This is a genomic window from Streptomyces sp. NPDC088730 (genome assembly GCF_044751215.1).
GTDB lineage: Bacteria > Actinomycetota > Actinomycetes > Streptomycetales > Streptomycetaceae > Streptomyces.
Genome location: NZ_JBIVLK010000001.1, coordinates 662,605 through 883,277, shown reverse-complemented (window position 1 = coordinate 883,277; position 220,673 = coordinate 662,605). Strand labels below are relative to the sequence as shown.

Genomic DNA, 220,673 nt, shown 5'->3' with positions numbered 1-220,673 from the left:
TGCTGGTCTGCCTGGCGGTGGCGGGTGCGGGCGACATGCTCAGCGGCCTGGGCCGCTCCACCATCTGGAACCAGACCATCCCGGAGGAGCTCCGGGGCCGGCTCGCGGGCATCGAGGTGCTCTCGTACAGCGTCGGCCCGCAGCTGGGCCAGGTCCGGGCCGGCGGGATGGCCGGCTGGACGGGGACCCGTACGGCCGTCTGGAACGGCGGGGTGGCCTGCGTCGCCTCGGTGGCACTGCTGGCGGCGGCTCTGCCGAAGCTCCTCACCTACGACTCGGAGACCGACGCGGACGCGCTGCGCAGGCGCGCACAGCGCGAGGGGGGCCTGGAGGCGGCGCCCGCGGGCTGAGCCCGGGGCGCGGGCCTCTCGGCCGCCCCCGCCCTCAGCCGCCCGCGTTCTCGTCCGGCCCCTGGCGGTCGTGCCACCTGGGGTCGGTCTCCCACTCCAGGTTGCGCTCCCGCGCGGTGTCCATCGCGTGCTGGGCCTCCTGGCGGGAGGCGTACGGGCCGAAGCGGTCCTTGGCCGGGCACTCGGGGCCCTCCTCGACCTTCTTGTGCTCCAGGCAGTAGTACCACTCGCCCGGCTTGCCGACCGTGCGCTTCTTGAACAGGGCCATTACCGGCTCCTTTCCTCTGTGCCATGGTGCCCCGGACTCGCTGGTTAGACTCGCTGGCATGTCTGGCCAGTCGCTGCTCGTACCAGGGGAGATCACTCCCGTCCGTTCCGTGCCCGGAAACATCCGGCGCCCCGAGTATGTCGGCAAGCCCGCCCCGACGCCGTACACCGGCCCGGAGGTGCAGGACGCCGAGACCGTGGAGCGCATGCGCGTCGCGGGGCGGATCGCCGCTCAGGCGATGGGTGAGGCCGCGAAGCTGATCTCCCCGGGCGTCACGACGGACGAACTCGACCGGGTCGCCCACGAGTTCATGTGCGACCACGGCGCCTATCCGTCCACGCTCGGCTACCGGGGCTTCCCCAAGTCGCTCTGCACCTCGCTCAACGAGGTGATCTGCCACGGAATCCCGGACTCGACGGTGCTGCGCGACGGCGACATCGTGAACCTCGACGTGACGGCGTACCTCAACGGGGTGCACGGCGACAACAACGCCACCTACCTCTGCGGGGACGTGGACGAGGAGTCGCGGCTGCTCGTGGAGCGCACGGAGGAGTCGCTGAAGCGGGCGATCAAGGCGGTCCGGCCGGGCCGCCAGGTGAACGTGATCGGGCGGGTCATCGAGTCGTACGCGAAGCGCTTCGGGTACGGGGTGGTGCGGGACTTCACCGGGCACGGGATCAACTCCTCGTTCCACTCCGGCCTGATCATCCCGCACTACGACAGCGAGCACGCCACCACGGTGATGAAGCCCGGCATGACGTTCACCATCGAACCGATGCTGACGCTCGGGACCCACACCTACGACATGTGGGACGACGGCTGGACCGTGGTGACCAAGGACCGCAGGCGCACCGCGCAGTTCGAGCACACCCTGGTGGTGACGGAGACGGGCGCCGAGATCCTCACGCTCCCGTAGCCCGTCCGCTCTCCGGACTCCGACTTCCGACGGCCGCCCCTTCCGGGCGGCCGTTCCGGCCTCTCCAGCCGTTTTTACCGACAGGGCGTCGGGAAACAGTTGACTTAGGTAAGCCTAAGTAGGAAGATCGGGACATCGGCCGACGTCGCGGCACCCGTCGCGGCGGGCCGATATTTCCGTCTCTTTCTGGACTTCCCGTCCCCTTGGTCCCCGGAGGCCCGCCTTGGACGCAACCGTCACCGCCACCCCCTTCTCGACGCTGATCCGCACCGCGTCGCACGAGCAGCACGTCGAGGCGGAGACCTCGACCTTCATGAGCGACCTGCTCGGCGGGCGCCTCGGCGTGGACGCGTACACGCGCTACACGGAGCAGCTGTGGTTCGTGTACCGCGCCCTGGAGGACGGCGCCGGGGCGCTGCGCGAGGACGCGGTCGCCGGTCCGTTCATCCAGCCCGAGCTGATGCGCACCGCGGAGCTGGAGCGCGATCTGGCCCATCTGCGGGGTGCGGACTGGCGGGAGGGCCTGGAGCCGCTGCCGGCCACGGCCGCGTACGCGGAGCGGGTGGCCGAGTGCGCCCGCAGCTGGCCGGCGGGTTACATCGCGCACCACTACACCCGCTACCTGGGCGACCTGTCGGGCGGCCAGATCATCCGCGACAAGGCGGAGCGCACCTGGGGCTTCGAGCGCAAGGGCGACGGAGTGCGGTTCTACGTCTTCGAGGGGATCGCCAACCCGGCCTCGTTCAAGCGGGGCTACCGCGAGCTGCTGGACGCGGTGGACGCGGACGACCTGGAGAAGCAGCGGATCGTGGACGAGTGCAAGCGGGCGTTCGCGCTGAACACCGCGGTGTTCCGGGAGCTGGGCGAGGCGTTCCCGCTCAGTGCGTAGGCCTCGGCGGCGAAGCGGTGGGGTGCCCTGTCCGGGTGCCCCACCGCTTCGTTCTGTCCCCGATCGCCGGACGGGCTTGATTTCCCGCCCGCCGGCGGACGGTCTGGCCCTCCGCCGGACGGCCTGGTTTTCCGGCGGACGGGCCCGGTCTCAGCCCTGCACCGCCAGTAGTACTCGGCCGCCGATCTCCACCGTGCCGTCCGGTGCGGGGGCCGTGAGGATCTGGGAGCCGCGGCCCTGCCTGATGTTCAGCGCCCGGTTCAGCCGGTCGCTGAGCAGCAGCGCGGCCGCCCCCGTCGCCTCGTCCTCGATGATGCCGTCGCCCCGCCGGGGGAACGCCCGCGCCCTGATCCGGCCGGCCGCCTCGTCCTCCCACGCCCATACGTAGAGCCAGCCCTCGCCGGACGGCGGGCCGGTCAGCGCCTCGACCTCGGCCGCCGAGCCGTACTGCTCCAGCGTGCGTGGCGGGGCCCACTCGGGGCGGGCGGTGATCCAGCTGAACTCACCGTCCTGACGGGCGAAGACCTCCCCCACTTCGAGCTCCAGGATCTCCAGGTCGAGCAGCCAGGCCGCGCCGACCAGCGGGTGTCCGGCGAACGGCAGCCGCAGCCCCGGGGTGTAGATGTCCAGGTGCCCGCGTTCCGGATCGTCCACGAACACGGTCTCGCTGAAGCCGAGGCGGCGGGCCAGCTCCTGGCGCGAGGCCCGGTCCGGATGGTCCCGCCCGTCGCGTACGACGCCGAGCGCGTTGCCGTGCCGGCCGTCGGGGCCGCAGAACACGCGCAGTACGTCGATGCCGGCGGGTACGTCGTAGTCGCTCACGTGCGCATTCAAGCACCGCCCGGATGCCGGCCCCCGAGAGGGACCGCACCCGGGCGGTGGTGTCACGCGGCGCTGCTAAGGCCTGTCGTCACACTGCCGTCTGCCGCGCTTCGGGCGGCGCCGGCGGTTTGACGTCGCACCCTAGGCGGTGTGGCGCCGACGGGCCACGACGACCGCTCCGGCGCCGGCCGCGACGATCAGGCCGGAGGCGGCGAACAGTGCGCCGGCCGGGACGTCGGAGCCGGTGGAGGCCAGGGCGCCGGAGCCGCCGACCGTACCGCCGCCGCCCACGGAACCGCCGGTGGACGAACCGCCGGTGGACGAACCACCGGTGCTGGCGGTACCGCCCGCGGACGCACCGCCCGTGGACGAGCCGCCGGTGGAGGGGAGTTCGGCGTTCTTGTCCAGGGCGACCGCGACGGTCAGCGCGTCGAGCCGCTCACCCGCCTGGTACATGCCGCCGAAGGCCTTGGTGCCGTCGGCGGTGAGGGTGGCCGGAACGGCGGAGAGGGTCACCACGCCGTCCTTGGCGGTGAGTCCGCCGGCGGGCAGCTTCAGGTCCGCGACGGCGAGACCGGTGTAGGTGGCGACCTTCTTCGTCGCGCGGTCCTTGGTGGACACGTCGGCGATGAGCTTGCCCTTGGTCCCGTCGGCCTGGATCTCCAGGTTGCTCAGGGAGAGGTCGAGCGTGTACGCGCCGTTCTCCTGGTGGCCCAGGAAGCGGACCCTGCCGTCGAACTCCGCGTTCAGGGTCTGCGCGGCGGCGTCGAAGTGCCCGCTGGCGTCGGGGAAGCGGTAGCCGTCGCCGGAGGCGGTCGCGCCGCCCGTCGTCTCGACCTTGCCGTGGGCGATGGGGCCGGTGACGTAGGTACGGAAGGAGGCCTTCACGCCCCAGTCCAGGGTGCCGGCGACGATGGTGCCCGGGTCCGCGGCCGGCTTGTCGGTGGCCGTGGTGCTCGGGGAGGGCTTCGGCGTCGGCCGGGCGGGCTGGGTGGTGGGCCTGTCCGTGGGCTTCACGGTCGGCTTCTCTGTGGGCTTCTCGGTGGGCTTGCCCGTCGGTTCGGTGGGCTTCTCGGTGGGCTTCTCGGTCGGCTCCTCGGTCGGGGGCGTGACCGCCTTCACCGTGAGCGTGGCCGGGTCGAGGACCTCCCCGGCCTGGTACTGGCCGTTGAAGGCCTCGGAGCCCGCCTTCGTCAGCTTCGCGGGGATGTCCTTGAAGACCATCGCCCCGCCCGCGCCCTGACCGGGCTTCACGGCCGACAGATCGAGGTCCGCGACCGCCACATCGTTCCGGGTGCCCTGCGGGGTCGCCACGTCGGCGGTGATCGCACCGCCCTTGCCGGCGGTGGACAGCTTGACGTCCGAGAGCGTGATGTCGAGGACGCCGCCGTGGGCGGAGAAGTTGACGCCGCCCTCGAAGGCGGTGTCGGTGCCGTGGGTGGTCATGTCGTACGTGCCCTTGCCGTTGACAAAGGTGAACACACCGTTGCCGGCGGCCTGGGTGGCACCGTCCTTGACCGTGATCTTGCCCGCGGCACCGATGTACTTGCGGAAGGACTCCTTGAAGCCCCAGTCCAGCGTGCCGTCCTTCAGCTCCATCGCCGGGGCGGCCGCGGTGGCGCCGTCCTGACCGGACTGGCCGGCCGCGAACGCCGGGAGTGCGAAGGCGGTGCCGAGAGCGGCCGCGGTGGCGACGGCTGCGGCGAGGGCTATGGGGCGGCGGGTGGCTGCCATGGTCGGTGGTCTCCTCAGGGATGAACAGGAACAACGGGGGGGGGTGGGGTGGGGACGGGGGTGGAGCGGGGTGGAGCGATGTGAGGGGAAGGGGGACGGGGAGGTCCGGGGGTCAGGAAAGGGGGACGGGGAGGTCCGGGGTCAGGAAGGAGTGCCTGGCGTCGAGCGGTTTCGGCGCACCAGGAACAGCACGCCGCCCGCGGCCGCGGCGAGCACGGCGGCCCCGCCGAGGGTCAGGTAGAGCCCGGTCGAGGAGCTCTTGTCCGCCGCCGATGCCACGGACGCCGTGGCGGCGGTGGTCTTCGGCCCGGGGGTGTCCGACGGCTGTGCGGCGGGGGCCGGGTCGCTGCCCAGGTCGGGGAGGGCGGGCAGCTTCGCCTTCGCGTCGAGGGCCACGGCGAGCGAGACCGGGTCCATCGCGGTGCCCGCCTTGTAGAGGGAGCCGAACGCCTTGGCGCCGTCGGCGGTCAGGTTCGCGGGGGCTTCGGTGAGGACCGCGAGGCCGTCCTTCGGCGCGAAGTCCTCGGCGGTGAAGGTGATGAGCGGCACGGCCTTTCGGGTGTCGCCCTTCGTCCGGACGTCGGCGCCGAGGGTGCCCCGGCCCGCCTTCAGCTTCACCGAGAACCGGGACAGCGTCAGGTCGAGGCCGTCCGCCCCGGTGAAGCGGACACTGCCCGCGAAGGCGGCTGCCAGGGTCTGCCTCTTCGCGTCGTACGTGCCCTGCCCCTTCGGGAAGCGGAAGAGCGCGCCGCCGTCCTGGGCGCCCCCGGACAGGGCCCACTTGCCTCGGCCGATCGAGCCGGTGACGTACTCCCGGAACGTGCGGCGCACGCCCCAGTCCACGGCGCCGTCCTCGATCCGGCCCGCCGCCTCCTTCGGCTTCGCGCTGTCGGCGGGCTTGCCGGGGGACTTGGACGCCGCGGGCTTCCCGGCCGGGGCCGAGGTGTCCACGGAGAGGCTGACCGGGTCCAGGGGCGTACCGGCCGTGTAGTAGCCGGCGAAGGACGTGGCGCCCTGTGAAGTGAGGGTCGCCGGGACGTTGTTGAGGGCGATGGGGGTGGAACCGCCCCGCATGTCGATCCCGGACAGGCCGAGCGTGGCCAGGGGCACCTGGGCCGCGGAGGTGACCCGGCCGGTCCCCCGGTCCTTGCTCACCATGTCGGCGTACAGGGTGCCGCTGCCGCCCTGGACGCGGACGGTCGGGCGGCTGATCGTGAGGTCCAGCTCGTTGGAACCGTCGGCCTTCCGGTGGCCGGTGAAGTGGACGCCGCCCGAGAAGCCGGAGGTGAAGGCGCCGCTCGCCGGGTCGTAGGAGCCGGTCGCGGAGTGGAAGCGGAACTGGCTTCCGCCGACCGTGGCCGCGCCGCCCGTCAGGCTCCAACTGCCGTGGGCGATGGGGCCCGTGACGTAACTCTGGAAGGAGGACTTGATCCCCCAGTCCAGCCGGCCGCCCTGCACCGTCCGGCTCGCCGCTTGCGCGGCGGTGGCCGGGAGCAGGGCTCCCAGCAGTACCGCGAGAAGCGCGACGGCGAGCGCGCGGGCAGGTCTGAACGGCGGCATGAACCCCTCCGAGGTCTAGAAGATGAGGTAAGGCTAACCTAAGATATGTACATCGTGTGTCGGTACCCCCTTCCGTCACATTTCTCGCAATCCACTCCCAACTGCACGCCGCAGAACGACAGGACGGTGCCCCAGTGCGCTTCTCGCAGGACTTCGCCCCGCCGGGCCGCGACACCGGGCGACCGGGGCGCGGGCGCACCGGCCTCCGTACGGCCGCGATATCCCTGGCGGCCGCGCTGCTGCTGGCCGGCTGCGGGGGCACGGGGACCCCGGCGGCGAAGACGGCGGGCGTCAGGAAGGCCTCGGCCGCCGACGCGGACCGGATCGAGCCGCTGGCCACCGTGCCCGCGCCCCGCCTGCCCGTCACCGTGAGATCGGCGGACGGCAAGCGGACCACGATCACTTCGGCCGACCGGATCGTGCCGCTGACCGGCAGCCTGAGCGAGATCGTCTTCACTCTCGGCCTGGGCAAGCAGGTGGTGGCCCGCGACATCACCGCCACCTTCGAGCAGGCCGGGAAGCTCCCGGTGGTGACCCGCGCCCATGACGTGTCGGCCGAGAGCGTGCTCTCCCTGCGGCCCACCGTCGTCCTCGCGGACACCACGACCGGCCCGGCCGAGGCCATCGGCCAGATCCGGGACGCCGGGATTCCGCTCGTCGTCGTCGAACCGGCCACCGGGCTCGCGGATGTCGGCCGCCGCATCGAGACGGTGGCGGCCGCCCTGGGGGTACCGGAGTCCGGCCATGAGCTGAAGCAGCGCACCGAGGACCGGATCGACGCCGTCCGGAAGTCCGTGCCCGCTCCGGCCGAGGGGGCGAAGAAGCCCCGGGTCGCCTTCCTCTATCTGCGCGGCTCCGCCTCCGTCTATCTGCTGGGGGGCCGTGAGTCCGGCGCGAGTTCGCTGCTCGAAGCGGCGGGCGCGGTCGACGCGGGCAAGGCGTCCGGGCTGAAGAAGGACTTCACCGCCATCACCAGCGAGGCCCTGGCCAAGGCGGCGCCCGACGCGATCCTGGTGATGACGAAGGGGCTCGACTCGGTCGGCGGCGTCGACGGTCTGGTGAAGATCCCGGGCGTCGCGGAGACCCCGGCCGGCCTGGACCGCCGGATCCTCTCCATCGACGACGGGGTGCTGCTGAACTACGGGCCGCGCACCGACCGGGTGCTGAGCGAGCTGGTCGCCCAGCTCCACCCGAAGGACGGGGCGGCCAAGTGACCACCTCCTGCCAGGAGCGCACCGGGCGGACCGGCCCCGAAGCGGCTCCCGCGCCGCCGCCGGGGGCCCGGCGCTCCACCGCAGTCACCCTGACCGCCGGGCTGCTCGCCGCCCTCGTCCTGTGCGCTCTGCTCTCCGCCGGACTCGGCGCGTACAGCATTCCGCTCGGTGATGTCCTCGCCTCCCTCCAGCACCGGATCGGACTCGGCGGACACGCCCTGGACCGGGTCGGGGAGAGCGTCCTGTGGAACGTCCGGCTGCCGAGGGTCGTCCTCGCGCTGCTGGTCGGCGCCTCCCTCGGCTGCGCGGGCGCCCTGATGCAGGGGGTGTTCGGCAATCCGCTCGCGGAGCCGGGCGTCATCGGGATCTCGGCGGGCGCGGCGGTCGGCGCGGTCGCCTCGATCGCGCTGGGACTGAGCTTCTTCGGCAACTGGACCATCACCGTCTGCGCGTTCGCCGCCGGTCTGCTGACCGTGCTGCTCGTCTACGCGCTGTCGCGCTCCGGCGGCCGGACGGAGGTCGTGACGCTGATCCTCACCGGCATCGCCGTCAACGCCTTCGCGGGTGCGCTGATCGGACTGTTCATCTTCTTCGCGGACAACGCGCAGATCAGCCAGATCACCTTCTGGCAGCTCGGTTCGCTGGCCCAGGCCACCTGGCCGAAGGTGCTGGCCGTGCTGCCGTGCGCGGTGCTCGGACTCGTCGTGGCACCGTTCTACGCCCGCAAGCTGGACCTGCTGGCGCTCGGCGAACGGCCCGCCAGGCACCTGGGCGTCGATGTGGAACGGCTCCGCGTCGTGCTGGTGCTCGTCGTGGCGCTGCTGACCGCCGCCGCGGTGGCGGTCGCCGGGATCATCTCGTTCGTGGGGCTGCTGGTGCCGCATCTGCTGCGGATGGCGAACGGCCCCGGACACCGCTTCCTCGTCCCCGGCAGTGCGCTCGGCGGTGCGCTGGTGCTGGTCGCGGGCGATCTCGCGGCCCGTACCGTCGCGGACCCGGCCGAGCTGCCGCTCGGTGTACTGACCGCGCTGATCGGCAGCCCGTTCTTCTTCTGGCTGCTGCGCAGGACCCGTCGCAAGCAAGGTGGTTGGGCATGAGGACGCTGCGGAACCTCTTCGCGGTGCGCGAGCGCCTGCTCCCGGCGCCGGTCGCCCCCGGCGCCCCGGTCGCGGAGGTGAGCGGGCTGCGGGTCCGGCTGGGCGGGCGGCAGGTGCTCGACTCGATCGAGCTGACGGTGCACGCGGGCGAGGTGCTGGCCCTCGTCGGACCGAACGGAGCCGGGAAGTCGACCCTGCTGGCCGCGCTCGCCGCCGACCTGCCCGCCACGAGCGGCACCGTACGGATCGACGGGCGGCCGGTCGACGACTGGTCCGCGCCCGAACTCGCCCTGCGCCGGGCGGTGCTGCCGCAGTCCGCCGCGCTCTCCTTCCCCTTTCCGGTGGAGGACGTCGTCCGGATGGGGCGCGCGCCCTGGGCCGGTACGGAGCGCGAGGACGAGGACGATCCGGCGGTCCGCGCGGCGATGGCGGCCACCGAGGTCACCGAGTTCGCCGCCCGCCCGTTCTCCGCGCTGTCCGGCGGCGAGCGGGCCCGGGTCGCGCTGGCCCGGGTGCTGGCGCAGCGCGCCCCGCTGCTGCTGCTCGACGAGCCGACCGCCGCGCTGGACCTGCGCCACCAGGAACTGGTGCTGAGGATCTGCCGGGAGCGGGCCGCCGCCGGTGACGCGGTCGTCGTCGTCCTGCACGACCTGGGACTGGCCGCCGCCTACGCCGACCGGGCCGCCGTGCTGCACGGCGGGCGGATCGCGGTGGCCGGGCCGCCCGCGGAGGTGTTCACGGGCGCGCTGCTCGGCGAGGTCTACCGGCAGCCGGTCGAGGTGTTCCCGCATCCGCGGACCGGGGTGCCGCTCGTGGTGCCCGACCGGACCGCTTGACCATCGCTTTACCCCTGCCGGGCTCGCCCATGGGTCGGTCGTGATCGCCCCGTTCCCGCGTGTGCGGGGTGAGAGCTGAATCACTGCGTGCGTGGGTACCGGTCAGGTAAGGGCCGGTTAAGTTAGGTCGGCCTCACCTGCCCTTGTCCGGTCCTTCCGTTTTCTTCCTTCATCCTCATGTGGAGCCCGTATGCGAGCCGTTCGTCTCTCCGTTGTCACCGCCGCCGCCACCGTGGCCGCTCTGACCGCTGTCACGGGCTGCGCCGAGAAGAGCGACGGCAAGGGTGACGGTGCCGTCCAGGTCGTCGCGAAGGACGACTCCTGCGAGGTGTCGAAGAAGAAGCTGCCGGCCGGTCACGTCGAGCTGGCCGTGCAGAACAAGGGCTCCAAGGTCACCGAGGTCTACGTCCTGTTCCCGGACGATCGCATCGTCGCGGAGCGCGAGAACATCGGCCCCGGCACCAAGGCCACCATCACGGCGGAGATCAAGGCCGGTTCGTACGAGATCGCCTGCAAGCCCGGCATGAAGGGCCACGGCATCCGGCAGAAGCTGGAGATCAGCGGCGGCAGCGCGGCCAAGCGCAGCCCCGAGATGGACAAGGCCGTCGCCGCCTACCGCACCTACGTCCAGGACCAGGCCGACGCGACGCTGCCGAAGGCCAAGCTCTTCACGGACGCGGTCGCCGCCGGGGACATCGAGGCCGCCAAGAAGGTCTACGCCGAATCCCGGCTCGGCTGGGAGCGGACCGAGCCCGTCGCGGAGTCCTTCGGTGACATCGACCCGAAGGTCGACGTGCGCGCGGACGGACTGGAGGACGGCCAGAAGTGGACCGGCTGGCACCGCCTGGAGAAGGCGCTGTGGCAGGACAAGAAGCTGGGCACGGAGGAGAAGGCGCTCGCGCCGACCCTCCAGAAGGACCTGCTCGACTGGCAGAAGCGGGTCGGCACGGCGGAGATCACCCCGACCTCGATGGCCAACGGTGCCAAGGAACTCCTCGACGAGGTCGCGACCGGCAAGGTCACCGGCGAGGAGGAGCGCTACAGCCACACCGACCTGATCGACTTCAAGGCCAACGTCGAGGGCGCGGAGAAGTCCTACGAGCTGCTGAAGCCGATCGCCTCGAAGAACGACGCGGCCCTGTCGGCCACCCTGGACAAGCGGTTCGCGGAGCTGAACAAGCTGCTGGACACCTACCGCGAGGACAAGACCTCGTACGCGTTCACCTCGTACGAGAAGGTCGGCAAGGCGGACCGCAAGGACCTGTCGGACGCGGTCAACGCCCTGGCGGAGCCGCTCTCCAGGCTCGCCGCCGCGGTGACGAAGTAACGGGCCGCAGAGAGGTTTCGGGCATGTCCGAGGACACACAGGACGCGGGCGCGGCGCACCCGGATGCCACCGGCGCACCCTCACGGCGGGCGTTGCTCGGCTGGGGCGGCGCCGGGCTCGCCCTGGGCGCGGTGGCGGCGGGCGGCGCCGTCGCTGCGGTCCGCTCGGACGACGCCCGGGTCCCGACCGCGGACAGTGGTGCGGCGGTGCCGTTCCACGGGGCGCACCAGGCCGGGATCGCCACCGCCGTCCAGGACCGGCTGCACTTCGCCGCGTTCGACGTGACGACGGAGGACCGGGCCGAACTCGTCGCGCTGCTCAAGGAGTGGACCAGGGCCGCCGAGCGGATGACGGCCGGTCACGCGGTCGGTGACGGGGCCTACGGCGGACTGGCCGAGGCGCCGCCGGACGACACGGGCGAGGCGCTGGGCCTCAGACCGTCCCGGCTGACGCTGACCATCGGCTTCGGTCCCTCGCTGTTCGCCAGGGGGCGGTTCGGCCTGGAGGACAGGCGGCCCGACGCGCTCGTCGATCTGCCCAAGTTCCCCGGCGACAACCTGGACCCGGCCCGCAGCGGCGGCGACCTGTGCGTCCAGGCCTGCGCGGACGACCCGCAGGTGGCGGTGCACGCCATCCGCAACCTGGCCAGGATCGGCATGGGCCGCACCGCGATCCGCTGGTCCCAGCTGGGCTTCGGCAAGACGTCCTCGACGACGCCCGGTGCCCAGACTCCGCGCAACATGATGGGCTTCAAGGACGGCACCCGGAACATCTCCGGCAGCGACACCGCGGCCCTGGACGAGCACGTCTGGGTGGGCGGGAAGGACCGGGCGGGCTGGATGACCGGGGGCTCCTACCTGGTGGCCCGGCGCATCCGGATGCACATCGAGACCTGGGACCGCGCGCCGCTCCAGGAGCAGGAGGACGTCTTCGGCCGCGACAAGGGCGAGGGCGCCCCGGTCGGCAAGGCCAAGGAGCGCGACGAGCCGTTCCTGAAGGCGATGCTGCCGACCGCCCACGTACGGCTCGCACACCCGGACAGCAACGTCGGGGCGACGATCCTGCGGCGCGGCTACTCCTTCACCGACGGGACGGACGGCCTGGGCCGTCTCGACGCCGGGCTGTTCTTCCTCGCGTACCAGCGCGACACCCGCAAGGGGTTCGTGCCGCTCCAGCGCCGTCTGGCGGCGCACGACGCGCTCAACGAGTACATCCAGCACGTGGGTTCGGCGCACTTCGCCGTCCCGCCGGGCGTCCGCGACAAGGACGACTGGTGGGGCCGGGCGCTGTTCTCGTAGCCGTTCTCAAGCACCCCGAAGCGGAAAGGGATCCGAATCGTGTTCAGTAACTTCCTGATCGGCCTTCGCGAGGGCCTTGAGGCCAGCCTGGTCGTCTGCATTCTCATCGCGTACCTGGTGAAGACGGGCAACCGGAACAAGCTGCTGCCCATCTGGGTCGGTGTCGGGATCGCGATCGTCGTCAGCCTGGCGTTCGGCGCGGGGCTCGAATTCGGCTCCCAGGAGATGACGTTCAAGGCGCAGGAGGCGCTCGGCGGCTCGCTGTCGATCCTCTCCGTCGGCCTGGTCACCTGGATGGTCTTCTGGATGCGGCGTACCGCCCGGCACCTGAAGGCGGAGCTGCACGGCAAGCTCGACGCGGCGCTCGCGATGGGCACCGGGGCGCTCGTCGCCACGGCGCTGCTCGCGGTGGGCCGGGAGGGGCTGGAGACGTCGCTGTTCGTATGGCGTGCGGTGCACGCGGCGGACGACGGCTGGCATCCGATGATCGGCGCGGTGCTGGGCATCGCCGCCGCGGTGGTGCTGGGCTGGCTGTTCTACCGGGGTGCGCTGAAGATCAACCTGTCGAAGTTCTTCACCTGGACCGGCGGCATGCTGGTGGTCGTCGCGGCGGGCGTGCTCGCGTACGGGGTGCACGACCTCCAGGAGGCCGAGTTCCTGGGCGGCCTGCAGAACCGGGCGTTCGACATCAGCGCCACGATCCCGCCGGACAGCTGGTACGGCACGCTGCTGAAGGGGACCTTCAACTTCCAGCCCGATCCGACGGTTCTCCAGATCACGGTGTGGGCGCTGTATCTGATCCCCACGCTCGCGCTCTTCCTCGCCCCGGTAGGGTTCGCACGGTCAGTGGGGGCGACGGATCAGAAGGCGCAGAGAGCAACGGATGAGAAGTCTGAGGCCGGTTCGGCTGGCGACGGGGCTCGCGACGGCAACGGTGCTGAGCATGACGGCGAGCGGATGCGTGACGGTGCACGGCGAGCTGGAAGTCGTTCCGGCGGCGACGAAGTCTGAGGCGGCGCAGGCCCTGAAGACGTTCACCGCGGCGTACAACGCGGCGGACAAGGCCTACGATCCGGCGCTGGACGCGGACGAGATCGGTGGCTCCCTCGGGGCGATCAACCAGGCGGGCCTGAAGGCCCGGCACGCGAACAACCCGGACGGCAACGCGAACCACCAGCCGCTGGAGCTGACCGACGCGAACTACGTCATCCCGAAGAAGGCGGGCTGGCCGAGGTGGTTCGTCGCGGACACCGACTCCAACCGGGACCAGGACAGCGGCAAGCTGGACACCCGCTGGCTCGTCGTCTTCACCAAGTCCGGCCCCGACGCGGGGTGGAGGGCCGTCTACCTGTCGGTCGTCGCCCCGTCGCGGCTGCCCCGCTTCGCGAAGGACGAAGAGGGCCGGGCCAAGCCGGTCCCGGCGGACAGCGCCGGACTGACGGTGGCCCCGCAGGAGTTGAGCAAGCAGTACACGGACTACCTGCAGAAGGGCACGCCCGACGTCTTCGCCCCGGGCGCCTCCACCTCGCTCTGGCGTACCACCCGCCAGAACACCCGGCGGGCGGGTTTCTCGTACCAGTACATCGACCAGCCGCTGGACAGCGGCGCGTTCGGACCGCTCGGCCTGGAGACGGAGGACGGCGGGGCGCTGGTCTTCTTCAGCAGCAAGCACTTCGAGCGCCAGACGGCGGCGAAGGGGCTGCGACCGACGGTCACCCCGGATGTGCGGGCCCTGATGTCCGGCGAGGTGAAGAGCACCCTCACGAAGGAGCGGGTCTCCAGCCAGCTGGTGTACGTCCCGAAGAAGGGCGCCGGCACGGCCCAGGTGACCGTACTGAACCGTCTCCCGGGCCTGACCTCGGCCAAGGGCTCCTGAACCAGGCCCGCCCGAGCGCACAACCAGGCCCGCCCGGCGATCGAGGGCGAACCGTCACCGGGCGGCCCCGGCATCCGCGCCCACCCCCGCCGGGCCACCGCCTACCGGCTCAGCGGCCAGGCCACCGACTCATGATCGACATCGCTCTGTTCCGCCGACCCGACGAACCGCGCACACGCGTCCGTCAGCGTCTCCAGCAGCGTCAGCGGATCCGGCAGCGGATTCTCCGGCCCCCGCACCCACCGCACGTCCAGCTCACCGGGAAGCCGCGCGGGCGGCAGCAGCACGTAGCTGCCCCGGCAGTGCCACCGCAGCCCGGGGTGCTCGTCCATCGTCTCGGGGTGGCAGTCCAGCTCGCACGGCCACCATTCGTCCTCGTCCTCCGGCGTGCCCCGCGTCGCCGTGAAGAAGAGCATCCGGTCGTCGCCGGAGCGGGCCACCGGGCCCACCTCGATCTCGGCGGCGAGCAGCCGTTCCAGCGCCTGCTCGCCCGCCGACAGCGGGACGTCGAGAACGTCGTGGATCATGCCGGTCGCCGTGATGAAGTTCGCCTGCGGCTGGCTGCGGGCCCAGCGCTCGATCTGGGACCGGTCGGTGGTGGACTGCGTCTGCCAGGCGAACGAGATCGGGTGCCTGGCGGGGGTCGGACAGCCCATGCGTTCGCAGGAACATCGGTAGCCCACCGGATGGGCGGCGGGCGCGATCGGCATTCCGGCCTCCGCGACAGCCAGGAGCAGTGCCTCCCGTGCGGTGTCGTCGACCTCGCCCTGCTCCGGTTTGGGTCGCCGGCGCAGCCAGTGGGAAAACCTGCTCTCTGAGCCGCGACTACGGCCGAAATCGGCGCCCATCTATCCCCTTACCTCAGCGTTGCCCCTGTCCATCGTCCCACCATCCTGCGCCCCGGGTGGCCAGACTCCGGAAGCGGGGTGGGCGGACAGGCGGCACGAGGTGGGCACTATCACACCTTTCGTCATGGAATGCACGGCGGAATGCTCACCGCGGCGGCCGGAGCGGGCAGCCGGAGCGAGGGCCAGGCCCCCGGCAGGCGCGACGGACGCGGCCACGGCAGGCGGCGGCACGCAGCGGGCTGCGCGCTCCGGGGGAACCACCCGATCGGTTCACTGCGCGGCGGGCCCCGGACGGCGCACCATGGGCTCACGCACATACCCGTGCGACGCACCGGCCGCGGCGGCCACCAATGCCGCCGCGACGATTCGTGAGGAGCCCTCGTTGCCTCGTGAAGCCACACCCACCCGTCGGGCCACACCCCGCCGCTACCTGATGTGCGCCCCGGCCCACTTCAGGGTGACGTACTCCATCAATCCGTGGATGGACCCCACCAAACCGGTGGACCTCCCGCTCGCGCAGACCCAGTGGGAGGATCTGCGCGACCGCTACCGCGCTCTCGGGCACACCGTGGAGCTGCTCACCCCCGACCCCGAGCTGCCCGACATGGTCTTCGCCGCCAACGGGGCCACCGTGGTCGACGGCCGGGTGCTGGGCGCCCGGTTCGCCTACCAGGAGCGGTTCGCCGAGGCGGCCGCCCACCGGGACTGGTTCCGCGGACACGGCTTCACGGAGATCCATGAGCCGGACCACGTCAACGAGGGCGAGGGCGACTTCGCGGTGACGTCCTCGTACCTGCTGGCCGGCCGGGGCTTCCGGTCGAGCCCGCTCTCGCACGACGAGGCCCAGGAGTTCTTCGGGCGGCCGGTGATCGGGCTGGATCTCGTCGATCCGCGCTACTACCACCTGGATACGGCGCTGAGCGTGCTGGACGAGGCGTCCGACGAGATCATGTACTACCCGGACGCCTTCTCACCGGGCAGCCGGGCGGTGCTGGCCCGGCTCTTCCCGGACGCGCTGATCGCCGGTGCGGCGGACGCCGCCGCGCTCGGGCTGAACGCGGTGAGCGACGGCCGCAACGTGCTGCTCCCGCAGGCCGCCACCGGCCTGTTCGACCCGCTGCGGGCGCGCGGCTTCGAGCCGGTGCCGATGGACCTGAGCGAGCTGCTCAAGGGCGGCGGCAGCGTGAAGTGCTGCACCCAGGAGCTGCGCGGCTAGCCGGCGTCCCGCGGGGGCGGCCAGGCGTCGCCCCAGTCGATGTCCCGGGCGGCGCGGTACAGCTCGCCGTGCCGCTTGGTGACCGTGGTCCGCTGGAGGCCCTCGTCCCGGGTGCACAGCTCCAGCAGCACCTGGCCCTTGCGGATCTGCGGGCGCCGGGTGATCCGGGCCGCCACCGGGTGCACCGCGAACCGGGTCGCCACGACGTAGCTGAACTTCTCGTCCTCGTACGGCAGCGAGCCGCCCTTCACCTTGCGGTGCAGCGAGGAGCGGCTCACCCGGGCCGAGAAGTGGCACCAGTCCGTGCCGGGCTCGATGGGGCAGGCGTCGCTGTGCGGGCAGGGCGCGGCGACGGTGAACCCGGCCGCTGTCAGCCGGTCCCTGGCCTCGATGACGCGGGCGTAGCCGTCGGGGGTGCCGGGCTCGACGATCACCACGGCCTGGCCCGCGCGGGCCGCCGAGTCGACGAGCGCGGTGCGGGCCTGCGGCGTCAGCTCGTTGAGCACGTAGGAGACGGTCACCAGGTCCGCTGGGCCGAGATCGAGGTCCTCGCCGATCCGGGCCCGCCGCCACTCGACGGTGCCGAGTGCCGGGATGCCGGAGACGGCGGCCAGTTCACGGCCGAGCGCGAGTGCGGGCTCCGCCCAGTCCAGCACGGTGGTCCTGGGCCCCTCCCAGGCCCCGGCGACCGCCCAGCTCGCCGCTCCGGTGCCGCCGCCGACGTCGGTGTGGGTGACGGGCACCCAGTCCGGGGCGGCCTCGCGCAGGGCGTGCAGGGCGGACCGTACCGCTTCGAAGGTGGCGGGCATCCGGTAGGCGGCGTACGCGGCGACGTCCGAGCGGTCGCGGAGCAGCGGGGTGCCGGTGGGGGTGGTCCCCCGGTAGTTGGCGATGAGCCGGTCGACGGCCTGGGCGGCCTGGCGGGGCGGCAGTCCGTCGAGGAGTCCGGCCAGTGCCGCACGCAGGGTGTCCGCGGTGGGGAGGGTGTCGTTCACCGACGAAGTGTAGGCGGAGCCCGGCCGCCCGCCCTCCGGCCCGCCGCCCGTCAGGGGCCGCTCACCCTCGCCCGCCGCCCGTCACGGCCGCCCGGCCACCTGCTGCCAGGGCCGGCACAGCACCAGGAAGCAGGCCATCGCGCCCACCGCGCAGACCAGCTGCACGACGGCCATCGGTACGGCCGTCGCCTCTCCGGCGATCCCGACGAGCGGCGAGGCGATGGCTCCGATCAGGAACGAGGACGTACCGAGCAGCGCGGAGGCCGATCCGGCGGCGTGCTTGGTGCGCATCAGGGCCTGGGCGTTGGTGTTCGGCATCGCCAGGCCCATCGCCGACATCAGCACGAACAGCCCCGTCGCCACCGGGACGAGTCCGACGTCGCCGAAGACCCCGGACGTCATCAGCAGCAGCGCCGTCGCGGCCAGCACGATGACGGAGAGCCCGAAGCCGAGCGCCTTGTCGAGGCTGATCCGTCCGACGAGGATCTTGCCGTTGATCTGGCCCACGGCGATCAGACCGATCGAGTTGATGCCGAAGAGCATGCTGAAGGTCTGCGGCGAGGCGCCGTAGATCTCCTGCACGACGAACGGCGAGGCACTCACGTAGGCGAAGAGGGCGGCGAAGGCGAGGCTGCCCGCGATCATGTAGCCGGTGAAGACGCGGTCGGCGAGCAGTCCGCGCATGGTGCGCAGCGCGTCACCGATCCCGCCGGTGTGGCGCTCCTCCGGTGGCAGGGTCTCCCGCAGCCACTTCCAGACGACCAGGGTGAGCAGGGTGCCGACGACGGTGAGCACGGCGAAGATGCCCCGCCAGTCGGTGAGCCGCAGGACCTGTCCGCCGATGACGGGGGCGATGACCGGGGCGACGCCGGAGATCAGCATCAGCGTGGAGAAGAACCGGGCCATCTCCATGCCGTCGTACATGTCGCGCACCACCGCCCGCGCGATGACGATGCCGGCCGCGCCCGCGAGCCCCTGGAGCAGCCGGAAGCCGATGAGGAGTTCGACGGTCGGGGCGAAGACGCAGATCGCGGTGGCGAAGACGTAGATGATCATGCCGAGGAGCAGCGGGCGGCGCCGGCCCCAGCGGTCGCTCATCGGTCCGACGACGACCTGCCCGAGCGCCATGCCGGTGAGGCAGGCGGTGAGGGTGAGCTGGACGGTCGAGGCGGGTGCGTGCAGCGCGTCGGTGACGGCGGGCAGCGCCGGGAGGTACATGTCCATCGACAGCGGCGGCAGCGCGGTCAGACCGCCGAGGACCAGGGTGACGAGAAGTCCGGTGCGCCGGGCCGCCGCTGTGGCGGCCGGCCGGGGTGGAGAGGTGTCGGGGGCGGTATCGGTTATGTGTACGTGCTGGGCTCGGCTGACGCCGCTCTCCGGCATTCTGATCTCCATTGTTGTTGAATCCGCCTCTATGCTCTCAGCTCAGCCGGAATGGTCGACACCTTTTTGGGAGCGCGCATGAGCAGGACTGTCCGTTGGGGCGTGCTGGCGACCGGTGGCATCGCGGGGACTTTCACCGCCGACCTGCTGGCGATGCCCGATGCGGAGGTGGTGGCCGTCGCCTCCCGTACGGACACGGCGGCGAAGGCGTTCGCCGAGCGGTTCGCGATACCCAGGGCCTACGGCAGCTGGGCCGAACTCGTCGCGGACGACGAGGTCGACGTGGTGTACGTGGCCACGCCGCACTCCGCGCACCGGGAGGCGGCCGGGCTCGCGCTGGAGGCCGGAAAGCACGTGCTGTGCGAGAAGGCGTTCACGCTCAACGAGCGCGAGGCGCGGGAGCTGGTGGAGCTCGCGCGGGAGCGGGGCCTCTTCCTGATGGAGGCCATGTGGACGTACTGCAACCCGGTCATCCGCCGGATGGCCGAGCTGGTGCGGGACGGGGCGATCGGTGAGATCCGCACCGTGCAGGCCGACTTCGGCTTCGCCGGTGACTTCGGCGCGGAGCACCGGCTGCGCGATCCCGCGCTGGGCGGCGGTGCGCTGCTGGACCTCGGGGTCTATCCGGTGTCGTTCGCGCAGCTGCTGCTGGGTGAGCCGGACCGGGTGCGCGCGGACGCGCTGCTGTCGCCGGAGGGCGTCGACCTGAACACCGGGATGCTGCTGGGCTGGGACTCGGGCGCCACCGCCCTGCTCGCCTGCTCGGTCGTCGGGCACCACCCGACGGCCGCCACGGTCATCGGGACGGCCGGGCGCATCGACTTCCCGGACAGCTTCTTCTATCCGCGGCACTTCGTGCTGCACCGGGCGGGCCGCGAGCCGGAGGAGGTCGCCTCTGGGCCGGGTCCGCAGGGCCTGTCGGGGATGCAGTACGAGGCGGCCGAGGTGATGCGGGCGGTCCGGGCGGGCGAGACGGAGTCCCCGCTGGTGCCGCTGGACGGCTCGCTCGCGGTGATGCGGACGCTCGACGCGGTACGTGACCGCGTCGGCGTCCGCTACCCGGCGGACGCGCCCCGGGTCCCTAGGCCGGAGTGAGGCCCTGGTTGCCCACCTCCGTGACGAGGGAGCCGGCCGTGGTGAGGGGCGCGCCCGGCTTGGTGACGGCGGAGACCGTACGGAAGTCGGCCCGCGCCTGCCGCTCCTGGAGGGTGACGACTGCGTAGCCGCGGCGCCCGTTGTAGAACTTCAGGTGCGGGTTGGCCTTCATCAGGTTGTTCCAGTTGGCCGGCTTCTCCGAGCCGTCCTTGCCGCTGGTGATCGACGTGGTGACGATCTCGGTGCCCAGGGTGCGGGACGCCGGGTCGTCGAAGTCCCGCTTGATGTCGAAGCCGTAGCTCACGTGCACGTCGCCGGTCAGCACCATCAGGTTGTCCACCCCGGCGGACTGGGCGCCCTTCAGGATGCGGTCCCTGGAGGCCGTGTAGCCGTCCCAGGAGTCCATGGAGAGCTTGTAGGCGTCGGTCGGTACGTCGCGCCGCTGGGCGAAGGTGACCTGCTGCGGCACGACGTTCCAGGTGGCCCGGGAGTGGCGCCAGCCGTCCGTGAGCCAGCGCTCCTGGGTCGCGCCGGTGATGGTGCGCGAGGGGTCCTCGGACTCGGGTCCGGGGGTCTGCCAGCCGTCGCCGTACGCCTGGTCGCTGCGGTACTGGCGGGTGTCGAGGATGTCGAACTGGGCGAGCCGGCCGAACTGGAGGCGCCGGTAGAGCTTCATGTCCGGGCCGGTCGGCCGCTGCGGGGCGCGCAGCGGCTGGTTCTCCCAGTACGCGCGGTAGGCGGCGGCCCGGCGGATCAGGAACTCCTCCGGCGGCAGGTTGTCCTCCGAGGTGTCCCCGGCGTAGTTGTTCTCGGTCTCGTGGTCGTCCCAGGTGACGACGAAGGGGTGCGCGGCGTGGGCGGCGCGCAGATCGGGGTCGGACTTGTAGAGGGCGTACCGCAGCCGGTAGTCCTCCAGCGTGGTCGTCTCCCGGTTGAAGAGGGCGGGCAGGGTGCGGTCGGTGTAGTTGCGGGCCCCGCCGGTCGCGTTCACCGCGTACTCGTAGAGGTAGTCGCCGAGGTGGAAGACGACGTCGACGTCCTCCTGGGCGAGGTGCTTGTAGGCGGTGAAGTAGCCGTCGTGGTAGGCCTGGCAGGTGACGGCGGCCAGGGTCAGTTCGCGCTTGTGGGCGCCGTTGGCGGGCGCGGTGCGGGTCCGGCCGACCGGGCTGGTCCACTTGCCGGTGCGGAAGCGGTAGTAGAGGACGCGGTCGGCGTCCAGTCCCCTGACCTCCACGTGGACGCTGTGGTGGAACTCGGGGTGGGCGGTGGCGGAGCCGCGCCGGACGACCCGGGTGAAGCGCTCGTCGCGGGCCAGCTCCCAGCTCACCTCGACGCGGGCCCGGGGCAGTCCGCTGTCGGGCTCGTACGGGCGGGGCGCGAGCCTCGTCCACAGCAGGACGGAGTCGGGCAGCGGGTCGCCGGAGGCGACGCCGAGGGTGAACGGGTCGTCGTCGATCCGCCGGGCGTCCAGCTCGGCGGCGGCCGCTGAGCCCGCTGTCGGCAGGCCGACCGAGAAGGCGAGCGCGGCGGCGGCACCGGTGACGGTGAGAAATCGGCGGCGGCCCGTGTGCCGGGCGGCGTCGCGCAGCTCCTGCTCCTGCTGGTGCGATGAGTGCGTCATCTGTCCCTCCCCTGACTGGTGGTGTGGGGGAAGTCCACCGGTCCAGCACATCCGGCGGTTGTCGTGCTCGCGTCGTGCGGGCGTCGCCGGGATGAGGATTGCGGCGGGAATGGGTCCCCAGGGGCAAAGTCCGCATATGCGGCCAGGACCATGATCGTTAACTCCGGCCCGGACCGCCGGGGAATCGCCGGAACCGGTGCCGGGTTCACCCCCCGGAGGCACGAACCCGCCCTCCGGAGCGGCCGTTTGAGCCGGACGGATCGTTGCCCGGCGGCCGGAGCGCCGTCCGGACGGCCGGGGCGCGGAGCCGGCGCCGGCCCCTGGGCGTACGCTGCCGCACCATGAGCAACAAACTGTTGAACTCCGCGAACTCCGCGAGGAAGACGGCCGTGGTCACGGGCGCGGGCTCCGGGATCGGCCGCGCGGTGGCTCTCGCCCTGACCGGCGCCGGCTGGTCGGTGGCGCTCGCGGGCCGCCGCCCCGGACCGCTGGCCGAGACCGCCGAGCTGGCCGGGGAGCACGCCCGCGTCATCACCGTCCCCACCGACGTCTCGCGCCCCGAGGAGGTGGACGCGCTCTTCTCCTCGGTACACGAGTCCTTCGGCCACCTCGGCCTGCTCTTCAACAACGCGGGCACCTTCGGTCCGGGCGGCGTGCCGGTCGAGGACCTCGGATACGAGGACTGGCGCACGGTGGTCGACGTGAACCTGACGGGGGCGTTCCTGTGCGCGCAGGCGGCGTACCGCCGGATGAAGGAGCAGGACCCGCAGGGCGGCCGGATCATCAACAACGGCTCGGTCTCGGCGCACACGCCGCGCCCGCACTCGGTCGCGTACACGGCGACCAAGCACGCGCTGACCGGGCTGACGAAGTCGCTGTCGCTGGACGGACGCCCGTACCGGATCGCCTGCGGGCAGATCGACATCGGCAACGCGGCGACCGAGATGACCGAGCGCATGCGGACCGGAATCCTCCAGGCCAACGGCGAGCTGGCCGTGGAGCCGGTGATGGCCGCCGCGGACGTGGCGAGGACCGTGGTCCACATGGCGGAGCTGCCGCTGGAGGCGAACGTCCAGTTCGCCACGGTGCTGGCGACGGCCATGCCGTACGTGGGACGGGGCTGACCGGTCGGAACCGGCCTCTGGGTGAACAGAGTTGGCCAGATCTCGCACCGGAACGGCCGATGCGCGCCGAAAGGCGCCCCGGCCGACCCGGTAAGCGCGTGCTGCCTTTATGCTCATCGTTCTTCACCGGAACTACACACAAGGACCACAGCATGCGCATACGCACCGCGGTGCCCCTCGCCCTGGCGTCCGCCACCGCCCTCGCCGGTTCGCTGCTCGTCGTAGCACCGGCCTCGGCCGCCGCGCATCAGGGCGGAGTGCACCTCGGCAAGATCCAGTACGACAGCCCCGGCAAGGACACCCGGTCCACCGCCTCGCTCAACGCCGAATGGGTCGAGATCCACAACAACACCAAGGCGAAGTTCCAGCTCAAGGGCTACAAGCTCAAGGACAACACCGGGTACACCTACACGTTCGGCAGCTACAACGTCAGCCCGGGAAAGACCGTCAAGGTCCACACGGGCAAGGGGAAGACCAGCCCCGGCCATGTGTACTGGAACCGCGGCTCGTACGTCTGGAACAACACCGGTGACAAGGCTCGGCTGATCAAGCCGAACGGCAAGCTGCTGGACTCCTGCTCCTGGACGAAGGCGAGCAAGGGCACCAAGAACTGCCACTGAACCGGCAGCCGCGACCGGCCCGCACGGCCGGGGCCTCAGCGGCCCTTCGCGGCCCGGGGTCCGGAGTCCGGGTTCCGGGCTCCGGGTTCCGGGCTCCGGGGGAATGCCCCGGGCCCCGGCACGGTTGTGCGGCACATGAATGAGACCTCACCGCCCGCGATCCTTCGCTACACCGCATTCTCCGCCGACCCGGACGGCGGCAATCCGGCCGGCGTGGTGCTGGACGCGTCCGGTATGGACGAGTCGGAGATGCTCGCCGTGGCGGCGGACCTCGGATACAGCGAGTCGGCCTTCCTGACCGGGCCGGCCGGGGCGGCGGCGCCGGGCGCACGCGGCTACGCGATCCGCTACTTCAGCCCGAAGGCCGAGGTCCCCTTCTGCGGGCACGCCACCGTCGCGACGGCCCTGGCGCTCGCCGAGCGGGACGGCCCCGGGGACCTGGAGTTCGCCACCGCCGCAGGGCCGGTGCCGGTGACCGTCGTCCGCGAGGGCGCCGAGCTGCGGGCCACCCTCACCAGCGTGGAGCCCCACATCACGGACGTCTCGCCGGACGACCTGGCGGAGGCACTGGCCGGACTGGACTGGCCGGCCACCGATCTCGACCCGGCCCTGCCGCCCCGCATCGCCTACGCGGGCGCCCGGCACCTGGTGCTGGCCGCCGCGACCCGGGAGCGGCTGGCCGCCCTCGACTACGACTTCGGCCGCGTCGAGTCACTCATGCACCGGCTGGACCTGACCACGCTGCAACTGGTGTGGCGCGCCTCCGACACCGTCTTCCACGTCCGTGACCCGTTCCCGGTCGGCGGCGTGGTCGAGGACCCGGCGACGGGCGCGGCGGCCGCCGCCTTCGGCGCTTATCTGCGGGCCCTGTCCCTGGTCCCGGAGACCGCCGGGCTGACCCTCCACCAGGGTGAGGACATGGGCCGGCCCGGCACGCTCACCGTCACGCTGCGGGCGGGCGACACGCGGGTGAGGGTGAGCGGCACGGGCACCAGGATCCCGGCGGTCCGGCAGCCGTTCAGCGGCTGAGGAACTCCCGGTACCAGGGGGCGTGTTCGGCGAAGGACGTACGGAAATCCGGGCCGGGTCCGCAGCCGAAGTCCCGCCAGACCCGCTCGTCGGCGAACCAGTGGTCCACGGTGAGCATCTCGAAATGGTGCTTGGCGTACGGGACACCGGCCAGCCGGGCGCGGGCCTCGTCCATCCCGATCTCCGTGCTCGCCCACGGCAGCGAGAGCCCGGTGAGGACCGTCGACAGGACCTCGGAACAGCTCACCGGCTCCGGATGGTTCACGTGGTAGACGCCGGCCGGGGCCTTCTCCGCGAGCGCCGCCCCGAGCAGCGCGCGGCCGAGTGTCGCCACGTCGATCATCGAATGGCGGGCGTCGCAGCCGACCGGTCCGGCCGACAGGTAACGCAGCAGGGCGACCAGTCCGGGAATCGCCCACCGGTCCCCCGCCCCGTGGACGAGGTGCGGGCGCAGGACGGCCCCGCCGGCCGCGAGGACGTGCTGTTCCGCGGCGGCCCTGGTCAGGCTGACGGCCGAGGCGGGGGCCGGTTCGGCCATTCCGGGGAGCAGCCCCGTGAAGGGGCCCCGGCCGTAGACGGACGCGGTGCTGAGCTGGACGATCCGGCCGACGCCGCTGCGTACGGCCTCGTCGACCAGGGCCCGGGTGCCGAGATCGTTGACGGTCCGGGCCGTCTGTTCGCCGGAGCCGACGTGCGAGGCGCAGTGGATCACCGCGTCGACGCCCTCGCAGCTGCCGCGCAGCGTCCCGGGATCGGCGAGATCCCCGTACACCGTCTCGAAGACCGGTCCGTCGGCCGTCATGGCCGGGGCGTCGGGTTCGGTGCGGTGCGTCATCAGCCGGAGGCTGACGCCGGGGGTCGCGCGGGCGGCGGCGGCCACCCGGCTGCCGACGAAGCCGGTGGCCCCGGTGATGAGGATGCGCGTGGTCATGAGCGGCGGCTCCGGGCGTCGCTGAGGCCGGTCTGACGGAGATCCGGCGTACGGAGGGTGCAGGTGAAGGCGGGTTCGTCGTCCTGGACGGCCCGTATGCGCACCCCGGCGGGCGAGACGCCGTCGGCGGGGACGGGCAGGGCCTCGATCCAGCAGGGGCGGTCGAGCTCCACGTACTGGCGGAAGTCGGCCTCTATCGATGTCGGCAGGAAGGTACGGCCGGGCGAGGCCGCCTGGGCCGCCTGTCGGGCGGCCTCCAGCAGCAGGATGCCCGGAACATGGTCGTTGGAATGGCTGAAGAGCGTCGGATGCCGGGTGTCCAGCCGCAGCGCCCAGGTGCTGGGCGCCGACGCCGGCGCGAGGACGACGTCGTGCTCGGAGGTCCTGCCCACGGTCCGGGGTGCGACCGCGGGCAGGAGGGGTATACGCGCGTCGAGCATGTCGCTGCGGTGTCCTCGTACCCGCTGGTAGGCCCTGGCGGAGGTGCAGCTGATCCGCCCGCCGCCGGAGGCCAGCACGGTGCCTCTGCGGTGCAGGAGGAGTTCGAGGTGCATGGAGCCCAGGCTCCGGCCGCGGCGCTGTATCCGGGAGCAGGACACGTCCACCGTGATGTCCCAGGGCTCCTCGCCCAGCTCCAGGCGCCCGGCCTCGGAGGCGTACCGCAGCTCCCACATCACGAACGCGTCCCCGAGGGGCACCCCGAACTCGGAGTGCGCGATCAGCATGGTGGTCTGCCGCATCGTCTCCGCGATCAGCAGGGGGTCCTGGTGGCCCGCGACCGGGGCGAAGAAGCGGTGCGGCCTCGGCCAGTGGGCCGACACCGAGAACTGGGAGTCGGTCAGCTTGGTCAGTCCGGTCGGGAAGACGTCCTGCGGATCGGGCCGGTGGACCAGCTGTCTCAGGCGTTCCGGGGAGCTCCTTCTTCGCACCGATTGCTCCATTCCGGCGGCGGAGGAGGTCTCGGCGCTGCCGGTGTTCCGCGCGGCCCCGGCGCCGCCGGCCGGTACCGAGACACTGCGTGAGGTGATCTGAACCATGAAGTTCCCCCAGGAGGATCCGAGTCACAGAGCCGAGCCGCCCCGCAGTAAGATACTGACAGCCCGGTTTTACTTTCCAGCCAACCCCATATGGCACCAGCCCCGCCACCACTAGAGAGAAGCTGATGGCACAACAGGCGCGCGCGATCCAGACCCGCCGGTCGATCCTGGTGGCGGCCGCCGAGGTGTTCGACGAGCGCGGCTACAGCAGCGCGACCATCAGCGAGATCCTCGCGCGGGCAGGGGCGACCAAGGGCGCGCTCTACTTCCACTTCACCTCGAAGGAGGATCTCGCGCTCGGGGTGATGGACATACAGCTGCACAGCGATCCGCTGCCGCCGCAGATGACCAAGCTCCAGGAGCTGGTCGACCAGGGCATGATCCTCGCCTACCGGCTGCGCCACGAGCCCCTGGTACGGGCCAGTGTCGGCCTGGCCATGGACCAGGCCGTGGAGGGCCTCGACCGGGGTACGCCCTTCCGTGCCTGGATAGACCGGCTCGAACACCTGCTGCGCGCGGCGAAGGGCCAGGGCGAGCTGCTGCCGCACGTCGACCCGGGCGAGACCGCCGAGATGCTGGCCGGATCCTTCTCGGGCATCCAGGTGATGTCGCAGGTCCTGTCCCACCGCGAGGACCTCGGGCGGCGCATCTCGGTCCTGCTGCACTACGTACTGCCGAGCATCTCGACACCGGCCGTTCTGGCCACCCTGGATATGGCCGAAGATCGCGGTGAACGTCTTCTCCGCCTCCTCGAAACCGTACCGACCCAGACCAGCGCCCCCAACTGACCACCGGAACCAGCGGCTTGGCAGGGCCAAAGCATACCGGGCGGTCCGGTGCGAGGGGCCGTAATGTCGGTGACGTCGAGTCAGCCATGTGACAGGAGCCGTCGATGTCAGTCCGCCGCGTCGTCCCCAACATCCCCGTCGCCGCGGGCCCGGGTCCCGACGGCGAGGCCGGCACCATGCGGGCGAATGCCGCGTTCTACGGGCTGCTGGGGTTCGAGGAGGTCATGAACCAGGGCTGGATCATGACGCTCGCCCCGCCCTCGGAACCCACCGCCCAGCTCAGCTTCATGACCACCGACCGGACCGCACCCGTCACGCCGGACGTCAGCGTGGAGGTGGCGGACGTGGACGCGGCACACACGGCGCTGGTGCACGCGGGTGCGGAGATCGTGTACGGCCCGCAGGACGAGGAGTGGGGCGTGCGCCGCTTCTTCGTCCGCGATCCCAACGGCCGTGTCATCAACGTCCTGAGCCATCGCTGACCCCGTCGAGCGTGGCCGGACACCGTCTCGTCCTCCACCGCATCTCCTGCCATAGTGGACAACGCAGCTAGGGCTCTCGTTCGGATCAGGCTGGGCTCGCGGGGGCCCGGTGCCGCACCTCGCGGCGTTGTCGTCGACCGACAACGCTCCGCGTTGCGACGCACGGCACCGGACCCCGCTCCCTTAAACAGCCTGATCCGGACGAGAGGCCCTTGAGCCATCGGGGGATGAGATGCTGCGAATCGAGTTCGGCACGGAGGATCTCAACCGGCTGCGGCTGGCGGAATCCGTCCATCCGCTGTGGGAGACGGCGCTGAGTCTGCAGCTGCTGCAGAACCGGCACGGCGCACTGGTCTTTGATCCGTGGCGCCGCAAGGCGCGTGCGGACCTGGACGACGAGGGGCTGACCGGGACGACGGCCGCGCTGATGCGGATCTGCCCGCACGCGGAGTACTTCCCGGACTTCCTCACCCCGCGCACCGGCGACACCAGCCTGGAGGCCGGGCTGGACGCGGTGCTGTCGACGCCGCGCGCACGGCTGGGACAGGAGCTCGGGCGGCTCTACCCGGACCGGTGCATGCCCGCGTCCGTGCGCCGGCTCGCCGAGGGGGATCTCGCGGCGCTGCACTGGCTGGGCGAGGCGCTGCGCCGGTTCCACGGTGTGGCGGTGGCCCCGTACCAGGACGCGATCCGCGCCGAGGTCGCCGCCGATCTGCCGCACCGCTCGCAGGCGGCGCTCACCTCGGGCGCCGAGGGGCTGCTGGCCAGCTACCAGTCGGAGCTGATCCGGCGGGACGGGGCGCTGGAGTGCGCCTATCCGATCGAGTGGGAACTCTCCCTCGACGGGCGCCCGTTGCACCTGATCCCGTCGTTCTTCTGCACCCGCTGGCCGGTGACGCTGGCGGACCCCGGGCTGCCGCCGGTCCTGGTGCTCCCGCTGGCGCCCGCGCCGGGCTGGCTCGACCGGACCCGCCCGCCGTCCGGCACCCTCGACTCACTGGGCCGGCTGCTCGGCCACACCCGCGCGCAGGTGCTCGACGTCCTGGACCGGCCCATGTCGACCGGCGGGATCGCGGCCGAGCTCTACCTCGCCCCGGCGAGCGCGAGCAGGCACGCGGCGGTGCTGCGCGAGGCGGGCCTGATCAGTTCGCACCGCCGGCGCCACCAGGTGCTGCACCGGCGCACCTCGCTGGGCGAGGCCCTGCTGAACGGCGAGCCGGGCACGGCGAAGTGAACACGCGCGAACCCCGGACGTCCGGCAGGGCGCTCTGCGAGAATCCCGGCCATGACAGCGACCGAAACGGATCAGGTGCTCACACGGTTCGTCGCCGGCGTCAGGACGCTGGTGCCGACGGTGGCCGTCTGGGCACACGGCTCACTGGCGCTCGGCGACTTCCAGGAGGGGCGGAGCGATCTGGACCTCATCGCCATCGTCGACGGCCCGCTGGACACGGCGCACCGGGAGCGGCTGGCCGAGTTCCACCAGCTGCTCGTCGACGAGGAGCCGGCGGCGGCCGCGCTGCACTGCTCGTACCTGCCCAGGACGGCACTGGCGGAGGCCCGGACGGATCATGTCACCTGGGCGCACGGGATGATCCTGGAACGCCCCGTCACCCCGGTCACCCGCCGGGAGCTGCTCGACGGCGGACTCACCCTGCACGGCCCGCCGCCCACGGGCCTGCTCCCGCCGCTCGTCCCCGGGCAGCTGGAGGAGTACATCCGGCTCGACCTGAAGGAGTACTGGCTGCCTGCCACCGACAGGCCCGACCTCTGGCTCCAGGACGTCTGGGTGGACCTCGGTCCGCTGGTCCTGGCCCGCGCCTCGGTCACGTTGCGCGACGGGCGGCTGATCACGAAGGGCGAGGCCCTGACCGAGCTGACGGCCCTCGGCGCCCCCGCGGACCTGGTCCACGACATCCACGAGCGCCGGTACGCGGACCCCGTACCGATCAGCGAGGCGGAACGCGTCCGACGGGGCGAGCAGGCACGCGCCTTCGTCCGGCGCGGTATCCGGACCACGCTGGCGATGGGGACGGAGACGCCGGAGGAGACGTGAGTCCCGGCCCGCGGGGCCGGGGCCCCCGTCGGTCAGGACGCGCTGCGCTTCTCGGCGGCGGTGCTCTTCCCGGCCGCCGCCTTCTTCGTGTGGGACCGCTTCGCGGCGGTCTTCTCGGCCGTCGACTTCTTGCCCGCCGCCTTCTTCGCCGCTGTCTTCCTCGCTGCCGCCTTCTTCGCCGGGGTCTTCCCGCGCGACCGCATCGGGTGCACGGTGGCATCGCCATCGCCCTCGTCGGCGCCCCGGCTCTCCTTCGCGGCCTGCACGGAGGCGTTCAGGGCCGCCATCAGGTCCATGACCTTCCCGGATTCCCGCTCCGTGTCCTCGGCCGGCTCCGGAGCCTCCTTGCCCTCGGACTTCGCCTCGATGAGCTGCTCCAGGGCCTCGCGGTAGTGGTCCCGGAAGCCGGAGATGTCGTCGGTGGCCATGGTCTCGGTGAGCTGGACGGCCTGCTCGATCTCGTTCTCGTCCAGTTCCACTTCCTTCGGCGCGAGCGACTCCGGGCTGCGGATCTCGTCGGGCCAGTGCAGGACGTGGAGCACGATCGCCTCTTCGCGGACCTGGAGCATGCCGAGGCGCTCGCGGCCGTGCCAGGCGAACTTGGCCACGGCCACCTTCTCGGAACGTTCAAGCGCCTGCCGGAGCAGGGTGTACGGCTTCGCGGCCACCTGGCCGCCGGTCGCCAGGTAGTACGAGTCGGCGATCCGGACCGGGTCGATGCTCTCCGCGTCGACGAACGAGACGATCTCGATCGCCTTCGCGGTCGGCAGCGGCATCTGGTCGAGTTCCTCCTCCGTGATCGGGACGGTCTCGTCCTTCGTGATCTCGTAACCCTTGCCGATCTCGTCCTGCGACAGTTCCTCGCCGTCGAGGTCGCACACCTTGCGGGTCCGCACCCGGCCCATGTCCGACAGGTGGAACTGATGGAAGTGGATCGCGTGGTCCTCGCTCGCGCTGATCACCTTCACCGGGATCGTGACCAGCCCGAAACTGATCGCTCCGGTCCACAGGGGTCGCGGCATGCATACCTCCAGGCCCGTGGCGGGTGCGGCCGGGTCGACCGCTGCACACGAAGAACGCCCGAACGGCGCCGGCCGGGCCACCGCCGCCCGCACCTCGATCCTGACCCCGACCGGTCGTGATCGCATGCCGAGCGGCTGCGACGGTCCGGGACGGCGGCCGTGCGAGGGGCCGGCGCCCTGCTGCGGGACACCCGGCGGGCCAGGACATCCGGCGCTCCGGGACATTCGGCACTCCGGGACATTCGGCCGGCCTGATCACGTGAGCAGCCAGATGCACGCCCCGCCCAGGACGAGGAGCAGGCAGACGGCCAGGTTGGTGCGCCAGTACGTCCGGAGGATGGCGACGAACTCGCGGATCATCGCGCTGGGCCAGAAGTACGCGGCAGTGGGTGACCCGACGACGTGGCCCCTGACCCCCACCCGGCGGGCGGTCACCGCGGCGCGGAAGACGTGGTAGTTGTTCGTGACCACGACGCACCGGTAGTCGGGACGGGCCTTCTCCATGATCGATTTGCTGTACCGCAGATTCTGCTCGGTCGTCGTCGAGCGGTCCTCGCGCTCGATCAGGGCGGCCGGGAATCCGCGCTCGATCAGGTACTCGGCCATCGCGTGCGACTCGGGCAGGCTCTCGTCGGGCCCCTGACCGCCGGAGGCGAGAAGGACGGGCTGCCTGCCGTGGGCCGTCAGCCTGGTGTGCACGGCTCGGGCCCGCTCAAGTCGGCCGGCCAGCAGCGGCGACACCGTGGCCCCGTCGATGAGACCGGCACCGAGCACCACCACGTAGTCGGCCTTGCGGTGGATGTGGAGGCGGCCGTAGAGAAACGCGTAGACGACGAAGCAGACGAAGAGGAAGGCGATGTAGCCGGCCAGGGCGAGCACCGTGCCTGTGACCACCACCAGGGTGGTGTTCTCCAGGATCAGGGCGGTGATCATCAGTGCGAGCAGGGCCACCAGGGCAAGCCCTGTCAGCAGGGACAGGAGGTTGGCGGGACTCCTGCCCTCCTTGCGCACCATCGTCACGCCATTGGAGATCAGGAACCAGGACAGGATCGCGATGCCCACCGCCACGAGGAGGAAGAGCACGATGCCGATCTCCCTCCCCGCGGCCGGTTGCGACCGGGCGAGCTCGGCGAGCCAGGCGGCCGCGGCGAAGGTGAGCGAGAGTCCCAGGAGGACGGCGTTGCTGAAGCGCCGGCGCTCGCGGAGCGTGCCGACACAGAAGGCGACGAAGATCAGGACTGCCGGAACGTAGGTCACCATGCGCACATGCTAGGCGGAGGGCTGCGGGCGCCTCAGAGGAGGCCGGACCATCGGCTCCGCTCGCCGCGCATTGACATGTACAGGGCATGTTGGAATGCTGCGAGGGCGCTCTTCCATCGATGTAACGCCGCCGCCGACTGGTCCGTCACAGCGGAGGCCGACCTTGGAACGGGACCATGGAACCCACTCGCCGTCTTGCCCGCGCCTACGCCCTCGCACTGTCCGGCCTGCTCGCTGTGATCATGTCCCTGTCGTCCGCGGGGCAGGCACGGGCGGAACAGACCATCAGGGCCGCGGACCCGAGCGTGATCCGGGTCGGCAGCACCTACATATCGGTGCAGTCGGCCGGTGGTGGCGTCGCCGTGCGGCAGGCGTCCTCGACGGCCGCGCTGGCATCGGCACCCGCCCGGCAGGTGTGGTCGGACACGGCCGGTCACGGTGAGGTCTGGGCGCCGGAGATCGTCACGGACGGCGGCCGCTACTACATCTACTTCTCGGCCGGCCGCGGGGCTGCCCACCGGATGTACGTCATCAGCTCGGCGAGCCCGGACAGCGGCTACACCGGGGAGAGCCAACTGGCCCTGCCGGACGGCAGGTGGGCGATCGACGGGACCCTGTTCACCTTCGGTGGGCAGCGCTGGTTCGTCTGGTCCGGCTGGGCCGGTGACACCGACGTCGAGCAGAACCTCTACATCGCGCGCATGAGCAGTCCCACCACGCCGACCGGCGCACGCCACGTCATCTCGCAGCCTCGGGAGAGCTGGGAACGGGTGGTGGGCAACCCGTTCATCAACGAGGGCCCCGAGGCCATCAGGGACCCGAACGGGCAGTTGCACATCGTGTACTCGGCCAACGGCAGCTGGAGCGACCAGTACTGCCTGGCCGACCTGCGCCTGCGCCCCGGAGGTGATCCGGCGTACGTCTGGGACTGGTACAAGTCCAACGGCTGCCTGTTCGGCTCCAACCGGGCGACGATGATGTCCGGCTGGGACCCGACGCTGTACGTCGACGGCCCCGGCCACCACAGCTTCGTCCTGCTCAACGGCGACATCGGCACCAGCCCGCCCGCCGGCCCCCGATTCCCCTCGATGTTCCACGCGGTGCCGAAGGGGACACCGTACGCGTGGGAGAACCGTTACTGGTACACCGGCACGTTCGCCTGGTGGGGCAACACCACCTACCGCCGCGCCAATGTCCCCGGCCCGACCACCGACACGGGCTGGAGCCTCAAGTTCTTCGAGTAGGACGGGAGGCCGCGGCAGGGGCCCGCGGAACCGGACCGGACCGCAGGGTGCAGAGACTCTCAGCGACTCCCTGGGCCGGCCCAGGGACTTCGGAGGGACCTTTCCTTCCGCCCACCCCGACGCGGCAACGCCGCAGAAGTCCGGAAAGAGCCTCCGACACAGGTCAGAGGCCCGATCCGAGACAACTCCGCTGTAGCGGCAGACGAGTCGGGCTGTACGCCGGGTTCTGTCTCCCGGTCACCTCGCGGCGGCCGGGGAGACGGCCATCCATCTAGGACCGGCATTGCTGCCGGTCTCATGCGGTCTACCCGCGAACTCGGGCGGGCCGCCCTCGAACGTTCGCGCAGGGCCGCCTCGCGACGGCCCCTCTTGACCTTGCTCCGGGTGGGGTTTACCTAGCCGCCTGAGTCACCTCAGGCGCTGGTGGTCTCTTACACCACCGTTTCACCCTTACCGAGGACCGAAGTCCAAGGCGGTCTGTTTTCTGTGGCACTGTCCCGCGGGTCACCCCGGGTGGCCGTTAGCCATCACCCTGCCCTGTGGAGCCCGGACGTTCCTCGGGAGGGTCCGAAGATCCTCACGCGGCCGTCCGCCCGGCTCGTCTGCCGTGGCGCCCATGCTACCCGTCCGGGGCGGGCGGACCGTCCAGGGGAACGTCTCGGTCCCCAGATCCGCTCCCCGGTACAGGCGGGGTTCGGCGGCCTTCCCCGGTCGCTCGCCAGAACGAGACACCGGGGAATCCGGCGTCCGTGGGATGCGGGTGCTTTCCTCGATCGTGGCGCAGTGCTGCGCGCCCTTGTCAGAGGCGGACCGAGGCGGCGAAAGCCGCGATGCCCGCCGTCCACGCCGCCGCGACGTCGGCGCCCGCGGGGAAGCGGCCGTTCAGTTCCATCGACACCATCCCGTGGGCGAAGGCCCAGGCCGCGCGGGCGCGGTCCGCGTCGTCCGCGAAGGCGCGGAACAGCGGGGCCGAGGCGCGTTCCTCCAGGTCCGGGGGGAGCGGGCGGCCCGTGGTGAGGCGGTAGAGGTGGGGGTGGGCGAGGGCGTGGGTGCGGTAGGCGGTGGCCAGCGCCGGGAAGGAGCCCGGGGCGGTGGACTCGGCCGATTCGAGGGCCTCGGCCGTCTCCCGCAGCATCACGCCGGCCAGGGCGTTCACCACCGAGGACTTGTCCGGGAAGTGCTTGTAGAGCGAGGGCGCCGTGATGCCCACCCGGGCGGCGAGGCGGCGCATGGTGAGCGCCTCCGGGCCCTCCTGCTCCAGGAGCGTGCGCGCGGCGGTGACGATCTGGCCGGGGCGGTCGGTGGCGGGCGGGTCCGCGGGGTCGGTCACGCCGGTCCTTCCTTCGCACGAGGTACGGGGCACGGGCACGGGCGGGCGCGCAGCACACGGGCACCGGGCCGAAGGCGCGATCGTACGAGACGCGGGCAGGCTGCGGACGGGCAGGGGCGGCGCCGCCGGCGCATCCCGGGTGCGGGAAGGACGCGGGCGGGACTGCCCGTACGCTGGCGCGAGGGGATTTCACGGACCCGGGCGACACCGCCGGGAGCCGTGGACCGGTCCGCACCGCCGGTCGTTCCCCGTCCCGTTCGTACGAAGGAGAACCGCCGTGCTCGTGCTGTTGCCGCCCTCCGAAGGAAAGGCCGCCTCGGGGCGGGGAGCACCTCTGAAGCCGGAGTCGCTGTCGCTGCCTGGCCTGGCCGAGTCGCGGGCCGCCGTGCTGGAGGCCCTCGTGGAGCTGTCCGTGGCGGACGAGGAGAAGGCCCGCGTGGTGCTGGGGCTGAGCGAGGGCCTGCGCGGCGAGATCGCGAAGAACGTCGAGCTGCGGACGGCCGGCACCCGCCCGGCCGGGGAGATCTACACCGGGGTGCTGTACGACGCGCTGGACCTGGCGTCCCTGGACACCGCCGCCCGCCGCCGGGCCGGGAAGTCGCTGCTGGTGTTCTCCGGGCTGTGGGGCGCGGTCCGGGTGGGCGACCGGATTCCCCCGTACCGCTGCTCGATGGGGGTGAAGCTGCCGGGGCTCGGGGCTCTCGGGGCGTTCTGGCGCGCTCCGATGGCGGAGGTCATGCCGGAGGCGGCCGGGGACGGGCTGGTGCTGGATCTGCGCTCGTCCGCGTACGCGACGGCGTGGAAGCCGAAGGGCGGGGTCGCCGAGCGCACGGCGAGTGTCCGGGTGCTGCACTCCCAGCTGGTGGACGGGGTGGAGAAGCGGTCGGTGGTCAGCCACTTCAACAAGGCCACGAAGGGCCGGATGGTCCGTGATCTGCTCCGGTCGGGCGCCGCGCCGAAGGGGCCCGCGGAGCTGGTGGGCGTCCTGCGTGAGCTCGGGTACGTGGTGGAGGCGGAGGCGCCCGCGCGGGCCGGGCGGGCGTGGGAGCTCGATGTCGTGGTGACGGAGATCCACTGAACCCGCGAGCGCGTTGCAGCATACGCAACGCCCGTTGCGTGGAGTGTGGTCTTCGCGGCAGGATGAGGGCATGACCTCCTCCGTGCTGGACCTTGCCCCCGTCGTGCCCGTCGTCGTCCTGGAGGACGCCGCCGACGCGGTGCCGCTCGCCCGCGCCCTGGTCGCGGGCGGGCTCCCGGCGATCGAGGTGACGCTCCGGACCGCCGCCGCCCTGGACGCGATCAAGGCCATCGCGGCGGAGGTGCCGGACGCGGTGGTCGGCGCCGGCACGGTGATCTCGGCGCGGAACGTCTCCGACACGGTGGCCGCGGGCGCCCGGTTCCTGGTCAGCCCCGGCTGGACGGACGCCCTCCTGGACGCGATGAAGTCGTCGGGGGTGCCGTTCCTGCCGGGCGTCTCCACGACGTCCGAGGTGGTCGCGCTGCTGGAGCGCGGAGTCACCGAGATGAAGTTCTTCCCGGCGGAGGCGGCGGGCGGCACGGCCTATCTGAAGGCCCTCTCCGCCCCGCTCCCGCAGGCCCGGTTCTGCCCGACCGGCGGCATCTCGCTCGCCTCCGCACCGTCCTATCTGGCCCTGCCCAACGTCGGTTGCGTGGGCGGCAGCTGGATGGTGCCCGGTGACGCGGTGGCGGCCGGTGACTGGGCCCGGGTGGAACGGCTGGCCGCGGAGGCGGCGGCGCTGCGCGGCTGAGGCGCGCACGGCCGGGGGCGGAAAGAGGCTGAACACTTGGCGCGATTTCGCGTGCATGCTCCCCGGCAGCCGGGGCACGAGACCTTCAGGGACACGTGACCCGGACTCCGGGTGACCCGGGTTCCGGCAGGCAATCCCCCAGCCCGCCGGAACCGCCTCGGCCCCATCGGCCTCCCCCCGCCGATGGGGCCGAGTGCTGTCCGGAAGGGCTCAGGGCTCAGGGCCTTACCGCAGGTGGGACGTGTCGTTCAGCAGCCGTACGGAGGCGTTGCCGTCCGCGTAGTACGCCACGGTCGACACGGACGCCGCCGAGAGCTCCATCCGGAACAGCGACTCGGGCGGGGCGCCGAGCGCCAGCCGGACCAGGGTCTTGATGGGCGTGACGTGCGTGACCGCGAGGACCGTGCGGCCGGCGTACCGGCTGACGAGCCGGTCGCGGGCGGCGGCGACCCGGCGGGCGACCTCGGCGAAGCTCTCGCCGCCGCCGGTCGGGGCCACCTTCGCGGAGGCCAGCCAGGCGTCCATGTCGGCGCCGTACCGCTCCTTGACCTCACCGAACGTCAGGCCCTCCCAGGCGCCGAAGTCCGTCTCGCGCAGCCCGTCCTCGATCCGGACATCGAGGCCCAGCCGGGCCGCCACCGCACCGGCCGTCTCGCGGCAGCGGCGCAGCGGGGAGCAGACGATCTCCTGCACGGTGCCGCGGGCGGCGAACGCCTCGGCCGCCTGCGCGGCCTGCTCGCGGCCGGTGGCGGAGAGCTCGGGGTCGGAGCCGCCGCTGCCGGAGAACCGCTTCTCGGGGGTGAGCGCGGTCTCGCCGTGCCGCAGCAGCACGAGGGTTGCGGGCGCGCCCAGGTCGGGGGCGCCCCAGCCGGTCTGCGGGGTGACCGTGGCGGCCGGAGCGGGCCGGTTCAGCGCGGCCCTGGCCCTCGCCGCGCCGGCCGCCGCGTCGCCCGGCGGACCGGAGACCGGCGGCAGGCCCGTGGCCACCGAGGTGCGCGGGGTGTCGAGGGCGGCCGTCGAGGAGGACGGCTCCCACTGCCCGCCGCGCCTGCCGGCGTCCATCGCCTCGTTCGCGAGCCGGTCCGCGTGCTTGTTCCGCTCGCGCGGGATCCACTCGTAGGTGACGGCGGACGCCGGGAGGATCCGGGCGGCCTCGGCCGCCAGGGGCTTCATGTCCGGGTGCTTGATCTTCCAGCGGCCCGACATCTGCTCCACGACCAGCTTGGAGTCCATCCGGACGTGCACCCGTACTCCGCCGCCGTCCGGAGCGTCCGGGGCCTCCGGCACGAGGGCCTTCGCGGCCCGCAGACCGGCGATGAGGCCCTTGTACTCGGCGACGTTGTTCGTCGCGACGCCGATGTACTCGGCGGCCTCGGCCAGGGTCTCCCCCGTCGCCGGGTCGATGACGACCGCACCGTACCCGGCGGGCCCCGGGTTGCCCCGGGAGCCGCCGTCGGCCTCGATGACGAACTGGTGCGCGGGGGTCACTACAGACCCGAGTCCGCGGTGCGGACCAGGATGCGGTGGCAGTTCTCGCAGCGCAGCACCGTGTCGCGGGACGCGGCCTTCACGTCGTTGATCTCGGTGATGTTGAGCTCAAGACGGCAGCCCTCGCAGCGGCGCTGGTAGAGGCGGGCGGCGCCCACCCCGCCCTGCTGGGCGCGGAGCTTGTCGTACAGCTTGAGCAGGTCCGCGGGGACGGAGGCGGCGACGAGCTCGCGCTCCTTGGTGATCGTCGCGGTCTCCCCGTCGATCTCGTTCGTCGCGGCGTCCCGGCGGGCGGTCGCGTCGTCGACCTTCGCCTGGACGGCGGCGACCCGGTCGGTCAGCTCGGCGACCCGCTCCTGCGCGGACTCCCTGCGCTCCATGACCTCCAGGACGACGTCCTCCAGGTCGCCCTGGCGCTTGGCCAGCGAGACGATCTCGCGCTGGATGCTCTCCAGGTCCTTGGGCGAGGTGACCGTCCCGGAGTCCAGGCGCTGCTGGTCGCGGGTGGCGCGCTGGCGCACCTGGTCCACGTCCTGCTCGGCCTTGACCTGCTCGCGGGCGGTGTCGCTCTCCTCGGTCGTGGAGGCGACGAGGAGGTCGCGGAGCTGGGCGAGGTCGGTCGTGAGCGACTCGATCTCGGCGTGCTCGGGGAGGGTGTCGCGCTTGTGCGCGAGCTGGGAGAGGCGCTGGTCGAGGGCCTGGACGTCGAGGAGTCGGATCTGGTCGGCGGGCGCGGCGTTCAGTTGGGGGCTCCAGAAGAGTGGTGGGTGGTCCAGGGGTCGGTGACCTGCTTCGAGACATGGACCCGCAGGTCCCATCCGTGGCGGTCGGAAATCGCGTCGAGCTGTGCCGCGGCCTGTTCGCACCACGGCCATTCGGTGGCCCAGTGTGCGGCATCGACCAGGCCGAGCGACGAGTGCTGGACGGCCTCTGAGGCCGGGTGGTGGCGCAGGTCGGCGGTGAGGAAGGCGTCCACACCCGCCGCGCGCACCGCGTCGAAGAGGCTGTCGCCGGACCCGCCGCTCACCGCGACGGTGCGCACGAGGGCGTCCGGGTCGCCGGCCAGCCGGATGCCCTGCGCGGTGGCGGGCAGCCGGGCGGCGGCGCGGGCGGCGAACTCACCGAGGGTCTCGGGGTGGCCGAGCGTGCAGATCCGGCCGAGACCGCGACGGCCCGCGGGGTCGGCCGGGTCCGGTACGAGGGGCCGCTCGACGCGCAGGTCGAGGGCGCCGGCGAGGGCGTCGGAGACACCGGGGTCCGCGGAGTCGGCGTTGGTGTGGGCCACGTGCAGCGCGATGTCGTGCCTGATCAGCGTGTGCACGACCCGGCCCTTGAAGGTGCCGGCCGCGACCGTCGTCGTACCGCGCAGATAGAGCGGGTGGTGGGTGACGATCAGCTGGGCGCCGAGCTTCAGCGCCTCGTCCGCGATGTCCTGGACGGGGTCGACCGCGAAGAGTACCCGGTCGACCTCGGCGTCCGGATCGCCGCAGACCGTGCCGACCGCGTCCCATCCTTCGGCCCGCTCGGGCGGCCAGAGGGCGTCGAGCTCGGAGATGACTTCAGACAGACGGGGCACGGAGGAAAGGCTACCTGTCCTCCGTGCCCCGCAGTCCATGGCCGCCGCACCCCGTACGGGCGGACCGGCGACCGGTCATGAATCGTTACTTCACCAGGTCCGCGCGGAGGTCGTCACTTCACCGGGTCCGCGCAGAGGTCGTCACTTCACCAGGTCCGCGCGGAGGTCGTCGAGGACCAGGTTCGCGGCCGTGACGCCGAGGCCCAGGTACCAGGTCTCGTCGGAGACGTTCTTGGCCCGCCCCTCCTTGACCGCGGTGAGGTTCTTCCACAGCGGGTTGGACTGGGTGGTGTCGCGCTTGGTGGCCTTCGGTGCGCCGTACACACCGGTGAAGATCCAGTCGGCGTCCGCCTCGTCGATCTTCTCCGGGCTGATCTCCGCGGCCAGCTCGTTGATCTGCTGGTTCTTGGGCCGCGGCAGGCCGGCGTCGTCGAGGATCGTGCCGATGAAGGAGGCCTTGGCGTAGAGGCGGATCTTGTCCGGCAGGTAGCGGACCATCGAGATGGTCGGCTTCTTCGGGCCGACGTCCTCGCCCAGCTTCTTCGCGTTGGCCTCGTAGGCGCCCAGCTCGGACTTGGCCTTGGCGGTCTTGTCCAGCGCCGCGGCGTTGAGGAGGTAGTTCTCCTTCCAGGTGAAGCCCGGACGGATGGAGAACACGGTCGGCGCGATCTTGGACAGCTCGTCGTACTTGTCGGCCGCGCGCAGCTGGCTGCCGAGGATCAGGTCGGGCTTGAGGCCCGCGATCGCCTCAAGGTTGAGGTTGTTGATGGTGCCGACGTTCTTGGGGTTGCCCGCGTTCTTCTTCAGGTACGAGGGAATGGCCGCGTCGCCCTCGGAAGGTGCGTAGCCGACCGGCTTCACACCCAGCGAGACCACGTTGTCGAACTCGCCGACGTCGAGGACGACGACGCGCTTCGGGGCGGCCTTCAGCTCGGTCTTGCCCATGGCGTGGGTGAGGGTGCGGGGGAACGTGCCCGCCGGGGCGTCGGTCCCGTACTCCGCCGTCTTCTTCGCCGCGTCCCCGAAGTCCTTGCCGCCCGTCGCGACCGCGGCCTTCTTCTCGCCACCGGCCTCGGACTTGCCGGAGCCGCCCGACGCGCCGTCGTCGCTTCCGCAGGCCGAGAGGGACAGGGCGGCGACTACGGCCAGACCGACTGCGGCGGTGCCGCGGCGTCGAAGGGACATGACTTGCTCCAGTTGCGGGTGACACAGACAAGACTTAGGACTGCCTAACCTTAGACAGGTCCTGATCGTGCAGCACACCCACCCCCTCCTTCTCAGGTGAATACGGGCATCGCCACCCATATGTGTGAAGTGACAGGTCTCGTGTTGTTCGGCAGGAAGTGCGAAAACTAGCTTCGGTGGCCGGAGGTGACGAGCTGATGACTGCCTGTGCCATTGAGGACGGGACCGCGGCGGCGGTCGAAGCCGGCGAAGCGGTGGAGACGGTGGAGACGGTGGAACCAGGGTCCGACGAACCGAACGGGGCCGCGGAGCCCCCGGATCCGGCCGCGGCCGCGGCGCAGAACGGTGCGGAGGGGACTGCGGCGCCGAGCGGTGCGGAGGGTGCTGTGGCGGGCACGCCGCAGCGCGGTGCCCCGAACGCGGCGGCGGAAGCGGTCCGCCCTCCGGTGGCACCGGAACGGCCGACTGCTGAAACGGTCCTGCCGACACCCGCGTTCACCATCACGGCGAACGGCGCGTACGCGGCACGGCTCACGGCGGCTCGCCCCGTGGTCCCCGAAAACGAGGTCTCCGAAAACGGCGGCACGGCCTGGTTCCCGGAGCGCTGGACGCTGGACGGCCCCGAGCCGTACGCCGTACCGCTCCCCCTCAACCAGCCGGAGGACGCCGGTTCCCAGGTGCTGCCGCTGGCCGACGGGCGGGTGCTCATCCGGCGCCGGGTCGCGGACTGGCACACCCTCTCGCTGCTCTACCCGGCCGGCCCCGGCACCGGTGAACTGCTGCTGGGCGCGGTCGAGTGCGACGAGCTGTCCCTGCTGCCGCCCTCACCGGACGGCGTCAGCGCGTACGCCCTGTCCACCGGCGCGTACTCCACCGGGCTCTGGCTGGTGGCGGGCGGTGCGAACGGGCCCGAGCAGATCGCGGAGCTGCCGGGGCGCTGCTCCGGCGGGGTCTGGCTGGACCGGGCCGGCCGGCTGCTGGCCCTGGACCGGGAACCGGCGGGGGGCGGTCCGGTGAAGGCGGTCGCGGTGGACCTGGGGCGGGGCGCCGAGATGACGCCGCTGCTCCAGATCGCGCCGGGCAGCGACGACCGGCTGCTGCTCGCGGACCCGGACAGCGGCCTCCTGCTGATCCGCTCGGACGCGCCGGGGCACGACCGGCTCGGCTGGGGGGTGCTGGGCAGCTGTCTGCCGGTGCGCTTCCCGGAGTGCCTGCGGCTGCCCGACGCCGCGGTGACGCCGTTCGCCGTACAGCCGGGGCAGATGCTGATGCCGGAGAGCTGCGCGGTGGCCCTGCGGATCGACGGGGCGACGGGCAGCCGGCTGGGGGTGTGGCGGCCGGCCGGCCGGCGGCTGCACCAGCTCCCGGTGCCCGAGGGCTGGCTGGCGGGCAGCGGTGTCTGGTCCCGCGAGGGCGTACTCACCCTTCCGTACACCGACGGGGAGACGGCCTGCGCGGTGGCGCACCTGACGGCACCGGCCGACGGGGAACCGGCCGCGGGACGGGCCCCGGCCGGATCTCCGGAAAACGGTATGCAACCGTCCGGGGCCGTGGCGCCTCCTCCTGTGTGTAGGCCGGTTCCTCTGGGGCAGGCGCCACTCGTGGGGCGTACCACCATGAGCTAGACCCACCGGTCTAAAGTTGGGCCGGGGGATCACACATTCGCGCACCGCGGTTGCCGAAGGTGACCGCTTCCCGGGTGGCGGTGGCGTGATGGCCCCGGAGACAAAACGTAAGCGATCACAACGGGGTGACTTCCCACATGTCTGAAGCCCGAACCGACACGACCCAGACGCGCCCGCCGGGGGCCGGCGCGGGGCGGGCCGAAGCCGGCGGCTCCGGAAAGCACCGAGGGGGTGTGGCGCCGGACGACTCGGCAGCACCACCGCTCGGCCGCCACCGCCGCACCTCTGAAGAGGAGAGCAGGGCGGCCTGACCGCCGGAACACCAACGAGGGATACGGGGAAAGCGCACAGGGGAGGGCCCCGCAGCCGGCCGGCTGCGGGGCCCTCCCCTGTGCGCTTTCCCCGGTGCGCTTCCTCGCGGGCGGCCGGTCAGCCCCGCTTCAGGCCGAGCACCTCCGCCGCCGCGAACGTCTCGTTCGGCGGGCGGTCCGCGTAGTACGGCGAGATCAGTTCGTCCAGCTCGTCGAAGGAAAACGTCTCCTTCGCCGCGTCGAACTTCGCCGCCACCTTCGGCCGCTCCACGATCGCGACCATCCCGCCGTGCACCACCAGCAGCTGTCCGTTGACCCGGGCGGCCGCCGGGGAGGCCAGATAGCCGACGAGCGGTGAGACGTGCTCGGGTGCGAGCGCGTCCAGCCGTCCGTCCTGCGGTTCCTCGAAGCCCGCGAAGACGTCCTCCGTCATCCGGGTCCGGGCGCGCGGGCAGATGACGTTGGCGGTGACCCCGTACTTGGCCAGGGCCAGCGCGGTGGAGGTGGTCAGCCCGACGATGCCGCCCTTGGCCGCCGCGTAGTTGGGCTGGCCCGCGGAACCGGCCAGGAACGCCTCGGAGGAGGTGTTGACGATCCGGCCGTAGACCGGCCCGCCGGCCGCCTTGGACCTGGACCGCCAGTGCGCGGCGGCGAAATGCGTGGTGTTGAAGTGGCCCTTGAGGTGGACCCGGATGACCGAGTCCCACTCGTCCTCGGTCATCGAGAAGATCATCCGGTCGCGCAGGATGCCCGCGTTGTTGACCAGGATGTCGAGCTGTCCGTACGTCTCGACGGCCAGCTCGACCAGGGCGCGGGCCTGCTCGTGGCCGGACACGTCACCGAGGTGCGCGACCGCCCGCCCGCCGGCCGCCCGGATCTCCTGCGCCACCTGCTCGGCAGGGGCGGCGGACGCCTCGCCCGAGCCGTCGCGGCCCGGCTGCCCGTAGTCGTTGACGACGACGGCCGCGCCGAGCCGCGCCAGTTCCAGTGCTTCGGCGCGTCCGAGGCCGCGACCGGCGCCGGTGACGATCGCGGACAGTCCGTCCAGGGGAAGTGACATCGGATCTCGGGGTCCTCTCGGGAGGGGGCGGGGCGGTAGGCCGGTGGCTCAGAGCTCGATGCAGGTACGCAGCGACTCGCCGGTCCGCATCTGGTCGAGCGCGTCGTTGATGCCGTCGAGCCGCACCCGGTGGGTGATCATCGATTCGAGGTCGATGCGGCCGGCCCGCCAGAGCGCGATGGCCCGCTCGTACGACCGGAGCACGTCCCCTCCCCCGTACATGGAGGGCAGGATGCGCTTCTCGTCGAAGAACAGCTCGAACATGTTGACCTGGAAGTTGTCGTCCATGGCGCCCGCGCCGACGACGCAGAGGGTGCCGCCGCGCCGGGTGTTCTCGTACGCGGTGCGGGCGGTGACCGACTTGCCGACGACCTCGAAGACGTAGTCGAAGCCCTCGCCCGCGGTGATCCGCTGCTTGGCGTCGCCGAACTCGTCGGGCGAGACCGCCTCCGTCGCGCCGAACCGCAGCGCCGCCTCGCGCCGGGAGGCCACCGGGTCCACGGCGACGATCTGGGCGGCGCCCTGCACCCTGGCGCCCTGGATCGCGGAGATGCCGACCCCGCCGCAGCCGATCACGGCCACCGACGAACCGGCCTCCACCTGCGCGGTGTTGATGGCGGCGCCGAGTCCGGTGGTGACGCCGCAGCCGATCAGGGCGGCGATCTCGAACGGCACGTCGTCGGGGATCGGCACCGCGCAGTCCGCGCTGACGACGACCTCCTCGGTGAAGGTGCCGGTGCCCGCGAAGCCGAAGACGTCACCGCCGGGGCGCTTGAAGTTGGGGGTGCCCGCGTTCATGAATCCGGCCAGGCACAGGTGCGTCTGGCCGCGCTTGCAGGACGCGCAGGCGCCGCAGGCGGGCAGCCAGCAGACGAGTACCCGGTCCCCGGCGCTGAGCCCGGTCACCCCGTCACCGACGTCGAGCACCTCGCCGGCGCCCTCGTGGCCGGGGACGAAGGGGGCGGGCTGCGGCAGCACCCCGTTCATCGCGGACAGGTCGGAGTGGCACAGCCCGGTGGCCCGGATGCGGAGCCTGACCTTGCCGGGCCCGAAGCCCACCGCCTCGACGTCGTCGAGGACTTCGAGTTTGTCCTGGCCGGTCTCGTGCAGTACGGCTGCGCGCATGGTGCGGCTCCCCTCGGGGTCGGTACGTGCGGGTACGTGCGGTGCCTGCGGTAGGTGCGGTGCCTGCCGTTGGTGCGGTAGGTGCGGTACGTGCTTCAGGAGTGCTCGACGAGCGTGTCCGCGAGGACCGGTGCGTCGTCGCGTTCGGCGGCGGTCACCTGCACCTGGACCCGGCCGTCACCGGCCCACATCCGGATGCGGAGGGTCTCGCCCGGGAAGACGATCCCGGCGAACCGGGTGCTGTAGGAGCTGATGCGGGACACCTCGCCGTCCAGCAGGGTGTCGGCCACCGCCTTGAGCGTCATCCCGTAGGTGCAGAGCCCGTGCAGGATCGGCCGCTCGAAGCCGGCCAGCTTGGCGAACTCCGGGTCGGCGTGCAGCGGGTTCCAGTCCCCGGAGAGCCGGTAGAGCAGCGCCTGATCGGCCCGGACCGGCCGCTCCACCACCCGGTCCGGCTCGCGCTCCGGAGTGGCGAGCCGCTGCGAGGGGCCGCGCTCGCCGCCGAATCCGCCCTCGCCGCGCACGAAGATCTGTGCGTCGTTGGTCCACAGCGGGCCGTCGTCGTCGGCGGCCTCGGTACGCAGGACGAGGACGGCCGCCTTGCCCTTGTCGTACACGGCGGCGACCTTCGAGGTCTGAACGGCCTTTCCCTGCACCGGGATCGGCCGGTGCAGGCGTACGGACTGGCCGCCGTGCAGCACGGCGGCCAGGTCGACGTCGATCCCGGGCGCCGCGAGACCTCCGGCCATCGCGAGACCGGCGCCCGCGACGGTGGCGAAGCTCGGCAGTACGTGCAGCCGGGACTCCAGCGTGTAGCGCAGCTCGTCCGGGTCGGTCGCGTCGTCCGGCCTGCCTGGGGCCGTACCCGCTCCGAGGCCCAGGTGGTAGAGCTGGACGTCCTTGTGGTCCCAGCTGATCGGGGTCGAGCGGGGTTCGGCGGCAACCGCCTCTGCGGCATCAATGGGCATGGGAGAGCTGCTCCTTGATGGTGGGAAGACCTCGGCGCGGCCTTCCGCACCGTCGGCCGCACCGAGGTCGTGCGGGACCGGAAGCCGCGTCCGTTCTAGAACGCGTTCTAGCCGGTGGCCCTATGTATAACGCAGCTCCCAGCAGTTGTGAAGACCACTGACGCGCCGTCAGATCACCTTGTCCCGAAGCGATCCGGCCGGTCGGATCGCACCGGAGAGCCTCGTCCGCCCTTTCCGTCCGGCCGGCCGATGACATTTGTCATCACGGAGTCCGTACATGCGCCTCTGCCGGGGCCGCACCCCGGCTCCGTAGCGTCATGTCCATGAAATCAACAACGGGGAACGGGACCGCGGTGGTCTTCACCGGGGCGGTCAAGACCTTCGGCCGGGGCGAGGAGCGTGTACGGGCCGTGGACGGGATCGGGCTGACCGTCGAGCGGGGCGAGACGGTCGCACTGCTCGGCCGCAACGGCGCCGGGAAGTCCACCGCCATCAGCCTGCTGCTCGGCCTGGACGAGCCGGACTCCGGCAGCGTGCGGGTCCTGGGCCGCACCCCGGACCAGGCGGTCCGGGCCGGTCTGATCGGCGCGATGCTCCAGGAGGGCCGGCCCATCCCCCGAGTGACCGTCCGCGAGCTGACCGCCTTCGTCGCCTCCACCTACCCGCGCCCGATGCCGCTCGGTGAGGCACTGGACCTGGCGGGCGTCGCGGAGTACGCGAACCGGCGCATCGACAAGCTCTCCGGCGGCCAGCTCCAGCGCGTCCGGTTCGCCGTCGCACTGGCCGGAAACCCGGAACTCATCGTCCTGGACGAGCCGACCGCGGCCCTGGACGTGGAGGCCCGGCGCGGCTTCTGGGACTCCATGAGGGCCTACGCCAGGCGCGGCAACACGGTGGTCTTCTCCACCCACTACCTGGAGGAGGCCGACGAGAACGCCGACCGGATCGTCGTCATCGACCGGGGCCGGATCGTCGCCGACGGCAGCGCCGATTCCATCAAGGAGGCGGCCGGACTGCACCTGGTCTCGTTCGACCTGGCGGGCGGGTCCACCGAGGGCCTCGATCTGCTGCCCGGCGTGGCCACCGTCGAGGTGACCGGGGACCGGGCGCTGCTGCGCACGGCCGACTCGGACGCCACCGTCGTGGAGCTGGCCCGGCTGGGCCTGATCCGGAGCCTCCAGGTCTCCCCCGCCACGCTGGAGACCGCCTTCCTCTCCCTCACCGCACCGGCCGCAGCCGTTCCGGCGGACCAGAACCAGAAGGAGACCGTCTGATGTTCCAGTACATCCTGCTCGAAATCCGCCGGACCCTGCGCGACGGCTTCTTCCTGCTCTTCGGTTCCGGAATGCCGGTGATGATGTACCTGCTCTTCACCAACATCGGCGGTGGGGGCGAAGGCGACTGGAAGACCGGCTCCATGGTCGGCATGGCCGCGTACGGGGCGCTCGGCTCCGCGATGGCGATCGGTACGGGGGTCTCGTCCGACAAGTCGCTCGGCTGGCTCCAGCAGTTGCGGGTCACTCCGCTCTCCCCCTCGCAGGCGGTCGTGGGCCGTGCGATCAGCGGCTCGGTGACAGTGCTTCCGACGATCCTGACGGTGCTGCTGGCGGGCCGGCTGGTCAACGGGGTCGAGCTGGAGGCCTGGCAGTGGGGCGCACTGGTCCTGCTGCTGTGGATCGGCGCGCTGCCCTTCACCCTGCTCGGTCTCGGCAACGGCTACCGGCTGACCCCGCAGGGCACCGGCGTCGTCAACGTCGCCTGCCTGATGGGCTTCGCGATCGTCGGCGGACTGTGGTTCCCGCTGGAGCTGCTCCCCGACTGGCTCAGCTCCATCGGCGGGTTCACCCCCGCCAACCGGTTCGCCGAACTGGGCTGGGCCGCGACCGAGGGCCACGCGCCCGGCGCCACGACCATCGGCGTACTCGCCGGGTGGCTGCTGCTGTTCGGCGGGTACGCCGTGGTCTCGTACCGTCGGTCCGCGAGGACCGTGTGACGGGAGTGAACATGTTCGGGAACGGATCGGAAGCGCGCGAGGCCCGGCGCAGGCGGCGTGCGGAGCGACGGGAGTGGCGCAGGGAGCACCGTCGTCCGGGCCCTCCCGGACCCTACGTCCTGCTGCCCTGGCTGCTGCTCGGCCTGGGCGCCTTCTCCAATCTGTTCCAGGGTGAGAGCCCCAACCCCTGGGTCGGCGGCATCGGTCTCTTCACCTTCAACTCCCTCTACATCTCCGTGGTGTTCAGGGGATTCGACAAAAGGGCACGCGAGAGCCGCCTGACGTACGTGCTGCTGGCCGCGCTGACCGCCGTCACGCTGGGGCTCGCGGCCGGGTACGGCGGCAGCTGGCTGCTGTTCTTCCCGCTGCTCTCGCTGGCCTGCGGGACGGTCCTGCGCAAGGGCTGGCTGGCGGTCGGTCTGCTCGTGCTCGCCGTGACCGCGTGCGTGATCTCGGTCTGGCGCGAGGACAGCACCGGGACCCCGTGGACGCTGGCGTACGGCACCTTCATCTCCGGTGCGGTGACGGCCGCGCTGCTCACCCTGTCGGAGACGGTGATGGAGCTGCGCTCCACCCGGCAGGAACTGGCCCGCAGCGCTGTGGAGAGGGAGCGGCTGCGCTTCTCCCGCGATCTGCACGATCTGCTGGGCCACACGATCTCGGTGATCGTCGTCAAGTCGGAGGCCGCGCGCAGGCTCGCACCGCACGACATGGACCAGGCGCTCCAGCAGGTCGCCGACATCGAGTCGGTGGGCAGGCAGGCGCTCACCGAGATCCGTGAAGCGGTCACCGGCTACCGCGAGGGCAGCCTGGCCACCGAGCTGGACCGGGCCAGGTCCGCGCTGATCGCCGCGGGCATCGAACCCACGGTCCGCCGCTCCGGCCCCCCGCTCCCGCCGCAGGCCGAGGCGCTGCTGGGCTGGGTGACACGGGAGGCCGTCACCAACGTCCTGCGCCACTCCACCGCCACCACCTGCGCCTTCGTGATCGACGGCACCCCGGACCGGGTCCGCCTGACGGTCACCGACGACGGCCGCACCACGGCGGCGGCGCCCACCCCGGGCATCGGCGGCACCGGGCTGAAGGGCCTCACCGAACGCCTGGCGGCGGCGGGCGGCTCCCTGGAGGCGGGACGGGGGCCGGGCGGCGGCTTCGTGGTGACGGCGGAGCTTCCGACGGACGAGCCGGGCGGGGACGGCGAGAACGGCGGCACGGGTCCCGCCCCGGCCCCGGGCGCGTAGACGGGGTCGGGGCGGGGCCTGTCTTCATCCGGTCGGCCTTCATCCGGTCGGCCCGATGGTGCGCGGGAAGCCTTCTGCTTCTAGGTGGTGACGGGCAGTCGCCTACGGGACAGCCGGCCGACTCCCCAGGCGATGGCGAGGACTGCGATGACCATGGCGGCACCGATCGGTGAACCTGCGGCTGTCGTGGCCCAGGGTGCGCCGGCCACCAGGATCGCGAGGATGTGCCGGGGACGGACCCCCGGGGCCGCGGTGCGGATGGCGATCAGCAGCATGACGGGACCGAGTTGCTGAATCATTCCGAGGAAGAAGTCGCCGTCGCCCGAGAGTGCCGCGTAAAGGGAAGGCAGCCAGGTGATGACGGCGTAGGCCGAGGCCAGCCGGCGGTCGATTCTTCCTGGTACGACCGCTGCGGGCATCACCACCACCAGAGCCAGTAGCGGGATCAGCCAGGCGGAGCCCTGGGCCCCGGCGAGCAGCGCCACGAGGGACAGCGCCCCCAGTACCCGGGACATCGACCAGCGTCCCAGACAGGCCAAGGCTCCGGCCGCCAGCACGGTCACGTACACCGCCGCGCCGAGGAGATCCATACCGGCCGTGCTCCCGCCACGCACGGCGTCCGCTACGGCGGTGGTCAGCCCGGCGGCGGCGATCGACCCGGCGGCCGCCAGGGCGTACGGGGTTGCGGCCACCAGGAAGCGGCCGGCCCGATGACTGGAGCCGGTGTGCGTCCTCACGCGCAACGCATGCGCCGCGATGTCCAGTTGCTCCAGACGGCGGGCAGCCGCTGAGGCTCCCTCGCCGGCATCCCGGTACATCTGGAGGATCTCGGCACCGTGGCTTGCCCGGTATCGGCGCGGGTAGAGAGACAGGACGCGGGAGGAGTGCCGGGCGTCGGTCATGCGGGGGCTCCGGTCGGCTCGATGGTGGCTTGCTTGAGGCGTCGGGTGGCCTCGCGGGCGGTGGCAGTGATGCGCCGGACTTCTGCGGCGAGGGTGTCTCGCCCGGCGCGGGTGAGGGCGTACGTGCGCCGGAGCCGCCCCTCGACCCGCTCCTCCGAGAAGACCTCGATCAGACCTTCTTCCTGGAGGCGTTCGAGAGACCCGTAGAGCGTCCCGGTACGCAGCCGCACGCGGCCCTGAGAAATCGTCAGCACCTCCTGAGCCAGTCCGTAGCCGTGTCGGGGCCTGTCGGCCAGAGCCGTGAGGATGAGCAGGGTGGGTTCCTGCATGGATCTACTGCGATCAGCCATGCGAGCGACCATAGTACGTTCACCGGACTATTGAACAGCGGTTGACGAGCACTGATTCCATCAGGAAGCGGGTGGCAGACGGTCGCGTGGGGCCGGGAAGACCACGGCCGCCGCCTGGCCGGAGCGACATCACAGGTACCCCGAGAGTCCGCACGGTGATCCGAACGAGACCGCCTGGACACGAACCGGAACCAGGCGCCCGGCGCCGGGGAGTAGGTCGCACGGCCGATGCCGGTCCCGGTGTAGCACCTGCGACGGACCCGGTCCGCACCTCGCGTAGCCCCTGCGACGGCCGCCCGGCTCGTCAGCGCAGGTGACGACCCGGATCACCGCCGCCGCCTAGCGTGCTGAAGGTATGCGGAGCCCTCCGACGGCTTTCGTTCGGGGGCTCCGCTCGCCTCCCCTTCACGCTTCACGCCGAGCCGGAGCTTCGCCATGCCTAGAACAACACTCGCGGCCGGTCCGGCGGCCCTCAGCCTCTTACTCGGGCTGTGGGGGATCACCCGCGAGGACAGCATGTGGCGCGACGAGGCGGCGACGTGGCAGGTGGCCCACCGGAGCATCCCGGAGATGTGGCACCTGCTGGACACGGCCGAGGTCGTCCACGGCCTCTACTACCTGTTCGCGCACGGCATCTTCGCCGCCTTCGGGGACAGCCTCCTCGCCCTGCGGCTGCCCTCCGTCCTGGCCATGGCGGGGGCCGCCGCCGTGATCACCCTGCTGGGCGCCCGCTTGGCCGACCCGTGTACGGGGCTGGCCGCGGGCCTGGCATTCTCCTTGATCCCCGCAGTGCAGCAGTACGCGCAGGAGGGACGCTCGTACGCCCTGGTCACAGCCTGTGCGGCGCTGGCCTGCCTGCTGCTGGCCGAGGCGATCGGCACGACCGGCAGGCGTGGTACGGCCCTCTGGGCGGCGTACGGCGCGACCGTGCTGCTGGCCGCGCTGCTCAACTGGTTCTCGCTCCTGCTGCTGCCCGCACACGCCGTGACGCTGGCCCTGACCCGCGCGCCCCGCGCGACCGCCTTGCGCTGGGGAGCCGCCTCCTCCGGCGCCGTGCTCGGCACACTCCCCCTCATCGTGGCGAGCAAGTCCCAGACGGGGCAGGTCGCCTGGATACCCCCGGTCCGCCCGAGCACCCTGCTGGGCCTCCTGCTGACCCTCCTCGCGGGCACCCTCTGCGCCTGGCTCGCCCGGCCGGGGAAGGCCCCCGGCGCGCCCCGCCGTGACCGGGCCGCGCTCACGGCGGTGGCCGCGCCCCTGCTGGCAGTACCCCAACTCCTGCTGCTGGCCGCCTCGCTGGCTCAACCGGTCTACCTCACCCGCTACGTCCTGTTCAGCTACCTCGGGCTCGCCCTGCTCATCGGCGCGGCGATTCGCGGACTCGCGCCCCGTCTGCGCACACCCCCGCGTCGGCTGATCGTCGCGGTCACGGCCCTCGCCTTCCTCGGACTGCTCCCCGTCCAGCTGTCACTGCGCGCCCCGGCCGGCCGGATCGACGACGTACTCGCCACGGCCGAGACCGTCGCCACGGTCCGCGAGGCAGGCGACGGCGTGCTGTACATACCTGCGGCACGCCGTGACACCGCCCTCGTGTCGCCCACGGCGTTCACCGGGCTCAGGGATCTGGCACTGGCCCGGGACCCGCTGGAATCCGGCACCATGAACGGCGTGGAGGGCACCCCGGCGCAGATAGCGGCGGCGATGCTGACCGTGGGCCGCATCCTGGTCGTCAGCGACGACGGTGCGCCGTCCGCCCACACGGATCGCGACCGCACCAAATGGCGGATGCTCAGGGAGCGCTTCGTCGGCTGCTCCGAGGTCAGCGAACACGGCCGCCGCGTCACGGTGTACCGGCCCCGGGTGAAGCGGGGCCGGTGGCAGCCCGGCTGGTCACAGCGCCGCCCCGCCGTGCGGGACACGTTGGGGCGGCGCCGGATGGCTTGCTCAGGCGGTGCGGAGGTCTCCGGTCTTGACGCCCGCCACGAAGGCCGTGAACGCGTGGGCGGGGATGTCCAGGACCGGGCCGCGCGGATCCTTGGAGTCACGGACGGGAACGATGCCGGTAGCGGACGCCTGTGCTGGCGCCCACTCCACACAGGAGCCACCATTGTTGCTGTAGGAGGACTTGAACCAGCGAGGGGATTCGGTCGTCACGGGGTGCCCTTTCACCGTTCCAACATGGACGCCAAAGAGGCGGTGTACGCCTGCCGAGCGGTCAGATGGCGCCGAACTCTGCGTCCTTGATGCCCGTCACGAACGAGGTGAACGCGTGGGTCGGGATCTCCAGAACCGGGCCGCGCAGATCCTTGGAGTCACGGACGGGTACCACGCCGCGCGAGACGGCAAGGTTGGCTGCGATCTCGACGCACTGGCCACCGTTGCTGCTGTAGGAGGACTTGAACCAGCGGGGGGATTCGGTCGTCACGGGGTGCCCTTTCACCGTTGCAACGTGGACGCCAAAGAGGCGGTGTACGCCTACCGGGCGGTCAGGCGGCGCCCAACTCTCCCGCCTTGATACCCGCGACGAACGAGGTGAACGCGTGGGCGGGGATGTCCAGGACGGGGCTGCTCAGATCCTTGGAGTCGCGGACGGGGACGACGCCGGTAGTGGCTGCGTGAGTCGGAGCCCACTCGACACAGGAACCACCGTTGTTGCTGTAGGAGGACTTGAACCACAGAGCGGAGAGAGAATCATTCTTCACGGGGTGCCCTTTCGTACCTCGTTGATCATGGCCACGGACGCCGTCTGGGAAAGCGATTCGGCCTGCTGCTGATGGTAGGCCCTCACCAGTGGCAAGACTGAGTTGAGTTCGCGGTCCAGGTACCCCTGGGTCTGCGACTCAACGTAGGAGATTACGGACCGGTCCTGGAGGGTCAGCAGATTCACCAAGCGATCGAAGGTCCGACGCTCTCCAAGGTCGAAGGGGGCGAGTTGAAGCATGGTGTTCGGCTGCTCGGCAAAGTCGATCAGGCGCTGCAACTGCGCGTCCATAACAGCTGGCCCACCGACCGGCCGAAGGATGCAACTCTCATCCAGCACGGCGATCACCAACGGCGGCACCGGGCGAACTAACGCCGCCTGCCGCTCCATGAGGAACGAGACTCGTTCCTCTGCCTGCTCACGCGTGATGACTCCCCGCCTGACAGAGCTTCCAGCAAGGGCCTGCGCGTACTCTCGCGTCTGCAGTGGACCGGGAATCACGCCGCACTCAAACAGTCTGATCTCTGCTGCTCGCCCCTCGTACCCCACATACTCCGGGAACCCCTCCAGGAGACTTCCGTTCCGTAGGCCTCCCCACGCGCGTTCGAACGATTCGGCGGTCCCGGCGAGCCCGAGGGCAACATCGACGCTGCGTGAAAATTTGCGGCTCGGCGGTTTGTTGTCAGTTTCGACGCCTGAGATGTGCCGTCCCGAGTAGCCCATCAGCACGCCAAGCTCGTCCTGTTTCAGACCACGTGCCTCCCGTGCCTTGCGCAGACGTGCACCGAACGCTGCCCGGGGGCTTCGGCTCGGGTTCAGCTCCTTGATGTTTACCAACGTTCCCTCCGTTTTCAGAACATTGAATACGGCCTGACCGTAGGCCACGCTGGGCCGCCTTGGTAGTGAAATGACTACGGAGAGGCACGATCGTGTGCAGAGAAGCCGATCCCCTGAGCGGACGACCTCACCCCGCACCCGCCCCCGGCACCCTCATGGTGGACATAGGCCGAGGCAACCAAGTGGGCGAGTTCCGGGGCCTCGCCGGCCCGTACTGGTCGCTGCGGCCGGTCTGCGGCGGGCAGGAATGGGAGGCCGAGCCGGAGCACGTACGGCGCGCGGACCCCATAGAGCGGCTGCGCGCCGAGAACGCGCGGTGCAACGCACGGAGCCGGGGTGAGGTGCTGTGAGAGTCCCGGCGCACGACCTGGACGCCGAGTTGCACCGCATCGCATCGGACCCCGAGACCCGCGCAGTGTTCCGCACCGAGCTGGACCGCGCGTTGGCCGAACACGTGGCGAAAGAAGCCGAGTTGACGGCCTTCGCCGAAGCGGCGGCGGAGGCGCTGCAAGTGTTGGTCCGGCTCCCGACCCGGGAGCCCGCCGCGTGAACGGCGTCCCCTACGCGGCGGAGATCACCGCGACGGCCGGCGGGAGGCCCGTCTCCCTCGGCCGGGCCACCCTGCCGAACCGCCGGCTCGCACTCCGGTGGCTCCGGCGGCAGGCGCACCGGCTCGCGAACGGGCTCGGTGCCTCCGAGTCCCCGTCGTCGATCAGCTTTCGTGGCCAAGCCGTTCCGGACGGGCTGCGGGCCTGGGCGGAGGACCCGGACCAGCAGGAGCACGCGATGGAGCGGCTGGCGGCCGGGGGCCCCGATCTGCTCACCGTGCTCGACCCGGCCGCCGGGCTGCTGGTGACGCTCGCCGGGTGGCCCGTCCGGCAACGCCGCGCCGTAGCCGGGTACGGCGCTCCCGAGCCCCCACCCCACCCGTACCCGCGCGCTGCCGCGCGTCGCGCGGGCCGCGCCCCACATCCCCTCAGCCGGAGGCCGTACGGTGATCCACTGCAATTCCCGCGTCTGTCCGCCCTGGTTCGAGACCACGCAGGCTCATCAGCAGTCGGGGAGCCCCGGACTCCCCGACTCGCTGGTCTGCGAACTGGCCCACGGGCATTCGGACGAGCACGCCGGTCATCTGGAGGACATGGGGCGCGGCACCTTTGACGTATGGGTGCGCTGGAACGGTGACGCATTCACCTACGTCTGTGCCGCGCCGTGCGAGATGGTGGACCCTGTCCTCGCTCCCCACCTGCGACAGGCCTGCATGCTGTTCGTCGGCCACGCGCCGGGCCACTCCTGGGAGTTCGAGGACCTCCTGCACGACTGAAGGCCACCTCTCAGAGAACAGCCGCGACTGTCCGGCCGGAATTGGAAGGGGCGTGGCTCGAATTCGGCCGCGCCGTCATATGCGATTACTGAAGGTCCGCCGAAGTTACGGGTATTGGCGGTTTGCGTGCGGTGGAGCGGTGGCAGGCTCCACGGGGCGACCGGAGTATCCGCTGCCTTCGCGTTCCGCTTGATCTACGTATGCAGGACAGGGTATTGAACTACGGCCGACGTCCGGGAAGGCGCGGCCCGAGGAGTCTGGAGAGACACCATGACGCTGAGCCGGGTCGATATCGTGGCGGTTGACGAGGGCGCGGCTTTCTGGGAAGACCGGACGGCCCTCCTCACCGGTCTCCAGGAGAATCCACCACGGGTTCCCGCCCACTTCGGGTACGACGCGCTCGGCTCGGACTTATTCGAGTTGATCACCGAGTTACCCGACTACTACCTCACTCGGGTCGAGCACGGGCTGCTGAAGCGTCACGCCGGGGAGATCGCCGACCTGATCGGCTGCGGTCTGATCGCGGAGCTGGGGAGCGGGAGCGCGAAGAAGACGCGACTGCTGTTGGCGGCTTGCGCCGACCGTCGGCCGACTTCCTACCTGCCGATCGATGTCAGCCGCGAGATGCTGGAGAGCAGTGGGCGCGATCTGACCGCCGAGCTGCCCGGCCTGCGGGTACAGGGGCTGTGGGGCCGGTACGAAGCGGGGCTGGCCTGGCTGCGGGACAGCAAGCCCGAACCAGTGGCGGTGTCATTCCTCGGAAGCAATCTCGGCAATATGCCACTTGATGAGCGTGACAGGCTGCTCTCCGAAATCATCGGCACGCTTCGGCCCGGTGACGGATTCCTGGTCTCGGTCGATCTTCTGAAGCCTGCTCAGGTACTCGAAGCCGCTTACAACGATCCGGTCGGGCGATCGCCCTTCACACGGTTCCGGCTCAATCATCTGGATCATCTCAATCGGCGTTTCGGTGGTAACTTCGACTCGCGGATTTTCTCCGCTCGGGCACACTTCGACGCCGATACCGGGACCGTCGACGCACGTGTCTATGCGACCGAGGACCACTCCGTCGCATTCCGTGATCTTGGTCTTGAGCTGAACCTGCGGCGTGGTGATTCGCTCAATGTCGGCCTGTCCCACAAGTTCCGGCGTGAGCAGTTCGTGGCCGACGTCGTCGCACGCGGTCTCGATCTGCGCGCGCAGTGGACCGACGAGGAGTGGCAGTACGGCATCTTCCTCTTCACACGCTCAGATGAACGCGGTGAGGCAGCCAATGCGCTCTGACACGAGAGAGGCCGCTTCCCGCGATTCACGGATCACACCATGTGGTTACTGAGATCTCCTGGGGTGTACCGGCCCCAGACGGATACGTGGTTGCTGATCCAGGCCTTGAATGACGCCGGAATCCCCAGTGGCGCACGTGTTCTGGACATGTGCACCGGTACCGGTGCGTTGGCCATCGCCGCGGCCGTCGTGGGAGCGGGGCACGTCACGGCGTTGGACATCTCGCTCCGTGCCACGTTGACGGCCCGGTTCAACGCCCGGGTACGCGGGCTCCCGGTCCGGGTCGAGCGCCGGGACGCGATGACATTCCGTGCGCCCCGGCAATTCGACGTGATACTGGCCAACCCGCCCTACGTACCGTCCCCTCAGGGGGATCTTCCCCGGAGCGGATCGCGCAGGGCATGGGACGCCGCGCGTGACGGACGGGCCCTGCTCGATCCGCTGTGCGTCAACGCCTCCGGGATGCTTTCCAGCGGCGGCATGCTGTTGATCGTCCACTCCGCCGTGTGCGGAGTGGAGACCACCGTGGACCTTCTGCACAAGGCAGGACTGAAGGCCGCGGTAGTGGCCCGGCGGACAGTACCGTTCGGCCCGGTCATGAACGGCCGGATCTCATTCCTGGAACAGCAGGGACTCATCAAGGCGGGACAACGCCACGAGGAACTGGTGGTGATCCGTGGAGACCGGCGCGACGACCAGCCCTAGTGCCGTTCCGGAGCCGGACAAGGCACTCGGCCCCCGAGACCGGGACCGCAGGCGGATCACTCTCGTTCCCGGTGGACCGCTTCTCGTCGAAGGCCCCGTCGAGGTGGTGGGCAGAGACGGTGAGGTCGTCGTCTCGGATCGATTCGTGGTCGCCCTGTGCGTGTGCCGGCGCAGCCGGCGGTACCCCTTCTGTGACACCAGCCACCGCCGACGCGTCCGCCAGGACGCCGACAGCCGGGCCCCGGAGTCAGACCCCGGCTGACTGTTCGGGCAACGCCCGGCGCAGCGAAGTCGTTCCGGTGCGCCAGGCGGCGAGCAGGTGCGCGGCGAGCCTGCTCTCCAGCAGCTCGGTGGCCTCGACACCGAACACCACGTCCCCGGCGAGGTGGGGTTCCCGTCCGAGCAAGTCACCGATGACATCACGACGCAGTACCTGTTCGTGCACGGCGTCGGCCTCGATGTGCTCGGTGAAGAAGAGTACGCACTGCGGTCCCGCGCCCAGCCGTTCCAACGCTTGGGCGATCCGCTGCGCGCTCGGGGCGGTGGTGATCTCGGCCGCCGCGAAGTGACCGACCAGAGCGCCGCGCAGCCTCCGGTGCAGCCCGAACATCGACATCAGATTCACGATCGCGAGCGCGGGTGCCGGTACGTCGTCCAGGTAGTGCAGGTAGTCGGAGGAGAGGCCGGCGCCGGCCAGGAGGTCGGCGAACAGCTGGGAGTGCGCCCTCTCGGCAAGGCCACCGCCGAACTCATCGAACTCGACCGCCACCAAGGACGCCTTGGCCTGTCCCTGAAGACGGGGAATCACCCAGGCGTGCGGGTCGGCCTCCTTCAGGTGGTACACCGAACGGTGCGCGAAGTACTCACGCATCTGTTCCCAGTCCGCGGAGTCCCGGAGGTAGTGCGAGACCCCGTCACCGGGCACCGTCTCCACCAGCAACCCATCCAGTACGGCGGCGACATCGGTACCACCGCCCGTGTCCGAGCGCAGAGCCGTCGCGAACACCCGCTCCATCGCCGCCCGCAGCCGGAGCAGCTCCGGGTCCCACTCCCACAGCGGATCGACACCGGCGAAGCCCCGGTAGTGCAGTTCGTAGCAGACGTGCAGGGCCAGTGTCAGATCCTCACCGTAGGGATCGGTCCCCTCCAGCGCGTGCAGTGCAAACGGTTCCGGGGCCGGGGGCCGCGCCAGCGCGGTGACGACGGTCGCGGACAGCGGTCCCCTGGGGGCGGGTAACGCGTGGGCGAGGGACTGCGCGTCTGCGGTGACAGCGATGACGGTCATCGGCTCTCCAAGTCGGTCGAACGCATGGATGCCATATTCACGGGCGCTGAAGGCATTCTCGCCCACCGGGGCACGCACGGCCAGACGCTCTCAGGCCAGCCGGTCCGTGGCACACGGCCGGGCAGGGGACTACGTGGTCAGTTGGCCGAAAGCGGCGCACGCGTGGTCGCTCAGTCACCCGGGACGGCCGGTCCCGCCCCCGCTGCCGTACGGAAGCCGACGGTGTCAGAGTCGGTCCGTACGATCGCAGCGAATCTCTCGATCAGCCAGGCCGAGAGGCCGACAGTGGGTGCGGGATCGCCACCCGCTCCCAAGGGAGGGTTCTTCCCATGACCGCACAGCCCGCACGCCTTGAGCGCATCGGTCCGGAGACCGACTCCGTCGTGGACGTCTCGCCGTTCAAGCCTCCTCTCGTCAGAGCGGTTTTCAGGGACGTGACCCCGATGCACGTCTCCCGGTCGGCCACGTGGGCCGCCGCGTCGGTGACGCGGACCGTGCTGACGGAGGTCATCACCGCCGCGAGGCGAGCTGCGGCGGCGGAGGCACGGAAGAAGCTGATACCCAGGGACCTTCTCTCGGCGATCGACCGGAACGTCGAGCTGGAGGTGGGCGGCAAGTGGTACGACCACAGCCCGACGTTCAAAGGCCTGAACGGTGTCATGTACGACGCCGAAGGTGTCATCGTGCCCCCTCGCAAGCGCAGCAGGACGCGCAGGCCGAGCGGTGTGGCAGGCGCCCACAGGTTCGAGGCCGGGGTCAGGCAACTGCTGCGGAACCAGGGAGTGACGGCCGTCCCCGCGATGGTCCGCGACCTGGACGGGATAGCGAGCGTGTTCCTGACGGACCTCGCCCGGGACGCAGCCATGGTCGTCCGCGAGGGCGGGGTCACCCGCTTCGGCACGGTCACCCTCGTGACATCGGACGAACCGGACCCGTCCCCGTCCCCGTCCCCGTCCCTCCAGGATTCCCTCCGGGCCCTGTCCACCCGCCGAGGGGACGCGCGGACCATCGGCGGGGACGATGTCCTGGCCGCCACCACGATTCAGTTGTTCGGCGACATCCGGCAGCAAGCCCTCGCCGAGGCACGCGGGGCGACGCAGTCGTACAGCTCCACGCAGCTGATCGCAGGACCGCCGGTGGAGGAAGAAGTCGTCGACCGCCCGCCGGTACGGGAAATCGACCGGCGGGGCTGATCGGGCAACGGGCTTCCGGCCGGGACCGCAACTCCGTTCAACCGGCGGCTCCATGGAAAGAGAGGATGCCTAATGGAACGGATCGGGGCTTCACCGGACCTCGATTCGAGCGAACATCGCCCCGTCCCGGACGGGGCTACTTCACGTCCACGTAGTCTACCGCGGAGGTGACCGCCGGAGTCGTCGGGGTGCCGGCGAAGGAGTAGCGGAAGTAGCCGTCCGCCGTGGCCTTCGTCGTCGTCCTCAGGTTGCCCTTGCTGTCCGTCGTCACGGTCTTGAGGGTCTTGTAGGTGCTCGTGCCCTTCTTCTTGAACTGGAGCTTCACCGGCTGCTTCGTGTAGCCCGCGTACGTGTAGGTCACCCAGTTGGCGCGGGTCAGGGCGCCCGTGACGGTGATCGTCCTGTTCTTCTTCACCGGCTCCGGCGAGGCGTTGACCGTCAGCCTGGAGTTGCGCAGGACCTTGGCCTTGGCGGCGGCATCCCTGCCGATGTAGTCACCGTCGTTGGCCATCGCGATGGCGCGCACGGTCCAGGTCCCGGCCGTGCTGTTGTCCTGGGGTTCGATGCGCGGGTTCATCGTCATCGCGTAGGTGCAGGTGGTCGTGGTGAAGCTCTGGCGCACGCACTTGCCCCGGATGTCGTCGGGAAGCACGAGACCGTAGGCGTCGCCGTTCGGGAGGGGCGTGTGCCACATGGTCGGGAAGGTCTTCCCGACTTCGATGCCCGAGTCGTCCGTGGCGGTCACCGCGATGGTGAACCTCTTCACGTTCGTGGTCCCCAGGACGATGTTCTTCCCGCCGTTGACGACCACTTTCGTGATCTTGATGTCGCCCGAGACCTCGTCCGCCCGCGCGGCCCCCGGAAGCGCGAGCGCGGACAGGGCGAGTGCCCCGGCGAAGACTGTCTAGGTGGTGCGGTGACGCATGAAAGCGGTCCCCTGTGTTCCGGCGCCGCAGGAACCCCTGGGCGCAGCTGACCGAGCCCACCCGGCACGCGGATGGCAGGGGTATGACCACCGGGCCACGACAATGGTTGAGCCCCGGTGCCCCGGTGCGAGCACCGTGTTCCAACTCCCCTCCGGCCCGGACGAACGCCGTCGACCGGGTCCGCGCCCCTCCGGGATGTGTTACACAGGGGATAATCAGAGGGGTAATTTGCAGCAGCTCAAGCTCGGAATCGTCTCGCAGGCCCGTAAAGAGAACGAACACCGTCTGCCGATCCACCCGGCGCACTTCGAACGCATCGACGCCGACCTCCGCCCCAGCATCTTTCTCCAGACCGGATACGGAGAGCACTTCGGTGTCCCGGACTCCCGGCTCGCACCGCACGTAGCCGGTTTCCGCTCGCGCGAGGAGCTGATCGCGGAGAGCGATGTCATCCTGCTGGCCAAACCGCTGCACGAGGACGTGGCGGAGCTGCGGGACGGGCAGGTGCTGTGGGGGTGGCCGCACTGCGTGCAGGACGAGAAGGTCACGCAGGCCGCCATCGACCGCAGGCTCACCGTGATCGCCTTCGAGGCGATGCACCACTGGACCCCGAAGGGCGGGTTCAACCTGCACGTCTTCCACAAGAACAACGAGCTGGCCGGCTACTCGTCGGTGCTGCACGCCATGCAGCTGACCGGGGCGACCGGTGACTACGGGCGCCGGCGGCGGGCGGCGGTGATCGGCTTCGGAGCCACCGCCCGCGGCGCGGTGACCGCGCTCAGCGCGCTGGGCGTGCACGACGTGGACGTGCTCACCGCCCGCGGCACCACCGCCGTCAGCTCACCGATCCACTCGGCGCGGATCGTGCGCTTCGACCACGACGTGGCCGACGACACCCTCGACCCGCGGCGCAGCGTCGCGCTCACCGAGGACGGTCCGGAGCCGCTGGCCGAGTTCCTGGCCGGGCACGACATCATCGTCAACTGCGTGCTCCAGGACACCGCCGCGCCGCTGATGTTCCTGATACAGGAGGACCTGCCGAAGCTCGCACCCGACACCCTTGTCATCGACGTCTCCTGCGACGAGGGCATGGGGTTCGCCTGGGCCCGGCCCACGACCTTCAACGAGCCGATGTTCACCGTCGGCGACAACGTCCACTACTACGCCGTGGACCACAGCCCCTCCTACCTGTGGGACGCGGCTACCTGGGAGAACAGCGAGGCGCTGATCCCGTTCCTGCGGACGGTCCTCGAAGGGCCGGACGGCTGGGACGCCGACCGCACCATCAGCCGGGCGATCGAGATCCGCGGCGGCACCGTCCAGAACCCCGCGGTCCTGGCCTTCCAGCACCGCGCCGAGCAGTACCCGCACGCGCTGCTCTGAACCGGTGCGGCCCGGTCGGCGGCAGACCCACGCCGGGTACGCCGCCGACCGGCCGCCCAGGCCGGTTGACGCGCCCCAACGCCCCACCGCCCATAACCTGTTCCCCGTGAACGAGATGCCGCAGGATCACCGGCCGGTCAAGTCCGTACGAGTGCTGCTCGCAGAGGACCAGGGGATGATGCGGGGCGCGCTCGCCCTGCTGCTCGGGCTCGAACCGGACATCGAGGTGGTCGCCCAGGTCGGGGCCGGGGACGAGATCGTGGCGGCGGCCGTCACCTCGCGGCCCGATGTGGCGTTGCTGGACATCGAGCTGCCGGGGCGCAGCGGTCTGGACGCGGCCGCCGATCTCCGCGAGGAGGTGCCGGACTGCCGGGTGCTGATCCTCACCACGTTCGGGCGGCCCGGGTATCTGCGGCGGGCGATGGAGGCGGGGGCGGCGGGGTTCCTGGTGAAGGACGGGCCGGTCGAGGACCTGGCGGCGGCGATCCGGCGGGTGCTGGCCGGGGAGACCGTCATCGACCCGGCGCTGGCCGCCGCCGCGCTGAGCGCCGGCCCCAGTCCGCTGACCGCCCGGGAGCGCGATGCGCTGATGGCCTCGGTGGACGGGGCGACGGTCGCGGACATCGCGGCGAAGCTGCACCTGTCGGAGTCGACGGTGCGCAACTACCTCTCGTCCGCGATCGGCAAGACCGCCACCCGTAACCGGATGGAGGCGGTCCGGGCAGCGCGGCAGCAGGGCTGGCTCTGAGGGCCGGTCCGGGGAGGACCGTGCAGCGCTGTACGGTCCTCCCCGGTCCGTGCAGCGCTTTACGGACGACCGGTGGCGCGGCGGCCGGAGAGTCATCAGCCGCACGCCGCCCAGCAGGACCGACCCCGACGTCCGGAAGGCCAGGGCGTGGCCGCGGGTGGCACCAGGCCGGTTCCCGTGAGGTCGAAGTCCTTGGCCGTTGCCCACTCGCGGGGGCGGGCGGTCGCCCGGCTGCCCGACCGGCCGTCCGCTCCGGGCCCCCGCGGCGAGCCGGTCACCGGGTGTGACTCGGTACGGAGGGGGCCCGGCACCCGGCTGGTGGCGCCACGACGGACCGTTCAGGCGGCCTGCAGTCCCTTGCCTTGCTCGGAGGCCGTCTTCGGGGAGCTGACGGGGAAGATCGTCGTGTGCTCCCCGAGCAGCGCGTCGGCGATGCTCAGGGCCTGCGGCACGTCACGGGTGCCGGTCATGACGCACAGGGTGTAGGCGGCGTCCTCGACGGCTCCCGCCGTGGAGTCCGTGGGGAAGCGGTCGTCGTGGATGCGGGCGTCCGCATAGCGGGCCAGGGCTACACGCAGGTCCTGCGGGCTGGGGTTCAGCACGGTGAAGTACTCCTCGTAGTCCGGTGTCGGGGCAGTGCCCCGGGCGAGAGACCGCCTGTCGTGGGATACCCGCTGCTGTCCGGCTGTGTGGATGCTCAGCGGCGCACGCGCCATTGCGAGACCCATTGCTCGCATGCCCCTGAACGCACCCGTCAATCAGGCGACTTGAAATTTCTTCGCGCGTGCGGCCCGGCACACATGCCCGCCTGCCGCCTGACGCCTGACGCCCCTGTGGTTCGGGTGAGGGAGATCAGGGCGACGATGCTCCTGCCGCCCGGGTGGACGGTGACGGACCCCTGTCTGGCGAGCCGGCGCACCCGGGCCCAGCCGTAGCCCCCGGTGCGGGGGTTCTGCAACGCCCTCAGTGCTGTACGGACGACCGGTGGCGCGGGAGCCAGAAGATCATCAGCAGCAGGCCGCCCAGCAGGACGGAGCCCGACGTCCGGAAGGCCAGGGCGTAGCCGGCCGTGAGGTCCGCCGGGCCCGTTCCGCCGTCCGTGCGGGCGGCGGCGACGGTCGAGAGCACGGCCAGGCCGAGCGCGCCGCCCATCGTCCGGGAGGTGTTGACGATCCCGGAGACCAGTCCGGCCTCGCCGGTGGCCGCGCCCGAGATGGCCAGCGAGGCGAGCGGGGTGGCCGCGAGGCCGGTGCCGGCCATCATCAGCACGCCGGGCAGGCAGATCGAGGTCAGGTAGTCGCCGTCGGCGGTCATCGTGGACTGCCAGCCGAAGCCGGCGGCGGCGACCGCCGTGCCGACGAGTGCCAGGTTCTTCGCTCCGAGCCGGGCCATCAGACGCGGGGCGCACTTGGAGCCGACGACGACGGCCACCGAGGTCGGCATCAGGGCGAGTCCGGCCTCCAGTGCGGAGTAGCCCAGCACGTTCTGCGCGTACACGGTCATGAAGTACCACATGGAGAACGTGGCCGAGCCGATCACGAACATCGCCACGTTCGCCGAGGCCACCGCCCGTGCACCGAGCACCCGCAGCGGCATCAGCGGTTTCGCCGTACGGGATTCCACCAGGACGAAGAGGGCGAGCAGCGCCACTCCGCCGAGCAGCGGCAGCAGGGTCGCGGCCGCGGTCCAGCCCGACTTCTCCGTCTGCACGATGCCGTAGGCGACGGAGGCGAGACCCGCCGTGACGAGCAGCGCGCCCGGGAAGTCGATCCGGCTCCGCTCGCCGGTCCGGCCCTCGGCCAGGTAGAGCGCGGCGCCGACGAGTACGAGCACGCCGACCGGCACGTTGATCAGCAGGACCCACCGCCAGGAGAGCGCGTCGGTGAGCACCCCGCCGATCAGTCCGCCGGCCGCGCCGCCGCCCGCGCCGACCGCCATCCAGGTGCCGATGGCCCTGGCCCGTGCCGGCCCCTCGGGGACGGCCGCGGTGAGCAGGGTGAGGGTCGCGGGGGCGAGCACCGCTGCGCCGAGCCCTTGCGCGGCGCGGGCGGCGAGCAGCTGCCAGCCCTCCTGGGCGAGGCCGCCGGCCAGCGAGGCGGCGGTGAACAGGCCGAGGCCGACCAGGAACATCAGCTTGCGGCCGTACAGGTCGGCGGCCCGCCCGCCGAGCAGCATGAATCCGGCGAACGCGATGGAGTAGGCGTTGAGCACCCACTGGAGCCCGGCGGTGCTCAGCCCCAGGTCCGTGCGCATGGAGGGGAGGGCGACGTTGACGACGGACACGTCGAGGACGACGAGGAACTGGCCGACGCAGGCGGCGAGCACCACCGCCCAGGTGCGGGTTCGGGTGCGGCCGGTACGGCGTGTGGGCGTCGAGACGTCAACCATGGCGTCATACTCGCAGCCGCCCCGCACCCCGTACATCGGTTTCCGGACCGTACCGGCCTCGGTCCGGCGGAGTAGGCCCGGGGCCCGGGTGGTCCAGCGGTGTCAGCGGCACAGGAGTGTCACCACGGCGGCGCCGCCGAGCCCGATGTTGTGGGCGAGCGCGGTGCGGGCGTCCGGCACCTGGCGGGCGCCGGCCTCGCCCCTGAGCTGCCAGGTGAGTTCGGCGGCCTGGGCGATTCCGGTGGCGCCGAGCGGGTGCCCCTTGGAGATCAGTCCCCCCGAGGGGTTGACCACCCAGCGGCCGCCGTGGGTGGTGGCGCCGGACTCGACGAGCGGGCCGGACTCGCCCTCGCCGCACAGCCCGAGCGCCTCGTAGGTGAGGAGTTCGTTGATGGAGAAGCAGTCGTGGAGTTCGATGACGTCGAGGTCTTCGGCGCCGATGCCCGCGCTCTCGTACACCTGACGGGCCGCCTCCCGCGACATGGGCAGTCCGACCGCGTCGATGCAGGTGCCGGAGGCGAAGGAGTCCTCGGTGTCGGTCGTCATGGCCTGGGCGGCGATCTCGACGGCCCGGTCACCGAGGCCGTGCTCCTCGACGAAGCGTTCGGAGACGACGACGGCGGCCGCTGCCCCGTCGGACGTCGGTGAGCACTGGAGCCGGGTCAGCGGGTGGTGGATCGGTTTGGCGGCGAGGACTTCGCCGACCGTGTACGGGTCCTGGAACTGAGCGTACGGATTGCCCGTCGAGTGGCGGTGGTTCTTCGCGGCGACGGCGGCGAGCTGCGCCTCGGTCGTGCCGTACCTCTTCATGTGCTCGCGGGCCGCGTTGCCGAAGATCTGGGCGGTGGGCGGGGTCATCTCGAAGCCGTGGGCGGCGGCCATGATCCCGTAGTGCCGGGCGACCGGGGACGTCTTGAAATCACCCGCGCCGCCGTCGGAGCCACCGCCGCCGAGTGATCCGCGCGCCATCTTCTCGAAGCCGAGCGCGAGGACGCAGTCGCTGCCGCCGCCCTCGACGAACTGCCGGGCCATCATCAGCGCGGTGGAGCCGGTGGCGCAGTTGTTGTTGACGTTGTAGACGGGTATCCCGGTCAGTCCGAGTCCGTACACGGCCCGCTGGCCGGCGGTGGAGGCCTGGAAGCAGTAGCCGACGGCCGCCTGCTGGATGTCCTCGTACCCGACACCGGCGTCGGTGAGCGCCGCCGTGCCGGCCTCCTTCGCCATGTCCCAGTACTGCCAGTCGCGGCTCTCCGGCTTCTCGAACTTCGTCATGCCGACGCCGACGATGTATGACCTCATGACGGATTCCCTTCAGTCCCTGGGCAGGCCGAGGATGCGCTCGGCGACGACGTTGAGCTGAACCTGGGTGGTGCCGCCCGCGATGGTCAGGCAGCGGGACATCAGGAATCCGTGCACCGCCCGCTCCCCGGCTCCCTCGGCCACCGCGCCCGCGGGGCCGAGGAGTTCGAGGGTGAGCTCGGCGACCTTCTGCTGGTGGGCGGTCTGGATGAGTTTGCGTACGGAGGCGCCCGCGCCCGGCTCCAGTCCCGAGACCTGTTGCAGCGTGGTGCGCAGCCCGATGCAGGCCAGTGCGTGGGCCTCTGCGGCGAGTGCTCCGATCCGGGCCCGGCAGGCGCCGTCGAGTCCGGCGGAGCGGTCGATCAGGGCTTCGAGTCCGGTGTCGAAGGACATCTGGTCGGCCATGTGGACGCGTTCGTTGCCCAGGGTGTTGCGGGCCACCCGCCAGCCGCCGTCGGCCTCGCCCACCAGCGCGTCGGCGGGCAGGATCACGTCGTCGAAGTAGACCTCGTTGAAGAGGGAGTCGCCGGTGATCTCCTTGAGCGGGCGGATGTCGATGCCCTCGGTGTTCTTCATGTCGACCAGGAAGTAGCCGAGCCCCCGGTGCTTGGGCGCGTCCGGGTCCGTCCTGGCGAGCAGGATGCCGTGGTCGGCCCACTGGGCGGCGCTCGTCCACACCTTCTGGCCGTTGATCCGCCAGCCCTCGGGGACCCGTTCGGCGCGGGTGCGCAGCGAGGCGAGGTCGGAGCCGGCGCCGGGTTCGGAGAACAGCTGGCACCACTGGAGTTCGCCGCGCAGGGTGGGCAGGAGGTAGCGGTCCTGCTGCTCGGGCGTGCCGTGCGCGATGAGTGAGGGCACCACCCAGGTGGCGATGGAGAGGTCGCTGAGCTTCACCCCCTGTTCGCGCAACTCCTGTTGTACGGCGAGCTGTTGTACGGGTCCGGCGTCCAGCCCGTAGGGCGCGGGCAGGTGCGGCGCGGCGTAGCCGGTGGGTGCGAGGGCGCTGCGGGCGGCCTTGGGGTCCAGGCCCCGGACGGCGGCGACGGCCTCGCGGGCCGCCGCGCGGTGCGCTTCGGCCTCCGGCGGCAGCTCCAGGGTGAGGCCGCGGCGGGCCCCGGCGGCGGCGAGCCGGACGGCGCGCTGGCGGTGGACGTCGCCGGAGCCCAGCAGCTGCCGTGCGACCAGTGCGCGGCGCAGGTAGAGGTGGGCGTCGTGCTCCCAGGTGAAGCCGATGCCGCCGAGGATCTGGATGGCGTCCTTGGCGCAGGTGTACGCCGCGTCCAGGGCGGCCGACGCGGCGAGGGCCGCGGTCATGGCCCGTGTCTCCGGGGGTTCGGTGGCCGCGCGGGCGGCGTCCCAGGCCAGCGCGCGGGCCTGCTCGACCCGTACGAGCATGTCCGCGCAGAGGTGTTTGACGCCCTGGAACTGTCCGATGGGGCGGCCGAACTGTTCGCGGACCTTGGCGTGTTCGGTGGCGGTGTCCAGCGAACGGGCCGCGGTGCCGCACGCCTCCGCGGCCAGGAGTACGGCGGCGAGGTCGCGGACGAGTGCGGAGTCGGTGGGCAGCAGCCGCCCGGCGGGGACCAGGACGCCTTCGGCCCGGACCTCCGCGGTGGGCCTGGTCGGGTCGGCGCTGCGGTGCGGGCGGACGGTCAGCCCCCGGGCCGAGGTGTCCACGGCGAACCAGCGGGTGCCGGTGACCGAGGCGGCGGGGAGCAGCAGCAGGTCGGCCCCGTCCGCGGAGAGGACCGGCGGGAGTTCCCCGTCGAGCAGGTGGCCGTCCTCCTGCTCGACGGCGGTGAGGCTGCCGGGGCCGAGTGCGACGGCGCCGATGCGGCGGCCCGACGCGAGGTCCCGTACCAGTTCGTCCGTGCCGGGGGTGCGCGGGTCCGACGCGTGCAGCACGGCAGAGGCGAGGGTGCTCGCCAGGCAGGGGCCGGGGAGCGCGGCGCGGCCCGCCTCTTCGAGGACGACGGCGAGTGCGGGCAGTCCGCCGCCCTCTCCCCCGTACGCCTCGGGCAGATGGATGCCGAGGAGGCCCTGTTCCGCGAGGCCGTCCCAGTATCCGGGGCGTGCGCCGGTGGCAGCGGGGGCGTCCGCGTCAAGAATCTTGCGGATTTCCCCGGGCGGTACGGCGCGGGCGAGCCATCCTCGCACGGCCCGCGCGAGCTCCCTGTGTTCTTCGGTGATTCCGATGCCCATGCGGATCCTCGCCGGTCGCAGCCACTGGAACGGCGCAAGAGTAGAACACGTTTCAATCTGACGGAAGGTCAGATCGGCATCTGTTTCCGGCCGGGCGGCCGGTCATGGCCGCGACCGCGTCCCGTTCGCACCCCGTTCACCGGAATACCTCGGACATGCGGAAGGTTTCACCCTGCACACACTTGGCGGCCGATGCTGCCCGCCCGCACCGCCCGCACGCCTTCCGTCCCTCCCTCTTCCGCTGCCCGGAGGCCGCACGTATGCCACAGACGACGCACGAACAGCAGTCCGCGGAGCTTCCTGATCCGGGGACGTCGAAGACCGGCAAGGGGATCGTCCCCGTGCTCGCCTTCGCGGGTATCACCGTCGCGGTGATGCAGACCCTGCTCGTCCCCGTCATCAAGGACCTGCCCGCCCTTCTCGACACCGACCCGTCCAACGCCACCTGGGTGATGACGGCGACGCTGCTCGCCGGAGCCGTCTCCACGCCGATCATGGGACGGCTCGGGGACCTCAACGGCAAGCGGAAGATGCTGCTGGCGAGCCTCGCCGTCATGGTGATCGGCTCCCTGATATGCGCCTTCACCGATGACCTCGTGATCATGATCGTGGGCCGCGCGCTCCAGGGCTTCGCCATGGGCGCCATCCCGCTGGGCATCGGCATCATGCGCGACGAGCTGCCGCGCGAGAAGCTCGGCTCCGCGATGGCCCTGATGAGTTCCTCGATCGGGGTCGGCGGCGGACTCGCGCTGCCCGCCGCCGCCCTGGTCGCCCAGCACACCGACTGGCACACCCTCTTCTTCGGCTCGGCCGGACTCGGCGTGCTCGCCATGGGGCTGACCGTGCTCGCGGTGCCGGAGCCCGCGCTGCGGGCCCCCGGCCGGTTCGACATGACCGGCGCGCTCGGCCTCTCGGCCGGACTGGTCCTCCTGCTGCTGCCCGTCACCAAGGGCAGCGACTGGGGCTGGACGTCCCCCACCACCCTCGGGCTGGTCGCCGCCGGACTGGTGGTGCTGCTCCTGTGGGGCGTGTTCGAGCTGCGCAGCGAAGCGCCCCTGGTCGACCTGCGGACCACCGCCCGCCGCGAGGTACTGCTCACCAACCTCGCCTCGATCATGGTCGGGGTCGCCTTCTACGCCGTCTCGCTGGTCCTGCCGCAGCTGCTCCAGCTGCCGCTGTCCACCGGCTACGGCCTCGGCCAGTCCATGGTGGTCGCCGGGCTGTGCGTGGCGCCGCTGGGCCTGACGATGATGCTCGTCGCCCCGCTGTACGCCCGGCTGTCCGCCCGGTACGGCCCCAAGGTGTCGCTGATGCTCGGCATGGCGGTCATCGCCATCGGATACGGGGCCGGGCTCGGCCTGATGAACGCCGCCTGGCAGACCGTCGTGATCGCGGTGGTCCTCGGCGCCGGCATCGGGCTCGCCTACTCCTCGCTGCCCGCACTGATCATCGGGGCCGTCGACGCCTCGGAGACGGGCGCGGCGACCGGGCTCAACACCCTGATGCGTTCGATCGGCACCTCGGTGTCGAGCGCGGTGATCGGCATGGTGCTGGCCCACACCTCGACGCGGATGGGGTCTGTCGCGGTGCCCAGCATGCAGGGGTTCCGCACCTCGTTCATGATCGCGACGGGCGCGGTGCTGGCCGGCCTGGTGCTGGCCGCGTTCCTGCCGGCGCAGCGGGCGGCCGCCGCGCCGGTGCTGCTGGCGAGCAGCTCGGGCGACGAGACGGCCCGGCGGTCCGGACTCCCGCTGCCGCTGCCCGGCTCCGGCTTCCGCGGCCGGGTCGTCGACGCGGACGGGGCCCCGGTGGCCGGCGCCAACGTCACCCTGATCGACCGGCAGGGCCGGCAGGCCGGGCTCACCACGACGGACGCGGAGGGCCGGTACGCCCTCGCCGCCCCGGCCGGCGGCAGCTTCGTGCTGGCCGGGTCGGCCGCCGGGTACGCGCCGCGCGCCTACCCGGCGGCGCATCCGGCGAGCGGCCGGCCCGCCGAGACCGATCTGGTGCTGGCGCTCAGCGCACCGGCGCGTCGAACCTCGGTGCCGTCGTGAGCAGATGGGAGACATCCGTCCCCGCCGGGAGCTCCTGCGGCTGTGCGCCGCGGGTGAACAGCCGGGCGGGGCGGGCGCCCTGGACCCGGGCCTGACGCCCGTTGACCCGCAGCCATGAGCCCTCGCGCAGGCCGAGCACCGGGACGTCGTTCTCCTCCAGGAACTCGGTGAGCCGTTCCTCGCGGGTCTCGCCCTTGTGGGTGCTGTCCGGGTCCGGGTCCTGGTAGTGCGGGTTGATCTGGAACGGGACGAGGCCGAGCGTCTCGAAGGACGGCGGCTGCACGATGGGCATGTCGTTGGTGGTGCGCAGGGTGGGCGACGCCATGTTCGTCCCCGCGCTGGCCCCCATGTACGGCAGCCCCTCGCGCACCGCCTCGGTCACGGCGTCGCGCAGCCCGGTCCGGTAGAGCGCGCTGAGCAGCCGGAAGGAGTTGCCGCCGCCGATGAACACGGCGTCGGACGCGGCGAGTTCGGCGACCGGGTCGGCGTTCTCGTGGACGCCGCGGACGCTGATGCCGGCCGGTTCCAGGGCGTCGCGGACCCGGGTGGTGTACGCCGCGTAGTCGGCGAGCGCGTACGGCACGAAGGCGAGGCGGGCCTCCGCGGGCAGGAACGCCCGAACCGTGTCGAGGGCGTGTTCCAGGTAACCGCAGCCGTACTGCGTGGAGTTGGAGAGCAGGAGCAGATTCACGGGGTTCCTCTTGGTTCTCTTGGGTCAGGTCGTGCGGGTGGAGCGTGGGCCGCCGGTCAGGCGGAACGTGGCCCGACTGCCGGTCAGGCCGTCTTGCGGGCGCGGGGTTTGGGGCGCTGGGGTGGATGGGTGAGGCGCCGCTCCAGCAGGTCGGCCGCCTTGCGCAGCGCGTCGAGGCGGTTCTCCGGCGCCCCCTCGAACCTTTCCTTCGCGCCGCCCAGGCTGAGACTTCCGTACGGTTCGCGTCCCAGGAAGACCGGTACGGCAACGGTCGCGATGCCGGCGTCGTACTCGCCGACCGTCCAGGCGTAACCCTGGGCCCGCACCTTCAGCAGCTCCCGCTCCAGCAGATCCGGATCGGTCACCGTCCGTTCCGTGAACCGGGCCATCGGGCGCCCCCGGAAGAGCCGGTGGCGCTGCTCGTCCGGCAGGTAGGCGTAGTACGACTTACTGGTGGCCCCGGCGTGCGCCGGATAGAGCTCACCGACCAGCGGGTAGTAGCGCAGCGGCCCCGTCTCGCCCTCCTCCGCGGCCACGCACCGCATGTGGAAGCTGTCCGGCAGACAGAACAGCACGGTGTCGCCGGTCACCCGGCGCAGCTCCTCCAGGACGGGTCCGGCGAGCAGCTCCAGCGACCCGGAGCGCTCCCAGAGCCTGCCCAGGCGCAGCACGGCGGGGCCGATGCGGTAGCGGCGGGTGGCCGGGTCCGAGACCAGGAAGCCGCGGCCCGCGAGGGTGGCGAGCAGCCGCTGGGCGACCGAGGTGTCCCAGCCGAACTCCTCGGCGACCTCGGTGACGCCCCAGTCGGGTCTGGTCCGCTCGAACGCGAGCAGCACCAGGAGCGCCCGGTCGACGGTTTGCAGGGCCCCGGCCGGGGTCCGCCGGTCCAGATCGTAGTCCGCCATGTGATCTCACCATTCAGACCTGAGTTGCAGATAACGGGAAATGGTTGCGCTCAACGCTATCCGATCCCGAATCTGCTCTCAGCACCCCGTCCGGCGTCCCACTCCCTGCCGGGCGCCGGACGGGTGTGATGGATGCGCGAGAAAGGCCCCCCATGTTGAAGTACGTACTGGACATCGTCGACCTCCTCGACGACCCGCAGGCCAATGGGAAGACGGTCGTCGAGTACCTCGACTCCGTGGCTGGGGCCGAGGGCTCGTCCGCCGAGGTCACCACGGTCGCCGGCGAGCGCGGCTCGACGGACTTCGTGATGGTCCGCATCCCCGGCTCCCGGGGACGCACCGCGGGCGGCACCGCCCGCACCCTCGGTGTGGTCGGCCGGCTCGGCGGCATCGGCGCCCGGCCCGAGATGATCGGTCTTGTCTCCGACGCCGACGGAGCCGTCTCCGCCGTCGCCACCGCCGCGAAGCTGCTCGACATGCGCCGCCGGGGCGATGTGCTGCCCGGCGACGTGATCGTCGCCACCCACATCTGCCCGGACGCGCCGACCGAGCCGCACGATCCGGTGCCGTTCATGGGCTCGCCCGTGGACATCGCCACCATGAACCGCCACGAGGTGACCGACGCCATGGAGGCCGTGCTCTCCATCGACACCACCAAGGGCAACCGCATCATCAACCACAAGGGCCTCGCCCTGTCGCCCACCGTCAAGGAGGGCTGGGTGCTCCGCGTCAGCGAGCAGCTCGGTGAGCTGCTGGCCGTGGTGACCGGTGAGCCCTTGGTCACATACCCCGTGACGACTCAGGACATTACGCCGTACGGTAACGGTGCACATCACATCAATTCGATCCTCCAGCCCGCCACCGCCACGGCCGCGCCCGTGGTCGGTCTCGCGGTCACCTCGGCCGCCGCGGTGCCGGGCTGCCAGACGGGCGCGAGTCACGAGAGCGACATCGCCTCCGCCGCCCGCTACGCCGTGGAGGTCGCCAAGGCCTACGGCGCGGGCCACCTGGACTTCCACGACGCGGTGGAGTTCGACAACCTCGTCAACCGCTACGGGTCGCTGTCCCACCTGCAGACCCTCGGCCGCACACCCCAGGAGTCCTGATGGCTGCCGCCCCTCCGGCCGACGCCGCGGTCAACGAGACCAAGAGCATCGGCAGCGACGACTACTCGCTCTCGCGCGTCCCGCGCGACAAGCGGTTCGGCTTCTGGTCCATGCTCCTCCAGTGGCTGGCCCAGTCCGGCTCGATCTCGCAGTTCACGCTCGGCGCCACCATCGGTGTCGGCATGACCTTCGGCAACGCCTTCCTCGCCTTCACGCTCGGCGCGGTGATCCTGGAGATCGTGATCTTCGCGATCGGCCTGGCCGGTATGCGCGAGGGCCTCGCGACCCCGATGCTGACCCGCTGGGTGGGCTTCGGCCGCAACGGCTCCGCACTGGTCAGCTTCGTCATCGCGGTCAGCCTGGTCGGCTGGTTCGGCGTCCAGAACACGATCTTCGGCAACAGCGTCTCGGCGCTCGTCGGCGGACCGTCCTGGATGTGGTGCGTGCTGGCGGGCATCGCCATCACCGCCCTGGTGATCTTCGGCTTCAAGTACATGGCCAACTTCGCGAAGATCGTCACCCCGCTCTTCTTCGCGATGGTCGCCTGGTCCGTCATCAACACGCTCAAGGACCACTCCTTCAGCGACCTGATCCACTCGCCGCCGCCCGGCGACACGATCCCCCTCGCCGTCGCCGCCACCGCCATCGCGGGCGGCTACATGACCGGCGCGATCGTCTCCCCGGAGATGACCCGCTACAACCGCAAGGGCTCGCACGTCTTCCTGCAGAGCGCCTCCTCGATGATCCTCTCCGAGTACATCGTCGGACTGACCGGTGTGCTGCTGGGCCACCTGGTGAAGAGCAACGAGGTCTCGCACATCGTGCTCTCCACCTCCGGTGCCTTCGGCGTGATCGTGGTCCTGATGTCCACCGCCAAGATCAACGACTGGAACCTGTACGGCTCCTCGCTCGGCGTCGTCAACTTCTTCCAGGTCGTCTTCGGCAAGCGCGTCCACCGCGGCGCGGTCACGATCGTCCTCGGCATCGCCGGCACGCTCCTGTCCGCGGTCGGCATCATGACCCACTTCACCGAGTTCCTCACGATCCTCGGCGTCGCCATCCCGCCGATCGGCGGCATCATCGTGGCCGAGTACTGGGTCGTGAAGAAGATGCGCAAGCCGCTGGACGACACCCGGGAGTCCCAGACCCTGCCGAAGACCTCGCCGACCTGGGTGCCGATGTCCATCGTCATCTGGATCGTGGCCTTCTGCGTCGGCAAGTTCTACGACGGCGGCATACCGGCCCTGAACTCGCTGGCCACCGCCTTCGTCCTGTACTGCGTGCTCGGCCTGCTGGGCTGGGTGAAGCCGTACGGGACCTCCACCCTGGACGACGAGGGCGGCCAGGACGCGGCCCCCGACGCCCGCACCAGCACCCCTGTGGGAGCAGCATGAGCACCACCGAACCCACCGCACCCCTGATCCCCGCCTCGGACGAGGCCCAGGCCGAGGTCGTCGACCTCTGCGCCGAACTGATCAGGTTCGACACCTCCAACCCCACCAGCAACGAGCGCGCGAGCGCCGACTGGGTGGTGGGCCGCCTCGCGGAGGTGGGCATCGACTCGGAGCTCGTCGAGTCCGCGCCGGGCCGGGCCAGCGTCATCGCCCGGATCGCCGGCCGCGACCCGGAGCGCGGCGCGCTGATGGTCCACGGCCACCTGGACGTGGTCCCCGCCGACGCCTCCGAGTGGCAGGTGCCGCCGTTCTCCGGCGAGATCCGGGACGGCTACCTGTGGGGCCGGGGCGCGATCGACATGAAGGACACGGTGGCCGTCATGCTGGCCACCGCCCGGCACTTCGCCCGCACCGGCACGCGGCCTTCCCGGGACCTCGTCCTGGCCTTCCTCGCCGACGAGGAGGCGGGCGGCAAGTTCGGCGCCCACTGGCTCGTCGAGCACCGTCCGGAGCTGTTCGCCGGGGTCACGGAGGCGATCGGTGAGGGCGGCGGGTTCTCCTTCGCGATCGACGACACCCGGCGCCTCTACCCGATCGAGAACGCCCAGCGCGGCATGGCCTGGATGGAGCTCACCGCCACCGGCCGGGCCGGCCACGGCTCCTCCCCCAACGACGAGAACGCGGTCACCGACCTCGCGGAGTCGCTGACCCGGATCGGCCGCGAGACCTTCCCGATCCGGCTGATCGAACCCGTGCGCGCACTGCTCGAAGAGGCCGCCCGGCTCTACGGTGTCGAGTTCGACGAGAACGACATCGAGGGCAGCCTCGCCCGCCTCGGCCCGGTCTCCGACTTCATGCAGGTGGTGCTCCGCAACTCCGCGAACCCCACCATGTTCAACGCCGGTTACCAGACCAACGTGATCCCCGGAAAGGCCACCGCCCGCGTCGACGGCCGCTTCCTGCCCGGCCACGAGCAGGAGCTGATCGACACCATCGACAGGCTGCTCCTCCCCTCGGTGAGCCGCGAGTGGGTCAACCACGACATCGCGATGGAGACCACCTTCGACGGACCGCTCGTCGACGCCATGTGCGACGCGGTGCGCGCGGAGGACCCGGACGGCCACCCGGTGCCGTACTGCAACCCCGGCGGTACGGACGCCAAGGCCTTCACCCACCTGGGCATCCGCTGCTTCGGTTTCAAGGGTCTGAAGCTCCCGCACGACCTGGACTACGGCCGCCTCTTCCACGGCGTGGACGAGCGCGTCCCGCTGGAGGGGCTGCGCTTCGGGGTCCGCGTCATGACCCGACTCTGGCAGAGCTGCTGATCCCTCCGTCACAGCTCCGCCAGGGGCCCGCCCCGACCCGGGCTCACCCCACCCGTACGCCCCCGCAGAGCTTTTCGGCGGGGGCGTACGGCGTCTCGCGAGGCCGCGCCACGGACATTCACGGGCACTTCACCAAAAGGCCAGCCCGCTCTCCCCTCCGGCTGGTTCGCGCTGCCTAACGTCGTTGGTTCAGACCGGTTACCGGTCCGTTATCACGACATCGCGCAGAGAAGGAACCCCCGTGAGAATCACCCCGCTCGTGATCGCCGCCTCCTGCCTGGCGCTCGCCGCCCCGGCCGCCGCGCAGGCCGGGCCGCAGCCCTCCGCGCCGCCGGCCGCACCCGGTGTCAGCGTCCCCGGCGGACGGTACGACCACACGGTGTCGCTCAACTTCCGCGCCGGGCGCGGCGACACCGTCCGCTACACGCTGGACGGTTCGACCCCGACCCGGGAGAGCCGCGCCTACTCCCCCGGCCGGCCGCTGCGGATCACCGAGGACACCAACGTCACGGCCGTCGCCTTCCGGGGCAAGCGGGCCAGCGTGCCCGTCGCGTACGGCTACCTGGTCAAGACGAAGGAGAAGCCGCTCGCCCGCTTCGTCGTCATGTCGGACGTCCACGTCGGGGACCACAAGAACAACGACAAGAAGTACGAGAGCTTCTTCGACACCATCGGCTCGGTCTTCCCCCACCCGGACGCGATCCTGTCGAACGGCGACATGATCAACGACAACGGCGACGGCAAGGGCCCCGACCACCGCATCGTCTCGGACATCTTCCAGTCGAACCTGAAGCGCAAGGGCATGACGGGCACCCAGGTGCTCCTGTCCAACGGCAACCACGACGACAGCCTCGCCGCGATCCGGGCCGGCTATCCGAAGGCCTGGTTCCCCGACTCCGGCGGCGGCTACTACGAGTCCGACGTCAAGGGCGTCCACCTGCTCACGGTGAACACCGAGACGTACGACCGCGACAGCGCGCAGCGCACCTGGCTGAAGAGCCGGCTGGCCGCGCTCACCAGCGCCCCCGGAGCCTCCGGCAAGCCGGTCCTGGTCCAGGGCCACCGGCCGACGACGGGCACCACGATGGACGGCCAGCAGGCCACCAACCCAGGGCTCGCGGCGGACCTGAGCGCCTTCCCCCAGGCGATCCTCTTCTCCGGCCACTCGCACCTCAACAACAACGACGACCGGTCCATGTACCAGGGCGACTTCACCTCCGTCAACGACGGCTCGATGTCGTACGTCGAGGTGGACCACGGCTACCAGATGGTGACCGAGAACGGTCTCGCCGACCGCTTCGAGGCGCCCACCGCGCAGGCGCTCTTCGTCGAGGTCTACAAGGACCGCACCGAGATCGACCGGATCAACATGGCCGCCGACCGGCACGACATCTACACCGGCGGCCAGTGGTCGGCGAGCTGGCAGCCGCCCTACGCGAGCGCCGGCACGCTGAGCGGTCCCGGCTGGACGGTACGGCTGAAGGGCCGCACGAACCAGCAGATCAAGGACAACTTCCGCTACACCTCCGACCGGCGCAACACGGTGGCCCCTCAGTTCACCGCCCGCAAGCCGCTGACGGCGGTGCGCGCCGCCGGGGGCGGCACGGCGCTGCGGGTCGCGCAGGCGAAGGACGACCAGATGGTCCACCACTACACGGTCGACATCACGGACACGACGACCGGCGCGAAGGCCGTCTCGTCGAAGGTGCTGTCCGACTTCTACTTCATGCCGCGCCCCAACGCCCTGGACATCCCGGTCACGGGCGCGGTGGCGGGCCACCGCTACCGCGCGGAGGTCGTCGCCGTGGACGCGTACGGGAACGCCTCCCGTCCCGCGTCGCTGGCCTTCAAGGGCTGAGCCGGCGGCCGCGGGGGCGCCGCACGCCCCCGCGGCCGGACGGACCCCGCGCGCACCCCCGGTCCCGGCGTGCGGCACGATGGGGCGCCGTTGACATGCCCCGTCCCCGTATCCCGCCCCAACTGGAGGAACCCCGTGGCCGCCGAGCCCAAGCCGGAGATTCTTGCCGCGTTCCAGGCCGCCAAGGGCTTCATGCCGGTGGTGGAGGGGCTGGCCCTGTACGCGGCCGCCGCGGAGGCCGCCGCGCTCGGGCTGCCGCTGCTGGAGGTGGGCACGTACTGCGGGCGCTCCACCATCCTGCTCGCGGACGCCGCCCGCGCGGCGGGGGCCACGGCCCTCACCGTGGACCACCACCGGGGCAGCGAGGAGCAGCAGCCCGGCTGGGAGTACCACGATCCGACGGTGGTGGACCCGGAGGTCGGCCGGATGGACACGCTGCCCACCTTCCGCCGGACGCTGCACGCGGCCGGTCTGGAGGAGCACGTGGTGGCGCTGGTGGGCCGCTCCCCGCAGGTCGCGGCCGTCTGGGGCGGTCCGCTCGGCCTGGTCTTCATCGACGGCGGCCACACCGACGAGCACGCGAACGGCGACTACGAGGGCTGGGCCCCGCATGTGGCCGAGGGCGGGCTGCTGGTGATCCACGACGTGTTCCCGGACCCGGCGCACGGCGGGCAGGCCCCGTACCGGATCTACCTGCGGGCGCTGGCCTCCGGGGCGTTCACCGAGATCTCGGTCACCGACTCGCTGCGGGTCCTGCGGCGTACCGGGCCCGGGATCTGACGACACCCCGCGCGGGGACGGCCCCGAGGGCTCCGGACGCCGCGCGGGCCGCCGGATAGCATCGCCGGGTGCGTGACGACGAATGCCTTCCCCCCACCCCGCGCCGCCCGGCCCTGTTCGCCGCCGCGACGCTGACCGTGCTGTGTCTGGGCGCCTCCGGCTGCGGCGGCGGTGACATCGCGCAGGCCCGGCCCGGCCCGGCGGCCGCGTCGCCGTCCTCCGCGAAGACCTCCTCGCCGGCGCACAGCAGCCCGGCGGCCCCGGCCACGCGGAAGCCCGCCCCCTCCGCGTCCGCTCCGGACGCCCCGTCCGGGCCGCTGTCGGGGAAGACGGTCGTGATCGACCCCGGGCACAACCCGCGCAACCACCTGCACACCGCCGAGATCGGCCGTCAGGTGGACATCGGCACCGCGCACAAGGAGTGCGACACCACCGGCACCTCGACCAACGCCGGTTACCCGGAAGCCGAGTTCACCCTCGACGTGGCGCACCGGATGCGCGCGCTGCTGAAGGCGCGGGGCGCGAAGGTGGTGCTGACGTACGACAACGACCGGCCGTTCGGCCCGTGCGTGGACGAACGGGCCCGGATCGGCAACAAGGCCGGGGCCGACGCGGTCGTCTCGGTCCACGCGGACGGATCGGCGGCCGGCAACCGGGGCTTCCATGTGATTCTTCCCGCGCCGGTGCGCGGCGGCGGTGCGGACACCTCGATGATCGTCGGCCCTTCGCGCGATCTCGGTACGCGTATCGCCGGACTCTTCGTCCGGGCTACCGGAAGTGCGCCTTCCAATTACATCGGCGGCAATACCGGACTGGACACCCGCAAGGACCTGGGCGGTCTCAATTTGTCTACCGTGCCCAAAGTCTTCATCGAATGCGGCAATATGCGTGACCCGAAGGACGCGGCCCTGCTCACCCGTGCGAGTTGGCGCCAGAAGGCGGCCCAGGGCATCGCCGACGGCATCAGCAGCTACCTCAACGGGTAGTAAGAGGTGGTTCTGCCATGAATTCGGGAGGATGCCCGCCCATTGTCCGGACGGGGGGCACAACCCGACCGGGCAGACGATAGATTCATCCGTACGATGGGGAGCCGCCCCCGAGCTTCGCGCCGTGTCCGCCGCACCGGTGGCAGCGACGACCGCCCCGAAAAGACGACCGACTAAGGACCTTCACGTGAATATCCGCTCCCTCACTCGAGGCGATGGCGTGGTGATCGGAGCAGCGGTCGTGCTGTTCATCGCCTCTTTCCTCGACTACTACTCCTACGGGAACTCCAGCATCGACGCACCGAATGCCTGGGATTCGCTGGGCATCGCGATCGGTGTCTACCTGGTCGGGGTGGCCGGCGCGGCGCTGATCGTGCTCTCCCGCTCGCAGCCCCAGCCGCGCAAGGTCTTCGGCCTGGACCTGGCCGCGTTCGGCGTGGCCGCCACGGTCGTCACCGCGTGGCACCTGCTCTGGACGATCCTCGACCTCGGTTCGATCGACGCCGGCGCCGGTCTGGTCCTCGGCATGATCGCCTCCCTGGTGCTGGCGGGTGCCGCGGTCGCGTCCCCGATGGTCCCCGCGCTCAAGGCCCCGCTCGCGGGTGCCCCGAAGCCGCAGGCCGTGCACCCGCCGTACGGCGGTCACCCGCAGCCCGGCCAGGGTTACGGCTACCCGGGCGCGCAGCAGCAGCCGCCCTTCGGCGGTCAGCAGCCGGGCCAGCCGCAGCCGTACGGTGCCCAGCAGCCCGGCCGGCCCGAGCCGCAGCAGGCGGCCGCGCCGGCCCAGCAGGCCCCGGCGGCCGACGCCGCTCCGGCCGGTGACTTCACCCCGTTCTGGTTCGCGGTTCCGGTGGCCCGTCCGCTGTACGGCGAGGACGGTTCGCCGGCCCCGATCGCCGAACTGGCTCCGGGTACCTGGTACCTCGCGGTCGAGCAGCGCGGTGCCGCCCTGATCGCCCAGACCCAGGACGGCCGTCGTGGCGTGCTCCAGGACACCACAGGCATCCAGCGCGGCTGACACCCACGCACCGCACCGACAGCGGCCCCCCGCCCCTTCCGGGCGGGGGGCCGCTGTCGTACCCTCCGGCTATATCTGATGCAGCGTCAGACATACTGGGAGGCAGCGAAATGCGGCTCGGACTCGCTCTCGGATACTGGGGCCGCGGCCCGGACCCGGCCCATCTGGACCTCGCCCGCGAGGCCGAGGACCTCGGATACACCTCGGTGTGGACGTCGGAGGCCTGGGGCTCCGACGCCTTCACCCCGCTGACCTGGATCGCCGCCCACACCTCCCGCATTCAACTGGGCACCGCCATCGCGCAGATGGCGGCCCGCACCCCGACCGCGACCGCCATGCACGCGCTGACCCTCGACCATCTCTCCGGCGGCCGGATGATGCTCGGCCTCGGACTCTCCGGACCGCAGGTCGTCGAGGGCTGGTACGGGCGGCCGTTCCCCCGCAGCCCGCTCACCGCGACCCGCGAGTACGTCGACGTGGTGCGCCAAGTGCTCGCCCGTGAGGCGCCGGTCGCGCTGGACGGCCGGTTCCACTCCCACCCGTACAACGGTCCGGACGCCACCGGGCTCGGCAAACCGCTGAAGCCGATCACCCATCCGCTGCGGGCGGACCTGCCGGTGCTGCTCGGCGCGGAGGGGCCGAAGAACATCGCGCAGACCGCCAGGATCGCGGACGGCTGGCTGCCGTTGTACTGGTCGCCGCTGCGCCCCGACGTGTACGAGGCCTCGCTCACCGGACTGCGTGACGGCTTCATGATCGCGCCGCTGGCCCGTGCGCACGTCTGCGACGACGTCGCGGAGGGGCTGCTGCCGGTGAAGGCGATGCTCGGCTTCTACATCGGCGGCATGGGCGCCGCCGCCCGCAACTTCCACGCGGACCTCATGGCGCGGATGGGGTACGCCGAAGAGGCCCGGCGGATTCAGCGGCTCTTCCTGGAGGGCCGCAGACAGGAGGCCGTGCTGGCCGTCCCGGACGCGTTCGCGGACGAGATCTCGCTGGTCGGTCCGCGCGAACGGATCGCGGAGCGGCTGGAGTTGTGGCGCAAGGGGCCGGTCACCGACCTGCTGGTGACCGCGCCGGACCCGCACACCCTGCGGGTCCTGGCGGAGCTCAGTCTGTAGCGCCTCCCGTTCGCAGGGCCCCGGCCGCCCGGTCCGGGACCGCGCCCTCGCCCGTCCAGGCCAGCAGCTCGTCCGCCGTCCACGTGCTGACCACGCGCTCCGGCGGGACGCCGCACTCCTCGGCGCGGGCGCAGCCGTGGATCTGCCAGTCCAGCTGTCCGGGCGCGTGCGCGTCGGTGTCGACGGCGAACAGGGTGCCCGCCTCGACGGCCCGGCGCAGCAGCCGCCTGGGCGGGTCGAGCCGCTCGGGTCTGCAGTTGATCTCCACCGCCGTGCCCGCCTCCGCGCAGGCGGCGAAGACCTCGTCCGCGTCGAACCGTGACTCCGGGCGGCCCCGCCCGGTGAGCAGCCGGCCGGTGCAGTGCCCGAGGACGTTCGCCCGGGGATGGCGGACGGCGGCGAGCAGCCGCCGGGTCATCGGTCCGGGGTCCATCCGCAGTTTGGAGTGGACGGAGACGACCACCAGGTCGAGGCGGGCCAGCAGTTCGTCCTCCTGGTCCAGGGTGCCGTCCAGGTTGATATCGCACTCGATACCGGTGAGCAGCCGGAACGGCGCCCAGCGTTCGTTGAGTTCGGCCACCACGTCGAGCTGTTCCCGCAGCCGCTCCGGAGACAGCCCGTTGGCCACCTTCAGCCGGGGCGAGTGGTCGGTGAGCACCGCCCAGTCGTGGCCGAGCTCCGCCGCCGTACGGCCCATCTCCTCGATCGGGCTGCCGCCGTCCGACCAGTCGGAGTGCAGGTGGCAGTCGCCGCGCAGCAGCGCGAGCAGCCGCTCGCCGCCCTCGGCGAGCGGACCGTGCTCCTCGGCCTCGGTCTCCAGCCGCTCCAGATAGCCGGGCACCTCTCCGGCGACCGCTTCCCGGATGACCTGAGCGGTCCTGGGGCCGATGCCCTTGACGCGTTCCAGCGAGCCGTTCGTCACCCGCTGGACGGCCTCCCCCTCGGCCATGGCGGTGACGGTGCGGGCGGCCGTGCGGAAGGCCTGTACGCGGTAGGTGCCGGCCCCGCCGCGCTCCAGCAGGAAGGCGATCCGCTCCAGGGCCCTGACCGGGTCCATCGGAACCTCCTCGCCGGACGGGGACGGGCTGCCGTTCGTTCCAGCTTGGCGCAGCGGCGCCCGGCCCGCACACCGGCCGCGTCCCCGCCCGGCCGCTTCCCCCTCAGCCGAAGGAGGACCGCGCCAGCCAGAAGTCCAGCAGCTCCGCGTCGCCCAGCACCTGGACCCGGTCGCTGTCCGGGGCCAGCCGGCGGTTGAAGACCAGCATCACGTCGGTGAGCGGCCCCCGCAGGGCCACGGTCGCCTTCTCGTGCGCGCGGCGCCAGGTGAAGCCGTCCTCGCCGAACTCGATCAGCCATTCGGCACCGGGGACGTCGGTGGCGTGCAGATGGATGGAGCGCCCGCCACCGCGCAGCTCCGCCGCCCGCGGGTCGTATCCGGAGCCTGCGGCGAAGGCGACGATGTCCAGCCACTCGTCGATGGTGTCCGCCGCCAGGTCCGGCGCCATCGCGTAGGGCACCTTCGCGGTCAGGGCCGCGTCCGCCTGGTGGACGACGGTCTCGATCGCCATGCGCCGGGCCCAGAACCCGGCGCTGTGCTCCCAGGCCCAGGACTAGACCGGCAGCTCCGGTCCCGCCTCCCGCAGCGCCCCGGCGGTCCGCGCCGCCCCCTCGGCCAGCCAGGCGTCCAGCACGGCGGGGTCGTCGCCCTCCGGGGTGAAGTGCGGCACCCGCTCGTCCGGGACCTCCTCGGTGGCCCGGGTGCGCACGATCTCACCGACCCAGCGGTGGGCGCCGCCGACGTGGACGGCGAGTTCGCGCAACGTCCATTCGGGGCAGGTCGGTACCATCGCGTCGAGGTCGCCGTCGGCCACCGCGGATCTCAACGCGTCGGTCCTCAGGACGATTTCGTCGCAGTAGCGCTCATGGGTGAGAGGGGTCATGCCCGCAGCCTAGGGCCTGACCCACCGGACACGGCCTAGTCGCTGCCGCACCACCGGCCCCAGGAGTTATCCGCCGAGCTGCGAGGTGGACGGGACCTTGTCCTTCACCTCGGCGCCCGCGCTCTTCCCGGCGTCCTTGATGGAGCTGATGACGCTCTCGAAGGCGCCGATGTCGCCCGCTCCCGCCTCGCCGTTGCGGAGCCTGGTGGCCATGCCCTTGAGCGAGGCGATGCCCGCGGTCAGCGGTGCGACGGCCTTCGAGAGGAGCGGGTCGCCCTTGGCGTTCTCGGTGGCGGCCTTGAGCCGGTTGTAGGCGAAGCCGCCCGCGAGTCCGGCCTTGACGAGCGCGAAGGTGCGCCCGTCGGCGCCCTTCTTGAACTTGCCCGCCCGGTACGGCTTGACGACCCACTGGTAGGTGGCGCCCGCGGCCAGCCCGGCGTTGGTGACGAACCGCGTCTTGGCGAACTTCTGCGCCTCGGCCGACGACGTACCGGTGGGCGACGCCGAACTGCTGCCCGTCCCGCCGTCGCCGTTGTCGTCGCCGCACCCGGTGGTGCCCATCAGCACGGCGCAGGACAGCAGCAGCGCCAGGAGCAGACGGCGGAGCGGCACGGTACGGGGCACGGCGGACCTCCCTGGCGGGACACATCACAGCAGGTGCCGGGGCCCGGCACTCCCCTGCAAGGCTGGTGGCGGGCCGGACGGCCCGCCACCGGAGTAAGCCGTCCGGGTTTCACTCAACCGAAAGCGGCAATCCGCAGTCCATGTCGTACTCAAGAGGCAACGGAAGCAGCACCGCAGCACGTGTCATAGCCGTGGTGGCGGACATCATGGCTTTCATCATCATCCTCTGGATCCTGATGTACCTGCTCGACGCGAACCGGGGCAACGACCTGGTCGAGTTCGTGCGGCACAGCGCACGCTGGCTCGCCGGGTGGTCGTACGACCTGTTCACGTTCGACAAGGCGTGGGCCAACGTCGTCGCCGGTTACGGTCTCGCAGCCGTCGTGTACCTGTTCATCGGGCACGCCGTCGCGGGCCGCATCCGCCGCTGAGGCCGCCTGCCGCTCAGCCGCAGCAGTCCGGCTCCAGCCCCTTCGGCAGCCGCTCCCCGCTGAAGACCGCGGTGGTCGCCTCGTCCCCACCGAGCGCGGCCACCGCGAGCAGCAGCGAACCGGCGGTCCAGGCCGTGCGCTCCTCGGGCCAGAACGCCCGGTTGCCCTCGAAGACGTACCCCGTCCAGTACATCCCGTCCCCGGCCCGCAGGTGCTGGATGGACTGGAGGATCTCCAGTGCCCGGTCGGACTCGCCCATCACCCAGAGCGCCAGGGCGAGTTCGCAGCTCTCGCCGCCCGTCACCCAGGGGTTGGGCAGCACACAGCGCACGCCGAGGTCCGGGACGACGAAGCGGTCCCAGCCCTCCTCGATCCGCCGGGTGGCCGCCGGCCCCTCCAGCGCGCCGCCGAGGACCGGGTAGTACCAGTCCATCGAGTAGTGGCTCTTGTCCAGGAAGCGTTCCGGGTGGCTGCGGATCGCGTGGGCGAGTGCGCCGGTGGCCAGCTCCCAGTCGGGCTGCGGCTCCTCGCGGCGTTCCGCGATGGCGAGCGCGCAGCGCAGCGCCTGGTGGATGGAGGAGGAGCCGGTGAGCAGCGCGTCCGTCACCGGGGTGCCGTCGGCCTCCTGCTTCCAGCCGATCTGGCCGCCGGGCTGCTGGAGCCTCAGCACGAACTCGACGGCGGCGAAGACGGTCGGCCACATCCGGTCGACGAACGCGTCGTCACCGGTGGCCAGGTAGTGGTGCCAGACGCCGACGGCCACGTACGCGCAGAAGTTGGTCTCCAGGCCCCGGTCGGTCGGCCGGTGCGGGTCGCCGTCGTGGTAGGCGGCGTACCAGGAGCCGTCGCCGTTCTGGTGGCGGGCCAGCCACTCGTAGGCGCGTTCCGCGGCCTCGTGCTCGCCCGCGGCGTCCAGCGCCATGGCGGCCTCCGTGTGGTCCCACGGGTCGAGGTGGTGCCCGCGGAACCAGGGCAGCGCGCCGTTCTCGCACTGCACGGCGAGCAGCGCGGCGACGGTCTCGGTCGCCTGCCCGGCGGTGAGCACTCCGGGCAGTACGAGGTGTTCGGTCCGCTCGGGAAGGGTCACGCCTCGGCCTTGGCGGACTCGTCGGCCTTCGCCGGGGTGCCGGTGGCCGGGACGGCGGGCAGGTGCGGCTTGGTCGCGTAGGCGACGAAGCTCTTGCCGACGACCGGGTTGAGCAGCTGCTCGGCGATCCGGGTCGCCATCGGCTTCTTCATGATGTCCCAGACGAGCAGCTTGTGGTACGCCCGTACCGGCAGCGCCTTGTCGTTGTCGACGCCGAAGGCGCACTTCAGCCACCAGTAGGGCGAGTGCAGCGCGTGCGCGTGGTGGGTGCCGTACGGCTTGAGGCCGGCGCCGCGCATCCGGCCGAGCAGCTCCTCGGCCTTGTAGATGCGGATGTGGCCGCCCTCGACCTCGTGGTAGGCGTCGGAGAGCGTCCAGCAGACCTTCTCGGGGCCGTAGCGCGGCACGGTGACCGCGATCCGGCCGCCGGGCCTGAGCACCCGGACCATCTCGGCGAGCACGCCCTTGTCGTCGGGGATGTGCTCCATCACCTCGGAGATGATCACGACGTCGAAGGACTCGTCGGGGAACGGCAGGTTGAGCGCGTCGCCCTCCATCGCGGTGGCGGTGGCGCCGTCGGGGGCCTCGCCGGCCTCCTTCATCGCGGCGAACCACTTCGCGACCTCGCGGATCTCCTCGCCGTTCCGGTCGAGAGCCACCACCTGGGCGCCGCGCCGGTAGCACTCGAAGGCGTGGCGTCCGGCGCCGCACCCCAGGTCGAGCACTCGGTCACCTGCGGCGAGCGGGAAGCGGGTGAAATCCACGGTCAGCACGAATGCCTGCTTTCGCGGTCGGGGTTCGGAGGGGGCGGGACGCCGGGGCGTCCGGGGCGGTGCGGGGTCAGCGGCGGCCGTCTGGCCGGGTGGCGGCGCGGGCGGCGATGGCCTCCCGGTAGAGCGCGGCGGTACCGATCGCCGCCTGCTTCCAGGTGAACCGGGCGAGGACCCGGGCGCGGCCCGCCGCCCCGAGCCGCTCGCGCAGCGCGGGATCGCGGAGCAGCCGGCCCAGCGCGTCGGCCAGCGCCCCGGCGTCGGCGGGCGGCACGGCCAGGCAGGTCTCGCCGTCCGGGCCCGCGACCTCGGGGATCGCTCCGCCGGTGGTCGCGACGAGCGGGGTGCCGGTGGCCATGGCCTCGGCGGCGGGCAGCGAGAAGCCCTCGTACAGCGAGGGGACGCAGGCGATCTGGGCGCCGCGCACCAGGTCGACGAGTTCGGCGTCGCTGATGCCCTTGACGAACTCGACGGCGTCCCCGAGCCCGTGCCGCTCGATGGCCTGCGCGACCGGCCCGTCCTCGGCCCGGCGGCCGACGACCACCAAGTGCGCCGCGGGGTTCTCGGTACGGAGCTTGGCGAGCGCCTCGACCAGGTGGACCAGGCCCTTGAGCGGGACGTCGGCGCTGGAGGTGGTGACGATCCGGCCCTCGACCTCTTCGACGGCGGGGTCGGGCGACCACAGCTCCGTGTCGGCGCCGATGTGCACGACGTGGACGCGGCCGGGGTCCACCCCGAGGTGCTGGACGATCTCCTGCTTGGAGGAGCCGGAGACGGTGAGCACGGACGGCAGCCGGCGGGCGACCCGCTTCTGCATCCGGGTGAAGGCGTACCAGCGGCGTACGGAGGCGCGGCGGCGGCGGTTCGGCGCCGCGGCCAGGTCGAGCTGCCGGTCGACGGTGATGGGGTGGTGAATGGTGGTGACGAGGGGGGCGCCGAGATCCCCGAGGAGCCCGTAGCCGAGCGTCTGGTTGTCGTGGATGACGTCGAACTCGCCGCTCCGGGCGGCGAGATGGCGTCTGGCGCGCAGGCTGAAGGTGAGCGGCTCCGGGAATCCGCCGGTCCACATGGTGGCGACCTCCGCGGCGTCGATCCAGTCCCGGTACTCGCCGCGCTTCGGGGTGCGGAACGGGTCCGGCTGCCGGTAGAGGTCCAGGCTCGGCAGTTCGGTGAGCGGGACGCCCTCGTCGAGCACCGGGTAGGGCTGGGCGCCGATCACCTCGACGCGGTGGCCGAGCCGGGCGAGTTCGCGGGCGAGGTGGCGTACGTAGACGCCCTGGCCGCCGCAGAAGGGGTTGCCCTTGTAGGTGAGGAGTGCGATGCGCAGCGGCCGGTCGTCTTCGGGGCCTGCTTCCGTGTCCGACGTACCGACGCCCGTACGGGGGCCCGACTCTATGGCCTCAGCGGTCACACTCGGCCCCCTTCTCACTGCGTGTTCGCCGGAGCGTAACCGCTCACGCTAATCTAGAACAAGTTATAGACCGGATCGTTCAACAAGCTACGAATCTACCGGCAGGTAGTGACGGTGCAACGGCCGGATCAGGTGATTCGCGCCACGGCACACACCCTGGCATGCTGTGCGCCGCCGGACCGGCCCTCGCGTCCTCGCGGTCGCGGACAGAAGCCACGGGGATGGGACACATGACAGCGGAAGCCAGACCGGCATCGCCGCCCCTGACGGAACGCCAGGAGGCCCGCCGCCGCCGCATCCTGCACGCCAGTGCGCAGCTCGCCAGCAGGGGCGGTTTCGAGGCGGTCCAGATGCGCGAGGTGGCGGAGGCCGCCGGGGTCGCCCTGGGCACCCTGTACCGCTACTTCCCGTCCAAGGTCCACCTGCTGGTCGCCACCATGCAGGACCAGCTCCAGCACATGCACGGCACCCTGCGCAAACGTCCCCCCGCCGGGGCCGACGCGGCGGACCGGGTCGCCGACACCCTGATGCGGGCGTTCCGCGCGCTCCAGCGGGAACCCCATCTGGCGGACGCGATGGTGCGCGCGCTGACCTTCGCGGACCGCAGCGTGAGCCCCGAGGTGGACACCGTCTCCCGCCTCACCACCGCGATCATCCTGGACTCGATGGGGCTGGAGCACCCGACGCCCGAGCAGCTCTCGGCCGTCCGGGTGATCGAGCACACCTGGCACTCGGCGCTGATCACCTGGCTCTCAGGGCGGGCGTCGATCGCTCAGGTGAAGATAGACATCGAGACGGTGTGCCGGCTGATCGACGTGACGGCACCGGACCCGCCCCGCTGAGCGGCCCCCCGGGCGCCGCCCAGGTGCGGTGCCCGCACGCCTCCCCGGTGAAGTGAGGCGCCCTGCACCACATCGACGACGGCACGGTGTTCATACGGTTCGCCGACATCACAGGAACACGCCGAGGAACCGGTCACCGCGGGTCGCGGAGCCGGCGGTACGAGCAGAGCCGGCACAGCCGGCGGGGCCACCCGCACCGCCTCGACCGCGGCCCTGCCGGCCGTCGCCGACCGGCCGCGGCCGGCCCGCTGCTGACCGGATGCGGCGCCGCCGGCCAGGCGGGCGGCGAGGACGCCGGGCCCGGGAAGTCCGGCGGCGCCCCGGCCGTGAAGGTGGGCCCGGTCTGCTCCCGGACCGGGCTGCTCCCGGACCGGGCTGCTCGCGGACTGCGGCAAGCGGTACCGGGACGAGCCGGCGCTGCGCCCGCACCTGCCGTCGGGCCGGAGCGCCGCCAGGAGCTGAGATTATGCTGGGGCCATGGCTCAGTCGTTGCCCTCCGTGGTCACGGGCCGGCGGCGGCCGGGTGCCGGTCCTGTCCTCCGCGTCGGGCGCCGCACGCTCGTGGAATCCCTGTATCTGCTCACCTCGCCGCTGAGCGCCGCCGCCGGTCTGCTGCTGGTGGCCGGCGGACTGTGCGCCGCGACGGCCGGTTCGCTGGTGCCGGGCGCGTCGCCCGTCCCGGCCCGCGCCCTCGCTGTGGCGCGGTGGCCCGGCGATCTGGAGTGGTGGCGGATCGGCGCGGTGCGCTCCCGGACCGGCGGGACGCGCGGCGTGGGCCGGCGGCCGAGGTCGGAGGGGACGGACGGCGCGGCCGACCCGGAGCTGTGGCTCGACCTGGCGCACGCGGTGCTGGTGCTTCCCGTCGTGCTGGTCACCTCGGTGGTGACGGCGGTGTGGTGGTTCGTGGGGGCCGCCACCGTCACGTATCCGCTGCGCAACCAGGTGTCGCCCGGCTCGTTGCGGCCCATGACCCTGTACGCGGGCAGCGACCGGTCCCACGTCGCGCTGAGCCTGGGGCTGACGTCGCCGTCCGGGCGGATCGCGTTCGCGCTCTCCATCGGCGTGCTGCTGCTGTCGACCCTGCCGCTGGTGACCCGGGTGTGCGTCACCGTCCAGGCCGGTCTCGGGCAGGCGCTCCTGTCCAACATGTCCGCGCTGCACCGCAGGATCAGCGGACTGGAGCAGGAACGGGACACCGCCCGCGCGCAGGCCGTCGCCGCGGTGACGGCGGAGACGGCCGCCCTGCGCCGGCTCGAACGGGACATCCACGACGGACCCCAGCAGCAGCTGGTCCGGCTGGCGATGGAGCTGGGCCGCGCCCAGCACCACTTCGACAGCCGGCCGGAGCTGGTCAGGACCGCCCTCGCCGACGCGGTCCTGCGGACCCAGGAGGCACTGGACGAACTGCGGGCCCTGTCCCGGGGCATCGCCCCTCCGGTCCTCACCGACCGGGGGCTGCGGGAGGCGCTGCGCGCCCTGGCCGCGCGCAGCGTCGTACCCGCCGAGCTCGACGCCGCTCCGCTGGGCCGCCGGCTGGAGCCCGGCATCGAGACGGCCGCGTACTTCGTGGTCGCGGAGGCGCTGACGAACGTGGCCAAGCACAGCCACGCCCGCCGGTGCACGGTCGGGATGCGCCACACCGGGGGAACCCTGCGGGTCTGGGTGACGGACGACGGGGTGGGCGGCGCCGCTCCGGCCGAGGGGCACGGGCTGTGGGGCCTGGCCGACCGGGCGCGGGCGGTCGGCGGCCGGCTGCGGATCGACAGCCCCGGGGACGGCCCGACGACGGTCACGGCGGAGCTGCCATGTCGCTGACCGCGGACGGGGCGCCGCCGGCCCCCGCGGCCCGGGAGCCGCTGCGGATCGTCGTCGCCGATGACGCGGTGCTGCTGCGCGAGGGGCTGGTCCGGCTGCTCTCCGAGGACGGTCACGAGGTGGTGGCGGCGGTCGGTGACGGCCCGGCCCTGGTCGAGGCGGTGCTCGCGCACCGCCCGGACGTGTCCGTCGTCGATGTGCGGATGCCGCCGACGCATACGGACGAGGGCCTGCGGGCGGCGGCCACCGCCCGCAGCCGGCTGCCCGGCGCCCCCGTGCTGGTGCTCAGCCAGTACGTGGAGGTGTCCTACGCCGCCGACCTGCTCGCGGACGGCTCCGGCGCGGTCGGCTATCTGCTGAAGGACCGGGTCGCCAGGGTCGAGGAGTTCCTGGACGCGCTGGTCCGGGTCGCCCACGGCGCGACGGTGCTCGATCCGCAGGTGGTCGCCCAGTTGCTGGCCAGGCAGCGCCGGGACGATCCGCTGGACAAGCTGACCGCGCGTGAACGGCAGCTGCTGGCGCTGATGGCCGAGGGCCACTCCAACTCGGCCATCGCCCGGCGCCTGGTGCTCTCCAACAGCGCGGTGGAGAAGCACATCGGCAACGTCTTCGCGAAGCTCGGCCTGCCGCCCGACGACTCACGGCACCGCCGGGTGCTCGCCGTCCTCGCCCACCTCGACGCCTGAGGGCCTCCCTTCACCAGCCCCCTTCGAAGAAGGCCAGGAGCGCCGGTGCGGGGTCCGCGGTGGTGGCCGTGTTCGCCACGGCGATCACGGCGACGGCCGCCGCCATCAGGGCCCAGAACAGTCCGGACGACCGGAGCACGCGCCTGGTCCGCCGGTCGGACGCCGCCACCGCGGCGAACCTCCGCCACGACACCGCGCTGACCGCGGCGGCGAGGAGTGCCACCGCCGTCGCGGCCACCGCGAGCACGGCGTGGTAGCGCCCGAAGTCGCTGACCATCACCTCGACCGGAGGCGGGGTCGGGCCGCCGTCCGGATAGGCGGCCAGTTGCCGCCTGATCTGATCGAGCACACCGGCGAGCTCTCCGTGCGGCCTGTGGACCGGCAGCATCGACATCAGCGAGGAGAACGGCGCCACCGCACCCTGGATGTTGGCCATCACCATCGCCAGCGAGAACAGCGCGAGCGCCGTGACGACCGCCGCGGCGGACGCGAGAGCGGCCCTGGTTCCCGCCGTGCGCCCGCCGGCCCGCAGGAACGCCTTCCAGAGCAGCGCGCCGAGCGCGATGAGCACGGCCAGCAGGAGCGCGGCGGTCACGGCCTTGACCAGGTGGTAGCGGGACCAGTAGTCGACGAGGTCGCGCAGGCCCGGGGGAAAGCCCCGCTCGCCGGATTCCCAGTAGTCGGTGAACGACGCGGAGAGGCGGTCGTCGAGGTCGCGCCGGCTGCCGTATCCGCCGCCGGACATGCTCCCCGCCACCGGACCGGGGGCGAGCACGAAGGCGGAGATCAGGCCTGCGGCCAGAGCGGTGAGCACGGTGGCGGCACGGACGGGGACACCCGCGGTGCGGGGCGGTCCGGGCCGGGTGGTGGGTGGTGGCGTTGTGGACATGCTGGTGACTCTGTCGCGACACCGCCCGCCCGGTCACTGCGGTCCGCCACCCGTCCGGGGTGTGGCAGGCCACACCCCGGCCGGCCCTCCGGTCAGTCCTCCGGCGGGAACACCACTTCCCCCGAGTCGGCCAGGGCGACCGTGATCGCCTCGACCGGGCACCCCTCCGCCGCGGCGAGCACCCGCTCGTTGGCGTCCGTCTCCGGCTCCACGGGATGCGACTGCCGGGCGGAGTCCAGCCGGAAGCCGCCCGGTGCGTGGTTGACGCACATCCCGGAGCCGATGCACACGCTCCGGTCGACCTCGACGCTCCACCGGTCCCCCATCAGGACGCTCCCCCGTACCCGGCGGGCAGATGGATCATCTTGTGCTCGAAGTACTCCCCGTACCCCTCGGGCCCGAACTCCCGTCCCACGCCTGAGTTCTTGTAGCCGCCGAACGGTCCGAGCATGTCGAGACTGAAGGTGTTCACGCTGTACGTGCCGGTCCTGACCCGGCGGGCGATGTCGATGCCGCGCTCGGTGTCGGCGGTCCAGACGCTGCCGCTGAGCCCGTACTCGGAGTCGTTGGCGATCTTCACGGCCTCGTCCTCGTCGCCGTACGGCAGCAGGCAGATGACCGGGCCGAAGATCTCCTCGCGGGCGACGCGCATGGAGTTGTCGACGTCCCCGAAGAGCGTCGGCTCGACGTACCAGCCGCGCTCCTGCGAGGCCGGACGCCCGCCGCCGGTGAGGATCTTGGCGCCCTCCTCCTGCCCGATCCGGATGTAGTCGAGGGAGCGCTGCTGCTGGCGCCGTGCGACGAGCGGGCCGAGTTCGGTGGCCGGGTCGAGCGGGTCACCGACCTTGAGCGCACCGGCGGCGGCGGCGAACGCCTCTGCCGTCTCCTCGTACCGGGAGCGCGGGACCAGGATCCGGGTCTGGGCCACGCAGGCCTGTCCGTTGATCATCCAGGCGAAGGGGACGATGCCCGCCACGGCGGTGTCCAGATCGGCGTCGGGGAGGATCACGGCGGCGGACTTCCCGCCCAGCTCCAGGGTGACGCGGGTGAGGTTGCGCGAGGCGACCTCCATGACGCGCCGTCCGGCGGCGACGGAACCGGTGAACGAGACCTTGTCGACTCCGGGGTGCCCGACCAGGTACTCGCTGACCTCGCGGTCGGCCGGCAGGATCGACAGCACGCCCTCGGGCAGCCCGGCCTCGGCGACGATCTCCGCCAGGATGTAGGCGTCCAGCGGGGATTCCGGCGACACCTTGAGGACGGCCGAGCACCCGGCGAGCAGCGCGGGCGCGAGTTTGGCGGCGGCGGTGAACTGCGGCACGTTCCACGGCACTACGGCCGCGACCACCCCGACCGGCTCGCGGCGCACCAGCAGCGGCCCGAGGGCCCCGTCCCGGCGCTCCTCGTACGGGAAGGTGCGGGCGACGGTGATCGCCGCGTCCCACACCATCATCGCGGCGAGGGCCTGCACCATGACGCTGGAGCTGTACGGGGTGCCGTTCTCCGAGCTGATGACCCGGGCGATCTCCTCGTACCGCGCGGCGAACGCGTCCTTGATCCGGGTGACGACGGCGATCCGCTCGTCCAGCGCCATCCGGGGCCAGGGCCCCTCGTCGAACGCCCGGCGGGCGGCGGTGACGGCCCGGTCCACATCTCCCTCCGCGGCATGCGGCACCCGGCCGATGACCTGCTCGGTGTGCGGGGAGACGACCTCGATGACTTCCCGCCCGAGCGGATCGACCAACTCCCCGCCGATGAACAGTTTTCCGTGTTCGACAAGCTCGCTCATGGCTGCTGCCTCCCGCGACGCGGCATGTGACCCGACTCGTTGACTGGTTCCGAGCCACGCGTTCCGGGGCTCTGCCCCCGGCCCGCATCTGACTCCATGTCAGAACTGATACCAGTTCCAGTTCCAGGAGTCCACGGATGAGCCACGCCCACCGGGGCCGCACGTCGGGCACCCCGCGCCGGACACCCCCGCCGGGGGCGGCAATTGGTCTGTACCAAATCCGGCCAGCCTCTTGCCAGGAACCGCGCGCCTGGGCAGGATTTGTCTGGCGATCAAGCAGGTAATCACCCGCTTTCGCCCCTATTGCCGACGCTTCGGTACCCGTCGGCGTCCGTGGCACCCCACGGCCCAGCCCACCGAACCGGACCGTTCGGCCGACGCTCCACCCGCACATGTCCCTCTTCCCGCTCACGCATCGTCACCGGATGAAGGAGTCACCCATGTTCGCGAAGCCCCTGCCCAGGAAGCGCGGCGCCGCCGTGGCCGTAGCCGCCGCCGCCGCGGGCATGCTGCTGGCCACGGCGCCCGCCGCCCAGGCAGCACCCGACAACTGCACCATCTCGTCCGGGAGCAGCCTCTCCAGCCTCTGCACCAGCGGTACCGGCCAGCACCGGATTCACGCGGTGCTCAACCCGCTCGACCCCCGGCTCCCCCAGCGCATCATCCTCGGCAACTGGGCCCCGGTCGGGCAGGCCTCGGTCGCCTCCAACCCGTGGGGCGCGGCGTACGTCGTGAACGCCTGGGTGGACCGCACCGACTAGGGTCTTTCGCTTGGATCAGGCCGGATCAGGAGCGGGGTCCGGTGCGCGCAGCTGCAAGGCGGAGGATCGGGGCAGATGGGGTCTCCCCCGCTCGAACGAAGTCGAGAGCCTGGGGAAGGTGCCATGGCGACTGACGACAACGCGGCAGATGTGCGTGCCAGACCCCGCGAGCCCGGCACTGTCCGAACAAGAGGCCCCAGGAGACGCCCGGCCGGTCGCGCCGCCGGGCAGGGCCCGAACGCGCCCGGGACGGGCACGCGACGGAACCGGCGGCAGGCCCGGCCCACGGTCCGGTCCGCGGGAACCGGTCACCGGGCGCGTCCGGACGAGGAGTTCACGGCGGCGGCCGGGAGGGGGTCCGGGCAGTCACGGCGACGGGCACCCCGCCGCTGGCACTCCGCACGATCGGAAAGGTGACCGGGGCTACCACTGGAACAAGTTCTCGTTACAGTGGACGCGGTGCGCCGTGGCCGGGACCCGCACGCCGCCGAGACCGCGAAGAGACGGGGAGTCCATGACTCAGGTGATGAACCACGGTGGTGGCGTCCACAGCATCAAAGTCCCCATCCCGGACAACCCGTTGGGCCACACCCTGGTCCATGTCCTGGACACGGACCGGGGCCCGGTCCTGATCGACACCGGCTGGGACGACCCCGAGGCCTGGGACACCCTGACGGCCGGGCTCACGGCGGTGGGCGTGGACGTCACCGACATCCACGGCGTGGTCATCACCCACCACCACCCCGACCACCACGGCCTGTCCGGCCAGGTGCGCGAGGCGTCCGGGGCGTGGATCGCGATGCACGCCGCCGACACGGCGATCGTCCGCCGCACCCGGGAGTCGGAGCCGGGCACCTGGCTGTCGTACCTCGCGGCGAAGCTGGCGACGGTCGGCGCCCCGGAGGACCACATCGCCCCGCTGCTGGCCGCCCGCGAGAAGGGCGGCCGGATGCGCACCCTGCCCGGTCTGCGGGCCGCGCTCCCGGACCGCGAGATCGTGCCCGGCGAGCTCCTCGACCTGGCGGGCCGCGAGCTGCGCGCGATCTGGACCCCGGGCCACACGCCGGGCCATGTCTGCCTGCACCTGGAGGAGGACCACCCGGCCAATCTGCCCGGCCGCGGCCGCCTCTTCTCCGGCGACCACCTGCTCCCCGGCATCAGCCCGCACGTCGGCCTCTACGAGAACCCGGACGACGCGACGGAGACCGACCCGCTCGGGGACTACCTCGCCTCCCTGGAACGGATCGGCCGCCTCGGGGTGGCCGAGGTGCTGCCCGCCCACCAGCACGCCTTCGCGGACGCGGCGGGCCGCGTCCGCGAGCTCCTCGACCACCACGAGGAGCGCCTCACCGGCCTCCTCGGGCTCCTGGCCGAACCGCTCACGCCCTGGCAGCTGGCGGAGCGGATGGAGTGGAACCGCCCCTGGGAGCAGATCCCCTACGGGTCGCGGAACATCGCCGTCTCCGAGGCCGAGGCGCACGTGCGCCGGCTGGTGAAGCTGGGCCGTGCGGAGGCGGTCGCGGGGAGCGGCCCGGTGACGTTCGTCGCGGTGTGACTCCTCATACGGAGCTTGTGGTCTGCCCGGAGACGGGGTGCGTCCGGCCGCCGTCCGGCAACTGAGGACCGGCGCGGCCCCCTCCGCCGGCCGGCCCGGTGACAGCGCCCGGCCGGCCCGGTGACAGCGCCCGGTCAGGGCTTCCTCGGTGACCGCCCGGTAGAGTGTGCGAGTCGTCATCACGCCCGTTCGGGGGGAAGCCGGTGCGAATCCGGCACTGACCGTTCCCCGAGTTCTCGGCTTCGCTCGAAGCAGGGGAGACCCCGTCCCGTAACCGCCCGTCGGCGGGGATCGGAATGCCCTGTCCGTGTCGTGACCGGCTCGTGCCATCGGGACCCCGGTGGCCGGCACCGTCGAGGTACACGGAGCCGGAGCCCGGTGCCTCCGCGCGCCCGGTACCGGTTCCGGCAGGAGAGGCCCCGCCCGCCATGACCGTACGCCGCAGCGCAGCCGCGCTCGCCGCCACCGCTGCCGTGCTCTGCGCGGCCGCAGCCGCAGCCCCGGCCGCGATCGCCGCGCCGTCCCCCTCACCGTCCGCGTCCACGGCGCTGCCCTCGGGGCTGTACGGCACGGCGGACCCGACGTACGACGGGGTGTGGCGGCAGTCGCTGGCCTTCGTCTCCCAGCGGTCCGTGGGCGTCATGCCCGCCGCGGAGGCCGTGGACTGGCTGGTCGGGCAGCAGTGCGACAGCGGGGCGTTCGCCGCCTACCGCGCCGACCCCTCCGTACCGTGCGACGCCAAGTCCGCGATCGACACCAACGCGACGGCGGCCGCCGTGCAGGCGCTGCACGAGGTCGGCAAGCACGAGGAGCTCGTCGCCAACGGGCTCGACTGGCTGAAGTCCGTCCAGAACGAGGACGGCGGCTGGGGGTACACCGCGGGCAGCCCGAGCGACGCGAACTCCACCTCGATCGTGATCGGCGCCCTCGCCCGCGCCGGGGAGCGGCTCGGCGACATCACGACGCACGGCGGCAAGACCCCGTACGACGCGCTGCTCACCTTCGCCATCCCCTGTGGTGGCGAGGACGGCGGCGCCTTCGCCTACCAGCCCGACAAGGCCGGCAGGCTCGCCGCCAACGGCGACGCCACCGCCGCGAGCGTGCTCGGCTCGCTCGGCAAGGGGCTCGTCGTCGGGGACACCGCTGCGGCCAAGGCCCCCACCTGCAAGAACGGCAACCCGCTCAGGCCGGAGCGGGCCGCCCAGAACGGCGCCCACTACCTCGCCGGTGCCCTCGCGAAGACCGGGCACCTCGACCAGCCGCCGATGCCGGGGGCCGAGGACAGCGCCCCGCAGCCCGACTTCGGCAACACCGCCGACGCGGTCGTCGCCCTCTCCGCCTCCGGGCACAAGGACAAGGCCGCCGCCTCCGTGAACTGGCTGGCGAAGAACTCCGCCGGCTGGGCCGCGCAGAGCGGCCCAGCCGCCTACGCCCAGCTGGTCATGGCCGCCCACTCCACCGGCGCCGACGTGCACGACTTCGGCGGCGCCGACCTCGTCGCCCAGCTGAACGCGACCGGGCCCGCGCCCTACTCCATCTCGACGCCGAAGCCGACGGCCACCGTGGAGGAGAAGAAGGACAGCGGCGACGGGGACGGGATCGGCGGTGTCTGGTGGTTCGTCGGGATCGGGCTCGCCGTCGGCGCCGGCGCCGGATTCCTGATCAGCGGCCGCCGGAAGAACCGGCAGCTGTGAGCGGGCGCGGACGGGCCACCGTACTGCTGGTGGTCCTGGGCACCGTCCTGTCCGTGCTCGGCGCGGGGACGGCCCAGGCGGCGGGATACCGCTACTGGTCCTTCTGGGAGGGCTCCGGCAGCGGTTGGGCGTACGCCACCCAGGGGCCGTCCCTGGTCCGGCCGGACGACGGCTCCGTACAGGGCTTCCGGTTCGCCGTGAGCGCCGACTCCCAGGACGCGGCGAAACCGCGCCGCTCCCCCGACTTCGCGAAGATCTGCGCGGACACCCCCGCCAAGGACGGCAGCAAGCGGGTCGCGCTCGTCATCGACCCCGGCACCGCCGCCGACGCGCCGCAGGGCGAGACCCCGCCCCCGCCGCGTACCGCGTGCGCCCGGGTCCCGGAGGACGCGAGCAGTGCGGAGGCGCTCGCCTCCGTGGCCAAGCCGCTGCGGTACGGAAGCGACGCGCTGCTCTGCGCGATCTCCGGCTACCCGGCCGCCGGGTGCGGCGAGCAGGTCTCCGGAACCACCGGTACCGAGAGCGGCCGGGCCACGGCGTCCGCGCCCACGTCCACGGCCGCTTCCGCCCCCGGCAGCGATGACTCCGGCGGCGGTCCGTCAGCCGGGGTGCTCTTCGGGGTCGGCGCCGTCCTTCTGCTCGGCATCGCCGCAGTCGCGCAGGCCCGCCGCCGCCGCGGATGAACGGCTCGACGGACGGCCCCGGGAACGCTCCGGTGGCCGTCGCTCCCGCCCCGGTCTGGCGCGCCCCCGCCGCGACCCGGAGCAACGCGCTGCCCGCCGGGGCGTGGTGGCTGTGGGCGCTGGGGCTCGCCACCGCCGCGTCCAGGACAACCAACCCGCTGCTGCTCGGCCTGCTGGTGGGCGTGGCGGGATACGTGGTGGCCGCGCGCCGGACGGACGCGCCGTGGGCCCGCTCGTACGGGGCGTTCATCAAGATCGGGCTGTTCGTCATCGGGGTGCGGCTGCTCTTCTCCGTCTTCCTCGGCTCCCCGATCCCCGGCACGCACCCGGTCTTCACGCTGCCGGAGGTGCCGCTGCCGGACTGGGCGAAGGGGGTGCGGATCGGCGGCCGGGTCACCGCGGAGCAGCTGCTGTTCGCGCTGTACGACGGGGCGAAGCTGGCCACCCTGCTGATCTGCGTCGGCGCGGCGAACTCGCTCGCCAATCCGGCCAGGCTGCTGAAGTCGCTGCCCGGTGCGCTGTACGAGGCCGGGGTGGCCGTCGTCGTCGCGATGACGTTCGCACCGAACCTGGTCGCCGACGTGGTGCGGCTGCGCACCGCCCGGCGGCTGCGCGGCCGGCCGACCGGTGGCGTCGGGGCGGTGCTCCAGATCGGGCTGCCGGTCCTGGAGGGGGCGCTGGAGCGGTCGGTCGCGGTGGCGGCCTCGATGGACGCGCGCGGCTACGGGCGCACCGCCGAGGTCCCGGCCGCCGTCCGGCACACCACGAACGTCCTCACCCTGGGCGGGCTGCTCGGGGTCTGCGCCGGCACGTACGGGCTGCTGGCCGCGCAGGGCGCGGTGTACGGGCTGCCGCTGCTGATCGCCGGGCTGGTCGCGGCGATGGCCGGGCTGCGTCTGGGCGGGACGCGTTCGGTGCGGACCCGCTACCGGCCCGACCGCTGGGGCGTACGGGCCTGGCTGGTGGCGGGCTCAGGTGCGGCGGTTGCGGTGGCGATGATCTGGGCGGGCGGCGCCGATCCCGGGGCGCTGCACCCCGGAGTCGTACCGCTGACCGCGCCGGTGCTGCCGCTGTGGCCCGCCGCCGCGGTGCTGATCGGTCTGCTGCCCGCGCTGGTCGCGCCCGTCCCGCCTTCCCCCACAGGCTTCGAGGAGCAGGTGTGATCCGGTTCGACGATGTTTCCGTGCGCTACGAGGGGGCCGGGCACAACGCCCTGTCGGGGGTCGGTCTGACCGTTCCCGAGGGCGAGCTGGTGCTGCTCATCGGCCCTTCGGGGGTCGGCAAGTCGACTCTGCTGGGTGCCGTGTCGGGTCTGGTGCCGCACTTCACCGGCGGGCGGCTGACCGGGCGGGTCACCGTCGGCGGGCGCGACACCCGCACGCACAAGCCGCGCGAGCTGGCGGATCTGGTCGGCACGGTGGGCCAGGACCCGCTCTCCCACTTCGTGACCGACACGGTCGAGGACGAGCTGGCGTACGGCATGGAGTCGCTGGGCCTGGCCCCTGACGTGATGCGGCGGCGGGTCGAGGAGACCCTCGATCTGCTGGGCCTGGCCGGGCTGCGGGACCGGCCGATCGCCACGCTCTCCGGCGGCCAGCAGCAGCGGGTCGCGATCGGCTCCGTCCTCACCCCACACCCCCGGGTCCTGGTGCTGGACGAGCCGACGTCCGCGCTGGACCCGGCGGCGGCGGAGGAGGTCCTCGCGGTCCTCCAACGGCTCGTCCACGACCTGGGTACCACGGTCCTGATGGCCGAGCACCGGCTGGAGCGCGTCGTGCAGTACGCCGACCAGGTCGTCCTGCTGCCCGCGCCGGGCGCCGCCCCGGTGATGGGCGCCCCCGCCGATGTCATGGCCCTCTCCCCGGTGCATCCGCCGGTCGTGGCGCTGGGGCGGCTGGCGGGCTGGGACCCGCTGCCGCTCTCGGTGCGGGACGCCCGGCGGCGGGCCCCCGGGATGCGGGAGCGGCTCGCGGGGCTGGTGCCCGGCCCGGTCGGCGGTGCGGCCGGGCCGTCGCTGCCGGCCGGGGTGACCGCCGCACCCCGCCCCGCCGTGCGGCGGTCCGGCCTGGGCAGGCTGTTCGGCCGGGGCCCGCGGGAGACCTCCGCCGGGCCCGAGCCCGTCACCGACGCCACCACCCGGATCGAGCGCCTCGGGGTGCGGCGCGGCCGGGTCGAGGCGCTGCGCGGCGTCACGCTCACCGTCGCGCCCGGTGAGACCGTCGCGCTCATGGGACGTAACGGCGCGGGCAAGTCCACCCTGCTCGCCGCCCTCGTGGGGATGGTCGAGCCCACCTCCGGCAGCGTCCTGGTCGGCGGCCGCACGCCGCACCGCACGCCGCCGCGCGAGATGGTGCGCCGGGTCGGGCTCGTACCGCAGGAACCGCGCGATCTGCTGTACGCGGACACGGTCGCCGCCGAGTGCGCGGCGGCGGACGCCGACGCGGGCGCCGCACCGGGCAGCTGCCGGGCCCTGGTCTCCGAGCTGCTGCCGGACGTGCCGGACGGCACCCACCCCCGTGATCTCTCCGAGGGCCAGCGCCTGGCCCTGGCCCTCGCCCTCGTGCTCACCGCCCGGCCCCCGCTGCTGCTCCTGGACGAGCCGACCCGGGGGCTGGACTACGCGGCGAAGGCCCGGCTCGTCGGGGTGCTGCGCGCGCTGGCGGCGCGGGGCCACGCGATCGTGCTCGCGACGCACGATGTGGAGCTGGCCGCCGAGCTGGCGCACCGGGTGGTGATCCTCGCCGACGGGGAGGTGGTGGCGGACGGGCCGACCCCTGAGGTGGTGGTCTCCTCCCCCGCGTTCGCCCCGCAGACCGCGAAGATCCTGGCCCCGCAGGAGTGGCTCACCGTGAGCCAGGTGCGCGCGGCCCTGGGGGGTGGCGCGTGAGCGGCGGGACGGGCCGGGGCGCCCGGCCGGTGCGGCTCGGGCCGCGGGCCGTCGCCGCGCTGGTGCTGATCAGCGCGATCGGGGTGGTGGCCTTCGGCTGGCCGCTGCTGGCCGGGGCCGATTCGGGTCTCGCGCACGCGCAGGACGCGCCGTGGCTGTTCGCCGCGCTACTGCCGCTGCTGGTCGGGGTGGTGGTCGCGATGATCGCGGACGCCGGACTGGACGCGAAGGCGGTGGCGATGCTGGGGGTGCTGGCCGCCGTCGGCGCGGCGCTGCGGCCGCTGGGGGCGGGCACCGCGGGGCTTGAGCCGATGTTCTTCCTGATGGTGCTGAGCGGGCGGGTGCTGGGGCCCGGCTTCGGATTCGTGCTGGGCTCGGTGACGATGTTCGCGTCCGCGCTGCTGACCGGCGGGGTGGGTCCGTGGATGCCGTTCCAGATGCTGTCGATGGGCTGGTTCACGATGGGCGCGGGCCTGCTGCCCGCGCCGGACCGGCTGCGCGGGCGCGCGGAGCTGCTGATGCTGGCGGCGTACGGGGCGGTGGCCGCGTTCGCGTACGGGACGATCATGAATCTGTACGGCTGGACCATCGTGCCGGGCCTCGGCTCCGGGATCTCCTTCCATCCCGGTGACCCGCTCGGCGACAACCTGGTGCGCTTCCTCGCCTACTGCACGGCCACCTCGGCCGGCTGGGACCTGGGCCGGGCCGCGCTCACCGTCGTCCTGACGCTGACCGTCGGGACGGCGCTGCTGAAGGCGCTGCGCAGGGCCACCCGGCGTGCCGCCTTCGAGGCCCAGGTCACATTCGACGTCCCGGCGGAGTGAGGGCACCCACAGGACCTTGGTCCTGTACGAAGCGGAATAGGAGCCGTCGGGATCGTACGCAACCCCCCGTTCCACCCCCTCCGAGCTGCTATGCAGCGTTATGGGGTGGTTCGGGACCTTCGGTCCCGGGTGCGATGCGGGGTCGTACCGGGGGTCATTGCGGTCGTCGAACGGCGCCGCTAACACTGGTTGACGTCGCCGAGCACCGCAGCGTCCACCGGATACGGACAGCGGTCAACGAGCACCGGGCCAGGCAGGATTCGGACCGGCGGGCGACTCAACCGTTCCCGACGTTAGGTTCCCTGTGTCGTTCGCCAGCACCCTTCTCGCCAAGCCCCGCAACGCCCGTCGCAAGACCGTCATGGCCGGCGCCGCCGTCCTCCTGAGCGTCGGCGGTGTGGCCGTGGGCGCGACCTCCGCCACGGCGGCCCCGTCCGCCGCGCCGGCCTCCGCCGGCGGCAGTGCCCAGGACACGGCCAGGCAGATGATCGGTGACGAGGCGCAGTTCCAGTGCTTCAGCAACATCGTCAGCCACGAGAGCGGCTGGAACCCGAGCGCGACCAACGCCTCCTCCGGCGCCTACGGCCTGGTCCAGGCCCTGCCCGGCTCGAAGATGGCGTCCGCCGGCTCCGACTGGCAGACCAACGCCTCCACCCAGATCAAGTGGGGCGTGGACTACATGAACTCCCGCTACGGCAGCCCGTGCGGCGCCTGGTCGTTCTGGCAGGCCAACAGCTGGTACTGAGCCGGCCCGGACTCCGTCCGCGTATGACCGACGACCCCGACCGCGACGCGGTCGGGGTCGTCGGCGTGCCGGTCCGGGATCAGTGCCGGGCCGATGCGGCGTCGAACCAGCGCACGATCTGCGGACCCGACTTCAGGTAGGTCTCGTTGTGGGTGACCGGTCCCTGGTCGATCACCGGCGCCCGCACCCCCCGCCGCGCCAGATCGGCCGCGCAGCTGCGGGCGTTGGCGATGGGTACGTCGGTGTCGCCGGAGGAGGAGTAGAGCCGTACCGGTACGTCCGGCTTCCAGGCGCAGTTGCCGTCCTGGGCGCGGACCACCGCGAGCAGGGCGCCGGCCGGGTGCTGGATCTTCTCGTAGTAGTCCTCCGTGAGCAGCTCCTTCAGCGTCGCGGGGAGGGCCGGGATGATCTCCTCCTCGAAGTGGTTGGTGTCGAAGAGGCCCTCGACGATGTCCGCGTACGGCTCCCGGAACGCCTCCGAGGGGTCCTTCCAGAGCGGGTGGAGCCGGTTCTGCGCGGTGAGGAAGTACGTCATGTAGAAGAGGGCGCTGGTGCTGTTGACCCTGCCGTCGAAGATGGCAGGCGTCTCCGCGTGCTCCAGGTCGTAGGGGCCGGAGACGGGGGCCAGGGCCCGCAGGGCGAACCGCCGGTCGGCGCCGCTCTCCAGGGCCTTGCCGAGTGCCATGGCGACCTGGCCGCCCTGCGAGAAGCCGCTCGCGTACACGTCACCGGTGAGCGGCCGGCCCAGCCGCTGGGCGGCGGTGCGCGAGGCGCGGAGCATGTCGAGTGACGCGGTGACGGCGGAGCCGGTGTCCATGTACGGGTGCAGGCCGGGGCCCTTGCCCAGGCCCAGGTAGTCCGGGGCGGCGACCGCCCGGCCCGCCGAGGCGTGGAGGTAGGCGGCGTAGCGGCCGGAGTCCTCGGTGGCCGAGGGCGCGTAGTCGCGGTGGGCCATCGTGCCGTGGGTGTCGGAGACCAGGTCCAGCCGGTGGGCGCCGCCCTCGGGGAGCACGAAGAGGCCGGTGGCGGTGGTGGGCCCGCCCTGCGGGGTGACGGTGCGGTAGGTGAGGCGGTAGGCCCGGACGCCGTGTCTGACGGTGGCCGTGTCCATGCCCGCCGTGGCGAGGAAGTCCGCGACGCCGGCCCGGTCGTGGCGGGCGACGGGGGTGAGGGCGACGAGTTCACCGCGGGCATCGTGCCGCTGTGCGGCGGGTGCGGACCCGGTCCGGCCGGGCGTCTGGTGTCCGGCCGCCGTGGCGGGGACCGTGCCCAGCGCGGCGAGGACCACGACGGTGGCGGCGGCCAGGATGCGTCGAGTGGCGTTCGTCCGGGCGGAGTTGCTCGCGTTGTTTTCCATGCCCATGACGCTAGGCAACCGTCGCGGGGGCCGACATCCGCGTACGCCCCCGCCCGAAGGTGTATCTGGCAGCACCATCGGGCTTGGGGGCACCCCCGCAGGGGCGTTACAGGCGCTGGATGATCGTTCCGGTCGCCAGCGCCCCGCCCGCGCACATGGTGATCAGCGCGAACTCCTTGTCCCTGCGTTCGAGTTCGTGCAGGGCCGTGGTGATCAGCCGGGCGCCGGTGGCGCCGACCGGGTGGCCGAGCGCGATCGCACCGCCGTTCACGTTGACCTTGGCGAGCCCGTCGAGGTCCCGCTCGAAGACCTGGGCCCAGCTCAGCACGACCGAGGCGAAGGCCTCGTTGATCTCGACGATGTCGATGTCCTTGAGCGACATCCCGGCCTTCCCGAGCACCGCGCGGGTGGCGTCCACGGGGCCGTCGAGGTGGAAGTGCGGGTCGGAGCCGACGAGCGCCTGGGCCACGATCCGGGCCCTCGGCTTGAGCTTGAGGGCCCGCGCCATGCGCTTGGAGGCCCACATGATCGCGCAGGCGCCGTCGGATATCTGCGAGGAGTTGCCCGCGGTGTGGATGGCGGTGGGCATCACGGGCTTGAGCCCGCCGAGCCCCTCCATCGTGGTGTCGCGCAGCCCCTCGTCGCGGTCGACCAGCCGCCACATGCCCTGTCCGGCGGCCTGTTCCGCCTCCGTGGTGGGCACCTGGACCGCGTAGGTCTCGCGTTTGAAGCGCTCTTCCGCCCAGGCGGCGGCCGCCCGCTCCTGGGAGAGGAGGCCGAGCGAGTCCACGTCGTCACGGGTGAGGCCGCGCCTGCGGGCGATGCGCTCCGCGGCCTCGAACTGGTTGGGCAGGTCGACGTTCCACTCGTCGGGCCACGGCTTGCCCGGTCCGTGCTTGGAGCCGCTGCCGAGCGGTACCCGTGACATCGCCTCGACCCCGCAGCTGATGCCGACGTCGATCACCCCGGCCGCGATCATGTTGGCGACCATGTGGGAGGCCTGCTGCGAGGAGCCGCACTGGCAGTCCACGGTCGTCGCGGCGGTCTCGTACGGGAGCCCCACGGTGAGCCAGGCGTTGCGCGCGGGGTTCATGGACTGCTCGCCGGCGTGGGTGACGGTGCCGCCGACGATCTGTTCGACGCAGTCGGCGTGGATGCCGGTGCGGCCGAGAAGTTCACGGTAGGTCTCACCCAGCAGATAGGCGGGGTGCAGATTGGCGAGCGCGCCTGAGCGCCTGCCGATGGGGGTGCGTACGGCTTCGACGATGACGGGTTCCGCGGCCATGAGCTCGTCCTCTCCTCGCACTTCCGCAGAGGCGTCCCGGCGCCCACGGAAGGAACTAGTACGCGTTCTAGTTCTTCGTGCAGTCTTATGAGGATTACCCTCGGTACGCAAGGGGCTTGCACGGACCTTGCCCACGCTTCACCGCCGCCACCCACCACAAATCGGCCTGGTTCACGGATGCTTCACGCAACAGATCGGGCCATGCCTCTTGTCAGTTGTAGAACTCGTTACTACCTTTCGGGCAACTTCTGATGGGTCGTCAGACAAAGCTCGGACGGCTCTCGGACCGACCTGGCGTTCTCGACCTGGAGCTGCCGATGCCCTGCCCCCATCTGCCTCAAGGGTTCGACTTCACCGATCCCGACCTGCTCCAATCCCGCGTTCCGCACCCGGAGTTCGCCCTGATGCGGGAGACCGCGCCGGTCTGGTGGTGCACCCAGCCCGCCGGCATCTCCGGCTTCGACGACGAGGGTTACTGGGTCGTCACCCGGCATGCGGACGTCAAGTACGTGTCCACCCGTCCCGAGCTGTTCTCGTCGAACACCAACACCGCGGTGATCCGCTTCAACGAGACGATCAGCCGCGACCAGATCGACGTCCAGAAGCTGATCATGCTGAACATGGACCCGCCGGAGCACACCCGGGTCCGGCAGATCGTCCAGCGCGGTTTCACCCCGCGTGCCGTCCGCTCGCTCGAAAAGGCGCTGCGCAGCCGGGCACGCTCGATCGTCGAGACCGCGCAGGCCGGCGCGGACGACGACGGCTCCTTCGACTTCGTCAACAACATCGCCGTCGAACTGCCCCTCCAGGCCATCGCCGAGCTGATCGGCGTACCGCAGGAGGACCGGAGCAGGATCTTCGACTGGTCCAACAAGATGGCCTCGTACGACGATCCGGAGTACGCGATCACCGAGGAGATCGGTGCGGAGGCGGCCATGGAGCTGGTCTCGTACTCGATGAACCTCGCGGCGGCGCGCAAGGAGTGCCCGGCCAAGGACATCGTCTCCCAGCTGGTCGCCGCGGAGGGCGAGGGCAACCTGTTGTCGGACGAGTTCGGCTTCTTCGTCATCCTGCTCGCCGTGGCCGGAAACGAGACCACCCGCAACGCGATCAGCCACGGCATGCACGCCTTCCTCACCCACCCCGAGCAGTGGGAGCTGTACAAGCGCGAGCGGCCGCAGACGACCGCGGAGGAGATCGTCCGCTGGGCGACCCCCGTGGTGTCCTTCCAGCGGACCGCCACCCAGGACCTCGAACTGGGCGGCCAGCAGATCAAGAAGGGCGACCGGGTCGGGCTGTTCTACTCCTCGGCCAACAACGACCCCGAGGTCTTCGAGAGCCCGGAGGAGTTCGACATCACCCGCGACCCCAATCCGCACCTCGGCTTCGGCGGCGGCGGCCCGCACTTCTGCCTGGGCAAGTCCCTCGCCGTCATGGAGATCGACCTGATCTTCAACGCCATCGCGGACGTACTCCCCGACCTGCGGATGGTGAGCGACCCGCGCCGGCTGCGGTCCGCCTGGCTCAACGGCATCAAACAGCTCCAGGTGAGCACCACGAACGCCTGACCACGGCGAATGCCGGCAGCACGAACGCCGTACCGTCGGGTACCGCCCGGACCGTCCCGGACCTCCGCCCGAACGTCCGTCCGCACCCCGCACCGGTGGCGGACGGGCGTGCCGGGACTCACGCTGCCCTTCGGGGGCCGGGCCGCCGAGAAGCCGGAGGCGGTGTCCGGCGGCCCGCCGGGGGCTACGGCTTTCCGGCCACCGCTTCACCGTCCACCTTCGGCGGCGGCCCCGGCCGCGCGGCCTCCCCCGCCTTCCCGGCCCCGGCCGCCTTCGGGAGCTCCCCGGACCCGGTCACCGGCTGCTGGAGCCGGCGCGGCCCGGCCAGCGCGTAGGTCAGCCCGAAGCCGAGCGCGACCACCGCCGCCCCGCCCACCGCGTCGAGCACCCAGTGGTTGCCCGTCGCGATGATCGCGGAGACCGTGAACAGCGGGTGCAGCACCCCGAGGAGCTTCATCCAGACCTTCGGGGCGAGCATCACGACCACCACACCGCACCACAGCGACCAGCCGAAGTGCAGCGAGGGCATCGCGGCGTACTGGTTGGTCACGCCCGTCAGCGTGCCGTAGTCGGGCTTCGCGAAGTCCTGGACGCCGTGGACCGTGTCGATGAAGCCGAGCCCCGGCATCAGCCTCGGCGGGGCCAGCGGGTAGAGCCAGAACCCGACCAGGGCCAGGACCGTGGCGAAGCCGATGGAGCTGCGGACCCAGCGGTAGTCCGCGGGGCGGCGTACGTACAGCACCGCGAGGATCGCCAGCGGCACGATGAAGTGGAACGTCGAGTAGTAGTAGTCGAAGAAGTCCCGCAGCCAGCCGACCCCGACCACCGCGTGGTTGGCCCAGTGCTCTATGTCGATGTGCAGCCACTGCTCGGCCGCGTGGATCTGCCTGCCGTGGTGCTCCGCGGTGGCACGGCCGGCCGTCGCGGCCAGCCTGACGTGCTGGTAGGCCGAGTAGACGACCCTGATCAGCAGCAGTTCGAGCAGCAGGTTGGGCCGGCTGAGCACCCGCCGCCAGAACGGCAGCAGCGGCACCCGGCTCCAGCGGGCCGGGACGGGGGCCGCGTAGTCGGTGGGGACCGGCTGCTGCCAGTAGGGCGAGGTGCGCGGCAGGAACGGGGCGACGCACGCGGCCCCGAGCGCGGCGATCAGCAGCACGTTGTCGCGTACCGGGAACATCGACTCGATGTTGGGCAGCAGCATCTTGCCGGGCAGCGTGATCACCAGGACCACCACGGCCGGCCACACCATCCGGTCCGAGGCCCGGGTGCCGACCCGGCCGACCACCGCGAGCAGCACCCACAGCAGCTGGTGCTGCCAGGCGGTCGGTGAGACGGCGACGACGACACAGCCGGTGACGGCCACCGCGAGCAGCAGCTGCCCGTCGCCCGCGTACCGTGCGGCGCGGCGCAGACCGAAGAAGCAGACCGCCGCCGCGAGCACCGCGAAGAGCGCGATCTCCAGCGGACCCGCCAGTCCGAACCGGAGCAGCGCGCCGTGCAGGGACTGGTTGGCGAGACTGTCGGCCTGGTCGCCGAGGCCGGCCCCGGCGACGTGGTGCACCCAGTACGTCCACGAGTCGTGCGGCATCGCCGCCCAGGCCAGTGCCGTGCAGGCGGCGAACGCGGCGCCGCCGGTCAGGGCCGCCCGGCGTCTCCCGGTCAGCCAGAGCAGCGCGGCGAACAGCAGCACGGTCGGCTGGAGCGCGGCCGCGACGCCGATCAGGACGCCGGAGGCGCGCTCGCCGCGGACGACGAAGCAGCCGACGAGCACCAGGAGGACCGGCAGGATGCTCGTCTGGCCCAGGTAGAGGGCGTTGCGGACCGGCAGCGAGAGCATCAGCAGGGCGATCGCGACAGGGGCGGCGAACAGCGCGGTGCGCCTCTTGACCGGGCCGGGCAGGGCGCGTGCCGCGATGACGCCGAGGGCGGCGACGAGCAGCAGCGAGCCGAAGGTCCAGGCGACCCCGAGGCTCTGCTCTGCGGTCCGGGTGAGCGGTTTCAGCACCAGACCGGCGAAGGGGGTGCCGGTGAACCGGTCGGTGTCGTAGAGCGAGCCCGTCACATGAAGCACACCGTTCTCACCGGTCCAGGTATCCAGATCGGTGAGCCGTTCGCCAGGCGGCTGCCGCAGCACCACCGCCATCTGCCGTACGGCCAACGCGGCCACGACCAGCCAGAGGACGGCTCGGGCCGCCCCCGTCCTCGTCCCTGCCGTCGCCTCTCCGCGCACACTGTGCTCCGCATTCGCCACGCTGCGCCGACCCTCCCGCCGTCTTGTGCCGGCCCTCGATCCGGGCATGCTGTGAAACCTTCGCATTGCGCTATGAGGTAGACCCAATCAACCCCCTCTTCACCTGACTGTCATCCGGCTTTTGTCCGAAAGAATGTCCGGCGGTCCGGCCGGTCCGGGTCCGGATGGCCGGAACCGGCGGGACCGCCCCCACGTCTGAGCCCGTGACCAGGGCCTACGGGGGAGGAGCCGGGATGCGGTGGACGGGGACGGATCAAACGGATCAAGGGGAACGGGCCGGATCGCGGGCCTGGGCGGTCCGCGCGCTGTCACTGGTCATGATGCTGCTGTCGCTGCAGATCGGCTCGCTGATCGCACCGGCGTACGCCTGCGGCTGCGGGGCGATGGTGGTGCACCGGAACAGCCAGGTCTCAGTGGACCGGGAGACCTCCGTGGTCAGCTGGTCGGGCGGCACCGAGCAGATAGTGATGCAACTCACCGTCCGGGGGAACGCGCCGGAGGCCGCGTGGATCATGCCGGTGCCGCACCGAGCCACGGTCGCGCTGGGTGACGCCTCGCTCTTCTCCGAGCTCGAAACCCTCACCGCGCCGGTCCGCGAGACCAGGCACTACTTCTGGCCGCGCGCCGGCGACTGGCCGTTCGGCGGTTCGGGCAGCACGTCGGGGGAGTCCGCCGCGCCCTCGGCCGCCGCACCGGTCGGGGTGGTGGGCCGGGAGCGGCTCGGGCCGTTCGACGTGGCCCGGCTGACCGCGACCGATCCCGCGGCCCTGGAGGGCTGGCTGACGGAGAACGGCTTCGAGCTCCCGGACCGGCTGTCGACGGCGCTGCGGCCCTATGTCGAGCAGGGGTGGGAGTACGTGGCGATCCGCCTCGCCCCGCGGGAGAAGGGCGGTCCGCTGCTCGGCCGGCTCGACCCGCTGCGGCTGCGTTTCGCCAGTGCCGGGCCCGTCTACCCGATGCGGCTGTCCCGGCTCGCCACGACACCGCAGTCGTTGGGGCTGTACGTGCTGGCGGCGCACCGCATGGAGCCGCGCGGCCGGATCGGCGGGCTGCAACCGGAGGTGACCTACGCGGAGCCGGTCGACACCGGCCGGGACGGCGGCGCCTACCCGGCGCTGGGCGAGCTGACGGGCGGGAAGCCGGTGTTCCTCACGGCGATCAGCCAGTCGTTCCCGCGGCCGGAGCGGATCGACGGCGACCACGAGCTGCGGGCAACGGCCGCCGACACCCCGTACCGGACCACGTACTACCGGGACGAACTGCTGACCGTGGGGCCCGTTCCGGCCTGGGTGCTGACGCTGCTCGGTGCCGTGGCGGCGGCGGTCGCGGCGGTGCCGCTGGTAGCGCGCTCGCGGCGGCGGCGGCCGGTGACACCGCCGCCGCCGGTCATGGCGCCGCCCCCGCTGCGGTGAGCGCCGGGCTCAGCCCTCCACCGGGGTGTCCGCCTGCCAGCCCGTGAAGAGCGGGAGCTCGCCCCCGCCGTCGAGGACCACGATCCCGAACGGGCGGTCGAAGGCGATGCGCAGGACGCGCCGCGGCACCGGCGCCGCGCCCCCCGGTGCCGCGACGACGGTCACCGCCGCCGCCTCCACGCCCGCCTCCGCGACCTTCACCACGGCCTCCTGCACCACCTGGGAGATCCTGAGCGGCTCGGGCGACAGCCACCCGAAGTCGGCGGCCTCGCCCGTCGCGACCCGGATCCCGAGCGCCGCCAGCTGCTCGGTCACCTGAACGTTCGTACGCAGGGTGAATCGCGGAACCGCGATGCTCAGGACGTCCGTGTCCAGCGGGGTGCGCTGGGACCGCGGCGCCCAGGCCGCGGGCAGTACGTCGGCCGCTCCCGCGCCCGGCTCCCCCAGCACCAGCCGGACCCGGGCCGGGGCGCCGCCGGAACGCTCGGTGCGGCAGCGCAGCTCGACGACCTGGGTACCGCGCACCGTCCAGCCGTCCCACGGACCGCGCCCCGCGCACATGGTCGGCACCGCGCGGCTCACCCCGGCCGCGTCGGTGAACGGCAGCTCCCGGGTGTGGGCGGGATCGAACGGCTCGTCCCACCGCGCCTTCAGCGCCAGTACGTTGACGAGCACCAGCAGCATCTCGTCGCTGATGTCCAGCGGCAGCGACTCGACCAGGCCGCCGGTGGCCTCCCGCACCCAGGCGTCGACCCCGGTGGCGTCCATCGGCCCGAACCCGACGTCCGCCAGCGCCTCCCGGTACTCCCGGTAGACCGGCACCCGGGTCCACACCCGGGTCGCCACCCCGAGCGCGTCGGTGGCCGCCAGCTCGCGCGTTCCGGCCGTCACCGCGTCCGCGGCCTGCCGCTCCGCCACCCCGAGCACCGTCCGCAGCTCGTCGGCGGTCTCGCCGCGCGCCCCTGCCGCGACCACGGCCAGGGCCAGCCAGAGCCCGGCCGGCGAGCAGACGAAGCTGCCACCGCCGGGCACCGCCAGCTCCCGTATCCACCGCTCGCCGAGCCGCTGGACCGCCCCGGCCCCCGTCGTCGATACCGTTTCCCGCGTCACCGATGCCCCCTGCACCCAAATCGCTTTCCGCACAGCTGCGCGAAAGACAGAATGGCCCGATGACGTGGACCGTGACGCCCGAACGCTTCGACTCCTCCGACGGCGCGCTGCTGCGCCGGGACTACTACGACGAGGTCGCGAGCCGCTACTGGGGGCGGCCGGCCACCTCGGAGGAGATCGACGAGGGGCTCACCGACGACGGTGCCGCGCTGCTGACCCCGCCGACCGGTGAGTTCGTCGTCGGCCGGTTCGACGGGCGGGCGGCGGCCTGTGCCGGGCTGATCGTGAAGGGGACGGCGGACGGGGCATCCGGGCCCGGCGAGGTCGCGGAGCTCACCCGGGTGTTCGTACGCCCGGAGGTGCGCGGCACGGGCGGTGGCGGGCTGCTGCTCGCGGCGATCGAGGACCGGGCGCGGGCCCTGGGCGTCCGGCTGATCCGGCTCGACACCCGTGACGACCTGGTCGAGGCGCGTGGGCTGTACGCGAAGCACGGCTACCGGGCAGTCCCGGCGTTCCACCGCCGCATGTACGCGGACCACTGGTTCGCCAAGGAACTCAGCCCCGCCGTGTGACGGGTCCCCGCGCTCAGGCCTGGTGGTCCCGCTTCGGCTCCGGGCTGTGCGGCCGTTCCCTGCTCGATCCGCTCGTCTCTGCCGTCAGCTCGGAGACCAGGGCGACCAGGTCGGTCGGGCGGTCGGGGCCCCACCAGTCGCCCAGCAGCTCCGCCAGCGACTCCTCGCGGGCGTGCGAGAGCTTCACCACGGCCTCCGCGCCGGGTTCGGTGAGCACCAGCTGCATGCCCACCCGGCGGGCCAGCCCGCGTTCCTCCAGCTGCCGGCCCGCCTCGCTGATCACCCGCAGCGGCACCGGGGCGACCTCGGCGAGCCGGGCGGGTTCCACGGTGCCGTGCCGTTTGATGCGCAGCAGCATCCAGCTCGCGGCGGGCAGCAGGTCGAATCCGGCCTTCTCGGTGATCTTCACGTAGACCTCGCGCCGCCCCTCCCTGGTGGCCAGGACCGAGAGGGCGCGGGCGCATTCGTCGTACGAGGACCGCTCGACCGGGTTCGACGCCAGGGTCTCGCTGGGGTCGGGGGCGGTCACCGAACCCCGCAGCTTGTCCTCCTTGAGCAGCCAGGCGAAGGCGAAGGCGATCAGGACGACGGGGGCCGCGTACAGGAACACGTCGGTGATCGACGTCGAGTACGCGTGGATCACCGGTCCCCGGAGCGCGGGCGGCAGCTGGCCGAGGGCGCGCGGATCGGCGGACAGGCCCTGCGCGCTGACCCCGGGCGGCAGGGCCCGCCCGTCGAGCGCCGCACCGAGCTTGTCGGTGAGCCGGTTGGTGAAGATGGTGCCGAAGATGGCGACGCCGAACGAGGCGCCGATGGAACGGAAGAACGTCGCCCCCGAGGTGGCGACGCCGAGGTCCTGGTAGGTCACGGCGTTCTGCACGATCAGGACGAGCACCTGCATCACCAGGCCGAGACCCGCGCCGAAGACGAAGAAGTAGCTGCTCATCTCCAGGGTGCTGCTGGTCTCCGTGAGCCGGTGCAGAAGCAGCAGGCCGATCGCCGTGATGCCGGTGCCGAGGATCGGGAAGATCTTCCAGCGGCCCGTCCGGCTGACGATCTGGCCGGAGCCGGTCGAGGTGAGGAGCAGGCCGAAGACCATCGGGAGCATGTGGACACCGGACATCGTCGGCGAGATGTCGTGCACCACCTGGAGGAAGGTCGGCAGGTAGGTCATCGCGCCGAACATCGCGAAGCCGATGACGAAGCTGATCACGGCGACGAGGCTGAAGGTCCTGATCCGGAACAGCTTCAGCGGCAGTACGGGTTCGGCGGCGCGCCGTTCCACGTACACGAAGACGGCCAGCAGCAGCACGCTGAGCACGGCGAGGCCGATGATCTGCGCCGAGCCCCAGGGCCAGGTGGAACCGCCCAGCGAGGCGACCAGGACCAGGCAGGTGGCGACCGAGGCGATGAGGAAGGTGCCCAGGTAGTCGATGGTGTGTTTCGTCCGGCGGACCGGGATGTGCAGCACGGCGGCGATCACGGCGAGCGCGATGACGCCGATGGGGAGGTTGATGTAGAAGACCCAGCGCCAGCTGAGCTGCTCGGTGAAGAAGCCGCCGAGCAGCGGTCCGAGCACGCTCGTCATGCCGAACACCGCTCCGAAGAGACCCTGGTACTTGCCTCGTTCGCGCGGCGGGACGATATCTCCGACGATCGCCATCGAGAGCACGATCAGCCCGCCGCCGCCGAGCCCCTGGAGGGCGCGGAAGCCGATCAGCTGAGGCATGTTCTGGGCGATGCCGCAGAGCGCGGAGCCGATCAGGAAGATGACGATGGCGATCTGGAAGAGCCGTTTGCGCCCGTACTGGTCACCGAGCTTTCCCCAGAGCGGGGTCGCGGCGGTCGACGCCAGCAGATAGGCCGTGACCACCCATGACAGGTGCTCCAGGCCGCCGAGGTCACTGACGATGGTCGGCAGCGCGGTGGAGACGATGGTCTGGTCGAGTGCGGCGAGCAGCATGCCGAGGAGCAGGGCGCCGATCGCCACCAGGACCGACCGGGTGGAGCGGTTTTCACCCGGGGCCGGGGCCGGGGGGCTCAACTGCTGGGCCATGTGACATCTCCTCGGATCCGCTGGACACCCATCCTGTCCGTTTTGCACCGTTCTGGCCTGCCGAGGAGCCGCACGATTGGGCTTCCCGGCGGCGGACTGCATAATCGCAGGCAGTTCAAGGGGAGGGGACCCACAATGACCGGACATATGTGCCCGGAGTGCGGTACGGACAGCAGACCCGGCACCGGACCGGGCTGCGACTGCGCGCCCCGGGGCGGCGCCGGGCGGCCGTGGGGCGACGGACAGCGGTACGTCACGGAGGAGCAGCGGGCCGCCGAGCAGCACCGCGTCGTCCAGGAGCACCACGCCGGGCGGTCGGCCGAGTTCGCGGCGGCGGAGGACTTCGACCCGCTGCGCATCCGGCCGTACGTGACGCTGGGGGGCGAGGAGACCCCGGGGGCCGGGGAGACCCCGGGGGCCGGGGAGACGGCAGGGGCCGGGGGGACCGCGAGGGCCGGGCAGACGGCCGCCGGCCGTGGCGGCTCGTCGGGCCACCCGGCGCAGGATTCGAGGGGATACCCGGCACAGGGCACGAAGGGGTACCCGGCGGAGGGCCATGCGGGGGACCCGGTGGAAGGCCGCGCGGGGAACCCGGCGGAGGGCCATGCGGGGGACCCGGTGGAAGGCCGCGCGGGGAACCCGGCGGAGGGCCGCGCGGGGAACCCGGTGGAAGGCCATGCGGGGAACCCGGCGGAGGGCCGCGCGGGGGACCCGGCCACCACGATGCCCCTGTTCCTCAACCCGGCGGGGCCCGGCACCACGGGCACCCCGGACGGTCCGGACAGCCACCCGGGCACCCCGGCACCGACGGCGGCCCCCGACCCGGTGCGGCCGCGCCGCCGCAGCCCCTTCGCCGCGCTGGCCGCGGGGGCGGCCGTCGTCGCGGTGGTGGGCACGGCGGCGTTCGTCGGCGGGCTGTTCAACGGGGACGGCAACGGGGACGCCGATCTGGACCCGGTCCTGCCCTCCACGGTGGCCAGCCTCCCCGAGGAGAGCGCCGCGCCGTCGCCCTCGACGACGTCGTCCGTCTCCGCGCCGCCGTCCCGGTCCGCCTCGGCGTCGACGTCCGCCTCCGCTTCCACGTCCACGTCCGCCTCGCCGTCCCGGTCCGGGTCGCCCTCGGCGAGCCCCTCCGCGTCCGCGTCAGCGTCCACCGGCGCCTCGGCCCCGCCAGCCGCGTCCTCCCCGGCGTCCACGGCGGACACCGGCAACACGGCGCCGGCCGCCCCGCCCGCGCTGTCGGAGGAGGGCGGCACGCTGCGCCGCGGCGACCACGGCCCGGAGGTGGCCGAGCTGCAGCGCCGGCTCCAGGAGATCGGGCTGTTCATGAGCACCGCCGACGCCGACTACACGGACCGCGTCGAGGACGCCGTGCACCGCTACCAGCGGTACATGTACATCCAGGGCGACGACGACGGGGTCTACGGGCCGAATACCCGGCGGGCCCTGGAGGCGATCACGACGGGCCACGGGCGCTACTGACCCGCCTCCCGCACCCCTCCCGCACCCTCCCCGCCCCCACTCCGGCCCCGATCCGGCTCTGCCCCGGCTCCCCCTCGATCCCGCCCCCGGCGGGATTGGCTTTCCCCGGCAGGTTTTTGTATCGTGATGGAACAAAGTGGCCCCCAAACGCACTCCCTGACCGGCGGGCGGGGGCCGCTTGTTCTCTTTCCGGGGGTCTCACGCGTCCCCGCACCGCCACCCCGCCCTGGAGCCCGCCCATGCCGGCCACCGTTCTCACCGCCCGCGCCCTCCTGCTCGACATGGACGGGACCCTGGTGAACTCCGACGCCGTCGTGGAGCGCTGCTGGCGGCGCTGGGCGCTGCGGCACGGACTGGACCCGGAGGCCGCGCTCAAGGTGGTCCACGGCCGACAGGGGTACGCCACCATGGCGGTGCTCCTCCCGGACCGCCCGGTGGAGCAGAACTACGCGGACAACCGGGTGATGCTCGCGGAGGAGACCGCCGACACCGACGGTGTCGTCCCGGTCGGCGGCGCCGATGTCTTCATGGACGCGATCGCCGCGCTCCCGCACGCCCTGGTCACCTCGGCCGACCAGGCGCTCGCGCGGGCCCGGATGACCGCGGCCGGGCTGCGGATGCCCGAGCTGAAGGTGACCGCCGAGAGCGTGGGCGCCAGCAAGCCGGACCCGGAGGGCTTCCTCAAGGGCGCGGCCGGGCTGGGCTTCGACCCGGCGGACTGCATCGTCTTCGAGGACTCGGAGGCGGGCATCGCGGCCGGCCGGGCGGCGGGCATGCGCGTCGTGGGCGTGGGCCCGCGCGCGGCGGCACTCTCCCCGGACGCGCACGTCGAGGACCTGACGCAGATCCGGGTGGAGGCGGCGGCCGACGGTTCGGTCCTGCTGCACATCAGCGCCCGGTAACCGACGGTTGGGTCCTGCGGCACATCAGCGCCCGGCAGTCGACGGTTGGGTCCTGCCGCACATCAGCACCCGGTAACCGACGGTCCGGTTCTGCTGCACATCAGCGCCCGGCAGTCGACGGTCCGGTCCTGCCGCACATCAGCCCCCGGCAGCCGACACCCCTGTCCCGTCTCGGTGCAGCCGTCCCCGCGCCACCAGTTCCAGCACGGTCGCGACGGCCGCCGCCTGTACGGCCATCAGCGCCACCAGCACGAACAGTTGCACAGCGCCCGCCTGTACGGGTGAGGCGCCGCCCAGCAGCATGCCGACGAACGCTCCGGGCAGCGTGACGAGCCCGACCGTCCGGGTCTGATCGAGCCCCGGCAGCAGCGCGTCCGACGCGGCGGGCCCGGCGATCTCCAGCCGCGCGTCGCGGTCCGGGAGACCGAGCGCCATCGCCGCCTCCACCTCCCCGTGCCGGGTCGCCAGCTCGTCGAGCGCCCGCCGCCCGCCGAGCACCGTCGCGGTCAGGGCGCCCCCGATCAGGATGCCGGTCACCGGGATCAGCGCGATGCCCCGGACCGGCACGAGCCCGGTGAGCAGCAGCGCCGCGACCACCGGTACGACCCCCGCCCCGATCGGCACGGCCACCCACCGCCAGCTGCGGTTTCCGGTGACGCGGTGACCCGCCGTCCACACCGCGACGCCGAACATCAACGCGATGAACGCGAACGTCGGCGCAGAGGCGTGCACCACCCAGCCGATGAGCGAGGAGACCGCGGCGAGCTGCACCGCCGCCCGCAGCCCGGCCAGGACGATCTGCCGCGACCGGCCGAGCGAAGCCAGAGCGGCGATGCCGGCGGCCGCCGCGAGCAGCAGGGCGAGCATGATCCCGAGCGTGATGTCGACCGGTAGCAGCACGCGGCCACCCTAACGACCCGGCGCACGACGACGGGCGGGCTCCCGGCACTCCGCACGGCTCCGCCTCCGGTCGGACCTGCCGTCCCATCAGTTCCGTACGCCCGCGCACTCACTCGCGCACGCCCCCGCACCCCGGTCCTCTTCGTCAGAACCCTTGATGTGACGTGCCCATGTCGCCACTCTGTTACCTGGCGCCCACCCCACGGAAACCCGGCGCCGCCACGATGGCCGGGCCGTACCGCACGGCCGGGCCAAGGTCCCCCCACATCAAGGGAGTTCGCATGTCAGGTGTCTACGCGCGTCGCATAGCCGTCCTCGCCGCATCCGCCGCCCTCGCCGCAACCACCGGGCTGCTCACCGCTCCCAGCGCCCAGGCCGCCATGCCCACACCGGTGGCCGCGTCGACCGCCCGCACCTATCTGGGCCAGCTGACCGTGCAGGCGGAAGGTTCCTCCAGCGGATACAGCAGGGACAAGTTCCCGCACTGGATCACCCAGTCGGGCGCCTGCAACACCCGCGAGGTGGTCCTGAAGCGGGACGGCACGAACGTCACACAGGACTCCAGCTGCGCCGCCGTCAGCGGCAGTTGGTACTCGGAGTACGACGGGGCCACCTGGACCGCCGCCGCCGATCTGGACATCGACCACATGGTGCCGCTCGCCGAGGCCTGGCGGTCCGGCGCCTCCAGCTGGACCACCGCCCAACGACAGGCCTACGCGAACGATCTGACGCGCCCTCAGCTCATCGCCGTCACCGACAACGTCAACCAGTCCAAGGGCGACAAGGACCCGGCCAAGTGGCTCCCTTCGCGCGCCGCCTACAAGTGCACCTACGCACGCGCCTGGGTGCACGTGAAGCACTACTACGACCTGACCGTCGACTCGGCCGAGAAGACCGCACTGCAGTCCGTGCTCAACGACTGCTGAACGATCACTGAACGGCGGCCGGCCCGCTGACCCCGGCGCCGGAACCGCCCCGCACTCCCCCGTCGTTCCGTACGGTACGAACTCGCCGTACGGAACCGTCCGTACGGAACGACGCGAGGAGCACCATATGACTGCCGGGCTGCGCCTGGGACCGCTACTGCGGTACGTCGACTGGGAGACCGCCTCCACCGCCACCGTCTGGGTCGAGGCGGACCGGCCGTGCACCGCCGTGATCCGGTGCGCGGACGGGGCCTCCGGCTCGTCCCCGACCTTCGCGGTCTCCGGGCACCACTACGCCCTGGTGGTGGTGACCGGCCTGACCCCCGGCTCCACCACGGAGTACGAGGTACTGCTCGACGACCACCGGGTGTGGCCGCCGGAGAACCACGGCTTCCCGGCGAGCACGATCAGCACCCCACCGGTATCCGCCGTCGGCGCCACAGCCGGTGAGGACGGCGAGGCGGGCGAGGACGCCGGGCCGACGGCCCGGATCGCGTTCGGCTCCTGCCGCTGGGCGGCACCCCCCGCGGGCGGACACACCTCGGTCCGGTCCGACCCCGTCGGTCCGGACGCCCTGGACACCCTCGCCGCCCGGCTCGCCGCCGACCCCGACGCCGTACGCCCCGACGTCCTGCTTCTCCTGGGTGACCAGGTGTACGCGGACGAGACCTCGAAAGAGACCCGGCAGCGGCTCGCGGCGCGGCGCGATCTGGACGAGCCGCCGGGCGCGGAGGTCGCGGACTACGACGAGTACACCTGCCTGTACGACGAGTCGTGGCGCGACCCCGAGGTCCGCTGGCTGCTCTCGACGGTCCCCAGCTGCATGATCTTCGACGACCACGACGTCATCGACGACTGGAACACCAGCGCCGCCTGGCTCACCGAGATCCGCTCCACGCCCTGGTGGCACGAGCGGATCGTCAGCGGACTGATGTCGTACTGGGTCTATCAGCACCTGGGCAACCTCTCGCCCGCCGAACTGGCGGCGGACCCGCTCTACGCGGCGGTGCGCGCCACCCCGGACGGCACCGAAGAGGTCCGCCGGTTCGCGGCCGAGGCCGACGCGGACCCCACCCGTACCCGCTGGAGCTACGGACGTGTTTTCGGCCGAGTACGGCTGCTCATGGTGGACAGCCGAGCGGCCCGGGTGCTCGACGAGCCGCAGCGGGCGATGATCCACCCCGAGGAGATGCGGTGGCTGCGCGAGGAGATGCTTTCCACGCCCGGCTCCTTCGACCATGTCCTGATCGGTACGTCGCTCCCCTGGCTGCTACCTCCATTGGTACACGACGCGGAGCAGTGGAGCTCGGCGCTGTGCCGGGGCGAGCGGGGCGGCCCCGACGGCCGCTGGGCGCGGGTCGGCGAGTACCTGCGGCAGCGCGCCGACCTGGAGCATTGGGCCGCCTTTCCCGATTCCTTCCGGCAGTTGACGGAGCTGATCCGGGAGGCGGGCAGCGGCCCGGACGCCCCGGCGACGATATGCGTGCTCTCGGGCGATGTGCACCACGCGTACATCGCGGAACCCGCCTGGCCCGCCGGGGCCTCCGAGGGGGCACCGGACGCCCGCGTACTGCAACTGACCTGCTCTCCCGTGCACAACTCGATCCCGGGCCCGCTCAAGGGCGCCTTCCGATTCGGCTGGAGCCGCGCGGGTCGGCGGTTCGGACGGCTGCTGGCCCGGCACGGGCGCACTGGTACAGCTCCGGTCCAGTGGCGGAAGACGGATGGGCCATGGTTCGGCAATCAGCTGATGACACTTACGTTGCATGGCCGGAAAGCTGCGCTGTCAATGGTTCAGGCCAAGTCGAGGAGGACAGGACCCCAGCTCCAGAAGGTATTTGATCGCTCGCTGACCAATGACGGGCCATCGACTTTCAGCCAGTCAACTAAACGTTGAACTTGCAAGTAATGATGAGGCCTACCTAACCTGTGGTGCTCAATCGGTTCACGTCCCCACTAGACCGAAGGAGCCTCCCCCCATGTACACACGCCTGAATCAGGCCCAGCCCTACGCCCTCGCGCTCTTCCGAATCGTCGTAGGCCTGCTCTTCGCCTGCCACGGTGCCGCCTCGCTCTTCGGCGTCCTGGGTGGCGCCATGGGCGGCGGATCGATACCCGCCGGCACCTGGCCGGGGTGGTACGCGGCGGTCATCCAGCTCGTAGGCGGCGGGCTCGTGGTACTGGGCCTCGGCACCCGCATCGCCGCTCTGATCTCGTCCGGCTCCATGGCGTACGCGTACTTCAGCGTCCACCAGTCAGGGGCGCTCTTCCCGCTGCAGAACGGCGGCGAGCCCTCCGCCGTCTACAGCTGGGTGTTCCTGCTGCTCGTCTTCACGGGTCCCGGCGCCCTGGCCCTGGACCGGCTGTTCACCGCCCGCTCCGCTCCGCTGCCCGCAGAGGAGCGCACGCCCGAACCGGCCGCCCCGGTAGCCGCCTGAGCCGGGCGTCCCGCCGGACAGCCTCGGGTACGCCTGGAATGCCGCTTCCAGGCGTATCCGGGGGTGTTCGGCGGGACGCGTGCGGGCCACCGGCCCGGCCCGCACCTCACCCGCACCTCGTTCTCGCGTCCGGGCACCCACGAGTGACGGTCGAGGCTCCTGTGACATACATGTGGGGTGCCCAACATCACGCATATATCTGGATCTCCAGGTGAACGGCAGGCGTACGCTGTACAGCTGGCCCTGCCGCTCCTGCCGCTCCCCTGCGACGTCGCGGCGTTGTCTCGAATCGGGGAGTAGAAGTGCTGGAGAGTGTGGGCGCGCTGACCGGCAGCCCATGGATCTACGTTGTGGTCGCCCTCTCGGTGCTTCTGGACGTCTTCCTCCCCGTTCTGCCCAGCGGTGTCCTCGTGATCACCGCGGCGACGGCCGCCGCCGCGGGTACCAGCACCGTGGCCGCCGACGCCGCGGGCGCCGCCCGTCACGTCACCGAGGTCCCCTCGCTCCTGGCCCTGATCCTCTGCGCGGCCACTGCCTCGGTGCTGGGTGACCTGGCCGCGTACCGGCTCGCCTGGCGCGGCGGGGCGCGCCTGGACGCCGCCATCGCCCGGTCCCGGCGCCTCACCTCCGCCCAGGAACGCCTCGGCGCGGCGCTCAGCCGGGGCGGCGGCGTCCTCGTCGTCATCGCGCGCTTCGCCCCGGCCGGACGCTCGGTCGTCTCACTGGGCGCGGGCGCCTCGCACCGCAAGGCGAAGGAATTCCTGCCGTGGTCCGCGGTGGCGGGCGTGGCCTGGGCCGGTTACAGCGTGGGGCTCGGCTACTTCGGCGCACAGTGGCTCGGCGCAAGCTGGCTGGGCACCGCGATCTCGGTACTCGCGCTGTTCGTCGCGGGCGCGTTCGCCGCGCTGCTGATCCGGCGCCCCGCGGCGGCGGCCGCCGCGGCCGCTGCCGCCACCGCTCCGGCCTCGGTCCCTACGGCGTCCTGACACCTCCCCGCACTTCCAGACCGTCCAGCAGTCTGGCGGTCGACGCGGCGATCTCGTCGACCGCGCGGTCGAAGACCTCCCTGTTGTGCGCGGCCGGGGCGCGGAAGCCGGAGACCTTGCGCACGAACTGCAGGGCGGCGGCGCGGATGTCCTCCTCCGTGGCCTCTTCGGGGAGGGACGGCGGGCGAAGGGTCTTGATACTGCGGCACATACATCAAGTGTGGACCGCCCCACTGACAACGGTCCCGGCTCACGTGACAGCGCCCCGGGCTCACGGCAGGGAGCGGACACGGGGCCGCCGCGCCGGTGAGAGCTCGGGCCGGTGACAGCTCGGGCCAGTGAGGGCCGCCGGGTCGGTGAAAGCCCCGCCGGGCCGGTGAGCCTGTCGCTCAGGGAGCGGGCACGGGGCCGCCGGGCCGGAACCGCTCCACCCCGACGATGTGCCGCACCTTGACCGGGCGCACGATCACCGCGATCCGCCGCTCCCCCGGCATGGTCCACTCGAACCGTTCGCTGCCCAGGTACTTGCGGGCCAGCAGGTCCATCCGGTCGTGCGCCTCCTGGCCCTCCACGAAGCGGACCACCTCACCGCTGATCTGCACCCGGTCGAAGGGGTCGGCGTGATCCGCGTGGGAGAGGTAGACCCGGGGGTCGCGGCGCAGGTTCTCCTCCTTCACCCGCCCCGCCGAGGTGTTGAACGCCAGCTCCCCGTCCCCCTCAAGGTCCACCCACATCGGGCTGACCTGCGGCGCCCCATCGGCGAAGACGGTGCCGACGTACCAGATGTTGGCGGCTCGCAGCCGGGCGCGGACGGCTTCATCCAAGATCGATGTCATCGGTGGAGGCTACCAACCGCGCCCGGCGACGGTCAGATGACCGACTTCGAGCGGTCCGTGCAGAGGGCCCAGATCACGAAGGTGTCGATGGCGAGGGAGACCACGGCCCAGATCGGCTGGTAGGGCAGCCACATGAAGTTGGCGATCATGTTGAGCGCCGCGAGTCCCACACCGATCCCGCGCGCCCAGCCGAAGCCCCGGAGGATGCCCCAGCCGATCAGGAAGAGGAGGATGCCGAGGGCCAGGTGGATCCACCCCCAGCTCGTCACGTTGAACTTGAAGACGTAGTTGTTGACCCGTGTGTAGACGTCGTCGGTCGCGATCCCGGCTATGCCCTTGATCGCCTCCAGCACACCGTCGACGATGAGCAGGACTCCGGCGAACATGGTTCCGCCGGCCGCCCAGGGGTTGCCGGCCCCCGGCTCCGTGGCATGCGAACGGGACGTACCCGGGGTGGGCGCTGACTGTGCCATGAGAACTCCTCAGCCGGTGGAACTGCACGTCAGACCGACCCTGGTGGGCACCGGGGAGGGCGGCCACTCGGGCGCGGCCGAACGGGTGAAGCCCCCGGCCCGCCCGCCGGGCGTCCGGACACCCCCCCCGCCCCGTCGCGAGGGGCTGCCCCCTGTCAGTGCCAGGAACTACGCTCACAGGCATGATCGAGACGGAGCGACTCACCCTGCGCCCCCTGGCGACGTCGGACGCCGACGCCTTCGTCGAGCTGCACGCCGACCCCGAGGTCAACCGGTTCGTCGGCGCCTTCTCCCGTCAGCAGGCGCTGGAACGGCTCGCCGGGATCGAGCGGCAGTGGGCCGAGCGGGGCCACGGCCTGTGCGCGGTGGAGCTCCGGTCCAGCGGCGAGTTCATCGGCCGGAGCGGGCTGCAGTACTGGCAGCAGTTCGACGAAGTCGAGCTGGGCTGGACCTTCCGGGCGGAGCACTGGGGGCACGGATACGCGACCGAGGCGGCTCGGGCGTGCCTGGACTGGGGCTTCGCCACCCTGGACGCCGACTACTTCACCGCCCTCATCCGGCCGGGCAACACGCCATCGGTAAAGGTGGCCGAGCGCCTCGGTTTCGCGCCGCGCCGGCAGGACGAGCTGTACGGCAACCCCGTCACGGTCTACGCGCTGGACCGCCCCGCCGGCAGCCGCTGACGCCCGCGCCGCCCGGGTTCTCTCAGCCTTCGGGGACGGTGCTTCCAGGGGCGGCGCCTTCCGGGACGGACGTCCCGGTCCCGGAGGCGGCACCTTCGGCGACAGCGCGTTCGTAGGCCAGGGTGAGCTCGGCCAGTACGCCGTCGGTGCGCCGCGGACGGCCTTCGAGGTGTGTGGCGCGGAGCTCGTCCATGAACCTCTCCCCCATCTCGGGGCCGCCGCGAGCGAGGAGCCTGGCGCGGATCGACAGCTCGGGCACGGTCGGGAGCCAGCGGGAGCCCCAGTCGCCCAGTTGCGTCATGAGCGGGACGAGCTGGATCGACGCCTCGGTGAGCCGGTACTCGATCTTCTGCCGGTGGCTCGGATCGTCGTGCCGGGTGAGCAGACCGGCAGCCACAAGCTTCGACAGCCGGGCGGAGAGGATGTTCGACGCGATGCCCTCGATCGAATGGGCGAGGAGCTCGCGGAAGTGCCGGTGGCCGCCGAACATGACATCCCGCAGCACGACCAGGCTCCACCGGTCGCCCAGCAGCTCGACGGTCAGGTTGATCGGGCAGCCCGATTTCCCCGGCGGCACGGGCAGCAGGCCCGTCTCTACTGGTTGCGGCATGCTCACAGCGTAGTACTGTGCAACCGGTTGCTCATCACATCCGGTTGCAGTTTGCCGCCAGTAGGCGGACGCACCGCCTGTCGCTTGTCGACGAATCCGGCCCCTCGACGGCCCGGCTCGTCGACGCCCGGAGGAGAACTCATGTCACAACAGCTGTTGAGGATGCACTGCATCACCGTGTCGCGGGACGGATTCGGTGCCGGTGAGGGCCAGAGCCTGGAGCGGCCCTTCGGGCACGCGGACCCCGCCACCCTGCTCTCCTGGGTGGGCCCCACCGCCAGCTGGGTGAACCGTACGGAGCCCGGCGGCACCCGCGGCCTGGACGACTACTTCACCCGCGAACAGACCCGCAACGTGGGCGCGGAGATCATGGGGCGCAATAAGTTCGGCCCGCAGCGCGGCCCGTGGGAGGACCACGAGTGGAAGGGCTGGTGGGGCGACACCCCGCCCTTCCACACACCGGTCTTCGTGCTCACCCATTACGAGCGCCCCTCCTTCACCCTGGCCGACACCACCTTCCACTTCCTCGACGCGAAGCCGGAGGAGGCGCTGGCCCGCGCCAAGGAGGCCGCCGACGGCCGGGACGTACGCCTCGGCGGCGGGATCGCCACCATCCGCGAATTCCTTGAGGCCGGCCTCGTCGACACGATGCACATCGCCGTGGCCCCCATCGACCTGGGACGTGGCGAACGGCTCTGGGAGAGCCACACCGAGCTGCTCGACCGGTACCACCTCGATACGGTGCCGAGCCCCAGCGGAGTCACCCACCTGCTGTTCTGGCGGCGCTGACCACGGTGGCCGAGAACCGGCGGGCGCACTCGCCCGCCGGTCCGCGTAATTCGCCCCACCGGAGCGGCCCGGCGGCCGGCCTTCGAACGCTGATTGCCCCAGGCGGAGTTGGGCCGAGATGCCCGGCCACCCGGGCGCGCGCCGACGTTCCAGGTCCTGACCGGCCCGCCGTCGCGTGCCGCCTCCGGCTCCGTCCGGCTCCGCGTCGTGGCGAGCCTTTCCCGCCCTGCCCGGCGTGGCGCTTCCTCGGGCGCCGTCCGGCGGGCGGTGCTCTCCGCGGCTCAAGGGGCCTTGTGCCGTACGAGCCTCCGGGGCAGAGCCTCCGATATCCGCCACCCGCTCCCGCGCCCCGCCGGGCCGGTGGCGGGACGCCTGCTTCCGCAGGTGGCGGTCGGCCCGGCCCTCGCGGCGACGGGCCCCGGCGCGGTCGGGGGGTCGCCGCCGGCCGCGCACCCGTCAGGAGCCGGGCAGCGCCGCCCTCAATGAGGGGCCGCTCACGCCCGGTTGATCCGGTACACATCGCGCACGCACGCGTTGGCCAGGGTCGCGGCGAGGATGACTCCCGCACACAACAGCAGGATGTGCTGACTGGTCCAGTGCTTCGAGGCAACCGCCACCAGCAGGTACGCGATCGGGATGGCGGCGCGTTCCCCCACGGCGTTGAACGCGCCGAGGCGCCCCAGCTCATGGTCGCTCACCTGCTGTTGCATGACCGTGGACCAGGAGACGATCGCGACGTCCAGGCCGATTCCGGCGACGACGGCGGCCAGGAGCACGCAGACGAGGGGAAGTCCCAGCCCCAGAGCGGCCAGGGGCAGCATGATGCCCGCGCTGGTCACCACGCAGACCAGCATCAGCCGCCGCGGCTTCCAGGCCAGGCAGAGGAACGTACCCGCGAGGAGTCCGGCGGCGAAGGCGCCCTGCACCAGACCCCACGAACGGGCGCCGGCGTAGCTGCCGGCCGCCACGAGTGGCCCGAGCAACTGGAATCCCGCCAGCCAGGCCGCCACGACCGCGGTTCCGGACACGGTGTAGCTCCACAGCCAGCTCCGCGAGCGGAACCCGGCCCAGCCGGCCCGCAGATCGCTCACCACACCGCCACCGGAAGGGACCGCGCCCGCGAGCCGGAGCCCCAGCAGGAGCAGGGCCGCGACGACGAACGTGCTCGCGTCCCACCCGAGCGCCCAGGCGGGGCCCGCCAGCGCCACGACGAATCCGCCGACGACCGGACCGACGATCCTGACGGCGTTCCCGGGCACCCGGACCAGCGCGTTGGCTTGCTGGAGCTGCTCCTTCGCCACGAGCCGGGCCGCGATCCCCTGGGCGGCGGGCGCGGTGAACGCGGCCGAGGCCCCGGAGAGGCAGGCGCAGACACTGATCGCGAGCGTCGTCGCCGTACCGGTCGCCACCAGCGCGCAGACCGCCGCCTGGGCCAGCCCGGCGCCGAGGTTCCCGAGGAAGAGGATGCGGCTGCGGGACATCCGGTCCGCGAGCACGCCTCCCAGGAGGAGCAGGACCAGGGTCGGCACGGTGTTCGCGGTGAGTACGATCCCGAGCGACTGCGCGCCGCCGCCATGACCGATCACGGCGAACGCGAGCGCCACGGGCGCCATGGCCGACCCCGTGGCGGACACGAGGTGGGCCAGCAGGAAGCGGCGGAAGGCCGGTATCCGCAGCGGCGACGCGCTATCCGGCCGGTACTCCTGAGCGGCGGCGGCGAGGCACGCGGCACGCCGCCCTTCGCCGTCCACCTCCGGCACCTCGCCCAACGCCTGGTCCAGCCCTTCAGCCCCGCGAACAGGCGGCCAGGCTACCCAGGCCCGCCCCGCCCTAATCCGGTGTCACGGCGTAGCCGGGGACGGATGGCCACCGCACCGTCAACACCACCGACTCCTCCTCCGCGAACCAGGAGTGGTCCACACCCCGGCCCCAGACGACATAGTCACCCTGCTGCTCCAAGACCACGTCGTGTCCTGGGAGTTGAACGTGGAAGCGACCGCTGATGAGCACCAGCAGAGCGGGCCGCTCCTCACCCCGCACCCACTGCGCCCGCTCGTCACCACGCGGGTGGACGCCCCATTTGATCTCCAGGGCCTCGCTGTGGCGGGGATCCCCGGCGTCCTTGAAGTGCCCGAGCAGCCACCCCCGGTCCAGTGCCGCGTCCTCGCCCGCGTTGCCCACGTACACGCTGTCGTTCATGATCCCGACGCTAACAGCCGCCCGTTCCGCAGCCTGTCCTCCGGGCACCGTCCGTGGCCCGGCTCACCCAGCGCGCCGCGCTCGACGGAGACGTCCTCAAGGGCCGGGCGAGGGGATGCGGCTGATCGTCCGCGAGCAACGGCCCCACCCCGGCCCCCAGTTGCGCTTCACCGACGCCGACGGACCGCGGCACCGTCAGCGCGCGGGGCCGAGGGCCGCAGACCGGAAGAAGGCCCCTACCCTCACCGGGTGGGGCCTTCTTCGTTGCCGCAGCACTGTCGCTGGACCGGTACAGCCGAAAGACCCGCGCCGCTTCGGGATTCGGACGGCTGGGCCGGCTTCGTAAGGACGAAGAGCGCTGATCAGTCGCCGGACTTCACGGGTTCCAGTTTGATGCTGAAGTGCCGGAGGATCGGGGACTGGCCCGTAACCCGGTAGCCACGGACCGATTCGGGATTCTTCGCGATATCCGCCAGGGTGGCGGCAACGTGGTCGTAGTGGCTGCGGGTGTAGACCCGTCGCGGAAGAGCCAGCCGTACAAGTTCGTAGGGCGCCGTCTTGACCGGGTTGCCGTGCTCGTCCTCTTCACCGAGGTACAGCGACCCCAGCTCGGCCGAGCGGATGCCTCCGCGCAGGTAGAGCTCGCAGACGAGTGCGGTGCCGGGGTACTGGTGCGGGGGGATGTGGGGCAGGAGGCGCCCGGCGTTGACGTAGAGGGCGTGCAGACCGGCGGGTTCCACGATGTCGACGCCGGCCTCGCGGATGCGCGCGGCGAGATAGGCGGCTATGTCGGCACGCTCGGCGAGGTAGGCCGGCTCGGTCACTTCGAGGAGGCCGCGAGCCATCATTTCGAGGTCACGTCCGGACAGGCCGCCGTAGGTGGTGAATCCTTCGGTGGCGATGAGCAGCCCGCCGCACCGCTCGGCGAGTTCGGCGTCCTTGAGGCCGATGAAGCCGCCGATGTGGACGATCCCGTCCTTCTTCGCGCTCATGACGCAGCCGTCGGCGAGACGGAAGGCTTCCTCGGCGACCTGGCGCGGGGTGCGGTCGGCGTAGCCGGGTTCGCGCTGGGTCACCAGCCAGGCGTTCTCCGCGAACCGGGCCGCGTCGAGGATCATCGGCACGTTGTGGCGGCGGCACAGTTCGGCGGTGCGGTGCAGGTTGTCCATGCTGACCGGCTGGCCCCCGCCACCGTTGTTGGTGATGGTCATCAGCACGGCCGCAACGGGCGTCCGGTCCGCGTTCTCCAGGGCCTGTTCGAGGGCGGCCAGGTCGATGTTGCCCTTGAACGGAAAGTCGCTGTCGAGGTCCTTCGCCTCGGCGCAGGGCAGGTCGTACGCCGTGCAGCCGGTCAGTTCGACGTTGGCGCGGGTGGTGTCGAAGTGCGTGTTGGACAGCACACTCGTGCCCGGCCGCAGCAGCGAGGAGAAGAGGATGCGCTCGGCCGCGCGGCCTTGGTGGGCCGGCAGGATGTGGGGGTAGCCGGTGAGCTCGGAGACGACCTCGTGCCACCGGTAGAAGGAGCGGCTGCCGGCGTAGGACTCGTCGCCCTGCATTCCCGCGGCGAGCTGGTCCGCGGAGATGGCACCGGTCCCGGAGTCGCTCAGCAGGTCGATGGTGACTTCGTCGGCCCGCAGATCGAAGGGGTTGTAGGCGACCCGCTTCAGCGCGGCCTCGCGCTCCTCCCGGGTGGTGAAAGCAAGAGGTTCTACGACCTTGATGCGGTAGGGCTCCATGTGACTTCCTTCTGTGCGGTGTGCGGGCTGACGTGGCCGACGGCCTGGTGCCCGAGGTCCAGGACGCTCCGGGTGCGCTGCGCGGGCTTCCAGCCGCCCCGCGGGTACTGCTCCTGCGGCGGCCGGACGCGGTAGGCCTCGGAACTCAGGTAGGCGGTGAGCCGGGGCGGCCGGTTGCGCTCGTACACCAGGGCCAGGTAGGCGATCAGCCCCACGCCGTCGGCGAGGGTTCGCCGTGTGAGCGCTCTCAGACTCCGGTTCAGGACGGTGGGGTCCAGACCGGCCCGGGTCAGCAGGGCTGTGGCGCGGGCGAGGGCCTCTTCGTCATCGCGCACGTAGTCGCGAACGGGAATGTGGAGCGTGAAGCCGCTCGGGGCGCTGTCACCCTCGGTGAAGGAGTGGCAGGTGAGCGCCGGCCGCCGCACCAGTCGCGGGGTGTCGTCTCCGCCGCGCTCGGACGGTGTGAGGGAGCCCGCGGCCGCGTGGAAGAAGTAGCGGATGTCGGCCGCTGTGGCCCCGGAGGTACGGCTGAGCGCGCAGGCGTCATCGGCCGACATGCTCGGGTGTCTCACGTAGACCTTGACGCGGGGGGATGCCCAGGCGCCCAGGTCCAGAGCGAGGAACGGATAGCCGGCCGCCGGGGGCAGTTGCTCGAAGGCCTCGCCGTAGCCGAGCCGCCGCAGGGCCTCGCGCACGGTGCGGGCTGCGCTTTCCGGGCCGGAGGCGGAGGGGTTCAGGTAGACCTTGACCCCTGGGACCCCTCCGGCGCGCAGATCGAGCGCGTACCACAGGGCCAGCGGGCCCTGGGGCGCAGCGGGGAAGAACAGGTCGGCGAGGGCGTCGAGCCGGTCGGTGGCGAAACCCCAGCGGGCGCCCATCGCGCGGATGGCCGCAAGCCCGGCACGGCCGCTCTCGACCGTGTCGCTGTGGGCCCACCCGGGCTCCACGAGCACGCGCAGGGCCGGGGCGGCGTCCGAAGCGCTGGCGAGGGAGAACTCGACGGGGGAACGATCGTCCGAGAGGAAGGTGGGCGAGGCCGGCGGCAGGGACAGCGGCCGGTGGGCGGCGCCCGCGAGGGAGTCGGTCAGGACCTGCCCGTACAGCTCGGTGTCCGCCTCACTCAGGCCCACCGTGGCGCCCAGGCGCCGCAGTTGACCGAGTACGTGGTCGCCGAGCGTCGTCTCACCGGGGCTGGTCGCCGGTATGCCGGGGCCCGGGTGGGAGGTCATCGTGCGCCTCGCACGTCATGGCGCGTAACGCGTCCGGACGGTACGGGAGTACGGGGGCGTGCTCCGCCGGAAAGGGAGGAGACGAGGGCCGATCCGCTGCCGGGTGCAGCGGGTATTCGGTCCTGCGGCCGGTCGGGGTCGCCGCCCCCGTACGGGTTCCGTCTGCTGGGGGTGGTGCGCTGTGGGCCCGGTCGGGCGCTCGCGCATGGGGGCGCGGAGATGCTTGCGAGGTCCATTGCCTCTCCTTCATCTTGTGTCACTCCAGACACTCCGCGCCGTTCTACCCAGGAAGTTGATCTTTCATGCAGGCTACATCAACTGCCTGTGTCACATGCATCACAGGGGGTGTGGGCTACTGGCCCATCAGCCACTTCTTGAAGCCGCTCCAGCGACCCGCTTTGCCGTTGGGCTGAGGCGCCGCGGGCGCGGGTGCGGCCGCGGCGGGCGATGCCTGGTAGCCAGTGGGCGGCGCCGTCGGCTCCGGTGCGGCCGCGGCGCGCGGGGTGGTCGCGCTGAACCGGACGGGCAGGGAGGCCAGGGCCCGGTTGAAGGGGCCGGGCCGCCAGGCGAGGCTGTCCGCGGGGACGGCGAGTTCGACGTCGGGCAGGGCGTTGAACAGCGTCTCCAGACCCGTCAGGGCGATCAGCCTGGCCGGCTCCTTCGACGGGCAGGCGTGCGGGCCCGCGCTCCAGGCGAGGTGACCGCGGGTGTCGGCACCGCGGTCCGCGAGCGCCGTGTTGGCGGCGCCGAAGGACACCAGCACCAGGTCACCGGCGCGCACCTTGTCGCCGGCCACGTCCGTGTCGACCACCGGGTAGTGGGGCGCGTAGTTGGACATCGGCGCATTGCGCCACAGCGTGTCGTCCACCGCCTTGTCGAACTGCCCCAGGCGCGCGAACTCCTCGTTGGTCAGCATCGTGTAGAAGGCGTTGCCGATCAGGTTGCCCTCCGGCTCGCCGCCCGCGCCGAGGAGCAGCACCAGCGTGTGCGCCAGTTCCTCGTCGTTCAGCTGCGCCGGATGCTGCATCAGGTAGGACGTGATGTCCTCCCCGGGCTGGGCGCGCTTGAGCGCCACCAGCTCGCTGACCGCTCCGAGCAGGACCTGGCTGGCCGCCTCGGCGTTGACTCCGTCGAACATGCCGGAGATGCCGAACAGCACCCGGTCACCGATCTCCGCCGGGCAGCCGAACAGCTCGTTGAACACGTAGAGCGGGAGCTGCTGGGCGTAGTCGCGGAGCAGGTCGGCGCTGCCGCGGACGCTGAACTGGTTGATCAGGAACTGGGCTGCCTGGCTGACGATCCGGCTCAGCCGCTTGTTGCTGACGCGGGCGAAGGAGTCGGTGATGGCCTGCCGCAGCCGCACGTGCTCGGCGCCGTCGGTGAACATCGCGTTCGGCCGGTAGGCCAGCAGCGGCAGGACCGGGCTGTCGGGGCGGACGCAGCCCTCAGCCAGTGCGCGCCAGCGGCGTGAGTCCTTGCGGAAGGTCGTCGAGTCCTGCAGCAGTTCCAGAGCCGCGTTGTAGTCGGTCACCAGCGTGGCCTCCACGCCGGGGGCGATGGTGACCGGAGCGGTGGGGCCGAGCTCGCGCATGTAGCGGTAGTACGCGTGCGGATTGGCAGCGAACTCCGCGCTGTCCAGGGGTATGCGCTGCCCGCTGCCGTGTGCGGGGCAGCCGGGCGGAGGTACAGAGGGGGTTGTCATGCGTGCTCCAGGTCGGCGCGCTCGTGCAGATAGCGGACCAAGGTGATCAGGGCGTCGACGGACGACTTCTCGTCGCGTGCGTCCATGGTGACGACGGGGGTGTCGGGCAGCAGGTCGAGTGCCTCCCGGACTTCCTCCGGGGTGTGGACCGTACTGCCGTCGAAGTGATTGATGGCCACGGCGAAGTCGAGGCCGTAGCTCTCGACCAGATCCATGACGTCGAAGGAGTCGGCCAGGCGCTCGGGGTCCACCAGGACCAGGGCGCCCAGCGCTCCGCGGGCCGTGTCGTCCCACAGGCTCACGAAGCGCTGCTGTCCGGGGGAGCCGAACAGATACAGAACGATGCGCTCGCTCAGCGTCAGCCGGCCGAAGTCCAGGGCGACGGTGGTGGTGGTCTTCCCCTGAACCCCCTTGAGGTCGTCGACGCGCTCCGAGAGCGTCGTCATCCGCTCCTCCGTGGACAGCGGCGTGATCTCGGAAAGCGAGCCGATCAGAGTGGTCTTGCCGACGGCGAAATGCCCGACGACCAGGATTTTCACTGCAGTCTGCTGCGCGCCGCCAGGCACGTAGGCATCCTCAGACAGAGAGAGCCTTGAGGCCATCGAGCACCTCCTTGAGCAAGGCCTTGTTGGTGGGACGGGCCGAGGGCACCGGCGCCCGGGTCACGAGATAGCCCCCCTCGGCGAGGGAACTGAGCAGCACCTTGACCACCCCGAGCGGCAGCTGGGAGTGTGCGGCGATCTCGGCGACCGAGAGGTAGCCGCTGGAGCACATCTCCAGGATCTGCAGCTCCTCGGGCGAGAGCCGCTGGGGACGCTGCTGCTGGTCGGTGGCCGTCGTAACGAGGGTGATGAGGGCGAACTCGTCCTCATCGGGCAGGTCACGGCCACGGGTGATGACGTAGGGCCGGACCAGTTCTCCGGCCTCGGACACGAACTCGGGCTCGGGCTCGGGACGGCCGGGTTCCGTCATGAGGTGACCGTGTCGCCGCGAAGGCCGGTCGACATCGCCTTGCCCAGCCGGCTGACCAACTGCTGCATCCGGTACGTGATGTCCTGCATGTCGACCTCGGCCGACGCCGCCACGGCAAGGTAGCTGCCGCCGCCCGCAGCGTTCAGGAACACCCAGCCCCCGTCGAACTCGATGAGGGTCTGCCGCCAGTTCGCTCCGTGCTCCCCGCAGAAGAAGCTGACGGCCCGGCTGAGCGACTGCAGACCGGAGACGGCGGCGGCCACCTTGTCGGCGTCGCCCCTGTCTATCTCCGCAGTACGGGACATCTGGAGGCCGTCGGCAGAAATCAGGACCGCGTGGAGAGCATGCGGAATCTGCAGCGCGTCCTCAAGCATCCAGGACAGGTCGTCGCTCACGGGGCATCGAATCCTTCGTGTGAATCGGCAGCGGTATCACCTTCGGCGGCCGGTACCCCCGCACCTCGGCCGCTGAGAGTGCCACGCTGGAACGCTCCCATGGCCGCCACCCGTGCCTCTGCTGACCGGGTCGGCGGCGCTTCGTCAGACCTGCGGCCGCCGTCCGGCACGAGCGCCATGCCGCGCTTGTTCCGTCGCCGGGGCAGCCCGCCCTCCGTCGCCGCGGGAGCCGAACCGCGGCTCGCGGCAGCGGCACTGACTTCTTGGGTGGACGTGGGCGTCTTGGGCTCGGGCATCTCGGTCAGCAACTCCTTCGGCACCATCACCACCGCGCGGACACCGCCGTAGGGAGAGGTGCTGTCGATGGCGACCGTGAATCCGAACCGCGCGCTCAGGGCACCGATCACCGCGAAACCGAACGCGGGAGGGTTGCCGAGCTCCGAAACGCTCACCGCGGACCCGCTGGACAGCAGAGCGGTGGCGTTCGTCCGTTCTTCCTCGCTCATGCCGACACCGGCGTCGTCGATCACGATGCAGATGCCCCGGGGCACCGTCCGCACCTCGACCTCGACCATGGTGGACGGCTCGGAGTAGCTGGTCGCGTTGTCGAGCAGCTCGGCCACCGTCAGCGCGATCGGTTCGACGGCACGGCTGGTCACCGCGAAATCGACCCGTGAGGCGATTTCGATGCGCTGGTAGTGCCGGATACGGCCCTGCGCTCCGCGGATCACGTCATAGACCGCCGCAGCCTCCCGCTGCCGGCCGAGCCATCCGCCGCACAGCACAGCAATGGACTGCGCACGCCGGTTGAATTGCGAGTTCATGTGGTCGATGTCCAGCATGTCCCGCAACACGGCAGAGTCGCCGTACTTCTTCTGCAGCCCTGAAATGGCCCGCTGCTGTTCCGCGGCGAGGCCTTGAAGGGTCCGCATGGCCGACTTCAGTACGTTGTTTGTGGCATCCTCCGCCTCTTCCTTGGCCTGGCGGACCACCTCGTCGTAGCCGCTGCGCAGCTCGATGACGGTGGACTCAAGGTCGGCGGCCCTGCCCTGCGATGCGGCCAGTTCACCTTGAGCGCCCTGCTTTTGACGACGTAGCGCCTTGATCTTTTTTCGCTGGCGGGTGATTACCGTGGCGGCGACAGCGACGCCGACGGCAAGCGCCCAGACTGTCGGATCCTGCCAAAAATTCGTCATGTGACTCTCTATTGAGCGGCTGGAGTCCAGCTCTCGAAATCTGTCCAAGCGGACCCTCGGCTGTGGGCAGACGTCACCGCCCGGAGAGCCCCCCTGGCTGTAGCCATGCCAAGGCGAAAGCTCACGTGGCATGTGCACGCGAGCGTATCACCAGACGATCATGAGGTTCTGTCAAGTCCGCCACGTCGTTGCCTCGTTAGGGGCAAATGCATGTTCATGTCAGTGAGGAAGGTGTGCCCGCGAAGTGGAGGTCCAAAGTCCGCGCAGCGCACACCATGCCGTTCAGTCGGCTGGCACCTGGGTTCTTGCAGCTCTGCGGCCCGTCTCGACTTGCAGCGGGCTGTCCCAGCGATACGGGGCAGGGCGGGTGTCGTCCGCCCAACGAGCGTTCTCAGGGCGCAAGATGACCGATTCGACAGCGGGCTACGGACAGCGACGCGAGCTGCGGCTCAGGGCATGTGACCGCAGCCTGACGGTCTCGGCTTCCTTGCCGCCGCAAAGCCGCGTGACGGGGAGACCGCCGCCACCTGGGCAGTCGGGGGCATGGCCGTCCGGATGCCCACCTACGCCCCACGGCCGTTTCTCGCAGCATGAGGTGCCCGTCCCCGTCCCCATCCCCGCCGCCACTCGTTATCCACCGCTGATGTGAAGGTGATGCCGCACCGGGCCGTCCGCTCCTCCGGCAACGGGGATGGGGACGGGGACGGGGACGGGCAACGGGCAACGGGCAACGGGCAAGCAGATCACCGCCATCCAACCGGCCTTGGCCCAGCTGCCGGAGAAGTATCGGAGCGGGCGCCGGACCCTGACGGACCCTGATCGGCCCAGAACGGCCCAGAACGGGATCTGGCGGGAGATCGTGCAGATCGCTCCCGGCCTGCCGGCCTGGATGCCGATGCTCGCCCCGACCGGCAAGGCCTGGCTTCGGGAGCCCCGCCGACTCCGGCTCCGCCTGTTCACCGCGACCGGACCGCTCGTGCCCACCGGCCGTCGGCGGACCATCACGACTTCGAGGTTAGTGAAACGTTAGGGAAACGTGAGCGAAAAATGAAACGGTGGCACTCCCCCAGTGGGGGAAGACAGCCCCTTTCGATTATGGCACGGGCGAGCTTTCGGGCGCGTCCGCAATCCAGGAAATGGAGTAGTCATGAAGAAGATCAAGGCGCTTGTGCGGAAGTTCAAGAAGGACGAGGACCTCGCCAACCACGCGTGGGTCCTGCACGTCATCTAGTACACCTTTCGCACACCTTCGTCGGTGAGGGAAGCGGCCACACCACTTCCCCCACCGACGCCCGAGCACTTCTCCGGCCCGTCCAGGGTCTGGCATTCCCCGCCGACTGCGGCGAATCCATTTGGTTGCCGTTCGATCGCCATTTGATGGAGGTGAGATTCTCGTGGAAGAATCGGCAGCGGCGCCGGATCGCGGCCATTCCATCGTGTACGCCCCACGAATTCAGGACCTACTGGCCAGGGAAGAGAAGGTCTTCCGGATCGACGCGACCACGGTCGGCGTCTCCCACTGCGACCTGATCGCCGACGTCGTCGCGGCGCGCCCCGTCCGGTCGGCGGAGCGCTCGGTCTACAAGCCGGCGGCCGGAGCCGACATCCCCCACGACAGCGCGACCCGGACGATCCGCGCTCTGGGGAAGGACGTCATGGAGGGCATCCGCACCCCGCCGCCTCCGGCACGCGGGCTGAACGGCCCCTGGCCCTACGCCGCCACCTCCTACCTGCGCCAATGGCTCTTCGCATCCGACCCGTTGCCGGTCTCCCTGCTGTCGAAACGCGGCATCACGCGCTCGCCCGCGCTCTCCCGGATCGTCGACCGCGCCGTCACCGTATGGCCGGAGCCCGGCGGTGCCGGGCACGGACGTACCGCGCTGGCCGAGCAGATCCGCAGCGCCTCCGACGCCCGGGAGCGCGGGCAGGCCATCGCCATGTACCGGCGCGCGACCGCCACCCTCTGCGACGGGGTGGCCGCGCTGACCGGCAACGCGCTGTGGCTCATGGGTCCGGCCGGACGGGAACAGCTCATGGGCCGGGCCGGACGGAAACAGCTCATGGATTCGGCCGGACGGGAACACGATGTGGCCGCCGCAGACCTCACGGCAGTCCTGTGGGAGACGCTGCGGCTGCTGCCGCCCGCGTGGATGCTGTACCGGACGGGCGGGGACGCTTACGCCGGACTGCACCCCGAGATCCGCCGCGAGGACAACGTCGCGCTGTTTCCGCTGCTGATGCACCGTCACCCGAATTACTGGTCGGAGCCGATGGACTTCCGGCCCGAGCGATGGACCGGGGTGCCGGATCCCGAGAAGACGCCCGCGTTCATGCCGTTCGGGTTCGACGGTGCGCGCTGCTGGGCCAAGCACCTCGTCGTACCCCTGGCCGAACGGCTGCTGACCGTCGCTCTCGACAACCGGCTGGCCGTTCGGGTCCCGAATCAGGAGACCCACGTCCCCCTGCGCTCCCTGCTGTCCGTGCGGTTCGACGCGCGATCCGGAGCGTGACGTCACCACCCCCGCCACCCGACCACCCAGACACCACGGGAACGCCATGGAATCGCCCACGCTGGCCGACTGGGTCGGTGACGTCGAGAGTTTCAGCAGCCACCAGTGGCAGCTCAAGCCCGCGGTCTTCACGCCGGGGACTCTGGCCTCACCCTTCGACCTCGACGAGTTGGACGCCGCCTTCGACTCGGGGCTGCTGCGGACCCCCTACCTGGAGATGGTCCGCTCCACCAAGGTCACCGTCCCGGCCGAGGCGTACACCACGTCACGCGTGGTCAACGGCACGACGCACCAGGGCTTCGCCGACCGCGCGAAGGTCGTCGGCCTCCTGCGCGACGGGGCGACGCTGCTCCTGCGCCGCGTCGACCAGTGGCACCGTCCCACAGCGGACCTGGCGGCCCGGCTGTCCGCCGAACTGGACCGGCGCGTGGAGGCGTTCTTCTTCGTCACCCCCGCCGAGGGCCAGGGCCTCGCGACCCACCGTGACGACGCCGACGTGTTCGCCCTCCAGGTGGCCGGACGCAAGACCTGGTACGTCCACAGCGCGCCGACGACAGCGGACTGGTCGCTGGGCGAACTCCCGGACGAGGAGGAGTCCCCCCAACTCCTGCGCCGCGTCCTCGAACCCGGCGACGTGCTCTACATCCCGCGCGGCTTCGCCCACCGCGCGGTGGGCGAGGCCGGACTCTCGGCCCACCTGTCCCTGACGATCCGGGACATCTCCCTGGGGGACCTGGCGGCAGCGCTGCAACAGTGCCTCACCGAGGGCGTGGACATCCCCGCACGCCCGCTGGGAGAAGCCGCGATCACGGACGCCTGCGCCACCCTGCTCAGCCACGCCCGTACGAAGCTCGCCACGATCGCCCCGGAAGACCTGCGCCTCGCCGCACGGGCGGCGCAGACACGGCACCCGGCCGATCCACCCCGCCAGGAGACGTTCGCCGCGACGGCCCGGGACTGGGACTCGACCGCCCCCACCGCCAAGCGCGCCGGACTGGCCTCCGCCCTACGCACCTGGCACCGCCTGCGCGACGGGGGACGCAGCACCAGTTGACACGAAGCGACGACGTCCGGCCCGGAGACCGTGCACCAGGGCCGGCCGAGTGCGTCGACGGCCTTCACGATCAGGGCACCGGCTTCGGCCCACCGAACGCGAGACCGTGAGTCACCTGGACCACATGCTGAAGCGGCAGCGTCCCGACCGTGGATAACCACGCCCGTTGATACCGAAAGCAGATGCCAAAGGCCCCCAACCATGATCGGTTGGGGGCCTTCGTACTGGTGGGCGCGGGCAGTTTCGAACTGCCGACATCTGCTTTGTAAGAGCTTCTTTCCGCAGGTCAGAGGGTTTTCGGGTGTTCCCGAGACCTTCCGAGAACTCCGGATAGGCCAACCCGTGATCCTCTCGGAGACGCTCCGAGAACCACCGAGGACCACCGGGCAGGGATTGTGGACCCTGAGTGGACTTCAGCCGACGAGGGGTCACGACACCACCCGGAGTCCACGTTCACCGCCGAGAGCAGCACGCACGCTTTCCCGCGCACCCTCGGACTCGTGGGTGTACACCCATGTCACCCTGCCACCACGCTCCTGGCCGAGGACGGACTGTGCGTCCTTCTCCGGCACGCCAGCATCGTGCAGCCGGGTGGTGACCTTGTGCCGGTAGTCGTAGACCCGCGGCCACCACTCGGTACGCCCGGTAACGGGGTCCTTCACCTGGCGGGCGACACCGGCCTGCTGAGTCGCCCTCCGCCACGGCCGCGACAGATTGTTGACGTTGAGCGCACCTCCGCGCGGGCCCCGGAACAGCAACTCCTCCAAGTGCAGTCCGCTGCCATCACCAATCGCGGACCGGGTACGTGCCGGCGTCCACTTGTCCCGCATGAAGCAGACAGCCCCCCACGCGGCATCGGTGAGGGGTACCGTGCGGAATCCGGCGCTTGTCTTCGGCGCTGCTTGCCGGATCAGCCTCCCCTCGTCCAAGACGAGGATCTCCTTGATGTGCACGACCCGCTCGCCTTCGTCCACACAGTGCCAGCGGAGGCCCGCGTACTCCCCCGGCCGTAGCCCGGTTTCGTGTGCGAAGTCCCGCAGGATCACCTGGTAGTACGCGGGCAGAGCTGCGTGGATGAGGGCGTACTGCGCAGCTGTCGGGGGCTTGAGGTCCTCGGGGTGCTTTTGCGGGCGCGGCGCGGTGACGGTGAGATTGAGCGCCGGGCTCACGGCGATGCGCTCCCCGTCCTTGACCGCGGCATCAAGGAGCGCGGTGAGGACTTCCTTGGTCTTCTTCTGGCTCTCGTACCCGGGGACCTTCGCGGTCAGCCACCGTTGGAGCTCCATGTACTCCAGGTCGACGAGGCGGTACCCGCCCCACTGCGGCTCGATGTACTTTCGCCAGATTCCGAGCTTCCGGTTGTTCGTGGTGAGGCGGCCCTTCTTCGCCTCGACCTCCCAGAAGATCTCCCACCACGTGTCGAGCCGGACCTTGCCGCGGGCCGGGTCGCGGTAGCGACGCTGCCGCACCTCGGTCCGCGTCTGGTCGAGGAACGCGTCGGCGTCTGCCTTCTTCTTGAAGTTACGGGCCTTCTGCGCCCCGGTGGGGTCCCGGTACCGGGACTGCCAGGATCCAACGCAGTCGCGCCGGTGCTTCCGCTCGCCGTGTTCGGCTGGGGGGTATGCCTCGATGCACTCGGCACAGCCGCACGTCTTGCTGCGCATCTGTCGCGGGTTGTTGGCTGCTCTACGCGCCATGGGTCACCGCCTGCTCTCCCGTTCTCTGCTGAGGGATGCGGGGGGTCAGATCAAGTTCATCCCCGCAGTAGCAGACTGCACCGAACCGGAGCTGCTGCACTGCCAGTTCGGCGAGAACCGCCCGTGCGGCGATGACAGCGTGTGCACGGTCGAGACCGGGCGGGAGAGCGATCGTCTGGGTAGCCGGGTCGAACACCGGGCAGGAGCCGATCGGAGCGAAGCGGACGCGAATGCACATGCGGACCCCCGTGTACGCAGGCGGATGGGAACCTGCGGTCGATGAGGGGAGGGCATCGGCCGTGCGAACGACCGTACCCCCGGATGGTGGAATATGCGAATACCATTACGCATGTTGACGGTGCGTCATGCGCATGGAGTGACGGAGTCCATTTAGAGGAGACTCACGACAGCGCGGAACGGTTGTGCTCGTTCAGCGCACGAAGCTGGATCTCCTGCAATTCCTGCTGTTCGGCAGTGAGACCCCGGAAGAGCTCAAGCAGGCGATCCTCCGCGGCTGGGCTGAGCGGGCCGGGCGCCTTGCGGCCGGCGGCAGCGAAGAGTACGTCTTCGGTGTACTTCGGGTACGCCTTCGCGATGGCGCGGATGGCGTCAGGGCGCGGGCTGCGCTTGCGGTGCACCCAGGTGTTGACGGTGGAGATGGACACGCCGACAGCTGCCGCGATCTGGCTGTCGTTCACGCCGTACTCGTCTTTCAGGCGTGCGAGCAGCTGCGCGAGGTCTTCGGTGGGGGTCGCATCCTCGTTGTCCACGGCCTCAAGATTGCCCGCGACCTCTACTTTTCGCAAGTAAAAGTAGAAGCATGGCGCGTATTGACGCAGCGCGTAACCTCCCCGTCACGCGCCCGCGCACTGGCATATGACTACACCATAGAACACTCATTCGATTCCCGCAGTCGCTCGGAACTTCTCGGGGGTTCTCGTTGACAGTGTCACGACTGTGACTGTAAAACTGTCACAGCACCTCACACCGAGGGACTCACCCGCATCAACCAGCACGAGGTACCCATGCCAAAGCTGCTCCGCAAGGGCGAAGGCCAGCCACTCCGCGCCGAAATGGCACGACAGGGACTGACCCTCGACGAACTCGCCGAGAAGACCAAGACGGTCGATCCGGACGGACGCGGAGTCAGCCCGGCCACGATCGGCCGACTCACCGGCAGGGGACGCACCGCGCGGGACCGATGCGAACTGCACACGGCATGGCTCATCACCGAAGGGCTCGACGCCCGGATGCACCGCCTGTTCAGCATGTCCACACATTCGACCGCGACAGTAGAAAGGTCAAGCCCCGATGCCGAAGAAGAGTGAGCGCCTCACCGCCCTCCCCGCCGGCCTTGTGCCGCTTCTGAGCCAGCGCGAGATCGAGACGTACTACGGCGTCTCCGACTGGCAGATCCTCCAGTGGATCAAGCAGGGAATGCCCGTCGCCCCGTTCGCCGGCCGTCAGCGCCGGTTCGACATCGGCGACGTCCGCAAGTGGATGGCCGCGCAGGACACGGACTCCAAGCACCTCGTCGCCGTCTGACCCACCACGCACAACGGGGCCGCCCCGGACGGATCAGGTCCGGACGACCCCTCGGCACCTCACCCACTCAGAGAAGCGAGGACACCGTGAACGACAACTCTACCCAGCCGAACACCGCCCAGCGGAACAGCTACATGGCCGCGCTCTCCCTGGCCGAGCAGATGATCAGCGAGTCGCAGACGCTGCCGACCGAATTCACGATCACTTCGCAGCCGTGGTCGCCGACGGAGCCCCGGCTGTCCTTCTACTTCCACGACGACGTCCAGGGGCTGCGGCTGTTCCGCGATGACCAGATGCTGGCCGAGCGCATGGAGACGCGTGAGGACGGCTCGGTGTACATCGAGGCGGCCCGCGACGACGTCCGCGGTGTGCGGGTGGTGGCGTGGACGCTGACCTCCGTGGCCAGCAGCCCGGTGCGGCCGGACGGCCACGGCATGGAGGTCGTGACGCTGGCCGAGGCGGTGTCCCTGATGGGCGCCCTGCCGATGCCGACGGGGTCTCCCGAGGATCCGCACGATTCCCCGCTGCACCACGACTACGCGACGACCCGTGACCTGCCTGCGCAGCGCGACGGGCGGTGGACCGCATGAAGTGCGACGAGCCCCTGAGCCTGCCGGGCGAGGACTACTCCTACCGGGACTGCCAGCTGGAGCTGGGCCACGCCGGGGACCACGACTACCTCGGCCAGAAGTTCCCCCGCCCGGTGCCGGGCGAGGGGCTGGACCCGGAGATCGCCAATCTGATCGACCAGGCTGCGGGACGCCGGGCCTACGACCTCCACGAACGACAGTGGCCGATCGTCGTTGAGGTCACCACCGTCTACGTCATCAAGGCGCCGGGCGGGACCGAAGACGAAGCCCTCAAGTACTGGGCCGACGGCGGCGACTACCCCGACCTTGACGGCGAGCAGGCGATCGACGGCAGCTTCGACATCCGCCGCGTCGACTACTTCGAGCGCAGCGCCTTGGCGCCCACGTCCCCGTTCGGTCCGGTCATCGCGTGCCCCGGCTGTAACGCGCAGGCCATGCGACGCGAGTGGTTTCACGACCCGTTCCGGAAGTGCCACGGCCCGATCGAGTGGCGCGAGAACGTCCACGCCCGGACACCCCGCTACCGCTACAGCCGCGAGTTCAAGGCCACCCCCGTGGCTCGGCAGCAGGTGACCGCATGAGCGCCGCTGATCGTCTCGCCCTGTTGCGGCGCGCGATCCGGGACTACCCGGGCGACTGGACGACGCGCATGGTGCAGCAGCTGTACCGGGCGCACGGGTACGCCGCCCCGTACCGGCGAACCGCGAAGGGCGACCTTGTCGCGCTGCACCGGCAGGGGCTTCTGCTCCTCGACGACACCGACCCCAGCCGCCGGTGCTACCGCCTCAACCGGATCACACCGTGATCGGGCCCCAGCTGGTTGCCGCGCTGACCGCATCCGCCCTGCTCTGGGCCCTCATCCTCACCGCCGCAGGAGTCACCACATGACCGACACCGCACAGGCCGGGCCCACCGTCCTCGGCTGGTTCGAGCCCGGCACCACCGAGTGGCACGCCGCCCGCGCGGCCGGCATCGGCGGGTCCGAGATCGCCGCCGTCCTCGGGATCAGCCCGTACGAGAGCAGGTTCAGCCTCTGGCACCGGAAGCAGGGGCTCCTCGCCCCGGTGGAGGAGTCCGAGGAGATGTACTGGGGGAAGGTCCACGAACCCGCCATCTGCGCCCGGTTCGCGGAGCTCCACCCCGAGTGGACCCTGATGGGTTCCCCGACGTACGCGGCTGCTGGCCGCCCGTGGCAGGTCGCGAACCCGGACCGGGAACTGTGGGACCCCAGCGCACCGCCGTTCGCGGACCCGTCCGAGCTGCTGGAGGCGAAGACCGCCCGCGACGACCACGGCTGGGGCAAGCCCGGCACCGAGGACATCCCCGTGCACTACCGGGCTCAGTGCCTCTGGTACCTGGACGTCCTCCGGCTCAGCCGCTGCCACGTCGCCGTGCTCATCGCGGGGTCGGAGTACCGCGAGTACGTCATCGAGTACGACGCCACCGAGACCGCGCTGATGCGGGACGCCGGGGCCGAGTTCATGCGCACCGTCCGCGAGCACGAGCGCCCCGACATCGACGGCCACACCGCGACCTATCAGGCGATCAAGGCCCTGCCCGAGGGCCAGGACGACATCGACATCGAGGTCAGCGCCGAGCGCCGTGACCGGTACTTCGCCGCCCTCGACAACGCCAAGGCCGCCGACGAGGAGAAGCGGGCCGCTGCCGGCCAGCTCCTCGACGAGATCGGCACCGGCCGGCGGGCGGTGTGCGAGCGCCGCATCATCGCGACCCGCACCGTCCGCGACGGCCGGACCCACTCCCTTCAGCCCGCCCGGAACCGGAGCACCTCATGACCGAGAACACCATCACCAGCGCCATCGCCGTGCGGGACACCGGCCCGGCTGCGCAGATCGAGGCGTACCGCGACGAGTACGCCGCCCTGGTCCCGTCGCACATCAACGCCGACCAGTGGGTGCGCCTGGCCGTCGGCGCAATCCGCGGCAACCAGGACTTGGAGCAGGCCGCCCGCAACGACGTCGGCGTGTTCTTGCGGGAACTGAAGACCGCGGCCCGACTGGGGCTGGAGCCGGGCACCGAGCAGTTCTACCTGACCCCGCGGAAGTCGAAGGCTCACGGCGGCCGAAAGATCATCAAGGGGATCGTCGGCTATCAGGGGATCGTCGAGCTGATTTACCGGGCCGGGGCCGTGTCCTCCGTCATCGTCGAAGTGGTCCGCACTGACGACACGTTCCGGTACGTCATCGGCCGCGATGGCAAGCCCGTCCACGAGATCGACTGGTTCGGCCCCGACCGCGGCGACATGGTCGGCGTGTACGCCTACGCCGTCATGAAGGACGGCGCGACATCGAAGGTGGTCGTCCTCAACCGCCAGCAGGTCGCTGCGATCCGCGCGAAGTCCGATTCGAAGAACTCCGAGTACTCCCCGTGGAACACGAACCCCGAATCCATGTGGCTGAAGTCCGCGGTCCGGCAGCTCATGAAGTGGGTGCCCACCTCGGCCGAGTACAAGCGGGAGCAGCTGCGGGCGCAGGCCGAGGTCGCCGCCGAGCAGCCGCCTGCCAGTGAGCTGCCGCCCATGCCGACCGTCGACCTCGCGGACGAGGACGAGGCGATCGACGGCGAAATCGTCGACGAGGAGGCGTGATCATGTTCGTCACTCGATCCCGGTACGACGCCCTGCACGCCCGGTACGAGGGAGTTCTCAACCAGCGGGACACCGCTCGTAGGGACGTCGCAGCGTACCGAGCGGCCTTGCACCAGGCCGCTGACCAAAGCTCCACCCGCGTCGGCCTGGCCCGGATTCGGGATGCGGTCCGATACGGAGGGCGTATCGATCGCCTGTGCCGTGCGGTCGCCGCGCTCCGTACGGAGAACGCGAAGCTGCGCCGCACCGTGGCCCGTCTTCAGGCCGGGTACGACAGTGCGACCGGCCTCGACTCCCCGGCGCTGGACCTGGGTGCGCACTGGCAGGAACGCCGCTCCGACAAGCCTCGGCCGAAGGCGGTGGAGTCGTGAAGCTTCGCCGCCGCCCGACCCCGGCCGTCCCCGTCGCCACGTTCGACCTGTCGACCCTCGCCCCCGGCACCCGCTGGCTGGTCTGTGAGACCACCACGTGCGCCCACCTCACCCGCCGCCACACCCCGGCCGGCACCGGCTACCGCTGCACCACCTGCGGAATCCTGAAGGGGGACTCATGAGCAACGCGCCCGACACCCTGCCCCCGGTCGACGACTGGCGGAAGAAAGCAGCCTGCGACGCCACCACCACGGACCTGTTCTTCCCGGTCGGTGAAGGCCCGCTCGCGCAGCAGCAGACCGCCAACGCCAAGCGGATCTGCCACACCTGCCCCGTCATGAACACGTGCCTCCGATGGGCGCTCAACGAGCACCAGGACGTGGGCGTGTGGGGCGGTCTCGACGAGCGGGAACGGCAGAAGATCCACCGCCGTCGTCTCAGCCACAACACACCGGCCAAGCCCCCGCGCACCCCGGAATCGATCCTGGCCGAGCGGTCCGTGACAGTGACTGGCGGACACATCACCTGGTCCGGCAGTAGCCCGGTCTCCTTCCACGGGTGGGACTTCACTCCGGCACAGCTGGCCTGGTTCGTCGCACACAAGGTGCGCCCGGCCGGGCACCTGCGGGCGAGCTGCGGACACCCGGGGTGCATCGCTGCCGAGCACCGCTACGAGACCGCCGCCCGCGTCAACACGCAGCAGCCCGCCACCGCGTAGCGCTCCCGGCCCGGGGCCGCCGCGCCCCGGGCCCACCACCCGGGAGACACGGGGCTTGCGCACGCGGCACCGACCCGCAAACGCCTAGTTGCATCCCCCACTCACCAGCTGCCAGAGACCACGATCCACCGCACAACCGGACCCGTACGGAAGAAGGACCGCGTGAGCCACGAGGCAGTCACCTGGGCCATGGACGACGCGCCCATGCTGCTCACCGACAAGGGCAAGCCCGACACCACTGCCCGCGGTGTGCTCCAGGCCCTCGCCGAACACGCCCACAAGGACGGCAGCAACGCCCATCCGTCCGTGCTCCGTCTTCAGTATCGCACCGGCTACGACCGGCGCACGGTCCAACGGGCGCTCCGCCGTAACGAGGCGGGCGGACTCATTGCGGCAACCGGCGAAACGAACGGGCGAACGGTCTGGAAGCTGGCCCTGCACCTGAAGCGGCCGGCCTCGGACTGGGCAGATCTGGAGCGTGCCGAGGAAGGTGAGCGGCAGGCTGCGGCCGAACGGAAGCGCCGGTCTCGCTCGAAGGCTGTCACGCACTCTGCGTCCGTGACTGTCACGGATTCTGCGTCCGTGACAGATGAGGGTGTCACGCACTCTGCGTCCGTCGGTCACGCACTTCAAGTGCGTGACGTCACGCACTCTGCGTCCGGACGTCACGCACTCAATGCCGCCCTAACCACCAATCAACCACCAGTAGAACCACCAGCAACCCATGGGGCTGGGGTGAGTACGTCCCCTGCGGGTCCCAGCGAGCCGCTGCCGAACGCCCCGATCGATGACGACGCCTTCGCTCTCACCGACGCAATGCGCCGCTGGGCCCTGAGCACCTTCGGGCCCGCCCTCGACATCGACCACGAGACCGCCCTCTTCATCGACCACTACCGGGCCAACGGGCAGCACCGCACCAACTGGGCCGCCGAGTGGCAGAAGTGGATCCGCCGCCAGGCCAAGTGGACCGCCGAGCGTGCCGCCCGCCCCGGCAGCAACGTCGTCCACCTCCCGACCGGCCGCACCCTCACCGGCACCGACGCCCGCGTCGCCGGATGGGCCGCACTCACCGCCGAACTCACCGCCGAACTCGAAGCCAAGGAGCAGCAGCGATGAACACCGCAGAGGCCGGCCGCCTCCTCATGCACGCCGCGGCCTTCGACAACCGGCAGCCGTCCGCCGCAGCAGCCGAAGCCTGGGCCGCCGCCCTCGCCAGCATGCCGTTCGACCAGGACACCCTGGCCGCCGTTGCCCGCTACTACGCCACACCCCCCGCCCGGCCCGGCGACCGGCTGTGGATCCAGCCCCACGACATCCGCACCCACCGCGCCGCGATCCGTAACGACCGTCTCACCGGGTTCGTGTACGAGCCGCAGCCCGACGACGACAACCCCGCCGCGTACCTGCGGAACCTGCGCCAGCAGCGCGCCCTCGTCGCCGGAGGACACCGCCCCGCCGAGGTCCGCCCCGCGCTCCCGCCCGCCGACTCCGACCGGCTGAAGAACGAACTCGTCCTCGTCGGCCGCATCGTCCCCGGCGACGACGAGGACGAGCCGGGCGCCAGCCCCCTGTCCGTGGCCTGCCCTCAGTGCCTGTCCCGTCTCGGCCAGCACTGCGTCAAGGCCGGACACCCCATCACCACCCCGCACGCCGCCCGGACCCGCGTTGCGAACGGCGAGCCCGCATTCGACCCCAACGCCCATCAGGCAGCCGAGGACCGGCGCGCCGCCGCCGCGGCCTACCTCGCCCGCCTCACCGACGACGAACGTGCCGAGCTCGCCGCGTTCAAGCAGCAGCTGAACGCCTCATGAGCGCCGCCCCCCGGCCGTACAACCTCGGCCGGCCCCGGAACCCGGCCCTGAACGTGCCGTGCCCGCACTGCCACGCCACCACCGGTACGCCGTGCACCATCCCCGCCACCGGCCGCCGACTCCCCGAGCCGCACCCTTCCCGCACCGAGCAGGAGGCAGCCGCATGAACCCGTTCCCGCCGGCCGCCGCGGCGATCGTGGCCGCCGCGATCGACGACTACCGCCTCATCACCCCGCCCGAGCAGCAGACCCCGGCCGGGCTCACCGACCGCATCGGCCAGTACCTCATCAGCTCCGGCTACATGGTCGGGCCCGACGTGCGGGAGGCCGCGTGACGACCCCCTGCTGCCGCGTCTGCGGCCGGGTCCTCCGCTCGGAGCGATGGCGGGTCCGCGGTATCGGCCCCGTCTGTGCCCGCCGCGTCGGCGACCGGCCACTACCGCGCATCCCGACCCCAACCCCCGACCACCACGTCGACGGGCAGGCCGAACTGCCCCTCGTCCACCACCAGCCCAGCCTCTGGAGCCTCTGATGACCCAGCCGCTCGAAGCCCGCTGTGATCACTGCAAGCAGACCCGGCCCCTGTTCCTCTACGAGCCGGACCACGACTTCCACCTCACCGGCATCACCTGCGAGTGGTGCGCCCGCGACAAGCAGCCCCTGCTCTGCGGCCGCTGCTTCAGTGCCGAAACGCTCCGCGAGGAAAACGACCCCGGCCACCCCGACGACAACGCCATGGCCGAGTTCTTCGTCCGGGCCGCAGAGAACAACGGCCGGATCCTCGCCCGCGAGGAAGCCCAGGCCGCCGCCGACAGGGCCGCCTGCGAGGGCATCGCGGCCGTCACCCAGCAGACCAACACCCCGGGAGCCACCGATGCCTGACCGCCCCGCCCGCTTCCCCGCACTGGCTGTCGCCTGCCCGTCCTGCGGCAGTACCCCCGACCAGCTCTGCACCAGCCACGGAGGGACCCGTACCCGCCGGCACGACGTCCACCAGGCCCGCACCGCCGCGTACAACGCACAGACCAGGAGCACCCAGTGACCGCACTACGCACCTTCAGCTTCGGCGGGGGGTGGCAGTCCATGGCCGCGCTCGTCCTTGCCGCACAAGGAGGCATCGACTACCGCACCTTCCTCTTCGCCAACGTCGGTAACGACAGCGAGAACCCGGGCACGCTGGCCTACTTCACAGAACACGCCGCGCCCTACGCCGCAGCGCACGGCCTCGACCTGATCGAGCTGGAGCGCGAGACGAAGAACGGCACCGAAACGATCCGCCAGCGCATCATCGACAGCGACGGCAGCCGCCAGACCATCCCCATCTTTCTGTCCAACGGCAAGCCCGGCTCCCGGGTCTGCACCAAGGAATTCAAGATCGACGTAACCGGGGCCTGGCTTCAGCACCACGGCGCCACCCCCGAGAACAAGGCCACCGTCGGCATGGGCATCAGCGTCGATGAAGTCCAGCGCGCCAACCCGAACAAGGCCATGCCCTACGAAGTCCTGGACTACCCGCTCCTGGACCTCCGCATCCGCCGAGCCGACTGCCCCGGCATCATCCGCGGCGCCGGACTGCCCATGCCGCCGAAGTCGTCCTGCGACTTCTGCCCCCACCGCAAGGTCCCCGAGTGGCAGGCGATGTTCGAGCACGAGCCTGAGCGCTGGGCCAACGCCTGCGAGGTGGAGGACACCCTCAACCGCAGGAACGAACGCATGGGCCGCGAGCCCGTCTATCTCACCCCGGTTGGCCGGCCGCTGCGTGACCTGTTCAAGGCCGGAACACAGTTGCCGCTGCTCGATGAGACGGACAGCTGTGACAACGGCTGGTGCATGACGTGACACAGCAGTACGCCCCGGCCGGGTGATAGCCGGCCGGGGCGCCCACTCAGCATCCCAGAACGGAGACGACCATGGCGAATGACCACCCGATTGCAGATCCGCAGCAGTACGCCGCAAGGTTCGAAGCCAGGGTGCGACGCACAGACACCTGCTGGATATGGACAGGTGCCATTGACGGGTACGGCTACGGAAAGCTGAAGAGCAACGGCCGTGGCATCCGAGCACACCGGCTGGCGCACGAGCTCTTTATTGGGGTGATCCCTGAGGGCCTGCACGTTGATCACCTCTGCCACAACTCGGACGAGGACTGTGCGGGCGGCGATAGCTGCCAGCACCGGCGCTGCGTGAATCCTGCGCACCTTGAGGCCGTCACGCACCGAGCCAACCTTCTCCGCGGCAAGACGATCGTGGCTGCCGCCGCCCGGAAGACCCACTGCCCCAAGGGCCACCCCTACGACGAGGCCAACACAGTCGTCCAGGGGGACGGAGCACGCAGGTGCCGCACCTGCCGACTGACAGCTGAACGGGGCCGGGGCAAGAGGGATCGGAATCGGCACGATGTGCCGGCCTCCGTCATGCGCCTGATTCAGGAGCACTTCCCGGATCAAGACGTCGCGTCGGTCCTGGACCGCGCCGTTCGATCTCTTGCACATGAGTGCGCCAACCGCCCCGCTGCGTAACCATCCGCGACCACCGAGGAGACCCACATGCCCGACACCACGCCCTCTCGCCCGGCCATGACGATGCGGGAGATCCGTGACCGCCTCGGCCACACCCGGCCCGACACCACACCCACCACGCCCGCCGTCTGGTCCGAGGGCGACCCGCTGCACCAGGCCCTCGCCGCCGCCGTGTGGGAGCAGTGCCGCACGGAGAACACCATCGTCGTGGACGACCCGCGCAGCATCGCGGCCGTCGCCGCCGCGGCGGCCCGGCTGGTCCTCGGCACCACCGACCAGCAGCCCGCCGTGGACCCGGCCGACGACCTGCCCGCCCCGTGCAAGGGCTGCGGCGAGCCGTGGCACAAGCGGCACACCTGCACCACCGACCAGCCGGACACCGCACCCACCGACCGCCGGGCCCGGTACGCCGCCGCGATCCGCGACGAGGTCCGGCTCCGACTCGGCACCAACGCCCTCGCCCTGGCCGAGCGCGGACAGCCCGTGCAGATGAACTACAGCGAGGCGGACACGGGGGCCGCCGCCGTCATGGCCGTCGCGGACGCCGAACAGCAGGAGCTGCGGTACGAGGTGGAGGGGCTGCGTGCCGAACTCTCCCGCCGGGCCCCGCTGCTCGCGTACCACGTGACCGAGAACATGCGCCTGCGGGACGAGGTGGGGCGGCTGCCCGTCGACCGGGCCGCCGTGCTCCGCGAGGGTGCGGACGCGCACGGCGGGGAGTCCTGGCCCCGACTCGCCCCCGCGATCGAGCAGCTGGCCCACCGCGCCGAGCAGGCCGAGGCCGCCGTCGAAGGCGTGCGGGCGCTCGCCACCGTCTGGGACGACGCCCCCGACCCGCTCGCCCAGGCCATGGCCCGCGACCTCCGCACCACCCTCGACCAGCCGTAGCCCCATCGCCGTCTGACCCGGCCGCCCGGACCCCACCCGGGCGGCCACCCCCGCACCCCTGTCCCGCGCCACACCGCAAGGAGCCACCCGTGAGCACTGCCGCCGCCGACCTCCGCCTGATCGCCCTCGCCTGGCCCGACTTGAACGACGCGCTCGGCATGCCCGCCGCAGTGGGCGGCTTCGGCCGCGGCCTCCGCTCGTACATGACCCTCCTCGACGAGCACGACACCGACGCCGCCGCCGAGCTGCGGGCGCTGGAGCGCGACCCGGCCCAGCTCGGCCAGCGGCCCATCCCGATCCGGCTCCAGGTGTACGGCGTCATGCGCAGCGTCGAAGCCGCGCTCACCGGGTGCGCTGCCGCAATTGCCGAGCACGTCCAACGCGCCCCCATCTCCATGCCGGCGCCGCGCCGCGCCGCGGTCGCGAAGACCCGAGCCGAGCGCCTGGTGTGGGGGGACCACGCACGCCGCGTTCAGGCCGCCCAGGACGACGCCGCAGACCCCCGCCGGTGGAGGTGGACCGGAGCGCAGCCCAGCGCCCCGTACGCCGCGCTGTGGCTCCTCGGACGGGTTCAGGGCAGCCCCGGCCCGTTCCGCCCGCTGGAGGCCGCACAGCAGCAGCACATTGCCCGCGTCGCAGCCGAGGCCCGGCGGCGGGTCGAGCAGGTACTCGACACCGGGGCCGAGACCGTCGACCTGTCCGTGCCGTGCCCCAGCTGCGGCGGCGTGATCCGGGTGTACGGCGGGGCCGGCGCGTCCCCGCTCGCCAACTGCTCGCAGTGCGGCGGCATCTGGACCGAGCACGGGGTCATAGCGGCGTAGCCCCTTGCGCATCACACCCTGGGTGGGATACGTTCTCCCCGTGAACGCGATCCCCTGGCGGGACCGGGTCCGCGGGGAGGACGAGCTGGTGGAACAGCTCCAACACCTCGTGTCCGAATCCGCCAAACGAAGAGCGCTCGCCCTGCTCGACGGCGTAGCCGAACTCGGAACCGTGGCCAACGTGGCACGCGATCTCGGGAAGAGCTGGAACGCCATCGACAAGGCGATCAAGAAGAACGGGCCGAGCACCAGCCCGACAACCGAATAGAAGCAGGGCCGGACGACAGCTCCCGGGTGGTGGAACACCCGAGGCGCGCGCGTCGCCCGACCCCAGACCGAAAACCATCCTGACTAGACCAGGAGGCTCGGCCATGGCCGATCATTTCCCGCGCACCAGTGCGCCCGCAAGTCACCCGCCCGAGCGGCGTCTGATCGCCGTCGGCGTGATCCGCCGCCACGGCGGCCGCACCACCACGGTGCGAGCCACCGAGGCCGGCGTCACCGGGACCACCCGCCCCACCGGCGGTGCCCGATGACAGCCGACCTCGTCCTCAGCGACGACACCGTGCTCCTCCTCGGCCGCCTCGCCGACACCCTCGACGCCCGCCGGCCGACCGCCGAGATGCACAACGAGATCCGTCTCGCCCGCGCCCTCGTCCTCGCCGAGCAGATGCACCCCGACGACCCCGAGGCCGCGTTCGCTGCCGAGCAAGACCTGCTCGCCGCCGCACCCCACGTCCGCGCCGGCCAGACCCGCGGCGAATACGCCGCGCTCCTCCGGCTCATCGCACAGGGGGTGTCGCAGTGACGCCGCCCGCCGTCGCACAACGGCGCGCCCGAGTGCGCCAGCTGTCGCAACGCGGCGCCTCCCTCCGCGACATTGCCGCCGAGGTCGGTGTCTCAAAGGACACCGTCCGACGCGACATCCGCGCCACCGCGCCACCCGACGAGACACCCGTCGCACCCGTCGTTGAGACACCGGCGCAGCGGATGGCGCACCGCGTCGCACAGACCGAGACAGCCATGCGACAGCTGTATGACGCAGCCCAGGCCGTATCCGATGCGACACCGGCGCACACCATCACCGACGACGAGACAGCCCAGCGCTGGGTCGCGCAGCTGCGCGACACCGCGGCGCAGCTGTCGCGCGCCGCCGACGAGTTCGCCACGTACTACCCGGCAGCCGTCGCATGCGACACCGAGACAGGTGTCGCAACATGACCGACCGCCCGATCACCCCCACGCGCATCATCCCGGCCGGCGCCCCGCTCCCCGGCCGTCCGCCACTGCCCGGGGAACTGCCTCCTTGGTGGGAACAGCCCGCCGCAGCCCCCGCCCCGCCCCCGCCGCCCGTGCAGCCCCCGGCCGTGCCCGTCGCGCCGCCCGCGCCCGAGCCGCTCCCGCCACAGGTCCACGTTCACCTCGTCGCCCCGTACTACGAGGAAGTGGAACCCACCCGCCGGGAGCGCCTCTGGGCGTGGGTACGTGGCTTCGGCCGCCCGTGGCAGATCAGCGGCGCTCTGCTCCTGGCCGTGCTCCCCTTCCCCGGCACTGGGTACAGCGCCGCCACCACCTGGGCCTACGCCACCACCCTCACCCGGACCGAGTGGGGCACCCCGGCCGGGTACGCCCTCGCACTGGTCCCGCTCGTCTGGATCTGGGCCCGCACCCGCCGCCATGGCGGCACCCTCCTGCGCCTCTGGGCCATCGCCGTCACCCTCGGCGGCCTCCTCGGCGCGATCGACCCCTTCGACATCGTCACCGCGTACACCGGAGTCCACCGATGACCACCACCCAGACCGGCGCCACCCTCGCCGCCTGCGCCATCGCCATCACGATCATGGCCGTCTACCTGTGGAAATGGTGGAAGGGCGGCCGCGCGATCAAGGACTTGTTCGCCATGGTCCAGGGCTTCATCAACGGAGCCCTGGCCACAATCTGCGCGGGGGGCCTTGCCGGATGGCTCGCAGGATGCACCCGGCAGGTCGCTGGTGGCGTGGGCGGAAAGACCGTCACCGGCACAACAGGCGCCGACTCCGGTACTGCCATCGCCTCCGGATCACTGGGCCAACTCACCCCTGAGGGGGGTGTCGTCGTCGTGGTCCTCTTCGTGCTCCTGATCGTCTCCTACAAGACCGCGTCGAAGGACGACAAGGGCAGGCTCATCGGCTTCTGCATCGCGGGCGCAATCCTCTGCGTCACCGCTGGCGTCGCTGGGGCACTGGACGGCCTCCCCGCTCTCGTGAACAGCCTCGGCCTCTCCGGCAGCAACATGCTCGGGGGGAACGCCTGATGACCTCCACCGAGCCCACAGGCACCGCCGCACAGCGCCGTGCCCGCACTCTGATCGTCGGGCAGCGCATCCTCATCCGCCGCCTGGCCGAACGCGCCGCTGCGTGGGTCCGCGCCGGCCGCCGCGACGACCTCGACGGGATCGCCGCGATCCTCGGCTGCATCTTCCGCCTCATCCTCCTCGGCGCCGGGGCCTACGGGGTGTGGTGGCTGATCCGCCGCTGGCCCGCGCTGCTCTGGATCGCCGTGCCGCTCTGGTGCTGGGCCGCCATCCGGGCCCTCGGCACCGGGGGCGACGAGCAGGCCGTCGACGAGTCCCCACAGCCCGCGTCCCGCGACGCTGTGGTCCTGCTCCTCCACGAGGTCCTCGGGGACCGCGACGCCGTACACCTCTCCGAGGTCCTCACCCACCTCCAGTCCAAGGGCCAGGGGGAGGGGTGGAAGGTGGCCGACCTCAGGGCACGACTGGAGGCCCTCGGTATCCCCGTCGCCCCCAAGGTCAAGTCGGGCGGCAAGGGGCCGACGCGAGGCGTCCGCAGGGCCGACCTCCCGCCCCTCTCCCAGCCCGAAGAGACCGAGGCGTCTCCCGCCCCGTCTACCGCCGCTTGACCTGCGCGTCTACCACGCCGTCTACCGGCATCTACCCACCATCTCCCGGCGGATCTACCGCCGGTCTACCCCGGAGCGGCCGCATCACTGCCAGGCGACCGCGGCCGCCCCGGGCCCATCCCCATCACAGAGACAGGACCGCATCATGGCACTCGACCCGATCACCCTCGAAGAACTCCGACGCCGGAATGAGGAGTCGCAACAACGGAGGGACGCCGAGAAGAGCAAGTAGCGCCCGCTGCCGCAGCTACTCGGACCTGAGGCCCCTCCCGCGCTGAACACGGGAGGGGCCTCACCACGTCCACTACGGATGTAGTTGCACAACCGCCCGATCATGCCCCATGATGGGCGGCAGATCCGGCGTGCCCGGAAACAAACAGCCCGCCCGACGTGGCGGGCCTTCGCATTTCCTTCACACCACGGCGCCACGTGCCCGATGATGACCCCCTCATCACGCAACGTCCTGGGGGGACCATGCGCACCCACGCCGCCGCACTCGCTGCCAGCCTTCTCCTGCTCGGCCTCAGCGCCTGCACCACGCACGCCAGCTCCGCCGACAACAACGGAGATGGCGACGTCAAGACCATCGACGTGCCGAAGGCCACGCCGAAGGCAGCTAAGTACGAGCAGACCTGGCGCACGCCATACGACGCCACCACGTGCGGTGAGTTCCTCAACATGATGGATGACCATCAACGGTGGGTCACCGCTGCCGACATGCTCACGGGAGCACGGAAGGCTGACGGTGCCACCACCCTGCCGGCCGACTCCGAAGTGACCCGGTTTCAAGCGGACATGGCCACCGCGTGCGAGCCCGAGGCCACCGCCAAGACCACGGAGATCGGCGCGAGCATCTACCTGTTGGACTCCACCTACAGCCGTTGATCGACAGGGGGTCGCCCGTGGCCAGACGCCGAGCACTGACGGTATGCAGCGTGGACGGCTGCCCCCACCTCACTCCCGCCGGCCGCTGTCCCACCCACCGAGCCGAAGCCGAGCAACACCGCGGCACGGCACGACAGCGCGGGTACGGACTGCAGCACGAGCAACGGTTCCGGCCAGGTGTCCTGGCCCGCGACCCCATCTGTACCTGCCGCGGGTGCACCAGCTGCCTGTCTGGGGGCAACAGCACCAGCTCCACGGCCAGCCGCTGTACCCGCGCGAGCGTGCACGCCGACCACTGGCCGAACAGCCGGCGCGACCTCGTCGCCGCCGGCCTCGACCCGGACGACCCGCAGCACGGGCGCGGCCTCTGTCAGCCATGCCACAGCAGCGAGACCGCACGACACCAGCCAGGAGGGTGGAATCAGTGAGCAGCGCCGTCATCACCACCATCACCGCGGCCGACATTGAGCAGCACCGCGAGCAGCTGTGCCGGTGGGCCGAGGCCAACGGGCTCGATCCACAGGCCGTCGCCGCCGCCCCCGGGGTCACCATCGAGCGCAGCGGTAAGCGGCTCGTGATCGTCTGGCGGCAGTTCCAGCTCGACGACCAGGGCCACCGCATGGCCGATCCGGCCGATCCCACAGTGGCCTGGACCGTTCGCAAGGCCACCCCCCTGACCAGCCCCCTGGCCGACCACGGCTACCCGGCCGGCCAGTCCGAGACCGATCACCCCGGGTGACCAAACCCCGGGGGGTGCCCCCGATCGTGATCAGCCTGCGGACCGCCGGGGAGGTGGCTCGCTGTGAGTACGGGTCTGGGGGGCCTCAACCGGGCCCCGGATGTGACCCGTTGTGACTGGTGCCCGCGCCGCGATGGCCGGGCTGAACGTGCCGCGACGGTGCGAAGGAGGACCCCATGGCAGGTGTCGGACCCACACCCTCCCCGAACCGCCGGCGGAAGAACTCGGACCCGGTCGCGACGACCGTCTTGCCCGCCGACGGCTACACCGGCCCGTCCCCGGACTTCCCGGGCGGGCACGACTACGACGCCCGCACGCTCGGGTGGTACGAGACGTGGCGGGCCTCTCCGCAGGCGGCAACGTTCCTGGCCACAGACTGGCAGCGGCTGCACATGCTGGCCGAGCTGGTCGAGAAGTACTGGGCCGAACCCAGCAAGGAGCTGTTGTCCGAGATCCGGCTGAATGAAGCGTCGATCGGCGGGACGCCAGCGGACCGGATGCGGCTGCGCTGGTCCCTCGGACACCCGGAGGTCGGCAAGGGTTCGGAGCGGGCGGCCGAGCGGGCGGCGGCCCGGCAGGGGAAGGCTGACCCGCGCACGCGGCTCCGGGCGGTCGGTGACGAATGAGGACGCCGGGGCCGCGCCGTTCCCTCGGCTACGCCCTCGCGGACTGGATCGAGTACTACCTCCCGCACGGCCCTGGTGACGTCCAGGGCCAGGAGATCGAGCTGGACGAGGAGATGCTGACGTTCCTGGCCTGCGTCTACGCGATCGACGCCCGGGGGCGGCGCCGCTTCGATGAGGCGATGCTGTCCCGGGCGAAGGGCCGGGCCAAGTCCGAGGTCGCCGGGATGATCGTGGTGGCCGAGGCGCTGGCCCCGGTGCGCTTCGATCACTGGGCGGAGGCCGGGGAGGTCTCGGACTGGGGGTACGAGTACGAGGTCGGTGAGCCGGTAGGGCGCCCGGTCACGTACCCGTTCATCCGGTGCCTGGCCACCGAGGAGACGCAGGCAGGGAACACCTACGCCAACGTCACCTACATGCTGTCGCACAGCGAGCGCCTGGCCGAGGACTACCCGGGCGTCGACATCGGCAACGACTGGCAGTCCAGCACCCGCGTGTACCTGCCGGACGGCGGAGAGATCCGTCCCTCGACGGCCAGCTCGGCGGCGAAGGACGGCGGCAAGGAGTCGTTCTCCGTCGCGGACGAGACGCACCTGTACGTGCTGCCGGAGCTGCGGGACATGTACGAGACGGTGGAGCGGAACACGATGAAGCGGAAGGCCGCCGAGCCCTGGTTCCTCCAGACGTCGACCATGTACGCGATCGGTGAGGATTCGATCGCCGAGCGGACGCACCGCAACTTCAAGGCGAAGAAGGCCCCGCGCCTGTACTTCAACCACAAGGCCGCACCCAGCACGCTGCTGGAGGACGCGGCCTACGAGGACCCGGTGGCCCTCAAGGTCGGACTGATCCAGGCATACGGCCCGTTCGCGGCGCACATGGACCTGGACCGCATGGTCACCTTGGCGCACAAGCCGACGCAGGACAGGGCCAAATTCAGGAGGTACTTCCTCAACCTGCCCGTCTCCCTCTCGGAGACGTGGCTGTCGAAGCACCTGTGGGAACGGTGCGCACTGCCCCAGGAGGTCCAGCCCGGGGAGCGGATAACGGTCGGATTCGACGGGTCCGATCACGACGACTGCACGGCGATCACCGCGTGCAGGCTGTCCGACGGGTACGTCTTCACTCCGACGTTCCCGGACGGGCGTCCGATGATCTGGACGAAATGGGACGACGGCGATCCGGACAGCTGGCGCGTACCGCGTACCGAGGTGAAGGCTGGCATGTCCCACGTGTTCGCCACGTACAAGGTCGAGCGGGCCTACGCGGACCCGCCGGACTGGCGGGATGAGTGCGACGCCTGGATGGGTGAGTTCGGTGAGGAGACCTTCCTCGTCTTCGAGACGCGCGTTCCCACCCGTATGTGCCCGGCGCTGGACCGGCTGAAGACCTCGGTGCTAGCCGGGGAGCTCACCCACGACGGCCACCCGACGATGGCAGACCACATCGGCAACGCCAAGCCCGAGCGGCGCCCTTCGGGCATCGCCATCACGAAGCCGTCGCATGACCGGAAGATCGACAGCGCCGTCACGGCGGCCCTCGCCGTGGAGGCCCGCGCGGACGCCCTGAAGTTGGCTGCCGCCGCGGGCTCCAGTTCCTTCTCTGCCTACTGACCCAAGGGGGTGCCTATGCCTGTGACCGCGCAGGAAGCCCTCCGGATCACCAGGGTTCTTGAGTGCGAGCTGGACAAGCGCCAGGCCAAGATCAAGCTGTGGAACGACTTCTACGTCGGGAAGCACAACCTGGAGTGGGCGAGCGACCGGTTCCGGCAGGCGTTCGGCGGCCTGTTCGCCAACTTCTCCGACAACTGGTGCGAGGTCGTCTGCTCGGCCCCGGCTGAGCGCCTGGTGCCCGTCGGGTTCCGGTTCGGCACCGGAGACGACAAGGACCCGCCAGCCGCCGACAAGGACGCCCAGCGCATCTGGCAGGCCTCCAGCATGGACGCCTGGGCTCGGGTCGCACACACCGAGGCCATGGTGAAGTCAAGGGCGTTCGTGCTCGTGTGGGTGGAGGACCCGGAGGCGGTCGACGCCGAGCCCGAGATCACCGTCGAGGACGCTACCCAGTGCATCGTGGTCTACGAGCCCGGGAGCCGCCGGCGTCGCAAGGCCGCCCTGAAACGCTGGGACGGCGAGGACGGCTACACCTACGCGACGCTGTACCTGCCCGACGAGATCTGGAAGTGGCGCCGCTCCTCCAGTGTCTCTGGGCTGGTGCTGCCCGCGTCGCTGACGTCCGGGTGGCAGCCGCGAGGAGACGACCCGGATCAGATCCGGATCGATAACCCCCTCAAGCGGGTGCCGATGGTCGAACTCCGTAACCGGCCCCGCCTCATCGACGACCCGTCGCCCGAGCACATCAACGTCATGCCCCTCCAGGGCGCGGCGAACAAGCTCGTCATCGACATGTTGACCGCGTCTGAAGGAGGTGCGTTCCCGGCCCGCTGGGGTGCTGGGATTGACCTTCCGAAGGACCCGTTGACGGGGCAGGAGATCGACGACCCGGAGATGTGGCGGCTGTCGGTCAGCAAGATGCTCCGGGCCAGCAACCCGCAGGCGAAGTTCGGGAACTTCGAAGCTGCCGATCTGCGGAACTTCGTCGCCGGTATCACGATGATCACCGAGCACATCAGCGCGCTGTCCCGCACCCCGCCCACGTACTTCATGGGCAAGGTCGAAAACGTGGCCGCAGACGCGCTGACCGCGTCCGAGGCGGGCCTGACCTCGAAGTGTGGCGAGAAGACCACGTTCCTGGGTGAGGACTGGGAAGAGGTCATGCGGCTTGCGTTCCTCGTCAAGGGCGACAAGCGCGGCAACAACCCGCTGGCAGAGACGATCTGGCGCGACGTCGCTTACCGCACCGAGGCCCAGCACATCGACGCCGTGCTGAAGAAGAAGGCTCTGGGCGTGCCGTGGCGTCAGCTGATGGAGGACGCCGGATACACCCCGACGCAGATCGACCGCATGGAGAAAATGCTGGAAAGGGACGCCGAGCGCGCCGCCCGCGCGCTCGCGTTCGGCGGCATGGGCGGCGAGCCGCCCGAGGACATACCGGCCGATGTGCCGAAGGCTGATGAGGTGCCCGTCTGATGGCCGGGCCGACCCAGGCCGCCGCCGCGCGCGCCCGACGGCAGGAGCTGCTGGCTCTCCAGGCCGTCACGGCGGTCGATGAGCTGTGGCGGTACGTGAGCCCGCGGCGGATCACGGCGACGTGGCGAGTGGTCGCTGACCGGGTGCTGGCCGTGCTGGTCGCCGCCCAGGCCGCGGCGGCGCAGGGGGCCCAGGAGTACGTGGCCGCGTCCCTGGAGGAGCAGGGCGGCGGGTCCGACCCGGAGGGCCGGGTGAACCCGTCGGCGTTCGCCGGGTTCGCGGCGGACGGGCGGGCCCTGTCGTCGCTGCTGGACCTGCCGCGCATCACCGCGCTCACCGGAATCGCGTCGGGGATGCCGCCCGGGGTGGCGTTGCAGGCGGGCCGCTCGCAGCTGCTGCGGATCGCCTCCTCCGAGGTTGCGGACGCGGGCCGCTCGGCGTCCGGGGTGGCCATCGCCACGAACCGGCAGGCAACCGGGTACGTGCGGGTCATCGCCGGGGGCGCTTGCTCTCGGTGCGTGATCCTCGCCGGGCAGGTCTACGGGTCCGCCATCGCGTTCCGCCGGCACCCGCACTGCCACTGCGTGCACCAGCCGACCACCCGCGGCAGCCGGGCCCCGACCGTGACCCCGCGCTCCTACTTCAACAGCCTGTCGGCCGCCGATCAGGACCGCACGTTCGGTGCGGCCGGTGCGCGGGCGATCCGGGACGGCGGCGACATCTTCGCCATCGTCAACGCCCGACGCGGAACGTACACGGCGACCGCCTACGGGCGCCGGGTGCGGGCCACCTCGGAGGGCACCACCCGGCGCGGCTCCTTCTACCAGGCCGAGCGTCGGCGCGCGGTCGCGTCCGGTCAGGCCACCCGCGCGGACTTCCGGCTCCGCACGCCCCGGCTGCTGCCGGAGGAAATCTACGAGCTGGCCGAGGACCACGCCGAGGTCCTGTCGATGCTCCGACGCTTCGGCTACCTGCGATAACCCCCTCGGGCGGCGCGACGCCGCCCCTCACCCTGTTTGGAGAGCGCGATGCTCAACACCCGTGCCCGCACCCTGGCCGCCGCCCTCGACGGTGACGGCTGGGCCCACCCCTACACCAGCCCGTTCGTCCTGTACGCCGACGGCGGCGGGGGCGGCGCGGACGGCGCAGGCCGTACCGCCGACGACGGCGGGAACACCGACGACGGCGGGGACCGGGGCGACGACGGTGACGGAGACCAGGACGGCGACCGCGACGGCGACGACCAAGACGACGACACCGAAAAGGACCTGGGCGACAAGGGGAAGAAGGCGCTGCGGGAGCTGCGCCGGGAGAACCGCACCCTCAAGGCCCAGCTGCGCCAGCAGGGCAACCGTGACGCCGCAAAGAAGCCGGCCACGAAGGACGGCGACCAGGGCGACGGCGACCCGGAGGCGATCCGGGAGCGCGCCCGCGAGGAGGCCCGCGCCGAGGTGTGGGGCGAGCGGGTCGAGGCTGCGGCAGTCGCCGCGGCAGCTGGTCGGCTCGCGAACCCGCAGATGGCCGCGCGCCTGCTGGACCTCTCCGACATCGGAGAGACCGACAAGGGACGGCCCGACCGGGAGGCGATCAGCGATCTGATCGACGACCTCCTGGAGGACGAGCCCTACCTGGCCGCGCCCGCGACGGGCGACAAGGGCCGGCGGTTTCAGGGCGGTGCCGACGGCGGCGCCCGCAAGACCCCCAAGAAGACCGCGGCCAACCTCGGCGAGGCGGTCGCCACCGCACTTGCCGGGAAGACCGGCTGAACCCATCAGGAGTAGACCATGCCCGTCACGCTCGCTCAGGCGAAGCTGAACGCGACCGACGACATCGACGTCCAGGTCATCGACGAGTTCGCCAAGAACAACTTCCTTCTCTCCACTCTGACCTTCGACGATGTCGTCAACCAGGCGGGCGCGGGGGCCACTCTGACCTACGGGTACACCCGGCTGATCACGCAGGCGGACGCCGCCTTCCGTGCGATCAACTCCGAGTACACCGCGGCCGAGGTCACCAAGCAGCGCTACACCGTCGACCTCAAGCCGCTCGGCGGGTCTTTCCAGATCGACCGCGTGCTGAACCGGGTGGCCGCCGCGGCGGAGACCACGCTGCAGATGCAGCAGAAGATCAAGGCGACGAACGCGAAGTTCAACGACGCCGTGATCAACGGTGACACCGCGGTCGACGCGAACGGCTTCGACGGGCTCTCCAAGAGCCTCACGTCGTCCTCCACCGAGTACGGGTCGGCGATCTCCACCGACTGGCGCGGCGTCACCCTCGGGTCCGACTCGGGCAAGGCGAACGACGCCCTGGACGCCCTCGACGCCTGGCTGGCCATGCTGGACGGCACCCCGGACGCGATCCTCGGCAACATCGACGCCATCGCCCGCATCCGGTCCCTGGCCCGCCGCGCCGGCTACTACGACCGGGCCGCGTCCGCGTTCGGCCAGCAGATCGAGTCGTACCGGGGTATCGCCCTGGTCGACCTGGGGGCGAAGGCGGGCAGCAACAACCTCGTCATCCCCACCACCTCCAAGACGGTGGCGACCGTGGCGGGCAACTACACCGACATCTACGCGGTGCGGTTCGGCCTGGACGGGTTCCACGGCATCTCGATGGCCGGTGCCCCGCTCGTGCAGACGTGGCTGCCGGACTTCTCCACCGCCGGTGCGGTCAAGACGGGTGAGGTCGAGCTCGGCCCCGCAGCCGTCGTCCTCAAGGCGACGAAGAGCGCCGCCGTGTTCCGCAACATCCTCGTTCGCTGATCGGAGACCAGACGATGGCACGCATCACGACCCCGGTGCCCGGCTACAGCGGCCAGGGCCCCGGCAACATCATGTTCCAGGACGGTGTCGGCGAGTCCGACGACCCGGCGATCATCGCGTACTGCGAGGGCGCCGGGTACGGCATCGACGGCGAGCCCCCGAAGCGGGAGGTGCCCGAGCCGCCGGACCCGCGCGAGGTGACGACCACGGTGATCGGCACCCGGGTGCGGGACGCGGCGGTGGACCCGCGGCCGGGCGACTTCCGGCCGCCGGTGAACGCCGGGGAGGCCAACCCGCATGGGCCCGAGGTGTACGCCCCGGGCCTGCCCGGCGGCGGGCTCCAGCCCTCCGCACCGCCTCTCAGCTCCGACGAGGCACCCGATGTGCAGGAGGCCCCGGGGCGCCCTCCGCAGTCCGAGCCGGTCGCCGCGTGGCGGGAGTACGCCGCTGGCGTCGCCGCCAGCGACGAGGAGCGGGCCGAGGTCGAGAAGCTCACGAAGGCCGAGCTGATCAAGAAGTACGGGGGCTGACATGGCGCTGGGGCCGTTCGCGACTGTCGCTGACCTGCGGGCGCAGCTGGGGCGGGACCTCACCGCCGACGAACTGCTCCATGTCGACCGCCTGCTCGCGGGGGCCTCGCACCTCATCCGCATGACCGCCGGATACCAGCAGATCAGCCGCGTCGACAACGACACGGTGACCTTGCGCGGCTCCGGCACCGTGGTCCTGCGGCTCCCGCAGCGCCCCGTCCGGGACGTCACCGCCATTGCCGGGCTCACCGTCGCGGTGTGGCGGTGGGACGGCGGGGAGCTCCTCACTCGGGTCGACGGGTACTGCTGGGACGGGCCGGTCACCGTCACCTACTCACACGGCTTCGACACCGAGGACGTCGCCTACCAGGTGGCCGCCCTCATCGCGTGCGACGCGGTGAAACGGATCCTGATCAACCCAGAGATGATCCGGCAGCGCAGCATCGACGACTACTCCGAGACCCTTGCGGACGCCCGGGTATCCCTGATGCCCGGCGAGCAGGACACCATCCGCCAGGCGTTCGGCGTCCGGGACTGGGGGGTGGTCTAGTGCACGGCCTGGCCGCGTTCCTGATCCGGGGCCGGCAGGCCCACCAGGAGCTGATGGGAGAGAGCCTGCGCCTGTACCGGCAGGGCGAGGACGTCTTCGACCGGGACACCGGGGGCACGGCTCCGGGGCCGCAGACGACGCTGTACGGGCCTGGCCCGGGGCGGGTCAAGCCGGTGGCCCAGGCGACTGGTACCGAGGAGCAGGCCGGGGACCGGGAGGTGACGATGCGGGACTACGAAGTGGCCCTGCCCTGGTCCACCCCGCTCCCGCCCGACACCCGCGTCCTGCCGGGCGACCGGATCGAAGTGCTCGCCTCGGACGACGCCCGCATGGTGGGCCTGTTCCTGTACGTCAAAGCCGCCCAGTACGGCGGCACGGCCACGGCGTGGCGGATCAGTGCGGAGGACAGATCATGAGCAGGAACCCGTTCGACATGGGTGATGTGCGCCGTCTGCGGACGCATCTGTCGCGCGGGGTGCCGCGGACTCGGCGTGACGTGCGGTCGGTCGTGATACGGGGCGCCCTGAACATCAAGACGGAGTGGCGGGCCAACGCGCGGGCGTCATCGGGCAAGCACGCGCCGGCATATCCGAGCGCGGTCGGCTTCGACATCCACAGCTTCGGCCCGGACCAGGTGCTGGCCATCATCGGCCCGGACAAGGGTGCTCCGCAGGGGGCGCTCGGCAACCTGCTGGAGTACGGCTCGGTGAAGAACCCGCCGCACAACGACGGCGGCCGGGCCCTGGTCAACGAGACCCCGCGGTTCGAGGCGCAGATGGCGCTGCTTCTTGAGCGTGGGTTGACGTGGTGGTGACCCCGAGCGTTCTGCCCCATGTCGATGCTCTCCAGGCGGCACTGACCGGCGCCGGGCTGACTGTGTACATCGGCGGTACGCCCACCGGCAGCGGGTGGTCTCCACCGGGCCAGTTCGCCGTGCTCTACCCGGATCCTGGCACGGCCCGGAGGGCGTCACTCGCCGCGGACCGTACCGACTTCGTGCACCTGGTCCAGGTCACGTGTGTGGGCGCTTCCGTCGAGCGGGCGCTGTGGGTGGCCGACCGGGTCCGCCAGGCGCTCGACGGCCCGCTGACGGTGGTCGGGCGGAAGGCGTGGCAGCCGGAGGACCAGGGCGGGCCTCCGGTGCAGCGCGACGACGACGTCACCCCGCCCGTCTACTTCGTGCCGGTGCAGTACCTGATCCAGTCCATCCCCTCCTGATCGGAGACCCTCATGGCGACCCTCGCCACCCAGACTGTGGCCCTTGGCGGCCTCAACCCCACGTACTCGGCCGCTGCGGGCGGTGGCGACAAGGTGGAGTGCGGCGACCGGAACTTCCTCCACGTGAAGAACGGCGCGGCCAGCTCCATCACGGTGACGCTCACCTCGACCGCCACCGTGCGCGGCCAGGCCGCCGCCGACGTCACCGTGACCGTCCCAGGGTCCGGCGAGCGGATGATCGGCCCGCTCCCCGCCGACCTGCTCCAGAACTCGACGGACGGCCTGTGCGCCATCGGATACTCCTCGGCGACGACGGTCACGGTCGCCTCGCTCCGTATCTGACCTCAACCCACTCCGCTGCCCCGCGCCATCTGGCCGGGGCTTTCTTCATGCCCTGGAGGGCCTCATGGCTGACCTGATCAGCGACGGCAAGACCCGCGTGGTGTGGATGGCCACCTGCGCGAACATCAACGCCCCGACCGTGGCCGAGCTCAACGCGGGTGCGGACTACACCAAGCGGATCACCCCGGACGGGCTCAAGCTCGACCCGACCACGGCGGACGTCGACACGTCCTCGCTCGCCTCCACCTTCGACACCAAAACCGTGGGGCGGGTCGGCTTCGACGTCGAACTCACCTTCAAGCGGGGCGACAACCCGACGGACGATGCCCCGTACACCACCCTGAAGTACGGGGTGTCCGGGTTCCTGGCCGTGCGGCGCGGTATCGCCGTCACCACCGCATGGACGGCGGGCCAGAAGGCCGAGGTGTACCCGATCGCATGCGGCGAGCCCCAGAACAGCTCCCCGGCGGCGAACGAGGTCATGAAGTTCGTGTCCCCGATGCGGGTCACGGACGCCCCGGCGACGGCCGCGACGGTGGCCTGATGCCGGACATCAAGGCCCTGCTCGCCAAGGCCAAGCCGCGTGAACGAGCAGTCAAAATCATGCTCGACGGTGCTCTGGCCGGGGAGATCGAGCGCCTGGAAGGCGAGCTCCTCACGGTTTCGGAGGACTGGCAGCCCTCCGATTTGGCCGAGCAGCACCCCGGCCGGGAGATCGCCGCACAGATCGCCGCGCTTCGCGAGACGGCGCGCGAGTCCGAGGCCGAGTTCCGGTTCCGGTACATCGGCGACGAGGCGTACTCCTCGCTGCTGGCCGCGCACCCCTCGACGGAGAAGGAGCAGGCGTTCGACTCCGAGTCGTTCCCGCGGGCCCTGATCGCGGCTTCGTGCGTCGACCCGGTTATGACCGCGGACGACGCGAAGGCGCTGTTCAAGGTCATCAACCAGGGGCAGATCCAGACTCTGTTCGATGCGGCGTGGGACGTGCACAACTCGGCGTCGCTCGTCCCTTTCTCGTTGGCCGCCTCCGCTCTCCTGGCGGCGGCCGCTGGCGGCGAGAGGTAGAGACCGCACGGGTCTGGGGCGTTCCGCGCTCGGTCTTCCTCGGCCGGGTGGTGGCTGTTGGCGAGCCGCTGTTCACCGAGGAGGACCGGGCCTGGGCACTTGCCCTGGCCGAGGTCGAGGCGGACACCTGCCCGGACTGCGGACAGCCTTGGTCCGAGGCCACCGACCCGAAGAACGAATTCGAGTACAAGGCCCGGCTGATCATGTGCCACGCCTGCGCGACGTCGGCGAAGACCGTGCGCGCGCACCAGGACAACAAGGGCTCCTCCGACGGACTGCACGTCCACCTGGAGCACCGCACGAAGAGGGGGTGACGGCGTGGCCGTTCGTACCGTCACCGTCCGACTCAGGGCCGACATCAGCAACTACACCCGGGGTATGCGTCAGGCGTCCGACAACACGGCGCGCCTGGCTAACGGGGGCGCCGCTGTCGGCGCCGCTCTCCTCGCCGGGTTCGCGGTGGCCGCTGCCGCCGCCGCGAAGTTCGACAAGTCGCTGTCCAACGTCCGCGCGGTGACCGGCGCGTCGACCGCCGAAATGGGCAAGCTGCGGGCGGCCGCGCTCGAAGCGGGCAAGACCACCAGCTTCACCGCTACGGAGGCTGCGGACGCCGAGGCCGAGCTGGCGCGCGCCGGCGTGTCCACCGCGAACATCATCGGCGGCGCCCTGAAGGGTTCGCTCGCGCTGGCCGCGTCCGGGCAGGTCGACCTCTCCGAGGCGGCGACGCTCAGCGCCCAGGCGATGAACACGTTCGGGCTGTCGGGCAAGGACGTCGGCCACATCGCGGACCTCCTGGCCGCTGGCGCGAACAAGTCGGCGGCCGACGTGCACGGGCTCGGCACAGCACTGCGGCAGGGCGGTCTCCTCGCGCACCAGACGGGCCTGTCCATCGAGGACACCGTCGCCACCCTGTCGGCGTTCGCCGACCACGCCCTGATCGGCTCGGACGCCGGCACGTCGCTGAAGACCATGCTGCAGCGGCTCGTTCCGCAGTCCAAGGAAGCCGAAGCCGCCATGGCGAAGATCGGCTTCAGCGCCTACGACTCGTCCGGCAAGTTCGTCGGCCTGTCGCAGACGGCTCAGCGGATGAAGACCTCCTTCGGCCAGCTCACCCCCGAGGCCCGCAACTCGGCCATGGCGACGATCTTCGGTTCGGACGCCGTGCGTGGAGCGACGATCCTGTACGAGCTCGGCGCGAAGGGCATCGACTCCTACCGCCGCGCGGTCGACGACCAGGGCGCAGCCCAGCGCATGGCGTCGGTGCAGACGGACAACCTCATCGGCGACATGGAGCGTCTCAAGGGCGCCCTCGAAGTGGCCCTCATCGAGGGCGGCTCGTCGGCCAACGCGGCATTGCGCAGCCTGGCGCAGGGCATCGTCAGCGTCGTCAACGCCTACAACTCCTTGCCCGCCCCGGTGCAGCACGCAATCACCCTCTTCGCCGGAGTCGGGGGAGCCATCACTCTGGCCGGTGCCGGGATGCTGCTCCTGCTGCCGCGCATCGCCGCTACCCGGGCCGCGCTGGCGTCCATGGGTGTCACCGCGGCCCGCGCCCGGACGTCGATGATGGTGCTTGGCCAGGTCGGTGCGGTGGTGGCCGGGCTGGAGCTGGTCTCCTACGCGACGAAGAAGGTCCGCGACACGTTCAAGGACGCCCCGCCGTCGACCGCGAAGATGGCCGAATCCCTGGTCGACCTTGCGACGAAAGGCAAGAAGGCCGGCGAACTCACGAGAACTTTCGGGGAGGACCTCGACGGGTTCGGAGAGGCGGTGAAGCGCCTCGCCCACCCGACCGGTGCGGACCGGACCTCGGACGTCGTCAACGAGCTGTCGTTCAACCTCCTCGCGGGAGTTGGCGAGGTACACGTCGCTCTGCAGGACGCGACCGACCAGGTCAAGTCGATCGACGACGCCCTCGGGTCGCTCGTCTCCAGCGGGCATGCGGATGTTGCGGCGAAGGCGTTCGACGAGCTGTCCGCCAACGCTCTGTCTCAGGGCACGTCGGTCGAGAAGCTGAAGACGCTGTTGCCGCAGTACACCGACGCTCTGGCGAACACCAGCATCGAGCAGCAGCTCACCGGCACGTCGTCCAAGGGCCTCAAGGACGACCTCGCGATGACGAACGAGGAGCTGAAGAACCAGAAGTCCGCGGCCGAGGAACTCACCGACGCACTTAAGACCCTGAACGGGATCAACATCAGCACGGCTGAGCAGGAGATCTCATTCCGCAAGAGCCTGGCCGACCTGTCGGCCGCGGTGAAGGAGAACGGCCACTCGCTGGACGTCAACAGCGAGAAGGGCCGGGCGGTCAAGGGTGCGTTCCTCGACGCGGCGAAGGCCGCGATGGAGCACGCGCAGGCGGTGGCCGAGCAGAAGAACAGCGTGGAGGCCGGCAACGCGGTCCTGGCCAAGGATGTCGAGGCGCTCAAGGCGACGATGCACGCCGCCGGGTTCTCCAAGGACGCCATCAACAAGCTGACCTCGGCCTACGCCCAGCTGCCCGCCTCGGCCACGACGAAGATCAGCGCCGAGACGAAGAAGGCGACCAGCGATCTGCAGGCCGTGCAGAACAAGGTTCGCTCGACCAAGGGCAAGTCCTTCACCATGTCGGCGCTGACCAAGACCGCCGAGAAGGTGTTGAAGGACCTCGGCTACAAGGTCACCCACATGAAGGACGGAAAGGTGTCCGTCTCTGTCCCGACGGGTACGCCGATCTCCCAGGTCGGTGCGATCCAGCGCGCCATCAACAACATCCAGGGCAAGCCGGTCGGGATCGGCGTCTACCTCAAGGCCACCGGATCGGACACCGACGCCAACGGTGTTCCCGACATGATCCAGTCACGGCGCAACGGCGGCATCATCCGCCGGTACGCGGACGGTGGCGCGGTACTGCAGATGTACCCCTTCGGCGGGCCGATCTCCGGCCCCGGCACGGGGACGTCGGACAGCATCCCGGCCCTGGTCAGCAACGGCGAGTACATCGTCAAGGCCGACGCGGTGCGCAAGTACGGCGTCAACATGCTCGACCGGGTCAACGCCAAACGGTTCGCCTCCGGCGGCGGGGTCGGCCTCACGTACAGCCCGACAGGCTCTCCGGTGCTCGGCGGCGCAGGCGACCCGAAGGAGCGCTACGACACGCTCGTCGAGAAGCTGAGGGCTGCGTTCAAGGACCTCTCGACGGCGATGGCCGACGCGAAGAAGAAGACCGACGCCATGAAGGCGGCCGAGAAGAAGCAGACCGCGACCCGCAAGGACGGGACCCGCAAGATCACCGAGGCCGAGGACAATCTCAGCCGGGTACGGCGGGGCAAGCACACGCACGCGCAGCTGCTGGCCGCCGAGAAGAAGCTCACTGACGCCCGCCGCAATGCGGCCAAGGCCAACGACACGGCAGCCGACCGGACCAAGGCCGCGCAGAAGGCGAAGCGGTCGGCCGACTTGAAGGTCAAGACCGAGAAGCGCGATGTGTACGCGGCCGACAGTGCGCTGGGCCTGAAGAAGGGAGCGAAGGCGCCGACCACGTTCAACCTGGCCGCGTATCAGAAGCAGCTCAACAGCAGCCTGGCCGCGACTACGAAGTGGCGCACCAACCTGGCGAAGATCGGCAAGCGGGGCGGGCAGGACATCAAGGACCTGCTGGAGTCCATGGGCGAGGACGGCTACGCCCTGGTGAACTCGATGGCCGGGGCGTCCGAGAAACAGTTCAAGGACATCACCGCCAAGCTGCAGAAGTTGACCGGGACGACGAAGGCGACCCTGGCCGACTTCACGAAGCAGCTGAACGGTTCTACCAAGGAGTCCGCGCAGTTCGCGTCCGACCTCCAGGCCCTGGCCGCGCTCGGCTACGGCGATCTCGCCCAGGCCCTGGCCGCGCAAGGCGACAGCACCGCGATGGAGCTGGCGCACCAGGCTGCGACCGGCAAGAAGACCGACGTGGCCGCCGCTGACCTCGCCGTCACCCGGGCGGGCAAGCCGCTGGCCGGGGAGGACCTGGAGAGTGCCCTGCTGCTGCTGACGACACTGCGCGCGGCACCTGGGCGCGGCTACTCCGACCTCATCGCGGCTGGCCTGTCCGTGGACACCATCAAGACCCTGGTGCCCCGGATGCTCGACCAGATCAAGCAGCTCCCGGCCCAGTACCGGGACGCCTTCCTGACGCAGTTCACCGGCCAGACCGGCATCAAGACCATGGCCCGGGGCGGCATCCTCACCGGGCCCCAGATGGTCCTCGGCGGGGAGGCTGGCGTACCGGAGTCGTGGATCCCCCACGACGGTTCCGCCCGCTCCCGGTCCCTGCTGCAGGCGACCGCCCAACTGATGGGCTACGCCGCGGTCCCCGCTGGCCGCTACCGCTCGGCAGACACCTCGGCGTCTTCCGCCGACAGCCCGCACGGCAGGCCGGTGACGGTCAACCTGTACGGCGCTGCACAGTCGAGCGCCGAGCAGGCCCACGACATCGCCCGCCGCATTTCCTTCGTGGGTTGAAAGGAGCAACAGATGACGACCACGCCAGGCGCCGTCCTGGACAGTCTGCGGGCCACGCTCGGCTCGGTCGAGCTGGGCATGGTCAACCCGGACGGGGTAGCCCACTATCTCCAGACCCTGGACGGGTGGGACTCCCCGGAGTCCCGCAGCGAGTTCACCGACCGGGAGGCGGACCACGGCACCTACGCGTCACCGGTCTACCTGTCGTCCCGGCCGGTCACCCTCGCCGGCACACTGGTCGCCCCTTCCCGGGATGCGCTGGAAGCGGCGATGGAGTCGTTGCGCGAGGCGTCCTCGCTCACCGACACCACGCTGACGGTGAGCGAGTCCCAGCCGCGGCAGGCGCAGGTGCGGCGCTCCGGCAAGCCGCTCATGCAGTACGTCACCGACACCGTGGCCACGTACTCCGTGATGGTGACGGCGGCGGACCCGCGCCGGTACGGCACCACGTTGCACGAGGACACCACGTCCCTGCCGTCCACCAGCGGCGGACTCGTCTTCCCCGTCACCGTGCCGATCACCTTCTCCGGCACGGTCGTATCCGGGCAGATCACCGCCACCAACGTCGGGACCATGGACACCCGCCCCGTCCTCTCACTGACCGGGCCCGTGGTTCAGCCGATCGTCTCGGCGGCCTATGAGGACGGCTCGGTGCGGCAGCTGATCTACACGCAGGACCTCCAGGCCGGAGACGTCCTGGTCGTCGACACCGACTCGCACGCGGTCACCCTCAACGGCGCTGTGAGCAGGCGCCGGTTCATGACCGTGCCCTCCGGCTGGCCCACGATCCCGCCCCGCCAGACCGTCAGCTACCAGTTCCAGTCCAGCAACTACAACGCGACCGCCCAGCTCACCGCCTCGTGGCGGTCGGCGTGGCTGTGAGAAGGAGGACCCCGTGCCCGTAGACGTGTGGGCTATCGACGGCCTCACCCTGTCCGGCCTGGAGACCAGGCAGACCCAGGCCGCCACCGTGATGGCCGACGGCACCGCGCTCGGCTCCCGCTCCGGCGTCCGGCCCGGCGACCCCGGGCTGACCGTCACCCTGTCCGGCTCGACCATCACCGTCTCCGCCGGGGTCGCCACCGTCGCCTACTCGGCGCAGGGCGTCTACCGGGCGGCCTTCCCCACGGCAACCGCCGCTGGCACAGTGACTGCCGCGCACGCCTCCCTGACCCGCATCGACCTGGTGTATCTGCGGATCTGGGACAGCACGGTCGACGCATCCGGCCTCTACCGGGCGGACGTCGTGTACCTGGCCGGCACCCCGTCCAGCACACCCTCGGCGCCGACACCGGCCGGCACCGTGGTGTACATGCCGCTCGCCACGATCACCGTGCCGCCGTCCGGCGGCGGGTCCGCGTCGGTGTCCACCGCCGTCCGCCCCTACACCGTGGCCCCGGGTGGGATCCTGCCCGCGGCGGCCGCCCCGTCTAACCCCTACACCGGCCAGTACTACGACGACGGAACCGGGCTGCGCCGCTGGAACGGCAGTTCCTGGCGCACGGTTTCCCCGCTCACGCCTCAGGTCTCCGATCAGGTCGGCTTCCCCGCCTCGCCCGTGGTCGGGAACATCAACACCGATTTCACCTCGGGCGAGTGGCCGCCGCTCACGGTCGTCGTGCCTCCGTCCGGCATGGTGCGGATCACGATCGGGGCGGCGGTCAACAACACGAACGGCTCGACGTCCACGGCGTGGGCGGTCTGGCGTGCGTCGGGTGCACTCACCGAAGGCGCCAGCGAGAAGGTCGGGGTGAGCGCGGCGGGCTCGCGTACCTACGCCTCCCGCCAGGTGATCCGTAGCGGCCTCACGCCGGGCGCCTCCCTGACGATCACCCCCCAGTACAACCTGAGCTCAGCCGGGGCGATCGGCACGGTCACCCGCGTCTCCGGCGGGCAACTCATCGTGGAGCCGATGCCCGGATGAGCGCCGTCGAACTGGCGTGGTTCGGATGCGACATGCTGACCGGCGCCATCATCGAGGACCTGCCCTCACTCAAGCCCAACGGTGCGCTGTCCAGGAAGCTGGGCGACCAGACCACCACCCAGTTCACCCTCGACCTCGGCGGTGCGCCGGCCGAATGGGTGGTCGCCACCGACCCCGGCCGCACCCTGCTGGTCGCCGTCGACACGCTCACCGACATGCCGGTATGGGCCGGGGTCGTCCTGCCTCGCGAGGCAGGGAGTGCGAACACCGTGTCGCTCGGGGCCGCCACCCTGGAGCGCTACCTGGACTCCCGCTTCCCTGCCACGCACAGCTACTGGGGCGCGGACCAGGCGGACGTCCTGGCCGGGCTCCTCGCACCTGCCCTTACGAGCGGGCCGCCGTTCGTCATCGACAGCGTGGCGACCGGCGTCGCCATGAACTATTCGGCGGACGACGGGGACGACAAGACGATCCTGTCGTGCGCCCAGGAGGTCATGGCTCTGGAGGGCGGCCCCGAGTGGACCATCGAAGCCGCCTGGAACACCGGTCACTCCGGGTTCGTCTTCCCGATCCGGATCCGCTCCAAGATCGGTACACAGACCGACTGGCCCGAAGGGACTTTCGACTTCCCGGGCAGCGTCAGCGCGTACACGCTCACCGAGTCCTACGAGGCAGGCAAGGGCGCCACCCGCGTCTTCGCCCGCGGCGAGGGCGAAGGGTCCTCCCGGCTCACCTCCACCGCGCACGACGCCACCGCGCTCCTCGCCGCCGGGTGGCCGCTGTGGGAATACCGCTACACCCCCGCAACCGGAGTCACCGACCCCGACCAGCTCAACGCGCACGCAGCAGAATCGGTGGCCCTGATGGCGCAGGGGGCCACCGTGTGGTCGCTCGAAGCAGTCGCCTCACAGGCGCCGCGCCTCGGCCGGGACTGGGTGCTCGGCGACACGATCCGGGTCGCCGTCGACCGCTCGCCCCGGCACCCGACCGGCGCCGACGTGGTCGCGCGCTGCTGGTCGTGGGAGCTGGACCCCGCCGCGGACAAGGTCCGCCCGATCCTCGTGGAGGACAGCTGATGGGACGACAGCTCGACCAGCTGCCCACCGACGCAACCAGCCTCGCACGGAAAATTGCCCGGCTGGAGCGGGAGATGCGCGAACTGCGCGCTTCTCGCCGTCTGGCAGCCGCAACCGCAGGCCTCATCCAGACCGCTGCCTCGGGTGCGCGCATCGCCCTGGACGGCGACGGCCCCGCCCTGCTGATGTACTCCGACGACGGCACGGTGATCGCCCGCCTCGGGCCCGACGAGGAAGACGGCGGCGCCGGATTCTGGGTCCGCGGCAGCCAGGAACCATGGCCGCTGCTCGCCTACCTGTACGGCGGCGAGCTGCGGTGGCGGCCGGTCGACGACAACGCGGTTGCGGAGGGCGCCTCGGCGGTCTACGACACCGACTCCAACTCCTACGCCGACCTCATCCTGTCCTCGGGCCGTGTGTTCTCCGGCGACGTCCCCGCGCAGGTGGTACTCACCACCGATTCCGGCGGCGGACCACCTCACGCCGCCGTGCACGCGATCCTCCAGGCGGACAACTGGGCAATCGGGGGGGCAACGATTACGCCGACCGCGTCGAACACCCCAACCTCGGCGGGGATCAGCGGTCTCGGCCTCAAGGGCAACGCCTTCTTCGGGTTCGCCACTCCTTCGACCGCTTCGCCAGGCACTGCCGTGACCGGTGTCGGCATGACCGCGGTCACGGCGAACAGCGCCACGCTGTGGCTCACCCGCGCCGGAACCCCGGTGGCAACGACTGTGTATTGGATGGTGATCGGACTGTGAACGAATCCCTCGACGGACCGGGCTCGGTCGGCACCGGCCAGGACCCGCACGAGCCGCTGCCGGATCCCCCGGTGCTGACCTTCGTGCCGGCCATGTACTACGGGGCCACGGTTCGGGACGACAACCCGGGGTGCGTGAACTACGGAACGCTGTGGGACTACCCCGAGCTCTACTCGAACGGCGGCCGCCCGAACATCTCCTGCGGGCTGTGCGGACACGCGATGAGCATCATGTCCGCCACCCTGCTCGATCCCCAGCCGATCGTCCCCTGACCCACCCCATACCCACCGCCCCGTGCCGATCGGCCGGGGCTTTTCTCATGCCCTGGAGGGCGCCTCATGACCGGAACTGCGGCTGATGTCGCCCGCATCGCGACGGCTGAAGTCGGCTACCACGAAGGGAAGTCAGGTGGGCACTGGAACAACAAGACGAAGTACGCCCCCGCAGTGGCCGGGCTGGAGTGGGCGGACTGGCAGGCGTGGTGCGCGACGTTCGTGTCGTGGGTGGCCATGACCGCAGGGGCCGCCGCACTGTTCCCGCGGACAGCGAGTTGCGCGGCTGGTGTCGCGTGGTTCAAGGCCCGCGACCGGTGGTCGGAATACCCGGCGATCGGGAGTCAGGTGTTCTTCGGTCCTGGCGGCGGTTCCCACACGGGTCTCGTTGTGGGCTACGACGCGACCACGATCACCACGATCGAGGGCAACACGAACACGTCCGGCTCGGCCGAGGGTGACGGCGTGTACCGCAAGACGCGGCAGCGCCGTGCCGCCTACGTGTACGGCTACGGATACCCGGCCTACCCCGGCGGCATCAAGTCTGCCGACCCCAACTGGAAGAACCCGATCGAGGAGGACCCCATGGCGGGGATGACCAAGCAGGACGTTTTCGACGCGGTGTGGAAGACGGACGCCATCGCGGCCCCGGCTGGTGCTGCCGACATCAAGACCAACAAGAACTGGCAGCCGCAGAGCATTCTGCGCGATCTCCAGGGCCGCATCCGCTCCATGGACAAACGCCTCGCCGCGCAGACCGCGGCCATCACCGCCCTGGCGAAGCTCGCCGGCGGCGGGGCGGACACCAAGACCATCGTGGCCGCGGTGGAGAAGGCCATCAAGGACGCTGTGATCACCGTCGACATCAACGGCCAGGAGGCCTGACCATGGCTGCACCGATCGAGTCCAAGGTGACGGCTGCGACCGTCATGACGTTCGTCGTCGGCCTGGCCGTCGCCGTCCTCAACGCCGTTCAGGCGGACGCCTCACTCCTCGGCCCGCTCCCGTCGTGGCTGCAGGCCCCGCTCCTCGCGCTCGTTCCCCCCGCCCTCGCGTTCCTCGCCGGGTACCGGGCACGGCACACGCCGCGCGATGTCGCCGACCCGCTCGCCAAGGGCGTCTGACCTGCCCGACGAGCGCCACGTGGAGGACGCATGGACGCTGCTCTACTCACCGCGCTGGGTGCACTGCTGGCCTCGCCGGTAGTGGCGGCAGCGGCCATGTACGGTCACCGCGGCGCGAACCGGACGGCCCGGGAGGGCGGAGTCATCACCGGATACAACAGTCTGACCGACCAGCTGCAGGAGGAGCGCACCGACCTGCGCGCCGAGCTGGCCACTCTGCGCGCCGAGCTGGCGACAGAGCGGGTGGAGAACGCGCGGCTGCGGCTGCTCGTGACCCAGCTCGGAGGTGCTCCGTGACCCGGGCCGAACGGATCCTGTACCGGCGTCGCCGCGGCCTCTGGGTCGTCGCCGCGCTGCTCTTCCTCGGCGGCGGCCTGGCGATCGCTTTCCTTCAGATCGGGCACGCCGAGGCGCGTGCGTCCGAGCTGGCGACGGAGGCGGACCGGCGGGGTACCGCGGTCACCACGCTGGCGACGGATGTGCGGCGGCTGCGCGCGCAGGTCCAGGCGCGCGGCGGGACCCCGGCGGCCCCGGACCCGGGCGACGCGGTGGAGGATCTGCCGGCGCGGGCCGAGGTACCCGTGCCGATTCCGGGGCCGCCGGGGCCGCGCGGCGAGCAGGGCGCCCGCGGCGCCCGAGGCGCGAACGGTTCAGCGGGGACTCCGTCACCGGGCCCGTCCGGAGCGGCTGGCGCGGCTGGTCGCGCGGGAACGGACTCTTCAATTCCGGGGCCCGTTGGCCCCGCAGGTCCTGCGGGACCGGCGGGCGAGCAAGGGCCGGCCGGACAGCCCGGCGCTGCGGGGAAGGACGGCGCGGCCGGGAAGGACGGCGCCGCGGGTCGCGACGGACAGACCTGCCCGGCCGGGTACAGCCTCCAGCCGCCGCCGGGCGACCCGGATGCGCTGGTCTGCCGGCGCGACGGGGCTCCGGCAGTCCCGGACCCGACCACGTCCCCGGCCGCTTACGCGCTGCTCGACAGGCGCCGCCACTGAACCACCACGCCCCCGTCCCGGCTACGGCCGGCGGCGGGGGCTACTTCTTCTTGCCCGCCTTGATGATCTGGTCCACGCGCGCTGTGGAGAGACCGCCGAGCAGCGTGCCGACCTCGGCGAGCGTCCGCCCCTCTTTGAGGGTGCGGACGGTGTCACTGCGGATGGCTGTGACCTCCTGAGTGATGTCTGGCAGGGCGGCGAGGATCTGGCGGGCAGCTGCTTCGCGGGCGATCGGGTCGCTGATTGAGGTGAGCGCGGTGGCGAGGGTCTCGCGGGTGGTGGCGAGGAGGTCGGTGATGTGCGCGTTGTCGCTGGTCATGGGATCAGCGTAGGGCTACACAGAACTATTTTCAAGGGGGGGCTTGACGCACTTCAAGTCCCCCCTATAAGATGGGGGTACCCCAGCAGGAAAGGGGGTGACAAATGAATAGTGGGGACACCATCACCTTGATGGCCGGGATCGCCACCCTCGCGGTGAACATCATCTCAGCGGCCATCGCGGTCAAGGACCGGAAGCGGAAGCACCGGGGCCGACACCGCAAGAGCAAGAGGTGAGAGAAGGGGCCCGAAGATGCTAGCGACAACTTCGGGCCCCGCCCCCCACAATCGCACGCCACCCCCGACCAACGGAAGGAAGAGGATGCGCACATCGAGCAAAGCCCTGACGGTATCAACGGCGTCGAGCCTCGTCGCCGTCACCGCCGTAACGATCGCGGCCGGCGCCCGATGGTGGCTGTGGGCCGCGTGGGCGGTCCTCGCCCTCATCACGGCTGCCGTCGTGGCGGCCGAGCGACACGACCGCTGAACAACTGCGCCCCCCGTCCCGGCTTCGGCCGGCGGCAGGGGGCGCTTCGTCATGTCCGGGGTCAGGCGTCGGGCTCGGGATGTCGGACGCGTCGCTTGAGCTCCCGCTCGACGTCGTATCGTCCCTGCCCGGTCGCTGCGGCGTGGGCGGTGATCGCCGCCTGCACCCGAGCTGCGGTGTCCACCGTCAGCCGTCCCTCCTGCTGCTCGGCCCACGCCGCGCGCTCCAGCGCGATCAGTTCATCTGTCAGTTCGATTGCCACGGCCGCAGGGTACGACCACCCACTGACAATCTGCCGGAGATGCTCCCGAGGGCGCTACTCGGTCACTGGCTCGGCCCCGTGGGCTGCGGCGATCTGGTCGATGCGTGCGGCCAGGTCGAAGTCCGCATCGGTCAGCTTGTGGCCCGCATCGTGCGTGGTGATCCCGAACCGCACCCGACCCCACCTCAGGTCGATGTCTGCATGGTGCCCGATGAGGCGCTCCACATCGGCGACGTGCACGATCATCGCGACACCGCCGTGATAGCGGATGCTGAATGACCGCGAGATCTCATCGCCTACCCGCGACCAGCCGCGCAGCTCCATCAGCCGCCCCTCGATCGCACTGTCCGTCAGCGGTACTGGTCCCTTGGACACGCTCAGCTCCCCACGGTCACGGGCTCAAGAATCTCGGCCAGGTCCCGGCCGACCGGGGCATCCTGCCATGGGCGCATCGCGCGCTCCAGGGTGACCAGCTCCCGCCGCATTCTCGCCGAGCGGGTCTCGACCGCGATCGTCGCGACGGTGCGCGCGATTTCCACCGCCTGATCAGGCTCCCGCGCGGCCGCGGCCGCTGTCGCCTGCCGGGCCATGTACACCCCGCGGTCCCGGCGCGCTGTCTCAGGCACGATGGCCAGCACCTGCGTCCACAGGGCCCCTGCCTCCGAGCCGAGGCCGAGACGCCCGTAGCAAGTGGCCCGCTGGACTTCGAGGTAGCCGGGTGTCCGCCGGCACGCGTTCCCCCACGGGAGGTTGTCGTCCACGCGGGGGAGCAACTGGTCGGCCTGGTCGATGAGCCGGTCGACGAGGGCCCGTTCCCCGGTGAGGCTGGCGCCGTGGGCCTGCTGTTGCATGGCCATGATCCGTACCTTGGGCACGAGGTGCTCGGCGTCATCGAGTGCGGCCTCACAGAGATCGACGACCGCGTGTCCGTCCCCGAGGTCGGTTCGGACCTGCGCCTGGTTCACGAGGGAGTAGCCGATGAGGTGTGGGTCCCGGGACCGCATGGCGATCTCCTGGGTGACGCCTCGCCAGAACGCAGCCCCATCCATATCGCCCGCGTCCTGGTAGAGCCAGCCGACGAGGGCCGCGTAGGCGGCCCCGACGCGCAGCAGACCTCGACGGGTCTCCCCCTTCGCTGACCGGACCAGCTTGTCGATGAGCTGGTACTGCGCGGACACGGTGCCGATCAGGTCGTGGGGTCCGAGGAACATGTCCGCCCGGTAGTGCCCTTCCAACTGCTGCTGGAAGTAGTCGATCAGGGCCGGGTCGACGTGCTGCGGCGCGACGGGCCCCGCGACGAGCGCGGCGGCGGTGACGGAGACGAATGCCTGGCGGTGCACCTGTGCCTCTTCGTGGTGCTCGGGCCGGATCCAGCCCGGCGGTGTGGTGAACCCGAGTTCCTCCGGCCACCGGCCGAGCGCGTCGTGCAGGACGATCGCGGTCTCCTCGGCTGGCCACCCCGGGCGGTCGCCCTCCCACCGGCGCCACGTCCGGGCGGACACGGTGAACTGACGGTCGTCCAGCAGTTGTTGTCCGTGATCGGTGAGGGCCGCCGCAGCGGCGTCGATGGTCCGCCATCCGACTCGGAGTCGAGCGGCCCGCAGCGCGTCGTTGCGGCTCATCTGCCCAGTCTGGGGTGTCATCGTCTGCGCTTTCGGCCGTGGCCGCTGCGTGGCCACGCGTGGCCATCAGGCGGCCTATTCGCTGCTCACCATGCACGCACATCATCAAGGTGTGACCGTGGGCGCGTACAGCGAACTGACTGAATGCCCCTGAATCGACGTAGGCCGGGGATCGACATGACCGTGAGGGCACTACCACCAGTCAGCGAACTGACCGAGCAGCAAAAACGAGGTTGGCGCTGCACCTGGTGTGACTACCCTCTCGCGGCCGGGCTGGACGTCGACCTGGGCGAGCAGCGCGCGAGGCCAGCTGACGGCGCCGCGTACTCCTGGTTCCCCCGCGCCTGCGCGGACACCGAGATGTGCGCGGACAGGGCCGCGGAGGCCCGCCGATGACCCGGTCGGTGATGCGGTTCGTGGAGTGGACGATCGGTGCTCCCCGCGGCGAGGCCCCGCAGACCACCATCGTGATCCGCTGCCTCCAGCCGGGCTGCGACGAGGAGTCCGAGCCGAGCACCTCGCACATCACCCCGGACACCTGGGCGCTGCGCCACGCCGGGCGGACCGGCCACACCGAATACGAAGAGGTGGGCCGCTGCCGGCTCGTCGCGGCCCCGAAGGAGGCCCGATGATCTGCGACCGCTGCGGCCAGCTGATGCGTCCGGTCGACGCCGAGGCCATCGCCATCGACGGGGCCACCGGCCCCGGCGGCACGATCTACGTCCACAGGGTGCTGTGCATCAGGTCGAGGGCGCACCCGCAGTCGTACCCGAAGCGCCAGTCCCGCTGATCTCCCGCTCGCACCCAGGGTCGTCGGCGGCCGGGGTGCGAGCGGGTCTACTCCCGCACGAGGTCGGAGAGCGGTACGCCGAGGGCGTCGGCGATACGGATGAGGGAGTCCAGGAGGGGCGAAGCGTGGCCCTGCTCGATGCGGTTGTACGTGGCCCGGTCCATGCCGATGAGTTCGGCGACCTGTTGCTGAGTCTGGTTCGCGGTGGTTCGGGCGACCCGGATGCGGTCTCCTACGAAGCGCCGGCGGGCGAGCACCCAGTCGGGCGGCGGTACGGAGCGTGGCACTCCACCACGCTCTGCGTTCCATGATCGAAAGTATGTAGGGCAGAACCTACATCTTGATTGGATGCCTGAGGCACGCAATCCTAAGCAGCCATATCCGAAAGGACGTGGCATCGATGCGGTGCATCGGCGTTCGCGTGTCCGCCAGATCGCGCCGCATGGCGCTAAGACTCAGTCAAAGCGCCCCGCCCCACGCCCTTCTGAGCGTGGGGCGGTTTACGTTGTGCAGCAGAAGACCCCCACCGGCTGCCGGTGGGGGTCTCGCTTCTGTGGGCCTGGCCTCCCCGCCGGGACACCACAGAATCCGGGAGGCGCGTGTCAGGCGTGCGCGGGGAGACACACCTGCCCCTCCCATGGGCGGCACTCTACGGTGTATCGGCCACGGTTCCAGTCCCTCTATCGAGTGAGTTACTACCTTGATCGTTTGGGGATGTGGACTCTTAGTGGACTTCGATCACAAGAAGACCCCCCAATCACGATCGACTGGGGGGTCAAAAACAGGCTCTCACCTGCTATTTATCCCTGGTGGGCGCGGGCAGTTTCGAACTGCCGACATCTGCTTTGTAAGAGCAGCGCTCTACCCCTGAGCTACGCACCCGTGGATGAGGGAACAGCGTACATGGACTACGGCCCCTGGTCACAAACGGTTGCCGGCCGCAGTAGTCCGGCGGCCGAGGCAGTCGTGCGGGACCCGTCAAGGGGGCGAGAGGGGGGATATCCCCACCCCGCATACGGTAGCCGTCCTGATTCCCCGGGCTGCCGGTGCGCACATACCGTGAGCCGGAACACCGTAAGGCGAATCGGCACGACCTGGGGGACGAACACCGTGGCACACCACACCCGCACACTCATCGCGTCCGGCGGAGCGGTGCTTGCCGCCCTTGTGCTCTCCGGCTGCGGCAGCGCGGACACCGACGACGCACCGGTCGAGCACAAGTCGTTCGCGTTCAGTGGGAAGACGCTGACCATCGATACGGCCAACACGACGCTGGAGCTCGTACCGGCGGACGTGAAGAAGGTCGAGGTGACCCGGCAGGTCGACGGGTGGGTGGTGCTCGGGAGCGGGCCCGACCCGCGCTGGGACATGCGCGGCGGCACGTTGACACTGAAGGTGAAGTGCGATGCCTTGATCAGCAACTGTGCGGCCAAGCAGCAGGTGAAGGTGCCGCGCGGGGTGGCGGTCACCGTGCGCGGGGACAACGGCAAGGTCACGGCGACGGGCTTCGACACCGCGCTCGATCTGCGCTCCGACAATGGCGAGGTGACCGTGCGCGACGCCAGTGGGCCGCTGAAGCTGGACAGCGACAACGGCAGCATCGTCGCCGAGGGGATCTCCGGAGCGTCGGTCAAGGCCGACTCGGTCAATGGTGCGGTGCGGCTCGGGTTCTCCGCCGTGCCGGCCTCCGTGGACACCAGCAGTGACAACGGCAAGGTCGTCATCGAGCTGCCGGGCGGCGCCACGTCGTACGCGGTGAGCGCCAGCGCCCACAACGGGAACACGTCGGTGGAGGTGCCGCGCAGCGGCGACAGCTCCCATGTGGTGAAGGCCCGGAGCAACAACGGCGAAGTCACGGTGCGAACCGCGAACTAACCGGCCCGTGTGTTCGTCCTTACCTGGTGGGAGAATGTACCGGGCAGGGCGAATCGGCACGGGAGAGGGATGTGACGGCGACACACGCGAAGCCGCAGGCGAGAGCGGGTGCGAGTTCCGCCGTCAGAGATGTCCATCGGTCCGGTGGGGCCCGCGATGTCCTCGTGTTGATGCTGCTGCCGGTGCCGCTGCTCGCGGGCGCCCTGTCGGCCGCCTTCGCCGGTGGCGGCACGCGGCGCTGGTTCGGCGGGCGTGGGGAGGGGCAGCGCGCCGAGGCGCAGGCCGCGAAGGACGCCGCCGCCGAGGCCTTCGTCGAGCTGGACACGGCCCAGCGCGATCTGCAGATCTCCATCGAGACGATCACCGCGGTGGACAGCTCCCCGGCCGCGCGCAAGGCCGTGGACGACTTCGCCGCGCTCGGGCGGAGCATCGACGCGGTCAGCAGCGCCTACATCACCGCCGTCGACGCACACGATCTCGACCGCGACGATCTTGAACCGTCGGTCGCCACCCAGGCCAAGGCCCAGCTGTCCTCCGCCAAGAACGATCTCGTACGGGTCAAGGGCGAGCTCGACCGGTACGCGGCCGGTCTCGGTCCGCTGCTCGGCAGCGCCGAGACCCAGCTCGCGCGGCTCGCGCCGGCCGTGGAGCGGGCCCGGCAGGCGCTCCTGTCCGCGAGCAATGCTCTCGACACGGTGCGGGAGTCCGGGCTGCGGGCGGACGAGCTCGCCGCGCGGCTCGCCGCCCTCGCACCCGAGCTGACCAAGCTCAACCAGGGCGCCGGCCGGCACGGTGTGGCCGAGACCCTCCAGCGGGCCGATCAGGTGTCGCGCGATGCCGAGGCGGTGCGGGCCGAGGCGGCTCAGCTGCCCGAGCGGGCCGCCGAGATCGATCGCCGGCTGGTGACGCTGCGTACGCGCGCCGAGGCCCTGACGACCCGGGCCTCTTCCGTCGAGCCCGTGCTCAGCGAGTTGCGGCGACGGTTCTCCGCCGCCTGCTGGCAGGACCTCCAGCCCGTTCCGGAGCAGGCCGCGGTCAACGTGCGCCAGGCCGAGGAGAAGCTCAAGGAGGCCGCGAAGGCGCGCAGCGAGCAGCGCTGGGCCGACGCGACCTCCCGGCTGAGTACGGTACGGGCCCTGCTCAACGCCACCGACGAGGCGGTGTCCGCGGCCGGTGACCGGCTGCACCGGCTGAACGAGGTGGCCAAGGACCCGCAGCAGGAGATTCAGCGGACCCGGTTCGCGATCCGGGACGCCCAGCGGCTGGCCATGGCCGGGCGCAACACCCCCGAGCCGCGCCATGCCCGTCCGCTGGACGACGCCGTGGCCCGGCTCGACCAGGCCGTTAACGGCCTTGAGGGACGTCATCCCGACTACTGGCACTTCCTGACCGTCACGGAGGGCGTGCGCCAGACCGCCGCGCACGTCGTCTCCGAGATCCGCGAGGAGCGCGGGGCCGGCACCTGAGCCCTCCCGCGCGTCGGCCGTCGGAGCCGTCCCCGCCGTCCCCGCCGTCCCCGCCGTCCCCGCCGTCCCCGCCGTCCAGGGTGTGCCTGCGTGTCGACGGATGAGTCGCCGGAGTGCCTGCGTGCCTGAGTACGAGCGCCGGGGTGCGCCGTGCCCGGCGCCGAGCGATCCTGGTAGTGGCCGAAGGAGGCTCCTCCATGGCGACCCACGCGCCCCACGCGCCCCATGTACTGCGTCCTGCCCGGCGGCCCGGCGCTCACCGCAGGGCCACTCGACTCGATGAGCACCTGCCGGTCGACCACCGCCTCAGCCGCGTCTACCGGATAGGGGCGGGGCTGATGGGTCTGGTGCTGCTCGCCTTCGGCGTCCTGGGGCTGATCGACAAGATCGGCTTCTTCGACACCGGTGGGGACACCGTCGCCGGTCTGAGCACCAACGGTGCCCTCAGCGTGCTGTCGATCTGTGTCGGGCTGCTGCTGTTCATCGGGATGGTGATCGGCGGCAACTTCGCCTCGACCCTCAACATGGTCATCGGCATCGTGTTCGTCCTCAGCGGCTTCGTGAACCTCGCGCTGCTCGACACCGGGATGAACTTCCTCGCCTTCCAGATCCAGAACGTGCTGTTCAGCTTTGTCGTCGGGCTGCTGCTGATGATGTTCGGCATGTACGGGCGGGTCAGCGGCGGCCTCTCCCACGACAACCCGTACTGGCGGGCCCGGCACCCCGAGGAAGCCGCGGAGGAGGAACGGCTCGCGCGGCGCAGGCAGGTCGAGGAGATGCCCGTTGTCGTCCCGGCCTCCTCCCCCGATCGACGGGGCTAAGCCCGCGCAGGGGGGGGTGCAGAGCCCCGGGGGTGCAATGCCCGCGGGGGGGTGCAGAGCCCGCAGGTCTGGTGCGCCCGTGTGCCGGTGCGCCAGTGCGCCAGTGCGCCGGAAGTGCCGCCCCTGCTTCCGCCCTGCCCCTGCTTCTGCACCTGCCTCTGCCTGGAATCCGGTCCCTGCGGATAGCCTGAGCTCATGCCTCGTTACGAGTACCGCTGCCGCTCCTGCGGACACACGTTCGAACTCCGTCGCCCGATGGCCCAGTCCTCGGCCCCCGCCTCCTGCCCCGCCGGGCACGAGGACACCGTGAAGCTTCTCTCCACCGTCGCCGTCGGCGGCTCGGCCGGTTCCTCGCCTGCGCCCTCGGGCGACGGCGGTGGCGGCGGTTGCTGCGGAGGGGGCTGCTGCGGCTGACCCGGCCGCAGCGGCGAATAGCGCGACCACGGCCGGGGCCAGGGCTGCCTGCGCGACGGCCAGGGCTACCGCCTGCGCGACAGGGTCAGGCCGTCCGACACCGTGAGCAGCACGCTGTCCATCCGCGCGTCGGCGGACACGTGGTCATTGAACTCCTTGATGGCCGCCGCTCCGCCGGTCGCGTCCGGGTCGGTCACGCGGCCGTGGAAGAGCACGTTGTCCGTGGCGATGACGCCGCCTCGGCGCATCCGGGGCACCAGCTCCTCCCAGTACGGGATGTAGCCGCCCTTGTCCGCGTCGAGGTAGGCGAAGTCGATGTGCGGCTCGGTGGGCATCGCCCGCAGGGTGTCCAGGGCGGGGGCGATCCGCAGGTCGATCCTGTCGGCCACGCCCGCCTTCGCCCATGCCTCACGGCCGTACGCCGTCCACTCCTCCGAGACGTCGCAGGCGATCAATAGCCCGTCGGCGGGCATGGCCTGGGCCATCGACAGGGCGGAGAAGCCGGTGAAGGTGCCGACCTCCACGATGTGACGGGCTCCGGTCAGCCGGACGAGGAAGGCCAGCAGCGGGCCCTGCTCCTCGGCCGACTGCATGCCCGCGTGGTCGGGGAGACGGGCGTAGGTGGTCTCGACGAGCTCGCGCTGCACCGCGTCCAGGGGCGGGTTGTGCGCCAGCATGTACGCGTACAGCTCGTCCGTGATCTTGGTTTCGTTTCCCTTGGTCATCGCACAACTCCTTGGTCTGCCGCGTGCTCCCCCCGGAGGGCGGGAACGCGGCGACTGTAGCCGCCGGATGCCGCCGGGTGCCGTTGGCCACCGCCGGTTCGAGCGGATTCGTCGGCGCGGCGGCCAGTACGGGCTTCCGGGTGTCAGGCGGCCCGCACCGGGCTCGACGTCCGCAGGAGGAAGCGCCGCAGGATCTCCTCGCCCGCGGCCACGCCCCGCTCCGCGGTCGCCTCCACGTGCGGGGCGCTCCAGTCCGCGTCGGCCAGTTCGCCGTGGCCGGGGCGCCAGCCGTGGTCGGCGGCGAGCAGCAGGTCTGCGTCCAGGAGGGAGTCACCGGCGGCGAGCGTGAGCGTGGCGCCCGTGCGGCGGGCCACCTCGCGCATCGCGGCACTCTTGGTGAGCGGCCTCGGGACGACGTAGATCTTGCGGCCCTGGAGCGAGACGGACCAGCCGCGCGGCTCCGCCCACTCGGCCAGCTCCTGCCTCCAGTCCGGGGGCAGCTGGGCCCGGTCGACCACCAGGTAGGCGAACAGGTCCTCCGCGACCCGCTCCTTGAGCAGCCAGGCGGGATCGGCGGCGGATATGAGGTGGGCGCGGATCTCGTCGAGCGAGGCGCACTCGTCGGCCAGCCGTCGGGTCACCGTCCGCTGCCAGTCCGGGTCGGACTCGCCGTCCACCAGGATGTGTCCGCCGTTGGCGCAGATCGCGAACCGGGGTGCGGGTCCCGGGAGATGGATGCGGTGGTACTGCTCGCGGGTACGGGTGGTGGTCGGCACGAAGACCGTGGAACCGGCCAGTTCGACGAGGAGTTCCGCCGCCGTCTCCGTGACGTACGAGAGCGGCTTGTGGTCGTACACCTCGACGCAGAGCAGCCTGGGGGCCTGCGCGTCCGGCATCGGGAGCTGGAGGGCCGCCGCCGAGTAGATGAGGGTGCGGTCGAGGTCGCTGGCGACCAGGGTCACCGGGGAGGGCGCGTGGACCGTCACTTGGAATCCACCGCCTTGCCGTCCGCGCCGGTCGCCCCGCGCGTGTACTTGGGGTGGATCAGCCCGACACAGGTGTACGGGAGGGCGTCGACCTCCTCGACGGGAACGCCGCGCTGCTCGGCCAGCAGCCTGATGTGGTCCAGGTCCGCACCGGCGCCGCGCTTGGCGAGGATCTTCCACGGAACCCGGCGCAGCAGGACCCGGGTCGTCTCCCCGACCCCCGGCTTGACCAGGTTCACGTCGTGGATGCCGTACTCCTCGCTGATGCGCTCCACGGCGGCCCAGCCCTCCCAGGTGGGGGCCCGGTCGGCGGTGAGCAGCTCCTTGGCATCGGCGTCGACCGCGTCCGCGACCTCACCGAACCGGTCCGCGACGGTGTCGAGGAAGTGGCCGGAGACATCCGATCCGGCGAGCTCGCGGTAGAACTTCGCGCCGTGGAAGTCGTCCGGTCCGACCAGGTCGGAGCGCAGGACGGTACGGGAGATCAGGCCGGACACCGTGGAGTTGAGGCAGGCCGAGGGGATCAGGAAGTCCTCGCGGGTGCCGTACGTGCGGACGCAGCCGCCCGGGTCGGCCAGGACCGCGATCTCCGGGTTGAAGCCCTCGGTGCCGTCGGCTTCCTCGAACTCCGCGATGGCCGCGGCCAGTTCGCGGGTGATGGCCCCCTTGCCCGTCCAGCCGTCGACGAAGACGACATCGGCCGGGTTGTGGTGGGCGGCCAGCCAGCGCAGGGCGTTGGCGTCGATGCCCCGGCCGCGCACGATGGAGACGGCGTAGTGCGGCAGCTCGACGCCGTGGCGGTGGCGGGCCCAGCGGCGCATCAGTACGCCGACGGGCGTTCCCGCCCTGGCCAGCGAGACCAGTACGGGGCGGGGTCCGCGCTCGGCGAGAACGGTCTCGGTGACGGCGCCGACGGCGCGGGCGATGCGGGCCGCCGACAGGTCCAGGGCCGCCTTGAACAGGTCCTGGTACTGGTCGGACGGCTGGTACTCGACGGGGAGCGACTCGGCGTAGTGCGCGCCGCCGCTCTGTATCGCCTCCTCACGCTCCTCGGTGGGCGCCTCCAGCTCGGTGTCAGAGAGGTCCTGGAGCAGCCAGCCGACCTCGTCGGGCGCGTAGGAGGAGAAGGCGGGGCCGCGGAGGGGCTCGGGCAGCATGCGGGGTTCTCCCTGGCGGGCGGAGGCGGAGCGAGTGGAGGCGGAGCGGTCGGAGGCCGACGACGGGGCGGCGGCCGGGGACGGGATGGCGGCGGCGGCGGACGCGGACGCGTCGGACACCGCGGATATCGCATCGGCCGGTATGTACGAGGGCACCACCGCGAGGAGGACCTGGGCCGTGTGGGGGGCGAGCCGCGCCAGCAGTCCGTCGGGAGCGTGCAGTTCGGGCGTGTCGGCGGTGGAGTCGACGACGGCCACGACGGCGTCGAAACCGGCGCCCGCGACGTTGTACGCGTACCGGGCACCGGGGCCGTCGGCCGGGTCGTCGTGGGCCGGGAAGACCAGCCGGGTGCGTATCGCGTAGCCCGGGTCGTCCACCGCGAGGACCGGGGAGCGGGTCGTGGTGGAGTAGCGGACCTCGGCGTCGAGGCGGTCCTCCAGAGCGGTGCCCAGGCGCAGGGGCGCGTACATCAGCTCCTCGAAGCCGAGGACCAGTACGCGACGCGCCGTGCCGTCCAGTTCAGCGGCGATCCGGTCCGCCATGGCGGGGAGGGCCGCTTCCAGCCGGGTGCGGTGTTCGGGGGTGAAGCCGTGCCTGCCGCCGTCGGGCACACCGGCGGGCCAACGCAGGTCCACCCGGGTACAGGGCCGGGGAGCACCGGACGCGGGCCGGGGCGCCGGCGCTCCGGCGCCCCGCGCCAGGTCCCGCGCCTTCTCCTCCTCCGCCGCGACCAGCGCCTGCCCCTTCTCCAGGACGCCGTCCGGGAGAAGGACCGTGCCCGCGTTCCTCGCCACCAGGTCGACGCGGGCGCCGATCTCCGCCGCGAACTCGGCCAGCCGGCCGCGGTCGGCCGGTGAGCGCATGTCGGCCAGGGCCACGATCACGTAGCGGTTGCGCGGGTAGCGCTCGTGCAGGTCGCGGATGGTGTTCAGGACGGTGTTGCCGGTGGAGAACTCGTCGTCGACCAGCACGAGCACCGCGTCGGCCGATTCCGCACCGGTCGCACCAGCCGGGCGAGCCGCACCAGCCGGGCCAGCCGAATGCGCAGCCCCATCGATCCAATCGGTCCCACGGACACCACGGGTCCCATTGATCCCACCAACCCCACCGGTCCCACCGGTCCCATCGCTCCCCCCGGCCTCACCAGTCCCGCCAGTCCCGCCGTCACCCGCGCCATCCGCACTCCCCGCGTCACCCGTCAGCAGGTCCGGGTCCTCCGGCAGCAGCAGGTGCGAGGTCGCGTGGGAGTGCGACTCCTCGAATCCGCCCGCCCGAGCCACGCCCGCCACGGGGCGGCGCGTCGAGTGGAGATACGGTGCGGTGCCGAGCCCGTCGGCGACCGCGTGGCCGAGGCCGGTGGCCGTCTCCGCGTAGCCGAGCACGACCGCGTGCCGTGCCCCGGCCTCCCCGAGCAGTTCCCGCACCCGGCGGCCGAGCTGGAATCCGGCGCCGTAGACCACCGAGGGGTACTGCGGTACGTGCTTGCCGAGCACATGGGACACGAGCAGATGCGCCCGCTTGGGGTTGCGCCGCAGGGCGAGGCCCAGCAGCTCACGCAGTTCGGCGTCGCCCACCAGCTCGACGCCCAGCCGCTCCGCGACCCAGCTACCCGACCACACCACGTTCGTCGTCTCTTTCCTCAGCCGTGCGCCCGCTCATCGGATCGCACTCGGAGCCACGCCCATCCACACCCACATCCGGGACCGCGTCCAGGACCGCATCCGGGACCGTCGTGAAAACACCGTCACCGGACCACCCTCACCCGAACAGGCTCATTCCGCGAGGCTCGCGGCCAGCAGTTCCACGAAACCGACGTCTTCCCTGGCCACCCCGAAGACCTCGGCCCGCTGCAGGGTGCGCTCTGCCCAGGCCCGGTGCGGCTTCACTTCGTTCATCTTGTTCGTGTACGCGGACCGCAGCACTCCGCCGCCCCCGCTCTCCGGCCGCAGGATGTCCTGGGCGTCACTGAACTCCTCGTGACTGACCACCGACAGTGCGTGCACGGGCGCGACGTGCGAGGGGTGGATGCAGGTCTTGCCGAGCAGGCCGTTGGCCCGGTCCAGCTCGATCTCCCGCAGCAGGCCGTCCAGGTCGTGCTCGATCAGCGCGGTGCGCAGTTCTTCGGCCCGGCCCTCCAGGAAGGGGCTGCGGCGCAGCTGCGGCTTGAACATGCGCTCCTGGAGCCGGAAGTACTCCCACACGGGTCCGGTGATCGTGAAGCCGGTGCCGTCCGCCCGGCCCAGCACGTTGACCACGTCGGCGATGACGTCACCGACGATCCGGACGTCGTACGCGGTCATGTCGGGGGCCCTGCGCAGTCCGTACGCCGAGCAGAAGTCGGTGACGCCGAGCCGCAGCGCGAGCACTCGGTCCCGGTACGAGCCGACGGTGGCGGCGATCTCCTGGAGGACTTCCCGCCGGGTCTCCAGATGGAGCAGTTCGGGCGATTCGAGTACGGGCATGGCGAAGAGCCGCCGGCCGCCCGCGCTCTCGGCCTTGGCGAGCGCCTCCATGAAGGGCACGCCACGCTCCCGCGTGAACTTCGGAAGTACAAATCCGGACAACAGTCGGACTGAATCACCGAGCCGGCGCACCAGGTCCGTGATCTGGTGCGGTTCACGGACCCGGATGAAGAGGAGCGGGAGCTCACCGCCGCGTGCGTCGAGTTCCGCGAACTGGCCGACCAGGTTCTCCTCGGCTCCGGCCACCTCGGAGTCGTCGATCGAATCCTCCAAGCACAGCACCATGGAGACGACACCGCGGGCGGCCTGCTTGACCACGTCGCCGGCGAGCGCCGGCCGGGTGGCGGGACTGTAGAGGGTGGCGCCCAGCGCGGCCGCGAGGATCCGGGGCGGTGCGTCGGCATCGAAGGAGCACGGCTCCTGGAAGAACAGGCCGTCCCTGACAGTCGGCGCGATATGCCCGAAATGACGCATCTGATTCCCCCCGTGCTACCTGACCGATCGGACAACGTGTGGCCGGTAATAGTACGTACGGACGGGTGTCGGCAGTTCCCTGGCCACATGAATTCCGGGTAACTCGTCCATTTGACGACGGTTCGGCAACGTGCGGACGCGGCGCTTCCGGTGTTTCGCCGGGACGCGACTCGCGACCCCCGCGTTGTCCGCGGGGGCGGCCAGCAGGCAGGATGACCGCCATGACGCACGCGATGGTGAAAGGCTCGAACGTCCCACTCGATGCCATGGCCGTACGGGCCGTGCTGCGCTGGACCCCCGGCAACGGGGTCCCCGACGTGGACGCCTCGGCCCTGCTGCTCGGCTCCGACGGCCGCGTGCGCTCGGATGAGGACTTCGTCTTCTACAACCAGCCCCGCCACCCCTCCGGCCTGGTACGACGCCTGCCGAAGCGGAGCCTCGCCACCGGGCTGACGGACACCATCGAGGCCGATCTGGGCGCGCTCGACCCCTCGGTCGACCAGGTCGTCATCGCCGCATCCTCCGACGGCGCCTCCTTCGAACAGGTGCGCGACCTGTCCATCATGCTCTTCGACGCGGCGGCGGCGGGCGGTGAGCCGCTCGCCGTGTTCGAGATCCGGCCGGAGACCGGCGCGGAGACCGCGATCATCTGCGGCGAGCTGTACCGCCGCGGAGATGGCTGGAAGTTCCGGGCCGTGGGGCAGGGCTACCCGACCGGCCTCGTCGGTCTCGCGACCGCGTTCGGCATCTCGGTCGACGAGACGGCGGCCCCGGCCGATCCCGAACCGACTCCGGCCCCGGCACCACCGCCCGTCCCACCCGTACCGGCCTTCCCGCCCGCACCGGCCCCCGATCCGGACGCGCAGCTCACCGTGCAGCACCAGCAGCCCGCGTACGGCTACCCGCAGCCCGCTGTGGCCCCGCCGCCGCAGCCCGCCTACGGCTACCCCCAGCCGGCCTCCGCGCAGCCCGCCTACGGCTATCCGCAGCCCGCGGCGGCGGCAGCACACGCGCCGGACCCGAATTTCGTCCTGCCGCCGCAGGGGCCGCAGTTCATACGCCCCTGAGCCCGGCCCCCGGCCATGAGCGGGCCCATGAAGACGCCCACCGGGACACGCCCTTGGGCGCAGTCCGGGGCACCGCCCCGAGCGGGCCCTTGGGCGCACCCCCGGAGACGCACCTGAACACCCCCGGCTCCTGCCTCTACGTCCGGGACTTGTAGCCGCGCCCCCACTGCATCCCGTAGCCGTACAGCCGGTCCAGCTCCGACTGGAAGCCGTACACGAACTTCACCTCGCGCCGCACGATCAGTTCGTCCTTGACGTTCTCCACGGTGAACACGGCGCATGAGCGTGCCTGCGGGGCCCGCTCGTCCAGCTCGATCTCGATGCGCGGCCCGTTGCCCGGGTAGAGCGTCACCTTGGCGTGCGTGCGGTCGAAGGCCGGTGTCTGGTCGTAGATGTAGACGAAGAACAGCAGCCGCTTGATCTGGTCGCGCTGGTCGAGGTTGACGTAGACCGTCTCGCCGGACGGTGCGCCGAAGCGGTCGTCGCCGCTGAGCCTGATGTAGGGCGGCGCGTTCAGGTCGCCGATCAGGTTGCCGAGCGGCTGCACCACGCCCTTGGTGCCGTCCGCCAGCTCGTACATGCAGCCCAGGTCCAGGTCGACGTTGACCACGCCCTGGGTGTGCGCCTGGACCACGTCCGGCTTGAAGAGCTTGAGCGGTCTCAGCAGCCGGCCGCTCTGCCGCGACCGGCCCTCGATGTCGGAAGTGCGCATCCGCCAGGAGAGGTTGACCCGGAGGTTGCCGGTCAGCGCGCCCTGTTTGGTCAGCGAGACCGTGGCATGCCGCCGCGAGAGCACGATGGAGTTCGTGGCCGCGTTGCCCGACTCGAACTGCGCTTCCCGCCCCGGCCACAGGTTGTCCCAGAACGCCATCCCCAACCCCCACACATATCGGCCACGCCGGATACCCGGCCCCGCACCCGCCGCATGCGCAACACACGACGCACGCACCGCTGCGGGGCGGCTCCGGGCCGGGTCCGGGATCTTCCCGAGGACCTTCACCGTTCGAGCCGCCCCGCAGAGAGCGTTCCTCATTCCCTACCGGGTCACACCCCGGCGGGCACTTCGGACGTGGAACCGCCGTCCCCGCCGCTGTCCCCGCCGCCGCCTTCGCCCTCCAGCGCCTTGTTGCGCCGGACCGACGACCAGAACGACCAGGCGATCAGGACGACGCCGACGAGACCGGTGATGAGCTCGTTGATCTCGTACTGGATCGTGACGAGCAGGATGACGGCCAGCGCGCCGATCGCGTAGTGCGCGCCGTGCTCCAGGTAGACGTAGTCGTCCAGGGTGCCCTGGCGGACCAGGTAGACCGTGAGCGAACGGACGTACATGGCACCGATACCGAGACCCAGCGCCATCAGCACGATCTCGTTGGTGACGGCGAACGCGCCGATCACGCCGTCGAACGAGAAGGACGCGTCGAGCACTTCCAGGTAGAGGAACATGAAGAACGCGGCCTTGCCGGAGAGCACGACCGCGGAGATCTTCTTCCCGGTCCGCTTGGCCTGTTCCTCCTCCTCGTGCTCGCGTTCCTCGGCCTCTTCGAGTTTGTTCTCGAAGAAGCCGGAGAGCCCGCCGACGATGAGGTAGGTGATCAGGCCCGCGATACCCGCGAGCAGGACCGTCTCCGTCTTGTCCGCGTGGCCGCCGCCGTGCTGGTGCGCGCTGCCCGCGAACGTCATCGCCGAGATCAGCAGGACGATCAGGGCGACGCAGACCGACAGCATGTCGACCTTGCCGAGCTTGGCGAGCGGGCGCTCGATCCAGCGCAGCCACTGGATGTCACGGTCCTCGAAAATGAAGTCGAGGAAGATCATCAAAAGGAACATCCCACCGAAGGCGGCGATCGCCGGGTGGGCGTCCGTGACCAGTTCCTTGTAGCGGTCCGGGTCGTTGAAGGAAAGATCAACGGCCTCGATCGGACCCAGTTTGGCAGTGATGGCCACGATCACGACGGGGAACACCAGCCGCATACCGAAGACCGCGATGAGCACACCGACCGTGAGGAAGATCTTCTGCCAGAAGGCACTCATCTTCTTCAGGATTCCGGCGTTGATCACCGCGTTGTCGAAGGACAGCGAGATCTCCAGGACGGTGAGGATCGCCACTACCCCGAAGGCCTCCCACCCCCCGTAGAACCACGCTGCGACCAGGCCGATCGCGGTAATCGCGAACGACCAGCCGAAGGTTTTCAGAAGCACTGGCTACCCCATCATTTATTTAACGGGTCTCCCCCGGTGAGTACGGGGCTCCCCCGCGCCGAGCGCGGCTTTACGAAACGTTGACCCCGAAGTCTAGAGCGATGCCCCGCAGCCCCGACGCGTACCCCTGCCCCACCGCACGGAACTTCCACTCGCCGCCATAGCGGTAGAGCTCGCCGAAGATCATCGCGGTCTCCGTCGAGGCGTCCTCGCTCAGGTCGTAACGCGCGAGTTCCTGGCCGTCGGCCTGGTTCACCACCCGGATGAACGCATTGCTGATCTGCCCGAAGGTCTGGCCGCGGCTGTCGGCCTCATGGATCGAGACCGGGAAGACGATCTTGTCGCAATGGGCCGGGACCTGGGTGAGGTTGACGATGACGGACTCGTCGTCGCCCTCGCCCTCACCCGTGAGGTTGTCACCGGTGTGTTCCACGGAGCCGTCGGGGCTCGTGAGGTTGTTGTAGAACACGAACCACTCGTCGCCGAGCACCCGGCCCGACTGGCACAGCAGCGCGCTGGCGTCGAGGTCGAAGTCGGCCCCGGTGGTGGATCGTGCGTCCCAGCCGAGCCCGACCAGTACCTGGGTGAGATCGGGTGCGGCCTTGGAGAGGGAGACATTGCCTCCCTTGGCGAGTGTGACGCCCATGGTGTGTGTCCTCCCCGAGTGGATGAACCGTCTGTTGAGCGCGTCCGGCGCCGCACAGGGTGCGGCGCCGGACGGGGACGTGCTGGTGCCGGTCCGGGGCCCGCGCGGGCCCGGGAGCGGCGGTCCGGTGCCCCTCCCGGCGAGCTCCGCCGGGAGGGGCACCGGGTGCCGGTCAAGGTCCTAGACGTTGACGCCGAAGTCCTGCGCGATGCCGCGCAGACCCGAGGCGTAGCCCTGGCCGATGGCACGGAACTTCCACTCCGCGCCGTTGCGGTACAGCTCGCCGAAGACCATGGCGGTCTCCGTCGAGGCGTCCTCGCTCAGGTCGTAGCGGGCGAGCTCGCTGTTGTCGGCCTGGTTGACCACGCGGATGTACGCGTTGCGCACCTGGCCGAAGCTCTGCTGGCGCGACTCGGCCTCGTAGATCGAGACCGGGAAGACGATCTTGTCGACATCGGCCGGGACACCGGCCAGGTTGACCTTGATGACCTCGTCGTCGCCCTCGCCCTCACCGGTGAGGTTGTCACCGGTGTGCTCGACGGAGCCGTCGGGGCTCTTGAGGTTGTTGAAGAAGACGAAGTTGCCGTCGTTGCCGACCTTGCCCTCGGCGTTCGTCAGCAGCGCGCTGGCGTCGAGGTCGAAGTCTCCACCGGTGGTGGTACGAGCGTCCCAGCCCAGACCCACGATGACCGCGGTCAGGTTGGGCGCGGCCTTGGTCAGCGAGACGTTGCCGCCCTTGCTGAGGCTGACTCCCATGAGTCCTCCCATTGGTTTCATTGGGGGCCGGCCGGTGCCGGCGCCTCCACGTTGCGTTGGCATCGGATCAACGAGTGGATCCTAGTGACCGGTTCCCGGCCAAAACAGGCTTTTGGCCGGGGGTCGCCCCGAGATCCCCCGGATCTCGGATCAGAGAGTGCCGAGCGCCTTGACGTAGTCGTTGAGGTCGCGTGCGTCGGGCAGGCCGTTGACAACGGTCCAGCGCACCACGCCCTCCTTGTCGATGATGAAGGTGCCGCGCACCGCGCAGCCCTTCTCCTCGTCGAAGACGCCGTACGCCCGCGAGGTCTCACCGTGCGGCCAGAAGTCCGACAGCAGCGGATACTCCAGGCCCTCCTGCTCGGCGAAGACGCGCAGGGTGTGGATGGAGTCGTTGGAGACGGCGAGCAGCTGCGTGTCGTCGTTCTCGAACGTGGGCAGCTCGTCGCGCAGGGCGCAGAGCTCACCCGTGCAGACGCCGGTGAAGGCGAACGGGTAGAACAGCAGCACCACGTTCTTGGCGCCGCGAAATTCGGAGAGCTTCACGGTCCGGCCGTGGTTGTCCTTCAGCTCGAAATCCGGGGCCTTGGTGCCGACCTCGATCGCCATGAAACGCGTCCCTTCGCTACGTCGCCGGGCTGGGCTGTCCGGGTGACTCCCACCCTACGCAGCCGCCCCCGGTGGCCGTACGGCACCCGCGGAAGGTCACCCGGCCGGTCCTCGCAGCTCCCCGCGGGCCCCTGCCGGGGCTTCACGGGTGTTCCCGGGCCCGCACGGCCGCCCACGGGGGTCTTCCGGGTCCCGCGGGCGACACGGGCATACGAAGGCCCCCGGGCGGCTTGCTGCCGTCGGGGGCCTTCAGTGGCGAAATGCGGTTCAGCGCCTGGGCTTGGCCGCCACCTTCGGCGTGGCCAGACGGCTGCCCGTCCAGTCCTTGCCCGCACTGACGCTCTTGGTCTGGGCGAGACCGGCCGTCTGGGCGGCCTCGTTGATGTCGCTCGGCTCGACGTATCCGTCACGGCCGGTCTTCGGCGTCATCAGCCAGACCGTGCCGCCCTCCTCGAGCAGACCAATGGCATCCACCAGCGCGTCCGTAAGGTCGCCGTCCTCGTCGCGGAACCAGAGCAGGACGACGTCGGCGACGTCGTCGTACTCCTCGTCGACGAGTTCCTGGCCGATAATGGCCTCAATGCCCTCACGGAGCTCCAGCTCGACGTCGTCGTCGTAGCCGATCTCCTGGACCACCTGTCCGGGCTCGAACCCCAGGCGTGTCGCCGGGTTGGTCCGCTCCTCCGCGTGGTCCGCGGTCGCGCTCACGGGTTGCCTCCTGATCATGTTTCGGAAAATGCTGCAGCCACGCGCGTACGCGGGGCGTTGGCCGTAGTCCACACGGGAGCGGCGGATCGCGCAAGTACCCAGCGCACGAGACCGCCTAAACGGTGACGTTTCGTGCCACGTCGCCGCACTGTCGGCGGGTCCGCTGCTGGAGCCTTCACGGCCCTCCACACCCTTTTCGTCCTTGAACAGCTTATGCCGTTTCGGTCCGGCAATCGGAGTCGAGCAGTGTTTGGGAACACTTGGACGCCTTGGGCGTATGGTTGCGGTTTCGCCCGACCCATCCTGCCCGACCAGCCCTCCACGCGCCTCCCGCCTCCCGGATACCCGCTCCGGCGCGGCCCATCCGGGGCTTGGGCCGTCCGGTGACGCGGTGTCCCGGAAAGCCCCTGGTTACTCCTCGGTAGAGGTGACGTTTGCGCCCTCGCGGTACACGATGGGACGGCGTACGTGTACACATCCCGGGGGCGTGAATCCCTCAACCAGGCCCCGTAGCGCAGCACCGAACAGCGAAGGAACAGCGTGGCTTCCGGATCCGATCGCAACCCGATCATCATTGGCGGCCTTCCGAGTCAGGTCCCGGATTTCGATCCCGAAGAGACCCAGGAATGGCTCGACTCCCTCGACGCCGCCGTCGACGAGCGGGGCCGCGAGCGGGCCCGCTATCTCATGCTCCGGCTCATCGAACGCGCACGCGAGAAGCGTGTCGCGGTGCCGGAGATGCGCAGCACGGACTACGTGAACACCATCGCCACGAAGGACGAGCCGTTCTTCCCCGGTGACGAGGACGTCGAGCGCAAGGTCCTCAACGCGACCCGCTGGAACGCGGCCGTGATGGTCTCGCGGGCGCAGCGTCCGGGGATCGGCGTGGGCGGCCACATCGCCACCTTCGCCTCCTCCGCCTCGCTGTACGACGTGGGTTTCAACCACTTCTTCCGCGGCAAGGACGACGGGAAGGGCGGCGACCAGATCTTCTTCCAGGGGCACGCCTCCCCGGGGATCTACGCCCGCGCCTTCCTGCTGGACCGGCTGAGCGAGGCGCAGCTCGACGCCTTCCGCCAGGAGAAGTCGAAGGCGCCGAACGGCCTGTCCAGCTACCCGCACCCGCGGCTGATGCCGGACTTCTGGGAGTTCCCGACCGTCTCGATGGGCCTGGGCCCGCTGGGCGCGATCTACCAGGCGCGGATGAACCGGTACATGGAGGCGCGCGGTATCGCGGACACCTCCGATTCGCACGTCTGGGCGTACCTCGGGGACGGCGAGATGGACGAGCCGGAATCGCTCGGCCAGCTCTCCATCGCCGCCCGCGAGGGCCTGGACAACCTGACCTTCGTCGTCAACTGCAACCTCCAGCGGCTCGACGGCCCGGTGCGCGGCAACGGCAAGATCATCCAGGAGCTGGAGTCGCAGTTCCGCGGGGCCGGCTGGAACGTCATCAAGCTCGTCTGGGACCGCTCCTGGGACCCGCTGCTGGCGCAGGACCGCACGGGCATCCTGGTCAACAGGCTGAACACCACGCCGGACGGCCAGTTCCAGACGTACGCCACCGAGACGGGCGCGTACATCCGCGATCACTTCTTCGGTGACGACGCCCGGCTGCGGGACATGGTCAAGGACATGTCCGACCAGCAGATCCTGCACCTGGGCCGCGGCGGTCACGACCACCGCAAGGTCTACGCGGCGTACGCGGCGGCCAAGGCCCACAAGGGCCAGCCGACGGTGATCCTGGCGCAGACGGTCAAGGGCTGGACGCTGGGGCCGAACTTCGAGGGCCGCAACGCGACCCACCAGATGAAGAAGCTCACGGCCGAGGACCTCAAGCGCTTCCGGGACCGGCTGCACATCCCGATCGCGGACTCCCAGCTGGAGGACGGCAACCCGCCGTACTACCACCCGGGCCGCGACTCGGAGGAGATCCAGTACATGCACGACCGCCGCAAGGATCTGGGCGGTTACGTCCCGACCCGGGTGGTGCGGGCGAAGCCGCTGGCCCTGCCGGACGACAAGGCGTACGCGACCGCGAAGAAGGGCTCGGGACAGCAGTCGATCGCCACCACCATGGCGTTCGTCCGCATCCTGAAGGACCTCATGCGGGACAAGGAGATCGGCAAGCGTTTCGTGCTGATCGCGCCCGACGAGTACCGGACCTTCGGCATGGACGCGTTCTTCCCGAGCGCGAAGATCTACAACCCGCTCGGTCAGCAGTACGAGTCGGTGGACCGCGATCTGCTGCTCGCGTACAAGGAGTCCCCGACCGGCCAGCTGCTGCACGACGGCATCTCGGAGGCGGGCTGTACCGCCTCGCTGATCGCCGCCGGATCGGCCTACGCCACGCACGGCGAGCCGCTGATCCCGGTGTACGTCTTCTACTCGATGTTCGGTTTCCAGCGGACCGGCGACCAGTTCTGGCAGATGGCCGACCAGCTCGCGCGGGGCTTCGTGCTGGGCGCCACCGCCGGCCGTACGACGCTGACCGGTGAGGGCCTCCAGCACGCGGACGGCCACTCGCAGCTGCTCGCCTCGACCAACCCGGGCTGTGTCGCGTACGACCCGGCGTTCGGGTACGAGATCGGGCACATCGTCAAGGACGGTCTGCGGCGGATGTACGGGGGGACGCCCGAGGAGAACGAGGACGTCTTCTACTACCTCACCGTGTACAACGAGCCGATCCAGCACCCGGCCGAGCCCGCCGATGTGGACGTCGAGGGCATCCTGAAGGGCGTCTACCGCTACAGCAGCGGCGAGAAGGGCGAGATCCCCGCCCAGATCATGGCGTCCGGTGTGGCGGTCCCGTGGGCGGTCGAGGCGCAGCGCATCCTCGCGGACGAGTGGAACGTGAAGGCGGACGTCTGGTCGGCGACCTCCTGGAACGAGCTGCGGCGCGAGGCCGTGGACGTGGAGCGGCACAACCTGCTGCACCCGGAGGAGGAGCAGCGCGTCCCGTACGTGACGCGCAAGCTCTCCGGCGCACAGGGACCGTTCGTCGCGGTCTCGGACTGGATGCGGTCGGTGCCGGACCAGATCGCGCGCTGGGTGCCCGGTGCGTACCAGTCGCTGGGCGCGGACGGCTTCGGCTTCGCGGACACGCGGGGCGCGGCCCGCCGGTTCTTCCACATCGACGCCCAGTCGATCGTCCTGGCGGTCCTCACCGAGCTGGCGAAGGACGGGAAGGTCGACCGTTCGGCGCTGAAGACCGCGGTCGACCGCTACGACCTGCTGGATGTGGCCTCGGCCGATCCGGGGGCCGCGGGCGGCGACGCGTAGTTCGCGGGGCCGCGTGGCGGTGGGACCGATGGGGTGCCACCGCCACGCGGCGTTTCCGGCCGGTCTCAGTTCTCCCAGACCTTGAAGGCGCGCACCTGGTACGGGGACCGCGGCACCCAGGTGCCGCCGCCCGGATAGGTCTCGAACTCCCCGGTCTCCGCGCACTCGGCCGACTGGTAGGTGGTGACCGGGCGGCCGGTGCGGTTGGCGAGCGCCTGGCCGGTGGAGCCCGCCGGCAGCGGCACACAGCTGTCGATGTCGATGGTGGACAGCTCGTGGACCTGCCGGCCGCCGGCGAACTCCGGCTTCGCCCAGAGGCAGAGCTGACCGCTCCCGCAGGCGCCGAGCCGGACGGGCGCGGCCTCGGCCGGCGGTGCCAGGCCGGTGGGCAGTGCGGTGACGGCCAGGGCGGTGGCGGCCAGGACGGCGCCGGCGACGGTTGTACGCATGTGAGTGGACGTTGTACGCATGTGAGTGAACCCCCCGTGCTGATGTGGATCTTCCGCACCCAGCCTGAGCTGCGGGGCGGGCGTCCGGGAAGGGGCCGGGGGCCTTACCACCCTGATAGGCGACAGCCCCGCCGGAACCTTCCGGCGGGGCTGTCGCGTGCACTGTGTTGACGCCTTCCGGCGCCGGGACGGCGCCCGGACGGGGCGGTCGGATCAGATGTGACCGACGCCCGCGCCCGCCTCCGCGTTCTCACCGCGCTTGGTCAGGGTGGCGACCAGGGCCGCGATCACCGCGACGATGCCCGCGACCATGAACGCCGTGCTCATGCCCGACACGAACGTGTCATGGGCGACGTTCACGATCTTGCCGGCGACCTCGGGCGGGGTGTCGGGGGCGACCGGCGGAATGCCGACCTTGACGGCCTGGGACGCCTGGTCCAGCTGCTCGCCCGACAGCGGGGGCAGCTGTGCGTCCTTCCAGTTGTCGGCGAGTTCGGCGTCGACCCGGGCGGCCATGATGGCGCCGAGGACGGCCGTACCGAGGCTGCCGCCGACCTGCATGGCGGCCTGCTGGAGGCCTCCCGCGACACCCGAGAGCTCCATCGGGGCGTTGCCCACGATGACCTCGGTGGCGCCGACCATGACCGGCGCGAGGCCGAGGCCGAGCAGGGCGAACCAGATCGACATGGTGACGGTGCCCGTGCCGACGGTCAGCTGGGACATGCCGAAGCACGCGATCGCGGTGCACACCATGCCGCCGACCAGCGGGACCCGCGGGCCGAACTTGGTGATCAGGAAGCCCGCCAGCGGCGAGGCGACGATCATCATCGCGGTCAGCGGCAGCAGGTGCAGACCGGCGTCGACGGCCTTCATGCCGTGCACGTTCTGGAGGTAGAAGGTGACGAAGAACAGACCGCCCATGAAGGCGAAGGCCATCAGCACCATCAGGACCGTACCGGCGGAGAGCGGCACGGAGCGGAACATCGCCAACGGGATCAGCGGTTCCCTGACGCGCTGCTGGACGAGGGCGAAGCCGACGAACAGGGCGACGGCGGCGATCAGGAAGCCGATCGTCTTGAGGTCGCCCCAGCCCCACTCCGAACCCTTGATGAGGGCCCAGATCAGGCAGAACATCGCGCCGGACAGCAGCACGATGCCGGCGAAGTCGAAGGAGCGCGGCGCGTTCTCCGCGCGGTGGTCCTTGAGGATCAGCACGCCGAGCACGAGCGCGATCACGCCGACCGGCACGTTGATGAAGAAGACGGACTGCCAGCTGACGTGCTCGACGAGCACGCCGCCCAGGATCGGACCGCCGGCGGTCGAGGCGCCGATCACCATGCCCCAGATGCCGATCGCCATGTTCAGCTTCTCGGCCGGGAAGGTGGCGCGGAGCAGGCCGAGCGCGGCCGGCATCAGCAGGGCTCCGAAGAGGCCCTGGAGCACCCGGAAGGTGATGACGAGGACGACGCTGCTGGAGAGGCCGATGGCCCCGGACGCCGCGGCGAAGCCCACGACGCCTATCAGGAAGGTCTGGCGGTGGCCGAACCGGTCACCGAGCTTGCCGGCGGTGATCAGGGAGACCGCGAGGGCGAGCATGTAGCCGTTGGTGATCCACTGGACGTCGGCGAGCGAGGCGCCGAGGTCCTTCTGGATCGCGGGATTGGCGATCGCGACGATCGTGCCGTCGAGCGCAACCATCATCACGCCGATGGCCACGGAGAAGAGCGTCAGCCAGGGGTGGCCGCGCAGCCCCTTGGCAGGTGCGGGAACAGGGGCATCCCGGGGCTCCCGCGGTGCCTTTTCGACGGTGGTCTGACTAGTCATACCCGGAGATTAGTGTCAGTCGCTGACAGTTGACAAACCATTTCACAAGTCGGTAACTGTCACGTAGCTCACAGGTAAGCTGAGCTGGACAAAGCAGGGAAAAGAGGACCAGCTCCGTGACCGACGGGCAACAGACCGCCGAGTATCCGACCGGGCTGCGCGAGCGCAAGAAGCGCCGCACCCGGGACGCGCTGCTCCATGCCGCCCTCGATCTTTTCACCACCCAGGGGTACGAGGAGACCACCGTCGACGAGATCGTCGACGCGGTGGAGGTCTCCCAGCGCACCTTCTTCCGCTACTTCGCCGGCAAGGAGTCGGCCGCCTTCGCCGTCCAGGAGATGGTGGAGTCGCGCTTCATCGCCGAACTGAGCCAACGGCCCGCGTCTGAAGCCCCCTTCGAAGCGATGCGCCGCGCGGTCCTGTGCGCCTGGAACAGTATCGGGGACGCCATCGAGGCCATCGTCCCGGTCGAACTCCACATGCGTACCTACCAGATGATCGAATCGACGCCCTCGCTGCTCGCCGCCCATCTGCGCCGCAGCAGCGAGCTGGAGAACCAGACGGCCCGGCTGATCGCACAGCGCGAGGGACTGGACGTGGAGCGGGACCCGCGCCCGCGCGTCGCCGTCGCCGCGTTCTGCGGGGTGATGAGGGTGACCGGCCAGCTGTGGGGGCACGGCCGGGAGACCAGCGTGGACTCGCTGCGGACGCTGACCGAGATGTACCTCGACCAGTTGGGACCGGCCCTGGCCGACGACTGGCACGCGCCCGCCCGGGGCCGTGTGCCGCATGTCTCCGAGCCGGCGTATGGCCAAGGTCACAACACGCGGACCACGCCGCCCGGATGCGACATCCGCGGGGTGCGGAGCTCGGCGGAGCGTACGGGTGGCCCGTACGGAGCGTAAGGGAAGGGGCATTCCATTCCCGACAGTCGGGTGATGTGTGTCACCCGCTCAACGGCGTGCGGCGCGCGTCTCCTAATGTGGGCCGCAGTGACTTCCTTCGATTCCTCCCCGACGCTCACCGCATGGCGCACTCTGCTCGCCATCGCGGTTGTGTTCGTGATGCTGGCGACCACTGGCTGGACCGCCGTGCGTCATCAACGCTCCGACGAGCCACGCACTGTCGCACTCGCCTCCTGGGCCAGGGGATCGATAGGCGGCCGCGCGCTTCCCCCCGCCGACGCGCAGCCGCACAGACTGGCGCGCTTCTTCGCCACGCTCACGGCCGCGCAGCGCGTCCGGCTGGCGGACAAGTACCCGCTGGTGGTGGGGAATCTGAACGGCGCCCCGGTCACCCTGCGCTACCGGGCCAACCGGCTCGCGCTCATCCAGGCGGGCACGGTCGAGCAGCAGCGGCAGCACGACACCCAGCTCTCCCCCGACGGCCGCGCCGAGGCGGCCCACCGGCTGGACCGCTTCCGCTCGATGCTCGCCCCGGGCCGGCACTTCCTCGCGTTCGACCCGTCGGGCCGGGGCCGCGCCGCCGAGGTCTTCGGTGATCTCGACCGGGCCGAGCGGATCTCGGTGGTCGTACCGGGCGTGGACACCAACCTGCTGACGCTGGAGCGGACCGGGACCAAGACCAACGCCGCGCCCGTCGGCATGGCCAAGTCCCTGTACGCCGCCGAGCGGACCGCGGGCCCCGCCGTACGCACCGCCGTGATCGCCTGGGCCGACTACACCGCGCCCGTGGGCATCGGCATGGACGCCGCCCTCGGGAACCTCGCCCAGCGCGGGGCGGTCCGGCTCGACGCGCTCGTCGGGGCGCTCCCTGGCCAGGCACCCGTCTCGCTGTTCTGCCACAGCTACGGCTCGGTCCTGTGCGGCGTGGCGGCGAGCGGACTGCCCGCCCGGGTCACCGACATCGCGGTCGCGGGCAGTCCGGGCATGCGCGCCGACAACGCCGGCGCACTGCACACCCGCGCCAACGTGTGGGCGATGCGGGACCGCGACGACTGGATCGCGGATGTACCGAACCTTGAGGTCGCCGGGGTCGGCCACGGGGCCGATCCGGTCGATCCGGACTTCGGTGCCCGGATCGCGGCGGCGGGTGACGCGATCGGCCACAGCGGCTATTTCGAGCCGGGAACCGAGAGCCTCGGCAACTTCGCCGCGATCGGTGTCGGCACCTACGCTTCGGTGACCTGTGCACCGGCCGACACCGCCTGCCACGAACGAATTTCCGGCAACGAGACGGTCTGACGCGCGTAGAGAGCCGTGCCGGTCGCGGATTGCCGTCGACTCGGAGGGGGGACGTGCGGGCAAGTGCCGCATACGATGAGGCACATGGGTGATGTGCTGGCCGGAATTCAAGCCACCTGGGAGTTCGACGCCGACTCCGTGCTCATCCGCTTCGAACGGGGTATCCGCACGCCGAGGCTCTTCCAGAGCCTCCGTGAGCGCCGCGTCCCGCACGCGGCGCTGTCGTCGGTGACGCTGACTCCGGGCAAGCGGGGCACGGTGGTGCTGCGTGCCGTCCCGAGACCCGGCGCCGACCCGCTGCTCGAAGCCGCGGCCGGGCAGCTCAAGGACGGCTGCGACCCCTACCGACTGGTGCTTCCGGCCGAGCGCGAGACGCTCGCCGAGTACTACGCGGACGAGCTGCGGGCCCGGCTGGGCCCCGACGCGGGTGAACCCGCCGAGCGCTTCCTGGTCGCGGCGCCCGAGGCGCCGATGCGCTTCAAGGCCTACGACGGCCGGGCCAGCTTCGACGGGGACCGGATCTCCTTCCGGTGGTTCTGGACGGGCGCCTCCTCCGAGAAGTGGAAGGCGGGCGACCAGACGTTCCCGGTCACCGAGCTGAGCGGCGTCGAGTGGCGCTCCCCGGAGGCCTTCGAGGGCTATCTGCGGCTGGTGCCGAGGGGGCTGGAGTGCACGGGCCCGGCCACGGCGGAGGGCCCCGGCCTCGGCGGCGGTCCCGGCGCGGCGCTGTGCACGGGCACCGACCGGAGCGCGCAGTCCGTGGCCGCACGGCCCACCCGGGCCGACGAGGACCCCGCCGCGGTGATCTTCGGCCTCGGCTACGGCCCGGTGCACGAGTCGCTGCCGTTCGCCGCGGCCGTGCTGGAATCCGTCCGCAGGAAGCAGACCGCGCCCGTGGCCGCGGCGACGGCCCTGACATCCGCCGGGCGGCGCGACCCGGCGGACATCGCGGAGCGGATCCACCACCTCGGCGAACTGCACCGGGCGGGACTGGTGACGGACGACGAGTTCAGCGCGAAGAAGGCCCAGCTGCTCGCCGAGCTGTAGCGGCGGCCCGTCCCGTACGCGCCCGGGGCGGGTCATCCCCCGGTACGGGGCAGGCGCCCGCGCAACCGGAACCCCGGAATGACGCCGGGGGACGGCTTCGCTGCCTTCGCCGAGCAGCCCATGCCCGCTCACTCCACGCCCCCGCCCCCGCCGTCCCCGCCCGCGACGGACGGTCTGCTGAGCGCCGCCCGCCGCCATCTGGGCCCGATGGCGTATGGACCGGCCCATCCCGCCCATCCGCCGGCCCCGCTCCCGGCCGGCGCCCGGAAACGCTGGCAGCGGGTCCTGCCGTAGGCGGCCGGGACCGCCTGCTGGGCTTCCGGCAACGCCCAGCAGGCGCCGACCCGGCCTCCGCCTAGTCCGGCGCCCGCCGGGTGCCCGCGGAGGACGCCCACGGACACCCCGGGTACTTCGCTCCCGGAACCGAATCGCTGCGCGCCTTCGCCGCGATCGCCGAAGGCGCGTACCCCCAGGGCCCGTTCCCTTCGGAGACGTACGACCAGTTCAGAGGCCACACTGGGCGGATCTGCCGGGGAGCGGACTGGACAAGCGGCCGGGGCGCCCCGCACGATGAGCGCTCACGATTGCAACTGTGCGGGGGCAAAGCGGTGTTACGGCGACCTCGGCGCTCCGCACCCCTTACCGGCACGGGAGACACCTCGCCATGAGCTACGGCGATCCGCACAACCCCTACGCCCGGCAGCCTCCGCACGGCCTGCCCGGACATCCGCAGGCCGGACCGCAGGGAACCCCGCGGGACGTACCTCCCCCGTACGGCGTTCCCCCGCGGTACGGCTATCAGCAGCAGCCGTACGGGATGTACCCGCCGGCCTGGATACCGGGCGTGCCGGGGCCGGGGCTGCCGCCGCCGGCCCACTGGGGGGAGCGGGTGGGGGCGTGGATGCTCGACCTGATGGTCATCGTGGCGCCGATGTACGCGCTGGGGTTCGTCGACATCGTGAGGAGCGACGACCCGGCGAACGCGGACCCCGGACCCTTCTTCGCCGTCGGCGTGGCCTACTTCCTCGTCATGGGCTTCTACCAGCTCTACCGGGAGGGCAGGTACGGCCAGACGACCGGCAAGAAGGTCCTGCGGATCAGCGTGCGCCGCCAGGCCGACGGCAGGACGCTCGGTTTCGGCATGGCGTTCGTGCGCAAACTCGCGCACATAGTGGACAGCCTGCCGTGCTACCTCGGCTGGCTCTGGCCGCTGTGGGACGTCAGGAGGCAGACCTTCGCCGACAAGATGTGCTCCACCGTGGTCATCAAGGTGGCCAAGGGCTGATCGCGCCCGGTGGACCGGGCGCGATCAGCCGGCGCCGCTATTCGCGGGCGGTGGCGGTCGAGCTCATGTCCGGGTAGCGGTCCCCCGCGACCTGCCCGGCGATCGGCTCCAGCTGGTCCAGCTCCTCGGAGGTCAGCGTGATCCGGGTGGCGCCGACGTTCTCCAGCAGGCGGCTGCTCTTACGGGTGCCCGGGATCGGCACCACGGCCAGTCCGTGCACCTGGGCGCGCTGCTGCACCCAGGCCAGCGCCACCTGGGCGGCGGTCGCCCCGTGCGCGGCGGCGATCTTGCGGACGGGCTCCAGCAGCGCGGCGTTCGCCTTCGCGTTGTCGCCGGTGAACCTCGGCTGGAACTGCCGGAAGTCGTTCTTCGCCAGGTCCTTCCCCGCGTCCGCGAAGGCTCCGGTCAGAAAACCGCGGCCGAGCGGTGAGTACGGCACGACGGTCACGCCGAGCTCCACGGCCGCGGGCACCGCGCTGAGCTCGCTGTCCCGGCTGAACAGCGACCACTCGGACTGGAGGGCGGCGATCGGGTGCACGGCGTGTGCCGCGCGCAGCTCCGCACCCGTCACCTCGCTGAGCCCGAGCTGCTTGACCTTGCCCTGCTGGACCAGCTCGGCCATGGCGCCCACGGACTCGGCCAGCGGCACCGCCGGGTCGCGGCGGTGCATGTAGTAGAGGTCGATCACGTCGGTGCCCAGCCGCCGCAGGCTGTTCTCGACGGCCTGCCGGATGTACGCGGGGTCGTTGCGGATGCCCCGGTAGTGCGGGTCGTCGTCCCGGCGCTCGATGGCGAACTTGGTGGCGAGGGTGATCTCGTCCCGGTGCGCCCCGACGAACGGCGCGATGAACGTCTCGTTGGCGCCGCTGCCGTAGATGTCCGCGGTGTCGAAGAGGGTCACACCGGCCGCCAGGGCGGTCTCCAGCGTCTCCCGTGCGGAGAACTCATCGGTGTCCCCGTAGAACTCGCTCATGCCCATGCAGCCGAGCCCCTGGACGCCGACCTGGGGGCCGCCCCTGCCGAGCTCAACGGTGGCGATCTTGTTGTCAGTCATCAGGTACGTGACCTCTCCGGCGCCCGTCGGGCGCCCGCGTAAAAGTCGATCTTGTGGTCGAGTACGGCGAGGGTGTCCTGGAGCTCCGCGATCCGCGTCCTCACGTCGCGGCGGGTCGCCTCCAGCAGTTCCTGCCGTTCCTCGAAGGTGTGGTCGCCCTCGCGCAGCAGCTCCGCGTAACGGACCATGTGGGCGACCGGCATCCCGGTCAGCCGCAGCTTGCCGACGAAGGTCAGCCAGTCCAGGTCACGGTTGGTGAAACGGCGCTGGCCGGTGTGCGACCGGTCGACGTGCGGCATCAGCCCGATCCGCTCGTACCAGCGCAGGGTGTGTGCGGTGAGCCCGGTGAAGGCGACCACCTCGCTGATCGTGTACTGGTCCTGCCCCTCGGGCCGGGGGTGCGCCTTGGCGGGCGATGCGCAGAGATCGGTCCTCGTCGCAGTCGTCGTGGTCTCCATCACCGTCATGCCTCCACGCTAGAACCTTGGAGTGCACTCCAAGCAAGCGCAACCGGAGCCGATTTTCCGCCGGTATTAGTCTCATAGGCATGCAGAGCCTGGCGATGATCGAGAACTGGCCCGTGCCCACCGCGGCGGCGGCCGTCGTACGAGCGGACGGCACCGTCCTCGGCCGGCACGGTCCGGGCGGCCACCGCTTCCCGCTCGCCTCCGTCACCAAGCCGCTCGCCGCCTACGCGGCGCTGGTGGCGTACGAGGAGGGCGCGGTCGAGCTCGACGAGCCGGCGGGCCCCGAGGGGTCCACGGTCCGCCACCTGCTCGCCCACACCAGCGGCCTCGCCTTCGACGAGCACCGGGTGACGGCCCCGCCCGGCACCCGGCGGCTCTACTCCAACGCGGGCTTCGAGGTGCTCGGTGACCATATCGCCAAGGCCACCGGCATCCCGTTCCCGGAATACGCCCGCCAGGCGGTCCTGGAGCCCCTCGGCATGACCGCGACCACCCTGGACGGCTCGCCCGCCCGCGACGGCGTCTCCACCGTCGAGGACCTGGTCCGGTTCGCGGCCGAGGTGCAGTCCCCCCGCCTCCTCGACCCGCGCACGGTACTGGAGGCGCAGAGCGTCGTGCACCCCGGACTGAAGGGCGTGCTGCCGGGCTACGGCCACCAGAACCCCAACGACTGGGGCCTCGGCTTCGAGATCCGGGACTCCAAGTCCCCGCACTGGACCGGCGCGCACTCCTCCCCCGCGACCTTCGGGCACTTCGGCCAGTCCGGCACGTTCCTGTGGATCGACCCCGTCGCGGGGGCGGCCTGCGTGGCGCTCACCGACCGGCCCTTCGGCCCGTGGGCGGCCGAGGTCTGGACGCCGTTCACGGACGCGGTGCTGGCCGAGCTGGCGGCGTAGCCGAACCGACACCGGACGCGGCGGCCAGGCACTCGAACCACACCGTCTTGCCGCCGCCGTCCCGGCGCACCTCCACGCCCCACTTGTCCGTCACGGCATCCACCAGGACCAGCCCCCGCCCGCCCTCGTCGAGCACCCCGCCCTCGACCACGCGCGGCACCTCCGGGCAGCCGTCCGCCACCTCGACGCGGACACCCACGCCGCCCGGGAGCCGGAAGACGAACGTCTGGCAGCGGCGGCCCGGCACATGCCGGACCACATTGGCGATGAGCTCGGTGAACGCGAGCTCCGCCGCGTCGGCCACGGCCATCAGCCCCCACCCCTTGAGGTAGAGGCGCAGGAGGCGCCTCAGGTGCCGGGCCGAGTGCTCACCCACGGCGAAGTCGGATCGGTAGGCCGGCTCTTCGGCCTCGGTCCAGGGCGCGATTACGTGATTCATGTCACCATCGTGCGAGCAAGTGACTACGCTCGGCTACCAAAGGAACCGAACGCCGCGAGGCGTTGCGCGTCGCGCCTGCACACCGGAGGTCCCCCCACCGTGGCCAACATCCAGTCACTCGACCCCTGCGCGTCCCCCCTCGACTACTACGGCTGGGAATTACGCCGCCAGCGCGAGGCGGCCGGCCTCAGGCAGCAGCAGTTGGGCGACATCATCTTCTGCACGGGCTCGCTGATCGGCCAGATCGAGACGACGAAGAAGATCCCCACCCGCGACTTCTCCGAGCGGGTGGACGCCGCCCTGGGCACCGACGGCGTGTTCTCCCGCCTGGTGGGCCTGGTCCTGCGGAGCCAACTGCCGTCGTGGTTCCAGGCGTACGCGGAGATGGAGGCGAAGGCCGCGTACATCTCCACGTACCAGGCGCAGTTGGTGTACGGGCTGTTGCAGACGGAGGATTACGCGCGGGCCTTGCTCGCCCCCGGCATGCCCAATGACCCGGACAGCCTGGTAGCGGCCCGCATGGAGCGCCAGCGCATCCTGGAGCGGGAGAAGCCTCCCCTGGCCTGGGCCGTTCTGGACGAGGCCGTGCTGTACCGGCCAATCGGCGGCAACAAGGTGATGCGCGCGCAACTCCAGCACTTGTTGGACTACTCCACGCACCGCTGGATGCGTATCCAGGTGCTGCCCTTCGCAGCCGGTGAACACTCAAGCCTGGATGGCTCGTTCAACCTTCTGCGCTTCGACGACGACCCGGACATCGTCTACACCGAGGACCTCATCTCCGGTCATATGACCGCCAGCCCGGACACTGTCAGGGAGGCATCGCTCCGATACGCTCACCTCCAGGCCGCCTCCCTCTCCGTGGGGGATTCAGCGGCGCTGATCAGCCGCGTGATGGAGGAGCGATATGCGAACCAGCCCTGACCTGAAGAGCGCGGAGTGGCGTAAGTCCAGCTACAGCGGCAGCAGCGGCGGCGAGTGCGTCGAGTGCACCGTGACCGGCGGCGCCGCCTGGCGGAAGTCCTCGTACAGCGGCACAACCGGTGGTGACTGCGTCGAGGTGGCGACCGGCTGCGCCGCCTCCGTCCCGGTCCGCGACAGCAAGGTCCAGGACGGGCCCGTCATCGTTATCGCGGCCGACGCCTGGCGCGGCTTCGTCGCCGGACTCTGAGGCTCGTACGACGAAGGGGCCCGGGACGGACCAGTGACAGTCGTCCCGGGCCCCTTCCGGCTGCTCAGACCGTCGACACACGCCCGGCGTACCGCTGGGTCCAGCCGGTCCCGGTGTCGGCGGTGAGCACCACGTCGTAGTAGCCGTCCTCGGTGGGCCAGTGCACGGTGGTGGAGTGGCCGCCGGGGACGGTGTACTTCCGGGTGCCGCCGACGTAGTCGTTGGCCTTGAGGGTGTAACGGACGGGATGTCTGCCGTCGTTGCGCAGCTTCAGTCTGACGACCGCGTGCCGGCCTCCTTCCAACTCCGCCTCGACGCGCGGAATGCCGGTGTTCCTCTGGCCCGTGGGGGTGAGCTGTCCCGCGAAGGAGCGCAGGAAGCCGTCGGGTCCGTAGACGGAGAAGGCGTACCTGCCGTCGGTCTTCGTCGCGTCCCAGGTGTACGAACGGGGGTCCGCCCCGGTCACCGTGTACGGCGTGTTGTCGAAGGCGAGGTACCGGTCGGGGAAGACCTGGAGGCTCACCGCCTTGCCCGCCGGGCCCCCGGCCAGGGTCATGGACGCGGTCACCGTGCCCGCCGAGCGGTCCTCGGTGAGGGTGGCGTGCGGGTGGAAGGAGAGGGCCCTCGGCCTCATCCTGTTCCGCGACGGATTCGGCGGGGTCCCGGTGACCGGGTCCGCGATGACGACCGGTCCGGGGCGCGGGTGCGCGAAGTCGATCGCGCTGGTGAGGTCGCCCGCGACGGAGCGGCGCCAGTCGGTGATGTTCGGGCAGGTGAACGGCTTGCCCAGGTGGGAGGCCCAGGTCTCCAGGAACTTCACGGTCGAGGTGTGGTCGAACACCTCGGAGGCGACGTAGCCGCCCCGTGTCCACGGCGAGACCAGCACCATCGGCACCCGGGGGCCGAACCCGTACGGAGTGGTGCCGGAGAACTCACCGGCCGTGCCCGGCTCCGGGCGCGGGGGCAGCACGTGGTCGAACTTCCCGTCGTTCTCGTCGTAGGTGATGATCACCAGGGTGTGGTTCCAGATGTCCTCGTTGCTCTGGAGCGTCTTGAGGACCTTGTTCATGTAGCGCTCGCCGTGCACGGTGTCGAAGCCCGGGTGCTCGCTCCACGCGGCGGGCATGACCACCCAGGAGACCTCGGGAAGCGGGTGCTGCGCCCCCGGCTCGCAGGCGGCGATCAGATCGCGGAGCACCGCGTCGAGGTTGGCCTCCGAGTCGTCGTTGGGCGTGGTGGCGCCCTCGTAGACGAAGGAGTTGGCCTTCCAGATCTTGCCGGTGCCCGGTTCGAGATCGGCCGCGTCCGCAGAGCGGGGGTCGAACGACCTGAAGCTGTTGGTGACGTTGCAGCCGTACTCACCGACGAACCCGCTCTGGAGGCTGCCCCCGACGCCGTGGCCGCTGTTGTCGGAGTAGACCCGCCAGTCGATTCCGGCCTGCTGGAGCTGCTCGGGGACGGTGGTCCAGCCGCGGCTGTAGTCGTTCTGCCTGGCGTTGGTGGTCTCGCCGCCCGCCGCACCGGTCATCAGGTAGTAGCGGTTCGGGATGGTCGGTCCGTGCAGCGAACAGAAGTTCATGTCGCAGACGGTGTACTGGGAGGCGAGCGAGTACATCCACGGCATGTAGTCGGGCGTGTAGTACCACATGCAGTGGTCGCCCTTGTCCTTCACCCAGGTGTTCCAGCGCCCCTCGTTGGCGCCGTAGAAGCTGTGGTTGTCGCTCCAGGTGGCGGTCGACGGGGCGGGCGGCACGATGGCGCCGGTCGCGTCGCGCTGCTGGAAGACGTCGGTGCCGTCCTGGAACCTCAGGACCTGCTTGTCGTGATGTCCGCGTACACCCGGCAGCTGGCCGAGGTAGTGGTCGAAGGACCGGTTCTCCTGCATCAGGATCACCACGTGCCTCAGATCGGAGATGTCTCCGTTGAAGCCCTTGGGCAGGCGGTATTCGGCGGCACCGGCCTGTGTCCCGGCGACCGCTTCCGCGACCGGACCGGCCGCCACCGCACCGAGGGCGACGGCGGCCGTCTGGAGCATCCGGCGCCGGGTGATACGGGATTCCTGGGCGGGGCTCACGGTGTCTTCTGTGGTGGGAGTCATCAGCGGACCTCTGGGGGGGAGAGTGATTCAGGGGGCGGATGTACGCGCGTGCCTGCGAAATCTAGGCCGCCGGGGCGAACGGCGGGCGAACCATGGCCGTACTCCTCACTCCTGAGACACCGGCAGATGTTCTCCCGCCGCTCCGCCGGCCGGAACGTGCGGGGCCAAGATGCAACAGGTCGCGCCGGACCGGTAGTACGAGATGACGAATGGCCGATACCCTCCCCCGCCATGACCGACATCGTGCGCGCCGCCGCCCCCGACGTCCCGGCACTCGCCGCCGTACTCGCCAGCGCCTACGCGGAGGACCCCGTCTGGTCCTGGCTGATGCCGCGCGACCGGGACCGGCGGCTGCGGCTGCTGTTCACCGCCCACCTCGCCCAGCAGGTCCCGGCGGGCCGGGTGTGGACCGACCGGGACCGCACGGTGGCGGCGGTATGGGCGGAGCCCGGCCGGTGGAAGCTCCCGGCGAGCTACCTGCTGCGCAACGCGGGCACGCTGCTGCGCGCCGGACGGGCCCAGCTGCCCAGGACCGGACTGCGGTTGCTCGCGCTGGAGCACCGCCATCCGGCAGACCCCGCGCACTGGTACGTCGAGTACATCGGCACCCACGCCGAGGCGCGCGGCACCGGTCGCGGGTCACAGGTGCTGGGCGGGCTGCTGGAACGGGCGGACGCGGACGGGCGGCCGGTGTTCCTGGAGTCGAGCAACCGGCGCAACCTGACCTTCTACGAACGGCACGGCTTCACCGTGCACGAGGAGATGACGTTCCGGTCCGGCCCGCCGATGTGGTCGATGTGGCGCCGGGACGCCGGGCGGTAGCCGACGGCGCGGTCGCGCCGGTCCCGGTCTCCTCACCTCCGCCCGCAGCGCGAACTGGCCTGCGCCGGACCGGAGTCGACGAACATCCGCGCGTGCCGCTAGCCTGCCCGACGGGCGACAGCCGGTGCGACGGCGGACCGTCCGGGGCTGCGCCGTCGCCCCTCGCCGACGGCCCGCACCGCGCGAGCCGCGTACATCGCGCGAGCCGCCGCCGCACCACCACGCGTCTCGCACGAGTCGCACGACCGGATGACAGGGGGCCGCGCCGTGGCCGGACCGACGGACCGCGCCACGCTGCGTTTCAACGTGACGCCGGACCAGATGAACCACTGGTTCACGGAAGTGGAACGCCACACACCACCGGGGATCACCCACGATCTCACCCGGCGCTTCCTGGCCGAGACCGGGCTGCCCCGCACAGCGGCCCTGATCCGGTTCGAGCCGGGCGGGCCGGATACCACCTGGCCCGAACTCCACCACATCGGCGCCTACGGCGACCACGGGCATGTCCTGCTCGACCCCGGCACCGGCCACGTGTACTCGTACGACACGGGCATCGGCGGAGCTCAGCCGGACCCGATGAGCGTCGACGTGTCCGCGCTGGTCCGCGACGCCCACCTGGCCGAGGACCTGCGGAACGACCGGGAACCGCGGCACACCGCCGACGAACTGGTGGAACTGCTGGCGGTGACCGAGCCGGAACTCCCGAGGGCCGGTTCCTTCTGGCCGACGGCGTACGTGATGTGGCAGCTGCGCCGCGCGGCCGTCCCCGGGGACGGGCTCGCCGTACGCGTCACGCGGGAGATGCTCGATCTCGTCTACGAAGGGGAGTACTGGGGGTTTCCGGACGAGTTGCTGCCCGACGCGCTGGTGCACGGCCCGACGAGGCGGTTCCTCCGCGAGACCGGGGTCATCGACGCCTGGGCCTACCTGGAGATGTCCGGCCACGAGGAACGGCTGCCGACCCTCGCCGAGATCACCGCCCGCCGGATCGAGGAAGAGGAGGACGAGGAACTACCCGGTCCGCCACCGGACGCCGAGCACCTGATCGTGCTGGGGTACGTCCTGGAGGACACGGACCTGGTGGTGGACGGCCGCACCGGCCTGGTCCTGATGTGGAACCAGTACGAGGCCGAGTTGACCCCGTGCAACACGGACCTCTCCACCCTCGCCTTCACCATGTGGGCGGTGGCCCACGCGAGGGCGGAGGGCTGTCGGCTCGGGCTCGGGATGGACCACGTCTGGGAGACGATCATCAGGGACCTGCTGGGCGGAATCGACCCGGTGGCATGGGCCGACCCCTGGGGCTACTGGCCGAACCTGCTCTTCGACGGAGTCAACGGCATCGCGCTCGACTGAGCGGTCCGCGCGCTGTGGTCGGGCCGATCACGACTCGCACACCGGCGCGACGCCGGTCGGCCACGGCCACGGCCACGGCTACGGCGGGAGGTGACCGCCGCCGCACGACACGGCGCCCGCAGCCGTCTCAGCGAGCCCTCAGCCGTCCTTCAGCCGGCGCTCAACTCCCACACCAGCACTTCCGCGGCAGCCACCGCGACCAGCTCAAGACCCGCTTCCCCGGCGATCCGGGCCGAATCGCCCGGCGACAGCGCCTCGTCGCCGATCCGCACCTCTCCGGCGACCACGTGCACGTACACCCGTGGCGAGTCCGGCAGCGCCGTGCGCTCCGCCTCCCCCAGCCGCCGGACGTGCAGCATCGCGCCCGCCTCCGGGAGGGCGTACGGGGTGGAGTCGGCGATGCCGGCGACGGTCGTGTACGAGGGCTCACCGCCCGGCTCCAGCGGTGCGAGCCACATCTGAAGGAAGGTCAGCGGGGTGTCCCCGTCGTTGCGTTCGACGTGCCGGACGCCGCCCGCCGCGCTGAGGTGCTGGACGTCCCCGGCCCGTACGACCGTGGCGTGGCCGGCGGAGTCGCGGTGGGTCAGCTCCCCCTCCACCACCCAGGTCACGATCTCCGTGTGGCTGTGCGGGTGCTCGTCGAAGCCCGCGCCGGGGGCGAGCCGTTCCTCGTTGCAGGCGAGGACCGGGCCGAAGCGGAGGTTGTCCGGGTCGTAGAAGGTGCCGAAGGAGAAGGAGTGCCGGGAGTCGATCCCGGCCGCCTCGTCCCCGCCCCTGAAGCGGTCGCCCGAGCGACGTACGGAAATCACCCGCCCCACGGTAGCCCGCGCGGCAGCGGGACCGTCCTACGGATTTCATACAAAGTATCCTGATCTTGCACGACCGGCCCCGCCCCTCCGGGCAGCTGTCCGGATAGGGCAGTCTTGTGTCTGTGCCCCGACCCGATCCTGAGCAGCCCGCTGCGAACGACGCCCATCTCCATGCCGCGACGCTGAAACGTCTGGAGCAGTCCTCCGGCCGGCTGGCCGCGAACGCGATCGCCCGCATGGACGAGTCACTGCCCTGGTACCGGGCCATGCCACCGGAGAACCGGTCCTGGATCGGCCTGGTCGCCCAGGCCGGAATCGCCGCCTTCACCGAGTGGTTCCGGCATCCGGAGACCCCGCAGGCCATCTCCACCGATGTCTTCGGCACGGCTCCGCGCGAGCTGACCCGGGCCATCACGCTGCGGCAGACCGTCGAGATGGTGCGTACGACGATCGAGGTCATGGAGGCCGCGATCGACGAAGTCGCCGCGCCCGGCGACGAGTCGGTGCTCCGTGAGGCGCTGCTCGTCTACGCCCGCGAGATCGCCTTCGCGACCGCGCAGGTCTACGCCCAGGCCGCAGAGGCCCGGGGTGCCTGGGATGCCCGGCTCGAATCGCTCGTGGTGAACGCGGTGCTGTCCGGGGAGGCCGACGAGGGCGCCGTGTCCCGGGCCGCCGCGCTCGGCTGGAACTCCCCCGAACACGTCTGCGTACTGCTCGGAACGGCTCCGGACGGCGACAGCGAGCTGACCGTGGAGGCGATCAGGCGGGCCGCCCGGCACGCCAAGCTCCAGGTGCTGACCGGGGTGCTCGGCAGCCGGCTCGTCGTCATCGCGGGCGGCAGCGACAATCCGCTCCAGGTCGCGAAGGCGCTGATCGGGCCGTACGCGGCGGGCCCCGTCGTCGCCGGCCCCGTGGTGCCCGACCTGCTGGCGGCCACCCGGTCCGCGCAGGCGGCGGCCGCCGGGCTCAAGGCCTGCGGCGCCTGGCAGGACGCCCCCCGGCCGGTGCTGGCGGACGATCTGCTGCCGGAGCGCGCGATGGCGGGCGACCCGGCCGCGCGGGACCAGTTGGTAGAGGAGATCTACAGACCGCTCGAAGAAGCGGGTTCCGCCCTCCTGGAGACGCTGAGTGTGTATCTGGAACAGGCGAGCAGCCTCGAAGGCGCCGCCAGGATGCTCTTCGTCCACCCCAACACCGTGCGCTACCGGCTGCGACGTGTGACAGACGTCACCGGTTGGTCGCCGTCGGATGTCCGCTCGGCGTTCACACTCCGGATCGCCCTCATCCTGGGGCGTCTGGCCGACAGGGATCTCCAGTCCTAGACTTTTGTCGGACATCAACAATTCCCCATACGGTTCTTCGTCCCTGTCCCCACGGGCGTACCGGACCGTTCACAAGAGAGAGTGTGAGGGTGCTCGTACTCGTCGCTCCCGGCCAAGGCGCTCAGACGCCCGGCTTCCTGACTCCCTGGCTCGACCTCCCCGGTGCCGCCGACCGCATCGCGGCCTGGTCCGACGCCATCGGGCTCGACCTTGCCCACTACGGCACCAAGGCTGACGCGGAGGAGATCCGCGACACCGCGGTGGCCCAGCCGCTGCTGGTCGCCGCCGGTCTGCTGTCCGCTGCCGCGCTCGACGCGTCACCGAGTGTCGTCGCAGGTCACAGCGTTGGTGAAATCACCGCAGCCGCCTTCGCCGGAGTCATCGGCGAGGACGCGGCTCTCCGTCTCGTACGCACCCGGGGGCTCGGCATGGCCGAGGCCGCGGCGGTGACCGAGACGGGCATGGCGGCACTGCTCGGCGGGGACCCCGAGGTCACCATCGCGCACCTGGAGAAGCTCGGACTGACCCCGGCGAACGTCAACGGGGCCGGTCAGATCGTCGCCGCCGGCACCGCGGAGCAGATCGCCGCGCTCGTCGAGGACATGCCCGAGGGAGTGCGCCGCGTGGTGCCCCTGAAGGTCGCCGGCGCGTTCCACACGCACCACATGGCTCCCGCCGTCGAGCGGCTCCGCGAGGCCGCCGAGGCTCTGGAGGTCTCCGACCCGGCCGTGACATATGTCTCGAACGCCGACGGAAAGGCGGTCGCCACCGGCGCGGAGGTCATCTCGCGCCTGGTCGGCCAGGTCGCCAACCCGGTGCGCTGGGACCTGTGCATGGAGACCTTCAAGGAACTGGGCGTCACCGCGCTGATCGAGGCCTGCCCCGGCGGCACGCTCACCGGTCTCGCCAAGCGCGCGCTGCCCGGCGTGAAGACGCTCGCGCTGAAGACCCCCGACGACCTCGACGCTGCCCGCGCGCTCATCGCTGAGCACGCGGGCGCCTAAGGAGCCCGAGAGCATGTCGAAGATCAAGCCCAGCAAGGGCGCCCCGTACGCACGGATCATGGGTGTCGGCGGCTACCGCCCGACCCGTGTCGTGCCGAACGAGGTGATCCTCGAAACGATCGACTCGTCGGACGAGTGGATCCGCTCCCGGTCCGGCATCGCCACCCGCCACTGGGCCTCCGAGGAGGAGACCGTGGCCGCGATGTCCGTCGAGGCGTCCGGCAAGGCCATCGCCGATGCCGGGATCGACCCGTCGCAGATCGGCGCGGTCGTCGTCTCGACCGTCTCGCACTTCAAGCAGACCCCGGCCATCGCCACCGAGATCGCCCACAAGATCGGCGCGGGCAAGCCCGCCGCCTTCGACATCTCGGCCGGCTGCGCGGGCTTCGGCTACGGCCTGACGCTCGCCAAGGGCATGATCGTCGAGGGCTCGGCCCAGTACGTGCTCGTGATCGGCGTGGAGCGGCTGAGTGACCTCACCGACCTGAGCGACCGCGCGACGGCGTTCCTGTTCGGTGACGGCGCCGGTGCCGTGATCGTCGGCCCGTCCGACGTGCCCGCCATCGGCCCCACGGTGTGGGGCTCCGAGGGCGACAAGTCGGACACGATCAAGCAGACCGTGGCGTGGGACACCTTCCACGCCGACCGTCCGGAGAAGTTCCCGGCCATCACGCAGGAGGGCCAGGCGGTCTTCCGCTGGGCCGTCTTCGAGATGGCGAAGGTCGCCCAGCAGGCGCTGGACGCGGCCGGGATCGCTCCGGAAGACCTGGACGTCTTCATTCCGCACCAGGCGAACATGCGGATCATCGACTCGATGGTGAAGACACTGAAGCTGCCGGATCACGTCACGGTCGCCCGTGACGTGGAGACCACCGGCAACACCTCCGCCGCCTCGATTCCGCTCGCAATGGAGCGGCTTCTGGCGACCGGTCAGGCGAAGAGCGGCGACACCGCGCTCGTCATCGGCTTCGGGGCGGGTCTCGTCTACGCCGCGACGGTCGTTACCCTCCCCTAGGCACACCGGGTCTTTTCGCCCGGACACCCGAACCCAGCAGATATACACCGAAGGAGCGCCAACATGGCCAGCACGCAGAAGGAGATCCTCGACGGTCTCGCCGAGATCGTCAACGAGATCGCCGGTATCCCGGTCGAGGACGTCGAGCTGGAGAAGTCCTTCACCGACGACCTGGACGTCGACTCGCTGTCCATGGTCGAGGTCGTCGTCGCCGCCGAGGAGCGCTTCGACGTCAAGATCCCCGACGAGGACGTCAAGAACCTCAAGACGGTGGGCGACGCCACCGACTACATCCTCAAGCACCAGGCCTGATCCAGCCGGTTCGTGTGTCGCCACCCGGCGGTGGCGCCGCTGATTCACGACCCTCTACACGTGGAGAAGATTTTCCAGTGAACTCGACCAATCGCACCGTGGTCGTCACCGGTATCGGCGCAACCACTCCGCTGGGTGGCGATTCCGCATCGACCTGGGAAGGTCTGATGGCCGGCCGGTCCGGCGTCAAGCCTCTTGAGGGCGAACGTTTCGCCGAACTGCCCGTCCGGATCGCGGCCCTCGCGGCCGTCGACCCGGGCGACGTCCTGCCCCGCCCGCTCGCCCGCAAGCTGGACCGCTCGGCTCAGTTCGCGCTGATCGCGGCCCGCGAGGCGTGGGCGGACGCGGGCTTCACCGGCAAGGCCGGTGAGGACGCCAAGATCCAGCCCGAGCGGCTGGGCTCGGTCATCGCCTCCGGTATCGGCGGCGTGATCACCCTGCTCGACCAGTACGACGTGCTGAAGGAGAAGGGCGTACGCCGCGTCTCCCCGCACACCGTTCCCATGCTCATGCCCAACGGTCCGGCCGCCAACGTCGGTATCGAGGTGAACGCCCAGGCGGGCGTCCACACCCCGGTCTCCGCCTGTGCGTCGGGCGCGGAGGCGATCGGGTACGCCGTCGA

The 220,673-nt window shown here is 71.1% G+C and carries 234 protein-coding genes, 1 tRNA gene, 1 other RNA gene and 4 pseudogenes (2 of these 240 only partly in view); 150 read left to right on the top strand and 90 right to left on the bottom strand.

All coding sequences use genetic code 11. The features are described from left to right. On the top strand, nt 1-350 hold the end of the coding sequence (locus ACIP89_RS04025; RefSeq protein ID WP_402112885.1) for an MFS transporter. 961 nt of this gene lie to the left of the window's left edge; the window shows 350 of its 1,311 coding nt (coding positions 962-1,311); its start codon lies beyond the left edge, outside the window; it ends in the stop codon at nt 348-350. Between the two features lie 34 nt (nt 351-384). On the opposite strand, the gene ACIP89_RS04020 is transcribed toward ACIP89_RS04025, so the two are convergent. Beyond that, nucleotides 385-618, bottom strand: a complete 234-nt coding sequence (locus ACIP89_RS04020; RefSeq protein WP_024494784.1) for a hypothetical protein — start codon at nt 616-618, stop codon at nt 385-387. Nucleotides 619-676: 58 nt separating this feature from the next. Here ACIP89_RS04020 and map point away from each other — a divergent pair, with 58 nt between their 5' ends. After that, nucleotides 677-1,534, top strand: a complete 858-nt coding sequence (map, locus tag ACIP89_RS04015) for a type I methionyl aminopeptidase (RefSeq protein ID WP_402112883.1) — start codon at nt 677-679, stop codon at nt 1,532-1,534. Nucleotides 1,535-1,757: 223 nt separating this feature from the next. Then, entirely contained in the window at nt 1,758-2,423 is a 666-nt protein-coding gene (locus ACIP89_RS04010) for a heme oxygenase (biliverdin-producing) (RefSeq protein WP_402112880.1), read from the top strand. A 150-nt stretch (nt 2,424-2,573) separates the two neighbouring features. Here ACIP89_RS04010 and ACIP89_RS04005 read toward each other — a convergent pair whose 3' ends face one another. From ACIP89_RS04005 to ACIP89_RS03995, 3 genes are all read right to left on the bottom strand, one after another. Then, on the bottom strand, nt 2,574-3,245 hold the full coding sequence (locus tag ACIP89_RS04005; protein ID WP_402112878.1) for a PhzF family phenazine biosynthesis protein: 672 nt from the start codon (nt 3,243-3,245) through the stop codon (nt 2,574-2,576). Nucleotides 3,246-3,386: 141 nt separating this feature from the next. Next, the gene (locus tag ACIP89_RS04000; RefSeq protein ID WP_402112875.1) at nt 3,387-4,979 is read right to left on the bottom strand and encodes an HtaA domain-containing protein; all 1,593 of its coding nucleotides are present in this window, start codon (nt 4,977-4,979) and stop codon (nt 3,387-3,389) included. A gap of 141 nt (nt 4,980-5,120) precedes the next feature. After that, the gene (locus tag ACIP89_RS03995; RefSeq protein WP_402112874.1) at nt 5,121-6,539 is read right to left on the bottom strand and encodes an HtaA domain-containing protein; all 1,419 of its coding nucleotides are present in this window, start codon (nt 6,537-6,539) and stop codon (nt 5,121-5,123) included. A gap of 134 nt (nt 6,540-6,673) precedes the next feature. On the opposite strand from ACIP89_RS03995, the gene ACIP89_RS03990 reads away from it, so the two are divergent. The 7 genes from ACIP89_RS03990 (at nt 6,674) to ACIP89_RS03960 (ending at nt 14,187) form a co-directional block, all read left to right on the top strand. Then, the gene (locus ACIP89_RS03990; protein WP_401922444.1) at nt 6,674-7,753 is read left to right on the top strand and encodes a hemin ABC transporter substrate-binding protein; all 1,080 of its coding nucleotides are present in this window, start codon (nt 6,674-6,676) and stop codon (nt 7,751-7,753) included. After that, nucleotides 7,750-8,850, top strand: a complete 1,101-nt coding sequence (locus ACIP89_RS03985; RefSeq protein WP_402112871.1) for a FecCD family ABC transporter permease — start codon at nt 7,750-7,752, stop codon at nt 8,848-8,850. The genes ACIP89_RS03990 and ACIP89_RS03985 overlap by 4 nt, the downstream gene beginning before the upstream one ends. Continuing rightward, nucleotides 8,847-9,686 (top strand): heme ABC transporter ATP-binding protein, encoded by an 840-nt coding sequence (locus ACIP89_RS03980; RefSeq protein WP_401922439.1) that lies wholly within the window; start codon nt 8,847-8,849, stop codon nt 9,684-9,686. The genes ACIP89_RS03985 and ACIP89_RS03980 overlap by 4 nt, the downstream gene beginning before the upstream one ends. A 190-nt stretch (nt 9,687-9,876) precedes the next feature. Then, nucleotides 9,877-11,013 carry an iron uptake system protein EfeO gene (efeO, locus tag ACIP89_RS03975; protein WP_401921113.1) on the top strand — a complete coding sequence of 379 codons (1,137 nt, stop codon included), beginning with the start codon at nt 9,877-9,879 and terminating at the stop codon, nt 11,011-11,013. A gap of 23 nt (nt 11,014-11,036) precedes the next feature. Beyond that, nucleotides 11,037-12,311 carry an iron uptake transporter deferrochelatase/peroxidase subunit gene (efeB, locus tag ACIP89_RS03970; protein ID WP_402112869.1) on the top strand — a complete coding sequence of 425 codons (1,275 nt, stop codon included), beginning with the start codon at nt 11,037-11,039 and terminating at the stop codon, nt 12,309-12,311. A gap of 39 nt (nt 12,312-12,350) precedes the next feature. Then, entirely contained in the window at nt 12,351-13,322 is a 972-nt protein-coding gene (gene efeU, locus ACIP89_RS03965) for an iron uptake transporter permease EfeU (protein ID WP_401921116.1), read from the top strand. Further along, nucleotides 13,255-14,187: a hypothetical protein gene (locus tag ACIP89_RS03960; protein WP_401921118.1), complete on the top strand. Its 933-nt coding sequence runs from the start codon at nt 13,255-13,257 to the stop codon at nt 14,185-14,187. Before efeU ends, ACIP89_RS03960 begins: the two co-directional genes overlap by 68 nt. A 101-nt stretch (nt 14,188-14,288) precedes the next feature. Here ACIP89_RS03960 and ACIP89_RS03955 read toward each other — a convergent pair whose 3' ends face one another. Then, nucleotides 14,289-15,035, bottom strand: a complete 747-nt coding sequence (locus ACIP89_RS03955; protein ID WP_401922432.1) for a bifunctional DNA primase/polymerase — start codon at nt 15,033-15,035, stop codon at nt 14,289-14,291. A 382-nt stretch (nt 15,036-15,417) separates the two neighbouring features. On the opposite strand from ACIP89_RS03955, the gene ddaH reads away from it, so the two are divergent. After that, nucleotides 15,418-16,251 (top strand): dimethylargininase, encoded by an 834-nt coding sequence (gene ddaH / locus ACIP89_RS03950; protein WP_401921122.1) that lies wholly within the window; start codon nt 15,418-15,420, stop codon nt 16,249-16,251. Here the strand turns inward: ddaH and ACIP89_RS03945 are convergent. Both ACIP89_RS03945 and ACIP89_RS03940 read right to left on the bottom strand, forming a co-directional pair. Then, nucleotides 16,248-17,246 carry a small ribosomal subunit Rsm22 family protein gene (locus ACIP89_RS03945; protein ID WP_401921124.1) on the bottom strand — a complete coding sequence of 333 codons (999 nt, stop codon included), beginning with the start codon at nt 17,244-17,246 and terminating at the stop codon, nt 16,248-16,250. The genes ddaH and ACIP89_RS03945 overlap by 4 nt on opposite strands. 81 nt (nt 17,247-17,327) lie before the next feature. Then, nucleotides 17,328-18,629 carry a multidrug effflux MFS transporter gene (locus ACIP89_RS03940; protein WP_401921125.1) on the bottom strand — a complete coding sequence of 434 codons (1,302 nt, stop codon included), beginning with the start codon at nt 18,627-18,629 and terminating at the stop codon, nt 17,328-17,330. A gap of 78 nt (nt 18,630-18,707) precedes the next feature. On the opposite strand from ACIP89_RS03940, the gene ACIP89_RS03935 reads away from it, so the two are divergent. Continuing rightward, the gene (locus ACIP89_RS03935; RefSeq protein ID WP_402112866.1) at nt 18,708-19,724 is read left to right on the top strand and encodes a Gfo/Idh/MocA family protein; all 1,017 of its coding nucleotides are present in this window, start codon (nt 18,708-18,710) and stop codon (nt 19,722-19,724) included. Here ACIP89_RS03935 and ACIP89_RS03930 read toward each other — a convergent pair. Continuing rightward, a complete protein-coding gene (locus ACIP89_RS03930; protein ID WP_401921129.1) occupies nt 19,711-21,345 on the bottom strand; it encodes an alkaline phosphatase D family protein in 1,635 nt (544 codons plus the stop codon). The genes ACIP89_RS03935 and ACIP89_RS03930 overlap by 14 nt on opposite strands. A 341-nt stretch (nt 21,346-21,686) precedes the next feature. Between ACIP89_RS03930 and ACIP89_RS03925 the strand changes: the two genes are divergently transcribed. From ACIP89_RS03925 to ACIP89_RS03915, 3 genes are all read left to right on the top strand, one after another. After that, entirely contained in the window at nt 21,687-22,469 is a 783-nt protein-coding gene (locus ACIP89_RS03925; protein ID WP_402112863.1) for an SDR family oxidoreductase, read from the top strand. A gap of 152 nt (nt 22,470-22,621) precedes the next feature. Next, nucleotides 22,622-23,089, top strand: coding sequence for a lamin tail domain-containing protein (locus tag ACIP89_RS03920; RefSeq protein WP_401921132.1), 468 nt, complete (start codon nt 22,622-22,624; stop codon nt 23,087-23,089). Between the two features lie 135 nt (nt 23,090-23,224). Then, complete coding sequence (locus ACIP89_RS03915; protein WP_401921133.1) at nt 23,225-24,118, top strand: PhzF family phenazine biosynthesis protein; 894 nt, start codon at nt 23,225-23,227, stop codon at nt 24,116-24,118. Here the strand turns inward: ACIP89_RS03915 and ACIP89_RS03910 are convergent. Both ACIP89_RS03910 and ACIP89_RS03905 read right to left on the bottom strand, forming a co-directional pair. Further along, nucleotides 24,108-25,049, bottom strand: a complete 942-nt coding sequence (locus tag ACIP89_RS03910) for an NAD-dependent epimerase/dehydratase family protein (protein WP_401921135.1) — start codon at nt 25,047-25,049, stop codon at nt 24,108-24,110. The two genes, ACIP89_RS03915 and ACIP89_RS03910, sit on opposite strands and share 11 nt — an antisense overlap. Next, nucleotides 25,046-26,086 carry a ScbA/BarX family gamma-butyrolactone biosynthesis protein gene (locus ACIP89_RS03905; protein WP_402112861.1) on the bottom strand — a complete coding sequence of 347 codons (1,041 nt, stop codon included), beginning with the start codon at nt 26,084-26,086 and terminating at the stop codon, nt 25,046-25,048. Before ACIP89_RS03905 ends, ACIP89_RS03910 begins: the two co-directional genes overlap by 4 nt. A gap of 125 nt (nt 26,087-26,211) precedes the next feature. Here ACIP89_RS03905 and ACIP89_RS03900 point away from each other — a divergent pair, with 125 nt between their 5' ends. The 4 genes from ACIP89_RS03900 (at nt 26,212) to ACIP89_RS03885 (ending at nt 29,412) form a co-directional block, all read left to right on the top strand. Then, a complete protein-coding gene (locus ACIP89_RS03900) occupies nt 26,212-26,874 on the top strand; it encodes a ScbR family autoregulator-binding transcription factor (RefSeq protein ID WP_401921137.1) in 663 nt (220 codons plus the stop codon). 104 nt (nt 26,875-26,978) lie between these two features. Next, entirely contained in the window at nt 26,979-27,356 is a 378-nt protein-coding gene (locus tag ACIP89_RS03895; RefSeq protein ID WP_401921138.1) for a VOC family protein, read from the top strand. A gap of 232 nt (nt 27,357-27,588) precedes the next feature. Next, nucleotides 27,589-28,590: an ArsR/SmtB family transcription factor gene (locus ACIP89_RS03890; protein WP_402112859.1), complete on the top strand. Its 1,002-nt coding sequence runs from the start codon at nt 27,589-27,591 to the stop codon at nt 28,588-28,590. A gap of 51 nt (nt 28,591-28,641) precedes the next feature. Next, entirely contained in the window at nt 28,642-29,412 is a 771-nt protein-coding gene (locus ACIP89_RS03885; protein WP_402112857.1) for a nucleotidyltransferase domain-containing protein, read from the top strand. Between the two features lie 32 nt (nt 29,413-29,444). Here ACIP89_RS03885 and ACIP89_RS03880 read toward each other — a convergent pair whose 3' ends face one another. Next, nucleotides 29,445-30,434 carry a Ku protein gene (locus ACIP89_RS03880; RefSeq protein WP_402112854.1) on the bottom strand — a complete coding sequence of 330 codons (990 nt, stop codon included), beginning with the start codon at nt 30,432-30,434 and terminating at the stop codon, nt 29,445-29,447. A 255-nt stretch (nt 30,435-30,689) separates the two neighbouring features. Beyond that, entirely contained in the window at nt 30,690-31,694 is a 1,005-nt protein-coding gene (locus ACIP89_RS03875) for a YdcF family protein (RefSeq protein ID WP_401921143.1), read from the bottom strand. A gap of 176 nt (nt 31,695-31,870) precedes the next feature. Between ACIP89_RS03875 and ACIP89_RS03870 the strand changes: the two genes are divergently transcribed. Next, nucleotides 31,871-32,938, top strand: a complete 1,068-nt coding sequence (locus ACIP89_RS03870) for a glycoside hydrolase family 43 protein (RefSeq protein ID WP_402112851.1) — start codon at nt 31,871-31,873, stop codon at nt 32,936-32,938. Nucleotides 32,939-33,137: 199 nt separating this feature from the next. Here ACIP89_RS03870 and rnpB read toward each other — a convergent pair. Further along, nucleotides 33,138-33,539: RNase P RNA component class A (gene rnpB, locus ACIP89_RS03865), an RNA gene on the bottom strand. A gap of 198 nt (nt 33,540-33,737) precedes the next feature. After that, on the bottom strand, nt 33,738-34,268 hold the full coding sequence (locus tag ACIP89_RS03860; RefSeq protein ID WP_402112848.1) for a TetR/AcrR family transcriptional regulator: 531 nt from the start codon (nt 34,266-34,268) through the stop codon (nt 33,738-33,740). 277 nt (nt 34,269-34,545) lie between these two features. Here ACIP89_RS03860 and yaaA point away from each other — a divergent pair, with 277 nt between their 5' ends. Beyond that, nucleotides 34,546-35,346: a peroxide stress protein YaaA gene (gene yaaA / locus ACIP89_RS03855; RefSeq protein WP_401921147.1), complete on the top strand. Its 801-nt coding sequence runs from the start codon at nt 34,546-34,548 to the stop codon at nt 35,344-35,346. Between the two features lie 70 nt (nt 35,347-35,416). Next, complete coding sequence (gene eda, locus ACIP89_RS03850) at nt 35,417-36,037, top strand: bifunctional 4-hydroxy-2-oxoglutarate aldolase/2-dehydro-3-deoxy-phosphogluconate aldolase (protein ID WP_401921148.1); 621 nt, start codon at nt 35,417-35,419, stop codon at nt 36,035-36,037. Between the two features lie 225 nt (nt 36,038-36,262). On the opposite strand, the gene ACIP89_RS03845 is transcribed toward eda, so the two are convergent. From ACIP89_RS03845 to ACIP89_RS03830, 4 genes are all read right to left on the bottom strand, one after another. After that, entirely contained in the window at nt 36,263-37,525 is a 1,263-nt protein-coding gene (locus ACIP89_RS03845; protein WP_402112845.1) for a bifunctional RNase H/acid phosphatase, read from the bottom strand. Next, nucleotides 37,525-38,268 carry a zinc ribbon domain-containing protein gene (locus tag ACIP89_RS03840; RefSeq protein ID WP_401922310.1) on the bottom strand — a complete coding sequence of 248 codons (744 nt, stop codon included), beginning with the start codon at nt 38,266-38,268 and terminating at the stop codon, nt 37,525-37,527. Before ACIP89_RS03840 ends, ACIP89_RS03845 begins: the two co-directional genes overlap by 1 nt. Next, nucleotides 38,265-39,101 (bottom strand): Nif3-like dinuclear metal center hexameric protein, encoded by an 837-nt coding sequence (locus ACIP89_RS03835; protein ID WP_401921151.1) that lies wholly within the window; start codon nt 39,099-39,101, stop codon nt 38,265-38,267. Before ACIP89_RS03835 ends, ACIP89_RS03840 begins: the two co-directional genes overlap by 4 nt. 141 nt (nt 39,102-39,242) lie before the next feature. Beyond that, the gene (locus ACIP89_RS03830) at nt 39,243-40,286 is read right to left on the bottom strand and encodes an ABC transporter substrate-binding protein (protein ID WP_401921152.1); all 1,044 of its coding nucleotides are present in this window, start codon (nt 40,284-40,286) and stop codon (nt 39,243-39,245) included. 197 nt (nt 40,287-40,483) lie between these two features. Here ACIP89_RS03830 and ACIP89_RS03825 point away from each other — a divergent pair, with 197 nt between their 5' ends. After that, on the top strand, nt 40,484-41,911 hold the full coding sequence (locus tag ACIP89_RS03825) for a hypothetical protein (RefSeq protein WP_402112843.1): 1,428 nt from the start codon (nt 40,484-40,486) through the stop codon (nt 41,909-41,911). A 429-nt stretch (nt 41,912-42,340) separates the two neighbouring features. Here ACIP89_RS03825 and ACIP89_RS03820 read toward each other — a convergent pair whose 3' ends face one another. From ACIP89_RS03820 to ACIP89_RS03810, 3 genes are all read right to left on the bottom strand, one after another. After that, nucleotides 42,341-43,282, bottom strand: a complete 942-nt coding sequence (locus ACIP89_RS03820; RefSeq protein WP_401921155.1) for a 3-oxoacyl-ACP reductase — start codon at nt 43,280-43,282, stop codon at nt 42,341-42,343. A gap of 48 nt (nt 43,283-43,330) precedes the next feature. Beyond that, entirely contained in the window at nt 43,331-44,407 is a 1,077-nt protein-coding gene (locus ACIP89_RS03815) for a Zn-dependent alcohol dehydrogenase (RefSeq protein WP_401921157.1), read from the bottom strand. A gap of 95 nt (nt 44,408-44,502) precedes the next feature. After that, nucleotides 44,503-45,375, bottom strand: a complete 873-nt coding sequence (locus ACIP89_RS03810; RefSeq protein ID WP_402112840.1) for a MaoC/PaaZ C-terminal domain-containing protein — start codon at nt 45,373-45,375, stop codon at nt 44,503-44,505. A 323-nt stretch (nt 45,376-45,698) separates the two neighbouring features. On the opposite strand from ACIP89_RS03810, the gene ACIP89_RS03805 reads away from it, so the two are divergent. The 3 genes from ACIP89_RS03805 to ACIP89_RS03795 are packed head-to-tail and all read left to right on the top strand — an operon-like array spanning nt 45,699 to nt 48,609. Next, nucleotides 45,699-46,649, top strand: coding sequence for an ABC transporter ATP-binding protein (locus ACIP89_RS03805; RefSeq protein ID WP_401921160.1), 951 nt, complete (start codon nt 45,699-45,701; stop codon nt 46,647-46,649). Then, nucleotides 46,649-47,368, top strand: a complete 720-nt coding sequence (locus ACIP89_RS03800) for an ABC transporter permease (protein ID WP_402112837.1) — start codon at nt 46,649-46,651, stop codon at nt 47,366-47,368. The genes ACIP89_RS03805 and ACIP89_RS03800 overlap by 1 nt, the downstream gene beginning before the upstream one ends. A gap of 11 nt (nt 47,369-47,379) precedes the next feature. Then, nucleotides 47,380-48,609 (top strand): sensor histidine kinase, encoded by a 1,230-nt coding sequence (locus ACIP89_RS03795; protein ID WP_402112834.1) that lies wholly within the window; start codon nt 47,380-47,382, stop codon nt 48,607-48,609. Between the two features lie 80 nt (nt 48,610-48,689). On the opposite strand, the gene ACIP89_RS03790 is transcribed toward ACIP89_RS03795, so the two are convergent. From ACIP89_RS03790 to ACIP89_RS03765, 6 genes are all read right to left on the bottom strand, one after another. Continuing rightward, entirely contained in the window at nt 48,690-49,511 is an 822-nt protein-coding gene (locus tag ACIP89_RS03790; RefSeq protein ID WP_402112833.1) for a hypothetical protein, read from the bottom strand. Further along, the gene (locus ACIP89_RS03785) at nt 49,508-49,861 is read right to left on the bottom strand and encodes a PadR family transcriptional regulator (RefSeq protein WP_401921165.1); all 354 of its coding nucleotides are present in this window, start codon (nt 49,859-49,861) and stop codon (nt 49,508-49,510) included. Before ACIP89_RS03785 ends, ACIP89_RS03790 begins: the two co-directional genes overlap by 4 nt. A 1,944-nt stretch (nt 49,862-51,805) precedes the next feature. Continuing rightward, entirely contained in the window at nt 51,806-52,015 is a 210-nt protein-coding gene (locus ACIP89_RS03780; RefSeq protein WP_402113485.1) for a DUF397 domain-containing protein, read from the bottom strand. Between the two features lie 61 nt (nt 52,016-52,076). Next, nucleotides 52,077-52,286, bottom strand: coding sequence for a DUF397 domain-containing protein (locus tag ACIP89_RS03775; protein WP_402112830.1), 210 nt, complete (start codon nt 52,284-52,286; stop codon nt 52,077-52,079). A 61-nt stretch (nt 52,287-52,347) separates the two neighbouring features. After that, nucleotides 52,348-52,563: a DUF397 domain-containing protein gene (locus ACIP89_RS03770; protein WP_402112828.1), complete on the bottom strand. Its 216-nt coding sequence runs from the start codon at nt 52,561-52,563 to the stop codon at nt 52,348-52,350. Further along, nucleotides 52,560-53,399 carry a helix-turn-helix domain-containing protein gene (locus ACIP89_RS03765; RefSeq protein ID WP_402113482.1) on the bottom strand — a complete coding sequence of 280 codons (840 nt, stop codon included), beginning with the start codon at nt 53,397-53,399 and terminating at the stop codon, nt 52,560-52,562. The genes ACIP89_RS03770 and ACIP89_RS03765 overlap by 4 nt, the downstream gene beginning before the upstream one ends. Before the next feature lie 155 nt (nt 53,400-53,554). Here ACIP89_RS03765 and ACIP89_RS03760 point away from each other — a divergent pair, with 155 nt between their 5' ends. The 6 genes from ACIP89_RS03760 (at nt 53,555) to ACIP89_RS03735 (ending at nt 56,974) form a co-directional block, all read left to right on the top strand. Continuing rightward, nucleotides 53,555-53,749: a hypothetical protein gene (locus ACIP89_RS03760; RefSeq protein ID WP_402113479.1), complete on the top strand. Its 195-nt coding sequence runs from the start codon at nt 53,555-53,557 to the stop codon at nt 53,747-53,749. Next, nucleotides 53,746-53,949: a hypothetical protein gene (locus ACIP89_RS03755; RefSeq protein WP_402112826.1), complete on the top strand. Its 204-nt coding sequence runs from the start codon at nt 53,746-53,748 to the stop codon at nt 53,947-53,949. The genes ACIP89_RS03760 and ACIP89_RS03755 overlap by 4 nt, the downstream gene beginning before the upstream one ends. Nucleotides 53,950-54,393: 444 nt before the next feature. After that, complete coding sequence (locus ACIP89_RS03750) at nt 54,394-54,723, top strand: hypothetical protein (protein ID WP_402112824.1); 330 nt, start codon at nt 54,394-54,396, stop codon at nt 54,721-54,723. A 270-nt stretch (nt 54,724-54,993) separates the two neighbouring features. Beyond that, nucleotides 54,994-56,007 (top strand): L-histidine N(alpha)-methyltransferase, encoded by a 1,014-nt coding sequence (locus tag ACIP89_RS03745; protein ID WP_402112823.1) that lies wholly within the window; start codon nt 54,994-54,996, stop codon nt 56,005-56,007. A gap of 39 nt (nt 56,008-56,046) precedes the next feature. After that, the gene (locus ACIP89_RS03740; protein ID WP_402112820.1) at nt 56,047-56,712 is read left to right on the top strand and encodes a HemK2/MTQ2 family protein methyltransferase; all 666 of its coding nucleotides are present in this window, start codon (nt 56,047-56,049) and stop codon (nt 56,710-56,712) included. After that, nucleotides 56,684-56,974 (top strand): CDGSH iron-sulfur domain-containing protein, encoded by a 291-nt coding sequence (locus ACIP89_RS03735; RefSeq protein ID WP_402112817.1) that lies wholly within the window; start codon nt 56,684-56,686, stop codon nt 56,972-56,974. The genes ACIP89_RS03740 and ACIP89_RS03735 overlap by 29 nt, the downstream gene beginning before the upstream one ends. Here the strand turns inward: ACIP89_RS03735 and ACIP89_RS03730 are convergent. After that, the gene (locus tag ACIP89_RS03730; RefSeq protein ID WP_402112815.1) at nt 56,960-57,997 is read right to left on the bottom strand and encodes an iron-containing redox enzyme family protein; all 1,038 of its coding nucleotides are present in this window, start codon (nt 57,995-57,997) and stop codon (nt 56,960-56,962) included. The genes ACIP89_RS03735 and ACIP89_RS03730 overlap by 15 nt on opposite strands. Before the next feature lie 329 nt (nt 57,998-58,326). Between ACIP89_RS03730 and ACIP89_RS03725 the strand changes: the two genes are divergently transcribed. Next, the gene (locus ACIP89_RS03725; RefSeq protein ID WP_402112813.1) at nt 58,327-59,190 is read left to right on the top strand and encodes a hypothetical protein; all 864 of its coding nucleotides are present in this window, start codon (nt 58,327-58,329) and stop codon (nt 59,188-59,190) included. Between the two features lie 136 nt (nt 59,191-59,326). Here the strand turns inward: ACIP89_RS03725 and ACIP89_RS03720 are convergent, their stop codons facing one another. Further along, nucleotides 59,327-60,070, bottom strand: a complete 744-nt coding sequence (locus ACIP89_RS03720; protein WP_401923686.1) for a calcium-binding protein — start codon at nt 60,068-60,070, stop codon at nt 59,327-59,329. Between the two features lie 274 nt (nt 60,071-60,344). Here ACIP89_RS03720 and ACIP89_RS03715 point away from each other — a divergent pair, with 274 nt between their 5' ends. Beyond that, nucleotides 60,345-61,499, top strand: a complete 1,155-nt coding sequence (locus ACIP89_RS03715; RefSeq protein ID WP_402112810.1) for a N(5)-(carboxyethyl)ornithine synthase — start codon at nt 60,345-60,347, stop codon at nt 61,497-61,499. A gap of 115 nt (nt 61,500-61,614) precedes the next feature. Next, nucleotides 61,615-62,247 (top strand): response regulator, encoded by a 633-nt coding sequence (locus ACIP89_RS03710; RefSeq protein ID WP_389209538.1) that lies wholly within the window; start codon nt 61,615-61,617, stop codon nt 62,245-62,247. 338 nt (nt 62,248-62,585) lie between these two features. On the opposite strand, the gene ACIP89_RS03705 is transcribed toward ACIP89_RS03710, so the two are convergent. The 4 genes from ACIP89_RS03705 to ACIP89_RS03690 all read right to left on the bottom strand — a co-directional run bounded on the left by ACIP89_RS03705 (nt 62,586) and on the right by ACIP89_RS03690 (nt 68,136). Then, nucleotides 62,586-62,849, bottom strand: a complete 264-nt coding sequence (locus ACIP89_RS03705; protein ID WP_401921182.1) for a DUF5133 domain-containing protein — start codon at nt 62,847-62,849, stop codon at nt 62,586-62,588. 361 nt (nt 62,850-63,210) lie between these two features. After that, entirely contained in the window at nt 63,211-64,635 is a 1,425-nt protein-coding gene (locus ACIP89_RS03700) for an MFS transporter (RefSeq protein ID WP_401921184.1), read from the bottom strand. A 102-nt stretch (nt 64,636-64,737) separates the two neighbouring features. Beyond that, nucleotides 64,738-65,934 (bottom strand): lipid-transfer protein, encoded by a 1,197-nt coding sequence (locus tag ACIP89_RS03695; RefSeq protein ID WP_401921185.1) that lies wholly within the window; start codon nt 65,932-65,934, stop codon nt 64,738-64,740. Between the two features lie 12 nt (nt 65,935-65,946). Further along, on the bottom strand, nt 65,947-68,136 hold the full coding sequence (locus ACIP89_RS03690; protein ID WP_402112809.1) for an acyl-CoA dehydrogenase: 2,190 nt from the start codon (nt 68,134-68,136) through the stop codon (nt 65,947-65,949). A gap of 260 nt (nt 68,137-68,396) precedes the next feature. Here ACIP89_RS03690 and ACIP89_RS03685 point away from each other — a divergent pair, with 260 nt between their 5' ends. Continuing rightward, nucleotides 68,397-70,190 (top strand): MFS transporter, encoded by a 1,794-nt coding sequence (locus tag ACIP89_RS03685; RefSeq protein WP_401921187.1) that lies wholly within the window; start codon nt 68,397-68,399, stop codon nt 70,188-70,190. Here the strand turns inward: ACIP89_RS03685 and pepE are convergent. Both pepE and ACIP89_RS03675 read right to left on the bottom strand, forming a co-directional pair. Continuing rightward, nucleotides 70,153-70,881, bottom strand: a complete 729-nt coding sequence (pepE, locus tag ACIP89_RS03680) for a dipeptidase PepE (protein ID WP_401921188.1) — start codon at nt 70,879-70,881, stop codon at nt 70,153-70,155. The two genes, ACIP89_RS03685 and pepE, sit on opposite strands and share 38 nt — an antisense overlap. 83 nt (nt 70,882-70,964) lie before the next feature. Next, entirely contained in the window at nt 70,965-71,786 is an 822-nt protein-coding gene (locus tag ACIP89_RS03675) for an IclR family transcriptional regulator (RefSeq protein WP_401921190.1), read from the bottom strand. A 152-nt stretch (nt 71,787-71,938) separates the two neighbouring features. On the opposite strand from ACIP89_RS03675, the gene ACIP89_RS03670 reads away from it, so the two are divergent. The 8 genes from ACIP89_RS03670 to ACIP89_RS03635 all read left to right on the top strand — a co-directional run bounded on the left by ACIP89_RS03670 (nt 71,939) and on the right by ACIP89_RS03635 (nt 81,374). Next, nucleotides 71,939-72,892 carry a DUF1177 domain-containing protein gene (locus ACIP89_RS03670; RefSeq protein WP_073735798.1) on the top strand — a complete coding sequence of 318 codons (954 nt, stop codon included), beginning with the start codon at nt 71,939-71,941 and terminating at the stop codon, nt 72,890-72,892. Continuing rightward, on the top strand, nt 72,892-74,286 hold the full coding sequence (locus ACIP89_RS03665) for a cytosine permease (RefSeq protein WP_401921192.1): 1,395 nt from the start codon (nt 72,892-72,894) through the stop codon (nt 74,284-74,286). The genes ACIP89_RS03670 and ACIP89_RS03665 overlap by 1 nt, the downstream gene beginning before the upstream one ends. Further along, a complete protein-coding gene (locus ACIP89_RS03660; protein ID WP_402112806.1) occupies nt 74,283-75,611 on the top strand; it encodes a M20/M25/M40 family metallo-hydrolase in 1,329 nt (442 codons plus the stop codon). The genes ACIP89_RS03665 and ACIP89_RS03660 overlap by 4 nt, the downstream gene beginning before the upstream one ends. Nucleotides 75,612-75,852: 241 nt before the next feature. After that, nucleotides 75,853-77,469: a chitobiase/beta-hexosaminidase C-terminal domain-containing protein gene (locus ACIP89_RS03655; RefSeq protein WP_402112805.1), complete on the top strand. Its 1,617-nt coding sequence runs from the start codon at nt 75,853-75,855 to the stop codon at nt 77,467-77,469. A 135-nt stretch (nt 77,470-77,604) separates the two neighbouring features. Further along, entirely contained in the window at nt 77,605-78,249 is a 645-nt protein-coding gene (locus ACIP89_RS03650; protein ID WP_402112803.1) for a class I SAM-dependent methyltransferase, read from the top strand. 68 nt (nt 78,250-78,317) lie between these two features. Then, nucleotides 78,318-79,235 carry an N-acetylmuramoyl-L-alanine amidase gene (locus ACIP89_RS03645; RefSeq protein ID WP_402112800.1) on the top strand — a complete coding sequence of 306 codons (918 nt, stop codon included), beginning with the start codon at nt 78,318-78,320 and terminating at the stop codon, nt 79,233-79,235. A gap of 220 nt (nt 79,236-79,455) precedes the next feature. Next, nucleotides 79,456-80,253 carry a hypothetical protein gene (locus tag ACIP89_RS03640; RefSeq protein ID WP_402112798.1) on the top strand — a complete coding sequence of 266 codons (798 nt, stop codon included), beginning with the start codon at nt 79,456-79,458 and terminating at the stop codon, nt 80,251-80,253. A 110-nt stretch (nt 80,254-80,363) separates the two neighbouring features. Further along, complete coding sequence (locus tag ACIP89_RS03635; protein WP_402112795.1) at nt 80,364-81,374, top strand: LLM class F420-dependent oxidoreductase; 1,011 nt, start codon at nt 80,364-80,366, stop codon at nt 81,372-81,374. On the opposite strand, the gene ACIP89_RS03630 is transcribed toward ACIP89_RS03635, so the two are convergent. From ACIP89_RS03630 to ACIP89_RS03620, 3 genes and pseudogenes are all read right to left on the bottom strand, one after another. Then, nucleotides 81,364-82,431: a PHP domain-containing protein gene (locus ACIP89_RS03630; protein ID WP_402112792.1), complete on the bottom strand. Its 1,068-nt coding sequence runs from the start codon at nt 82,429-82,431 to the stop codon at nt 81,364-81,366. The two genes, ACIP89_RS03635 and ACIP89_RS03630, sit on opposite strands and share 11 nt — an antisense overlap. A 103-nt stretch (nt 82,432-82,534) precedes the next feature. After that, nucleotides 82,535-83,314 (bottom strand): annotated as a pseudogene (locus ACIP89_RS03625) (maleylpyruvate isomerase family mycothiol-dependent enzyme). A gap of 66 nt (nt 83,315-83,380) precedes the next feature. Further along, a complete protein-coding gene (locus ACIP89_RS03620) occupies nt 83,381-83,938 on the bottom strand; it encodes a hypothetical protein (protein ID WP_402112791.1) in 558 nt (185 codons plus the stop codon). Between the two features lie 140 nt (nt 83,939-84,078). On the opposite strand from ACIP89_RS03620, the gene ACIP89_RS03615 reads away from it, so the two are divergent. After that, complete coding sequence (locus ACIP89_RS03615) at nt 84,079-84,369, top strand: hypothetical protein (protein WP_401921205.1); 291 nt, start codon at nt 84,079-84,081, stop codon at nt 84,367-84,369. Nucleotides 84,370-84,382: 13 nt separating this feature from the next. Here the strand turns inward: ACIP89_RS03615 and ACIP89_RS03610 are convergent, their stop codons facing one another. The 3 genes from ACIP89_RS03610 to ACIP89_RS03600 all read right to left on the bottom strand — a co-directional run bounded on the left by ACIP89_RS03610 (nt 84,383) and on the right by ACIP89_RS03600 (nt 87,637). Next, nucleotides 84,383-85,456 (bottom strand): prenyltransferase, encoded by a 1,074-nt coding sequence (locus tag ACIP89_RS03610; RefSeq protein ID WP_402112790.1) that lies wholly within the window; start codon nt 85,454-85,456, stop codon nt 84,383-84,385. Beyond that, nucleotides 85,453-86,229 (bottom strand): class I SAM-dependent methyltransferase, encoded by a 777-nt coding sequence (locus tag ACIP89_RS03605; RefSeq protein WP_402112788.1) that lies wholly within the window; start codon nt 86,227-86,229, stop codon nt 85,453-85,455. The genes ACIP89_RS03610 and ACIP89_RS03605 overlap by 4 nt, the downstream gene beginning before the upstream one ends. A 67-nt stretch (nt 86,230-86,296) precedes the next feature. After that, a complete protein-coding gene (locus tag ACIP89_RS03600) occupies nt 86,297-87,637 on the bottom strand; it encodes a glycosyltransferase family 4 protein (RefSeq protein ID WP_402112786.1) in 1,341 nt (446 codons plus the stop codon). Between the two features lie 230 nt (nt 87,638-87,867). Between ACIP89_RS03600 and ACIP89_RS03595 the strand changes: the two genes are divergently transcribed. The 3 genes from ACIP89_RS03595 (at nt 87,868) to ACIP89_RS03585 (ending at nt 90,980) form a co-directional block, all read left to right on the top strand. Then, nucleotides 87,868-88,479, top strand: coding sequence for a TetR family transcriptional regulator (locus ACIP89_RS03595; protein ID WP_401921210.1), 612 nt, complete (start codon nt 87,868-87,870; stop codon nt 88,477-88,479). 477 nt (nt 88,480-88,956) lie between these two features. Beyond that, nucleotides 88,957-90,294, top strand: coding sequence for a sensor domain-containing protein (locus ACIP89_RS03590; protein ID WP_402112783.1), 1,338 nt, complete (start codon nt 88,957-88,959; stop codon nt 90,292-90,294). 41 nt (nt 90,295-90,335) lie between these two features. Then, the gene (locus ACIP89_RS03585; protein ID WP_401922319.1) at nt 90,336-90,980 is read left to right on the top strand and encodes a response regulator; all 645 of its coding nucleotides are present in this window, start codon (nt 90,336-90,338) and stop codon (nt 90,978-90,980) included. 10 nt (nt 90,981-90,990) lie between these two features. Here ACIP89_RS03585 and ACIP89_RS03580 read toward each other — a convergent pair whose 3' ends face one another. The 3 genes from ACIP89_RS03580 to ACIP89_RS03570 form a co-directional block, all read right to left on the bottom strand. Beyond that, entirely contained in the window at nt 90,991-91,869 is an 879-nt protein-coding gene (locus tag ACIP89_RS03580) for a hypothetical protein (RefSeq protein ID WP_402112781.1), read from the bottom strand. Nucleotides 91,870-91,961: 92 nt separating this feature from the next. Further along, entirely contained in the window at nt 91,962-92,195 is a 234-nt protein-coding gene (locus ACIP89_RS03575; RefSeq protein ID WP_401921214.1) for a ferredoxin, read from the bottom strand. After that, nucleotides 92,195-93,658, bottom strand: coding sequence for an aldehyde dehydrogenase (locus tag ACIP89_RS03570; protein ID WP_401921216.1), 1,464 nt, complete (start codon nt 93,656-93,658; stop codon nt 92,195-92,197). The genes ACIP89_RS03575 and ACIP89_RS03570 overlap by 1 nt, the downstream gene beginning before the upstream one ends. 440 nt (nt 93,659-94,098) lie before the next feature. On the opposite strand from ACIP89_RS03570, the gene ACIP89_RS03565 reads away from it, so the two are divergent. From ACIP89_RS03565 to ACIP89_RS03530, 8 genes are all read left to right on the top strand, one after another. Continuing rightward, a complete protein-coding gene (locus ACIP89_RS03565; protein WP_401922333.1) occupies nt 94,099-94,419 on the top strand; it encodes a hypothetical protein in 321 nt (106 codons plus the stop codon). Between the two features lie 514 nt (nt 94,420-94,933). After that, nucleotides 94,934-95,974: an MBL fold metallo-hydrolase gene (locus ACIP89_RS03560; RefSeq protein WP_401921219.1), complete on the top strand. Its 1,041-nt coding sequence runs from the start codon at nt 94,934-94,936 to the stop codon at nt 95,972-95,974. 428 nt (nt 95,975-96,402) lie between these two features. Further along, nucleotides 96,403-97,668, top strand: a complete 1,266-nt coding sequence (locus ACIP89_RS03555) for a prenyltransferase/squalene oxidase repeat-containing protein (RefSeq protein ID WP_402112778.1) — start codon at nt 96,403-96,405, stop codon at nt 97,666-97,668. Continuing rightward, on the top strand, nt 97,665-98,351 hold the full coding sequence (locus ACIP89_RS03550) for an SCO2322 family protein (protein WP_401922326.1): 687 nt from the start codon (nt 97,665-97,667) through the stop codon (nt 98,349-98,351). Before ACIP89_RS03555 ends, ACIP89_RS03550 begins: the two co-directional genes overlap by 4 nt. Beyond that, the gene (locus ACIP89_RS03545) at nt 98,348-99,514 is read left to right on the top strand and encodes an energy-coupling factor transporter transmembrane component T (protein WP_402112776.1); all 1,167 of its coding nucleotides are present in this window, start codon (nt 98,348-98,350) and stop codon (nt 99,512-99,514) included. The genes ACIP89_RS03550 and ACIP89_RS03545 overlap by 4 nt, the downstream gene beginning before the upstream one ends. Beyond that, on the top strand, nt 99,511-101,238 hold the full coding sequence (locus tag ACIP89_RS03540) for an ABC transporter ATP-binding protein (protein ID WP_402112774.1): 1,728 nt from the start codon (nt 99,511-99,513) through the stop codon (nt 101,236-101,238). The genes ACIP89_RS03545 and ACIP89_RS03540 overlap by 4 nt, the downstream gene beginning before the upstream one ends. After that, nucleotides 101,235-102,062 (top strand): ECF transporter S component, encoded by an 828-nt coding sequence (locus ACIP89_RS03535; protein WP_401921226.1) that lies wholly within the window; start codon nt 101,235-101,237, stop codon nt 102,060-102,062. Before ACIP89_RS03540 ends, ACIP89_RS03535 begins: the two co-directional genes overlap by 4 nt. A gap of 304 nt (nt 102,063-102,366) precedes the next feature. Further along, nucleotides 102,367-102,807, top strand: coding sequence for a transglycosylase SLT domain-containing protein (locus ACIP89_RS03530; protein WP_401921228.1), 441 nt, complete (start codon nt 102,367-102,369; stop codon nt 102,805-102,807). A 79-nt stretch (nt 102,808-102,886) separates the two neighbouring features. On the opposite strand, the gene ACIP89_RS03525 is transcribed toward ACIP89_RS03530, so the two are convergent. Together ACIP89_RS03525 and ACIP89_RS03520 are read right to left on the bottom strand one after the other, a co-directional pair. Then, nucleotides 102,887-104,170: an alpha/beta hydrolase gene (locus tag ACIP89_RS03525; RefSeq protein ID WP_402112771.1), complete on the bottom strand. Its 1,284-nt coding sequence runs from the start codon at nt 104,168-104,170 to the stop codon at nt 102,887-102,889. Nucleotides 104,171-104,270: 100 nt separating this feature from the next. Continuing rightward, nucleotides 104,271-105,449: a steroid 3-ketoacyl-CoA thiolase gene (locus ACIP89_RS03520; protein ID WP_401921231.1), complete on the bottom strand. Its 1,179-nt coding sequence runs from the start codon at nt 105,447-105,449 to the stop codon at nt 104,271-104,273. A 317-nt stretch (nt 105,450-105,766) separates the two neighbouring features. On the opposite strand from ACIP89_RS03520, the gene ACIP89_RS03515 reads away from it, so the two are divergent. After that, complete coding sequence (locus ACIP89_RS03515; protein WP_401922321.1) at nt 105,767-107,017, top strand: cytochrome P450; 1,251 nt, start codon at nt 105,767-105,769, stop codon at nt 107,015-107,017. 184 nt (nt 107,018-107,201) lie between these two features. Here ACIP89_RS03515 and ACIP89_RS03510 read toward each other — a convergent pair whose 3' ends face one another. Beyond that, a complete protein-coding gene (locus ACIP89_RS03510) occupies nt 107,202-109,316 on the bottom strand; it encodes a bifunctional glycosyltransferase 87/phosphatase PAP2 family protein (RefSeq protein ID WP_402112768.1) in 2,115 nt (704 codons plus the stop codon). A 272-nt stretch (nt 109,317-109,588) separates the two neighbouring features. Between ACIP89_RS03510 and ACIP89_RS03505 the strand changes: the two genes are divergently transcribed. After that, nucleotides 109,589-110,680: a DUF2330 domain-containing protein gene (locus tag ACIP89_RS03505; RefSeq protein ID WP_402113476.1), complete on the top strand. Its 1,092-nt coding sequence runs from the start codon at nt 109,589-109,591 to the stop codon at nt 110,678-110,680. 9 nt (nt 110,681-110,689) lie between these two features. Here the strand turns inward: ACIP89_RS03505 and ACIP89_RS03500 are convergent, their stop codons facing one another. Then, nucleotides 110,690-111,790 (bottom strand): serpin family protein, encoded by a 1,101-nt coding sequence (locus ACIP89_RS03500; RefSeq protein WP_401922314.1) that lies wholly within the window; start codon nt 111,788-111,790, stop codon nt 110,690-110,692. Between the two features lie 59 nt (nt 111,791-111,849). On the opposite strand from ACIP89_RS03500, the gene ACIP89_RS03495 reads away from it, so the two are divergent. Then, nucleotides 111,850-112,362 carry a GNAT family N-acetyltransferase gene (locus ACIP89_RS03495; protein WP_401921235.1) on the top strand — a complete coding sequence of 171 codons (513 nt, stop codon included), beginning with the start codon at nt 111,850-111,852 and terminating at the stop codon, nt 112,360-112,362. Between the two features lie 13 nt (nt 112,363-112,375). On the opposite strand, the gene ACIP89_RS03490 is transcribed toward ACIP89_RS03495, so the two are convergent. Continuing rightward, nucleotides 112,376-114,418, bottom strand: a complete 2,043-nt coding sequence (locus tag ACIP89_RS03490; RefSeq protein WP_402112765.1) for a DHA2 family efflux MFS transporter permease subunit — start codon at nt 114,416-114,418, stop codon at nt 112,376-112,378. Between the two features lie 135 nt (nt 114,419-114,553). Between ACIP89_RS03490 and ACIP89_RS03485 the strand changes: the two genes are divergently transcribed. Continuing rightward, complete coding sequence (locus ACIP89_RS03485) at nt 114,554-115,900, top strand: peptidoglycan-binding protein (RefSeq protein WP_402112762.1); 1,347 nt, start codon at nt 114,554-114,556, stop codon at nt 115,898-115,900. Between the two features lie 239 nt (nt 115,901-116,139). Further along, entirely contained in the window at nt 116,140-116,802 is a 663-nt protein-coding gene (locus ACIP89_RS03480) for an HAD-IA family hydrolase (protein ID WP_401921239.1), read from the top strand. A 138-nt stretch (nt 116,803-116,940) separates the two neighbouring features. On the opposite strand, the gene ACIP89_RS03475 is transcribed toward ACIP89_RS03480, so the two are convergent. Continuing rightward, nucleotides 116,941-117,702, bottom strand: a complete 762-nt coding sequence (locus tag ACIP89_RS03475) for an ABC transporter permease (RefSeq protein WP_402112759.1) — start codon at nt 117,700-117,702, stop codon at nt 116,941-116,943. Between the two features lie 281 nt (nt 117,703-117,983). On the opposite strand from ACIP89_RS03475, the gene ACIP89_RS03470 reads away from it, so the two are divergent. From ACIP89_RS03470 to ACIP89_RS03455, 4 genes are all read left to right on the top strand, one after another. Beyond that, entirely contained in the window at nt 117,984-118,628 is a 645-nt protein-coding gene (locus tag ACIP89_RS03470; protein WP_401921243.1) for an HNH endonuclease family protein, read from the top strand. Nucleotides 118,629-118,755: 127 nt separating this feature from the next. Further along, nucleotides 118,756-120,525: an alkaline phosphatase D family protein gene (locus tag ACIP89_RS03465; protein WP_402112756.1), complete on the top strand. Its 1,770-nt coding sequence runs from the start codon at nt 118,756-118,758 to the stop codon at nt 120,523-120,525. A gap of 82 nt (nt 120,526-120,607) precedes the next feature. Beyond that, the gene (locus ACIP89_RS03460; protein WP_401921245.1) at nt 120,608-121,066 is read left to right on the top strand and encodes a DoxX family protein; all 459 of its coding nucleotides are present in this window, start codon (nt 120,608-120,610) and stop codon (nt 121,064-121,066) included. A 302-nt stretch (nt 121,067-121,368) separates the two neighbouring features. Then, complete coding sequence (locus tag ACIP89_RS03455) at nt 121,369-122,052, top strand: DedA family protein (RefSeq protein ID WP_401921246.1); 684 nt, start codon at nt 121,369-121,371, stop codon at nt 122,050-122,052. Here the strand turns inward: ACIP89_RS03455 and ACIP89_RS03450 are convergent. The 3 genes from ACIP89_RS03450 to ACIP89_RS03440 form a co-directional block, all read right to left on the bottom strand. After that, nucleotides 122,039-122,263 (bottom strand): DUF2277 domain-containing protein, encoded by a 225-nt coding sequence (locus ACIP89_RS03450; protein WP_073735839.1) that lies wholly within the window; start codon nt 122,261-122,263, stop codon nt 122,039-122,041. The genes ACIP89_RS03455 and ACIP89_RS03450 overlap by 14 nt on opposite strands. 178 nt (nt 122,264-122,441) lie before the next feature. Then, nucleotides 122,442-122,888, bottom strand: coding sequence for a TIGR03618 family F420-dependent PPOX class oxidoreductase (locus ACIP89_RS03445; RefSeq protein WP_401921248.1), 447 nt, complete (start codon nt 122,886-122,888; stop codon nt 122,442-122,444). A 32-nt stretch (nt 122,889-122,920) separates the two neighbouring features. Further along, complete coding sequence (locus tag ACIP89_RS03440; RefSeq protein WP_401921249.1) at nt 122,921-123,361, bottom strand: hypothetical protein; 441 nt, start codon at nt 123,359-123,361, stop codon at nt 122,921-122,923. Nucleotides 123,362-123,543: 182 nt separating this feature from the next. On the opposite strand from ACIP89_RS03440, the gene ACIP89_RS03435 reads away from it, so the two are divergent. Next, nucleotides 123,544-124,044 carry a GNAT family N-acetyltransferase gene (locus ACIP89_RS03435; RefSeq protein WP_401922293.1) on the top strand — a complete coding sequence of 167 codons (501 nt, stop codon included), beginning with the start codon at nt 123,544-123,546 and terminating at the stop codon, nt 124,042-124,044. A 22-nt stretch (nt 124,045-124,066) separates the two neighbouring features. Here ACIP89_RS03435 and ACIP89_RS03430 read toward each other — a convergent pair whose 3' ends face one another. Further along, entirely contained in the window at nt 124,067-124,654 is a 588-nt protein-coding gene (locus ACIP89_RS03430; RefSeq protein ID WP_402112754.1) for a winged helix-turn-helix transcriptional regulator, read from the bottom strand. Nucleotides 124,655-124,795: 141 nt separating this feature from the next. Between ACIP89_RS03430 and ACIP89_RS03425 the strand changes: the two genes are divergently transcribed. Beyond that, nucleotides 124,796-125,443: a dihydrofolate reductase family protein gene (locus ACIP89_RS03425; RefSeq protein ID WP_402112751.1), complete on the top strand. Its 648-nt coding sequence runs from the start codon at nt 124,796-124,798 to the stop codon at nt 125,441-125,443. 494 nt (nt 125,444-125,937) lie between these two features. On the opposite strand, the gene ACIP89_RS03420 is transcribed toward ACIP89_RS03425, so the two are convergent. The 9 genes from ACIP89_RS03420 to ACIP89_RS03380 form a co-directional block, all read right to left on the bottom strand. Beyond that, entirely contained in the window at nt 125,938-127,119 is a 1,182-nt protein-coding gene (locus tag ACIP89_RS03420; protein WP_402113474.1) for an MFS transporter, read from the bottom strand. Nucleotides 127,120-127,273: 154 nt separating this feature from the next. Next, nucleotides 127,274-127,642, bottom strand: coding sequence for a signal peptidase I (locus ACIP89_RS03415; protein WP_402112750.1), 369 nt, complete (start codon nt 127,640-127,642; stop codon nt 127,274-127,276). Nucleotides 127,643-128,004: 362 nt separating this feature from the next. Beyond that, nucleotides 128,005-129,378, bottom strand: coding sequence for a tryptophanase (locus ACIP89_RS03410; RefSeq protein WP_401921258.1), 1,374 nt, complete (start codon nt 129,376-129,378; stop codon nt 128,005-128,007). Further along, nucleotides 129,351-130,607 carry a tryptophan dimethylallyltransferase family protein gene (locus ACIP89_RS03405; RefSeq protein WP_402112747.1) on the bottom strand — a complete coding sequence of 419 codons (1,257 nt, stop codon included), beginning with the start codon at nt 130,605-130,607 and terminating at the stop codon, nt 129,351-129,353. The genes ACIP89_RS03410 and ACIP89_RS03405 overlap by 28 nt, the downstream gene beginning before the upstream one ends. A 352-nt stretch (nt 130,608-130,959) precedes the next feature. Next, entirely contained in the window at nt 130,960-132,309 is a 1,350-nt protein-coding gene (locus ACIP89_RS03400) for a cytochrome P450 (protein ID WP_401921261.1), read from the bottom strand. Next, nucleotides 132,306-132,911 carry a GTP-binding protein gene (locus ACIP89_RS03395; protein WP_401921262.1) on the bottom strand — a complete coding sequence of 202 codons (606 nt, stop codon included), beginning with the start codon at nt 132,909-132,911 and terminating at the stop codon, nt 132,306-132,308. Before ACIP89_RS03395 ends, ACIP89_RS03400 begins: the two co-directional genes overlap by 4 nt. Further along, entirely contained in the window at nt 132,886-133,281 is a 396-nt protein-coding gene (locus ACIP89_RS03390) for a DUF742 domain-containing protein (RefSeq protein WP_401921264.1), read from the bottom strand. Before ACIP89_RS03390 ends, ACIP89_RS03395 begins: the two co-directional genes overlap by 26 nt. Next, the gene (locus ACIP89_RS03385) at nt 133,278-133,676 is read right to left on the bottom strand and encodes a roadblock/LC7 domain-containing protein (protein ID WP_018552722.1); all 399 of its coding nucleotides are present in this window, start codon (nt 133,674-133,676) and stop codon (nt 133,278-133,280) included. The genes ACIP89_RS03390 and ACIP89_RS03385 overlap by 4 nt, the downstream gene beginning before the upstream one ends. Then, nucleotides 133,673-134,872 (bottom strand): ATP-binding protein, encoded by a 1,200-nt coding sequence (locus ACIP89_RS03380; RefSeq protein WP_402112744.1) that lies wholly within the window; start codon nt 134,870-134,872, stop codon nt 133,673-133,675. Before ACIP89_RS03380 ends, ACIP89_RS03385 begins: the two co-directional genes overlap by 4 nt. Before the next feature lie 1,394 nt (nt 134,873-136,266). Between ACIP89_RS03380 and ACIP89_RS03375 the strand changes: the two genes are divergently transcribed. Both ACIP89_RS03375 and ACIP89_RS03370 read left to right on the top strand, forming a co-directional pair. Then, a complete protein-coding gene (locus ACIP89_RS03375; protein WP_402112741.1) occupies nt 136,267-137,382 on the top strand; it encodes a cytochrome P450 in 1,116 nt (371 codons plus the stop codon). Between the two features lie 46 nt (nt 137,383-137,428). Beyond that, complete coding sequence (locus ACIP89_RS03370) at nt 137,429-138,436, top strand: JmjC domain-containing protein (protein WP_402112738.1); 1,008 nt, start codon at nt 137,429-137,431, stop codon at nt 138,434-138,436. Between the two features lie 428 nt (nt 138,437-138,864). On the opposite strand, the gene ACIP89_RS03365 is transcribed toward ACIP89_RS03370, so the two are convergent. Beyond that, on the bottom strand, nt 138,865-140,133 hold the full coding sequence (locus tag ACIP89_RS03365) for a tyrosine-type recombinase/integrase (RefSeq protein WP_402112735.1): 1,269 nt from the start codon (nt 140,131-140,133) through the stop codon (nt 138,865-138,867). Nucleotides 140,134-140,534: 401 nt separating this feature from the next. Next, the gene (locus ACIP89_RS03360) at nt 140,535-140,903 is read right to left on the bottom strand and encodes a helix-turn-helix domain-containing protein (protein ID WP_402112732.1); all 369 of its coding nucleotides are present in this window, start codon (nt 140,901-140,903) and stop codon (nt 140,535-140,537) included. Between the two features lie 255 nt (nt 140,904-141,158). Here ACIP89_RS03360 and ACIP89_RS03355 point away from each other — a divergent pair, with 255 nt between their 5' ends. The 18 genes and pseudogenes from ACIP89_RS03355 to ACIP89_RS03270 all read left to right on the top strand — a co-directional run bounded on the left by ACIP89_RS03355 (nt 141,159) and on the right by ACIP89_RS03270 (nt 148,817). Then, a complete protein-coding gene (locus tag ACIP89_RS03355) occupies nt 141,159-141,461 on the top strand; it encodes an XRE family transcriptional regulator (protein ID WP_402112729.1) in 303 nt (100 codons plus the stop codon). Next, nucleotides 141,445-141,678: a hypothetical protein gene (locus ACIP89_RS03350; protein WP_402112726.1), complete on the top strand. Its 234-nt coding sequence runs from the start codon at nt 141,445-141,447 to the stop codon at nt 141,676-141,678. The genes ACIP89_RS03355 and ACIP89_RS03350 overlap by 17 nt, the downstream gene beginning before the upstream one ends. A gap of 86 nt (nt 141,679-141,764) precedes the next feature. Next, nucleotides 141,765-142,268 carry a hypothetical protein gene (locus ACIP89_RS03345; protein ID WP_402112724.1) on the top strand — a complete coding sequence of 168 codons (504 nt, stop codon included), beginning with the start codon at nt 141,765-141,767 and terminating at the stop codon, nt 142,266-142,268. Continuing rightward, complete coding sequence (locus tag ACIP89_RS03340; RefSeq protein WP_402112721.1) at nt 142,265-142,849, top strand: hypothetical protein; 585 nt, start codon at nt 142,265-142,267, stop codon at nt 142,847-142,849. The genes ACIP89_RS03345 and ACIP89_RS03340 overlap by 4 nt, the downstream gene beginning before the upstream one ends. Next, nucleotides 142,846-143,073 (top strand): hypothetical protein, encoded by a 228-nt coding sequence (locus ACIP89_RS03335; protein WP_402112718.1) that lies wholly within the window; start codon nt 142,846-142,848, stop codon nt 143,071-143,073. Before ACIP89_RS03340 ends, ACIP89_RS03335 begins: the two co-directional genes overlap by 4 nt. 79 nt (nt 143,074-143,152) lie before the next feature. Next, the gene (locus ACIP89_RS03330) at nt 143,153-144,064 is read left to right on the top strand and encodes a YqaJ viral recombinase family protein (protein ID WP_402112716.1); all 912 of its coding nucleotides are present in this window, start codon (nt 143,153-143,155) and stop codon (nt 144,062-144,064) included. After that, the gene (locus ACIP89_RS03325; protein WP_402112713.1) at nt 144,061-144,876 is read left to right on the top strand and encodes a recombinase RecT; all 816 of its coding nucleotides are present in this window, start codon (nt 144,061-144,063) and stop codon (nt 144,874-144,876) included. Before ACIP89_RS03330 ends, ACIP89_RS03325 begins: the two co-directional genes overlap by 4 nt. A gap of 2 nt (nt 144,877-144,878) precedes the next feature. Beyond that, nucleotides 144,879-145,247, top strand: a complete 369-nt coding sequence (locus tag ACIP89_RS03320; protein WP_402112711.1) for a hypothetical protein — start codon at nt 144,879-144,881, stop codon at nt 145,245-145,247. Beyond that, nucleotides 145,244-145,429: a hypothetical protein gene (locus tag ACIP89_RS03315; protein WP_402112709.1), complete on the top strand. Its 186-nt coding sequence runs from the start codon at nt 145,244-145,246 to the stop codon at nt 145,427-145,429. Before ACIP89_RS03320 ends, ACIP89_RS03315 begins: the two co-directional genes overlap by 4 nt. Beyond that, on the top strand, nt 145,426-145,965 hold the full coding sequence (locus tag ACIP89_RS03310; RefSeq protein WP_402112707.1) for a WhiB family transcriptional regulator: 540 nt from the start codon (nt 145,426-145,428) through the stop codon (nt 145,963-145,965). The genes ACIP89_RS03315 and ACIP89_RS03310 overlap by 4 nt, the downstream gene beginning before the upstream one ends. A gap of 189 nt (nt 145,966-146,154) precedes the next feature. Beyond that, a pseudogene (locus ACIP89_RS03305) lies at nt 146,155-146,322 on the top strand (helix-turn-helix domain-containing protein); the annotation flags it as partial. Between the two features lie 378 nt (nt 146,323-146,700). Continuing rightward, entirely contained in the window at nt 146,701-147,081 is a 381-nt protein-coding gene (locus ACIP89_RS03300; protein ID WP_402113511.1) for a hypothetical protein, read from the top strand. Then, entirely contained in the window at nt 147,078-147,776 is a 699-nt protein-coding gene (locus ACIP89_RS03295; protein ID WP_402112705.1) for a hypothetical protein, read from the top strand. The genes ACIP89_RS03300 and ACIP89_RS03295 overlap by 4 nt, the downstream gene beginning before the upstream one ends. Next, on the top strand, nt 147,773-147,943 hold the full coding sequence (locus ACIP89_RS03290) for a hypothetical protein (RefSeq protein WP_402112704.1): 171 nt from the start codon (nt 147,773-147,775) through the stop codon (nt 147,941-147,943). Before ACIP89_RS03295 ends, ACIP89_RS03290 begins: the two co-directional genes overlap by 4 nt. After that, nucleotides 147,940-148,110, top strand: coding sequence for a hypothetical protein (locus tag ACIP89_RS03285; RefSeq protein ID WP_402112701.1), 171 nt, complete (start codon nt 147,940-147,942; stop codon nt 148,108-148,110). Before ACIP89_RS03290 ends, ACIP89_RS03285 begins: the two co-directional genes overlap by 4 nt. Then, entirely contained in the window at nt 148,107-148,307 is a 201-nt protein-coding gene (locus tag ACIP89_RS03280) for a DUF6011 domain-containing protein (protein ID WP_402112698.1), read from the top strand. The genes ACIP89_RS03285 and ACIP89_RS03280 overlap by 4 nt, the downstream gene beginning before the upstream one ends. Then, entirely contained in the window at nt 148,307-148,657 is a 351-nt protein-coding gene (locus tag ACIP89_RS03275; RefSeq protein WP_402112696.1) for a hypothetical protein, read from the top strand. The genes ACIP89_RS03280 and ACIP89_RS03275 overlap by 1 nt, the downstream gene beginning before the upstream one ends. Continuing rightward, a complete protein-coding gene (locus ACIP89_RS03270; RefSeq protein WP_402112693.1) occupies nt 148,650-148,817 on the top strand; it encodes a hypothetical protein in 168 nt (55 codons plus the stop codon). Before ACIP89_RS03275 ends, ACIP89_RS03270 begins: the two co-directional genes overlap by 8 nt. A 5-nt stretch (nt 148,818-148,822) precedes the next feature. Here ACIP89_RS03270 and ACIP89_RS03265 read toward each other — a convergent pair whose 3' ends face one another. Both ACIP89_RS03265 and ACIP89_RS03260 read right to left on the bottom strand, forming a co-directional pair. Further along, nucleotides 148,823-149,182 (bottom strand): hypothetical protein, encoded by a 360-nt coding sequence (locus tag ACIP89_RS03265; protein ID WP_402112691.1) that lies wholly within the window; start codon nt 149,180-149,182, stop codon nt 148,823-148,825. Nucleotides 149,183-149,283: 101 nt separating this feature from the next. After that, entirely contained in the window at nt 149,284-149,490 is a 207-nt protein-coding gene (locus tag ACIP89_RS03260) for a CxxxxCH/CxxCH domain-containing protein (protein ID WP_402112688.1), read from the bottom strand. On the opposite strand from ACIP89_RS03260, the gene ACIP89_RS03255 reads away from it, so the two are divergent. From ACIP89_RS03255 to ACIP89_RS03070, 38 genes are all read left to right on the top strand, one after another. Continuing rightward, nucleotides 149,489-149,614, top strand: a complete 126-nt coding sequence (locus ACIP89_RS03255) for a hypothetical protein (protein WP_402112687.1) — start codon at nt 149,489-149,491, stop codon at nt 149,612-149,614. The two genes, ACIP89_RS03260 and ACIP89_RS03255, sit on opposite strands and share 2 nt — an antisense overlap. Before the next feature lie 71 nt (nt 149,615-149,685). Next, a complete protein-coding gene (locus ACIP89_RS03250; protein ID WP_402112685.1) occupies nt 149,686-150,294 on the top strand; it encodes an HNH endonuclease signature motif containing protein in 609 nt (202 codons plus the stop codon). Between the two features lie 27 nt (nt 150,295-150,321). After that, complete coding sequence (locus tag ACIP89_RS03245; protein ID WP_402112683.1) at nt 150,322-151,182, top strand: hypothetical protein; 861 nt, start codon at nt 150,322-150,324, stop codon at nt 151,180-151,182. 89 nt (nt 151,183-151,271) lie between these two features. Then, entirely contained in the window at nt 151,272-152,003 is a 732-nt protein-coding gene (locus tag ACIP89_RS03240; protein WP_402112682.1) for a hypothetical protein, read from the top strand. 40 nt (nt 152,004-152,043) lie between these two features. Continuing rightward, nucleotides 152,044-152,271: a hypothetical protein gene (locus ACIP89_RS03235; protein ID WP_402112680.1), complete on the top strand. Its 228-nt coding sequence runs from the start codon at nt 152,044-152,046 to the stop codon at nt 152,269-152,271. A gap of 103 nt (nt 152,272-152,374) precedes the next feature. Then, nucleotides 152,375-152,539, top strand: a complete 165-nt coding sequence (locus ACIP89_RS03230; protein ID WP_402112678.1) for a hypothetical protein — start codon at nt 152,375-152,377, stop codon at nt 152,537-152,539. Continuing rightward, nucleotides 152,536-152,811, top strand: a complete 276-nt coding sequence (locus tag ACIP89_RS03225) for a hypothetical protein (RefSeq protein WP_402112677.1) — start codon at nt 152,536-152,538, stop codon at nt 152,809-152,811. Before ACIP89_RS03230 ends, ACIP89_RS03225 begins: the two co-directional genes overlap by 4 nt. Next, nucleotides 152,808-153,224 carry a helix-turn-helix domain-containing protein gene (locus tag ACIP89_RS03220; RefSeq protein ID WP_402112675.1) on the top strand — a complete coding sequence of 139 codons (417 nt, stop codon included), beginning with the start codon at nt 152,808-152,810 and terminating at the stop codon, nt 153,222-153,224. The genes ACIP89_RS03225 and ACIP89_RS03220 overlap by 4 nt, the downstream gene beginning before the upstream one ends. After that, nucleotides 153,221-153,790, top strand: coding sequence for a hypothetical protein (locus ACIP89_RS03215; RefSeq protein ID WP_402112672.1), 570 nt, complete (start codon nt 153,221-153,223; stop codon nt 153,788-153,790). The genes ACIP89_RS03220 and ACIP89_RS03215 overlap by 4 nt, the downstream gene beginning before the upstream one ends. After that, entirely contained in the window at nt 153,787-154,296 is a 510-nt protein-coding gene (locus ACIP89_RS03210) for a hypothetical protein (RefSeq protein ID WP_402112670.1), read from the top strand. The genes ACIP89_RS03215 and ACIP89_RS03210 overlap by 4 nt, the downstream gene beginning before the upstream one ends. Continuing rightward, entirely contained in the window at nt 154,296-154,904 is a 609-nt protein-coding gene (locus ACIP89_RS03205; RefSeq protein WP_402112667.1) for a hypothetical protein, read from the top strand. The genes ACIP89_RS03210 and ACIP89_RS03205 overlap by 1 nt, the downstream gene beginning before the upstream one ends. A 474-nt stretch (nt 154,905-155,378) precedes the next feature. Beyond that, nucleotides 155,379-155,789, top strand: a complete 411-nt coding sequence (locus ACIP89_RS03200) for a hypothetical protein (RefSeq protein ID WP_402112665.1) — start codon at nt 155,379-155,381, stop codon at nt 155,787-155,789. Between the two features lie 424 nt (nt 155,790-156,213). Next, nucleotides 156,214-156,528 carry a hypothetical protein gene (locus ACIP89_RS03195; protein WP_402112664.1) on the top strand — a complete coding sequence of 105 codons (315 nt, stop codon included), beginning with the start codon at nt 156,214-156,216 and terminating at the stop codon, nt 156,526-156,528. A 176-nt stretch (nt 156,529-156,704) separates the two neighbouring features. Next, a complete protein-coding gene (locus tag ACIP89_RS03190; protein ID WP_401929776.1) occupies nt 156,705-157,154 on the top strand; it encodes a hypothetical protein in 450 nt (149 codons plus the stop codon). Next, entirely contained in the window at nt 157,151-158,764 is a 1,614-nt protein-coding gene (locus tag ACIP89_RS03185; RefSeq protein WP_401929774.1) for a terminase TerL endonuclease subunit, read from the top strand. Before ACIP89_RS03190 ends, ACIP89_RS03185 begins: the two co-directional genes overlap by 4 nt. 15 nt (nt 158,765-158,779) lie before the next feature. Then, nucleotides 158,780-160,240 (top strand): phage portal protein, encoded by a 1,461-nt coding sequence (locus ACIP89_RS03180; protein WP_401929772.1) that lies wholly within the window; start codon nt 158,780-158,782, stop codon nt 160,238-160,240. After that, nucleotides 160,240-161,220, top strand: a complete 981-nt coding sequence (locus ACIP89_RS03175; RefSeq protein WP_401929770.1) for a hypothetical protein — start codon at nt 160,240-160,242, stop codon at nt 161,218-161,220. Before ACIP89_RS03180 ends, ACIP89_RS03175 begins: the two co-directional genes overlap by 1 nt. A 48-nt stretch (nt 161,221-161,268) precedes the next feature. Then, entirely contained in the window at nt 161,269-162,006 is a 738-nt protein-coding gene (locus tag ACIP89_RS03170) for a hypothetical protein (RefSeq protein ID WP_402112663.1), read from the top strand. An 18-nt stretch (nt 162,007-162,024) separates the two neighbouring features. Continuing rightward, nucleotides 162,025-163,005: a major capsid protein gene (locus tag ACIP89_RS03165; protein ID WP_401929766.1), complete on the top strand. Its 981-nt coding sequence runs from the start codon at nt 162,025-162,027 to the stop codon at nt 163,003-163,005. A gap of 14 nt (nt 163,006-163,019) precedes the next feature. After that, nucleotides 163,020-163,535, top strand: coding sequence for a hypothetical protein (locus tag ACIP89_RS03160; RefSeq protein ID WP_401929764.1), 516 nt, complete (start codon nt 163,020-163,022; stop codon nt 163,533-163,535). A 1-nt stretch (nt 163,536) separates the two neighbouring features. Then, nucleotides 163,537-164,085 carry a hypothetical protein gene (locus tag ACIP89_RS03155; RefSeq protein WP_401929762.1) on the top strand — a complete coding sequence of 183 codons (549 nt, stop codon included), beginning with the start codon at nt 163,537-163,539 and terminating at the stop codon, nt 164,083-164,085. Next, entirely contained in the window at nt 164,085-164,501 is a 417-nt protein-coding gene (locus tag ACIP89_RS03150; RefSeq protein WP_401929760.1) for a DUF6093 family protein, read from the top strand. Before ACIP89_RS03155 ends, ACIP89_RS03150 begins: the two co-directional genes overlap by 1 nt. Beyond that, nucleotides 164,498-164,899, top strand: coding sequence for a hypothetical protein (locus tag ACIP89_RS03145; protein WP_401929758.1), 402 nt, complete (start codon nt 164,498-164,500; stop codon nt 164,897-164,899). Before ACIP89_RS03150 ends, ACIP89_RS03145 begins: the two co-directional genes overlap by 4 nt. Then, complete coding sequence (locus ACIP89_RS03140) at nt 164,896-165,303, top strand: hypothetical protein (protein WP_402112661.1); 408 nt, start codon at nt 164,896-164,898, stop codon at nt 165,301-165,303. Before ACIP89_RS03145 ends, ACIP89_RS03140 begins: the two co-directional genes overlap by 4 nt. 12 nt (nt 165,304-165,315) lie before the next feature. Then, a complete protein-coding gene (locus tag ACIP89_RS03135) occupies nt 165,316-165,645 on the top strand; it encodes a hypothetical protein (RefSeq protein ID WP_401929754.1) in 330 nt (109 codons plus the stop codon). Nucleotides 165,646-165,709: 64 nt separating this feature from the next. Further along, nucleotides 165,710-166,189, top strand: coding sequence for a hypothetical protein (locus tag ACIP89_RS03130; RefSeq protein WP_401929752.1), 480 nt, complete (start codon nt 165,710-165,712; stop codon nt 166,187-166,189). Beyond that, a complete protein-coding gene (locus tag ACIP89_RS03125; RefSeq protein WP_402112659.1) occupies nt 166,189-166,710 on the top strand; it encodes a hypothetical protein in 522 nt (173 codons plus the stop codon). Before ACIP89_RS03130 ends, ACIP89_RS03125 begins: the two co-directional genes overlap by 1 nt. 47 nt (nt 166,711-166,757) lie before the next feature. Beyond that, the gene (locus ACIP89_RS03120; RefSeq protein WP_402112658.1) at nt 166,758-167,024 is read left to right on the top strand and encodes a hypothetical protein; all 267 of its coding nucleotides are present in this window, start codon (nt 166,758-166,760) and stop codon (nt 167,022-167,024) included. A gap of 4 nt (nt 167,025-167,028) precedes the next feature. After that, the gene (locus ACIP89_RS03115) at nt 167,029-171,195 is read left to right on the top strand and encodes a phage tail tape measure protein (protein WP_402112656.1); all 4,167 of its coding nucleotides are present in this window, start codon (nt 167,029-167,031) and stop codon (nt 171,193-171,195) included. A 12-nt stretch (nt 171,196-171,207) separates the two neighbouring features. Continuing rightward, nucleotides 171,208-172,077 (top strand): phage distal tail protein, encoded by an 870-nt coding sequence (locus ACIP89_RS03110; protein ID WP_401929744.1) that lies wholly within the window; start codon nt 171,208-171,210, stop codon nt 172,075-172,077. A gap of 13 nt (nt 172,078-172,090) precedes the next feature. Continuing rightward, on the top strand, nt 172,091-173,119 hold the full coding sequence (locus tag ACIP89_RS03105) for a hypothetical protein (protein WP_402112654.1): 1,029 nt from the start codon (nt 172,091-172,093) through the stop codon (nt 173,117-173,119). Continuing rightward, nucleotides 173,116-174,195, top strand: a complete 1,080-nt coding sequence (locus ACIP89_RS03100) for a hypothetical protein (RefSeq protein WP_402112653.1) — start codon at nt 173,116-173,118, stop codon at nt 174,193-174,195. The genes ACIP89_RS03105 and ACIP89_RS03100 overlap by 4 nt, the downstream gene beginning before the upstream one ends. After that, nucleotides 174,195-174,956: a hypothetical protein gene (locus tag ACIP89_RS03095; protein WP_402112651.1), complete on the top strand. Its 762-nt coding sequence runs from the start codon at nt 174,195-174,197 to the stop codon at nt 174,954-174,956. Before ACIP89_RS03100 ends, ACIP89_RS03095 begins: the two co-directional genes overlap by 1 nt. Further along, entirely contained in the window at nt 174,953-175,228 is a 276-nt protein-coding gene (locus ACIP89_RS03090) for a hypothetical protein (protein ID WP_402112649.1), read from the top strand. Before ACIP89_RS03095 ends, ACIP89_RS03090 begins: the two co-directional genes overlap by 4 nt. A 66-nt stretch (nt 175,229-175,294) precedes the next feature. Beyond that, nucleotides 175,295-176,113: a CHAP domain-containing protein gene (locus tag ACIP89_RS03085; protein ID WP_402112647.1), complete on the top strand. Its 819-nt coding sequence runs from the start codon at nt 175,295-175,297 to the stop codon at nt 176,111-176,113. 2 nt (nt 176,114-176,115) lie between these two features. Further along, entirely contained in the window at nt 176,116-176,352 is a 237-nt protein-coding gene (locus ACIP89_RS03080) for a holin (protein ID WP_402112646.1), read from the top strand. A 30-nt stretch (nt 176,353-176,382) separates the two neighbouring features. After that, nucleotides 176,383-176,649 (top strand): hypothetical protein, encoded by a 267-nt coding sequence (locus ACIP89_RS03075; RefSeq protein WP_401929729.1) that lies wholly within the window; start codon nt 176,383-176,385, stop codon nt 176,647-176,649. Next, nucleotides 176,646-177,344 carry a collagen-like protein gene (locus ACIP89_RS03070; RefSeq protein WP_402112644.1) on the top strand — a complete coding sequence of 233 codons (699 nt, stop codon included), beginning with the start codon at nt 176,646-176,648 and terminating at the stop codon, nt 177,342-177,344. Before ACIP89_RS03075 ends, ACIP89_RS03070 begins: the two co-directional genes overlap by 4 nt. Nucleotides 177,345-177,384: 40 nt before the next feature. Here the strand turns inward: ACIP89_RS03070 and ACIP89_RS03065 are convergent, their stop codons facing one another. Then, the gene (locus ACIP89_RS03065) at nt 177,385-177,663 is read right to left on the bottom strand and encodes an RNA polymerase subunit sigma-70 (protein WP_402112643.1); all 279 of its coding nucleotides are present in this window, start codon (nt 177,661-177,663) and stop codon (nt 177,385-177,387) included. Nucleotides 177,664-177,767: 104 nt separating this feature from the next. Between ACIP89_RS03065 and ACIP89_RS03060 the strand changes: the two genes are divergently transcribed. Together ACIP89_RS03060 and ACIP89_RS03055 are read left to right on the top strand one after the other, a co-directional pair. Next, nucleotides 177,768-177,899: a hypothetical protein gene (locus ACIP89_RS03060; protein ID WP_402112641.1), complete on the top strand. Its 132-nt coding sequence runs from the start codon at nt 177,768-177,770 to the stop codon at nt 177,897-177,899. An 85-nt stretch (nt 177,900-177,984) separates the two neighbouring features. Further along, on the top strand, nt 177,985-178,149 hold the full coding sequence (locus ACIP89_RS03055) for a hypothetical protein (RefSeq protein WP_402112639.1): 165 nt from the start codon (nt 177,985-177,987) through the stop codon (nt 178,147-178,149). Between the two features lie 61 nt (nt 178,150-178,210). Here ACIP89_RS03055 and ACIP89_RS03050 read toward each other — a convergent pair whose 3' ends face one another. The 3 genes from ACIP89_RS03050 to ACIP89_RS03040 are packed head-to-tail and all read right to left on the bottom strand — an operon-like array spanning nt 178,211 to nt 180,033. Further along, nucleotides 178,211-178,411: a hypothetical protein gene (locus ACIP89_RS03050; protein WP_402112638.1), complete on the bottom strand. Its 201-nt coding sequence runs from the start codon at nt 178,409-178,411 to the stop codon at nt 178,211-178,213. A 54-nt stretch (nt 178,412-178,465) separates the two neighbouring features. Next, nucleotides 178,466-178,786 carry a 4a-hydroxytetrahydrobiopterin dehydratase gene (locus ACIP89_RS03045; protein WP_401932488.1) on the bottom strand — a complete coding sequence of 107 codons (321 nt, stop codon included), beginning with the start codon at nt 178,784-178,786 and terminating at the stop codon, nt 178,466-178,468. 2 nt (nt 178,787-178,788) lie between these two features. Then, complete coding sequence (locus tag ACIP89_RS03040; RefSeq protein WP_401932486.1) at nt 178,789-180,033, bottom strand: Twin-arginine translocation pathway signal; 1,245 nt, start codon at nt 180,031-180,033, stop codon at nt 178,789-178,791. 392 nt (nt 180,034-180,425) lie between these two features. Between ACIP89_RS03040 and ACIP89_RS03035 the strand changes: the two genes are divergently transcribed. Together ACIP89_RS03035 and ACIP89_RS03030 are read left to right on the top strand one after the other, a co-directional pair. Further along, nucleotides 180,426-180,665, top strand: coding sequence for a hypothetical protein (locus tag ACIP89_RS03035; RefSeq protein ID WP_402112637.1), 240 nt, complete (start codon nt 180,426-180,428; stop codon nt 180,663-180,665). Continuing rightward, nucleotides 180,662-180,823 carry a hypothetical protein gene (locus ACIP89_RS03030; RefSeq protein WP_401932481.1) on the top strand — a complete coding sequence of 54 codons (162 nt, stop codon included), beginning with the start codon at nt 180,662-180,664 and terminating at the stop codon, nt 180,821-180,823. Before ACIP89_RS03035 ends, ACIP89_RS03030 begins: the two co-directional genes overlap by 4 nt. Before the next feature lie 47 nt (nt 180,824-180,870). Here ACIP89_RS03030 and ACIP89_RS03025 read toward each other — a convergent pair whose 3' ends face one another. Both ACIP89_RS03025 and ACIP89_RS03020 read right to left on the bottom strand, forming a co-directional pair. Continuing rightward, nucleotides 180,871-181,110, bottom strand: coding sequence for a helix-turn-helix domain-containing protein (locus ACIP89_RS03025; RefSeq protein WP_402112635.1), 240 nt, complete (start codon nt 181,108-181,110; stop codon nt 180,871-180,873). 520 nt (nt 181,111-181,630) lie between these two features. Further along, nucleotides 181,631-181,705, bottom strand: a tRNA-Val gene (locus ACIP89_RS03020). A gap of 228 nt (nt 181,706-181,933) precedes the next feature. On the opposite strand from ACIP89_RS03020, the gene ACIP89_RS03015 reads away from it, so the two are divergent. The 4 genes from ACIP89_RS03015 to ACIP89_RS03000 all read left to right on the top strand — a co-directional run bounded on the left by ACIP89_RS03015 (nt 181,934) and on the right by ACIP89_RS03000 (nt 185,399). After that, complete coding sequence (locus ACIP89_RS03015) at nt 181,934-182,698, top strand: DUF4097 family beta strand repeat-containing protein (protein ID WP_402112632.1); 765 nt, start codon at nt 181,934-181,936, stop codon at nt 182,696-182,698. Nucleotides 182,699-182,769: 71 nt separating this feature from the next. Beyond that, the gene (locus tag ACIP89_RS03010) at nt 182,770-184,164 is read left to right on the top strand and encodes a hypothetical protein (RefSeq protein ID WP_401921273.1); all 1,395 of its coding nucleotides are present in this window, start codon (nt 182,770-182,772) and stop codon (nt 184,162-184,164) included. Between the two features lie 197 nt (nt 184,165-184,361). Further along, the gene (locus ACIP89_RS03005) at nt 184,362-184,985 is read left to right on the top strand and encodes a DUF4383 domain-containing protein (RefSeq protein ID WP_401921276.1); all 624 of its coding nucleotides are present in this window, start codon (nt 184,362-184,364) and stop codon (nt 184,983-184,985) included. A 195-nt stretch (nt 184,986-185,180) separates the two neighbouring features. After that, the gene (locus ACIP89_RS03000; RefSeq protein WP_402112630.1) at nt 185,181-185,399 is read left to right on the top strand and encodes a zinc ribbon domain-containing protein; all 219 of its coding nucleotides are present in this window, start codon (nt 185,181-185,183) and stop codon (nt 185,397-185,399) included. 65 nt (nt 185,400-185,464) lie between these two features. Here ACIP89_RS03000 and ACIP89_RS02995 read toward each other — a convergent pair whose 3' ends face one another. From ACIP89_RS02995 to ACIP89_RS02980, 4 genes are all read right to left on the bottom strand, one after another. Then, the gene (locus tag ACIP89_RS02995; RefSeq protein WP_401921280.1) at nt 185,465-186,124 is read right to left on the bottom strand and encodes an O-methyltransferase; all 660 of its coding nucleotides are present in this window, start codon (nt 186,122-186,124) and stop codon (nt 185,465-185,467) included. 143 nt (nt 186,125-186,267) lie between these two features. Then, complete coding sequence (locus ACIP89_RS02990; RefSeq protein WP_401921281.1) at nt 186,268-187,110, bottom strand: HAD family hydrolase; 843 nt, start codon at nt 187,108-187,110, stop codon at nt 186,268-186,270. Then, nucleotides 187,107-189,890: a phosphoribosyltransferase gene (locus tag ACIP89_RS02985; protein WP_402112627.1), complete on the bottom strand. Its 2,784-nt coding sequence runs from the start codon at nt 189,888-189,890 to the stop codon at nt 187,107-187,109. Before ACIP89_RS02985 ends, ACIP89_RS02990 begins: the two co-directional genes overlap by 4 nt. Nucleotides 189,891-190,040: 150 nt before the next feature. Further along, entirely contained in the window at nt 190,041-191,204 is a 1,164-nt protein-coding gene (locus ACIP89_RS02980) for an HpcH/HpaI aldolase/citrate lyase family protein (protein ID WP_401921285.1), read from the bottom strand. Between the two features lie 221 nt (nt 191,205-191,425). Here ACIP89_RS02980 and ACIP89_RS02975 point away from each other — a divergent pair, with 221 nt between their 5' ends. Further along, nucleotides 191,426-192,271, top strand: coding sequence for a TerD family protein (locus tag ACIP89_RS02975; protein ID WP_402112624.1), 846 nt, complete (start codon nt 191,426-191,428; stop codon nt 192,269-192,271). 136 nt (nt 192,272-192,407) lie between these two features. Here ACIP89_RS02975 and ACIP89_RS02970 read toward each other — a convergent pair whose 3' ends face one another. The 6 genes from ACIP89_RS02970 to ACIP89_RS02945 form a co-directional block, all read right to left on the bottom strand. Next, a complete protein-coding gene (locus tag ACIP89_RS02970; protein WP_073735861.1) occupies nt 192,408-193,142 on the bottom strand; it encodes a Tellurium resistance in 735 nt (244 codons plus the stop codon). A gap of 173 nt (nt 193,143-193,315) precedes the next feature. After that, complete coding sequence (locus ACIP89_RS02965) at nt 193,316-194,473, bottom strand: DUF475 domain-containing protein (RefSeq protein ID WP_402112622.1); 1,158 nt, start codon at nt 194,471-194,473, stop codon at nt 193,316-193,318. A 70-nt stretch (nt 194,474-194,543) separates the two neighbouring features. Next, entirely contained in the window at nt 194,544-195,119 is a 576-nt protein-coding gene (locus tag ACIP89_RS02960) for a TerD family protein (RefSeq protein ID WP_371773346.1), read from the bottom strand. Between the two features lie 180 nt (nt 195,120-195,299). Beyond that, a complete protein-coding gene (locus ACIP89_RS02955; RefSeq protein WP_024491201.1) occupies nt 195,300-195,875 on the bottom strand; it encodes a TerD family protein in 576 nt (191 codons plus the stop codon). A gap of 150 nt (nt 195,876-196,025) precedes the next feature. After that, nucleotides 196,026-196,484, bottom strand: a complete 459-nt coding sequence (locus ACIP89_RS02950; RefSeq protein WP_073735864.1) for a peroxiredoxin — start codon at nt 196,482-196,484, stop codon at nt 196,026-196,028. A 267-nt stretch (nt 196,485-196,751) separates the two neighbouring features. Further along, a complete protein-coding gene (locus ACIP89_RS02945; protein WP_371773345.1) occupies nt 196,752-197,192 on the bottom strand; it encodes a DUF3052 domain-containing protein in 441 nt (146 codons plus the stop codon). 540 nt (nt 197,193-197,732) lie between these two features. Here ACIP89_RS02945 and aceE point away from each other — a divergent pair. Continuing rightward, complete coding sequence (gene aceE / locus ACIP89_RS02940; RefSeq protein ID WP_401921290.1) at nt 197,733-200,474, top strand: pyruvate dehydrogenase (acetyl-transferring), homodimeric type; 2,742 nt, start codon at nt 197,733-197,735, stop codon at nt 200,472-200,474. A gap of 65 nt (nt 200,475-200,539) precedes the next feature. Here aceE and ACIP89_RS02935 read toward each other — a convergent pair whose 3' ends face one another. Together ACIP89_RS02935 and ACIP89_RS02930 are read right to left on the bottom strand one after the other, a co-directional pair. Next, nucleotides 200,540-200,923 (bottom strand): peptidase inhibitor family I36 protein, encoded by a 384-nt coding sequence (locus ACIP89_RS02935; RefSeq protein ID WP_401921291.1) that lies wholly within the window; start codon nt 200,921-200,923, stop codon nt 200,540-200,542. Between the two features lie 213 nt (nt 200,924-201,136). Then, entirely contained in the window at nt 201,137-202,624 is a 1,488-nt protein-coding gene (locus tag ACIP89_RS02930; RefSeq protein WP_401922327.1) for an MFS transporter, read from the bottom strand. Between the two features lie 239 nt (nt 202,625-202,863). Between ACIP89_RS02930 and ACIP89_RS02925 the strand changes: the two are divergent. The 5 genes and pseudogenes from ACIP89_RS02925 to ACIP89_RS02905 form a co-directional block, all read left to right on the top strand. Then, nucleotides 202,864-203,517 (top strand): annotated as a pseudogene (locus tag ACIP89_RS02925) (TetR/AcrR family transcriptional regulator); the annotation flags it as partial. 222 nt (nt 203,518-203,739) lie between these two features. After that, nucleotides 203,740-204,951, top strand: a complete 1,212-nt coding sequence (locus ACIP89_RS02920; RefSeq protein WP_402112620.1) for an alpha/beta hydrolase — start codon at nt 203,740-203,742, stop codon at nt 204,949-204,951. Nucleotides 204,952-205,035: 84 nt separating this feature from the next. Further along, complete coding sequence (locus tag ACIP89_RS02915; protein WP_401921294.1) at nt 205,036-205,998, top strand: DUF4429 domain-containing protein; 963 nt, start codon at nt 205,036-205,038, stop codon at nt 205,996-205,998. A 362-nt stretch (nt 205,999-206,360) separates the two neighbouring features. Further along, nucleotides 206,361-206,666 (top strand): annotated as a pseudogene (locus ACIP89_RS02910) (hypothetical protein); the annotation flags it as partial. Next, nucleotides 206,663-207,283: an RDD family protein gene (locus ACIP89_RS02905; RefSeq protein ID WP_402112617.1), complete on the top strand. Its 621-nt coding sequence runs from the start codon at nt 206,663-206,665 to the stop codon at nt 207,281-207,283. The pseudogene ACIP89_RS02910 and the gene ACIP89_RS02905, both read left to right, overlap by 4 nt. Before the next feature lie 37 nt (nt 207,284-207,320). Here the strand turns inward: ACIP89_RS02905 and ACIP89_RS02900 are convergent, their stop codons facing one another. Together ACIP89_RS02900 and ACIP89_RS02895 are read right to left on the bottom strand one after the other, a co-directional pair. After that, nucleotides 207,321-208,337 (bottom strand): aldo/keto reductase, encoded by a 1,017-nt coding sequence (locus ACIP89_RS02900; protein WP_401921297.1) that lies wholly within the window; start codon nt 208,335-208,337, stop codon nt 207,321-207,323. Then, complete coding sequence (locus tag ACIP89_RS02895; RefSeq protein WP_401921299.1) at nt 208,337-208,804, bottom strand: MerR family transcriptional regulator; 468 nt, start codon at nt 208,802-208,804, stop codon at nt 208,337-208,339. Before ACIP89_RS02895 ends, ACIP89_RS02900 begins: the two co-directional genes overlap by 1 nt. Nucleotides 208,805-208,884: 80 nt before the next feature. Between ACIP89_RS02895 and ACIP89_RS02890 the strand changes: the two genes are divergently transcribed. Further along, nucleotides 208,885-209,700: a serine hydrolase domain-containing protein gene (locus ACIP89_RS02890; RefSeq protein WP_401922248.1), complete on the top strand. Its 816-nt coding sequence runs from the start codon at nt 208,885-208,887 to the stop codon at nt 209,698-209,700. On the opposite strand, the gene ACIP89_RS02885 is transcribed toward ACIP89_RS02890, so the two are convergent. Then, nucleotides 209,666-210,139 carry an ATP-binding protein gene (locus ACIP89_RS02885; RefSeq protein ID WP_401922247.1) on the bottom strand — a complete coding sequence of 158 codons (474 nt, stop codon included), beginning with the start codon at nt 210,137-210,139 and terminating at the stop codon, nt 209,666-209,668. The genes ACIP89_RS02890 and ACIP89_RS02885 overlap by 35 nt on opposite strands. A 99-nt stretch (nt 210,140-210,238) precedes the next feature. Here ACIP89_RS02885 and ACIP89_RS02880 point away from each other — a divergent pair, with 99 nt between their 5' ends. Together ACIP89_RS02880 and ACIP89_RS02875 are read left to right on the top strand one after the other, a co-directional pair. Further along, nucleotides 210,239-211,063 (top strand): helix-turn-helix domain-containing protein, encoded by an 825-nt coding sequence (locus ACIP89_RS02880; RefSeq protein ID WP_402112614.1) that lies wholly within the window; start codon nt 210,239-210,241, stop codon nt 211,061-211,063. Further along, on the top strand, nt 211,047-211,310 hold the full coding sequence (locus tag ACIP89_RS02875; RefSeq protein WP_402112612.1) for a DUF397 domain-containing protein: 264 nt from the start codon (nt 211,047-211,049) through the stop codon (nt 211,308-211,310). The genes ACIP89_RS02880 and ACIP89_RS02875 overlap by 17 nt, the downstream gene beginning before the upstream one ends. Before the next feature lie 64 nt (nt 211,311-211,374). Here ACIP89_RS02875 and ACIP89_RS02870 read toward each other — a convergent pair whose 3' ends face one another. Then, nucleotides 211,375-213,408: an alkaline phosphatase family protein gene (locus tag ACIP89_RS02870; RefSeq protein ID WP_402112610.1), complete on the bottom strand. Its 2,034-nt coding sequence runs from the start codon at nt 213,406-213,408 to the stop codon at nt 211,375-211,377. 231 nt (nt 213,409-213,639) lie between these two features. Between ACIP89_RS02870 and ACIP89_RS02865 the strand changes: the two genes are divergently transcribed. Together ACIP89_RS02865 and ACIP89_RS02860 are read left to right on the top strand one after the other, a co-directional pair. Then, nucleotides 213,640-214,230, top strand: coding sequence for a GNAT family N-acetyltransferase (locus ACIP89_RS02865; RefSeq protein WP_402112609.1), 591 nt, complete (start codon nt 213,640-213,642; stop codon nt 214,228-214,230). 267 nt (nt 214,231-214,497) lie between these two features. Further along, nucleotides 214,498-215,589 (top strand): SUKH-4 family immunity protein, encoded by a 1,092-nt coding sequence (locus tag ACIP89_RS02860; RefSeq protein WP_402112606.1) that lies wholly within the window; start codon nt 214,498-214,500, stop codon nt 215,587-215,589. Nucleotides 215,590-215,738: 149 nt separating this feature from the next. On the opposite strand, the gene ACIP89_RS02855 is transcribed toward ACIP89_RS02860, so the two are convergent. Then, nucleotides 215,739-216,398, bottom strand: a complete 660-nt coding sequence (locus tag ACIP89_RS02855; protein ID WP_402112604.1) for a pirin family protein — start codon at nt 216,396-216,398, stop codon at nt 215,739-215,741. Nucleotides 216,399-216,520: 122 nt separating this feature from the next. Between ACIP89_RS02855 and ACIP89_RS02850 the strand changes: the two genes are divergently transcribed. The 5 genes from ACIP89_RS02850 to fabF form a co-directional block, all read left to right on the top strand. Then, on the top strand, nt 216,521-217,720 hold the full coding sequence (locus ACIP89_RS02850) for a CdaR family transcriptional regulator (RefSeq protein WP_185092363.1): 1,200 nt from the start codon (nt 216,521-216,523) through the stop codon (nt 217,718-217,720). A gap of 89 nt (nt 217,721-217,809) precedes the next feature. Beyond that, the gene (locus ACIP89_RS02845; protein ID WP_401921309.1) at nt 217,810-218,724 is read left to right on the top strand and encodes an ACP S-malonyltransferase; all 915 of its coding nucleotides are present in this window, start codon (nt 217,810-217,812) and stop codon (nt 218,722-218,724) included. Between the two features lie 13 nt (nt 218,725-218,737). Continuing rightward, nucleotides 218,738-219,739, top strand: a complete 1,002-nt coding sequence (locus ACIP89_RS02840; protein WP_401921311.1) for a ketoacyl-ACP synthase III — start codon at nt 218,738-218,740, stop codon at nt 219,737-219,739. Between the two features lie 63 nt (nt 219,740-219,802). Continuing rightward, complete coding sequence (locus tag ACIP89_RS02835; protein WP_401921312.1) at nt 219,803-220,051, top strand: acyl carrier protein; 249 nt, start codon at nt 219,803-219,805, stop codon at nt 220,049-220,051. Nucleotides 220,052-220,128: 77 nt separating this feature from the next. After that, nucleotides 220,129-220,673, top strand: the start of a protein-coding gene (gene fabF / locus ACIP89_RS02830) for a beta-ketoacyl-ACP synthase II (protein ID WP_402112601.1). It continues 718 nt past the right edge of the window; 545 of the gene's 1,263 nt are visible here — the first part of the coding sequence; it begins with the start codon at nt 220,129-220,131; its stop codon lies off the right edge, out of view.

Bases quoted from the DNA above. Each gene is read 5' to 3' on its own strand.
- ACIP89_RS04020 (WP_024494784.1), bottom strand. From the start codon at position 618: ATGGCCCTGTTCAAGAAGCGCACGGTCGGCAAGCCGGGCGAGTGGTAC.
- map (WP_402112883.1), top strand. From the start codon at position 677: ATGTCTGGCCAGTCGCTGCTCGTACCAGGGGAGATCACTCCCGTCCGT.
- ACIP89_RS04000 (WP_402112875.1), bottom strand. From the start codon at position 4,979: ATGGCAGCCACCCGCCGCCCCATAGCCCTCGCCGCAGCCGTCGCCACC.
- ACIP89_RS03995 (WP_402112874.1), bottom strand. From the start codon at position 6,539: ATGCCGCCGTTCAGACCTGCCCGCGCGCTCGCCGTCGCGCTTCTCGCG.
- ACIP89_RS03980 (WP_401922439.1), top strand. From the start codon at position 8,847: ATGAGGACGCTGCGGAACCTCTTCGCGGTGCGCGAGCGCCTGCTCCCG.
- efeO (WP_401921113.1), top strand. From the start codon at position 9,877: ATGCGAGCCGTTCGTCTCTCCGTTGTCACCGCCGCCGCCACCGTGGCC.
- efeB (WP_402112869.1), top strand. From the start codon at position 11,037: ATGTCCGAGGACACACAGGACGCGGGCGCGGCGCACCCGGATGCCACC.
- ACIP89_RS03960 (WP_401921118.1), top strand. From the start codon at position 13,255: ATGACGGCGAGCGGATGCGTGACGGTGCACGGCGAGCTGGAAGTCGTT.
- ACIP89_RS03955 (WP_401922432.1), bottom strand. From the start codon at position 15,035: ATGGGCGCCGATTTCGGCCGTAGTCGCGGCTCAGAGAGCAGGTTTTCC.
- ACIP89_RS03940 (WP_401921125.1), bottom strand. From the start codon at position 18,629: ATGCCGGAGAGCGGCGTCAGCCGAGCCCAGCACGTACACATAACCGAT.
- ACIP89_RS03935 (WP_402112866.1), top strand. From the start codon at position 18,708: ATGAGCAGGACTGTCCGTTGGGGCGTGCTGGCGACCGGTGGCATCGCG.
- ACIP89_RS03930 (WP_401921129.1), bottom strand. From the start codon at position 21,345: ATGACGCACTCATCGCACCAGCAGGAGCAGGAGCTGCGCGACGCCGCC.
- ACIP89_RS03925 (WP_402112863.1), top strand. From the start codon at position 21,687: ATGAGCAACAAACTGTTGAACTCCGCGAACTCCGCGAGGAAGACGGCC.
- ACIP89_RS03920 (WP_401921132.1), top strand. From the start codon at position 22,622: ATGCGCATACGCACCGCGGTGCCCCTCGCCCTGGCGTCCGCCACCGCC.
- ACIP89_RS03915 (WP_401921133.1), top strand. From the start codon at position 23,225: ATGAATGAGACCTCACCGCCCGCGATCCTTCGCTACACCGCATTCTCC.
- ACIP89_RS03910 (WP_401921135.1), bottom strand. From the start codon at position 25,049: ATGACCACGCGCATCCTCATCACCGGGGCCACCGGCTTCGTCGGCAGC.
- ACIP89_RS03905 (WP_402112861.1), bottom strand. From the start codon at position 26,086: ATGGTTCAGATCACCTCACGCAGTGTCTCGGTACCGGCCGGCGGCGCC.
- ACIP89_RS03900 (WP_401921137.1), top strand. From the start codon at position 26,212: ATGGCACAACAGGCGCGCGCGATCCAGACCCGCCGGTCGATCCTGGTG.
- ACIP89_RS03895 (WP_401921138.1), top strand. From the start codon at position 26,979: ATGTCAGTCCGCCGCGTCGTCCCCAACATCCCCGTCGCCGCGGGCCCG.
- ACIP89_RS03890 (WP_402112859.1), top strand. From the start codon at position 27,589: ATGCTGCGAATCGAGTTCGGCACGGAGGATCTCAACCGGCTGCGGCTG.
- ACIP89_RS03885 (WP_402112857.1), top strand. From the start codon at position 28,642: ATGACAGCGACCGAAACGGATCAGGTGCTCACACGGTTCGTCGCCGGC.
- ACIP89_RS03880 (WP_402112854.1), bottom strand. From the start codon at position 30,434: ATGCCGCGACCCCTGTGGACCGGAGCGATCAGTTTCGGGCTGGTCACG.
- ACIP89_RS03875 (WP_401921143.1), bottom strand. From the start codon at position 31,694: ATGGTGACCTACGTTCCGGCAGTCCTGATCTTCGTCGCCTTCTGTGTC.
- ACIP89_RS03870 (WP_402112851.1), top strand. From the start codon at position 31,871: ATGGAACCCACTCGCCGTCTTGCCCGCGCCTACGCCCTCGCACTGTCC.
- eda (WP_401921148.1), top strand. From the start codon at position 35,417: ATGACCTCCTCCGTGCTGGACCTTGCCCCCGTCGTGCCCGTCGTCGTC.
- ACIP89_RS03830 (WP_401921152.1), bottom strand. From the start codon at position 40,286: ATGTCCCTTCGACGCCGCGGCACCGCCGCAGTCGGTCTGGCCGTAGTC.
- ACIP89_RS03825 (WP_402112843.1), top strand. From the start codon at position 40,484: ATGACTGCCTGTGCCATTGAGGACGGGACCGCGGCGGCGGTCGAAGCC.
- ACIP89_RS03820 (WP_401921155.1), bottom strand. From the start codon at position 43,282: ATGTCACTTCCCCTGGACGGACTGTCCGCGATCGTCACCGGCGCCGGT.
- ACIP89_RS03815 (WP_401921157.1), bottom strand. From the start codon at position 44,407: ATGCGCGCAGCCGTACTGCACGAGACCGGCCAGGACAAACTCGAAGTC.
- ACIP89_RS03810 (WP_402112840.1), bottom strand. From the start codon at position 45,375: ATGCCCATTGATGCCGCAGAGGCGGTTGCCGCCGAACCCCGCTCGACC.
- ACIP89_RS03805 (WP_401921160.1), top strand. From the start codon at position 45,699: ATGAAATCAACAACGGGGAACGGGACCGCGGTGGTCTTCACCGGGGCG.
- ACIP89_RS03800 (WP_402112837.1), top strand. From the start codon at position 46,649: ATGTTCCAGTACATCCTGCTCGAAATCCGCCGGACCCTGCGCGACGGC.
- ACIP89_RS03795 (WP_402112834.1), top strand. From the start codon at position 47,380: ATGTTCGGGAACGGATCGGAAGCGCGCGAGGCCCGGCGCAGGCGGCGT.
- ACIP89_RS03790 (WP_402112833.1), bottom strand. From the start codon at position 49,511: ATGACCGACGCCCGGCACTCCTCCCGCGTCCTGTCTCTCTACCCGCGC.
- ACIP89_RS03785 (WP_401921165.1), bottom strand. From the start codon at position 49,861: ATGGCTGATCGCAGTAGATCCATGCAGGAACCCACCCTGCTCATCCTC.
- ACIP89_RS03760 (WP_402113479.1), top strand. From the start codon at position 53,555: ATGGTGGACATAGGCCGAGGCAACCAAGTGGGCGAGTTCCGGGGCCTC.
- ACIP89_RS03745 (WP_402112823.1), top strand. From the start codon at position 54,994: ATGACGCTGAGCCGGGTCGATATCGTGGCGGTTGACGAGGGCGCGGCT.
- ACIP89_RS03740 (WP_402112820.1), top strand. From the start codon at position 56,047: ATGTGGTTACTGAGATCTCCTGGGGTGTACCGGCCCCAGACGGATACG.
- ACIP89_RS03730 (WP_402112815.1), bottom strand. From the start codon at position 57,997: ATGACCGTCATCGCTGTCACCGCAGACGCGCAGTCCCTCGCCCACGCG.
- ACIP89_RS03725 (WP_402112813.1), top strand. From the start codon at position 58,327: ATGACCGCACAGCCCGCACGCCTTGAGCGCATCGGTCCGGAGACCGAC.
- ACIP89_RS03710 (WP_389209538.1), top strand. From the start codon at position 61,615: ATGCCGCAGGATCACCGGCCGGTCAAGTCCGTACGAGTGCTGCTCGCA.
- ACIP89_RS03700 (WP_401921184.1), bottom strand. From the start codon at position 64,635: ATGGTTGACGTCTCGACGCCCACACGCCGTACCGGCCGCACCCGAACC.
- ACIP89_RS03695 (WP_401921185.1), bottom strand. From the start codon at position 65,934: ATGAGGTCATACATCGTCGGCGTCGGCATGACGAAGTTCGAGAAGCCG.
- ACIP89_RS03690 (WP_402112809.1), bottom strand. From the start codon at position 68,136: ATGGGCATCGGAATCACCGAAGAACACAGGGAGCTCGCGCGGGCCGTG.
- ACIP89_RS03685 (WP_401921187.1), top strand. From the start codon at position 68,397: ATGCCACAGACGACGCACGAACAGCAGTCCGCGGAGCTTCCTGATCCG.
- ACIP89_RS03675 (WP_401921190.1), bottom strand. From the start codon at position 71,786: ATGGCGGACTACGATCTGGACCGGCGGACCCCGGCCGGGGCCCTGCAA.
- ACIP89_RS03670 (WP_073735798.1), top strand. From the start codon at position 71,939: ATGTTGAAGTACGTACTGGACATCGTCGACCTCCTCGACGACCCGCAG.
- ACIP89_RS03665 (WP_401921192.1), top strand. From the start codon at position 72,892: ATGGCTGCCGCCCCTCCGGCCGACGCCGCGGTCAACGAGACCAAGAGC.
- ACIP89_RS03660 (WP_402112806.1), top strand. From the start codon at position 74,283: ATGAGCACCACCGAACCCACCGCACCCCTGATCCCCGCCTCGGACGAG.
- ACIP89_RS03635 (WP_402112795.1), top strand. From the start codon at position 80,364: ATGCGGCTCGGACTCGCTCTCGGATACTGGGGCCGCGGCCCGGACCCG.
- ACIP89_RS03630 (WP_402112792.1), bottom strand. From the start codon at position 82,431: ATGGACCCGGTCAGGGCCCTGGAGCGGATCGCCTTCCTGCTGGAGCGC.
- ACIP89_RS03615 (WP_401921205.1), top strand. From the start codon at position 84,079: ATGTCGTACTCAAGAGGCAACGGAAGCAGCACCGCAGCACGTGTCATA.
- ACIP89_RS03595 (WP_401921210.1), top strand. From the start codon at position 87,868: ATGACAGCGGAAGCCAGACCGGCATCGCCGCCCCTGACGGAACGCCAG.
- ACIP89_RS03590 (WP_402112783.1), top strand. From the start codon at position 88,957: ATGGCTCAGTCGTTGCCCTCCGTGGTCACGGGCCGGCGGCGGCCGGGT.
- ACIP89_RS03580 (WP_402112781.1), bottom strand. From the start codon at position 91,869: ATGTCCACAACGCCACCACCCACCACCCGGCCCGGACCGCCCCGCACC.
- ACIP89_RS03575 (WP_401921214.1), bottom strand. From the start codon at position 92,195: ATGGGGGACCGGTGGAGCGTCGAGGTCGACCGGAGCGTGTGCATCGGC.
- ACIP89_RS03570 (WP_401921216.1), bottom strand. From the start codon at position 93,658: ATGAGCGAGCTTGTCGAACACGGAAAACTGTTCATCGGCGGGGAGTTG.
- ACIP89_RS03565 (WP_401922333.1), top strand. From the start codon at position 94,099: ATGTTCGCGAAGCCCCTGCCCAGGAAGCGCGGCGCCGCCGTGGCCGTA.
- ACIP89_RS03560 (WP_401921219.1), top strand. From the start codon at position 94,934: ATGACTCAGGTGATGAACCACGGTGGTGGCGTCCACAGCATCAAAGTC.
- ACIP89_RS03555 (WP_402112778.1), top strand. From the start codon at position 96,403: ATGACCGTACGCCGCAGCGCAGCCGCGCTCGCCGCCACCGCTGCCGTG.
- ACIP89_RS03545 (WP_402112776.1), top strand. From the start codon at position 98,348: ATGAACGGCTCGACGGACGGCCCCGGGAACGCTCCGGTGGCCGTCGCT.
- ACIP89_RS03525 (WP_402112771.1), bottom strand. From the start codon at position 104,170: ATGGGCATGGAAAACAACGCGAGCAACTCCGCCCGGACGAACGCCACT.
- ACIP89_RS03520 (WP_401921231.1), bottom strand. From the start codon at position 105,449: ATGGCCGCGGAACCCGTCATCGTCGAAGCCGTACGCACCCCCATCGGC.
- ACIP89_RS03515 (WP_401922321.1), top strand. From the start codon at position 105,767: ATGCCCTGCCCCCATCTGCCTCAAGGGTTCGACTTCACCGATCCCGAC.
- ACIP89_RS03510 (WP_402112768.1), bottom strand. From the start codon at position 109,316: ATGCCCGGATCGAGGGCCGGCACAAGACGGCGGGAGGGTCGGCGCAGC.
- ACIP89_RS03505 (WP_402113476.1), top strand. From the start codon at position 109,589: ATGCTGCTGTCGCTGCAGATCGGCTCGCTGATCGCACCGGCGTACGCC.
- ACIP89_RS03495 (WP_401921235.1), top strand. From the start codon at position 111,850: ATGACGTGGACCGTGACGCCCGAACGCTTCGACTCCTCCGACGGCGCG.
- ACIP89_RS03490 (WP_402112765.1), bottom strand. From the start codon at position 114,418: ATGGCCCAGCAGTTGAGCCCCCCGGCCCCGGCCCCGGGTGAAAACCGC.
- ACIP89_RS03485 (WP_402112762.1), top strand. From the start codon at position 114,554: ATGACCGGACATATGTGCCCGGAGTGCGGTACGGACAGCAGACCCGGC.
- ACIP89_RS03480 (WP_401921239.1), top strand. From the start codon at position 116,140: ATGCCGGCCACCGTTCTCACCGCCCGCGCCCTCCTGCTCGACATGGAC.
- ACIP89_RS03470 (WP_401921243.1), top strand. From the start codon at position 117,984: ATGTCAGGTGTCTACGCGCGTCGCATAGCCGTCCTCGCCGCATCCGCC.
- ACIP89_RS03465 (WP_402112756.1), top strand. From the start codon at position 118,756: ATGACTGCCGGGCTGCGCCTGGGACCGCTACTGCGGTACGTCGACTGG.
- ACIP89_RS03460 (WP_401921245.1), top strand. From the start codon at position 120,608: ATGTACACACGCCTGAATCAGGCCCAGCCCTACGCCCTCGCGCTCTTC.
- ACIP89_RS03450 (WP_073735839.1), bottom strand. From the start codon at position 122,263: ATGTGCCGCAGTATCAAGACCCTTCGCCCGCCGTCCCTCCCCGAAGAG.
- ACIP89_RS03445 (WP_401921248.1), bottom strand. From the start codon at position 122,888: ATGACATCGATCTTGGATGAAGCCGTCCGCGCCCGGCTGCGAGCCGCC.
- ACIP89_RS03440 (WP_401921249.1), bottom strand. From the start codon at position 123,361: ATGGCACAGTCAGCGCCCACCCCGGGTACGTCCCGTTCGCATGCCACG.
- ACIP89_RS03435 (WP_401922293.1), top strand. From the start codon at position 123,544: ATGATCGAGACGGAGCGACTCACCCTGCGCCCCCTGGCGACGTCGGAC.
- ACIP89_RS03430 (WP_402112754.1), bottom strand. From the start codon at position 124,654: ATGCCGCAACCAGTAGAGACGGGCCTGCTGCCCGTGCCGCCGGGGAAA.
- ACIP89_RS03425 (WP_402112751.1), top strand. From the start codon at position 124,796: ATGTCACAACAGCTGTTGAGGATGCACTGCATCACCGTGTCGCGGGAC.
- ACIP89_RS03415 (WP_402112750.1), bottom strand. From the start codon at position 127,642: ATGAACGACAGCGTGTACGTGGGCAACGCGGGCGAGGACGCGGCACTG.
- ACIP89_RS03410 (WP_401921258.1), bottom strand. From the start codon at position 129,378: ATGGAGCCCTACCGCATCAAGGTCGTAGAACCTCTTGCTTTCACCACC.
- ACIP89_RS03405 (WP_402112747.1), bottom strand. From the start codon at position 130,607: ATGACCTCCCACCCGGGCCCCGGCATACCGGCGACCAGCCCCGGTGAG.
- ACIP89_RS03400 (WP_401921261.1), bottom strand. From the start codon at position 132,309: ATGACAACCCCCTCTGTACCTCCGCCCGGCTGCCCCGCACACGGCAGC.
- ACIP89_RS03395 (WP_401921262.1), bottom strand. From the start codon at position 132,911: ATGGCCTCAAGGCTCTCTCTGTCTGAGGATGCCTACGTGCCTGGCGGC.
- ACIP89_RS03390 (WP_401921264.1), bottom strand. From the start codon at position 133,281: ATGACGGAACCCGGCCGTCCCGAGCCCGAGCCCGAGTTCGTGTCCGAG.
- ACIP89_RS03380 (WP_402112744.1), bottom strand. From the start codon at position 134,872: ATGACGAATTTTTGGCAGGATCCGACAGTCTGGGCGCTTGCCGTCGGC.
- ACIP89_RS03370 (WP_402112738.1), top strand. From the start codon at position 137,429: ATGGAATCGCCCACGCTGGCCGACTGGGTCGGTGACGTCGAGAGTTTC.
- ACIP89_RS03365 (WP_402112735.1), bottom strand. From the start codon at position 140,133: ATGGCGCGTAGAGCAGCCAACAACCCGCGACAGATGCGCAGCAAGACG.
- ACIP89_RS03355 (WP_402112729.1), top strand. From the start codon at position 141,159: ATGCCAAAGCTGCTCCGCAAGGGCGAAGGCCAGCCACTCCGCGCCGAA.
- ACIP89_RS03350 (WP_402112726.1), top strand. From the start codon at position 141,445: ATGCCGAAGAAGAGTGAGCGCCTCACCGCCCTCCCCGCCGGCCTTGTG.
- ACIP89_RS03340 (WP_402112721.1), top strand. From the start codon at position 142,265: ATGAAGTGCGACGAGCCCCTGAGCCTGCCGGGCGAGGACTACTCCTAC.
- ACIP89_RS03335 (WP_402112718.1), top strand. From the start codon at position 142,846: ATGAGCGCCGCTGATCGTCTCGCCCTGTTGCGGCGCGCGATCCGGGAC.
- ACIP89_RS03330 (WP_402112716.1), top strand. From the start codon at position 143,153: ATGACCGACACCGCACAGGCCGGGCCCACCGTCCTCGGCTGGTTCGAG.
- ACIP89_RS03325 (WP_402112713.1), top strand. From the start codon at position 144,061: ATGACCGAGAACACCATCACCAGCGCCATCGCCGTGCGGGACACCGGC.
- ACIP89_RS03320 (WP_402112711.1), top strand. From the start codon at position 144,879: ATGTTCGTCACTCGATCCCGGTACGACGCCCTGCACGCCCGGTACGAG.
- ACIP89_RS03310 (WP_402112707.1), top strand. From the start codon at position 145,426: ATGAGCAACGCGCCCGACACCCTGCCCCCGGTCGACGACTGGCGGAAG.
- ACIP89_RS03295 (WP_402112705.1), top strand. From the start codon at position 147,078: ATGAACACCGCAGAGGCCGGCCGCCTCCTCATGCACGCCGCGGCCTTC.
- ACIP89_RS03290 (WP_402112704.1), top strand. From the start codon at position 147,773: ATGAGCGCCGCCCCCCGGCCGTACAACCTCGGCCGGCCCCGGAACCCG.
- ACIP89_RS03285 (WP_402112701.1), top strand. From the start codon at position 147,940: ATGAACCCGTTCCCGCCGGCCGCCGCGGCGATCGTGGCCGCCGCGATC.
- ACIP89_RS03275 (WP_402112696.1), top strand. From the start codon at position 148,307: ATGACCCAGCCGCTCGAAGCCCGCTGTGATCACTGCAAGCAGACCCGG.
- ACIP89_RS03270 (WP_402112693.1), top strand. From the start codon at position 148,650: ATGCCTGACCGCCCCGCCCGCTTCCCCGCACTGGCTGTCGCCTGCCCG.
- ACIP89_RS03255 (WP_402112687.1), top strand. From the start codon at position 149,489: ATGGGCCGCGAGCCCGTCTATCTCACCCCGGTTGGCCGGCCGCTGCGT.
- ACIP89_RS03260 (WP_402112688.1), bottom strand. From the start codon at position 149,490: ATGCGTTCGTTCCTGCGGTTGAGGGTGTCCTCCACCTCGCAGGCGTTG.
- ACIP89_RS03250 (WP_402112685.1), top strand. From the start codon at position 149,686: ATGGCGAATGACCACCCGATTGCAGATCCGCAGCAGTACGCCGCAAGG.
- ACIP89_RS03245 (WP_402112683.1), top strand. From the start codon at position 150,322: ATGCCCGACACCACGCCCTCTCGCCCGGCCATGACGATGCGGGAGATC.
- ACIP89_RS03230 (WP_402112678.1), top strand. From the start codon at position 152,375: ATGGCCGATCATTTCCCGCGCACCAGTGCGCCCGCAAGTCACCCGCCC.
- ACIP89_RS03225 (WP_402112677.1), top strand. From the start codon at position 152,536: ATGACAGCCGACCTCGTCCTCAGCGACGACACCGTGCTCCTCCTCGGC.
- ACIP89_RS03215 (WP_402112672.1), top strand. From the start codon at position 153,221: ATGACCGACCGCCCGATCACCCCCACGCGCATCATCCCGGCCGGCGCC.
- ACIP89_RS03210 (WP_402112670.1), top strand. From the start codon at position 153,787: ATGACCACCACCCAGACCGGCGCCACCCTCGCCGCCTGCGCCATCGCC.
- ACIP89_RS03205 (WP_402112667.1), top strand. From the start codon at position 154,296: ATGACCTCCACCGAGCCCACAGGCACCGCCGCACAGCGCCGTGCCCGC.
- ACIP89_RS03200 (WP_402112665.1), top strand. From the start codon at position 155,379: ATGCGCACCCACGCCGCCGCACTCGCTGCCAGCCTTCTCCTGCTCGGC.
- ACIP89_RS03190 (WP_401929776.1), top strand. From the start codon at position 156,705: ATGGCAGGTGTCGGACCCACACCCTCCCCGAACCGCCGGCGGAAGAAC.
- ACIP89_RS03185 (WP_401929774.1), top strand. From the start codon at position 157,151: ATGAGGACGCCGGGGCCGCGCCGTTCCCTCGGCTACGCCCTCGCGGAC.
- ACIP89_RS03180 (WP_401929772.1), top strand. From the start codon at position 158,780: ATGCCTGTGACCGCGCAGGAAGCCCTCCGGATCACCAGGGTTCTTGAG.
- ACIP89_RS03175 (WP_401929770.1), top strand. From the start codon at position 160,240: ATGGCCGGGCCGACCCAGGCCGCCGCCGCGCGCGCCCGACGGCAGGAG.
- ACIP89_RS03170 (WP_402112663.1), top strand. From the start codon at position 161,269: ATGCTCAACACCCGTGCCCGCACCCTGGCCGCCGCCCTCGACGGTGAC.
- ACIP89_RS03165 (WP_401929766.1), top strand. From the start codon at position 162,025: ATGCCCGTCACGCTCGCTCAGGCGAAGCTGAACGCGACCGACGACATC.
- ACIP89_RS03160 (WP_401929764.1), top strand. From the start codon at position 163,020: ATGGCACGCATCACGACCCCGGTGCCCGGCTACAGCGGCCAGGGCCCC.
- ACIP89_RS03155 (WP_401929762.1), top strand. From the start codon at position 163,537: ATGGCGCTGGGGCCGTTCGCGACTGTCGCTGACCTGCGGGCGCAGCTG.
- ACIP89_RS03145 (WP_401929758.1), top strand. From the start codon at position 164,498: ATGAGCAGGAACCCGTTCGACATGGGTGATGTGCGCCGTCTGCGGACG.
- ACIP89_RS03135 (WP_401929754.1), top strand. From the start codon at position 165,316: ATGGCGACCCTCGCCACCCAGACTGTGGCCCTTGGCGGCCTCAACCCC.
- ACIP89_RS03130 (WP_401929752.1), top strand. From the start codon at position 165,710: ATGGCTGACCTGATCAGCGACGGCAAGACCCGCGTGGTGTGGATGGCC.
- ACIP89_RS03125 (WP_402112659.1), top strand. From the start codon at position 166,189: ATGCCGGACATCAAGGCCCTGCTCGCCAAGGCCAAGCCGCGTGAACGA.
- ACIP89_RS03110 (WP_401929744.1), top strand. From the start codon at position 171,208: ATGACGACCACGCCAGGCGCCGTCCTGGACAGTCTGCGGGCCACGCTC.
- ACIP89_RS03100 (WP_402112653.1), top strand. From the start codon at position 173,116: ATGAGCGCCGTCGAACTGGCGTGGTTCGGATGCGACATGCTGACCGGC.
- ACIP89_RS03095 (WP_402112651.1), top strand. From the start codon at position 174,195: ATGGGACGACAGCTCGACCAGCTGCCCACCGACGCAACCAGCCTCGCA.
- ACIP89_RS03085 (WP_402112647.1), top strand. From the start codon at position 175,295: ATGACCGGAACTGCGGCTGATGTCGCCCGCATCGCGACGGCTGAAGTC.
- ACIP89_RS03080 (WP_402112646.1), top strand. From the start codon at position 176,116: ATGGCTGCACCGATCGAGTCCAAGGTGACGGCTGCGACCGTCATGACG.
- ACIP89_RS03075 (WP_401929729.1), top strand. From the start codon at position 176,383: ATGGACGCTGCTCTACTCACCGCGCTGGGTGCACTGCTGGCCTCGCCG.
- ACIP89_RS03065 (WP_402112643.1), bottom strand. From the start codon at position 177,663: ATGACCAGCGACAACGCGCACATCACCGACCTCCTCGCCACCACCCGC.
- ACIP89_RS03060 (WP_402112641.1), top strand. From the start codon at position 177,768: ATGAATAGTGGGGACACCATCACCTTGATGGCCGGGATCGCCACCCTC.
- ACIP89_RS03055 (WP_402112639.1), top strand. From the start codon at position 177,985: ATGCGCACATCGAGCAAAGCCCTGACGGTATCAACGGCGTCGAGCCTC.
- ACIP89_RS03040 (WP_401932486.1), bottom strand. From the start codon at position 180,033: ATGAGCCGCAACGACGCGCTGCGGGCCGCTCGACTCCGAGTCGGATGG.
- ACIP89_RS03035 (WP_402112637.1), top strand. From the start codon at position 180,426: ATGACCCGGTCGGTGATGCGGTTCGTGGAGTGGACGATCGGTGCTCCC.
- ACIP89_RS03030 (WP_401932481.1), top strand. From the start codon at position 180,662: ATGATCTGCGACCGCTGCGGCCAGCTGATGCGTCCGGTCGACGCCGAG.
- ACIP89_RS03005 (WP_401921276.1), top strand. From the start codon at position 184,362: ATGGCGACCCACGCGCCCCACGCGCCCCATGTACTGCGTCCTGCCCGG.
- ACIP89_RS03000 (WP_402112630.1), top strand. From the start codon at position 185,181: ATGCCTCGTTACGAGTACCGCTGCCGCTCCTGCGGACACACGTTCGAA.
- ACIP89_RS02995 (WP_401921280.1), bottom strand. From the start codon at position 186,124: ATGACCAAGGGAAACGAAACCAAGATCACGGACGAGCTGTACGCGTAC.
- ACIP89_RS02980 (WP_401921285.1), bottom strand. From the start codon at position 191,204: ATGCGTCATTTCGGGCATATCGCGCCGACTGTCAGGGACGGCCTGTTC.
- ACIP89_RS02975 (WP_402112624.1), top strand. From the start codon at position 191,426: ATGACGCACGCGATGGTGAAAGGCTCGAACGTCCCACTCGATGCCATG.
- ACIP89_RS02970 (WP_073735861.1), bottom strand. From the start codon at position 193,142: ATGGCGTTCTGGGACAACCTGTGGCCGGGGCGGGAAGCGCAGTTCGAG.
- ACIP89_RS02960 (WP_371773346.1), bottom strand. From the start codon at position 195,119: ATGGGCGTCACACTCGCCAAGGGAGGCAATGTCTCCCTCTCCAAGGCC.
- ACIP89_RS02955 (WP_024491201.1), bottom strand. From the start codon at position 195,875: ATGGGAGTCAGCCTCAGCAAGGGCGGCAACGTCTCGCTGACCAAGGCC.
- ACIP89_RS02950 (WP_073735864.1), bottom strand. From the start codon at position 196,484: ATGGCGATCGAGGTCGGCACCAAGGCCCCGGATTTCGAGCTGAAGGAC.
- ACIP89_RS02935 (WP_401921291.1), bottom strand. From the start codon at position 200,923: ATGCGTACAACCGTCGCCGGCGCCGTCCTGGCCGCCACCGCCCTGGCC.
- ACIP89_RS02930 (WP_401922327.1), bottom strand. From the start codon at position 202,624: ATGATGGTTGCGCTCGACGGCACGATCGTCGCGATCGCCAATCCCGCG.
- ACIP89_RS02915 (WP_401921294.1), top strand. From the start codon at position 205,036: ATGGGTGATGTGCTGGCCGGAATTCAAGCCACCTGGGAGTTCGACGCC.
- ACIP89_RS02905 (WP_402112617.1), top strand. From the start codon at position 206,663: ATGAGCTACGGCGATCCGCACAACCCCTACGCCCGGCAGCCTCCGCAC.
- ACIP89_RS02900 (WP_401921297.1), bottom strand. From the start codon at position 208,337: ATGACTGACAACAAGATCGCCACCGTTGAGCTCGGCAGGGGCGGCCCC.
- ACIP89_RS02895 (WP_401921299.1), bottom strand. From the start codon at position 208,804: ATGACGGTGATGGAGACCACGACGACTGCGACGAGGACCGATCTCTGC.
- ACIP89_RS02890 (WP_401922248.1), top strand. From the start codon at position 208,885: ATGCAGAGCCTGGCGATGATCGAGAACTGGCCCGTGCCCACCGCGGCG.
- ACIP89_RS02885 (WP_401922247.1), bottom strand. From the start codon at position 210,139: ATGAATCACGTAATCGCGCCCTGGACCGAGGCCGAAGAGCCGGCCTAC.
- ACIP89_RS02875 (WP_402112612.1), top strand. From the start codon at position 211,047: ATGCGAACCAGCCCTGACCTGAAGAGCGCGGAGTGGCGTAAGTCCAGC.
- ACIP89_RS02870 (WP_402112610.1), bottom strand. From the start codon at position 213,408: ATGACTCCCACCACAGAAGACACCGTGAGCCCCGCCCAGGAATCCCGT.
- ACIP89_RS02865 (WP_402112609.1), top strand. From the start codon at position 213,640: ATGACCGACATCGTGCGCGCCGCCGCCCCCGACGTCCCGGCACTCGCC.
- ACIP89_RS02840 (WP_401921311.1), top strand. From the start codon at position 218,738: ATGTCGAAGATCAAGCCCAGCAAGGGCGCCCCGTACGCACGGATCATG.
- ACIP89_RS02835 (WP_401921312.1), top strand. From the start codon at position 219,803: ATGGCCAGCACGCAGAAGGAGATCCTCGACGGTCTCGCCGAGATCGTC.